Source organism: Acaryochloris sp. 'Moss Beach' (assembly GCF_021497025.1).
In the GTDB taxonomy this organism is placed as follows: Bacteria; Cyanobacteriota; Cyanobacteriia; order Thermosynechococcales; family Thermosynechococcaceae; genus Acaryochloris; species Acaryochloris marina_A.
In genome coordinates this window covers 1,326,300-1,556,985 of the sequence record NZ_CP071717.1, presented here as the reverse complement: position 1 = coordinate 1,556,985, position 230,686 = coordinate 1,326,300, and the positions used below count along the sequence as shown (strand labels likewise).

The window sequence follows — 230,686 nt, the reverse complement described above, 5'->3', positions numbered from 1 at the left end:
ATAATGTCAATCCCCACTTTAATCAGAATTCCGGCTAAAACAGCATTGGGAATCGGTTCAGTCATGGGGGATGCACCGATGACAATAACGGCCAGCACAACCGCATGAATAATGCCGGATAAAGGGGTTTGACCGCCAGACTTCGCATTAATCACGGTCCGCATCGTTGCCCCCGCGCCCGGTAAGCCTCCCATGACCCCAGCCATAAGATTCCCTAGACCCTGGCCGATTAGTTCTCGATCGGAATCATGCTGAGTATGAGTGATGTTATCGGCGACTAATGAGGTTAGGAGCGAGTCAATGGACCCCAACATGGCCAACATCACACTGTAGCCCAGCATGGTTTTGGCATATTTCATCTGGAACACTGGCAGATGTGGCTCTGGTAGACCGGCAGGGATATGCCCAATCACCGGAATACCACTATCGGGAAAGCCATAAACCGACACTAAAGTACAGACAACCAGGGCGATGAGTGGTGCTGGCAGAATGCGATTCAATTGAGGCGGGGCTGCAAACACAATCACAAGGGTTAGCAGTCCTAAGCCTAGGGCGACAGGATTGATATCTATAACCACGCCTGGGAGTTGTTGAATCGCACTAACGACTTTAGAAGAGGCGTTATGGCCTAATAACGGTGCAATTTGCAGCGTAATAATGATCAAACCCACGCCGGACATAAACCCGGAGATAACGGTGTAGGGCATTAATGTGATGTATTTCCCTAGCCGCAAGACCCCAAATAAAATTTGGAACAACCCCGCCATCATGACGACCGTAAAGGCCATGGCTAGTCCAGTTTCGGGGTCATCCTTCATCAAGGCTGCAAAAATGGTTGCCATGACGACGGACATGGGGCCCGTGGGGCCCGAAATTTGCGAGGGTGTTCCTCCGCAAAGGGATGCAAAGAAACCGACACCAATGGCACCATATAAGCCAGCGATGGCACCTGAGTTAGTGGGGACATCTGCAGTAGCGGAAACCCCAAAAGCGAGGGCTAAGGGTAATGCAACAATCGCTGCAGTCATTCCACCCAGCAGATCGCCTTGAAAGTTGCGAAAGTGTAGGTTATTGATAAACCTATACTGAGCCATTGCCATTATGCTGAGCCTAGATTTAGTAATTTGGTGTGTAAGATTATAAGCCCAAGCTCATGGAATAAATGGTCAATTCACTAGCAAACATGGGGTAAAACGTGAGTATTTACGTAACTTAATAAAATCTCGAAAAAAATTAATTCTGAAGGGTGCATCAAGATCATCCATCTATATTAGAGCTTTCGTCAAAGCTAATGACGATCTGAAAGCCATTCTATACAGTCTTTAGGTCGATTCTGGACCTAGATTTTTAAACAGGTTTGCAGCTTGTTCAGCCCAGGACTCTGCCTAAATATCCTTAAAGAGATAGAAATAAATTACTAATCTGGAAGGATAAGTTGCCAAGTGTACTCATTGATGTCTATACTGAGGTTTCGCGCCGCGGGGTAGAGCAGTCTGGTAGCTCGTCGGGCTCATAACCCGAAGGTCCATGGTTCAAATCCGTGCCCCGCCACCAGTGCTAAGGGTGCCCCAGAGATATTTATCTCTGGGGTATTCTTTTTTTAAAGTCTCTGACATTTTCCCTAGCAATCTGCGAAAATGGCGGGGACGGGATGTCAAGATTGTTTAGGATCTCTAAGTCTATGGCTGCTCAATCATCACAACGGATTTTTTGGGGTGCTGGCACCCTTGTCTTGTTCATTTGGTTCTTGATTCCCGGTGGCAACCACGGATTTTCTGAATTTTTAACGGCTGGGATGGTCCTAGGCTTAGGTAGCTTGGCTGTTAGCCTCAAATTCTTTCCAGGATTGAAACGCCAAATCCCAGATCTAGATGCTACTCAGGTCTCTCGACCCATTTTAGAAAAAGCAGTGGCCACTAGCGAGTCGTTGATTGAGCAGCTGGAAACCCTTGCAGAAACCACTCCCCAATCTGTAGCCTTTAAGGAACAGCTCGGGAAAATAGATCTGTATCGACAGGAACCTCACCTTTTGGTAGCGGGAGCGCCTGGAGTCGGTAAATCGACGTTGGTGGAGTTACTACAAACCCGGTATCAATCCTTGAAAGAGGCTTGTGTGATTACTGAAATAGGGAGCCTATCTCATTCCGCGACCTTAGAGATTTCTCCATCTGTGATGGCTGCTGATCTCATCCTTTACGTCATTCAGGGTGATTTAACAGACTCTGAACATCAATGCTTACAAACATTGCAGGCTCATAAACAGCGAGTCTTGGTGGTTTTTAATAAGCAAGATCAATACCTACCGACCCAGCGCTTAATTTTGCAGCAGAAATTGCAGCAACGATTGCAGCCTTGGCTGTCAGAGTCAGATATTGTTTCTACTTCTGCCCATCCCCAAGCTGTTAAGGTCCGTCGCTACAGCGAGGATGGCTCCTGCCAAGAAGATCTAGAACGTCCCCAGCCAGATTTATCAGGCTTAACTCAATGTCTAGATCAAGTGATGGCTGCTGAGAAAGCACAGCTGATTTTGTTCCAGACCTATCAACAGACCGTCGCTTTACGAACTCAGATACAAGCTGAACTGAACGATGTGCGTCGTCGGCATGCCGCCCCCATTATCGAGCGCTATCAGTGGATTACAGGGGCGACTGCCTTTGCCAATCCCGTTCCTACTTTGGATATGTTGGCTGCCGCTGCGATTAGCGCCAAAATGGTAATGGATTTGGGGTCTTTGTATCATCTGAAGTTTTCTTTGGCTCAAGCCCAAGCCGTTGCGAGTACCTTAGCAACGGCCATGCTCAAGCTAGGTTTAGTCGAAGTCTCGACTCAAGCCCTGAGCTCTTTGCTCAAAGGACACCACTTTACCTTTGTCGCCGGAGGACTGGTTCAAGGGGTGAGTACTGCCCATTTGACGCGAATTGCCGGGTTGAGTTTGATAGAGCACTTCCAAGAGCTGAGTGATCTAGCTGTAGCAGCTCCCGAATCGAATTGGGATCCTGAAAAGCTGAAGCAGATTGTGGCAAAAGTCTTTCAAGAACATCAGAAGGTGGATGCGCTTAAAGACTTTGCTCAGCAGTCTATTGGTCGTTTCCGCCGTCAAGGTGGATTATTAGAAGCTCCTGCATCCTAGAAGCCGTGGCTCAGTCCCCGCCGGACGTTCAGTCTGCACCTAGGGAGAATATCTCTGCCAGTGAGTCTGTGACGGTTCATCAGCGTGCTCATCTCAGTATCCAAACCGTTATCAAGCAAGTTGAGACGTTTCCAGTTCTCCTGCAAACAGAGCTGCAAAATCAGCTTGGCATCTTATCAGGCTTAAGTTTGAAGCTCAATCAAGGCATCTTCCAAATTGCGACTTTTGGATTTGTGAGTCGGGGAAAATCGGCTGTTCTGAATGCTCTATTTGCTGAGCCTATTTTCCCTGTAGGCCCCCTGAATGGTGAAACACAATGGCCTCGTTCGGTTCGTTGGTCACCGGAGATCGCTAAGGGTCTATCTGACTTACAAATTGAGCTCATTGATACCCCTGGCCTAGACGAAATTGAGGGGCAGGGGCGAGCGCAAATGGCTCAGGAAATTGCCCAAGCTGCCGATCTGATTCTGTTCATTATTGCGGGTCCTCCCACGGCCTTAGAGCTGGAAGCGCTCAAAGCCTTACGACAATCGGGTCGTCCCCTTTTGATTGTTGTGAATAAAGCAGACCTCTATCCTGATTTAGATGCTGCCAGGGTCTATGAACGTCTGGCAGTGCCATTACAACAAGTTCTGACTCCGCAAGATATTTTACTGACCTCAGCTGCTCCAGCGCCTGTGGAAATCCGCGTTGAATGGCCGGATGGTCGGACTACAAACGATTGGGAAACGCCACCGGCTAATATTGAACCCCTACGATCGGCGTTGCTCCAATTGATTCAGCGAGAAGGCCGTACACTGTTAGTCTTAAATACGCTTTTACAAGTCCAAAGTGTAGAACGCGATATTGCGGAACATGTTCAGACCTATGAGGCGCAATCGGGCAAAGCCTGTATTGGTCAATATGCTCGCTTAAAAGCGGCTCTAATTGCGGTTTGTCCCCTATCCTTCCTCGATGTCACCATCGGTCTCCTAGCGGATTTGCTCTTGATCGGCACGCTTGTCAAACTCTATCGCCTCCCAACCCATCGGCATCAGGTGAATCAACTGTGGGGCCAAATCTTGTTGAGTCTCGCCAGTTTGGTTGTGGTGGAAATGAGTACGCCTACCCTATCTAATTGGGTGAGTCATATATCCCTAGGTTTTTTGCCTTGGGTGGGAACAGGACTCCTCCAAGCAGGGGTTAGTTTATATGGGGCTCAGCGGGTGGGTAAACAAACGCAAGCCTATTTGATCAATGGCTATACTTGGAGCCCCTTGGGGGCTAGCACCTTGATCCAAGATATTCTCAAGCAATTGCAACCACAGATGGTGCTTTATCGCCTGAGGCAAGAGTTATCTGCCCAACTTGAGTAAACCTATTGCTTGAGGCAATCTGGACTGTTTTCAAGGATGACTTCGAACATGGGCATCGCCACCTCTACGGGCTGTTGATAGTAGCCCACCATTTCTTGCTCAATGTTATGCCGAGCCTGGTTTGCTTGGCGATCACCTGCATACTCAGACAAGATCACCAGGTATTGAGCTGCTCGTGATGCTGCCTCGATGCGATCGTTTCGCCGCATCGCTACCTGAAATAAATTCCAGGATTGCCCCGCATTATTAACTAACGAAGGTCGAGTAATCAATCCCTGGGAGATGGCACTTTCGTAATTGACTCGATAAGGACTACAGGTCTTAGCTGCAAAAGCAGGAGCAGTCATCAGTTGAAAGGGCATTAGTAACCCTAGAAGATTTATTCGTTTCATCACATACCCCACACATACTAAAGGGCTAGTTATCCTATCCGGCAAAAATGCCTACTTTATAAAGTGCCCACTGAACCTTGAAAAGAATAGTGATGCTGAACTAAAGCATGGGATAAGGAGACAAGCCCCCTTGACTGAAAGCTTATAGGTTTAATGAACTTAGGGAAAAGCAATCGTTCCATCCGGTAAGGTCGCTTTTTCAAAACTTAATGCTTGACCTAGTCTTTCTCCGCCTTCGAATTTAGCCTGTGAAAGGTTGGCCCCTTCTAAATCGGCATCGATAAAATTGGTCCACGCTAAGCTGGCTTCTGTCAAAATAGCGTTTGACAAGTTAGCTGCGGTGAGATCGGCCAAATTAAGGTTAGCGCCTGTCAGATTAGCCCCAGCTAGATTAGCATTGCGCAAATTCATTGCCGATAAGTCGGCACCTTGTAAATCACAGTTAGGGCAAGATTGCGATTTCATGAGTTGTTTGAGGTGCTCAGGATTTTCTGCCTGTGCAACTGGACAAATCCAGAGGGTTGAAAATAGAGCCACTCCAAGGAGAAAAGGTTTCATTGAGTTACTTAGAACGCATATTCTGCATTCTAAGGGACAAAGACGAAAGTGTTTGTACATTTAGGTACAAGAAATGGAGTGAGGAAAGGGTTTATAGCTTCCTGTTGCTGCCAGGATCGAATATTGCCTGAGTAAAGATATTTAATTTAAGAGAATGAAAACAGATTATTGAGGAAAAATTCTTTACAATTGGGAGATGTTGAATTGAGCCATTGGTGTGGGAGACAAACCATTTCTAAAATCATCTGGGAAATGGATGATCTCTGGAGCTGTTGTTTTAGCTCTAGGGTTCGGGAGTATTGGTGTCTTCCAAGCTTTTCAGCAACAGCCCAATCAGGCTAGCAACGATTCACAGCCTTCTTCTGAGAAATCCCCAGCTATTTCTGCCCTGGGCCGCATTGAACCTGCCGGGCAGGTGCTTCAAGTCAGTGGCCCTACTGGAGAAAGGGTTCTCCGACTATTAGTGAAAGAAGGCCAACAGCTAGAGAAGGGTGAAACGATTGCCTTTTTAGAAAGCTATCCGGAGCGACAAGCGGAAGTCAAGCTTGCTGCGAGCCGTTTACTGGAAGCCCAAAACCGGTTTATTGCGGAGCGTGAATTAGGCAAAGCTCAAGGACAAGAAGCACGAACCCGCCGCAATCAAGCTGAGAATCCTAAGATTAGGGAAATTGTGGCCCAAGATGCCCTAGTTAAGCAATCTAAGGTCGAGTATGAGCAAGCTCAAATCACCCTGAAAAGATATCAGTATTTGCAGAAGGCGGGGGCGGTTTCCAAGCAGGAACTAGATGATCGATTTCTCTCTTTTCGGAGTAAACAGCAGAGACTCAATAATGCGATCGCAACTTTGTCTATGCTGCAAGAAGAGCTGCAAACCAATAGCAACAACGCCAGAGCTCAAATTACTCGAACTAAAGTGGGGACGTTGCGATCCCAAGCGCAAATCGATTTAGCCTCTGCCAAAAGTAACCTAGAACTTGCCAAGGCGCGGATGACCCGCACGATTATTCGTGCTCCCAATGCAGGGCAAATCTTGGAAGTACACGTGCGTGAAGGCGAAGCCGTTCCCGCTGCCCCCACTTCAGGCAGCGAAGACCAAAAAGGGATTGTCGAAATGGGCAATACTCGGCAAATGTATGTGGTGGCTGAAATTTATGAAACAGACATCAATCAAGTTCAAATTGGTCAAACTGCCAAAATTAACAGCCCCGTCATTAACGGCGAGATCGAAGGAACCGTCGACAAAATTGGTTTGAAGATTGATAAGAACGATGTGGTAGGGACGGATCCGGCGGCCAATACCGATACTCGTGTTGTAGAAGTTAAGGTTCGTCTTCACAACAGTATTGCCGTTTCCGGATTGACTAACCTGCAAGTGAATGTGGCGATTCAAACCGAAGGGTAGGCGGCTCAGATGTTGCTGGCCATCCCCCTCGCTTGGTTACAGCTAGCCCGTGAAAAGGTGCGGCTATGTGTGGCGTTGGCAGGTATTGGATTTGCCGTAATTTTAATGATGATGCAGCTAGGCTTTCAAGAAGCCCTGTTTATTGCAGCAGTTAATTTTCATGTCAATCTCAAGACAGATATTGTCTTAATCAATCCCCAAACAACCACCTTATTTGCCATTAAGAACTTTAGCCGTCGGCGACTCTATCAGGCTGCAGGCATAGATGGAGTTGAATCGGTGACGCCCCTCTATTTGGATTTTGGATTTTGGCGAAACCCAGAAACCCGCAAGACTCGGCAGATACTCGTGATTGGCTTTGACCCCAGCCAGGCCGTCTTTTCCTTGCCAGGGGTAGATGAGTATCTCGACCAAATCAAATTGTCAGATGTGGTGCTGTTTGATGAAAATTCTCGACCCGAATATGGCCCGATTGCTGAACAGTTCAAAGCGGGAAAAACCTTATTCACAGAAGTCTCGGGTCGCAAAGTTACGGTTGGAGGTTTATTTCAGTTGGGGGCTTCTTTCTCAGCCGATGGCAATCTGATTACAAGTGATGTTAATTTACTGCGGTTATTTCCTGGGCGAACCTTGGGATTGATTGATATTGGTCTGATCAACGTCAAGTCGGGAGTAGATGCCAGTTCAGTCATGTCTACCCTGAAGAAAACCTTGCCCGATGATGTCCTTGTGCTCTCAAAACAAGGGTTTGTCCGCTTTGAACGAGAGTATTGGGAAACGAGTACCACCATTGGTTTTATTTTCACCCTAGGGACCCTGATGGGATTTATTGTGGGCATGGTGATTGTGTACCAAATCCTATATACCGATGTGTCCGATCATTTGGCAGAGTATGCCACTCTGAAAGCCATGGGATACAAAAGTCGATTTCTCTATTCAGTCGTCTTGCAAGAAGCGTTTATTCTGGCCGTATTAGGATTTATTCCAGGATTTGCCCTCTGCTTAGGTCTCTACAAGCTGGTTCGAGATGGTACTGCCTTGCCCATGTTTATGACCATCGATCGAGTGGCTACGGTATTTGTTTTGACCTTGATCATGTGTGTCATATCGGGGGGGATTGCGATGCGTCGCGTTCAGGCTGCTGATCCAGCCGATATTTTTTAGGCATGGGTGCTTCGCCAGTTATCACCATTGATTACGTCAGCCATTTTTTTGGTAGAGGCAGGCTGCGTAAACAAGTCCTATTTGATATTGATGCTGATATTTATCCGGGAGAGGTAGTCATTATGTCTGGCCCCTCAGGTTCAGGGAAAACAACTCTGTTGACTCTAATTGGTGCGCTTCGATCAACCCAAATGGGTAGTTTACAGGTTTTGAACCAACAGCTTAGAAAGGCTACCACCCATGATCTGGTCAAGGTTCGTCGCTATATTGGCTATATTTTCCAGGATCATAATTTGCTGCAGTCCTTGACTGCCCGACAAAATGTGCAAATGGCCTTGGATTTGCATGTTGAGATCGACGCGAAAGTGGCGTATCAGCGATCCATCGATATGTTGGCTGAAGTTGGCTTAGCAGAATGGGCTAATTATCGTCCACAAGAATTATCGGGTGGGCAAAAGCAACGGGTTGCGATCGCACGTGCGTTAGTCAGTTATCCCAAAATCGTTCTGGCTGATGAACCCACCGCCTCTTTGGATAAACAATCAGGGCGAGATGTGGTGGAACTGATGCAACGGCTAGCCAAGCAACAGGGCTGTACGATCCTGATGGTGACCCATGATAATCGGGTTCTAGATGTCGCCGATCGACTCATTCATATGGAAGATGGTCGCTTAAATACCCAATAGCAAAGCGTCGCCAGCTGGTCGTTTCATCGCCCTGACGTTCCCCAACAGCAGTGGAGCTTGTATACAGTTATCCTTCTGACCTAAGGCATGGAAAAATTGCGTGATTATTCTAATGAGATTTATTTTAGATATCGTAATTTTGTTGGCTGTGATATAGGAATTTCATTTAGGATAAATCTTCAGTAATTTAATCTATAAACTCCAGAAGGCTACTAGTGTTAGCCTAGAAGTATTCGTGTAATTCTTTCCCTGACTACTTTTTTTGTTAAATCTGAATTCTATTGTCTTAGATTATTGAACCTGCTCCTTAAGAATTATTTTGAGCTTTATTGAAATTATATTGCAATAGTATTTGTTCTCTGCTAATTTTTTAGTTGGGGATTAATTGATAGTAATTTGCAATTAATCATTTCTTTGAGTCGAGGAACAGTATGTCCGAGTTACATACTGCTAACCAGTCGGTTGGCAGGGTTAAAGCCAGCTCAGTCGGGTTGGATATAGAAGTTACCATTCCGGTGTGTGAAGGCTTGAATATTGTGCTAGCTAGTTTTCAAGGTCTCTATTTGCAGTATCAAAAACACCACTTTGTCTTTGAGGGTGCTGATACCCCTCAGGAGGATGGCTGCTTTACAGAGCCGCAGATGGTGGAGCATGACTTAGCTGCAGAGAAATCGGTGATTTCTCTGTTGAGATCGCAAGTCGCCCAGGCTGAAAGCCTCTGTGCTCGTGCAACCCGTTATCTGCTTGAACAACTGCTGCTTACCTCTGAAGAAAGAGTATTCTACCTTGCCCCTTTCTGGGCGAGTGACAGCCTTAAGGTTGCGTAGACGTGACGATGTTGCTAAGTGGGGATCGTTTTGGTTCAAGTACAGCACAACCCTATCAAACCGTTTGGAGGTTATGGATGCGCCCATCTGGATATCAGTCCACTGTTGAATCCCTCATATTGAGAGTGTGTCCTGGCGATTGCCGACAGGTTCTGCGACGGCTGCTGGAACTCTCTGTTAATGCTTGGTGTTCCTCAGATGGATCGTTGCAAGTGGAGATTAACAATGATGTGGAAGCCGCTCAAATTTACAGTGTTCTCCAGCAGTTTGTCGCTTCTCGGGCAGAACTGGTTGACTGGTTGGAACAGTGCTGGAACTAGAAACCTTAGAGATTCAGGCCTAGAGCCCTTACCTTGTATCCGACAAGAGCAGGATGACTGGGTTGATTTCTTCATTGGCAGTGCTCAGGCACCTGAGGTTCCTTGCCAGAGCATCCTAGATGGTAGTGCAAAAGTGGGACTCCACTATTGCAAAGGTGATTTGGGTAATATTGCATTTATGCACTGCCCAGCTCCTGATATTCCTAGCTATTTATGGCAATCTCTCCAAGAGCAGCACTCACTTTAATCAAGACTTTATCTAAATCATTTAAGGAATACGCACTTAAAAGTTCATGGGTAAACATACAAAAAAGTCAGAATTCACCCTGAGTGGTCGATTTTTAACTTATATCTTGTCAAAGGGCTGTAGTGTCAAAGGGATTCGTCTGGCTACCTCCCAAGGAGAGCAAGATATTAAGCTAGCCAAGTCTCTGCGCCCAGCCTGCTCTGGGATTTTGCAACCCGGAGCATGGATTCAAGTGCAGGGTTGCCAAAAAATCAATATCAAAACAGGCAAGATAAAACTCAAGGCAAAGACTATCATGCCTGCCCTCCCCAACTCCTCACCTTCATCTTCTCAACAGCCTTCTGAGCTTGTTGGTAACGTTCAAAAGGGCAAAATTAGAATTTGCCAAAAATCGAGCTGTCGTAAACGCGGCAGTCAACAAGTTTTAACAGCATTGAATTCAGCTTTGCAAGCCTCAGGCCAAGACAAAGAGATTCAACTGCAACCTATGGGCTGTATCGGTAAATGTAAAGCCGGACCTAACCTTGTTGTTTTACCTGACAAGGCTCGCTACACCAAAGTAAAGCCCAAAAACATCACCAACATTCTTCAACAGCACTTCTAACAGAAGATTGGTGAGTTCATTTAAGTTTCTTCTCTATTGAAGAAAACCTAGATAATGATTATCATTATCTAGGTTTGTAGTGGCGTCCTATCAACATTAGGATCCCCCACTCTAATTCCAACAAAAATAGTGTGTGAGGATTAATATGAAGTATTTTCGTTTGCTAGCTAGTGTGATTGGCTTATCCAGTGCACTAATGGTCACGGGTATGGCCAGTGCTAGTACTTTATCTTTGGAAAGCTCAGAGATTTCTGATGAATCCCTAGAGCAAGCTCCCGTCATTTCTCAAGAAAGTCCGCAACAGCCTTTAGTCTTAGCCGATAATACGCCAGCTGTTTCCGATCTCATGTCTGAAACGGAAGCCGATTCTGTCGGTCAGGTCACATCGGTCTCTCAACTCTCAGATGTGCAGCCTGATGACTGGGCTTTCCAAGCCATCCAATCTTTGGTAGAGCGCTATGGTTGCGTTGCGGGTTACCCAAACGGTACGTTCCGCCCCAGCCGGGCCATGTCTCGTCGGGAAGCTGCTGCTTTGGTGAATGCTTGTTTGGATAATCTCAGCAATCGATTTGCTACCAAAGAAGACTTAGATGCTCTCAAGGCTCTTCAGGATGAATTTGCGGCTGAACTAGCAACCTTGCGTGGTCGCGTTGATGGTCTAGAAGCTCGTGTTGCCACCGTAGAATCGCAACAGTTCTCAACCACGACTAAACTTCAAGCTCAAGTCGTGATGGCGGCCCAGTTTGGGGATTTCTTGAATAACCCTGGGGATAATATTCCCACCCCGAATGCAGCAGCAACAGGTGTTGCAGCTGTTGATACAGGGGCACCTGGTATTGCCAATGTTGATCCTGGTGATTCTCGGGTTAGTGCCATTTCCCGGGTACGGATGTCGTTCCTTACCAGTTTTAATGGAGATGATGTCCTTGATTTGACATTGGAAACTGGCAACGGTGGTTCTGACTTCTTCTCATCTGCAGGTGTTGCTGGCCCCGCTAATTTCTTCCCCGTTCCTCCGGTTGTTGGCGCAGGAACAGCCACGACTTTAGGCGATCCTGGTGTGGTGGACTATACCGGTTCTGGCCCTGGTGTTACCTTGTATAACTTGGGATATACCTTCAAGCCCGTCGAGAACCTAGCTGTAACCGTCGGTCCCTTGATTTATCCTAGTGCCTTTATTGATGGCAACAGCTACGCCAATGATGAAGCTGCTGATTTCAGTTCTGGCTTCTTCATTAATAACCCTCTGATCATCTCTGAAGCGGTTGACGGTCCTGGTGGTGCAGGTGCCGCGTTTGATTGGAATGTCAACGGCGGTCCTATTAGTGTTCGGGGTCTATTTATTGCAGCAGATGCTGGAATTGCGTCTGGTACTGCCGTAAATTCCTGTGCGGATCCTCTCAATACCTGTGAGGGTGGTTTGTTTGGGGATCCCTTCCAAGCTTCAGCAGAGATTGAATATACCAATGACTTTGGTGAAGATGACCAAAATAATTTTGCGGTTCGGGCTCAGTTTACCCATGCTGAAACCTATAACGTGAACCAAAATATCATTGGTGCCAACGTTGAGTTGACCCTGGGACAATTCGGCATTTTTGGCCGCTATGGAATTTCCATTGACCCTCAACTCGCTTTTGGTGGGGTTAACAATGATTTATTCCAGAATGTTCTTCCCGTTGGCAACAACAGCAGCATCCAAACTTGGATGGCAGGTGTTGGTGTGAATGACTTGCTAGTGCCGGGGTCTATGCTTGCGGTAGCAGCTGGTCAGCCGTTTATTGTCAGCACTACGGATCCTAATTATTCCGCTCAAACTAACTTTGAAGCGTTTTATCGGTTCCCTGTGAACGAAAACATTACCATCACACCGACTGTCATGCTGATTACCAATCCTTTCAATGTCAGTAACGGCAATCCCAATGACATTATTCAGGGATTAGTAAGAGCCACGTTCTCTTTCTAAGGCATTTACGCTTTAATTTTCCCTCACTTGCATTGCCGCTCTCTTCGGAGGGCGGTTTCTTGTTAATGTCGGCTCAACAAAAAAGGAGTGTTAAGAAACACTCCTTTTAGTTAGTTGAAATATATTAAATTTTGTTGTTTATAACGTTAAGCTGCCAATTATGTTATTGAACACTTTGGCGAGAGACATGTTTCTCGAAGGTTGCCTGAGTTTCTTGAAGCATTTCCTCGCGGCTATCTTCAGGACGAGTCAAGGTAGGAACTAAGTTCCGAGCTTGCAAGGTCATATGGAGCTGTAGATGAGCTACATATTCACTTAAGTCTTCTCTTCGATTCGAGTTTTTTGAAAGGGGCTGTGAATTGAGTTGCACAGGGGTCTCCATACCAAACAAACAATCACTCAAAGGACATAAAATGAACCTACCACTCTGCCTTAACATCCTTTGACTCTTGCAATGAAGCGTTACGACATGAGGTTCTTGTATCAAGAAGTACAAAAAAACAGTGTACTTTTGTTAAATATTTCTTATACACTGTAGCGTATTTACTTATCACTCGCCGATGTAGGTTAACTCTTCAGTCTAGACAAGGGAAATGACCGTCATTGTGGTTCTCAGATTTCTAAGACATAATCATCGCTATGGATAATCGACATATTCAGTTCCGAGATGGATTAACTGAGGCAGACCAGCAGGTTGACGTCTCCGTATTGCGAAAGCTACAGCGATTATTTCAGGTGGGGGCCTTTTGGGCAGGAGAGCGTTGCTTGGAGGATTGGGCGGTTGCGATCGCAAATAGTTACCCCATTATTAGTGTTTGGGATCGGGAAGAATTAATTGGGTTTGCGCGAGCCACATCAGATGGTATTTATCGCGCAATGGTGTGGGACGTGGTTATTCACCCTGACTATCGTGGCCAAGGGTTGGGGCGACAGCTTGTGCAGACCCTGCTGGCGCATCCACAGATGAACCGTGTTGAACGCATTTACTTAACCACGACTCATCAACAGAGTTTTTATGAGCACATCGGATTTGTCAGTAATTCTAGTACAACAATGGTGCTAAATCAGGAGGTTGATGTTCTCTCTATTCCCTTAGATCATTCTCAAACGGAAGCTTTACCCGAACAGTAAGTTAGGACTGGTCGGTGACTGCTACGCGTGATAGAGCTGAACTGGTTTCCCGTTGGCTAAAGGTTGATTCCCTCAAGTCATATAGCACCCCATAGCCTTGTATCCTGAGACGTCCAGACTCCCAGATCGACCAGAGTTGGAGATATTGCACCTAATTTATTGGAGATATTGCACCTAATTTAAATGAAGGGGCTTATTACTTGATAGTTGTAATCCTCCGATGAAATGGAGCAATGAAACTTGAGCATGAGTATTGTCCAGTCGAGTCTGGAAGCTTATGGAGGAAATAGTGGGATGCTGAAAACCCTGGTAAATCTACCCAGTTCAAGCATGGCTTTTCTTCGAGATGTTCTTATGGACAAATAATAGGTTTCAGCCTATTCAAAAGTCAGATCTTTAGCTGATCCTGATATCAGGATCAATAGATATTCCACAATTTTGGAATTGATGACTATTCGTTGATGTGATGGGCTAATCATCAATCCCCTTCAATTCCTGGATAGGTCTGCTATACTGGCCTCGACTTATCGCTGGGAATTACTGGTTGTGAAGATACGTCGCCTCATTCCCTCCCTCCCATACTCAACAGAAGAATGGGCTGCCGAAGCCCGATTTCTTCATTGGCTAACCCTCTTTTGGTTAGGAATTGGTCTTGTCGTCCTATTCTCGGCTTCCTATCATGCGGGGGCGATTGAATCTGGAGATGGCCTCTACTATTCCAAGCGCCAACTTTTAGGGGTGATTTTGGGACTGTTGGGATTTTGTGCGGTTATTCACATTCCCTTACAAAAACTCATGAAAGTCTCTGCATTTGGATTCTTTCTGTTTCTGATATTGATTTTTGCCACAAAAATTCCAGGTCTAGGGATAACCATTAATGGTGCGACCCGGTGGATTGATATTGGTCCCTTTCCACTCCAGCCTTCCGAATTAATCAAACCATTCTTGATCCTTCAGAGTGCTTATATTTTTAATCGCTGGTCTCGGCTAACCCTGGGTGAGCGACTATGGTGGTTGTCTCTGTTTGCCCTGACCCTTTTAGGAATATTGATACAACCCAATCTCAGCACTACGGCCCTATGTGGTATGACCCTTTGGTTGATTGCCTTGGCAGCGGGATTACGATACCAGTCCCTTTTGTTAACGGCTTTGGCAGGGATAGGTTTAGCGGCGATCAGTATTTTTCGGAACCCATATCAGCTGAGTCGGATTCTGTCCTTCTTGAACCCTTGGGCCGATGCTCTTGGCGATGGTTTTCAGCTCCATCAGAGCTTGTTAGCCGTTGGTTCAGGGGGCATTCTGGGTGTTGGCTTTGGTGAATCACAACTGAAGCTTTCTTATTTACCCATCCAGCATACGGATTTTATCTTTGCGGTCTTTGCAGAAGAATTTGGCCTACTAGGCGGATTCTGCTTTTTATTGTTGTTGGGGACTTATAGCTTTTTGGCTCTACGGGTGGCCATGAAATCTACCCATGTCATTCAGCGTTTAGTTGCCATTGGGGCCATGATTTTTCTAGTTGGTCAGGCCTTAATTAATATCGGGGTTGTTATTGGCGTACTGCCAACCACTGGTCTTCCTCTCCCCATGTTTAGTTATGGGGGAAATTCTATGATTTCTAGCTTATTGATCGCAGGGTTATTGATTCGGGCTGCTCGGGAGAGCCAAAGTGCCGATGTGGTAGCTATTCCTCATCACGAAGGTGAGTCCCCCTCTTTGATTCGACTAGTTGGCGATCATTCTTCTGTGGCAACGGCTAGACACCGTGCCTCTGCAAATGCATTACCAGGTCCTCAAACTCCTCTTCATCCTGGGGAAAAAGGACCGCTTAAGTTAGTACGCAAACGGAAACAACCCTCTTTATGGCGCAGAATGCTTGCTAAACTTCGTTCATCAAAGGGTGTAGCCCTTGCATCTGCTAGAAAAAAAGATCCTAAAGCAGTACTGTCTGCCAAAAAACAACGACTAAAACAACGCCGAAAACACAGACTTCGTTAAGATCAAGAGCGAACACCTGATAGTTAGTTGCGTTGAAGCAGCTTCTCCTTATGCTGGAAACGCTGGAAATTCAGCTTTATCACCTTGAACAATTCGCTAATACGATTGTTTCGACCCAACTCTCTCACCTTTCTGCTCTGAGTGTTGGCATCATCTTTTTGGCAGGTCTATTAACTAGTCTCACCCCCTGCACGTTATCGATGCTGCCCATTACGGTGGGGTATATCGGTGGCTATGAAACAGAGAACCGCTGGCAATCCATGGCTCAATCCATTTGGTTCTGCTTAGGGTTAGCTTCAACTCTGGCAGGCTTGGGAATTGGCGCAGCCCTATTGGGTCGGGTTTATGGGCAAATTGGTGTTGGACTGGCAATTGTTGTCAGCCTGGTTGCAATCATTATGGGGCTCAATTTACTGGAAGCCCTACCGCTGCGATTACCGAGCTTCTCGGGGGTAGAACTGATTTCTGATCAGCTACCCAGAGGAGTACGCTCTTTCCTTTTGGGACTCACCTTTGGTCTGGTCGCTTCTCCCTGCAGTACCCCAGTATTAGCGACGTTACTGGCTTGGATCTCAAGTACCCAGGATCCTATACTGGGGGGAGGTCTGTTATTGTCGTACACGGCAGGCTATACCGCTCCGCTGATCATTGCAGGTACGTTTACGGCAGCGATCAAGCGATTTCTCGCTATTCGTCAATGGTCTGCTTGGATTACTCCCACTAGTGGCGTTATCCTTATCGCTTTCGGTGTCTTTTCCTTGCTGAACCATGTATTGCCCAGCGCTTAATTTTGTTGTCGAGTCCCATCTTTTTGATCCTATTCCATGACCTCTAATCTCGGCCAACCTCAAGCCTTTATCAAAAAAAACTTAGTACCTGTCCTAGCGGATTTGCGGTTGGCAATTGTATTGCTCCTTGCGATCGCACTATTCAGCATTTCCGGTACTGTCATTGAGCAAGGCCAATCCCTGGAGTTTTATCAGGCTAACTATCCTGAAGAGCCAGCATTGTTTGGGTTCTTAACTTGGAAAGTATTGGTGACGATTGGGTTAGATCATGTGTATGCGACCTGGTGGTTTTTATCGCTGCTAATCCTGTTTGGCACTAGCTTGACGGCCTGTACGTTTATGCGTCAGCTTCCCGCCCTTAAGGCGGCCCGAAGCTGGAAATTCTATAAGAAACCCCGTCAGTTTGACAAACTGGCCTTGAGTACAACGCTCGATCCCGGCCAAAAGCCTTCTTTACTTGAGGCGTTGGCAAAGAATCGCTACAAAATTTTTGAAGAAGATCAGAGCATTTATGCTCGTAAAGGCATGCCTGGGCGCATTGGTCCGATCATCGTCCATGCCAGCATGATCTTGATTTTGTTGGGGTCCATTTGGGGCTCACTGACAGGATTTATGGCGCAAGAAATGATTCCCAGTGGCACCACGGCCAAGGTCAGCAATATTGTGAAATCGGGTCCATGGTCTGGGGCTCAAATTCCTGACGATTGGGCTGTACAGGTGAATCGTTTCTGGATTGACTACACGCCCGAAGGCCAAATCGACCAATTTTACTCAGACTTATCGATTGTTGATGAAGATAAGAACGAATTGGATCGACAAACGATTCACGTGAATCAGCCCTTTAAACATAAGGGAGTGACTCTATATCAAGCAGATTGGTCCATTGCTGGAGTGCGGGTGCAGCTCAACAACAGCCCTGTTTTGCAGCTACCCATGGCACCCCTAGAGGCCGCCGGTGGCAGAATATGGGGGACGTGGGTGCCTACAAAACCGGATCTCAGTGCAGGGGTAACCCTACTTACAACGGATTTGCAGGGCACGGTCGTGGTCTACGATGAGTCCGGCAAGCTTGTTTCAACCGTAAGAACGGGCATGTCTACAGATGTGAATGACATTAGCCTGAAGTTAGTTGAACTGGTGGGTAGTACAGGGTTACAAATTAAGTCTGACCCTGGCATCCCCTGGATCTATTCCGGATTCGGATTACTGATGATTGGTGTGATCATGAGTTATGTGTCTCATTCGCAAATTTGGCTGCTAACAGCTGAGGATCAACTTTATGTGGGTGGACGCACGAACCGAGCTTTGTTGACCTTTGAGCGGGAATTGGTGGAAATGATTGAGAGCTCTACACCCGATGCAGCTTTGTCCCCACCGACGACTCCCCAACCCCAAGAAGTGGCCTAATTAGTCTAGAGAATGCGGTCTACCTTGGGGAGCCGTAAGTGCGTTTTCGAGAAAATCTTTACGACAATGACTGATTGCAATTCATGTCCCAACCCCCAACGCCTAACTCTTCCCGGTCTTCATTAAGCCCGGAGCAGCAAAAGCGACTGCGTGCCGAGTTAAAGTCTCCCTATCGTGGGTTGAGGCGGTTTTTTTATATTGCTTTTGCTGGCTCTGCGTTTATAGGGGCAGTGGTATTTTTCTTCCAATTACTGGCGGGAGAAGATATCACCACTACGCTTCCGAACTTCGCCCTACAGGTTGGCGTGTTGTCCTTGATGCTATGGCTGTTTTGGCTAGAGCGGTCTCGTACCTAGACCATTCGTTGTTCAATGGCCCAGCGGGCAAGTTCTGTGCGGTTGTTTAAGCCAGTCTTCCCGAGCATGTTGCTGACGTGGCTTTCGACCGTACGTTGGCTGACGCTGAGGTCATCTGCAATCTCTCGGTTTGACATGCCTTTGGCAACGAGCTGAATAACTTTAGTCTCTGTGGGAGTCAAATCGACATCAAAGGGGACTTGAACCGATAGCTCTCCTTCTAGGGAGTTAGATTGTTTCTGCATCATCCGAGACGCTTGCTTCAGAGATGCTTCGATTTGTGCCACTAATTCATCCGGTTCAAAGGGCTTAATCATATAAACATCAGCCCCGGTGTTAAGTCCGGTGACCCGATCTTGAATTTGTCCCTTGGCTGACAAAAAGAGAACGGGGAGATAGCTAGTCTGAGGATTATCTCGAACGCGTTTGACAAACGCATAGCCATCCATCTCTGGCATCATCACATCACAGATGATTAGATTGGGGATACTTTTCTCCAGAACGCGCAGGGCTTCCCGACCATTCTTGGCCGTTGTCACCTCATACCCACGCAATTCCAAGTAATCCTTCACTAATAGAATCAGATTTGGATCATCATCAATGAGTAGCAGTTGATTTTGATCAGCTGTGATAACGTCTTGCATACTCTAGAAGCCGCCCGTGTCTTTATGCTTAGCGGTGCTCAGAAATCTTGTAACCGTAGTTTAAGTTGTCGAGCACTGCTAATGTATACCGTATTATTACTTAATCTTTCCCAAATTGAATGATAATTCAACTTCCTGCCGCTGAAATTTACGTTTCTCTTAAGATGGGCGAGTCCAGAATGGGGAGTGGAGAATCTTGAGGTTCGTCGGGTAGATGATCTAATTCCTCCCAGACTTGTTGAAGTAAAGTGTCTAGACCCTGTTGGGCCACGGCAGAGATTAAATACACTGGGCTACCGCTCATTTGCTCTAGGCTGGCTTGCTTTTGCAGCAGTAGCTCTGAGTCCATGGCATCTATTTTGTTCAATGCCAATAACTGGGGTCGCTTGTGTAAGCCTTGACCGTAGGCAGACAATTCTTTCTGAATGGTCTGGTAGTCTTGCTCTGGATTTTCAGCGGTGGCATCAACCAGATGGACTAGTAACCGGGTTCGCTCAACATGTCGAAGGAAATCATGGCCTAAACCAACCCCCTCATGGGCACCTTCGATTAGCCCAGGGATATCAGCGAAGACGGTACCATCCCCCGTTGACCGAGGGACGACCCCCAGGTTGGGGACTAATGTGGTGAAAGGATAGTCGGCAATTTTGGGGCGAGCTGCTGATAGTACGGAAATAAGGGTTGATTTGCCAGCATTGGGTAACCCAATAATGCCAACTTCTGCCAGGAGCTTCAACTCTAGCTGAAGTCGAAGTTCCTCCCCAGGTAGTCCTGGCAGGGCATGTTCTGGTGCTCGATTACGATTGCTCAGAAAATGTTTGTTTCCCAATCCCCCTTTGCCTCCCTGGGCAACCGTTAGGGTTTGTCCATTCGTGGTTAAATCTCCTAACAGAGTCATGGAGTCTGCATCATAAATGACCGTTCCGCAGGGAACTTCAATCAAGCGGTCTTGTCCCGATGCACCGGTTAAATTCTTGGGGCCGCCCCGTTTGCCATCGTCAGCAATAAATTGGTGTTTGTATTTGAAATCAAGCAGCGTTTGGAGATTAGTTGAAGCCTGGAGCACCACTGAGCCACCTCGACCCCCATTTCCTCCTGCAGGACCGCCCGCAGGAACGTATTTCTCGCGTCGGAAGGCCACCATTCCGTCTCCCCCGTCTCCGGCTTTGACGAATATTTCGGTTTGGTCGATGAAGCGCATAAAAGTAATGCCTGGGAGAAAAATGTTGGGAAAATAGCTGTTTTGCCATTGCTCTGGCCCACGTCTAAAGACGAATGAGGTTTGAGCGACGCTGAATGGGCAAGCTAATCTACAGCTTAACTGAGTGTTGTGGATTCATGAGCCCATTGCTCAGTCACGGCAATGACGTCTTGGTAGGCTGTTTCCAACTGGCTGAGTAAAGGGAGGCTCGGAGGTGTGGTTTGTTGCTTGATTAGGGCTTCAACTTCGGCTGCGATCGCAAACATAGCTACGGCACCCACATGAGCACTGGCCCCTTTGATGTGATGGGCTTCTCGTTTGGCAATATCGAAGTTCTGAGTTGAGATAGCAGCTTTTAAGCTGGCTAAATGTTGCTGAGTATCATCCACAAACAAATGCAAGAGCTCTTGCTCGAAATCTCGATCGCCGTCGGAGTATTCGTGAAGAAGGCTCCGATCGATGCTCATGGGAGTGATAGATGGCCATGATTTCATGGATGTCTTAAACCCTATAGTCCCAACCTATATCTGCTAATTGTCTGATGTTGTGGCAGGAGTGGCAATGGATGGATCCTGTTTTCGAAATGTTCTGTAAGTGAGTTTAGAGATCTTACGAATCAGTTCCTGGGCACGGGGATCATTGTGGGGTCTCTGAACTAAAATGGCGGCAACATAGTGCTGGCCATTAGGCATGTCGATGAGGCCTATATCCCCAACAACAGAGCCAATATCTCCAGTTTTATGGGCAATATTGGCATCCTTATCTATCCCCTGTGGAAGTAGGGTGTTGGTTACCGTCTGGCGCAAAATATCTAATGCTTGCTCGCGACTGGCAGACAAGAGTAGATCGTCATCTTTGAGCTTTAGCATTAAGGCTGCCATATCTTGAGGGCTGATGGTATTAGTCCCCTCTAAGTCTGGTAAAGGATTACGGATGGCAGTGTGCTTAAGACCCCAGGATTTAAACCGCTGATTGAGTTTTTGGGCACCCCCTAGGCGATCAATCAGCATATTGGTCGCGGTGTTATCGCTGATCGCAATCATGTACTCCGCTGTTTCTAGAGCTGAAAACGTCGTTCCCACAGGTTCATATTGCATGGAGCCGGCTTCAGATGCCACCAGATCCTGACGCATCACTAAGGGCTCATCTAGGTCAATAGTGCCAGCATCAACTTCCTCAAAAAAAGCGAGCAAGACAGGGATTTTGATAGTACTAGCGGCGGATATGCTTTTTGCCCCGTTGATATCTAGATATTCGCCAGTGCTGGGATTCAGGAAAAACATAGCGGGCTTAAGCTCCGATTGAGCTGCAGACCACTGCTGGATTTGTCCCTTGATCGTTGATAGCTCTTGCCCCTCTCGAACCAAGCGTTTCATCCGGGGCTCTTGGGACCATCGATAAAACAAAGACTGTGGACCATCCGGCTGGGTATCAAAGTTTTTCGGTTCAATTGCTGGCTCAGAATTTATTGTGCTTACAGACTTCAGGGGAATGGGGGGCTAGGGCAGAGGATATAGAGGGGGACCCAGAAGATGATGAGTGGGGTGTAGGATCAAAGACGGTCAAGGCGGTACCTGCAATCGCAGCGACCCCAGAGCCAACAATTGCTAAACGAGTGAGATATACAAACCATCCCCAAGAGCTGGAATGAGTTTTAGTTCGGGGCCGGGTTGGTCGAATAGATGATTTTGAGGCAGACGAATTCCTTGGAGCCGGTTTTCGGGAAATGCCTTGGGATCTTTGGGGCTGAGGGGAAGGAGAGGGGGGCTCGGAGATGCTTAGAAGGGGCGCGATGCTGAGTTTGCTGCACAAGCTGTTTGCGCATTGCTCGGCGCGTTTGATGCATCCTCCGGCGCTGCTGCCATAACTGGCGCTGCTGTCGTGAAGTCAAAGATTGCCTGGAGTGTTGAAGCACCACCCTCTCCTGAATCAACAAATTGGGCTATAGACGTGATGGAGCGCAATGTTTCAGAGGACTTTAATCCTCTTCAATCTGGATCGGCAATTTCCAAAGCTTTATTCAATCTTTGAAGCATTACCTACAGCAAAAGATTATGGGTATTTTAATCAATTTGCCTGAATTTTCCAGTGTACCTGACGAATCATCCCCCTTAACATAGCTAATTCCTGGGTTGATAGCTGGCTGCGATTAAAGAGCTGCCGTAGTTTTTGCATCCTAACGGTTGCTGTATGGGGATGGAGATAGCCGATGTCCAATAAGGCGAGCTCTAGGGCTTGATAGAACGCTTCCATTTGTTGGAAGGGGGCCAATTCTGTCTGAGGATGATTAGACTCTGCAATTCTAGGTCCAGTGGGCAGGTTGTCAAGGTCTGTGAATAGGCATTGACGCAACTCGTAACAGCAAATCGTGACGGCCTGGGCTAGATTCAAGGCTGCATAGTCAGAACTCGTAGGGATTTGGAGGAAAGCTTGGGCATGATAAAGTTCTTCATTACTCAGTCCTCGATCTTCCGGGCCAAAGATCAATGCGGCTTCATCTTCTAGTATCCAGGGCAAGATCTGTTTCGGTGCCTGAGTCATCACCTGTAATCGCCGTTGTCGGGCGGTGGTGGCCACCACTCGCTGACATCCTACGAGTGCTTCGGCTAAAGTCTGAACTGTTGTTGCCTGGGATAAGACGTCAGCGGCATGAACTGCCATCTGTTGGGCTTCTGGACCTAAGGGATCACAGTGGGGATTGACGAGCACTAACTGTCCTAACCCCATGTTTTTCATCACTCGGGCGATGCTCCCCACATTGAGGGGGCCAGCCGGCTCGACTAAAACAATTTTGATCGAGGCTAACCGTGGTTCGCTCATGGGTAACGTCACTCAGATGGATGTCTTGGAAATGCGATCGCAAACAGTATCATGCCAACCATTACAGATAATTACATATTCGGGTTGTTCGGGGTGTTGGCGAGACTTCCAACCATAACCAGATTGACACCATAGGTGGGAAGGTATTAAAAATTTTACAGAAGAAAATTATGAGTCGTTCTTGTAAATACAATCAGCTAGCAAACAAAGTGGTAGTTAAAACTCTATAGGACTCAGGATGCTTGTGCATCTATAAGCTTTAGCTTTTTACCTGCAGGATAGAGAGTAAAAAATGCTGGCAATGTCAGCAGCATCAAGATTGATATAAATCCAGAAGAGATTTGCTGGAAGCAAGGAAAGGACTCGAATTTTTTAGAGTTCCTGCTATGATGTCGCGTGTAACTAGGTGTGGGCCGAGAAGGAGCGAAATACAGTAATGCAAAGTGCAGTCGATTTAGGTGGCCGTCCCATTCACTTCATTGGTATTGGTGGTATCGGCATGTCTGCACTAGCCCATATCCTCCTCAAACGACAATTGCCTATATCGGGTTCAGATGTTCGAGCTAACCATATCACTCAAAAGTTAGAGTCCCAGGGCGCTCGAATCTTTTCTCGTCAAGAAGCTACTAACATCAAGCAGCTTTGCCAAGATTCTTCTGCCCCCCCTCAAGTGATTTGCTCAACGGCCATTCACGAGGATAATCCTGAATACCAGGCTGCTGTGCAGGCAGGATGTCCTATCTTTCATCGCTCTGATGTGCTGGCAGCGCTAATGCAAGAGTTCTCTCAAAGCATTGCAATTGCTGGAACTCATGGTAAAACAACAACCAGTAGCTTGGTAGGCTATTTATTGTTGAAAGCGAGTTTAGATCCCACCATTATTGTGGGTGGAGAGGTCGCTGCATGGGGTGGGAATGCCCGCACTGGCGATAGCCCCTATTTAGTCGCTGAGGCCGATGAATCGGATGGGTCCCTCGTTAAGTTCTTCCCTCATATTGGCGTCATTACCAATATTGAACTTGATCACCCTGATCACTACACCTCGCTAGATCAAGTGGTTGGCATCTTTGAACAGTTTGTAGACCATTGCCATACCCTGATCGTTTCGGTTGATTGCCCCACCATCGCTGATCGTTTTCCTATGTCAGCCACCGATCAGCCTATGATTACTTACAGTCTGAATGCTGAAATGTCGGCAGATTATACGGTGCAAAATATTGAATATTCAGGCCAAGGAACAATCGTAGATATCCTAGAACGTGGGGAGAGCTTAGGGTCATTAGAACTGCCTTTGCTGGGGGAACATAACCTCAGTAATGCCCTGGCAGCCGTTGCGATTGGCCGTTATGTAGGCCTAGAATTCCCCACCATTGCGGAAGCATTGCAGACTTTCTCGGGGGCTAAACGCCGTTTCGAAATTTATGGAGAAGCGCAAGGGATTTGTTTGATCGATGATTACGCGCATCATCCGAGTGAAATTCAAGTGACCTTGGCATCCGCGAAGCTTCAAGCCCAAGCTGCGGCTGCAACCTATTCTCAATCAAGGGTTGTGGCCGTCTTTCAACCCCACCGCTATAGCCGTGCAATTACCTTCTTTCAAGAGTTTAGCCAATCGTTTCAAGATGCAGATTTAGTCGTTGTGACTGATATTTATAGCGCTGGAGAAGCAAATCCTGGCATTATTGATGGTCAAAAGTTGGCAAATGCAATTACCTCTAACCATTCTGCCGTAACTTATCAACCAACCCTGGCCAATGTTATCGATTTTTTACAGGGACATTTGCAATCGGGTGATGTAGTTCTATTCTTGGGAGCAGGAGATTTGAACCGCATCATTCCAGACTTACTTGCCCATTATCAGGTTTCTTCAAAACCTTCTCCTGAGGTTGTTTTGCAATGACTCAGTCTTCACCCTCCATCTTTATTGACAATGGAACCTGCGAGATTCAGCCTCATGTGAGTTTGGCAGATATGACGACATTCCGTGTGGGGGGCGCCGCAGAATGGTTTATTGCTCCCCATAATCTGGAAGAACTACAAGCTAGTTATGCATGGGCTAATGAGCAAAATCTGCCCATTACCTTTTTGGGCGCAGGGTCAAACTTACTGATTAGTGATCAGGGCTTACCTGGCTTAGTCATCTCAACGCGATATTTGCGGCAAAGGACGTTCGAGCCTGATACTTGTCAAGTCACAGCCTATGCTGGAGAATCGTTACCCAAACTGGCTTGGCAGGCTGCTAAACGAGGTTGGTCTGGATTGGAATGGGCCGTCGGTATTCCTGGAACTGTGGGTGGAGCATTGGTCATGAATGCTGGTGCGCACGGTGGATGTACTGCGGATGTTTTAGCTGAGGTTCATGTCCTAGAGAGAAATGGGACTATTCAGGTATTGAAACCTGAAGACATGGCATTTCAATATCGGTCCTCTATCTTGCAGCAATCTCCCAAACCCGTTTTACAGGGGGTGTTTCAACTCAGTGCTAATCAATCTACTGACCAGGTCAAGGCAACGACTCAATCGCACTTGGATCATCGTCTCAGTACACAACCCTATGATTGGCCAAGTTGTGGCAGTGTGTTTCGCAATCCTCTTCCTCGGACGGCAGGTTGGTTAATTGAACAATCAGGATTGAAAGGATATTCACTCGGAGGGGCGCAAGTTGCTCAGAAGCACGCTAACTTCATCCTTAACTCTGATAACGCTACGGCAACTGATATCTTCAACCTGATTCATTATGTTCAGCAAAAAGTTGAGGAAAATTGGTCGTTGCTGCTCAAGCCAGAAGTGAAAATGTTGGGTGAATTCCCACAAATCACCTAGAAAGTAGATTCCCTTTACGCCTCTTGGGGTAGACTCTCAGTATCATAGTAAACAGTTCAATTTGAAGTTCCTTAAAGGAGCTCATCTAGAGCAAAGCAAAGATTCAAGCACATTAACAAACCATAAAGACTATGCCAAAAGAGCAAGGACAAGGCTTTGGCTTCGGCCTCGGCAAAATGAAAGAACTAGCTGCAGCTATCCAGAAAGCACAACAAGTGCAAGAAGGTGCAAAGCAATTACAAGAAGATCTTGAACAAATGGAGATCGAGGGTCAAGCTGGTGGTGGCTTAGTTAAGGTTGTCATGAGCGGTAACCAAGAACCTATTCGTGCTGAAATTACCCAAGAGGCTGTGGATAAAGGCCTAGATGCATTATCTGAACTGGTTGCTGAAGCGATGAAAGATGCGTACCATAAGTCTACCGACACGATGAGAGAACGCATGGAAGACTTGACAGGCGATCTTAATTTGCCGGGTTTAGGTGGGTAAGTTGACACAAGGCCGCAAAGATCTATATAGTTAGGATTTGGAAGAATTCAAAATCCTAACTCAACTTACTATCGCCCATCTATGCCCACAATTCAGCAGCTTATCCGCAGCGAGCGTTACAACACAAAGAAGAAGACAAAGTCTCCGGCTTTAAAAAGCTGTCCTCAGCGCCGTGGTGTTTGTACTCGCGTTTATACCACAACCCCTAAGAAGCCCAACTCTGCATTGCGGAAAGTCGCCAGGGTCCGTTTAACTTCTGGATTTGAGGTTACAGCCTACATCCCTGGAATTGGCCATAATTTGCAGGAGCATTCCGTTGTCATGATTCGGGGTGGTCGTGTTAAAGATTTGCCGGGTGTTCGCTACCATATTATCCGCGGTACTTTGGATACTGCTGGAGTTAAAGATAGACGTCAAAGTCGTTCAAAATATGGAGCAAAGCGTCCTAAAGGTAAGAGTTAGTAGCTCCAGCGCTCTTAACCTGAGATTGAGTAGAGTTCCCTGACTGTGGCTTATGTTTTGGGGACACCTTAATACTATTTCCCTCATCAGTTCAAGCTTTAGATAGATTGCCGCAGTTTGCGTAGTCTGACAATGTGTTCCTCGAAGTAGCGAGGATCCATAAGCCCTTAATTATTACTATCTTGTGTAGGATTTCTCATGTCTCGTCGTATTCGTGCCCAAAAGCGCCCTGTTCCTCCCGATCCGGTTTACAATAGCCGCCTCATCAGTATGACTATTCGGCGTTTGATGGCGAGTGGGAAGAAATCTTTGGCCTCTCGTATTCTTTATGATGCTTTGAAAATTATCGAAGAACGTACCAATCAAGACCCCTTAGAGGTGTTTGAAACGGCTGTTCGTAATGTAACGCCATTAGTAGAAGTGAAAGCTCGTCGGGTGGGCGGTGCTACCTATCAAGTCCCGATGGAAGTTCGATCTGATCGAGGCATTGCCTTGGCGTTGCGATGGATTATTCGCTTTTCGCGCCAGCGTCCTGGGCGATCTATGGTGAGTAAACTGGCTAACGAACTGATCGATGCTGCTAACGAAACAGGCGCAGCGATACGTAAGCGTGAAGAAACTCATCGTATGGCAGAGGCCAATAAAGCGTTTGCCCATTATCGTTACTAAGTTTTGTGAAGTTTATCTGAAAAAAGTTATAGAATCATTGCAGCAAGAATGTTGTATACCCTTATGCAAATAACTTGCTAGGGCGAAGGAGGTAGCTGTGGCACGTTCCGTCCCGCTAGAAAAAGTGCGCAATATTGGCATTGCAGCCCATATTGATGCGGGAAAAACGACAACAACTGAGCGTATTTTGTTCTACTCCGGTGTGGTACACAAGGTCGGAGAAGTTCATGATGGCAATACAGTTACTGATTGGATGGATCAGGAACGGGAGCGTGGTATCACTATTACCGCTGCCGCCATTTCCACAACCTGGCAAGATCATCAGGTCAACATTATTGATACGCCTGGGCATGTAGATTTCACGATTGAAGTTGAACGCTCAATGCGGGTATTAGATGGCGTGATTGCGGTTTTCTGTTCTGTAGGGGGTGTTCAACCTCAATCAGAGACAGTTTGGCGGCAAGCTGATCGTTATCAGATTCCCCGGATTGTATTCGTCAACAAAATGGATCGGACGGGTGCGAATTTTTTCAAGGTTTATGATCAAATTCGTGATCGTCTTAAAGCCAATGCCGTCGCTATTCAAATTCCAATTGGTAGTGAAGATAAATTTGAGGGCATTGTTGATCTAGTCAATATGAAAGCCTTCATCTATACCAATGATCAAGGTACAGATATTCAAGAGACTGAGATTCCTGAGTCTAATCAAGAGCGAGCTCAAGAGTATCGAACACTTCTAGTTGAGGCAATTGCTGAAGCAGATGATGCCTTGATGGAGAAGTATCTCGAAGGTGAATCTTTATCAGAAACAGAAGTTCAATCAGCTTTGCGTCGTGGCACCATTGCAGGCACGATAGTCCCTATTCTTTGTGGCTCTGCCTTTAAAAATAAAGGCGTTCAGCTGCTTTTAGATGCTGTGATTGACTATATGCCAGCACCGATTGATGTTCCTGCTATTCGAGGGACATTATCGGATGGCACTGAAGCTGAGCGTCCGGCTGATGATGAAGCGCCTTTGGCTGCCCTCGCATTTAAAGTGATGTCCGATCCCTATGGACGACTTACCTTTATCCGGGTGTATTCAGGCGTTCTCACCAAAGGCAGCTATATTCTCAATCCTACTAAGGACAAAAAAGAGCGTGTTTCAAGGCTGATCATCATGAAAGCTGATGATCGAATTGAGGTTGATGAGTTGCGCGCAGGAGATTTAGGAGCTGCCCTAGGTCTTAAGGATACTTTTACCGGCGAAACTCTATGCAATGCGGCGAAGCCCATTGTCCTGGAGTCTTTATTTATTCCTGAACCTGTGATTTCTGTGGCAGTAGAGCCTAAAACCAAGCAGGATATGGATAAGCTCTCCAAAGCCTTGCAATCTTTATCTCAAGAAGACCCTACCTTTCGCGTCAGTGTGGACCCGGAAACCAATCAGACAGTGATTGCAGGTATGGGTGAGCTGCATCTAGAGATTTTGATTGATCGGATGCTACGAGAATTTAAAGTGGAGGCTAATATTGGAGCCCCCCAAGTAGCCTATCGAGAGACGATTCGTAAAGCAGTGACTGCTGAAGGCAAGTTTGTACGGCAAAGTGGGGGGAAAGGCCAATATGGTCATGTTGTTGTTGAGATAGAACCCGCTGAAGAGGGCACTGGTTTTGAATTTATCTCAAAAATTGTGGGAGGTTCTATCCCTAAAGAGTTTATTGGTCCGGCTGAGCAAGGGATGAAAGAAGCTTGCGAATCTGGTATCTTAGCTGGTTATCCCCTCATTGATGTCAAAGCGACATTAGTTGATGGGTCTTACCATGATGTTGATTCTTCTGAAATGGCCTTTAAAATCGCGGGCTCAATAGCAATCAAAGATGGGGTAATGCAAGCCTCACCTGCGCTGCTAGAGCCCATGATGAAAGTTGAGGTAGAAGTACCTGAAGACTTCCTCGGCCCTGTAATGGGTGACCTCATTTCTCGAAGAGGCCAAATCGAAGGTCAAGAAGTGGCCCAAGGGCTCGCCAAGGTGACGACTAAAGTCCCATTGGCGACCATGTTTGGCTATGCCACAGATATCCGGTCTATGACTCAGGGTCGAGGTATCTTTACAATGGAGTTTGGTAACTACGAGGATGTTCCTCGTAATGTGGCTGAACCCATTATCGAAAAAAACAAAGGGAACGCATAATTCATCGAAAAGGAATAGTTGATACATGGCACGCGCAAAATTTGAACGAACAAAACCCCACGTCAACATTGGCACCATTGGTCACGTTGATCATGGTAAAACCACTTTGACAGCAGCAATCACCATGTCTCTCGCTGCCATTGGCCAAGCTAAAGCCAGGAAGTACGATGACATTGATGCGGCCCCAGAAGAGCGGGAAAGAGGGATCACGATTAATACGGCTCACGTGGAGTATGAGACGACGGATCGTCACTATGCCCACGTGGACTGTCCTGGGCATGCTGACTATGTCAAAAATATGATTACTGGGGCTGCCCAGATGGATGGAGCAGTATTAGTAGTCTCCGCTGCTGATGGTCCCATGCCCCAAACTCGTGAACATATTCTACTGGCTAAGCAGGTTGGGGTTCCCAATATTGTGGTCTTTATGAATAAGCAAGACCAGGTAGATGATGAAGAGTTGCTAGAGTTGGTTGAGCTAGAAGTTCGAGAACTTTTAAACGACTATGATTTTCCAGGAGATGATATTCCCATCGTTTCTGGCTCGGCGCTAATGGCTTTAGAAGCCCTCAATGGTGCGGACTCCATGAAGAAAGGAGACAACGAGTGGGTAGATAAAATCTACGCTTTGATGGATGAAGTGGATGCCTATATTCCTACTCCTGAAAGAGATATTGATAAGCCTTTCTTGATGGCTGTAGAAGATGTCTTCTCTATTACAGGTCGTGGAACAGTCGCTACTGGACGGATCGAGCGGGGCAAAGTTGTCGTTGGCGAGACTGTCGAGTTAGTTGGAATTAGAGATACACGCAACACTACTGTGACTGGTGTTGAGATGTTCCAAAAGACCCTTGATGAAGGGATGGCTGGTGATAACGTCGGCTTACTTTTGCGGGGTGTTCAAAAAGAAGATATTGAGCGTGGCATGGTGTTAGCCAAGCCTGGTTCAATTACTCCTCATACCCAGTTTGAGTCTGAAGTTTATATCCTCAAGAAAGATGAGGGAGGACGTCATACACCGTTTTTCCCTGGTTACCGACCCCAGTTCTATGTCAGAACGACAGATGTAACGGGTACAATCAGCGCTTTTACAGCTGACGATGGTAGTGCCGCTGAGATGGTTATGCCTGGCGATCGCATTAAAATGACAGTTGAATTAATCAACCCTATTGCGATTGAGCAAGGGATGCGATTTGCGATTCGTGAAGGTGGCCGGACTGTTGGAGCTGGTGTTGTCTCCAAAATCCTGAAATAGTCTCCTAAACAGCCCTTAAGATAGAGCTGGAGGCATAGCGGTAGTGCTTACCTTCAGCTTGTCTGACAAGATCCGATTGCTAACGGCAGTTCTACATAATTTTGCTGTCATCCAGAACCTTGACAACTTAACGATTGATCTAAGATATGACAACTCTCCAGCAACAAAAAATCCGCATTCGCCTGAAAGCTTTTGATCACCGTTTGCTCGACACATCCTGTGACAAAATCGTTGAGACTGCTAAGCGAACTAATGCCTCCCCTGTTGGACCTATTCCTTTACCCACCCGACGACGTATTTATTGTGTTCTACGATCTCCACATGTAGACAAGGACTCACGTGAGCACTTCGAAACACGTACTCATCGTCGTATTGTTGATATTTATCAGCCTTCACCCAAAACTATTGATGCGTTGATGAAGCTTGATCTGCCTGCTGGTGTTGATATTGAAGTCAAGCTTTAGTCTCGACTGTAGTTGTTAGGTGCTTGCCTGAGTTGTTTGTGAATTCTTCGGGAGACATGGGCTAGAGTGAATAAGAGTACTCCCTATCCCACCTCTCCCGTTGCTAATGGCTATTCCCTCTTCAATTGCTGTACGTGAGCTGCCCCTATTCCCTCTTCCTGATGTAGTTCTGTTCCCAGGGCGGCCATTACCGTTGCATATTTTCGAATATCGCTACCGGATAATGATGAACACTATTTTGGAAGAGGATCGACAATTTGGTGTTTTGATGTGGGACCCTAACAAAGGTGAAGCGGCTTTAGTAGGGTGTTGTGCTGAAATCACAAAGCATGAAAGACTGCCTGATGATCGAATTATGATCCTAACGCTGGGGAAACAGCGATTTAAGGTGCTTCATTATGTTCGCGAAAAGCCTTACCGTGTTGGATTAGTCGAGTGGATCGACGATCAACCTCTGCAGGATCAAGACTTGCAAGCTTTAACCACAAGTGTCACACAGCTGTTGCAAGATGTTGTTAGGCTTTCTGCAAAGCTAACTGAACAAGATATTAACCTTCCAGATGATATTCCAAGTCTCCCTGTAGATCTTTCCTACTGGGTGGCGAGTAATTTTTACGGTGCGGCGTTAGAGCAACAATCTCTATTGGAAATGCAGGATACTCAGGCTCGGCTGGAGCGAGAAGCGGAGATTTTGACGTCTACACGCAATCATTTAGCAGCGCGTACAGTTCTGAAAGATACATTAGAGCCCTGATTGTATTGAGCGGCTTGTTTACCTGTCGTTCCCGAAAACCAAAAATAAGCCCGGATATTTCATAGATTTCGGGCTTATTTTCAGTTTATATAAGGCTTAAGCTATTGAATTCTCAGTAGTTCAACATCAAAAACTAGGGTAGCATTGGGGGGAATTACGCCACCAGCGCCTCTTGAGCCATACCCTAAATCAGGAGGAATGACTAACTTCCGACGACCGCCTACTTTCATGGTGCCAACGCCTTCATCCCAACCTTTGATCACTCGCCCTTTTCCAATGGGGAAGGAGAATGGCTGTCCGCGATCGCGAGAACTATCAAATTTGCTCCCATCGGTTAAGGTGCCAGTATAGTGAACGACAACCATTTGACCTAGCATAGGTTGCTCACCTGTGCCTTCTACTAAGTCACGATATTGCAAGCCAGATGCGGTGGTGGTGTAATCAGAATCTTCAGTGTCAGTTGAATTCATTTCAGATGTAGGTGTTTGGGCAACAGGAATAGCAGCAACAGTTGTTAGAGTATTATCTGTTTGTAAGGGCTCTGCAGATACTTCGGGAGTGCCGTTAGTAACTTGGGCAATGACCAAAACGGCGCTACAAACAAGGACAATCCCGAAACTGATTAAGATATTACGCAAGATGTTCCTCCGATCGGTTTAGGACAGTGATGCTTTGAATGGTTGGTTTTGATTGAGGAGGCTACCGCCAAAGCTTATTTTCTAAGTCTCGCACTTGTCGCTCCAGTCGATCAATCCTACCGCGTAATTCATCCACTTCAGCCTGTCTTGCTAACCCTAAATCTTGCATCATATTGCGAACTTGGCGCTCCATCTGAGCTTCCCAATCTCCTGGGTCCGAGCGCATTTGTTGTAACAGATCATCTACAAAAGCTTTAGCTTGCTCGGGATTTAACCGTCCTTCATTGACCCATTGATCACTGACTTCCCGAAGTTTATCGGTGACAAAAGAGGTGGTTCCGACCCCAATCATCAACATTTGCTTGAGGAAATTGTTATTGTCCATGAAAACCTCGGGTTTGGGAATGAAGTTGTGATAGTTACGCGGGCTGCTGAACTCCAGCATAGCGAAGTCAAAGAACTTCTCGAAAGTAGGGATAGTACGGTGGCTACTAACACTGGGCTCGGTCTAATGCACGCAATGGATTCCTGAATCAGGAAAAACTTAATCAGGGTAAACTGCCAGCAGACCTTACTGCAAGCTCCAGAATGCGCGTGGAAAATATTGTGAAAGACCGTACCCAACCGAAAAATTCTTCGGTTAGATGGCGAGGGTTTGGTCTCGTTTTTCTCTCGGGCTTAATAATGGGTATTAGCCCCGCACCAGTGGGAACTTGGTGGTTTGCATGGGTTGCTTTGGTGCCCCTGTGGATATACGTTAAACGTGCTCAGGGGCAGGTGTGCTTGGCGATGCGGCTGGGGCTGGCGTGGGGAGTTGGGTATCAGGGTGCTGCCGTGTCTTGGCTAACAGGCTTACATCCCATGACATGGATGGGCCTATCTTGGTGGACTAGTCTTACCATTGCAGTTGTTTGCTGGCTGTTTGTAACGGTTTATGGGGCGTTGATTGCTGCTTTCTGGTCTGGATGGATGGCTTGGAGATCGTTCAAGCTACCCATTTATAGTCGAATTTTGGTGGGAACAGCCGCTTGGACGACATTGGAGTGGCTCTGGACCCAATCTCCATTATGGTGGACCCCGATCTCTTATACTCAAAGCCCAGCGAATCTGGTGATTCTGCATTTGGGGCGGATCTCCGGACCGACGGTTGTCGTTGCTGCATTAGTGACGGTTAATGGCTGTTTTGCAGAAGGTTGGACCGCTATACGACATCGGTGGCAGTATCGTGGTACTGCGATCGCACTTTTGATCGGTTTACATCTATTAGGTTTGAGCCTTTACCTGCAACCGTTGCAGGCTAATCAGGATACTGCCCTCGATATTGGTATTATTCAAGGCAATGTCCCAACCCGGATCAAATTGTTTAAGCAAGGCCTTGAACTGGGGCGTAAAAATTACGAGGCTGGCTATCGGCAGTTGGCCGATCAAGGTGTTGATGCTGTACTCACTCCAGAAGGGGCTTTCCCCTTTTTATGGCGAGACCAGCCTCCCTTAGTAGAGGCAATTCAAGATAAACAGGTGGTTGCCTGGCTCGGGAGTTTTATGCCTGAAGACCATCGCATTACCCAAAGTTTAATTACCGTTTTGGCTGATGGCAGCATCTTGAGCCGCTACAACAAAATTAAGCTTGTGCCCTTAGGTGAATATATTCCCTTTGAGTCTCTGTTGGGTGGGGTAATCGGTCGGTTGACGCCTGTCGGTACACAGATGAATTTAGGTAAGCCGGATCAACAATTCCTCACCCCTTGGGGACCTGCGATCGCAGGGATTTGTTTTGATTCTGCCTTTCCGCAACTGTTTCAGAAACAAGCTGCCCAAGGCGGAGAGTTTATTCTGACGGCCTCCAATAACGATCCGTATAATACTCGGATGATGGCTCAGCACCATGCCCATGATGTGATGAGAGCCATAGAAACCGATCGGTGGACTGTTCGCTCGACGAATACGGGATACTCTGGTGTGATTAATCCCCATGGCCAAACCTTGTGGCGTTCGCAACCTCTGGTGTTTGCTACCCATGCTGCCACAATTTATCGTCGTCAAACCCAGACTTTATATGTACAGTGGGGAAACTGGTTCTTACCTAGCTTGGTGGTGCTCAGCCTGATTGCGGCAGCCCCCTCTTTCATCAACACCGGTAAGTAAGCTAAGTTAGATAAAACTGGCTTTTCAACTGAGGTATGGCAGCATCGTTTGCCATTTTCCTAGGGTACGCTCTCTATCTTGAACATAACTCGATTTAATAGTATCTCCTCACATCACGATTCAAAGTCAATGAGTAGTAGTCTTGTTCGTCAATCGACGCCAGAAGAGCTAGAACTTCAGAGAAAGCAGTCAGAGCTATTGGATTTGGAAGCTCAGTTAGCACAACGGGAGCTAGAATTGGCTACGTTTCAGGCTGAACTCCACTCGTTTGAGTATCGTTATATGCAGGTTGTGGGTATCCGCCAGGAAGAATTAGAGCGGATTAATGCCCAAATTTCAAAATATTTAACGTTGATGGCGTCTAACCACAACTTTCGACCATCCGCTCGTTTGAAACAGCTCTATCGAGAAGTGGCCAAACGGATTCATCCTGACCTGGCAACGGATCCTGAAGAGCGTGCCCGCCGCGAACAACTGATGGCCTTCGTCAATCGTGCCTATGAATCGGGGGATGAAGATCGTCTTAGGGCGATTTTGCATGATTGGGAAAGTAGCCCAGACTCTGTCCAAGGGGAAGGGATAACAGCAGATTTAATCCGGACGATTCGTCAAATTGCTCAGAGCCGACAGCGCTTGCAGTCGATTGAAGATAAATTGCAGCAACTATCTCAATCAGATTTGCATCAATTGAGGGTGAAGGCAGTAAAGTTGGAACAACTTGGGCAAGATCTTTTGTTGGAAATGTCGCACCGTTTTGATCAAGAAATCTCGATGGCGCAGCAACAGTTGACAGAGCTTAAGGAAAAAATGGGATAGAGATTATGGTGGAGGGGCCCAAGGAACAGTCCGAGCAGGGCAAGTTCAATCTTCCATCTCTTCATGCCCGTGTTGATGATCAAATGTCTTCGTTGATTAAACGCGGGCTAAATCTTGCTAATGAAATTGAAGAAGATCTGGTTAATTCTGGATCTGAAGTGGAAGGCCAGGACAATCCACAGCAGCAGGATCAGGAGCCAGCTGGCTATCAAAGGTCTGAACAGCCTGAATCTCCGTTTCCGCCAGACCCTTTAGAGGGATTGACTCTGGTGCAACCGACCGTAACGAGCCAGCCGACCCTCAATTCGGAAGAGATGGATGAAACCTCTTGGGCGGTGGTTTGGCTGCGGCGAGGGCTGCATAAGTATGAGCAAGCAGACTATATGGGGGCGAAGGATAATTTTAAGCAGGCGATTCACAAGCAGCCCACTTTAGCTGCAGCCCACAACGGTCTGGGAAGTGTTTTGTATCAATTTCGGGATTTTGTCGAAGCGGTGGTTGTTTATAGCCAAGCCTTGGATTATGCACCGGAGAATGCTGAACTCTATTGCAATCTGGCAAGTGCTCTTTATCGTATTCAAAACTATGATGAGGCTGCCCTAGCTTATCAAAAAGCCATTCACTATAATGCTTACTTGCATGCCGCCTATTATGGTTTGGGCCTAGCCCAGTTTCAAATTGGGTTTCAAGAAGAAGCGATGACGGCCTTTGAGCAAGCCACTCAACTAAATATTCGGCATGCCGAGAGCTTTCTGGGATTGGCGGTTACCCATTTTGAATTTGGAGAGTATCAAGAGGCTAGTGTGGCCTTAGAGCAAGCAATGCAGTTAAACCCTGTCTATATCGAAGCCTATTTTAGATTGCAGGATTTTGTAAACGAATAAGGGAATAGCCCAGTCTAGAGATGGAAGTCTCTTCCTCTGATGGCAACGATGATATTGAGGGGAAGGAAAACCTAAGGGATGATTACCGAAAATTGGGATACCAAAACATACCTTTAATCCCTTCTGGATCGGGCATAAACCCTAAATCTCGGTAAAAGTTGACGACATGGGGGTCGGCAAAGAGGGTGATATTGCTAATGTCTTCGCGCCGGAGTTCTTTAATGATTTGTTTCATCAAGGCTTTGCCTAGGCCTTGGCCTTGAAAGTCAGGATGAACCACAACATCCCAAATTGTGGCATTAAACGTATGGTCGGAGGTGGCCCGAGAGAACCCAATGAGGCGATTGTAGCTGCCGCGTTGCTCCCACATAGAGACCACAATAAAGCTATGTTTAAGGGCTTTTTTGACTTTGCGAATAGGGCGGCGTGACCAGCCCACGGCATCGCAAAGCTCTTCTAACTCATACAGATCGATTTCGCGATCTTTGCTGAAGGTGATTTTAGATGGGGCAGCTTTGGAGTCCCGCCCGTTGTTGGAAATCGATAGGGCTGTCCCAATCGAGCCATTCGCAGGGGCTAAGGTCTGAGCAGACGCCCCGTTTGAGCCACCAAATAAGCTTTTCCAAAAACCCATGCAGGAGTGTGTTAAGTGCTAAGTGTAACGAATGGCCTAAATTTTTTTACAAAAGACCACTTAAGTTAGTATAAGCCAGGTCACCGTCGGGATGGGATTTGGTGTCGGAATTATTGGTTGTGATTCAATCAAATGTGGGTCAGATAGAATAATACATTCCTTCTGCTATTAGAGTAACCATGCAATGCCCATTGTGCGGTCATCCCAAAGCCTATAAGCATGGCAAGATGGCCAATGAGAAACAACGGTATCACTGTCCTATTTGTAAACGAACTTTCACTGAAACCTTTGATACCCTTTACTATCGTCGACAGACCTGCCGAGAGACGATCCATCAAGTTCTCCAATCTCATGCAGAAGGCACGAGTCTCAGAGGCATTGCCCGAATCACTGGGCTTTCCTACAACACGGTTGTCTCCCTCGTGCGTTCTGCTAGCCAACGCTCTCAGCAACTTCATAATGGCAACGTTCAAGCAGTCAGCACCGATGATGTCAGTGCCGATGAGATGTGGTCCTTTGTGAAAAAAAGCAAAAACATTGCCGACCATCAGAGCTAGAGGTGGGCGATTGTTGGATGGCGATTACGTTGGCCAACACCAGTGGTTTGATATTGACCTGTCGGGTGGGCAAGCATACCGACTCATTGTTGGATGAACTGATGACCAGCACTGAAGGCAAGACCGATTGCAAGTTTTGGAATAGTGATGATTGGGGCGGTTATGAGCGCATCTTAGGGCCAGACATTATCCACTACATTGGTAAAGACCGAACTCAACGATTGGAGCGTACCAATGGGATTGTTCGGCAGCAAACAGGTCGATGGCATCGCCGCCAAAATAAGTTTGGCAAAGTTTGGGAGCAAACGAAGGTTACGGCTCGGTTAGGGGTGAGCTATTTTAATTGGATTTGGACTCACAGCCGATTCAAAACGACTGCGGCCCAACGAGCAGGATTAGCTGATTGCCCATGGAACTGGAATGACATTCTTTGCTACCCCACAATTATTTGAGGCACGACCGAATTATTCCCCTATGTGGGAGTGATGGGTGGTCGTAATATTACTACACAATTACATAATGTATAAAATTTGAGCTGGCTATCCTGGTGCTCTCCCTGATGTATGGGTTAGAGGCGACACTTCCATGAACCTAAAAAATTTCTCAGTGTGAATAAATTAAGTTAAGTCTGAGTTGTGCGAGGGTGATTACATTTGCTAATGTAAAACCTTGTAAAGATGAAATACGCTTAATCCACTTATATTGAATAAGATTTACTTATCAAAAGGTTCAAAACCTCCAAAGTTAAACTTATGCAATCTCTGGTAAATTGAGTTTTAGCCAATTCCAGAGTGTTTCTGTTGGAAATATCTTTCTCCAGTATTCCTCTCAAGGCGGCCATCTAAGGAAAGCTATGGTTCGCTTGCCGTTGAAGAGTTGGCATTAGGCGATTTTTGCAGGATAAAATTCAACACTTTTTACAGGCTATCTGAAAAGTTAGCCTCGGTTGTTTTGTCCGGGATTTATCACGTTTAGATGAGGTTGTTCAAGAGCAACATGTCCTATTCACAAACTAGAACTCAGTCAAAAGCCGGATATGATGCTGGCGTTAAAGACTACAAGCTGACTTACTACACGCCGGACTACACCCCAAAAGATACAGATATCCTCGCTGCCTTCCGGATGACTCCTCAACCAGGTGTTCCTCCTGAAGAAGCTGGTGCTGCTGTTGCGGCTGAATCCTCAACGGGAACCTGGACCACTGTGTGGACTGACCTGTTGACCGATTTGGATCGATACAAAGGCCGTTGCTACGACATCGAAGCAGTTGCCAACGAAGATAATCAGTACATTGCCTATATTGCCTATCCCCTCGACTTGTTTGAGGAAGGGTCGGTCGTCAACTTGTTGACCTCCCTTGTGGGTAACGTGTTTGGTTTCAAAGCGCTTCGGGCCTTGCGTCTTGAAGATATTCGCATTCCTGTTGCCTACATGAAGACCTTCCAAGGTCCTCCTCACGGAATTACGGTTGAGCGAGACAAGATCAACAAGTATGGTCGTCCTTTGTTGGGTTGTACCATTAAGCCTAAGTTAGGTCTATCCGCGAAGAACTACGGTAGAGCCGTATATGAGTGTCTACGTGGTGGTCTTGACTTCACCAAGGATGACGAGAACATTAACTCTCAGCCTTTCATGCGCTGGCGCGATCGCTTCCTCTTTGTAGCTGAAGCCATCCATAAAGCCCAAGCGGAAACCGGTGAAATTAAAGGTCACTACCTAAACGTCACCGCGGCTACCTGTGAGGAAATGCTGAAGCGGGCCGAGTACGCTAAAGAACTCGAAATGCCCATCGTCATGCATGACTTTATCACCGGTGGTTTCACAGCTAACACTACGTTGTCTCACTGGTGTCGTGATAATGGCGTTCTGCTCCATATTCACCGAGCCATGCACGCTGTGATTGACCGTCAGAAGAACCACGGTATGCACTTCCGCGTGCTTTCGAAGTGCCTCCGCATGTCGGGTGGTGACCACATCCACACCGGTACAGTTGTGGGTAAGTTGGAAGGTGAAAAAGGCATCACCATGGGATTTGTGGATCTCTTGCGTGAGAACTACGTTGAGAAAGATCTCTCTCGTGGTATCTACTTCACCCAAGACTGGGCTTCTATGGGCGGCGTCATGGCGGTGGCTTCTGGTGGTATTCACGTTTGGCACATGCCTGCTCTGGTTGAGATCTTTGGTGATGACTCTGTTCTCCAGTTTGGTGGTGGAACCTTGGGTCACCCTTGGGGTTGTGCACCAGGTGCAACAGCTAACCGGGTTGCTCTTGAAGCCTGTGTCCAAGCTCGTAACGAAGGTCGTGACTTGACCCGTGAAGGTGGCGACATTCTGCGTGAAGCTGCTAAGTGGAGTCCTGAACTGGCTGTTGCCTTAGAGGTCTGGAAAGAGATCAAGTTCGAATTCGAGGCAATGGATACAGTCTAATTCCCTTGAAGTTAGGGCAAAGAAAGTCTTTGCCCTTATTACGGACAGAGGAAGATACATATTCCTTTTCTTTCTCAGTTAACTCAACGCAATATCTACTCCCTGCTTAAACCAGGGATGTGTTGGATTGCATGGATCACAAACGAGTTTCCAAAGATACAGCCCAAGTGCTGATCAGCTATTTGACCTATCAAGCGGCCAAGTTGGTGGTGACTCAGCTTTATGAGACAAACCCCGGTCTGGGAATTTGGTTGTCGGAATTTTCTTCCACAGATCGAATTCAAGACGGTGAACTTTATCTCGAAGCACTTATGCAAGAGAACCGAGAGTTAGCGTTACGGCTGTTGACCGTGAGAGAGCATTTAGCAGAAGAAGTGGTTGAATTCCTGCCAGAAATGGTCAAAACTGGGATTCAAGAATCGAATGTAGGACATCGGCGACAGCTCCTTGAGCGTATGACCCAAATGTCCACGCCAGAGTCAACTTCTAATGACAATGTGTTTGAAGCGGATGCTGATGAAGAATTGGATTGAACTCTCTTCTGCCCGTAAACTTTTTTGCAGCTTTTTGATGGAAATACTACGGATAAAACCATGAGAACTTTACCCATAGAAAGACGTTTCGAGACTTTTTCCTACTTGCCTCCTCTGAACGATGATCAGATTCGTCGGCAAATTCAGTACATTTTGGATCAAGGCTATATTGCAGCGATTGAGTTTAATGACTCTCCTGAGCCAACCGAATACTACTGGACCATGTGGAAGTTGCCTCTCTTCAAAAATCCTTCTGTTCAGGATGTTTTGTATGAGATTGGTGAGTGCCGCTCTGAGTATTCTGATAAATATGTTCGGGTGGTTGGATTTGACAATATCCGCCAGTGCCAAGTGATGAGCTTTATTGTTCAGAAGCCTGGTAACAATAGTGGGTACCGCCCTTACTAAACTCTAGTGTGAATAGGGTATTAGCTTTTTAAGCTGAACGGAGAGGTAGGTTAACCTACCTCTCCTCCTTTTTGTCAGAAGTGCTGGACGGTCGGCACGAGTGGATAAGGCTTCATGCACAAGGTGAGGGGGATACTTGTAAAAGTTTGCTGCCAATACCTTGACAATTGCTGTAAAGCCTATATGACTTAGCAATAGTGATTGGGTATTTGGATCATGCCGAAAGACGACAAGGATCTGCGGATTTGTTTTGTGGGGGATTCATTTGTTAATGGGGTTGGTGATCTAGGCTGTTTGGGATGGACGGGCCGCATCTGCGCCACGATGTACCGGCGAGGATATGATTTCACCAGCTATAACTTGGGAGTCCGCCAAAGTACAAGTGCAGATATTGAAGACAGATGGTTGTCGGAAGTTCAAGCGCGTTGTCCGGCGGGAACAAATGGTCGAGTAGTGTTTAGTTTCGGGGTGAATGATACCGCCCAAGAATATGATCACTGTCGAGTTGATATGCCCCTGTCTCTAGAGAATGCGCGTCGCGTTTTTAGAACGGCAAAGTTGCGATATCCAATTTTGATGATTGGTCCACCTGCGATCGCAGATCCTGACCATAATGAGCGAGTCAAAGATCTTTCCGAGAACCTCGGCATTCTCAGCAAAGAGTTAGATGTGCCTTACCTAGATATTTGGACGCCTCTCTCCCGTTCAAGCATTTGGTTGAATGATATCAAGGCGAGAGATGGCTACCATCCTGGCAGTACGGGCTATACGGAAATGGCTGTGATTATTCAGAAGTGGGCTGCTTGGCTGGACTGGTTTAAGCGAGATCGATCTGAGGAGTAGTAATAAGGGATTAGGTTTGCTTTGTTTATACCTATTAATTCAAGTAGGTCTAATTTTTAGGTGTGATATCCCTGTTTTTGATTCACCTTGCGTTTCCCAAAGTTTGAGCTTTGACCATGGGTTATTATCTATCACCTCGATTTTTAGATCGACTGGCCGTCCATATCACCAAAAACTTTATGGCCCTGCCAGGGCTGCGAGTGCCGTTGATTTTGGGGATTCATGGTCGCAAGGGAGAAGGAAAATCTTTCCAGTGCGAGCTGCTGTTTGAGCATATGGGCATTGAGCCGGTGCGGATGTCGGCGGGAGAGCTGGAAAGCCCTGATGCAGGCGATCCGGTACGCCTGATTCGCATGCGTTATCGGGAGGCCGCGGAACTGATCAAAGTGCGGGGCAAGATGTGTGTGCTCCTGATTAATGATCTAGATGCCGGGGCCGGTCGCATGGATCAGACGACCCAATATACCGTTAACACCCAGTTGGTAAACGGCACCCTGATGAATATTGCCGATAATCCTACAGATGTGCAGTTGCCAGGTAGTTATGATACCCAGCCGATCCATCGGGTGCCGATTTTGGTGACGGGTAATGATTTCTCTACCCTCTATGCACCGTTGGTGCGGGATGGGCGGATGGATAAGTTCTATTGGCAGCCCAACCCCGAGGATCGGCTGGGGATTGTTCAGGGGATTTTTGAGCCGGATCGGTTGTCTGCTTCTGTGATTGAACAGCTGGTGGATCATTTTGCCGATCAGGCCATCGACTTTTTTGGGGCGTTGCGATCGCGAGTCTATGACGAACAGGTCCGAGACTTTATTCGTTCTATTGGTATTAGCAAAGTCTCCACCTATTTGGTCAATTCCCCTGAGCGACAGGTGCAGATCCAGCCCCCAGTTCTGACTTTGGACCATTTAATTGATCTGGGTGAGGCCATGGTGGGAGAACAAGACCGCCTACATAACGCTCGCTTGGCCCAAGTCTATGTATCGGGGGCGAAGGCTGAACCCGTGGTACCGTCATCTCCAACGTCTGCACCAGAACCCGACAGCTACCTCCAGGCTGATACCACTCCTCAGTCCCAGGGAGACTGGCCGGACCATATTGCCAACCCTGAGATTGAGCACCTGTTTCAACAGGCTATGTGCCAGGACAGCCAACTGAATTTAGAGACGGCGACACCTCGGGAAAAAGCGGGTAATGTCTGGCGCAGCTGGTCTTGGCCCCAAGCACCTCGAACGGTCACGGATGCCATGGCGGGGTTACAAGCCTGTCTGCAAGATCATCCCCGAAGTTACATTAAGCTGATTGGGTATGATACTCGTACCCAAACCCGTACCCTAGAAGAATTGATTGTTCGTCCTCAGTAATTCCGTTCATTGCGATCTTTGCCCATGACTTCTTTTACGCCTCCTGGATCTAGCCCCGATATTGATGTTGACCAGCTTTTATTGATGCTTCGCCGTAAGCAGAAAACCTGGGTAGATTGGGGGATGGCCTGTCAGCAGCTCCAGAAAGCGGGCTATAGTCCCCAGCAGATTTTTGAAGAATCTGGGATTGAACCGATTCAACAAAACCAGATTGTTGTGGCGGGACAGGTCTATCAAAATCTGAAGGACAAGGGGGCAGAAGCGGCTTGCCAGTATTTTGGAGAACGCCGTAGCGATATTCTCTATGAATTTCGAGTGCTGAATCAGGAGGGACGAGCGGAAGCGGCGACCCTGGCAGCAGAGAAGCAGTTGGATGCGGATGAAGCCCGTGCGATCGCAAAGGCGATGAAGGAGTACAGTCGACTCTCGGAGACTCCAGTGGGATTCACCGATACACCTGGGGATGCGATGGCCTATCGATGCTGGTATTTTGCCCGTCAAAAGGATGATTTGCAGGAGCGATCGCGGCTGATTGGTCAGGGGTTAAAGTTTGCCCATAGTGATTCAGCGCGGGAAAAGTTGCAAATGCTGTTGAGCGATTTCTCAGTGGTAAAAGCAAAAGAGGCTCCCCGCCTGCCGTTTTTTCGGTTGGAGTCGGAGGAGGAATTGCCCCGATTGATGCCAGTAGTGGGTCACTTGCCGTTGACGGTGGATGATTTAAAGGCAGTGCCAGTAGTGGAAGAAGAAGAGCCTTTTGGAATGGTTCAGTTTTCGGGGAGCTGTACTTGGGTTCCGGTTCCAGGGTGGCAGGTGATTTTGCGAGCGGAGGATCCGGTGGCGTTGTTGGCTCAGGTGCAGGATTTAGGTCCGGATCTGCCTCGGCCAACGGAGGAGGTGCTGGTGATTATTGATCGTGATCAGCGGCAGTGGCATGAGGACTGCTATTTTTTGATAGAGGTGGATGGGCAGTTGCAGGTGCAGTGGTTTGCGGAAGCTCCTGAACAAAAGCTTTATGGGCAGGTGGTTTTAGTAATGCGGCCTAAGCGAATTTTGGATGAGAATTTTACGAAGGATCCTTGGCATACGGATGAGTAGGGATATGAATAGATGAAATCTAGTAATGCGGCTCTTTTGTGCTGCAATTAAGCAAACTGGTCGTTAATGGATTCCCAAAAGAATTCCTCTATTAAATCTTGAAACTAAAGAGGATTAGCTATTAATTGAAAAGTTGATTTTATTCCTGTTGAGTGTATATAAAAAGTGCATCCCCTAGTTTCTGGATGTCTTGTTAGAAGATATTGAGCCTCTTTCTCCCTGAAGTCTTTGAGCTTTTGGAAGACTACTTCAGTGATTTCAATCTTCGGATCTAATCGTGGTTTACTTCCCTAAAGAACTACGAGAGAAGTCCAGGCGGCCAATACCTATATACTGGCTTTTAGTAGTAGTTCCAGCAGGGGTTCCTCGTACTTCAAACATATAGGTTCCTACAGACGGATTTCGCACAGGGCGAACGGCCATTGTAATCGTCCGACCTGGGGCAACAGGTTTATCAAACGTGACTGTCAACGTCCGAATGGACGGATCACTGACCACAATATTAATCGGCAACGCCTCACCCTTATTCCGCTTGGTCCCCTCAAATGCCTTCACAGAAGTCGCCTTAAAACGGGGATATTGCACCCCTTGCTTCAGAATAAATTCCAACTTTTGCAACGGTTGAGCGGCATCTTGCGGAATATCAATCGTAAAGAAGTAAGTGGCTCCTAGAGATCGAGCATCTCGATTCGTTGTAGAAGTGCTGACAAGTTGTGGAGGGCGATCAAAAGTTACCTTTGGACCTCTGGGGAGGGTCGGGAGCGTAGGGGCATCAATTACTTGTGCCACAGCCGTTGATTCTTGAATGGGTGTTGGAATGGGCTGCGGAGTGGCCTGGGGCTTGGCTTCCATCTTGTTAGAGAGCCGCACAAATGTATTGATGGGAATCCCCAAATTGAATCCAGCCTTAATCACGCTGCGGTCGCCTTGATAGCCGGGTAAGACCACCTCTCTGCCTTCGGCTAAGCCATGAATGCCCACCACTTTGCCATCATCATTAAAAACAGGCCCGCCACTCATCCCCGCTCGGGTGACATTGGTATAGACCATCTTGTAGCCCTTACCGATGGACTGGGGGGGCAGGCCGGAAATCTCACCTGAGGTGAATTGATAGATATGGGGCAAGGCACTACCCGATGCAGGCCAGCCCGAAATAAAAACCTTATCCCCCTCTGTTAACTGATCAGAGTTTCCGAGTTTTGCCAACGAGTAAGACTGCTTACTGGTAAAGCTCACAAGCGCTAAATCCACATTCGGCAGCTTCTGTACCGATTGATAATTTAATGCATATTCCGTCCCATCCGGTGCCACGATGTCATACTCGTCCGGCGTAGCGACCACATGCTCTGCTGTGAGAACGAAGTAAGTATTATCCTTTTTCCCCACCAACACCCCAGAGCCAGGATTTTGGCCTTTTACCAAAATGGTGGACTCTTTCGCAATTTGATTGACCTCTGTCCCGGATAGCGCCTGGGCAGGCTGCACTATTACCAAAGCAGTTCCTACAGCTAGGGCAGGCAAAAGAACATTAAATTGCTGCATGGGGACAACCCTCACTCACTTGAATTCATTATCGTCGAAGTTTATTCAGATGACGACTTCAGTTCTATCTAACCATTGCTGCTCCTGGTGTCGCTGTGATCCATCGCTGTCGTTAGTGAAGAGGCGCACATAGGGCATTGGATTGCAGGCCAAAGGGACTTATTCTGACAGTAGGTTCTCAAGATGAGCCTGTTGTAAGGCATCGATATGGATATTGCCTCCCAGGCTTCGGCTCCGCTCAGCCTTCTCTTACTGGTTAGTAGGACCGCGTAGTATCCATACCTCTTTGTCTAGAGTCGAGGGCTGAGTGGAGTCGAAGCCCGTAAAAAAATCGGCACTGTCTTTACAGGTATATCCCTTATGACTAATTGGCATCCAACGGCGTGTATTTTATGCTCTCGCAACTGTGGCCTGTTGGTGCAAGTCGAAAACGGCCATCTCACGAAAATTCGAGGAGATAAAAAACACCCCGTTAGTGCGGGCTATATTTGCCAAAAAGCGGCTCAATTGGACCACTATCAAAACAATGCCGATCGCCTGACCCAGCCTCTCAAACGTCAAGAAGATGGCTCCTATCAACCCATTGACTGGCAGACGGCCATTACCGAAATTGCTGACCAACTGCTGGACCTAAAGCAGACTTATGGCAAAGAGTGTCTCGCCTTTTATGGCGGTGGTGGGCAAGGCAACCACTTGGGCTCCATATATAGCAGTACCTTTCGCGATGCTTTAGAGATTCCCTACTACTATTCCGCCCTAGCCCAAGAGAAAACCGGAGACTTTTGGGTGAATGGCAAGCTCTTTGGTCGCCAAAACTGTCATACCACCGAAGATATTGAACAGGCAGATTGTGTGTTGTTTATTGGCACTAATCCCTGGCAAGCCCACGGTATTCGCAATGCTCGCCCGACTCTCAAACAGATTGCCCAGGATGATCAGCGAACCATGATCGTCATCGATCCGCGTCGCACGGAAACGGCAGCGTTGGCAGATATTCATCTGCAGCTGCTTCCGGGGACTGATGCGTTTTTACTATCAGCAATGCTGGCGATTTTGGTGCAGGAAGGCTGGGAAGATCAACCCTTTCTTCAGGCGCATACGATTGGATTTGCAGAAGTGCGAAAGACGCTCAAGACCATTCCCATTGCTGATCATATTGAGCGAGCTGGCGTGGATGCTGATCAGGTCTATGAAGCTGTACGTCGCTTTGCTACTGCGAAGTCTGCTACCGTTCGGGTGGATTTGGGATTGCAGCAAAGCCTGAATAGTACTCTCAATTCCTATCTAGAGAAACTGCTATTTTTGCTAACGGGGAATTTGGGTCAACCCGGTGGTAACAACTTTCATACCTTTTTTCTACCCTGGGTCGGTCATTCTGATGCCCAGGCTCTTCGCCAAACGAAGGCCATGGGGATTACCGAAATTGCTCAACTGTTTCCGCCCAATGTGTTGCCTGCTGAAATTGAGTCCGACCATCCCCAGCGGATAAGAGCCTTAATGGTGGATAGTGCTAATCCAGTCATCTCAGGTGCAGATACCCAAGCCTACCAACGGGCCTTTCCCAAGCTAGATTTGCTGGTGGTCGTGGATGTGGCGATGACGGAGACGGCCCGCTATGCCGATTACATCCTGCCTGCCGCGTCGCAATTTGAAAAGTGGGAGGCAGCTTTTTTTAACTTGGAGTTTCCCACCAATGCCTTTCACTTACGGAAACCTTTGTTTGTTCCTTTGGCGAATACCCTGCCGGAGTCAGAAATCTATCGGCGATTGGCGGTTGCGATTGGGGCAATTCCTGAGCGCTATCCGTTTTTGGAACGAGTGGCTCGTTGGCATGGGCGGTGGCCGCAGCTAGGACTCTATCGGGTTGCCTTGGTGGCGGCAATGGCTCTACAGCCCAAGCTGCGCCGCACCGTTGCTTTTGCCTTGCAAGGATCTTTGGGAAAAACCTTGCCAGATGAGAGTACTGCGCCGTTTTGGGGCGTCAGTCAGCTCTATGTCCAACAACATGATGAAGCGGTGGCTCGAACAGGCTTGCCCGGACGAGGGGGGAAACTGGCAGAAGCTCTATTTCAGCGGATTTTGCACAGTCATAGTGGCACACCCATTAGCCAGCATCGATATGAAGATACCTGGTTGTTGATGGGATACAAAGACCGCAAAGTGCGGTTGGCCATTTCTGAACTTCTGGCGGAGTTGCGAACATTACAACCCCAATCTTCCCATTCTTGGCCAGAGTATCCCTTCATGCTGATTGCAGGGGAGCGCCGAAAATATAACGCCAACACCATTTACCGTAATCCCCAATGGCGACAGAGTGACCCCGAAGGAGTGCTCAAGATTCATCCGATCGATGCTGCAGCATTAGATTTTGCTGATGGAGACTCGGTGTTATGTGAATCGCCTTGGGGAGAACTGTCGGTGCAAGTGAAACTTTGCGATACTCTGCGCCCAGGTGTGGTGAGTTTGCCCCACGGTTATGGGTTGGACTATCCCGATGCAGAGGGTAATCGCACCCGCTCTGGACCACTCCTGAATTTACTGACTGGTGCCCAACATTGTGACACCATCAGTGCCACTCCTTTCCATAAAAATGTGCCCGTGAGATTAAAGTCTATTGAGAAAGCGATGACAGCAAGCTTGAAATAAAATTCTCGACAAATTAGCTCAAGAGTATTGCCTGATCGTATTTTTTTGATTTGTATTGGATCCCTTTTTGTCTGAATCTACAGATTAATTGCGATCAATTTTATTGAATGGTAACTGTTGGTTATCCTCTAAAAAAATAGATATTTATGTTAATAAAATTAATAAATTTACTGTGATTGTTTTTTCTCAGGATTGCGAAAAAATAGTTCAGGTTTACTTTTCATGGAAATAACTTAAATAATATTGAATTGAAAAACAGGCTATTTTGCTGATGTTGAAATAGAAAAAAATAAAAAAATATGGAGATTATTTTTGTGATTTGTGATACAAAGTGGTTACTGATAAATTAAATCTCCTGACACAATATTTATCCCAAGTAAATGCTGTGTGGTTCTAGCTGAATTTTTTTTGTTATGGCTGATATTTTTGTTTTAGGGATATAGTTCTTGCCATTTGAGTTGAAAAAATGGCGATAAATATTTTTTATTCTGCCATTCCGGCTAATTTTTTTGATGGCTATATTAGTCTCTTTATGGGTAGGAGAGCGAGTTGTTCTGGTTCTTGATTAGATAAAAAATAAAGGGGTTTTAATGTTTCTGAGTTTTATGTATTGTCTGTTTAGAGAATAAGCAATGGTTTTATTTCAGAATCCTTTAAGTTGGGCTCGGCGATTGAAATTCTCTAGTACTGCCTGTGCCATAACGGGGGGGGATTATCCTTGCCTCGAATACAGAGATTAGTGGCTATGGTTTTCTCTTTCTGGCTGTTAGCTCGGGCCAAATGCTGATTGCCAGTATGTTGCTGAAAGACCAATCGATGATGCTTTATTCTGCGTCCCTTTTTCTTTGTGTGGACTGCTTAGGAATTTTTCGCTGGATTCTAAACTAGCAAGAGTAAATGTTTGATATTCCACTTAGGAGGAGTCAATGCTTTGGGATATCTATCCAGAAGAACTTGAAGTATTAACTCTGCATGATGCATATTTAACCCTAGCTGGAGATCCCCCTTCAAAGATCCCATTCGTCGTCTGGTTATTTGAAAACCCTAATAGTCCATTTGCATTGCCAGGTAAAATTGACTTATACCAACATGATTGTCTCCACCTATTGTTGAAAAAAGGGTTTGACTCTTTTGGAGAGGCCTATGTCCTTGGATTTGCCATGGGAAATGACCCCAATACCCATTGGTTTCATCTCGTGGTATTTCAATTTGTTGCTCGGTTTCTCTATCCCAGTCCTTATTGTTTAAGCCAAAGGGAGCTAGAAGAATTTAATCTAGGAGTGGAACATGGACGGCAAGTCCCTTTTAAGAGCTTGAATTATTCTAACTTTAAGTTTTTACAAACTCATCAATTGCCAGCCTTACGCAATATTTTAGGCATAGAGTGATGGACCTATGATCAGCGAACTCTTATGAACTCAAAGGGTAATGGTTATAACTCTATTCATTCTGCTGTGGGATAAAACCCCTGAGAGTACTGGTGTCGAGCGGAGCTTTAAATAGTATATAGATAATGATTTATAAAGTATAGATAATGATTTCTATTAGCCTGATTTCTTGTGTGTAAGTTGGTATGAATAAGTGTATAGAAGCCCTTCAAGAAAGATCTTTTAGGGCTTGCCAATTTGATTGTCTTGCACCCTCAAATCCTATCCACCAATAAATCCTAGTCTAATTAGTCCATCAACACTACTAATGGTTAGGGCAACCATTAGTAGTGTTGCAATTCCACTATAAATAAGGCCATCTTTTTCATGGCTTTTCAATAGAGCTTTAGCTAATGCTTCTACTTCTTCTCTATATCGTTGCGGCATGATTTATCCTCTAAATTAAGAAAATAATTGGAATAATACTGAATATTTCCAATATTCTCTAGCAAGGATCGTATATTGTGCATTTTTTCAAGACTTTGATAAGAGAAAATCTGTTGATTGATGGCTCTAGAACTGGAATGGTAGCTAGAGCAATCTTTGTAGTCTTAATGGCCGATATTATGAAGTATGAATAAAAAAGTACTCACAATATTTTATTTACTCATGCATGGCAATAGAAGCAAATGCCAAAGCCAATAATCTTTTTTAGAGGCTGTTTGAAAAGACCTATCTTCTACGAAAACTATGCATTTCAGGCTCGGTCTGCCAACGAGGGATTAAGGCTTGTAGACTACTGACTGACCTTTAGCCTCTTAATCTGTTTTTTTTCTATGTTCAAAGATGAAAAAAACTGTAACTTCTAAAGGCAGATAGGCAAAGGCGAATCTAGTGTTAAGAGATAGTATTCTATGTCGGAAACCTACTTTATTGGTCGCTGCTTTTATTTGCGAATGACGGTTAGATTTTCTTCTGCTTCTAGCATCTCTGTTGTTTGAGCTAGTTCTGCTGATGTAGGAGAGATACGATTGCTAAAGCCCTTAATGATGATGTACAGGATGGGGACAACAAAGAGACTTAGGAATGTGGCAATAAACATACCACCAAAGACGGCTGTTCCCAAGGATTGCCGACTACCAGCCCCAGCTCCGGAGGCCACTACGAGGGGAAAAATACTGCTAAGAGTGGAAATGGCAGTCATCAGAATGGGTCGGAGTCGTTGTTGGGCTGCTTGCAGGGCAGCTTTGGGAATGGAGAGTCCTTCTTCGCGTAGTTGGTTCGCAAACTCAACGATCAGAATGGAGTTTTTACTCGCGAGACCAATCAACATTACGAGACCAATTTGGCAGTAAATATCGTTGGAAAAGCCTCGTAATGTTTGAGCCCCCAACGCGCCTAATACGGCAAGGGGAACCGAGAGCATAATGATGACTGGGTCTACATAGCTTTCATACTGAGCTGCGAGAACCAGAAAGACGAGGATCAATCCCAAACTGAAAATAATCGTTGCTTGACCACCGGACTCGATTTCTTCGAGGGATATACCTGACCACTCAAAGCCTAGCCCTGGTGGGAGGACGTTGGCGGCGATGCCTTCCATGGCTTGCAGGGCTTGTCCAGAACTGACGCCTGCCTTTGCGGCTCCGTTAATTTCAATGGAACGGAATTGGTTGTAGTGATTAATGGTTTGGGCACCGGTTACGGACGTAATGGTGACTAAATTACTCAGGGGAATCATTTGGTCTGTGTCGGAGCGTACGTATAGCTTGCCAATATCATCGGGATTGGAACGAAACTGCTGATCGGCTTGAACATAGACCCGATAGGTCCGGCGACCTAGATTGAAATCGTTGACATACCGAGATCCTAGATAGATTTGCAGAGTATTGAAAATTTCGTCAACATCGACTTGTAAGGCTTTGGCTCGCTGACGATTGACTTCAACCTTGAGCTGGGGGGTATTGGCCCCGTAGGTGGTGAATGCTCCTTCGATGGCATCATTGCTGTTAGCAGCTCCCAAGACTGGACCTAGGCTGCTGACAAACTCATCCAGGCTCAAGTTTTCTGAACGGTCTTGTAGCTGAAAGGTAAAGCCGCCATAGCTCCCGAGTCCACGAATGGCAGGGGGGTTGATGGCTAAAATGCGCGCCTCGGGAATTTGGAACAATTGGCCGCGGACTCGGTTAATAATTTCTGGAGCGGATTGTTCGGAGCTGCGTCGTTCTGACCAGGGTTTGAGGGTGGTAAATACAATCCCTTTATTGGACGCATTGCCCCCAAAGCTGAATCCTCCCACTGCAAAGGTCGCCCGCACTTCTGGCAGGGGAAGCATGACCTCTTCGATCTTTTTCATCACGTCGCTGGTGTATTCCAGGGACACGCCATCGGGGGCACCGACAATGGTGAGGAAATACCCTTGGTCTTCTTCCGGTAGAAAGGCTGAAGGGACGGTGGTATAAATCCAGGCGGTAAAGGTTAACAGGGCCGCAAAAATAGCCAAAATAAAGTATTTGAACCGATTCATCCAGTCCAAAATGTTGCCATAACTCTGACGCAGCCGATCCTGCTGACGATTGAACCAGTTGAAGCCTGGTGCTAACCAGTTGGGAATGCTGGGATTTTGACGAAGGAGTAGCCCTGATAGGGTGGGGGTCAGGGTGAGGGCGTTGAAGGTGGAGAGTGCGATCGCAAACGCAATCGTTAACGCAAACTGTTGATACAACGCACCTGTTGTACCGGGGAAAAAGGCTACCGGCACAAATACCGCCATCAGGACGAGAGAGGTGGCAATAACTGCCCCCGTTAGCTCTTCCATGGCAACAATGGCAGCCTGTCGAGGTTCAATACCTTCATTCTGAATTTTGGCAGCGACATTTTCAACCACCACAATCGCATCATCCACCACCATGCCGGTGGCTAGGGTGAGGCCAAATAGGGTCAGGCTATTGATGGAAAAGCCAAACAGTTTGACAAACACAAATGTCCCGATCAGGGAAATGGGAATGGTGACGGCAGGAATAATGGTGGTGCGCCAATCTTGTAAAAAGACAAAGATCACCAGGACCACCAGACCAATGGCTTGGATTAAGGTCCAGATCACTTCGGTGAGGGACTGCTCCACATAATCCGTGGTGTCAAAACCAATGTCATAGGTCATTCCAGGGGGAAAGTCTTCAGCCAAGGTTGCCATAGTTTCTTTGACGCCACGGGCAACACTTAGAGCGTTACTCCCAGGAATTTGGGAAATCCCCAGGCCGACCGCTTCTTTACCGCGAAACCGTAAGAATGAACCGTAATTTTCAGCCCCCAATTCAACTCGACCGACATCTTTGAGTTTGATCAGCCTACCGTCGGTTGAGTCCACGACTAACGCTTCAAATTCTTCGATGCTATTAAGTCGACTTTCGGCACGGATATCAATTTGGAATTGCTGACCTTTGGGGGCAGGCGGTTGACCAATTTGTCCCGCACCCACTTGAATATTTTGTTCTTGCAGAGCATCCACCACATCTTGCCCGGCCAGATTGCGCTTTGCTAGCCGCTCTGGGTCAAGCCATAGGCGCATGGCATATTTCCGTTCCCCGAAAATAGTGACATTGCCGACTCCATTGACTCGCTTCAGGGCATTGGTCAGATACAGGTCCGCATAGTTACTGAGGAAAATACTGTCATACTCGTCATCCTCGCTGAATAGGCCAAAGCCCATGAGAATGCTGCTGGACTGCTTAGTTACCCGGACACCGGTCTGTTGGACCGCAGTTGGCAGCTGTGACTCCACGCTGGAGACACGATTCTGCACATCCACCGCAGCTAAATCTTGGTCACGATTATTTTCAAAGGTAGCGGTAATGGAGCTAGAACCGCTATTGCTGCTGCTGGAGGTCATGTAGCGCAGACCTTCGACCCCGTTAATCTCCCGCTCCAGAATGCTAGTGACGCCATCTTCGACGGTGGCGGCATCGGCACCAATAAAGTTGGCTTGAATACTGACCTGTTTCGGGCTGATATCTGGATATTGGGCAATGGGTAAGGTGGGGAGACAAACCAGACCCATCAGCAGAATGAGCAGAGCACAAACGGTCGTTAGAACGGGCCGCTTAATGAAAAAATTGACAAGCATAAGAGGGGGAGAGGACGGTTGCGAGGGGAGGGGCTAGGAATCAGCAGGCACGGCCAAGGAGAAAAGGTATAGAAAAGATCGAATGTATAAATTACGATGCAAATGTTAAACCTATTGGGGCGGTTTACCCGTTGGCGGTTTGTCGGTCTCAAGGCGAAGCTCGGCCCCATCTCTGACGGTTTGCAGGCCGGAAACAACGATGGTTTCACCTGATTGGATGCCATTCAATACTTGATATTCATTGCCCTGGATGCTGCCTAGTTCAACGGGTTGCTGACGAGCCACCATGGCAGGCACTTGGCCTTCTGTCTGTTGGGGTTGATCGGCAATAAAGACAAAGGCTTTACCCCCTAAGCGGGTGACGGCTGTAGTGGGAACTAAAACGCCAGGACGGGTTTGCCAAACGACTTTAGCTTCGACCCGTTGACCATCCCGTAATTTCCCTGCGGGGTTGGCGAAGCTGGCCTTGGCTAAGACAGATTGACTCTCGTTATTGACCGTAGGAGAAACAAAACTAATTCGTCCCTTGGCGAGCATTTGTTGCGATTGAGCTTGATTGAGTTCAACCGGTAGCCCTACCTCTAGCTGATCACGCTGCTCAATAGGGATATTGAGATTTAGCTCTAAGGTTTGATTTTGAATAACGGTCGTCAGGGTGTCACCGGCTTGTACGTAGGAACCCAACTTGATGGGAATATCCCCCACCATGCCAGCAATGGGGGCCGTGATGCGCGTATCTTGCACATCTTCTCGGGCCGACAAGGCGCTGGCTTTAGCCTGATTCAGGCTGGCTCTAGATTGGGTTAAGTTGGCTTTAGCAGCAAGAATTTGCTCATCGACGGCTCTGAGGGCGGCTTGGGCGGAGGTGCGATCGCGGCGGACTTGATCCAATACTTGCTTAGCCAAGACTCCTTGCTTGACCAATGTTTGGGTGCGCTGAAACTCTGTATTTTGCAGGTCCAGTTCAGCGACGGCTCTGCCTCGATCGGCTTGGACGGCTCGAAGTTGGGCTTGAGCGTTACTGCTGGCGGCTGTGGCTACGTTGATATTAGCAACTGCTGCTCCAAAGTCTGCTTGAGACTTCTCTGGACTGAGTTGAACAATGGGTTGTCCAGGCGATACTCTCGACCCCGATGAGACAAAAATCTGAGTGACTCGCCCTTCTATTTCGGGTCGCAGTACCACTCCCTGTTTGGCTTCTAAGGTGCCTAAGAAGGCGGAGGTTTGTTTGACCGGACTGGTTTGGACAGTCTGGACTTTAACCAAAGTGGCTGGGGGACCTTGTGGACCAGTGGGTTGGGCCCCTTTGGGCCAAAACTGCCAGACGACTAGCCCCGTCCCGATGAGGGCGACACCTGCAATTAACCAATTCCGGCTGTTGCTTTGTTTTACAGGTTTGATGGTGGAGTTGAACGATTGTTCAACGGGTTCTTGTAGATTTGGTGTTTCAGATGTTTCCATAGGGGGACACTGTTGTGGCGGGACAGGAGGTGGAACTCTGACTTAGATTGAAATGCTTTCAAATTGAGGCACTCATTACCCAATTCTTGATCCACTGGAGAATATAAAAAGAATATAAAGTCCATTCTAGTGTGGATTATCTAGGATGTGGGTTAGCTGAATAACCTTCCCCTGGTTAATTTGAATGAGGTGGGCTAGGAGGGGTGTTTGGATCGGAACGGGTTGGGCTCAGTTGCTGTTGCACCCGTCGTCCAAATTCAGTCGGTAGTTTGGTGATGGCTTCTTGAATAAAGGCTTTGACGAATCGATCGCGGCGATGGAGCTGAAACTGGCGCTGGACAACTTCTGTCATGCCACCATCTCCCCACTCTTGATCGTTGCGAAAATATTCAATAAAGCTTTTGCCCGCGATCCGGGTTAAATAGGCGGCTCCCACGCTTTGAATGGTTTTACCGACCACAAATCCCACCACACTAAATTGCAGGGCACGGGCAAGAACTTCAATTGCCCCTTTGACAATGCCCAGACTGACCATGGTTTTAGCGAGGGAAAGGGCCAGATCTTTGGCTCGATCGAGGGTCAGATCGCAGCCATAAATTTTGGCAATTTCGATCACCATTTGGGTGTTGACGGCAGCGGTTGCCAGCAAATCAATCACTGGGACAGGGGTCACCCAAATAACGCCAGCGCCGATCCATTGAAACCGATCGACAATTTGGTCGGCCTGTTGTCGACGTTCTTGATCGATGTGCTGACGGGCTTCTGCCCCTAAACGCTGGGATTGGAGCAGGATGTTATCGGCAAATAAATCTTCGCCCTCTTGTCGCAGAATGCGGGAGATGCGCTGGAGGAGCGCTTTGAGGTCTGGCTCTGGTTCTAGGGTTTTCCCAGAGGCTAAAGGTACGGGTTGGGGACGAGCTGCGATCGCAACGACGTCTTCCGGCTGAATCCAGTTCTGGACACGCTCATGCAGTCGTTCCTGAATCAGGTCTTGATCGGTTTGGGTATAGCAATCGGTTTTATTGAAAACTAGCAGAGACCGTTTACCCATCCGTCCCAACGCCCGTAGAGGCTGGTATTCAGACTGGGTTAAATCACCATCGACCACAAACAGCAGTAAATCGGCTTCCGTCGCTAACTTACGGGCAGCCTGTTCGCGATCGGTGCCGGCAACGCCCGGTTCTGATAGTCCGGGGGTATCTGTAATCAGCAATTCCTGATCAACATTGCGTAACTGGCAGCGAAAGGTTTGACCCACCGCCGTAGTGCCGATGGTTGCCCCGACGTCTCCCACCATTTGTCCCACAATCCCATTGACTAAAGAAGTCTTACCCGCAGACCCTGTGCCAAAGACAACGATTTTGAGTTCCCGGCGGGTGAAGGTCTTAGCCATTTGCCGAGTTTCTTTCAGCAGGGCTTGGCGAGTCACTTCGTCTTGGATTTGCTGAATCTGACGATGGACGGCGCGCAGATTGGAGGCAGCAGCATCAACTTTATCCGTGGGCACTTGGGGAGGACGCTTGTTCTTCGGCTTTTTCTTGCTCCGAAACTGCCAACCGTAATATAGAAAAGCTCCCATTAAGACTGCCATCAAAGCAATCAGGCAGAACACCAGTAAGTTCGCCAAAAAGGGAGATGTCAGGGCAACTTGCGTGTATAGCCATTGCAATGAGCTAATCAGCCAGAGCATCAGCCCCAAAATAATGGCGAGGCCTAACAGCAGAATGAAGAGGCGGGGCCAAGCCATGGTTTAGGGCAAATACTTAGTGATGCGTTTCAGCCCTGGAATGTCGAGGGACTGACGTCGCCACACCCGGACCATCAGCCACAAGTTGCTGAGAAAATAGCTGGATGTAAATAAACTATTGAACAATAACTGCGAAATCCCCATACTCTGGGCGTTCTCTCCGCTAGTGATGGCAACACCAGAAGTGAGACATAGGGTTCCTATTAGCCATGCTAAGCCGATCAGGGTGGCCACTCGACTGACTTCTCGCTGCTTGCGATCGCTATCTCGTCGACTGAGGGTCCAGAGGGCTGGGACAACGCCAAAGACAGGGACCAAATAAATGAACAGAAAAAGACGCTTTAATGTTCTATTTTCTAAAACGTCGCGAGAGTCTTCCATAGCGTTAGCGCGGGCATGTTGATACCCCTATCCTAAAACATTGATGTTCAGCCCCTTGTCCCCGGGGGTGGTTGAGTGGGCTGAAGCCTAGCCCTAAATCTCAGGGGGTTAAAACCAAAACGGGAGAGGAAGCGGCGAATTATTGCCAAATACTCCAAAGGTGATGGCAATGGCAACCAGGGCTAACGTATATAAACTCATCACCACCGAAATTCCGGTTGACCAGAGCCCAATTTTAGGTAAGAACGACAGCAGTAAGCCATTCCCTAGCAGTAAGGGAATGAGACAAAAGATTAATCCTAGTACTGTAGAGATGAGCAGCGGAAAGAGGCCTGTATTGCCGAGCTTGATCGGGCCAATAGCTGTGGTGTATAAGGCTAGACTGGCATATTTTCCTAACAAATATCCTGCGAGTCCACCGGATAGGATCTCAACAATTTTTCTCCAGGACATAAGATGTTTGCTCCACGATTATTTTGAGGATAGTTGGCTTAAGAACTCAAGATGGTGTGGTCTTTACCCCTGGGGGGCTGCTCAATCTGAGCTAAATTCTGAGATAACCTCTTAGGTTAATCATCTGAAAGGCCAAACGCCACTAAGATAGTCTGTCTTGATTACAAGCGCTGTGATTACCATCAACAGGAGAGATGATTAATCTTTACTTTTTTAGTGTGTACCAAAAATCGTGAGAATTAAACAAATGATACAGAGCGAGGAGGTCTAATCGGCAATATCCATCCACATCAGTCCGATGAAACGCACCTTATCTTCAATTCAAACTAGGGGCGGGTCAAGGTTTTATTGTGTTGGTGGGGGCTTTCGTTTGGAGCGTTTGGGCTGCAATCTCTTTAATTTTGCCTTTGGCTTCTTGAGTAACAGCGATGTTCTCAGCCTGCTGAAATAATGATTGAGCGGTTTGTAAATCTCCCGCTTCGCCCCTAAGAATCCCTTTGCCAACGATGGCTTTTACGTCCTGGGGCTGTGCTGTCAGAATTGCATCATAAGTTGCTTCGGCTTTTTGCTTGTCTCCGGTTAATTCGTAGAGGTCTGCCAAGTTAAATTTCAGATCGAGATGGGTGGGCTTTTGAGCCACAATTCTCTCTAACAACGGCACCGCTTTTGCCAGTTGACCCACTTCTACATAATGGTCGTAGACAGAAATCAGGGAATCTAAATTATTCGGATCTCGGGTCAAGACGTTTTGGTGATCTTGGACCGTTCTTTGGGTGGCTTGAGCCTGTTGCGGTGGTTGGGTTGACCAGAGTGACGTCAGGGCAAATCCCACGGTTAAGAAGCCGATAACGCCAGCCGAAATAAGTCCCAGGGTAAAGCCGGGGCGTCGTGGGGTGGATACACCCTGATCGAGGGAGGTGCTTTGAGATAAACTCGTGGCCAAATCTTGCCCCGATTGGACTGAACGGGCTTTGCATAGTTCAGAGGTGACCCAAACTAGGCCATCGGCAGAGCCACTGGCCCGCAGAACGGGCGTGCCATCTATGCGCACAATCGGGATAGAGGAGTAAAACCGTCGATAGTTGGTGCGGGCATTCTCTAGGCGAATAATCAGGGCTTCTAGACATTTCTCAATTTGTAATTGGCCTAAGGGGCCTGCTTCTAAGCGATCGCATTGGGTGAAAATTAACCCCATGGGATACTGCAAGTTGTGATGCTTGATCAAAGATGCGATCGCAGTCACCAGTTCGATAATATCTTTGACCGAATCCAGATAGGCTGGTTCGTGAATCAGGGAATAGGCATTGATAAAGACGCAGCAGCCCTGAGAACTCAACACCATCGATTGAAACTGGCGGTTGTTCAGATCACAGATTTCTCCTGGCATATCCCACCAACGGAAATTGCAGAGGGTTTGTGTGCCCCAAAACCTTTGCTGTTTCAAGCTAAAGGTAAAGTCAGAGATCTTCATAGTGGGTGGGGGATAATGGCCCGTTTGGGCAATATAGTTCAAGACCCCTTGGATATTTTCGTGAGCGCCGTGATCTTCACAGTCAAACCATAATTTTTTTTGCTGATCTCCTTCGTAGCTATGGTTGGACTCGGTATAGCTACCGACTAAAAAAACAGTTTTACCGACGCCCCGCTCACCAATGCTCAGCAAATTCAGGGTTTTAGGATCATCTCCAAATAATAAGCTCATTTTCTTAAAGGTTTAACGACTAGAAATGAATGGGGGAATAGAAAATTGAATTTAATGGAATGCCAAAAATTGAAGCCTAGATAGGCTACTATCCGATATTGATGGGATAGAAGATTAAGGGAGACCTATATCAAGAAAGGGCTGAATCTGCTCTCTATTAGATGGAGTTGCCCCGATATTGCATGTCAGAGAGGTGAGCAGATTCTTCCGATGCGGCCTGATCCAAATTGAGTTGGGTGACTAACTCATGTCGGGCTTCTGGGGATAACTCAGTATCTTTATCCAAATGTTCCAGTTGGAGTGCAGTTTGGAGACGCTTGATGGTGCGGTTGATCTCGCCATCTAGTAAGCCAGTTAAGGCTTTAGCAGCTTTGACCAGCAGAAAGATATCCGACGTGCAGTTCGCTAAAATGACGTATCCTTCCTGGGCCTGGACCGAAATTTTCTCAATGCCTTGCCACTGCAATTCTTCGTGAGTACTTCTGGCGAGATACAGCATGGTGCCCGCAATAATCAAGGCACTGTTTTCGCTAATCCCAATGGGAGAAGTGATGGGTTGCCCTTCGATGGTCACTAAAAATGCACTTTGAATTCCAATGGGCTTGGCAATTAATTCATAGAGAATTTGCTCAAGATAGTTCATTGGGGCTGGCTGAGGTTGGGCCGGTTGAGGCTGGCGGGGTTGTACTGTCGTCGCCGGCTGATTTTTCCTCGGCTGAATAATGGTGTTTTGTTTTGAGAGGGATTGGGTGAGGTCTACTTCAGGTACAGGGGCGGCTAGTCTGGACTGGCGCTCGCTTGCTGGTACAAAGATATTCAGCAACTCTTGCATTTGCAAAAACGTGCGGCTGTAGTTGCGAATATCATCGGGGATATCGACGCCAATTCTAGCCGGGGGATAACCACGAATATCTGGAATAGAGATATTTTCTAAAACCCCCTGACTCAGCTCTTCCTTGTCAGAAATTGCGGTTGGCCCTCTCTGCAGACAAATATAAATACTGTTTAGATAATCGTCTGTCAACGATTCTGCGAGGTGATAGCCAATAAAATAGGGAACATGGCGACCGACATCATCCGTTGCGTCACCATATAACCACCCAAATAAAGTGTTGTTTGGATTGATTTGATAGAGGTAGGCAGCCCGGTAGTCAGCAGCTGGTGGATTGTAAGAGTTCCAGCGCAAGTAGACGACTTGATGGACAAACGCATGCTGAATCTCTTGCGGGATTTGGGGACTCGATAAGTGCCTAAAACCGACGTTAGGAAAACTGGTGTAAACAAGTTGTCCAAGAGACTGCAACATGGTGGGTCCTAAGGATATAGACGCTTCACCTGTGATCCAAGGACTCAGGGGGCGATCCAATCGGATCACCTTATGAGATGAAACGTCACTCTCTCCACTATCCTGCCTTAAAACAGTATTTGTCACCAGCGTCTTAGTCATGTTGAACTCAATCTTATAAAGAAGTAATCATGCAACCGCAATGGCCAATTTACGCAGCTATGCAGCTCCAGCAGCGCCCCAGCTAAAACAATTTGAGAATGGATGCAATAAACGAAGACACGGAGCTAATGGGAATTAACCCCCCGAAGGCAAAGGTGGTGCGCTTGGCATCGTAGTTGGCTTGCTGAGACGTTCGACCGCTGCCGGAACTAAGAGATAAATTGTCGATTTCCGTCGTATTGGACGAAGACGACGAAATGATTTCTTGCTCAAAAAAGAGATAGGTCAACCCAAATCCAGCTGAAATCGTCTCCTGCTCTGGGTCGGATAATTCAATAAATAAGTCAGGCGGTGGATCTGCTGTTGGTGGAGTGTTTTGTAATTGAGACATGATCTTTCTCCTCATGGTGGTTTATTTAGTGGTTTAAAAACTTCTGATGTTCTCCCGGTTGGGAGGCCAGGGTGGCAAAGTCTCCTTCCAAAAGCAGTTGGCCTTTTTCCATTTGAATCAACCATTCAGCTCGTTTAATAGTGCTGGGGCGATGGGAAATCATAATGGTGGTTTTGCCTTGGCGATAGGCCAGTAACTTATCCAGTACTTCGGCTTCGCTTACCGGATCGAGGCCTGCCGTGGATTCATCCAAAATCAAGATGGGTGGATCGTTAACAATGGCCCGAGCAATGGCTAGCCGCTGTCGCTGCCCACCCGACAAGTTGGCACCAAACTCACCTAAAACCGTTTGGTAGGTATTAGGTAATTCGCTGATAAAGCTATCGGCATCCGCGATTTGGCAAGCCTTAACAATTTGCTCGAAGGAAACCTGTGGGTTACCCAGATGGAAGTTCTCAATAATGGATCGACTCCAAAAATGAGGTTCTTGGGGGACAAATGAGACTTGCTGTCGGAGAGACTCAATGGATAAATCCTGTAAATTATAGGGACCCATTCTGACGGTTCCAGACTGAGTTTGGTAGAGACCGGCGATTACCTTGGCCAGGGTGCTTTTACCACAGCCGGATTTGCCAATAATGACGGTCACTTTCCCCCCAGGTAGTTTCAAGGAAAAATCATCCAGGAGAACGACTCGCCCGGCATGGTGAAAATTTAAATGGGAGCAGGTAATATCATGGTCTCCAGACAGCTGGGCAAACGGTTTGTTTGCTTCTCCTACAGATTCTGGCGTGGCATCGATGACCTCTAAAATACGGCCAATCGCCGTTTGAGCCCGAAAATATTCATCCGTGAGGCCGATGATTGTCGTCATTAAGGCCAGCATGTTGCCTTGCATGGTGTTGAAGGCTAATAACTGACCAATACTGATTTCTTCCTTGATCACCAGTAGACTCCCCGTGGCTAAAAGGGCGACACTACCAATACTTGAAATCAACTGAGTAAAGGTACCGTTGAGGATACTCAGTTGAATCGTGCTGAAGGTGAGATTGGTGAGTCGGCCAAAGCGGGATTGGAACTCTTCCCAAAATTGGGGAGCTGCGTTGGTTGTTTTCAGGACTAGCGCACCCTTGAAGGTCTCAACTAAGACCCCTTGATTTTCTGAGGACAGAATCAGTAAATTGCGAGTTTTCTTCCGCAATATCGGCAGAAACGGTAAAGTCGCTATTGCCATGATGACGGCAATAGCGGCAGCGACTAGGGTCAAACTCGCACTGTAAAACAGCATGAAGCCAATGGAAATAAAGGCAACAAAAACTTGACTGGGGACCCGAACAACGATTTGCGATATCAGTTGATTGACTTCGTTGATATCTCGCAAACGGCTGATAATTTCCCCGCTTCTGCGCGACTCATAGTAATTTAGCGGTAGCTGCAAGATTTTGCGACCAAACTCTAAGACCAGACCTAACTGCAGCCGCTGGCTGAAGTGAGCAATTAGGTTTGACTGCATGATTTGCAGGCTACTGCTGAACACTTGGGAAATGACAACTCCCACTACCACAACCGTCAGCAACTCCATATCCTGACGGACCAAGACATCATCGGTCAGAATCTGGATCAGAAACGGACTGGATAAGGCCAACAAGCCCAGCACAATATTGATCAGGAGGGCTTGGCTGAGAATATTGCGATAGGGCCAAATACGCCCAAGGAAGCGAGAAAATCCACCGGACTTCGCCTCATCTTCGCCTCGATCATTAAACCGATCGACATCAGGCTCTAGTAAAAGCATGATGCCATTCCAGGATTCGAGCAGCTCCTGTTTGGTGAGATACCGAATCCCAACGCCTGGATCGGCTACAACATACTTGCGACCGCGCTTCCCATAAAGAATGACCCAGTGATAGCCTTTCCAGTGGATGATGGCTGGCAATAGGATTTCCTGTAACCGATCAATCAAAGCTTCCGATGCTTTCACGGAACGGGCATTGAATCCTAATGCTTCAGCTCCTCGTTTCAGACCTAAGAGGGTGGTGCCAAGTTGTCCGGTTCCCACGACTTCCCGACTACGGGTAATGCTAAGTAGACGGCCATAATACTTGCAGATTGAGGCTAAACAGGCAGCTCCACAGTCTTCTTCGCTCCATTGCTTGACGCACTGGTAGCTTTTTCGTGATTTGAGTAGCGGGTTGAGGAGCATTAAAGAGGGCATGGACAAAGTGCTTTTATCATTTGATCAAGCGATATGAGCAGATGAGAAAGATTAAAAGTTGGACATCAAGCGGGCTTTTTTCAACACAAATTGGAGAACGGTTTCTTGGCGTGACACAATATCTGCTCGACCCTCCATCCCAAATTGCAGGCGGCACCAGCGCTGTTGAGTGCCCATATATAAGGTGCGAGGTTGAACGGTGACCTCATAAAAGGCGGGACTGGTGCCAGCATCACTCATCGGAATGGCATCGGGCGACACATTTATAACGGTTCCTTTTAAGGTGCCGTAATCGGTGTATGGGCAGGCTGACACTCTCATTTGGACCGTCTGTCCTGTTTTCACTTGGTTGATATCTTGGGCGCCGACCTTCGCCTTGATAATCAGAGGAGCATTGCGAGGGGCGATTTGGGCGATTGGGATTCCAGGCTGCACGACTTGTCCGGGATTTCGCAGATTCAGCTGTAAAACGGTGCCATCGATGGGCGCCCGAATTTGGGTGCCTTTGAGTTCATGATCGATCTGCTGCAGCTCTTTTTGAGTGTGTTGGAGCTGTTTCTGAGCTTCGATGCGGGTGCGCATCAGCTGTTCTTTTTGCTGATTGAGGCCCGCTAGGGTAACACCGCCTCTGGCTCGTTCCTGAGCAATTTGTTCTAGGGCTTGATCAATGGTGGCGTCTGTGGGATTGGTTGCGGCTTTAAGACGCTTAATCCTGGCGGATGCCGCTTTTAAAGAGGCTTCCTTCTCTTTGACCTGTAGCTTAGCAATAGCCCCTGATTCTTCTAGTTCTTTAAATCGGAGATACTCTTCGGACGCGAGGTGGTATCCGGCTTGGGCTTCTTCTAAGTCTGCTTCTGTACTGATTTTGAGGTTTTGATAGCGACGACGGTGGGACGTTAAGTTGGCTTCTGCGGCTGCAATGGAACGGCTGACTAACCGGGTTTCAGCAATAATTTGATTGTCTAAAGCTCTGAGTTGGGCATTGATCTGATATCTCTGAAGCGTAATGGATTGGATATCTCCTTGCAGTTGACTTTTTCGGTTTTGCAACCCTGAATCGTCTAGCTGCGCAAACAGATCGCCTTTTTTGACGATCTGGTTCTCCTCAACGCTGATATGGGTTATGGTGCCGTCCATCCCACTTTGGACAACACTCAGGCCACCTGCGGGCCGGATAGCTGCAGGCGCTTTGACGGTAATGCTGAATTTGAGAGTGGAAGAAATGGCGACAGCGGCACCGAATACCAGCACCAAAACCATTCCTCCCATGGAAACCCATGGGCTAATGGAGGGTAGAAATTCATCTTCCTGAACAAAGTGAAGTTGATCAGGTTGGAGGGTATTCATGGAATCTTATTGATCTTTCATGAAGGAGATTGATAAAGGGTGTTTGGTATAGAAAGGCTGGCTCATCTTTGATGCCTGTTATAATTAAGCCTTGAGAAGCTATATGCTCTCTGAATAGCTAGAACACTTGGATTGCAAGGTTCTAGCCACAAAGGGAAAGCAGGGTATATCCAAAAACCTCACTTGCACTGGGATGATTGAGATACCTGCCTTCCCGATTTTTCGTATTAATCAACCTGACCGAAGGCAACGTTGAGCGCACTAGTGTTTATGGTTTGGTTGGTTCTAGTGATTGACCCAGATGCGCTAGCACCGTTGGGGCCAGCAGTAGCTATGCCACTCGCTTGATAGAGATTTAACTGAGAGAAGAAGGCTGTTTGATTTAGGTTGAACAATGTTGTTGTCCCACCTGCAACAATTTCCTGCTCGTTTTCAGATAGCTCTATAAATAACTCAGAAGATTTACCAGGCATAATGAGGGATTTGAACGTTGGGAAAAACTGGAATAGGGCTGGATAAAATTGTGATTCCATAATGAACTTGATAAAAGGTGTTCACTCAAAGAATTCATGCAATTTATACAGCCCTATTCGTGTGGTGTTGAAACCTAAAACTCAGTCAAATGGATGACTATAGTACGTTGCCAAACTGAAAGTTAATGGCAGTGGTATGAAGTTCTTGGTTCGCACCAGCAATTTCACCAACTGCTGCAGATCCACCAGGGCCAGAAGCTGCGCCACCGGCAGCTCCAAGGACTTCTGTATTGGAGTTGAAGCTAGTTAGATTGGCGTTGATCAATGTGATTGAACCACCAGCAACGATTTCTTGCTGTTGATCAGATAATTCAGTAAATAATTCAGACATGATGGGACCTCACTTGCACTTAAGAGATTTTGGAATAGGGTGCAAGTACTACTGAAAAAGCATAAATTCAAACCAGAAAAATAAATTTCTTAAGTCTATTGGTATTAGTACACCTACTTTCAGTAGCCTTGCAAAATAGCATTATGTTGTTAGGGCAAAACGATGCCTAAGCAACATTACCGAATTGAACACTAAGCGCTTTAGTGTCAATTTCTTGGTTCGCACCAGCAATTTCGCCAACAGCAACTGATCCACCTGGTGTGGAGCCAGCAGCCCCAGCAGCACCAAGGATTTCAGTATTGGAGTAGAAATTTGTGGCATTGACGTTGAGTAGTGTGACTGATCCACCAGCGACAATCTCTTGCTGTTGATCAGACAGTTCAGTAAATAATTCAGACATGATAGATCTCACTTGCACTAATAAATGAACGTGAATATAGCTTGGAAATAACCAAAAGCCAGACTCAACATGAATGTGAATATCCGGGTACTGTGCCATAGGGATTGCGGCAGAGTTACTGAAAGCAAAACCCTTGATTAAAAATGAATCTTAGCTTTTGGGAACCTACCATCTTCTATGTGGTGGAGTACTAGGTTCACAATTAAGATCAGCTCTTGGTTGTTCTCAATACAACTGAATGTTGGTAATGATTAGGTTAGCGTTAGCCTTTTCCTAAGTAACATTACCAAATTGAACACCAAGAGCATTGGTATAAATTTCTTGGTTCGCACCAGCAATTTCACCAACAGCCACTGATCCACCTGGAGTAGAGCCAGCAGCCCCAGCAGCCCCAAGGATTTCAGTATTGGAGTAGAAATTTGTGGCATTGACGTTGAGTAGCGTCACTGAACCACCAGCAACAAGTTCTTGCTGCTGATCAGACAGTTCAGTAAATAATTCAGACATAATATGACCTCACTTGCACTAAGGTATTTAATCGTTTATATGGAACAAACTTGATTTTTTAATTGAAAATTAAGTTTGCTTGTTTAGGTTTTTTCAGAAGTATTCGATTTTGCTCCCGATGAATACTTTTGATTGCCTATTACATTAATACCGTAGTGATTATTCTAAGTCAAGCTTTTTTTTTGAAAAAAGATTAAATAAATCAAGTTACCTAATAATGGTATATAGATGCTTTTTTTGTGAAAGTTTATTGAGTGGAGATTAGAGAGATATATATAAAAGCCCAAGGTTCTAAAATGTAAAATAAAACCTTGGGCTTCCTGAGCTTGACTCAAGAATAAGAATTGTATTGTTAATATGCTAGTTCACTTGTTTGATATCACATTGTATTGAGAAAAGTAGTTGCACTAAAGTTTTTTGCCTGATAGATAGTTTTATCCCACAGAAATTATATGGATTGATGATACACATCTGAATGTTTTATGCTTTTCCTTCTAAATATTTTCTTTGTGTCTATTTTTTTGGGCTCTAGTTTATCAATTAAGTATGGCACTGATATTTGAATGTACTCGTCAGAAGCGACTTGCAAAAGCTTGATAGCTCTCAGGTTCATAGTAGACAAAGACTCGGCTGCATCTGTTTAGAGTCTATGCATGCAGGTATTTAGCATTAAAAGAAGCTGCTTTAGAACCTTAGATCTACTTTTTTGGAGAGAGGACTATCTTCAATATGCGAACTTATCACTGAAGATGCCTTCAGTAAAGATAGACTTTAATTCGTTCCAAAAATTTGAACATGAGTTTTCTGAATCTATTGAGGAAAGTTTTTGGCATTTTCTTAGAAAGAGAGAGATGTCTCTACTCATTCACGAACATAGAAAACTTCCTGGCTAAGATTTTATAGTCACTTCTTTATGGAATTATGAATTCAGTTTGTGCAGCGTAGAAGATATTGTTTGAGGATTATTAGTGAAGCTAGTTAATCCTGACGACAAAAACTGTGCTGTACAACTTACAGTACTGACTGCCTGACACATCTCTGAAAGCCTTTTCTTCGTAAGGGTTTGCACTGTAAGAATAGCAACGCTGCCCCTAAGGCAAGAGAGTTGGTAATACGTTTAGGTTGCGTTTGACGTGTGAACAATGCCAAAAAGCTAGCCTTATACACCCTGCTATTCAGCATCCAAAAGCTACGTATCTAAAGGCTTTGAGGTACTTATGTCAGGCAGTCAGCTTACAGTATCCCTGGTTTGGGAATAATATTCTTTTGTTCATTATTGAAAGTGAGTGTAGTGACCAATACTAAACTGTTGTCGTGTTATTGCCTTTTTAAGGGCATATGCTACGACAAACTTTATGACTCAACTATTGAATCAATAAGTTGAGTTGGAAAAACACAGAATCTATCACCTGCAAGTACATTACTGATCCACATCATCTGGATAAGTGATCCTAATCACAAAATGTATTCTTAAATACATTTTGTAGGAAGAATTAAGTGTTTGTTACTAGACGCCTGGGTGATTTGAGGAGTTTATTATGAAAAGATTAAGAATGTATGGGGTGAAGGTTGAGTCACAGGCTAATATGAGGGTGTTTCGGTAACTCTACAATGCCTAGGCCCCGTAAACGTTTTGCTCAGCATTGGTTGAAAAGCCAAGCTGTGCTCCGTGAGATTATTGTTGCAGCCAATATACAGGAGTGCGATCGCATCCTTGAAATAGGTCCGGGCAGAGGTGTCTTAACCCGAGAATTACTGGCTCAAGCCCAGTCTGTGGTTTCGGTTGAGCTGGATCGGGACTTATGCAAATCTCTCCGCTATACCTTTAAGGACCAGGACAAGTTCACGTTATTGGAGCGGGACTTTCTAAATATAGATGTTGCGGCAGAGCTAGCTGATGCGCAACCCAATAAAATCGTTGCCAATATTCCCTACAACATCACGAGCCCGATTCTCAGTAAGGTCTTGGGACGTATTGATGCGCCAGCGCAGCCTATCTATGAAACGATCGTGTTGCTTGTCCAAAAAGAGGTGGCGGATCGATTGGTGGCTGAACCGGGTTCGAAGACCTTTAACGGATTGTCGGTGCGATCGCAATATCTCGCTCACTGTGAATTGATTTGTCCAGTCCCCGCCTCTGCCTTTAAGCCTGCCCCTAAAGTCGAGTCGGCAGTGGTGCGGTTGACCCCCCGTCCCTATCCCCAACCCGCCCAAAATCCGCAATGGTTGTCCACCTTATTAAAGGTGGGATTTGGCAGTCGTCGGAAGATGTTGCGGAATAACCTCAAGGCATTAGTAGATCGCGACCAGCTATCGGATTGCTTGAATACCCTCAGTATCAGTCTCCAGGCTCGTGCAGAGGAACTGAGTGTCGCCCAGTGGATTGCGTTAAGTGATGCGGTGCATCCAAGCCAGGTATAGACGAGGTAGAGTGTTGAATGCAATGGTCAATCTGTCCACTAACTTATGATGCATGCTTATACGCTGAAAGCGCCTGCCAAGATCAACCTGCTGTTGGAAATTATTGGCGATCGACCCGACGGGTTTCATGAGTTGGTCATGGTGCTGCAGAGCATTAGTTTGGCAGACATAGTAGAGTTACAGCCCCTCGGTGGCGATCGGATTCAATTGCACTGCAATCATCCCCAGGTGCCCTGTGATGAGACGAACCTCGCCCATCGAGCTGCTCGCTTGATGCAGGAGCAGTATCCAGGCAAAGGGGGCGTAGCGATTACGATTGATAAAAAAATTCCCATTGGTGCGGGTTTGGCAGGGGGCTCTGCGGATGCGGCGGCAGTGCTGGTGGGCTTGGACTTGATGTGGGGCTTGGGATTAACCCAAGCCGAACTCCATACCTATGCGGCTAAGCTAGGGTCTGATATTCCCTTTTGTGTGTCGGGGGGAACGGCTTTGGCCCTGGGACGCGGGGAAGAACTCACGCCCCTTCCCGACTTGGATCAGCTGTATGGGGTGTTGGCAAAGTATCGAAGTTTATCCGTTGCCACTCCTTGGGCTTACAAAACCTATCGTCAACAATTTAGTGACTCCTATGCCCGTGATCCAGAAGCCCTGGAACGGCGGCGGCGTGAAGGACATTCGGTGGGGTTAATGGCTGCAATTACCCATCGTGATTCCCTGGCGGTGCCTCAACATCTGTATAACGATTTAGAGAGGGTGGTATTGCCGGAATATCCCCAGGTGCAAGAAATTCGTGATTTACTGCAGTCCTTTGGGGCGTTGGGAACGATGATGTCCGGGTCTGGGCCGACGGTGTTTGGATTGGCAGATTCGCGATCGAAAGCGGAATTGATGGCAACGCAATTACAAACGGCTCTCCCGGATCCAGATTTAGAAATTCTGGTGACTAAATTTTGTAGTAGTGGGATTCAGCTGCTGTCTTAACGGCACGAGCGTCGAACGATAACGACTTGAGATCTCTGGTGTGCTGGGAGCATTGTTCGTCCTGCATGTAGGTCTATTAACGGTTAAGCATTGACGGACCTCGATCTTGATATTGTGTAGGGTACATTAGTACGACTCTACAGTATGACTCCAGATTCCATTCCTCAAGCTTTACCTCATCATATTGCTCAACTTCGCTGTGGTTTGGGCTGGGATGCCCAGGTGGAATCCGCACTGGATTTAGATATGGTGGTTTTGGCCCTTGGCGCGAATGGAACGTTAGTGGAAGGGAAAGGGGGCATGATTTATGCGGGGCATCCTCGCCATTCGTCTGGGGCGATTAAGCTGCTCGGTGACAACTTGACGGGTGAGGGAGAAGGGGATGATGAGGAGCTGCTAATTCATCTGCTGAAGTTGCCTACGGATATCACCAAGCTGTTGTTTGTGGTGTCTATTGATTGTGGGGAAGCACAGAAGCAAGATTTTAGTCAGACTGAAAATGCGTTTTGGCGGATTTTGAATGATGCCAACCAAGAGGTACTTTTGCAGTGTTCATTGTCCAATGCTCAATGGCAGGGTGTGACAATGCTGTTGGTTGCGTCTTTAGAACGCATGGATACTCAATGGAAACTCATTCCTTGTTTGGAACCTTCCCCACAAAAAAACCGTAATGAGTTGCTGCATCAGTATCTTGCAGAGTGAATTAAGAGATAGTTTCTGCCTTCCAAATTCTATGTATTTTGTTTGCAAGTATGAAGAGTAAGAGAGTTTCTAGAAATGGCTAGCACCTGATTCAGAATAATTATTTATGGCAGAGTTCTAGATTAATAGTTAGTTTCTTCAGGATAGAAAACTTATGCAGATTAATTCAGCGCCTAGTTGAACTCAGCTAGCTTCAATTCTTTGACTATTTTAAGATTACCTATACTGATCTAATAGAGTAATAGTTGCTTCTGGTTGTTATTATTTTTTTGAGAAATAATATATTAGCAAGATAAATTTTTTTTAATTTGTTTTTGTGCTAGCATTTTACGCGTTATTGTGTAACATCGATAAAATAAAATCAAGCTATTTCTATTAATAGGCTAGTCTTTAAAATAGTGTTTAGATACTGGGGGGGGGGATAGCACTATGGATATTCTGGAACGTTTCTGGAACTGGTACATACTTGGCTTCCGTAGTCAGCCTAATAAGTCACTATATGAATCTCCTCGATTTTGGAGAATAGTTCTTACTCTCTTTGTATGGGGCTTGGTATCTCAAGTTTTTAGCTCTGTTATTGGGATATTAGTCGTAATACCAGTTACTTTAGTTCTGCTTTGTCTAATTGTTTGGATGTATTGCACACACAGTGGACAAGCTTTTCTAAAGAACTATAGTAATACTCAAACAAAAATAATTTTATTAGAAAGTAGTCTTTCTCGATGCTTTGAAGAAAATCATCAAAAAAGCAAATATAAAGAGCTAATGGATGCTATGCGAAACCTTTCAACTTTCTCGGATGTGGAAGATTGGGATAGTCAAGCTGAGATAGAACTAAACAAGTTGGCTAATTGCATTCAAACATTGGAAAAAGAAATCTCTTCTCATTCGCAATATATAGGTAGACGGAAGATCGAGCATTTCAAAGACAAGTATATTTTACCAATGGAGAATTGGGCAGAGGAGCTACAGTCATCTATAGATTTCACTCCCAATTCAGTCCATGAACAAAAACTCCTTCTAAAGGAGCTTCGATACCGAAAGAAAGAGTTGCTGTTGCAGAAGCGAGAGCTATCAGCAGAAGCGAAGGAAATTCGTAATAATTCACGTGTTAGAAGTGTGAAAGCAGGGCGGTTTTTAGGAATATATAATTCAAAGATGGCAGCAAGTGAAAGGCGTCTGATTCGATACCAGAGAGAAGCACAGGTTGCACCATATGAAGACTTAAAAACTTCTATTGATCGCCAAATTTTGTCTATTGATAAGAAGATCATTTGGGTAGAGCGATTTACAGAGTGTGATTTGTCTCATATCTAGCTTGTTGCCCATGAGTAGCTTCTACAATTACTTCTGTAGTCTTCATATATAGAGGGCACTGCGAAGAATCAACTTTAATTGAAAAGACTGAGCTTTATGGTAGCTCGGAACAGTAAAACCATGGTTCTGAACCCTCCAATTTTTGAGGGAACATATTTTTCAAAGTGTTCTAACCATTGTATTTATTGCAAATAAGACTCAATCACTTCAATTGCCATGGCCAAGCCATCTTCTTGCCGAATTTGTTGACTAAGTTTTTGGGCTTTTTTTAGCATTGATGGAGTGGCAAGGATGACCTGAATCCTGGTAGCTAAAGTTTCAGCCGTTAACTCAGCAAAAGGAAGCGGTGCAGTTCCAACGCCTAATTGTTCTAGTCGTTTCCCCCAAGCAGGTTGATCCGCAAAAAACGGCACAACAATTGAAAGCGTTCCAGCCCTAAGTGTGGCAGCAGTGGTGCCAGAACCACCATGGTGGATGGCAGCAGTTACCTGGGGTAGAAGCCAATCATGAGGCACTTCTTGCGTTACATAGAGGAAGTCAGGTATCTCCGAGGTTGTAAAGCCCCCCCAACCCGTACAGAAAATAGCCCGCTGACCCGTTGTACGGAAGGCAGTGATAATAGCATCAACAATCATTTCTGGATTGCAGGCCATCATACTGCCAAAGCCAATGTAGAAAGGTTTTGGCCCCGCATTGAGAAATGCTTCCAAGGAGGGCGAGGGTTGATATGGAGTTGAATCGCTTAGAAACAAATAGCTGCCTTGATGCACCTGAGAAGACCAATCTGGTGGTGGTGGTAAGACTGCTGCGCTGTAACAATTGATAACAGGCAATGGCGAAAGATAGGGTGGTTTGGTGCGACGATAGCGCGCTCCTAATCGTGAGATGGGAGGTAATTGCAGTACATCTTGTCGAAACCGATTCGTTAACCTTCGGCTTTTTTGCCAAGAGAGAAACTCTACTAATCGGAATGTTAAAACGTTGAAGTAACTGGCTAATTTCTTTGGTGAAGAGTCGGCAAATTTGAGAAACGGGTAAGAACGAGTGGCGGTAACGGGGATTGGTGTGACTAGGATAGCTGGAACATTGAGCGCCTCAGCCAGATGATATCCCCAGGCAGCTAAGGGCGCAAAAATTAGTAAGTCACTTCCCTGACAAGCATTCCAGGCATCCAGCCGCTGCTGCCATCGCGTATCATCATCTATCAAGGTGACATTCGTATTACCTTGGAGCAAGGCAAGTCCGGCTGGTGTGGATAGAATTTTACGAAAGTCGCCTGCAATGGGTTCGAAGAGTATGCCAAGCTTCTGGGCGAAATCGGCAAAGTTGACACTGGCTGCTAGCGTTATCGAATAACCTTTGGCCATCAGACCAAGGGCTAAGGTACAAAAAGGCTGAATGTCTCCTCGGGACCCGATCGTCAAGATAGTGATTTTTGTCATGAAAGCAGGGTCTCTTGCAAAACCTGTTGGTGACTTAGGGCTTGCTGAGTGCGATTTGCAATCTCATCCCTCGACAATGCGGCTCCTTTTTGAAAATGCTCCACCCAGCTTTGGCAAATCACCTCTGGGTCCTCGGGGATTTGGTCTAAATCCCACCCTGGGCAATGTTGGGCTTGCATAAACTGCCGAACTTTAGGGTCATAGCTGAGGGCAAAACAGCGGTTACCTTCGGCCGCCGCCATGATCAGTCCGTGCAGGCGCATGGCAATGGTCATATCGACGGTTTGGAAGACCCCTTTAAGGTCATTGGGATTGGTCAGACGAATGAGCGAACTGTGGTTGGAGATTTGGTCGTGGATGGATTGGGCAATCTCCAAATCTTGCGTGGCTTGAAAGGGCACGATCAAAATATGAGCTTGGGTTTGGGCCTGGAATTTCAGTAGGGCTGTGGTGAGCTTTTGCAAACGAGGGGGAGTGAGTTGGGGATGAGACCTTAACACCAATGCCACCTTGGGCGACGGCAACTTATCTACCCAACCCACGGGCTTAGCTGCTAGATTCCAGACCGGATCGGGGGCAATTTGGTAAGGAATCCCCCAATCTTTTATATATTGAGCCGAAGCCGGATCGCGAACGCTGACGGCTGAGCAATTGCGAAACGCCCGTCGAGCTAGGATTTGTGTGCTTTTACGCTTGAGAGGACCAATCCCCTGAGCCCAGGCAATGGTTTTGAGGCCGAGTCCTTGAGCCAATCCCATCAGGCCTATGTAATAAATCGGACTGAGGGCACTAGTGGCATCTTGAATCAGACTGCCGCCGCCCCAAATAAAGGCTTGGGATTGCTGGATGGCTTGAAAGACTTTGATGGAATTGTTGCGATCGCAAGTCTCAACCTGATATTGCCGTGCTGTTTGCTTGGGATTAGAAGACAAAACTAAAGGCGACACCTCCTCCGGCAGCATTTGCAGCAGGGTCGCCAGCAAAGCTTCATCACCGCCATTGCCGAAACCATAGTAGCCACTTAAAATTGCTCGCATCGGTTTCAGACCTCTCCCAATCCAATCTTCTGTAAGATTATCGTAGACAGCCACTTATTCATGAATGGTTTATGCACGCCCTCTCAATTCCCACTTGGATTATTCACGTCTCCAGCGTGATCGAGTGGATTATGGCCATTTGGCTGATTTGGACCTATAGCGAAGTCAGCCAAAATCCGGCATGGCGGTGGTTTTCCTTGGCCATGCTGCCCGCCTTGGTGGGGGCCATGTGTGCCTGTACTTGGCATTTCTTCGATAATCCTGCCGAGCTGGAATGGCTCGTGACCTTACAAGCGTCTATGACCGTCCTTGGCAATATTGCTCTCTGTGGTGCTGCTGCCCTGCTTTGGTCTCAACGCCAGCCTAACGATGCTTAACCTAATAGATGAACTATGGCTCTTAAAGACGCGCTGTTTGCAGTTTCCCTTATCCCCTACCTAGGGTTTCTGTGGTTTTTGACCCGATCTGGCCAAGCGCCCCGACTGGCTCTAATTGGGTTTTACTTAACCTTGTTGTTTATTGCGGTCACCGCCCCTGCTGGCATCTATGCCCTCAAAGTCTATGACGTTTCCTTAGCCAATCTCGACTGGCTTCATGGTTCAGCAGAAGTCTTTCTGACCTTATCTAATATTGTGATTGTGCTGGGGTTCCGTCAGGCCATTGTGCAAGTCCAACAGGAATCAGATTAAAGGGTTTTCAAATATTCCAGCAGATCGGCCATCTCTTGGGGATTTGCTTTGAACTTTGGCATCGGTGGTGTTTTACCGCTAGTGACTTGATAAATCAAACCCACCTGAGACCGATGAGTCGCGACACGGCGCAGGCTGGGACCTACCTTGCCATCTCCTGATGTGCCATGACAGCCAGAGCAATTGAGCTGGAAAATGGCATTGCCTTGAGAAACCTTACCTTCCTGGTGCAGCACATCTCGCACATAAGGATCAGACAAACGCATCTGATGGACAGCGACAATAATCACTGCGATCACTAGCAACCATCCAAGGACCATCAATAATGCTTTTTGCAGATTGAGGTCAGGATTTAAGGTTTGATCTGATGTTAGTGCCGGATCTTCCAAAGGTGATATATAAGGGATTACAACTTAACCTTAAGGTTTTTTTGTAAGAATATATAATATATCTTAATACAACCTTCATCATTATGCCCTGTCATTGATTGATGATTTGCCGCATGTAATCTCCCCAGACAGCAGCAGCTTGGGCACTACTCCCTGAAGTGGGGCTATTGTCATCATTGCCGAGCCAAATCCCTGTCAATAAATTGCGGCGAGGCACGTAACCCACAAACCATAAATCTCGGCCAAGGTTAGTGGTGCCTGTTTTACCCGCAGCTCCCGAGGCAATCCCAGCACCGCGGCCGGTCCCCGATTGCACCACTTGACGCATCATGTCTTGCATAACGACAGCAACCCCTGGATCTAAGACCTGGGTACTGGCATTTTGGGTAGCATCATAGATCACCCGGCAGGTGGAAATAGAACGGGAATCTTTGCAGTCTCCGGCATCGAGCACCTGCCGAATGGCGCGGGGCGTATGGCGTCGGCCACGGTTGGCCACAACGGCAAAAGCCCGTGTTAGCTCTAAGGGCGTTACTTCACTTTGCCCCAAGACCAGGGCTGGAACAGCTTGTAAGGGAGAGGAAATTCCCAGTTGTCGGGCGGTTTGAATCACCCGGGGAATGCCGACATCTTGGGCAACCCGCAAAGCCACCACATTTTCAGACAGGGCAAATCCCCGAAACATGTCAATGTTGCCGCTCCCCCCATTCTGGCAGCCGGCAAAGGTTTGCCCCTGCCATGCAAACGGAGAACAGGAATAGGTTTTGTTGGGGGAAATATTGGCATCCACGGCTGCCGTATAGCCAAACAGCTTAAAGGTCGAACCCGGTTGACGCTGGGCTTGAGTGACTCGATTGAACTGACTTTTGCTATAGTCTGCGCCCCCCACCAACGCAATAATTTCTCCCGCTTCATAATCTACGGTGAGTAAGGCCCCTTGGGAATAACCAAAGGTTGATCCAGAGGTGGCGATGGCATTGGATAGGGTTTGTTCGGCCGTATTTTGCACTGCCAGATCTAAATTAGTGGTGATAATAAAATTGCCTTCTTGGGCCAGACTGGCCCCTAACAATTCCTCTAACTCATCAAAGACATAGCTGTAGTAATAGGGAGCCTTAACGCTTTGCAGCTCTTCCCGAGCATTGGGACTAATCTCGATGCGGGAGCGGCGTGCCCGATCGGCTTCTGTTTGGCTAATCCGACCCTGCTGAGCCATGCGGGTAATGACTCGATTACGGAATTCCAGGGCCGCGTTGTAGTCCTGAACGGGGTTAAAAGCATTGGGGGCAGGCAAAATGCCCACAAGGGTAGCTGACTCAGCAATGCTCAAGTCTTTGGCGGGTTTATCAAAGTAAAAGCGAGCCGCATCTTCGAATCCATTGGCATAGATGCCTAAATAGACCTTATTCAAATAGGTCAGTAACAAAAAGTCTTTACTGTAGTAGGTCTCTAATTTCAGAGCAACGACGGCTTCTCGGAACTTCCGATCTAGGGTATCCTCACTGCCCACATAGCTACGAAAAACGCTGCGAGAGAGCTGTTGGGTAATCGTACTTGCCCCTTCTCTGACACTGCCCCCGGAGATGTTGGTAATCACTGCTCGAACAATGCCAATGGGGTCGACGCCCATATGCCAGTAGAACCGACTATCTTCTGAGGCCAACAAGGCATCCCTAATATAGGGAGAAAAGTCATCCAGACTTTTTAGCTCACCATGGACCGTGTCCCGACGTCGCGCCAGCGGGGTTTGGTCTCGGGATAGAACGACAATGGGCCCTTGGTTGGTGGTGGGTAATGGACGAACAGTAAATTTCTGCCATTCTGCAGCCACCACGATTAGGGTTAAACCCACGACTCCTGCGGTGCCATAGAGCAGATAGCGCATCCCTCGTACGTACCAGGGCGGCGGATCAATATATTCGACACTCACCGCAGCTTCTAGAGCAGCGGGTCCCAGGGTGAGTACATCTTTATGACGTAATGGATGGGAGTCCACTCGGCGTTTGCGACGGAAGATGCCGTTGGTGGATTGCTCATCCCGAATCAAAAAAGTGCGGCGCTTACCATCCCGCTGAATTGAGGCATGGACCTGGCTAACGATGGGATTGCGAATCACAATGTCGCAGGTGCGGGCACTGCGGCCAATAATATAGCGATCGCTAATCAGGGGGTAGCTTTGGGGTTCCCCTTCACCGGAATTAATTTTTAACTCTGGCACCCGAGCATTACGCTTCAGGGTAAGCTTTGACAGATCTGCTTTCGCTTGAATGGTACGAACCACCTGCGTCACATTCCCTAACAGGGTTTTTGACGGCGAAGGTTTAGGAGATGTCATGGGCAAATCTCAATCGTCAGGTCGATGACTCGGATAGTGCGTCGTGCAGGGGTTCTTGGGGGGAGCGTATAAGCTGTGCTTAGGGCAGCGGGATATTTCTCTATCCTACTGGGCGGATGCCGAATGCTGCTGTGATGGACTGAATTGGTATTGAACTCTCGTTTCTCCTATTTAGCACTTTTCCCCCATATCCGGGTGTATCGGCGATCATTGACGTTCGCCTTGGTCTGCACGGTGGTCTATGTGCTGTCCATGCCGATGATTGCCTTTCTAATTGGTCAGGCCGCTCAGTATGTGGGGGAGCAAAACCTCCAGGCACTCCTGTATTTACCCGGTGTAGTGGGCCTATTCTTTGTGATTCGAGGCGGATTTGAATATGGCCAAGATGTGTTGATGGCCAAAGTTGCCTTTGATATCACCTTAAACCTCCGTCGTCGTGCCTATGCCCAGCTTCAGCAACAAGAACTGCCCTATTTCCAGCAATCCGCCACTGGTGATTTGGTCTATCGCTTGACGGAAGATATTGATCGAATTGGCGAGATTCTCAACCAGCTGTTTCATCAATCTGTGCCCTGTGTGCTTCAGCTAGTGGCGGTTCTGGCCTATATGATTTATCTCAACTGGACCTTGACCGTCGCGGCTTTGGTATTAGCACCGGTGGTGGGTGGGGTGATTGGCTGGTTTGGTGAGCGCCTACTGGCCTTTGCCCGGAGAAGCCAAACCCAGGTAGCGACATTAGCCAGTCTTCTAACGGAGACCCTGAGTGGTATGGCAGTGGTGAAAGCCTATGGAGCCGAAGACTATGAAATGGAGCGATTTATGCAGGTGGCTCGACAGAGCCGTCAGGCCACCTTTGCCGTCGAGCGGATCAAGGCGATTCAATATCCGATTGTGGGGATTATCGAAGCGATCGCAGTCTCGTTACTCTTTCTGATCGGTGGCTGGCAGATCAGTTTGGGGCAGCTGACCCCCAGTCAATTTATTAGCTTTGTGGCTGCGGCGGTCTTACTAATTGATCCGATCAATCTGATCACCGAAAACTACAACAAATTCAAGCAGGGACAAGCCTCCATCGATCGCATTCAGGCTCTACTCGACCTGCCGCCTCATTCTGAACCGCAGAATGCCAAGCCGTTACCCCTAATTAAGGGCGAGGTGGAATTTCGGCACGTGTCCTTTGCCTATCACTCCCAGCAGACTGTTATAGAGAACCTGAATTTTCAGGTGCAGCCCGGAGAAACCGTAGCCTTAATCGGTCCATCCGGTTCGGGAAAATCAACCTTGGCTCATCTGTTGCTGCGCCTCTACCAGCCTACGGCAGGCCAAATCTTGATTGATGGGATAGATCTGCAAACCATCCCTCGGCAGAGTTGGTATCAACACATTGGTATCGTGCCGCAGCACACCTATTTATTCTCAGGTACGATCGGCCAAAATATTGCCTATGGCCATGCGGAATTTGAGCTAGAACAGGTCCAGAAAGCCTCTGACATCGCCAATGCTAGTGAATTTATCCAGAAACTGCCCCAAGGACTTCATACCTATTTAGGGGAACAAGGCACCACCCTTTCAGGGGGGCAGAGACAGCGACTGGCCATTGCCCGAGCCGTCTTTCACAATCCCCGCATTTTGATTTTAGATGAGGCCACGTCCGCCCTGGATACGGAATCTGAAGCGTTGGTTCAGGCCGCCTTAGAGAATTTGATGGGTGATGATCGAGGATCGGTCTCCGATCATCCCACCGTCATCCTGATTGCCCATCGTCTAACAACTGTTCTCAACGCGGACCGCATTTATGTGGTTGAACAGGGCCATATTGTCGAATCCGGGACCCATCAGCAGCTTATGGCTAACGGTATGTCTCGCTATGCCAGTTTTTATGCCAAGCAGTTGATGTAATGAAGTCGTAGTGTTGACGGCTTTCACCCCAGCGAGAGAATCAGCTCACAATAGATGCTGATTGATTTCACATGAGCCACTGCTCTATTTGACCAGCTGTCGAACTAAGACGGCTGGTCTTTTGACGCCACAAAGGGATTTTACGAAAATACCGACTTATCTTTATCTGCAAAAAAATAGGATTTCTTTTGAAAGTCAACTTCCTTTGGTGTTCCCCCCAGGCTTTACTGTCTTCTAGCGCAATGATGCTTGCTATTCTCTTCGGCATAGAGCCCTGCATGGCTGAAGATCTCAACTTAAAACAGTCCAAGCTGTTAGAGGTGTCAGAGTTATTTTCTCTCAAAGTTCCTGGTGATCAACCAGCTGCTTCTGAGCCTGACCTCCAGAACAATGCTCCTGGTGATCAACCAGCTGCTTCTGAGCCTGACCTCCAGAACATGGCTGACCTAGAAACAAAATCGGTTGACCATCCTCAAGACTGGGACGTTATTGTCTCAGTTGATGCCCCCCTACAACTTGCCGATCGCTTAGAGAGTGACTCAACCGAGGAAGAACCTTCTTCTGGAAGTGATGACGATTCGGGACTAGCAGAATCGTCAGATAACCTTTGGCGTGCAGGTCGTCCCGATGGCCATGCGCCCATCGGTGTCATGGGTGATCACACCCACGAAGCCGGAGAATTCATGTTTTCCTACCGCTTTATGCGCATGGATATGGCAGGGAATCGAGATAGCACGACCGACTTAACGCCCGCTCAAGTGCTGCAACAGTTCCGAGTGTCCCCCACAGAAATGACAACAGATATGCACATGTTAGGAGCCATGTACGCCCCTACGGATGAACTCACCCTGAGCTTGATGGCTCCCTATGTGTTCAAAACCATGGAACATGTCACCCGTATGGGCACCCGGTTTACGACTCAATCCGATGGCTTTGGGGATATTCGGTTGATGGGGTTATACAAAATTCTCGATCAGAATCGGCAGCGCCTCCACTTCAACGCCGGGATCAGCTTTCCGACTGGATCGACCAACCGCAGAGACGATACCCCTGCAGGCCCCAACCAAGTTCTCCCCTATCCCATGCAGCTGGGTTCGGGTACCTTTGACTTACATCCTGGGATTACTTATTTAGGCCAAACAGACGATTGGTCCTGGGGCGGACAAGCCTTGGGAACCATCCGCCTAGGAACCAACAGTAATAGTTATCGCCTCGGCAATCGCTTCAACCTGACTGGATGGGGAGCCCGCCGTTGGAATAACTGGTTTAGCACGTCGATACGGTTGAATGGTGCGACCTGGGGGGAATATTTCTGGTGCCGATCCTCGATTGAACCCTGCTCTTATCCCGACTGCAAACCCCCAACCTCCGAGGAGGAACCCGCTTGGATGTGGGGTTGGGCCTAAACTTTCTAGTCAATAAGGGAGTCCTGGCGGGGCATCGGTTGGCCGTAGAATTTGCTCTGCCTGTCTATCAATCCCTAGATGGCCCCCAATTGGAAACAGATTGGGTGCTAACCCTGGGCTGGCAGAAAGCGTTCTAGCCGATGAGGTGGCTTGGGCCAGTGGGCTGAACAGTTTTGTGTCTTTTTTGTAAAGATAGATACGTTTCTTTATCTTTCTTAATTAGAGAATGGATCAATGAATGACTTTCTTAGCATACCTGCGTTACGGTCTTAACTAAGAGACGGTTTCCTTTGCCTAGAAATACAGTTTAAGTCTCTACTGCTATGCCTTGTATCCGTAAAAAAGGGGTTTAGTACAGAGCCTAAATTGCGAAAAAGTTTGATGTTAGTTCTCAGGAACTAGCGTTAACCCTTTGAGCTGTCGGTTCCATGCTGCCTCTACAAAATTTTACATATCAAGACTTGACGCCTTTTGAGTCTTCTTAGAAACTAAACTCAAGTCATTACTCTCTCAATCAAGAACTTTTGTTATAATTTGTCCTAAATTGATAACGGTTCATTACGACAACTTATTAGGTTCGATGCTGGAGTGCATTGGATCTTGCCCAGCTCCTCTAGTTTTCGGTGGTATATAAAGCATGGAAACCCTTGAGTTTGTCATTTACCCGGATGGTCGGGTGCAAGAAATGGTGACCGGTATTGTGGGCGCGTCCTGTGCAGAAGTGACTGCCGCCATTGAAGCCCAACTTGGAAAAGTGGTGACCCATCAACCCACTTCAGAATTTTTTACTCAACCCGAAACCTTGCAGCAAACTGCTGTGAATCAAGTTGGCCATAGCCAATGGTAAATCCTGGATTTTAGGCTCAAGTTTCCTCTCCTAATTGTTCATATCACTCACAAAATCAAGTCACTATGTCTCATTTCAGCCAAATCAAAACTCAAATCCGTAATCTGCCTGCATTACAGTCAGCATTAAACGACCTCGGTCTAGACTGGAAATCTGGCCCTCAGCCGATTAGAGGATATAAAGGCAAAACTCAATCTGCCGAGTTGGTGATTGAACAAGACAACGGTTACGACATTGGTTTCAGCAAAAAAGACGAGGAGTATGAGCTCGTTGCTGACATGGACTTTTGGCAACAGGCATGGTCTGTTGATCGCTTCCTAGATCAAGTGACTCAGCGCTATGCCTACCACACTGTGATTAATACAACTGCTCAGCAAGGTTTTCAGGTTGCCGAGCAAGTCAATAATGAAGATGGTTCGATTCGTCTAGTGGTTCAGCGCTGGAATGCGTAATGACTGATTCAATATCTGGTGCCCCCGATGGGATGCCACAATCTACCCAACCTGCCCCCTCGCGCTCGGGTCTAGAACCTGAACTAGGGGGTGGGTTGCGACCTGATAATGAGCGCACTGGCCTTGAACCTGAGCTGGGCGGAGTGATTCGTCAAAAAGGAGTTTTTGTAGACGAACCGACCTGTATTGGCTGTAGGCATTGTGCCCATGTCGCCCGAAACACGTTTTATATTGAGCCGGGGTATGGACGGTCTCGGGTGTTTCGTCAGGACGGAGACGCGTTTGAGATTGTCCAAGAAGCCATTGATACTTGCCCAGTGGATTGCATTCACTGGATAGACTACACTCAGCTTCAGCAGCTAGAGGAAGATCGAAAATATCAACAGGTGAATAGTCTCGGTTCCCAAATTCCGGTGACCTATACTAAGCGAATTTCACCTCAGCAGGCAGGACGCAAACCTCGTCCCATTTCCTTTGATGATTCAGGGCCAGGGCTCTAAGTCTTCCCTTTCGTTTCTCTCGGCTGCCCTCATTGTTTGCATCTCTGATTAATCGCTACGAACGGTTCGGTATCCATCTGGGCCTGGAGCGGATCCAGCATCTTCTAGATCGAATAGGGCAGCCACACCTGCAGGTGCCGATCATTCATGTTGCCGGTACGAATGGTAAAGGATCTGTTTGTGCCTATCTTTCCTCTGTATTAACCGCCGCTGGGTATCGAGTCGGCCGCTATACCTCTCCCCATTTGGTGGACTGGACCGAAAGAATTTGTATTAATAATCAGCCCATCGAGACCTCAGTCCTGACACAGCTTTTATTGGATTTGGAGGCGACACTTGTATCATCCCCAACCCCCACCCAATTTGAGGTTATTACTGCTCTAGCTTGGCAGTATTTTGCCCAAGAACAGGTGGATATTGCAGTGATTGAGGTGGGGCTCGGAGGACGTCTGGATGCGACAAATGTTTGTGATCAGCCCCTAGTGAGTGTGATTACCTCATTGAGCCGTGAACATTGGCAGCGTTTAGGTCCGACTTTAGCTGATATTGCGGGGGAAAAAGCAGGGGTTTTGAAGTCTAATCGCCCCGCCGTGATCGGCCCGCTCCCCCCCGAAGCTGCAGCAGTGGTCCAGGCCAAAATTGAACAGCTCCATTGTCCAGCGCAATGGCCTCAGCCCGCGCGGCGAATTGAAGCGCCTCATGCCATCTCTGATACTTTGCCTTGGGCAGAATCGGAGGGAGTTCGGTTTCCCCTCAGCTTGCCGGGGGAGATTCAATTGATTAATGTAGCTGTTGCGATCGCAACTCTCAAACAGCTCCAACTCCAAAGCTGGCAGATTTCAGACGACGCCATTATTGCAGGGATGGCTAATACCCGCTGGCCTGGACGGCTGCAGTGGGTTAACTGGCAACAGCATCCATTATTGATTGACGGTGCTCATAACGTAGCAGCCGCAAAGGGGCTACGGCAGTATGTAGATAGCCAGCATCCGCCTCAGGTCCATTGGCTGATGGGCATGTTATCCACCAAAGATCATCAAGATATCCTGGAAATTTTGTTGAGGCCAGGCGATACCCTATCCCTTGTGCCAGTTCCTGGTCACAGTAGTGCTGCCCCCCAAGCCTTAGCTGAATTGGCGATGACAGTTTGTCCTGAGTTGAAGCGTTGTCAGTGCTTCCCTAGCCTAGAAAAAGCATTAGAGGATGCCTATAGACCTGAATCTGGGACATCCTCTATGCAAGTGTTATGTGGTTCGTTGTATTTAGTGGGTCACTATCTTCAGACCTATGTCCCTACGGTTTGATTCCAGGCTTTCTCGGCATCCGTGATGGCCTGATTCACGGATTTGCGATCTAGCATGGCCTGCTGCAGATTCTCATACAGGATTTTCTGCAGTTTTTTGATGTCTTTCATGGCTGGAACCAAGATTTCAGCATCCTCCATTTGTTGGGCACTGACGACCCGGGCTTGGGAGATATCGTCGCCTTCTTTCACTTCACTGAAATAAGGATCAGCCAGAGATTCAGTGGTGGAAGGCAAGACATCGGCTTCTTTGGCAAAGGTCAGCTGATTCTCAGAGTTGGTGACAAACAAGGCAAATTTGAGGGCTGCTTCAGCCTTATCCGTATCTTTAGGGATAATCAGGTTCATGACGGCAACATTTTTCTTGCCCGTAGAGCCCGTGATTTGAGGGGCGGCAACGGAATTTTTGGCAATGTCAGGGGCATTGGTTTTGACACTATTCAAAAACTGAGGGCTGGAAGACAGCAGGGCCACTTCCCCAGACTGATATAAATCAACGGCTCGCTTGTGTCCTTCGGTGAGTATTGCAGGTGGAATAAGCTTTTGCTTGTAGAGATCAACCCAGTATTGGAAGGCGGCTTTCCCTTCCGGGGAGTTAAAGGCAGCCTTACCCGCTGGATCCACTAACTTGACCCCCATTTGGACAAAGGATTCCATCAACTCTCCAGAATCAGTAGGAACCGTGGTCACAAAGAAGGCATATTTCCCGGTTTTATCTTTGATCTGCTTGGCTGCCGTTGCCAATTCTGCATAGGTTTTTGGGGGCTCTGAAATGCCCGCTTCGTCAAAAATCGCCTTGTTGTAAATGGCGATCCGAGCCGTTAAGTACCAGGGGATGCCAAAGGTTTTACCGTTCAGGGAACTGGCGTCCCAAATATTAGAGAGATAGCGATCGCGATCGGCCTGGTCGATGGCATCATCTAAATCCAACCAACTCCCTTTGCTTGCTAACTGAGAGGCAAAGTCAGGATTGAGATTGACAACATCGGGAGCGGTTTTGGCTGCAACCGCCGCGAGTATTTTGCTCTGCATTGCCGCCCAGGGCACATCCGTCCACTTCACCTTGATATCTGGATTATCTTTTTCGAACTGGTCGATGACCTGCTCAAAATAAGCGTCAAATTTGGGCGAGAGTTGCATCGTCCAAAAATCCAGGGTATTGCCATTACTTTGGGGCGCTGGTGTACAGCTAATCAACCAACTGAGGAATATCCCTAGTAAGGTTAATAGGCCAAAGCGTTGCCAAGTTTTTCGTTGAATCATGGGTTATGCGATCGCTTGTCAGAAAATATTGAGTAACAGTTTACGCTGATCCGAATCTTTTTCTCGTGACTTTGTTCCGACATCTCCTAAACACAGAATGGATTAGCTGTAGATCTGAGAAAAAAAATTGCCCCATTTGTCGAAGGTGTAGAACTTGGCTAAGTCTAGTGAAGTAGAGCATTAAGGGCACCGTCCTGCGCTATGCTGGCTAGTACTGGGTCAATCATAAATTCATATTTCTGAATTTATATTTCGTTGGTTATCCGAACCCTGTTAGCCATAAGGGGAGGCACATCCTTGGCTGCACGCCAGAACGAGCCTCAGTTCGCTTTTTTCTGCTGTTAACTTTCCCTACTAGTGTCAGGCCGTTGTCCCTAATCTAAGCAAGATTCAGCAAACTGTTGGTGTGAGTAATTTAGACTCTTTGTTGCAGACTCTGTTAACGGACTTACCGGATCTGCGTTCACAGATGTATTTCAAGTCGTCTCTCAATGCCCTCTGTCGGGCCATTGAGGATGTGGTTTTGGCGGGCAATGAAGCGCCCCTCGTTATCGCTAGTTTTCAGCAAGAGCGTTTTTACCGGCAAGAAACCCGTCGATATCAGCGCATTGCTCAGAAGACAGACCATGTCTATGTCCTCGCGGCACCGGAGCCGGAATCCAGTTTTGCGATCGCATCGGATCAATACGAAACTATTCCCCTCGATATCGAGGATAGTTTGGCCAACGAAAAACATTTGATTATCGTCGGTCAAGACTACACGGCTTGCTTAGCCTGTCAGGAACAGCAGAAAATACTCACTTCCGTGGAACAGTCCCAACGCTATGAGGGCATTTGGACCTTTGAGCGGGACGTTTGCCTGCATGCAGCCAGCCTGTTGTTGGATCGGATTGCCCAATATCGTCCTGAGCTAGCGTCCAAAGTCAAGCAGGCTAAGCAACAATACTGTTTAACCTCGGCCTCTTCCATTCCGCCTTTGCCCGTCTTGCAATCTCGGGTGTTTGGCCAGCGACTAGTTACTTATTTACAGGCAAGTCAATACAAATTACTCAAAGCGTATCGAGCCCTATCGGCAAAAGAGCGAAAAGAGCGGTTTGCCAATGCCATGACCGCTGCGATTCGTCAGTCCCTCGACCCTAAAGAAGTATTGGCGGTTGCCGTCAATGAGCTAGGGAAGGTATTCGAGCACTGTCGGTGTATTCTCTACTGTTGCGATCGCACCGCTGAAGCAGTTGAAATTGAATATGAGTTTGTGGCTCCTGGCTTGCCCTCATTACAAGGGACTCCCTGGCCCATTAGCACCAACCCCCTCTTATCCATTGCCTTAGCCCAAGAACGGGCCATTGCCATTGCCGATGTCTTTGAAGTTCAACACCTTCGCCAGGATAAAGAATTTGCGGCCAAATTAGAAAAATGGCAGATTCATTCCTGGTTGATTGCTCCGATTCGGCATCAGGGAGAGTTGCTGGGGGTCTTAGAGTTACACCATGGGGGGACCACTGATTTATCAATGGCATGAAAATGATATTGCCCTAGTCGAAGCTATTGCTGCCCAAGCCGGTGTTGCCCTCACTCAAGCCCAAGCCTATTCTGATTCGGAATCTCTCAACCGCAACTTGGCTGCTCTAGAGCAAACCCGGAGTAATTTGATTGCCATTGTGGGCCATGAACTGCGGACTCCCCTGTCTACCATTCAGGTGTGTTTAGAAAGTTTGGATAGTGAACCGGATATTTCGCCGGTCTTTCGCCAAGCCTTACTCAGTACAGCCCTAGAAGACCTCGGTCGCCTGCGGGATTTGATTCAGGATATTTTGATTCTCTCTCGGTTAGAGGGGGGACAAATCTATAACCAAATCGAATCGATTGAGTTTCAGGAAACGTTAGAGCTAGCTCTAAGTTCAATTCGTTCGAGCAATAACAGTAAAGAGTTACCCTCGATCAGTGTTGATGTTGATCCTCATCTGCCGACGATTCAAGTGGATGCGGAAGGCCTAGAAGAAGTGCTTAATCGGATTCTAGATAATGCCTGTAAGTTCACCGGGGCTGAAGGAGAGGTCAATATTCAGGCCCTCATTTCTCCAGAAGATCATTGTTTAGAAGTCATTGTTGCCGATACAGGTAGAGGCATCGAGCCTAGTCTGCTGGAATCTATCTTTGACTCCTTCTATCAAGAAGAGGATTTCCTGCGGCGAAGTAAAGGGGGAACAGGCTTAGGATTAGCCATTTGCCGACAGGTCATTCAAGGGATGAATGGCAGAATTTGGGCTGAATCCGCTGGACGCGATCAAGGCAGTGCGTTTCATTTTACGCTGCCCCTAGAATCGCCTAGTAATTCCCAAGACCTTACGCCGGTCACCCAAACCAGCCATCCTTGACCCTTTAGAGCGGCCGAGAATAGCCCAAGGCATCCTTCACTTTCGTTAAGGTCTCGTTTGCGATTGCACTCGCTTGGTCTTGGCCTGTTTGGAGGACTGCCTCCAGATCTTGTTTATGGGTCATTAATTCCGTGTAGCGATCTTGGATCGGTCGCAGGCCTTCAATCATCACCTCAGTCAGCAAGGGCTTGAATTGTCCCCAGCCCATATCAGCACATTCTTCGGCGACTGCAGTTTTCGTTTGCCCCGACATTAACTGATATAAGGTGAGCAAATTTTGGCATTCTGGACGGTCTGGATCATCAAAACTCAGTCCTCGAACTGGATCGGTTTTGCAGCGCTTAAGTTTATTGCGGATTTGATCAGGGGTGTCTAGTAAAGTAATTCGGCTTTGTTCGGAGGGATCTGACTTTGACATTTTATTGGTGCCGTCTGTCAGGCTCATAATCCGGGCTCCCTCTGGGCGAATGAGAGGTTCAGGCAGTTTGAGAATGGGATCTTCTTCAGTTCCATACTGAAAGTTCAGGCGGGCTGCAATATCCCTTGTTAGCTCTAGATGCTGTTTTTGGTCTTCGCCCACAGGCACTAAATCAGCCTGATACAGCAGGATGTCGGCTGCTTGCAAAACCGGATAATCGAGTAAGCCAATGCTGACGTTCTCTCCCTGCTTAAGGGCTTTCTCTTTAAACTGAATCATGCGCTCCAGCCAATTGAGCGGGGTAATACAGTTAAATAGCCAGGCCAGCTCTGCATGGGCAGAAATATGAGACTGAACGAAGATCGTGGTGTGTTCAGGATCTAATCCGCAGGCCAAATAGAGGGCAGCCAGGGAATAGGTATTATCTGCTAATTGTTGAGGATCATGGGGAACAGTAATGGCGTGAAGATCCGCAATAAAAAAATAATTTTCATAGTCACTTTGTCCTTCGACCCAATTCCGAATTGCTCCCAAATAATTCCCTAAATGAAGGGTGCCAGTGGGTTGGACACCCGAGAGAACGCGTTGCTTACCCATGCTTTAATTTTTGAATCGTTGATCACAATGCAATCTGCACAGTGATCTAGTGTGACATAGCTTCTGTCTGCTGGCGCTGAGTTTGTGTACTTAGCTCTATATTCAAAATCACGGATCCGTATAAGTACGGATCTTGTCTTAAAACGAGTATTCAGGAGGTCAAAATTTATTTATCTTACGCTCAGAGGATTTTGGCGATTCCCTCAAAAAAATCCGAGATACTACGGAAAAATCTTCCAAAAAATACCCCTCAAGTTCAGTAGTTATGCGGTTTAGCCTATTGGAGGTTTGCCGTTAAATTAGATTCATTGGGCTGTCATACCCCCCGCATAAGCCCAGTTCAAGTCCCCGAAATGGCAACTTGCACCGAAAGGGTAAGACGCAAATTAGCAGGCCTAAAATCCAAGCATTAGGGGTATGGATGCTGCTAGTGTCGAAGGGACTTTCCTTAATCTCAGTGGGTACTCTCTGCAAATGATATTGCGGAGAGTATTGCTGCTTTAAATAGTTGTAGTGGTTTAGCTTAAGTGCAGAGTATGCCGAAAATTAGGGATACCATGGCATTAGCGTTAAAGAAATCCCTAAATCATTGACTAAACTTCACTTATCTGGCTTAAGCAAGTGCTCTCTTTCCTGAGATGGTCAAGCAGGAGTTTGTTTACAAAACTTTAACTTTGAGATAAATTAATTCCTGTTGCGGTAAATTCGTTGCACTCAAAGGTGTTGCGGTTCTCATTTAGGCAAAGTTTGGCTTCTGTTTCAAGAGATTAAGGTTTGCTGAATTTTTTCAATCCAAGTGAGTGAGCGCTTTAAAATTAGTCCAGGAAATAATTTTCAATCTTACCCTCAACTAACTCTAGTTGCTTTTTCGGAGTTGTTTGGCATAATGTAGCGAGTACCTGAAAATTTGCATAAGTATTGGCTTACACAGCTTATTTCGCGAATTTATGGTAATTTCATCTTCGAGTATCAAGCGGGGAAAACCATCTAAGGATCGAATCTCAACTATGAAATTGTTAAAAACATGTGGCTCATTGACTGCCTTATCCCTGGTCGTTTTGTATAACGCCATCAACATTCCCCTGAGCCATGCCGCTCAGCTCGGTCTGGGAGATTCTATAGAGACTGACTCCCAGCTGAATACTAATACTGCACAAAGTGATGTGTGCGAAGAAGAGCCTGTTATTTCACCTGAAGCTCTAAAAGATTCATCTAGCCCCCTAAGCCAGTCTTTAGGGCCTAATTTGATGGCTAGTGCCTCTACCTCCGACGTTTCTACTGGATTGCTAGCGTCTCGAACGCTCATTGCAGAGAATGGACTGATTGATTGTGGTATTGGCGGTGTAGCACCCGAAGGGGGTCTTCCCGCTGCAGCAGGCTTTCCTTTGGCAGCTGCGTTGATTCCAGCGGGTGCCGCTGCTGCTGCACTTCCGTTTGTGGTCGGGGGTGATGATTCAGCGGATCCTGCACCTGCACCGCCAGCGATTGACCCACCTGATGCAATTCCTCCTAGCGTTCCTGAGCCTGCTGAAGCAGCTACTGCTGGTCTATTTGCCTGTTTGGGGATTGTCGGTGTGTTAGCCAGACGGAAGATGAACCGCTCTCACTAATTCCTTAGACTGAAGATTCTCATTGCCTGGGTGATTGCGATTCAATCATGCCAGTGGTGAATCAAGATTCGATCCTTAATAAATAAATGCCTTGAAGACTTTTCTCTTCAAGGCATTTCTATTGGTTAATACATTTCCGTTATGAGTTAGCTCAACTGATGGTTGTTTGTGGATTCAAAATGTTGGGATTATCATCCAACTGGAATTGGGATGCTGCACTCAGATCGCTACTTTGTGAATTTTCCCCAGCGGCTTCGAAGCCGGCATCATGAATGAGTTGGTAGACTTGGTCAACACTATGCCCCCTAGTGGCTAAATAGCCCTCTACAAAGAGAGAGTTGGCTGGGTATAGTGCTAAGGCTTGCAGACCCCGCAGATGACCTTCTCTCCCACCTCCAATCCGAATCTCAGCTTTGGGATTTACAAATCGGAACAGGCAAAGAATCCGTAAGCAGCGCTGGGGCGTGAGCTGGTTACAGTCATAAATGGGATTTCCAGAAATCGGTATGAGGAAGTTAATGGGAATAGATGGGACCTGATAGTCGTGTAGTTGATAGGCTACCTCGACGATGTCCTGGTCTGTTTCTCCCATGCCTGCAATCATGCCGCTACATAGGTCTAGCCCCGCTGAACGAGCCGCTTTTAAGGTGTTGATCCGGTCTTGAAACGTGTGGGTGGTGACAATGTCGGGCGTATGAGATTCGCTGGTGTTGAGATTGTGGTTGAGGCGGTCCAGGCCTGCTTCCTTGAGGAGAGTGGCCTGTTCTTGGTCCATCAAGCCAGCGGAAAGACAGGTTTGAATGCCTACTTCATTTTTGATGCGGCTAATAATATGGGCTAAATGCTGGGTCCGTTCTGCGGTAGGTCCTCTGCCGCTAGACACCATACAGTAGCGATATACCCCTTTCGCTTTGGCTTCATAGGCCTCTTGGATAATGTCTTCTTCGCTTTTTAGGGGATATTTTTTGATGGGGGCGTCGGAAATTTTAGATTGGGCACAATAGCCACAATCTTCTGGGCAGAGGCCGTTTTGAATATCATTGATGCGATGTAGCATTACCTGCCGACCAAAATAGGTCATCCGCACTTCCCCCGCCGCTGCGACCAAGGACAGTAGGTCGATAGTGGGGTCCGATAATATAGCTAAGGCTGAAGTTTGGGGGAAAGTCTCTTCTGACAAGGCGATTCTGACCCACTCACTGAAATCGCTGCCCATACTTGACCTCTGACTTCCCTAACGGTGTAACTTAGTCAGAATATCGTATTGCGTATCCGGTCTGAACCAAACGTTGCGCAACATTAAGCCCCATAAATGCGCTGACCATCTCCAGGGAGTAAGGTCAGCATGGAGGGATGAATCTTTTGACCAATGGTGACTTCAATATCGCCATCCCAGTTTTCGATGGAGAGGATTTTGTTGTCAGGTCCCTGATAGTCGAAATATTGACATCGCTCTGCGTTGCGATTGAGGGTCGATCCTGTGCGGGTCATGTGGGCCATCCCCGATCCTTTATGGCGATAGCTTTCATTGGCGAAGGTCAGTTCAGGAGGAGGATTGGTGCCCACTTCTAGGGCAGTGGTGACTTCCAATAGCGCCACTTCAACCACATCATCCTCTTCGACGGAGAGCCATTGGCGGCGGCTACCGTCTAGGAGTAGGTATTCTAGCCAGGAGTAACCTTGATCGTCGTAGACTAGCTTGCCTTCAACCACCCAGTCCGTTCCCATATGTTGGACAATATCACCGACTTCCAAGGTAAAGACGGTGCGTTCGAGGGACGGCAACGCTTGGGGTTGGGATGTAAAGGGTAGAGATTTTCCGGATTGTTGTCTCATGTAGAGGACAACACCCAATACGCCCATGATGATGATAAATAGCCAAAGGTAAGCCATAGTCTGCCTCTAGAGTGTTTCAATAATAGGCCGACCAGCGTGGATCGGCTTGGTACTGAACTATAACTGGATCGGTGAGCCGATTGATCTTGGCTTTACCGATAGAAATATCTGCGGGAAGTTGAAAGAGTTCGGGGAGGAGTGCTGGGGTCAGAAAACGAGTGGGAATTGTCAAGCTCTGGGATGAAAACTGTACCGGCTTTGGAGAGGCCAATACAAATCCCCAGGGGCCAAAGCTCGGCACGTTCACTGTGTAGGGATAAACTTGTAAATCAGTCGCTGCTAAGGTTGTGGCAATACAGTCCATGACCTTCGGGGCGAAGAATGGGCTGGACGCCTGGGTGACGAAGATGCCTTCGGGGGCAAGGCGAGAGAGGAGCTTTCGATAGAATCCTTGGGAGTAGAGCTTGGCAAGGGCAGGGCGATCGGGGTCGGGAAAATCGGCAATGATCACGTCAAAGGTATCAGGAAGTTGGGGAGCTAGCTTAAAGGCATCTCCAAAGATCACTTCTACTCGTGGATCGTCTAAGGCACGGGCGTTGCGGTCAACCAGTACAGGATACTGACGGGCTAGCTTCACGACGGCAGGATCTAGCTCAATGAGCACAACTTTTTCAACTTCCGGCCATTTGAGAATTTCCCGTAGGGCCATGCCATCCCCGGCTCCGAGCACTAGAACCTGGCGTCTTTGGGCATTGGTACTCAGGGCTGGATGGACTAGGGCTTCGTGATAGCGGTATTCATCGACAGTGGAAAGCTGGAGGTCACCATCTAGATAGAGTCGCGTATCGTTGCCAGAGCGGGTGAGGACAATGCGTTGGTAGGTGGACTGAATGCGACTGACAATGGGGGGCTCGGTACAGGGTATTTTCTAAGCGATCGCTAAACGGTATCACGAAGGGAGAAAATACACATAAGCCAACGCCAATGCAGAGACCCCAATAACTCCAGGACCGCATGCCCCGAAATAAACGCCCTAACCGAAACACCATAAAGGCTGGTAATGACCCAATCAGAACCGCTGTGGGAAACAGTCCCAACAAAGGCAGCAGCAACACGGGAAACGCTAAGGAGCCGACTAAAGCCCCGACATAATCTAAGGCTAAGACCCCCGCGAGGGCGAATTTGACATCCCGATCTTGTTCAATGATGCGGGTCAAAATGGGAACTTCTAGGCCCGATAGAATGCCCAAAATAAGGGTGACTAGAAACAGCCCCAGCCAAATAGGTCCATCCGCGACAAAAACGACGAATAACCCGATGGGTAAGATAGCTGTTAAAGGAGCAATCAGAAGCTCAATTTGTAAAAAAACTTTGAGTAACTGGCGTTGTCGATTGTCGACGGCGATGAATTGGCTGACATAGGCCCCTAATCCCATGGCTGCCAGAAAGCCGCCCACGGCGACACCGTAAGCTAAGGCGGTATTTCCGACTAAATAACTGGCTAGGGTCCCTAAGAGCAATTCTGCGGCTAGGCCAACGCTCGAAGAGATGGCCGCTGCTGCGAGTAACCAGCGCTGCTGACGAGAGCTGAGGGGAATAGGTTCAGGCCTCTGTGTCACAGAGGTCGATTCTGACCCAGACATACCGAAGCTTACTTACCCACACCCAGACTGCCACCGCGGAAACCGCTGTAGGAAGACCGGGCTGGGGAGACAATCCAGACACCACTCCGATAGCGTCCTGAGGTTCGGGTGCCTCGACGGGTCCAGTGATTGGTTTGGCGCTCTTGTCGGAGCTGAAAGGCGGAACGTTGGGTGTATGCAGCCAAGATAGAAGCGACTACAATTCCGACCGTTGCGACTGAAAAAAGTTTTGTCAGCATAGTTAAAAAAGTTTCTACTGCCATCCTAAATGAGAAAAACTTGAGTTGCACCTTTGGGAGTGGGGCTGGCTTCAAGCCGCAGCGATATGGGCGACCTTAACGGCCCCTAAGGTCACGGCACCTTGCTTGATGATTAGCCGAGTTGAATCCACCGGGGCATCGGGGGTGACTTCTACATAGAATCCGTAGGAGCTGGGCTTTTCCAGCACTAGAAAAAAGGTGGCCTGGCCATGGGTACTGTCGATATCGCCGTCTTCATCCCGCTTGAATTTGAGGGGCATCACTTCCGAGGCATTAAACAGCTCGTCGCCATTGCCGTCCCGCACCATCAATCGACAGTTGAGAGAGGGGGGAGAGGTCTCATCGGCTACGGTTTTGACCACAACTTTGATCAGCTTGTTGGGGCCCCCGACATTGACTCGGTCTCCTAAATCGCTATCCCCAATGCTTTTATCGCTTAAGGTGGCTCCCGCTGACTTAGAAAATAAACAAGTTAAACCAGCCATCAGTAATCCACCCCAAAAGCCAGGCCATAAATAGCGGGTGTCGATAATGCCTTGATTGACTTTGATGCGGAAGGAAACGGATTCGGTGAGGGGCTGGTTTCGCGAGGTGCCATACTCCAGTACCTCTACCACAACATTAAGGGATTCAGGTTTGGCACTACTGATATCTAAACCTGCGTCTAAGTCATCTTCTTGCCAGGTTCCTGTTTGTCCTTCTTCACGCCAAACTCCTGACTCCTTCCAGGCATTTTTGAGACCTGCAGCTAGGACTTTATCTTGCTGGTCGCGAATTTGCACCTCATAGGCCAGGTAGCGATTGGAGGGGATCCTGGCAGTGACATCTACTCTGACCGCGCCAATGGCTTGGGGCTTAACTTTAATCGGCTGTAATCGTGCAGGTTTACCTTCCTGGGCCTGTAAAGTTTTGGAGGCTAGCGGTTTTACGAAAAAAATAGAACTCAAGCCTGCCAAAATGATCATGCCTACGGAACCAAGGGCCAAGTAGACCCAAATGTTCATGAACCGGCGTGTTGTTTTGTATTCAACTTGACTGGGCATGGGGATTGATGGCGGATAACAGTAAGAGATGCAGGTGAGGTGAGTCAGGAGGGTGGACCTGGAGGCCAGTATAGCTTGGCTAGAAGGCTAACAATTTGACGAAGACCTTAAGAGTCGGCATAGACCAGCTTTGGAATTGAGTAATGATCTGGAAGGGATAATGCTGAAGGTCACACCATAAACTGGTTGTCATTGCTCGTATAAATGGACATCTCCCGGACAACTTATGAAGCAAACTACGATTGCTGCGATCGCAACCGCTATTGTGCCCCAACAAGGCAGTATTGGTATCGTTCGCCTGTCGGGTGCCGAGGCCGTATCGATGGCTCAGCAGCTTTTTCAGGCACCGGGAAACCAGCTATGGGAGAGTCATCGGGTTCTTTATGGTTATATTCGAAATCCTTCAACGCAGCAGGTGATTGATGAAGGTTTGTTACTGCTGATGCTAGCGCCTCGCTCCTATACCCGTGAGGACGTGGTGGAATTGCATTGTCATGGGGGGATAATCGCGGTGCAGCAGGTGTTAGAGGCCTGTTTACAGGTAGGAGCAGAACTCGCCCAGCCTGGAGAATTTACCCTTAGAGCTTTTCTGAATGGGCGGTTGGATTTGACCCAAGCAGAAGGCGTAGCAGATCTGGTGGGGGCTCGTTCTCCCCAAGCGGCGCAAGCAGCCCTAGCGGGAGTGCAGGGTAAGTTGGCCTCCCCCATTCGAGAGCTGCGGCAGCGCTGTCTAGATACCTTGGCAGAAGTAGAGGCTAGAGTCGATTTCGAAGATGATTTACCTCCTTTGGATGAATCTGGTGTTCAGGCAGAACTGCAGGAGATTCACGCCACACTCCAGGCGATTTTAGCGACGGCAGACCAGGGAGAATTATTGCGAAATGGGCTGAAGGTGGCAATCATAGGCCGTCCGAATGTGGGTAAATCGAGCTTGTTGAATGCGTGGTGTCGATGCGATCGCGCCATTGTTACGGACCTCCCTGGCACCACGCGGGATGTGGTGGAATCCCAGTTAGTCGTGGGCGGGATTCCTGTTCAGGTTTTGGATACCGCTGGTATTCGGGAGACGAAAGATCAGGTCGAACAAATAGGCGTGAACCGATCCCATCAAGCGGCCCAGTCTGCCGATCTAGTCTTGCTCACCATTGATGCTGCAGCCGGATGGACAGCTGCAGATCAGCACCTCTATCAAGCCTTTCAAGATCTACCGATGATTTTGATTATTAATAAGGTAGATTTAGTCCCCACACAGAAGGTGAACTATCCAGACACGATTACTCAGGTGGTGTCGACCATTGCTGCTCAAAACCAGGGCATTTCCGCCTTGGAAACCGCGATTTTGGATACAGTGCAAACTCAGTCCCTGCAAGCTGCCAATCTAGATTGGGCTATTAATCAGCGACAGGCAGCAGCATTGCAAAAAGCCCAAACGGCTTTAGAGCATGTGCAAGGTGCGATGGCAGATCAACTACCGTTAGATTTCTGGACCATCGACCTGCGAGGTGCGATTCAAGCCTTAGGCGAAATCACTGGAGAAGACATTACAGAATCGGTCTTAGATCGCATTTTTAGTCGATTTTGCATTGGTAAATAATGGCTTGTTAAGCCCCTTAGATCACTGCTATATGGGGCTTAAGAGTATTTTTATTTGTTTATTTGTTCCAACGGCAGGAAATACTGGGAATTCTAGGTATAGTAACCGGCCCAAATATCCAGGACGTCGGATTGACCTGCCTTTGGAATCAAACATTTGTTTAAGTTACTACGATACTTTTCGATTGCGAGTTTAGTTGCCTGTAGCGGTGCCACTCTCTTCTTGTGGCATCAGGATCAACAAACAACAACGGCTCAACTCATCAGCGCAAGTGAGCAAAAGAATGTTGAAGTCACCCAAATCGTTGCCAATGTGGTGTGGCCCCAGCATCAGTCTTTTCTAAGTTCCACAGAGGCATTATCTCAAGAGGAACTACAAGACCATCCTCAGACGGCTGAGATTAATCAGACGGTCCGTCGGTTGATTAAAGGTACCTCCATTGCCAAACTTAAAATCTTTGATCTGAAGGGTCGAGTGGTTTTCTCGACGGATACGAAACAAATTGGTCAGGATAAATCTAAATATGGTGGTTTTCTGACCGCTCGTTCTGGTGAAACCATCACGAAACTGTCCCATAAAAGTAAATTTCGGGGAGTCCAGGGGCTCCTGACAGAAAAGAAGTTTATTTCCAGCTATTTACCGCTACAGCCTCAAGCCTCTACTTCAGATATTGAAGGCGTCATCGAAGTCTATAGCAATGTCACACCCCTGGTAAATCAAATTGAAGAAGCTCAGCAAGAAGGGCTTATCGCCGTCGTGGTTACCTTTTTGGGCCTGTATGGCGTGTTGGTGATCATCGTGGGCTATGCCCAAGCCATTCTGATTCGCCAAGAGAAGGCGAAACAAGCCGCTGAAGCTAAGCTGGCTGAAGAATCTGAAGCCCTGGCCCGTTCCAATGAAGCCCTGATCCGTTCCAATAAAGAATTAGAGCAGTTTGCCTATGTGGCATCCCATGACTTGCAGGAGCCTTTACGGAAAATTGAGGCCTTTGGCGATCGACTTAAAAGCAAGTGCAGTGATGATCTGAGTGAAAGAGGACAAGATTATGTAGACCGGATGCAAAAAGCAGCCGGGCGGATGCGGCAGCTCGTCCAAAATCTCTTAGCCTTTTCGCGAGTGACGAGCAAGTCGAAACCTTTTACCTCGGTCAATTTGAATGAGGTGGTCGATAGCGTGTTAGATGATCTTGAAATTCGGATTCGAGAAACAGAAGCCCAAGTCAATGTCGCTTCACTGTCTGTCATTGATGCCGAGCCCATGCAAATTCGGCAGCTGTTTCAAAACCTGATTAGCAATGCCCTTAAATTCCGACAGCCCGATCAGCCTTTATGCATCACCGTGGGTGGGCAGCCTATGGCCGATGGCGGGGATGACTCCTTGCAGCAGTCTGGAAACATGTATCAGATCCGTGTAGCTGATAACGGTATTGGCTTTGAGCAAAAATATACAGACCGTATCTTTAGAGTGTTTCAGCGTTTGCATAGTCGCAATGAATATGACGGCACGGGCATTGGTTTAGCGGTCTGCGCCAAAATTGCCGAGCATCATGGTGGCACGATTACCGCAGATAGTACCCCTGGCCAGGGCGCAACTTTTATCATTACCCTACCGTTTACCCAAATCCCCATGGAGAGTGCATCATGACCACCGTCAAAACTGCCCCAATCACCATTTTGATGGCTGATGATGATGAAGATGATCGGATGCTAACGGCTGAAGCTCTAGAAGAAAGCCGTCTGAGTAATGAAATTCGCTTTGTTGAAAATGGCGAAGAGTTGATGAACTATTTGTTTCGTCGTGGGCAATATACTGATCCCAAAACATCCCCCCGGCCTGGCTTGATCTTGCTCGACCTCAATATGCCGAAAAAGGATGGTCGCGAAGCCTTACAAGAAATTAAAGCAAATCCTGAACTGCGCCGAATTCCGATTGTTGTCTTAACAACCTCTAATACTGATATCGATATTTACCGCAGTTATGACCTAGGAGCGAATACATACATTACCAAGCCAGTCACCTTTGATGCATTGGTAGAGGTGATGCAGACCCTAGGTCAGTACTGGTTTACCGTTGTGGCATTACCCCCGGAGCAATGTTGTGAGGCATCTTGATCAATTGCAGATCAAAATATTGCTGGTTGAAGATGATGAAGATGATTTTTTCTTGTTTGAAGATCTGCTAGATGATTTTCAAAGCATCCAATTTGGCCTGGACTGGGTGGATACCTACGACAAAGGGTTAGATGCGGTTCAAAAGCGGCAACATGATGTCTATGTATTTGATTTTCGCTTAGGCAGTCGGACGGGCTTGGACCTACTAGAAGAAGTGGTGTCCCTCGGCTATCGAATTCCGATTATTTTGTTGACGGGCCAGGAAGATCGCGAAACTGACTTGGCCGCTATGGATGCAGGAGCGACGGACTATTTGGTCAAAGGCATGATCACGTCTGCCTTGCTGGAACGCTCCATTCGGTATGCGATCAACCATACCCGGGCATTGGTCGCTTTACAGGAGCGGGAATCACAGTATGATTTGGTCGCCCAGGCGTCTAATGATGGTCTCTGGGATTGGAACTTACAAACCCACCAAGTCTATTATTCACCTCGTTGGGCGGCGATTATTGGCCAGGGTGGACAAGCATTACAGCCAGAAATTCAAGAATGGTTTGAGCGCATTCATCCCGAAGATAAGGACCGGTTTAAAACCGACTTGCGACGTCACTTACGACGTGAAACATCGGCCTTTGAATGCCAATATCGAATTTTGCACCAAGATCAGACCTATCGTTGGGTCAGTAGTCGAGGCATGGCTGTTTTTGGACCTGATCAACGTTCTGTTTTACGCATGGCAGGGTCCCAGACCGATCTCACCCACCATATTGCCCTCTATGACCATCTAACGGGCTTGCCGAGTCGGGCTTTATTTTTGGATCAACTCCGTCGTACCCTGACTCGGGTCAATCGCCAAACTAATTATCTGTTTGCCGTCCTGTTTTTAGATTGCGATCGCTTTAAGGTGATCAACGATAGTTTGGGCCATGGGATTGGCGATCAGCTTTTGATTGGCGTGGCCCAGCGGCTGACGGCTGCGTTGCGACCCGGTGATGTGATTGCTCGCTTGGGAGGAGATGAATTTGCCATTCTCCTTGAGAATATTGCCGGGCCCGATCAGGCTGAGCATGTTGCTAGTCGTCTGAACCGAGAACTAGAAAAAGCCTTTGAACTCCAGGGACATACGGTCTACATCTCCGCCAGTATTGGCATTGCCCTCAATTCAGAACATTCGCTCCAGGCTGAAAATTTATTGCGAGATGCAGATAATGCTATGTATCGAGCGAAGGCGCTAGGCAAGTCCAGATATGTTGTGTTTGAATCCTCAATGCACGATCGTGTCCAGGCATTGCTGAGAGTAGAAACGGATCTAAGAGCAGCGATTGCCAACCAGGAGTTTCAGCTGTACTATCAACCGATTGTTTCCTTAGCCACCCATGAGATTGTCAGCTTAGAAGCGCTGATCCGTTGGCAGCATCCTGAGCGAGGTCTAGTCTCGCCCCTGGAATTTATTCCTGTGGCGGAGGAAACGGGATTGATCTTAGCCATTGGTCAGTGGGTGCTGGAAGAAGCCTGTCAACAGTTATGGCAATGGCATCAGACCCTGACCGAGATTCCGCCCTTGAGTATTAGTGTTAATCTTTCCCGTAAGCAGTTTTCTCAGGCGAGTTTAGGCCAACAAATCCAATCGATTCTATCGGAGACGGGAGTAAGTGCCCGCCACCTCAAACTTGAAATTACCGAAACCATGATCATGGAAAATGAGGTGATGGTTGCTGAACTGATCAGTCAACTGCGTGCTTTAGGTCTTCAACTCCAGATCGACGACTTTGGCACGGGGTATTCCTCCCTTAGTTTTTTACATAATTTTCCCTTAGACACCCTGAAAATCGATCGTTCCTTTATCGAAGGCTTGGTGACGGATACAGAAAAGTCAGAAATTGTGCGAACTATGATTACCTTGGCCCATAACTTAGGCATGACTGCCATTGCCGAGGGGGTTGAAACCCAGTCACAGCTTCAATGGCTCCAGCAGCATCATTGTGATTGTGTGCAAGGCTACTTACTGTCTAAGCCCCTATCAGCGGATCAAATGCAAAGGGCGTTGACGCAGTCTGGCAAGGTGTTTGTGCAATCGCTGGAGACGAGTGCTGTGGTGGTATCTGCCTAATCACTAGCACCTGACAGCAGTGACAGAGATATTCCCCTGCCATGGGTATCACTTTGCCTGGGAGGCTTGATGGTGAATTTCATCACTCCCTATCAGCATCTACAAACTGTAAGAAGTTACTCAGGCTGGTTTCCCATAACGATCGATCAATCCCAATCAGTTGGTGATGTCCTCCATCGGGTGCAATCACCAATTGTTTGGGGGCGGTTATTTGCTGAAAGAGAGCTTTGACCTCCTGCACCGATGTCCACGGATCTTGCTGGCCCTGCATGACTAAGGTGGGGCATTGCACTGCTTGGGCAAATTCAATAGGATTGTGGCTAAATCCATTGACACCATGCTGTATGCCTCCCCAAAAGATGAGTAATTCTGCTAGGGGGAATGGGGGGATTTGGTGATGCCGCAGGCGGCTGCGGACGGCATCCATAAACCGGGCAAAGGGGAGTTCAATAATGATGGCATCGGGCTGGAGGTTTTGGGTTGCGATCGCATTCAGTATCGCCGCACTCCCCATAGACACGCCATAGGCAATAACCGGTGGCTGTAGATTTAGTGAGGGCAATGCTTCGAACGCAACGACAACATCCTCCGCTTCCCGCATCCCCACGGTAGTGCTATACCCACTCGATCCTCCTACCCCTTGATAATCGACCAAGAGCGAGTCATAGCCCAATTTAGAAAAAGATTGAGCGGGACCGATGAGCTGCTTGTCCTTCGTACTGCGATTGCCTGGGAACAGTACCACCGTCCCTTGAGAGGTCCCTGTTGCTGGAATGAGCCAGGCTTCTAACCAGTTGGATGCATTGACGGGCAATCGATGGGTGGAGTAAGTTAACCCCCTTTCCTGGGGAGTACGAGTATTGACGGGTTTAGGAAAACCAAGCCCCCCTTGTCCTGGGGCTCGAACATGGGTGAGGGCATAGGCTGCCAGGTAAGTGCTGACATTGATGCTCATCACTAGAAAAAGACTGACCCAAAGCAATCGCTGACGCCAAGGGTATTTTCGAGATTCTGAAGATGGGCGCCTCAGCTGCTGCTTCATGACCCCTGCTGCTAAGAAGCAGGCCATACTCCCACCGCCTAGAAAGGCCAGGACAGGTTTTAGGGGCAGCTGCCAAGCATTAATGATCTGTAATCCATGTAAGACTATAACCAGCAGTCCAAGGCTGATCAGTAGTCCCACCATGACCTGCCCAGCTTTGATCAGAGCGTGATACGGATTAGTCATGGGAGTTGTGCATTGGTACCATGATCGATGGCCTATCCCTTGCCTGCGGCCCATATTGTCACCCCCAAGCTAACCTATGAAGCCCTCTGTTATTTTTCTCGATGCTGTTGGCACCTTGTTTGGGGTGCGAGGGACGGTTGGGGAAATTTATAGCCACTTTGCGGTCCAATCAGGGGTCCAAGTGGATCCTAAATTGTTAAATCAAGCCTTTGTGGAGAGCTTTTTTGCCGCCCCTAAATTCGCCTTTCCGGGCGTTGCGCCCCCGACTTACCTGCACAGGAATTACTTTGGTGGAAGGCGGTGGCTGCCCGTGCCTTTCAACAAGTGGGTGCCTTCTCAGACTTTACGGATTTTGATGCTTTCTTTCAGGTTTTGTTTGATCACTTCGCGACCCCAGAGCCTTGGTTTGTCTATCCTGAAGTGCCGCAGGTCCTCCAAAAATGGCAACTGCAGGGTATTCAATTAGGGGTGATTTCTAACTTTGACAGCCGCTTACATCCTGTTTTAACCGCTCTAGAGTTGAGTGACTATTTTGAAACCGTTACTAGTTCTACCGCAGTTGGCTCAGCAAAGCCAGACGCTCAGGTATTCGCAGCCGCATTAGCTAAACATCCAGTGACTGCTAACGGCGTTTGGCATATTGGCGATAGCTGGCAGGATGATTATCAGGGCGCTGAACAGGCAGGACTCCGAGGGGTATGGTTGAATCGAGCAGGAAAATCCCCCCCCGGACCGACCCACACAGAAATTGCAGATCTATCCCGATTGGCGTTGACCTCGGAGCAGTAACAGCACCCCAAGTACAAGGGAAGGCGTCAGAACTACCCCTAAGGCCAACGGATTTGAGCTGGAAATGGGTAGGAGAGGACCTAGATCTTTGATAGCGACCGATAGGATAGTGGAAAGGCCCAATACCTTCAGTACAAAGCCGAGACTGCTTTTACCACTTTGAGGAGGGGCGTTTTCGGGTTGTGGCATAATCCTGTGTAATCCTGCCTGGTGCAATGCTGGGAATATCCCCTTAACAGTACCGTAAGCCCTGTCTAGATATCTGCTTTGGTGACCGATGAGTCAAATCTTGCTAGTTGATGATGAGGTTGAACTAACTGATGCCCTGAGCCGTTTGCTCAAGCGGGAGGGGTATAGCGTAGATGTCGCCAATGATGGTGAAGCCGCCTTACTCGCCGTGCAGCATCAGATCGGACAAGGGCAGCTGTATGATTTACTGATCCTCGATTGGATGCTACCCAAATTGTCGGGGATTGAAGTGTGTCAGGAGTTGCGATCGCAATCCCAACTCACCCCCGTTTTATTCCTGACGGCCAAGGATACCCTAGATGATCGGGTCCAAGGGTTGGATGCTGGCGCGGATGACTACTTAGTCAAGCCCTTTGAATTGAGAGAACTACTAGCGCGCGTGCGGGCCCTCCTGCGTCGAAGTGAGCAGTTCCCTCAAACGTCATCTGAATCTCTATCCCAGCGCCTCCAAATGGAAGGACTAGAGCTGGATTTGGAAAGCCAAATTGCCTATTGTCAGGGGCAGGCCATTACCCTGTCCGAAAAAGAAAGCCAGCTGCTCACCTATCTAATGCAGCACCCCCCACCAATTGCTTACCCATGACCAGATTTACCAGCACCTATGGCCCAGTGGAGATCAACCCAGTAGCAACGTCTTAGCAGCCCAAATTCGGCTTCTGCGCCGAAAAATTGCCGCCAAGAACTCTCCACCGCTTATTCATACGATATATGGCAAAGGATATTGGTTTGGGTCCAAGGTAGAGGCTGAACCGTAATATTTGTGGTGATGGAATAACAGATATTTAAAAATAAAAAAGCTCTTGAGAGTCTTGCCGTGTTTCGACCTCAAGAGCTTTTCATCTGAATCACTCCTCACTGGCTTAAGAATATCTTGAAGAACGTCTCTTAATGACATAAAAGTGACACTTTTTGGAGTGTCACCTCACTTTTCTAACCTATAGCAGATCGCGCTAATCTGGTCCGATTTACTCATAGAAAAGGATAGAGATTCAGCTTAGTTGTATGCCTGGGTTATTAAGGCTTTGACTATTGCCATCGATTTAAATTGAGATGCCCTAAATCATGAATTATAAGGGTTAGATTCTCGCAGTAGACGGAAGTCATGGGATGTTAACAGCTGCCATTCTCTTGCTATTTTTCTGCTGGGGTTCCCTGACGATTTCTAGTTGAATTAGCCCCAGTTTGATTCCCTCGTATTTTAGGCAGTAAGCAGTCTAGCCCATTACATAGTCTTGCCATCTGAACTGTTTGTAAGAGCAGCTTTGACACAATTTCTTGAGGAAACTGACTTTATGAAAGAGACCGAATCACTATCCAGGGTTTGATGACTTCTGCCACCCATTGTTTCTTCAAAGGATCGGTTTGGGAATGATTAGGCGCTTTCACTAAAGCCATCACTTTTTCGATTTGTTGAAAATTGGCAGATATATTGATAGCCTGCCGTAAAAAATGGCGCAGTGCTCGACGCTGTAATGCGACGGGAGCAGATTGGAGTAAGTCCCGATTAATATATCCCCAATATTGTTCTGTTTCAGATAAGACTGGGGGAGGACTGGGCAGGGCAATCGTCAATAGTTTCTGGGTTTCTGCTTCCAGAAAATCAACATCAGCTTGCAAGATCTCTGCAGTATGAGCAAGGGTTGTTTCAACTTGTGGATTGAAATGGGTCTTGAGATGAGGCAGGACTTCTAACCGAATGCGATTTCGGCGATAGGCCAGTTCCTGATTCATGGCATCCTGCCAGATAGGCAAGTTTCTCTGTTGGCAAAATTCTCCGGTCTGGCCTCGGGTTACGTCTAGCAAAGGCCGCACGAGCTGCACCCGATCCGAGAGGGGACGCTGCCAACTTAAGGCTTGTAATCCATCCGTGCCGCTGCCTCGCATTAAGTTATACAGCAAGGTCTCGGCGCGATCGCTGGCGGTATGGGCAGTCACTACAAGGGGATGCCCTTCCTGCTGGGCAATCTCTGTCAGCATCTGATAACGCCATTGGCGTCCGGCAGCTTCGCTTTTGAGTTCCGTGGTGGCTCGGTGTAAAAAGTAGGGTAACTGATATTGGTGGGCAATTTGGGTGACATGGCGGGCATTGGCATCAGAATCTAGAGGCCAGCAATGGTCGCCATGGGCAATCGCTAGTTCCCAACCCCATTTGGGCTGTAGATCGACTAAGAGTTGTAAGAGGCAAAATGAGTCTTGTCCACCCGAAAGTGCGATTAAGATCCGCTGTTGCACCGGTAAGAGTTGTCGCTCTTTCAGGATGTGGTGTAGGTGTGCATGTAGTGGAGTCCAAGGGGCAGATTTAATCACGGCAGGTCTCTGGGGACAGCTTATATTTTGGGGAAGACCTATATTTATTGCAGATTAACTTAAGGGTTGAAAGCATTTTTCTAAAATGAGAGTAAAGTCTGTTTACAACCATTTTTGGTGATGGAAACAAATACTAAGAAAAATAAGAATTTTGGGTGGATAGATACATCTTTTAGCCGAAATGCCATACTTGGGAATAAGAGAGTGTAAGCAAGATCACATCTTAAACCCTCAATCAATTGTCGAACGGTTTAGCTTCCAAAACTTTCATGGTGGACTCACAAGATCATTACAGTGTGCTGCAGGTGTCTCCACAGGCGACTCCAGCGGAGATCAAAACGGCTTTTCGTCGACTGGTTCGCCAGTATCATCCTGACTTAAACCCTAATAATCCCAGAGCTGCAGAGGTTTTTCAAAGAGTATGTACGGCCTATGAAGTACTGAGCAATCGCGAGCAGCAGGTTATTTATGACCCGAATGATCGTTCTCGATCTCCGTTTGTAGAAGAACCCGGTTCTGTTGTTCTCCAAGATGCTCAACAGTATTTTATGCAAGGGGTGCAAAAGGCAAATAGACGAAATTATGCCACTGCGATTGCTGATTTCACCCAGGCGATTCACCTAGATAAGAGTTATTTAGAAGCTTATATGGGGCGATGCCAAGCTCGGTTTGCCCTCGGTCATAATCGGGAAGTGTTGCAAGATTGTGATCATATTTTGAGCATTCAGCCCCAATCTGCTCAAGCCTTCTTTTTTCGGGGACGATCTTGCTATCGCTTAGGCCATTTAGATCTATCTATTGAATCCTATTCCCAAGCTATTGCCTTAGAAAAAGACTATGCTCAAGCGTTTTATCATCGAGGCATTGCTCACATCAAGGTGAAGGAGCGCTTGGCGATTCGTGATTTGCAAGCGGCTGCTAGTTTGTTTCGACAGCAGGGACATATTGGCCATTACCAACGGGCCATCGCAACTCTAAAAGATCTCAATCGCAAGCCCGCCAATATCGTATTCAACCTGCCTCGGAATGGGGCAACCGTGGCAACCGCTGCTGTGACGGCCTTACCTCGCCTGCTGGTTAATCCTAGTGGTGCTGCTCTAGAGGTTTGGAAAAGCCAGCTGCCCTATCAATCGATTGGGATTAGCCTAATTGGTGCTGGACTGGCCATGGGCGGTGTGGTGGGGGGAGCCCATTTCTTTGCCCCTGAGACTTGGACCGTGTCTGATGCCCAACTGATGCTGCTCAGTGTGGTGGCTTTCTCTAGCCTAGTGTTGGCGGGCAGCCTTATCCGTCGGATGGTGGGGAAAGGTGGAAGCTGGTCTGGGGATTTGCTAGTTGCTGGGGCAGCAATGCTGCCAGTGGGAGTATGGGCGATTCTCAGTGGTCTAGCGATGCAGTTAGGTCAAATTGAGCTGATTGCCTTGAGTCTTTTTGCCTCTAGTTTTACCATTCTGGGCTTATACAGTGGCTATACCAAGATTGGTCAGATTGCTGAACCAATTGCAGCTCTGGCAGTGCCCACGATTGTGATGATTAGTTATGGGGTGACTGCCCTGCTTTATCGAGCGTTGATGCTGCAATTGGTCTAAATTTGAGAGTATCTGGAACTATCTAGAAGAACCAGCCATAGGAATGTAACCCTTTGCCTAACAGGTTGACCCCTAAGTAGCACACCCACACGACAAAAAAGCCGCCAGTAGCTAGATAAGCTGGGCGTCGTCCTTGCCAACCTCGGGTAATCCGGGCATGAAGATAGGCTGCAAACACGAGCCATGTGATTAAGGCCCAAGTTTCTTTGGGGTCCCAACTCCAAGGAGCGCCCCAGGCTTCGTTGGCCCATACTGCCCCGGCAATAATCCCCACCGTTAACAGGGGGAATCCTAAGCCAATCATGCGATAGCTCATGTTGTCTAAAGACTCCGCTAGGTTCATGCGGGTCAAAGAAAGAGAGGGCGCTGGTGGCGCGGAGACGGGGGTGAGTACAGCCGTTGCTGCCGAACTCATGGATAATCCTTCATCTAAGGTATTGGCTGCTGGTGAGGAATCTGCCGAGGTCTGGAGGTCTCGAGTGTCCCGTTTGCGGAAGCTGCCTGTGCCAATGGAACTACCTTTAAGTTCTACTGTTTGACCGAAGGTCACGATTAAAAAGGCAATGGCTAATAATGACCCCACTAATAAGGCCGAATAGCTGAGCATCATGACGCTGACATGCATCATCAGCCAATTCGATTTGAGGGCCGGCACCAATGGGGCTGACGATTGCATCTCATCCGGTAATGTCAGGGTGGCAAAGGCGGCTATCCCCATGGCTACGGGAGCGGTTGCTGCCCCGACCAACCGGCTACGGCTGAGCCATTCTGCCAGGAGATGAATGGTGGTGACCCCCCAGGCTAGGAAGAATAAGGATTCATAGAGATTGCTAATGGGGAAATAGCCCCCTTCCATCCAACGAGCGCCTAGCAAGCAAGCCATACATAGATTCGCGATGGCCATTCCGGCTGTTCCTAAGGTGGGAAAGAACGGAATGTTGGGAAAGGCCAGTCCTCCCCAGTACACCAACATGGTTACAAATAAGACTGCGAAGGAAAGATTATCAAGCTTATTCTGGAGCAGGACCAGATCCATTATTTTTATCCTTTTCTATGAATCTTTGAGCCGTAGATATATACCCATTATCCTATCGAATGATGGAAAAGGGATTGTGGAAACCTAAAACTAAGTCTCAGGCACAGGAGACTGGAGTTTTAAAAAGGCCATTTGGGCCGCTGCTTTCTCGGCTGCTTTTATAGAGTGCCCTTTACCCACCCCCAATAATTGCTCTTGGAGCCAGACTTCGGCGGTAAAGCGCTCATCCATCACTTTGTTAGGGTGCTGGGATGAGGGAGGATGCTCTTGGACTCGATATTCAGGCAATTGTTGATAGACGGCCTGAGTCCATTGCTGGAGGGCAGCTTTATAGTTTTGATAAGCGGGGTCGGTTCTGACCTGTTCTGCCTTTTGCTCCAGAGGAGTCTGGAGCCAGGGCTGAATCAGCGAGAGGTCGCCGGTGCTCAGATAAAGGGCCCCCAATACCGCTTCAAAGGCATCCGCTAACCGGGAGTCTTCGCCCCGGCGATCGTTCATGGTACTGGGACCTAGCAGCAGAAATCGATCCAGACCATAGTTAGCGGCTAGAGTCGCTAGGTGGCGATCGCTCACCAATACGGAGCGAATTGCAGACCATTCTCCTACGGCCCCCTGAGCATTTTCTGTTTGTAGGAGAAGGGCTGCTATCAGACGGACGACGGAGTCCCCCACGAACTCTAATTGTTCATAATTGGCCTGACCAGAGGCAGAAGGGTGCGTCAGAGCTAGGTCTAGTAGCTCCCAACGAATGGGAGCATTCCCCGGTAGCCCCAGGCGCAGGATCAATTTTTCTAGCTGTCGTTGTCGTTGAGGGGGGCAACTTGCCATTGATTGGGGAAGAAAGATGACGTTTAAAACCTAGGGGTATACACCCTGAAAAATAGAGGGAAGAGCAGGCGGTAAGCCGGGTTCTGTTCTCTTTCTCCACCAGGGCATTTGCCCATGATGGGTAGAAAGAGGGTAGTTATCTATCTGGGACGCCTGTTGCCAGACGCCTCTAGCGGCGCTACAAACGAGAACGGGGAAAAGACCAACCGTTGCTCTCTGCCTTGCTCTCCACCGGGGTTTACCGAGCCAACGCCTCTCGACGTTGCTGGTGCGCTCTTACCGCACCCTTGCACCCTTACCTGTGAATGTTTTGCTACAAAATAGCGAAACAAGCCATCGGCGGTATGTTTCTGTGGCACTCTCCTCACGGTCACCCGCACTGGGCATTACCCAGCAAGTCTGGCCTTTCGAGAGCCCGGACTTTCCTCAGACTTGCGATCGCAAGTCCGCAACCACCTACTCCTACTCTTCCCATCTTTTACATAGTCTACATAGATATATGCCCATCCATCAGGAAGGTGTCTGACCAGTAAGGTTCCACCAGGCGACTGAGGGGTCAATAACCTGTACTATTTTGAATATTTATTGGAGAGAATCTTAAAAATAACAGTGATATTACAAGAATGTTCATAGAATTGTGATAATTGGTCTGTGCAGACACTGGTTAACAGCTAGGTATTCTCCTCCCCATGGGAATTTTCTTTTGTGGCTGTGAATACCGAACCACTTTGTAATGGCAATATTCTTTCCTTGCGCACAAGCCAAGGCTTCTCTTAAACGACAGTCTCATTCTTGCTGGTGTTCAAAGAGATGATACTCAGGACATGCTGTTGTCAAAAGCATTGATTGCTTTTGAACATCGATTTAAAAGCGACTGGTTATTAACGCCTATATATTTTGTTGGAGGCTGAGTACATGAGACCCAAACGATCTACTTCTATTTCCAAGTTAGCGATGGTGGTCACTTTGGGTGTCTCCTCGGCCATACTATTGTCTGAATCGGATTGGCAAAGGGTTCAAGCCCAGGAAGCGGCAACAACCATTCGCATCAATAATTTGACCCGCATGGCTCCGATTAATCAGACCCTTAAGCAAGGATATGAAACTCAAACCCCAGGTGCGACGGTCGAGATTAAGCGTCAGCAGGCTGATGCTCCCCTCCAGGTAGAGGGCCAACAGGCTGATTTAGCGGCTATTAGTCGCCTCCTCACGGAGGAAGAGAAAGGGCAAGGCTTAGTCCAAGTCCCTGTCACCCGGGAAAAAATTGCAATTGTTGTGGGTAAAGATAATCCCTTTGCCAAGGGGTTAACTATTGACCAAGTGGTTAAAATTTTTCGGGGAGAAATCACGAATTGGTCCCAACTGGGAGGCCCCTCCGCCCCTATTCGTGTGATTCATCGCCCGATTGCCAGCAATCTTCAAAGTACGCTGCAAACCTATGAATTGTTTCGAGCCGCTAACTTTGAGGCAGGTGGCCAGATTGTTCAGCTCGATCAAGATAACGTTGCGGCCCTGATGGATGAATTGGGTAAGGATGGCATTAGCTATGCCCTTGCCAGTCAGATTGGCGAAGCTGAAGCGATTCGCCCCATCTCCATGTACGACACTTTGCCCGATGATCCGCGGTATCCCTTTTCTCAGCCCTTTACCTATGTCTATGAAGGTACGCCCACTACCTCGACTAAAACGTTTTTAGACTTTGTGGCCTCTGCTCCGGGACAGGCAGCGATTGCGGAAGCAAAGACCCAATCTGCTATCGACGACACCAGTGCTAATGGTTCATCAACCAATGATTCTGCGCAAGATGGAAAAACAGATACCAATGCTGGATCTGCGGATAATGCTCAGTCAGATAATACTCAGTCAGCCAATACATCTTCGTCATCATCGGATGGTTCTTCTACCTCTAACCCGGATGGAACGGGGGCATCAACTGTTGCGAGCACGGATACGGCAGGAGAAGCCCAAGACACGTCTGGAGGGTTAGGGTGGCTACCCATTGCTCTAGTCACGTTGGTGTTGGGAGGGCTAGTGGGGGGTGTCTTAAAAACATTGCTGGCAAAATCTAAGCCGAAACCAGCCCCGAGACCAGCCCCCAATTATGCTGAAAAAATAAGACCCACCCGTATTCAAGCGCCTGAAACAGAGTTACAAGAAATGCCAAACTCCTCCCCTTCAGTGCCGGTGGGTGAGGCAGGAAGTAGCCCCCTTTCCCCTGAAAATGTGGTTTTGGGAGCAGCGGCAGCGAGCGCAGTTAATGAGATGGCTACGCCCTCTGAAACGAAACTTCAAGGATCAGAAACTGAGCTGCAGGTCTCAGAAATGGAACCGCAGGTCCCGGATGAGCGGGTAGATATTACGTCTAGGGAGCTACAGGCAAAAACGCGTATTCAAACTCCTAAAACTGAACTGCAGGATACGCCGCCATCCCAAAGAGGTCCAAAGACCCAGATCCAAGATCCGACGGCCACTCAACTGCAAGTCCCTGACAGTGAAGATCTGGCAGCCAGTGCAGCACTAAACCTCGACTCTAGTCCCACTCAGCTTTACGATCCAACGGCTACCCAGCTACAAGATCCGAGTAATACCCAACTTCAGGAGCCTCATCCGACTCAGTTACAAGACTCAAGTCCGACCCAGCTGCAAGATCTTAGTGCTACTCAGCTTCAGGAGCCTAATCCCACTCAGCTGCAAGACCCCAGTTCGACTCAGTTACAAGACTCTAGCCCTACCCAGTTGCAAGATCCTAGCGCTACACAATTACAAGACCCTAATCCCACTCAGCTCCAAGACTCGAGTCCGACCCAGCTGCAAGAGCCTCAACAGGCTTGGATGGAAGATGTCGATAATCCTTTTGGCATCGATTCACCGCCCACTCAACTTCAAGATCCAAGGCAAACTTGGATTCAAGATGAAGAGCTGTCCCCCACCATGGAGGCGGATACTCCTCAGACTCCAGATCCGAGGCAAACTTGGATTCAAGATGAGGATTTCCCTGAAGGAATGGAACCGCAAATTTTCCAAACACTAGATCCCAAGCAGACGTGGATTCAAGACGAAGATGAAGGCTGATCAGAGTCTTTTTTGTACAAAAAAAATTTAATTAAGCGGCTCTAAGTTGCTTGACCACGCTATTGACCCAATTGCATACCTTTGGGAACTTCGGTTGCTACTGCTTCGACAGGTAGGTGATAAAGCCTTTTTGGGTACTATCCTTCTGGAGCGGGTTCTGATACTCTATCCAGAGTTAGAAACCGACTCAAACTGATAAATGTTCTGTTTTATAACCGAGAACAAAAAATCCACTTCAAAATCCATAGGTTTAAGTTAATCTTGTAAAACTCAAGCTTCAACCTGGATCTGACGGATTTCTTTTTTTAGTTTGGGAATAATACTTATAGAGCATTCATCGTCATCAATCAGGGCGCTGGAGACAACCCCATGCATTATTTATCTCTTCATAGGTTGACGGCATTTGCCGCTGCTGCCATTCCATTGGCGACAGCCTTACCTGCGATCGCAAATGGAATACCCGCCACAAACCCAGACCTATTAGAGAGTAAACGCAGCCCTCAAACCTTGTTGGCCGCTACTTTTGGGCAAACAGCGGTTCCCCAAAATAAATTTATTGCAGTTGCGGTTCCCCGAGATCGGGGTTACTACAATTTACTGGTTCTAGAACAAATTTCTAGCAGTAAAAAATGTTGGAAAGAGCATGGAGCGAGCCCCACAGAAATTGAGCCTCTATTGCTCAAGTTTGACTTTACAGGGATTTGTGGCCGTAGCACCGATAGCAATGGTTACTCTATCCGTCAGGCAGGTAAAGATCTAGGGCTAGATTATCAACTCACTCTGCAAAAACAAGGTAATGAGCTGCTGTTGCTAGGGATGCCCAGCTCTCGTCGGTTAGGGGAGCCAATGGTTATTGGTAGAACCCGGGGCATGAGTTCTGGACTGCTCAAAATTCACTTGAATTCTGGCTGGAATTTTGCCAAACGCACCTACAATGGCAAAACCCTAGGCCATGTTTATCTCAATACTGAGCAAGCACAGCCCGCTGTGTTTGCCGGACGGCGCTTATCGCCTCCACGGTCATCTGCGAGAAGGGAGCCGATTGTGCCGCCTTCCTCTGCAAAAGTAGTTGACATACCCGTGCCCTCCCAGTCTGCATCAGTTCCCAGTTCAGGGTTTCTCTATCGAGTTGTGGTGGAACCTGGCAATAGCGGGCAAAAGACTCGTATCAAATCATTAGTGCCAGATGCTTTTCGATCCGCATACCAAGGTCGCTCGGTGATGCAGGTCGGCTTGTTTAATAGCCGTTCCAAAGTCGATAGCATCGTAAAACTGTTGAAGCGCAATGACTTGAAGCCAGAGATTATTGAAAATGAGCGATCTAGAATTTCTGCAGTCCCTCCTTCTTCGATTGCCAGTCGCGGTGTAGATATTCCTGTTCCTTCCCCGGTAGCCGATCGTAGACGCCGGTTTAAATCGGCTGCACGCCAATCTAATACGCTGTATCGGGTTGTCGTTAAGCCTCGGAATACCAAACAAAAATCTAAAATTAAGTCTCTTGTCCCCGATGCCTTTCGATCGTCTTATAAGGGGCGATCTGTGATGCAAGTGGGGTTGTTTGACAATCGCTCTAAACTGGATCGCATGGTCAAACTGATGAAGCGAAATGGTTTGAAACCTGAAGTCATCAAAGATAGTCGTCGCCGCCTCGCCTTGCGAACCGTGCCTGCTAGGGTAGGTGTATTACCCGTGCCGGGGTCTAGGATTCCAATGGGGCGCGCAGATAAAGGGTCCGATATTTATCATCTCCGGGCAGGATTGCCCCCTGCACCGCCCTCGTCATCGATTGCTTTAGGACCTCGATATCGAATCGTGGTATCAGCCTTTAATTCCCGTCAAAAAAGTAAACTTAAGGGGTTGGTTCCCGGTGCCTTTCGATCTTCTTATCGTGGGCGATCCGTGATGCAAGTAGGGTCTTTTGCTTCTGTGCGAGAAGCACAAGATAGAATGCAACTGATCCAACGTCACGGGATGAATCCGATTCTGGAGAAAACTCAGTAACTCCGACATCATTACAAGGAGAATGCGGTTGTCTAGATTACAAAAAATTGCTTTGTTGCTGCTGGCTGCCTTTGTTAGCCTCGCTCTTTATGGTCAACCGGTTGGGGCGGCAACCCCAAAACCCCCTCCAGCAGAAGCGGGTCAATCTATCCAACCCTATCTGGATCGAGTCAAGGATAAGGTAACGACATTTCGGCTGAAAAATGGGTTGAAATTTATTGTTTTAGAAAGACATCAAGCGCCCGTTGTTGCGCTTCATACCTATGCAGATGTAGGCGGTTCTGATGAACCGATGGGACAAACTGGGGTTGCACATTATCTGGAGCATCTAGCATTCAAAGGCACTCGCCGGATTGGTGCAACAGACTATGAGTCTGAAAAGCCGCTCTTAGAACAGCAAGATAAGCTATTTGACCAAATCCAAGCGGCAAAGGCTAAAAAAGATGAGCAAGCGGTTCAAACACTGACCCAAGAATTCACTGAAGTCTCCAAGAAAGCAGGGGAACTGGTGAAGCAAAACGAAATGGGCCAAATCATCAACCAAGAAGGGGGCGTGGGCCTCAATGCCACAACCTCCTCAGATGCGACCCGCTATTTCTATAGCTTGCCTGCCAATAAGCTAGAACTTTGGATGTCTTTGGAATCAGAACGTTTTTTAGAGCCTGTTCTGAGGGAATTCTATAAAGAGAAAGAAGTCATTTTGGAAGAACGGCGGTTACGCACCGATAATTCGCCCATTGGCAAAATGGTCGAAGTCTTCTTAGGAGAAGCTTTTGATGTCCACCCTTATCTGCAGCCGGTGATTGGTTATGAGAAAGATCTTCGCAATTTAACCCGTCAGAATGTCCAAGACTTCTTTGATACCTACTATGGTCCTGGTAATTTAACCATTGCCATTGTGGGGGATGTGAACCCCAAAGAAGTGAAGAAGCTGGCGAAAACTTATTTTGGCCGTTTCAAGTCGCGATCACAGCCCCCTCAAGTCACTGAGGTGGAACCCCCACAACAGAAAACAAAATCCGTGACCCTGGAGTTAAAATCCCAGCCTTGGTATTTAGAAGGCTATCATCGCCCTGCCATTAGCGATCCGGATCATGTCATCTATGAATTGATTGCTAGCTTGCTGAGTGATGGCCGTACGTCTCGACTCTATAAGTCTTTAGTAGAATCGCAAAAGATTGCCTTGAGTGCAGAAGGGTTTAGTGGTTTTCCTGGAGATAAGTATCCGAACCTGATGTTGTTCTATGCGTTAACGGCACCCGGACATACGGTCGATGAAGTCGCCACTTCTTTGAATGCTGAGTTGGCAAAACTGAAGACAGAATTGGTAGATACCCAAGACTTGGATCGTCTGAAAACCCAGGCTCGGGCTAGTCTATTGCGATCGCTAGATTCGAATAGTGGGATGGCAAGGTTATTGACAGAGTACGAAGTCAAAACCGGGGATTGGCGCAATCTGTTCAGTGAACTAGAAAAGATTGAATCCGTGACTCCAGAAGATGTTCAACGAATTGCGGACTTGACCTTCAAACCTGAAAATCGTACCGTTGGCTATATCTTGTCCAAGGGCAAATAAAGGCTAGGGTTTCAATTCAGCATTTGTTGGAGCGTTTGAGCTTGAGCAAACCTAGGCGTGATGGCTAGAGCTGCCTGAACTTCTTGTCGTGCAGCATCTAGCTTGTCCTGCCGTTTGAGAATAATTGCCAAATTGTAGTGGGCTAAGGTGTGGATGCTAGCGGGTTGTTCTGGACGATCTGGTAAAGACAAGATTTGCTTGAAAACGATACTGGCTTCATCCAATTGATTGGCTTCAATTAACGCCAACCCCATATTGGTATAGGGTTGGTCGTAAGTAGGATCAAGCTGGATAGCCTTTTCATAGGTTTTTATTGCTTCGTCCAATTCCAGTTGTAGATGTAAGCTTAGCCCTAAATTGAAAAAGGCCTCAGCCGACTGAGGTTGTTCTTGCACGATCTAATGTAGATGAGTTTCAGCTTGATTATATTGCCCTGCCTTCAGCTCCTGCTTGGCTTGCTGTAACGAGGTCTGGGGGGTCTGACTCTGACCCAACGCAGGGAGTAACCATAAACTACTAGTACTACAAGAATGACCTGGTTGGCCTTGGGAAGTGTCATTACGGGAGATTCATCTCGAACCTTGGTATAGCGAGGGAATGCTTGATACTAGTTGAGCCATTCATCGTCGTTAACATGTCTCAACTCAGGCCAACCCATATAGCAATGAGTTGACCCGATATCCGTTTGCCTTGTCTACCAAATTGACCCGCATTGCTGTGCTGCAGTTAGGCGTGGTGTGTTAGACGCCGATGCCAATACGAGTCGCTAAACTCGGAGAAAGCGGCAAGAGGATGGCCACCATGATGAATAAAGCAGCTAACCCTAAAGCCGCTCGGGTATCGTCAGGTTCTGTGAGTTCATTAAGGCTGGGACGTTCTAAATCTCGCTGTAGGAGCAAAATGATGATGGCCCAATACAAGGCAATGGGATTGGCGATGGCAATGAGGGCCAATATGACTAGGGTAATCCAAGTACTTAAACGCGCAATTTTTCGCCCATAGATGGCTTGAATAATCCGTCCTCCATCAAGAGAGCCAGCAGGCATTAAGTTAAGGGCCGTGATCACCAGGCCAAGCCAGCCTACACCGACTAAAGGATGAACCAGTATGCTGGAGACTTGCAAGGTATCTCCCAAGAACAGACGTGCTAACGTCCCTACAAAAATCGACCCTCTAAGAAACGAAATATCGAGGGGTAAAATGGGGCTGGACGGGGACAAAATTAATCCCAAAATGAGTAATGTGAGTGAAAACAAACCCCCGGCTGCCGGTCCAGAAAAGGCAATATCAAATAAGCTTTGGCGATTAGGAAGTAGAGATTCAAACCGATTAAAGACGCCAAAAGAACCAATTTGCAGGGCTGGAAAGGGGAAGGGCCAGCTTAGTCGCACCTGATATCGCTGGGCACTCACTTGATGACCAACTTCATGGGCGACTAATACTCCTACTAAACCTAAGCCGATGGGGAGTGCTTCCGATAATCGCTCGGGTTGTTCGATGAGGTTGAAGGACAATAAAAAAGCACCTGTAATGAGGCAAGAGCCAATGGTGGCTAAACTGAGAATCGTTGCAAACAGCTTTTGGGTCCACCCACCTACTTTCGGGTCGTTGCGTCGTGGTAAGACAATAACAATGGGTTTTTCGTCAGTATTCTCGACCAGAAATAAGCGATATTGCTCCGGCAATCTTGATTCGAGCTGCTGGGTTAACTCGCTATGAACTGTGGGTACATCTCCTCTTAGATTGCCCTGAATGATGACCCCATCTTGATAGGGAATGGTTTCTGTGGCAAAAAAAAGTGTCAATGCCAAAGATGCCCTGGATTGATTTGAGATCTTCCGCTGAAATGGGAGGTGGGGCAATCGTTGTTGGGGGGGGGGATTTCAGGGGGAGTGGAAGAAGAGGCTTTGCTATCGGTAACAGGATTATCTGAGCTTGGTGCGGAGGTAGCTTCTATGGGAGAGATGTCTGGTGAGGTTGGGGGGGGGGACCTGCTGGGAGTCTTGATTGGCTAAATAGCGTAACCGCCTGCCTAAGGTGATGTAGAGGCTAATGGACAGGATTACCATCAAAAGAACGCTCGCTAGGTTGAGAGTAATCCCTAAACTGAGCAGACCAAACATGAGGAGCCATGGTCCCATGAGGACCAGAGATTGTAGCCAAGCTAAAACGCCGATTTGCCCCATGGGACGGGCGCGTTGATAGCCGACTCCGAGAATTACAAAAGCGGCCAAAAAAAGTAAGCCAGTCATAGGTGCTGTTGGATGAATGAAGTGAGCAGCGTGGCAGTTGGATAGAACATAGCTCGGGCCTACCGGTTAGGAAGGGGCTTGTAAGGTTGTTTTGGACACGATGCGAGTTTTTTTACGATCGCTGTCCGACAGCTCTTCCCCTTCCTGTAGCCGAGTAGCGCTGCCTTGTAAGATCGTGGCAGCATTTTCATCCCCCATTTGTAAGGCGGTATTGGCAGCCATTTGCAGCATAGTTGCTGCGCCTGCGCGGTCGCCTTCCTGCAGTTTCGTTTCTGCAATTTGTGTCTGACGATATTTAGCTAAAGCCAGGATGTTTTTTTGAACTTTAGGGTTCGAAGAGGGTTGATAACTCTCCGTTACCGCAACCTCAACCGGGATTTTTTCGGAAAGCAGATCCGTTTGTTCCAAAGCAGGATTGTCATAGCGGACTTGAAGGGTGGCAATGGTCTGTCGACCAGGAGAGAGCTGATCAATATAAAGATTGACCAGTACTGTCCGCTGCATCTGGGTCATCAGATCTCCGATCCGAATAATGGCTAAATCGCCTTCTTCTGTAATCGGTAGCTCTACGGTTTCCGGAGTAACCTGGGCCACAGGTTTGAGATTAGCCAACCGGACGCCAGGGCTTAGAGAAATTAAAAAATGAGCATTCGTCAAGCTGACGGTCTCAATACGGGTAAATAGGTTATTGAAAACAGTAACGGCATTTTCGGGCTTTTCGATGAAGGAGAGGCTTCCCCCCCCTGAATCCGCGATACCTTCTAATACATCTTCATTCCAATGACTACCAAAGCCTAGGGTATTGAGGGTAATGTTGTACCCTGCTGCTAACTCGGCAAACTGTTGACAGCGCTGATTATCGCCATGTTCATTCTCACCATCTGTGAGCAGAAAGGCTTGAGAAATAGTGCCTTGTTTACCGACTGCTAACTCTTCAATCCCTAACTTCATACCATCATCAATGGCTGTGCCCCCTTTGGGCTCAAGACGTTGGATCAGGGCTTTAATTTGTTCCGGGTCTTCCACCAGTTGGTTGGGAATCAAGACTTTGGCATGGTGATCAAAGGCTACTACGGCAATGTGATCGCCAGGATTGAGTCGATCGATCAAGCTTTGAGCTGCTTCTTTGACCGTCGCTAACGGGCGGCCAGTCATGGAGCCACTGTGATCCAAAATCAAACAGAGGTTCAACGGTGCGTTGCGAGTGCCATCGTTTAATCCCGTCTCGTGAATGGCAGAAACAGCAATGGATAATTGACGTTGTTGCGTTCCTTGAGAGGCGTCAAGATGGTCATCGTTTAGGGCCAGACTGAGGCTGACGTTCATGGTTTGTTTCTCGTAATGCAGAATGTGGGTTGCTTCTTGGGATTGGGTTTAGTCTAGCGATTTTCGCCAACTCTAACTCACTACTACAGAACCCTTTACATCCTTATCCTAAGTCTTTGCGACTCTAACTGGTGGGTCTTAAGCGTCCCAGTGAAAAGACTAGGAGAGGAGACTTTGACAATGGCGCTTATCCCTTGGCCCAGGAAAAATATAGACTACAGCAATGGAATGATGGTGACTAGGAATTTAAGAGTCGGAGGGATCTTCGATGCCTAATTCTCGCTGTAATAACTCAATGGATTGTGGATCGATGTAATTACGGCAGCAAACTAACTTGGGGAGACGAATTAAATCAGGTTCTGCTGCAATGACTGCGGCTTTTAAGATATCAAAACTGGCTTGATCACAAATAATGGTCTGAGCATGGCGGATAACGGCATTCAGTTTATAGGTATCCTTACACTCCGCACTCATGACGTAAATATCTTCACCACGAAGGCTATAAATCATGACTTCAGCGACCCCTAATGTACCAGGGCTGAGACTGACTAACCCCAGCCGACTGCCTTCGGGCAGGGCTTTAATCAGCTCTAATTCGTCGGAGTAGTCATAAATATCGATGGGGATAATGCGAAAGGCTTTGGGGTCTTTATGTTTAGCCTGCACTTCAGCCAAAATTTCTTCGGCTTGGGTGGCAAAATAGCGAACAGCCAGCACCGTGGCTGCTTTACGGGTTTTTAAGTCTGTGGATAGCTCTTCTAGGGCCACTAACTGAATGGTGATGGATAAGGCTTGCTGGAGCTCTTGTACCGTAATTTCACCTGCCCCCCAGTCATGTTTAGGGACGGTAACGATCACGCGGGTACTGGCACGCAGACGTTCTGTGATGGCATTGAGGAATAGTTCTTCCACCTGTTTGAGGGTGTAGCCGCGCTGGAGGAAGCCGTCTAAACTTTGCTCAATGAGTTCGGGGACAGGCGTGGCCGTTTCTTCTTCCGTGATCGGTAAGGATTCTTGGCCTAAGGCTCGAACATAAATTCCAGACCCCACTTGGGCTTCTACAAAGCCAGCGTTTTCAAGTCGTTCATAGACTTTGCTGATCGTATTGCGATGAAGCCCCGTTTGCATTGCCAGCTGTCGTGTACTGGGTAGCCGGTAACCAGGGGCGAACTGCCGAGATGCGATCGCAAAGCAGACTTGGTTAAATAACTGCGTTGAGGCCGGGATTTCACTATCCGGCTGAATTTTAAACTGGACCATCATAGGCCAAGGGCAAAGTGAAAGCAGCAATCCCTCTATCATATGAGCTGAAGAGAAGGATTGACAGACTTAAATTAGTTATTTTGGAGACGAGTCGGTTGCCAAATCTGTGACTTGAATCGTGAAATCCCTTCCCAAACCCCAGATGTTTCGAGACACTAGACATGGCGTAATCCCTGGGAAAAAGATTGCTGTGGTAGAGATTCAGACTAAATCGGTGACCATTAATAATGGAGATATCTCCATCGATGCCTACTTAGCCAAACCCCTTGAGTCAGGCATCTGGCCAGGTATTGTGGTCTTTCAAGAAGTTTTTGGGGTTAATGATCATATTCGATCTGTCACGGATCGGATTGCCCAGCTTGGCTATGTGGCGATTGCCCCTGCACTTTACCAACGACAGGCTCCAGGATTTGAGGTGGGGTATAGTCCTGCTGATTTAGAACTCGGAAGAACTTATAAGAATCAAACAACCGCAGCTGACTTGTTAAGTGATATCCGAGCTACGTTGACCTACCTACAACAACAAGAACCGGTGAAATCATCCTTTGGTGCCATTGGTTTTTGTTTTGGTGGGCATGTGGCCTATTTAGCTGCGACGTTGCCAGATATTCAGGCAACAGCCTCCTTCTATGGAGCAGGCATCGCAACGATGACGCCGGGAGGGGGAGTGCCGACTGTAGCACTAACCCCTCAAATTCAAGGCGTTCTCTATGCTTTTTTTGGCACTCAAGATGCTTTGATTCCATCCATAGATGTAGAGCAAATTAAAGCTGAACTGCAAGCACACCAAATTCGTCATCAAGTGTTTACTTACCCTGCCAACCATGGTTTTTTCTGTGATCAGCGAGCCAGCTATCAGCCTGAAGCAGCAGCTCAGGCTTGGCAGCAAGTTCAACAGCTGTTTAAGCAGTATTTATAAGACTGCATCTCGATTAAAAAGTAATCAAGAATCTTCATTGGGGTCTAACGAAAGCTGTTTGGCTGATGGAGCTGAAGATCGGCGACGACGGCGGCGAGTAGACGTCTGAGCGGGTTCAGCTGGCTTTTCTTCAGCTGGTTCAGGCGTGGCGACTAATACCGGTTCGATTTTAGCCACTTCAGCTTTGGCGGGGGGGGCAGTTTCAACTTCGTCTAGCTCTTCTTTTTCATCTTGGGTGGCAGCGATTGCTTTGTTGACTACTTTGATGGCTGCTGTTTCAGTGACCACTTTGATGGCTGCTGTTTCAGTAGCAGCTGGTGCTGGGTTATCCCCTGGTGCGAGGATTTCTACAATGGCTGATTTGGGCTTTTTGATCTCGCCTGGGAACAAGACTACAGGCGAAATACCCATAAAAGCGTAGATATCCTGCTCTTCGGAGGTCATGGTCACGGAGATGACTTCTGGCGGTGTGTCTTGACGTTGACGAGTGCTGGAGCGGCTTCGAGATCGTTCCGAGCGTTCCGAGCGTTCCGAGCGTTCCGAGCTTTCATTTCCCTCGCTTTTGCTTGCGTCTGAACCATTGGTGTCGCTGGTGTTTTTGACGACTGGTTTAGAATCCGAGGTAGAACCATTGCGAACTAAACGAGGGCTGATGGATTCCCGAGAAAGATTATCTCCTAACCGAGAACGGCGTCGACGTCGGCGGTTGCCTCGTTCTTGATAGCTGGGATGGTTCGTTAAATCAAGTTCTTGCAGGTCATCCGATGGATCGAGATGGATCTGATCATTTAAGTTGGCCGAGATGCCTGGTAAGGGTATACCGGATGTACTGATGGGGGTAGGTTTAGTGGTCTCAGATCGTTCCACCTCACCCACGGTTGGTGCAGCTTCACCTGGGAGATGGACCAGATTTCCAAGCCCCCCACAGGCGGGACAGGGGGTGCCAAATAGCTCGTAAATATTTTGTCCTTGCCGTTTGCGAGTCAGTTCGACTAAGCCTAATTCGGTCAGCTGGGCAATTTGGGGGCGAGCTTTGTCTGCTTTTAAGGCTTTATTAAACTGCTCTAGGACTTGTAGTTGATCGCGGCGAGAGTCCATATCAATGAAGTCAATGATAATGACGCCGGCGATATTCCGTAACCGCAGCTGACGAGCGATTTCAGTGGCAGCCTCACAGTTGGTCCACAATACCGTTTCTCGAGCTGTGGCGGAGCGAGTGAAAGAGCCGGAGTTGACGTCAACAACGGTGAGGGCTTCTGTTTTCTCAATAATGATATATCCACCAGAAGGTAGGTCAACCCTTGGTTTTAAGGCTTCTCGGATAGCCGCGTTGACGCGGAAATACTCCAGGATGGAGGTGGACTCACGATGCTGATCGACCAATACCCCTTGGGGTAACTTGTTGGTATTGTTCCAGTTCACCAGGTGCTGTTTGACCCGTTTGAGACCTGGGGTAGAATCCACCACAATCCGATTGACATTATTGCTGTAAACGTCTCGGAGGACTCTTTGGATAAAGTCTGTATCCCGATCTAGCAGTGCAGGGGCTCGCGTCGAAGCGGCTTGCTGCTGGACACTTTCCCACTGCCGTTGTAAGAGTTCCAAGTCTTCAATGATGGCTTCTTCGGCAACACCTTCGGCTTCAGTACGGACCAACAAGCCCATACCTGCAGGCTTAATTAATATGCCGAGGGCGCGTAAGCGACTTCGTTCGTCTTCTATGCGAATGCGGCGGGATAGGTTGACCCCCCGCCCTGAGGGCATGAGGACCAGGTAGCGACCCGGTAAAGATACATTTCCCGTGAGCCTTGGACCTTTAGTCCCTGTTGGCTCCTTCATGATTTGGACTAATACTTTTTGTTGGGGCGTTAACAGTTCAGTAATCGCACCAGAGTTGCGCTTTAAGCGCACTGGACCCAAGTCGCTGACATGAATAAATCCATTGCGTTCAGCATCGCCAATATTGACAAAGGCAGCATCAATGCCAGGTAATACATTCTCAACGATACCTAGGTAGATGTCTCCTACCTGATGACTGCCAGTGGCAACGATGAGTTCTTGGATTTGATCTTCTGAAAATACAGCAGCGATCCGATGCTGCTCGGCAATGATAATTTGCTTGGGCATTCAAATTCCTCAAAGAAACTGAGCCAGCAGACAACACGTTTCATGTCTGGGCTTAACTCGTAATAACAAAAGAGATTGTGGGGCTTGGACGTTCAAGATTTGTGGAAGGGAAACTGAATTAATATTGGAAACTAATCGTAGATTTGTTACCCAAAAATGGAAAGATCTTAGATCTTCTCGCAAGGGTAGAGTGATTCTGGCTATTTCACGAATAAAAGTGGCAAGAATCTTTACAAAGAGCCTGGCGAGACCGACAGGATTGAACCTTAAGTTGGTGTAAATACTGACCGGGTTATCCTCGCGTCAACGGTAGGTTTACAGCCTGGTAGATTCAGCATGCATCACTTCTTAAAAAAAGCTTGAACATGAAGAATCTAGCCGTACCGAAGTCGAGATAGCTCCTGTTGAGAAGCATTATAGCGTGGAGTCTCGGTTATGCTCACGCTGGCCTATGGGATTTTGACAAGGGGGACTGATTAAATCAGTGTCAAGCAGCATAGGACTAATGCTTCTGTCCATTCTACGATGGCACCGTAAACATCACCAGTCATCCCTTTAAATTGGTAATAAAACCAGTAGCTGATGCCGAGGGATAGGCTGATTCCCATTAGGATACCCCCCAAAACAGATTGCCATGCAAAGGGAAACCCGTAATATTGGCAGACGGTGATGATGAATAAACCCATTGCGCTAGGCCATAGATCCCCCATGCCTTGAAAAGCATTGGTGTGGAAGGCATTGTTACCCTCGGGTTTGAGATAAGGGTAGGCGGCAATGGCCATAACCTGAGCGATTCGTCCCCAGACTAGGGCGGTCACTAGGGCGGGCAGGTGAGGAATCGAGAGATTACTTAATGCGCAGACCTTGAGGAGAATTACTAGGGTGCCAGCCATGGCCCCAAAGGCCCCAGTGCGACTATCGGACATGACGGCGAGACGCCGTTCGGGCTCCATGACAGCGAGACCATCAGCGGTATCCATGACGCCATCCAGATGGAGGCCGCCGGTGATGCCTATCCAGAGGGCGACGACTAGAGCACTGCGAGTTAGGACGGGCATCTGCCCTAAGGCAAGACTATAGTCGATGGTACCGATGCCCACTCCTAAGAGCAAACCGACCCAAGGGGCCCAACGCGCAATTCGTTCAAATTCTAAGGGCCAGTTCGGGGGGAGTGGAATACAGCTATAAAATGCGATCGCACCCCCGATTTGCTTCAAAATGTGTTTCATCTGTGCCAGGGATAAGGAAAGAAAGAGGGATATAGGGCTAAGCCCTTTACATCTGCTCGAGTTGATTGTGGCATAGGACAGCCAGGCAATTTCTAGAGTGGGGGTGCTTTATGGGTGGGATTTAAGTGTGGTTTACTGCTACTAATGTCCTGTCAAAACAAAGATTTTTGTTGAATTTTTATCCAGAACATAGATTATTTAGAGACATTGCGTTAAATTAAGTCCCAAGTTGCAAGGATCTGGTGAGCATAGAGCAGAGCCAATCAGTATTTTTTTCAATCAAGAGGGGCGTTTCGTGGCTAAACAAATTTCTGAAATTCGTCCTTCTGTTGATCCACGATCTTCACAAGTCCTTCCTTCCAAACTGGGCAAAGCCAAAGATCGAGCACTAAATCTGGATCCGATACCCGAGTCGACTGATAGTCTCCGTAAAAAGCTAAAAGATAAACGGCGCCAGCAGAAACAGCAAGAAAAGCAAAGAAAACAAGCACTCCGCCAAAAATCAAACCGACGTAAAGATAGTCCGCGTCGAATTACTGCATCTAGCCCAGATTTTAAACAATCAAGTCAAGAATTAGCGGGGGCCTTAGCAGTCCCTTCTTCTGTAGAGCCGGTACCCGTTCGTCAGCGCCCCAAGAAAGTTGTCCGTCGCTCAACCTCGTCTCGATGGCGGCCGTTAAGACGCCTAGGAATGTTGCTAGGCGTAACCGGTGTCGCTTGTGCTGGGGGGATGGGTTGCTCTGGAGCTAAATCTGCCGGATACGACCCATATGGAAATAGAAACCCAGGTTCGTGCTGGAACAACCACTCTGAAATCTGCAGATGGTTCCATTCTTTTTCAAGATGGACCTGCTAGTCGCAAAACGGTCAGTATCAATCAAATTCCTCGGCAATTGCAGCAGGCCTTTATTGCCACAGAAGATCGACGGTTTTTTGACCATGATGGCATTGATGGCCAAGGCATCTTACGGGCTATGGTGACCAATGTGCTGTCAGGAGAGCTAGCGGAGGGGGGGAGCACGATTACCCAGCAGCTGGCCCGGATGACTTATCTCAATCAAGAACGCTCGATTTTGCGGAAGTTGAAAGAAGCCCGTTTATCCCAAAAGATTGAAGATAAACTTTCTAAGACCCAGATTTTAGAGCGCTACCTCAATCAGGTGTATTTAGGGAGCGGGGCTTATGGGGTAGCTGATGCCGCTTGGGTTTATTTTGGCAAGTCTTTAAATCAGCTCAATTTGCAGGAAAGTGCGACCCTGGCAGGATTGCCTGCAGCTCCGAGCTTGTACTCTCCCTTAAGTAATCCCAAAGTGGCAAAGGAACGACGTAACTTAGTTCTGGAAAGGATGGTTCGGGCTGAGGCGATTACACCTGAAATGGCAGCAAAAGCCAAGAAAAGTCCCATTGCTTTAAATCCTAAAGTGCCGCCCAATGCCCAAGACCAAAGTCCGTACTTTACGGCTTACCTCCAGCAGCAATTGCCGGAACTCTTGTCGGACGAAGTGCTGAAACAGGGCGGCTTAGAAATTGAAACGACCCTAAACCTGAAGTGGCAGAAAATGGCTGCTTCAACCATCAAAGATGTGGTGTACCACGATGGCTATGCCCAGCGCTTTGATCAGGCTGCTTTGGTCTCTCTTGATCCTCGAAATGGTGAAATCAAGACGATGGTGGGTGGCAATGAGTTTGAAAAGTCTCAATTTAACCGGGTGACTCAAGCCCGACGACAGCCTGGATCTACCTTCAAAGCGTTTGTGTACACGGCTGCGATCGCATCAGGATTCTCCCCCCATGATGGTTTTCAAGACGCCCCCTTTATTGTGGACGGCTATCAGCCTAATAACTATGGCCATACCTATAAGGGCTGGATATCCATGCACCAGGCTCTTACCAAGTCTGCTAATATCCCTGCGGTGCGAGTGTTTATGGCGGTTGGTTTTGAACCCACGATTAAACTGGCCCGGGAGTTGGGGATTCAATCTCCCTTAAAACCCTATTATTCCACCGCTTTAGGGGCGAATGAAGTTAGCTTACTGGAATTGACTCGGGCCTATGGCACCCTTGCCGCTCAAGGCTATCGAAACCAGCCCTATGGGATTCGTTCGATTCGCAATCGTCAGGGTAAGGTCCTGTTTCAAAATAAAACGACCAAGCAGCGCGTGCTTGATTCATCATCGTCGGCCATTATGACTTGGATGTTGCAGCAGGTGGTGACATCGGGCACTGGGAAACCCGCTCGTATTGGTCGTCCAGTCGCGGGTAAAACGGGCACCTCTGAACATAATCGAGATTTATGGTTTATTGGCTATGTTCCGCAACTAGTGACGGGAGTCTGGTTGGGAAATGATGATAACTATCCCACAACCGGCACCAGTACGACTGCTGCGGCCACTTGGGGGGAAATTTATGAAACAGGCTGCCAAGGATATTCCCTCTCAACCCTTTCCCTCCTTGCCGAAACTGACGGGCCGGAAGGGAAGCATTGTGGCTAAACCTGTTAAGCCTAAACAGCTGAAGAATTTGCCAATGCCGAGACAAAAAGAACCCGCAGTAGAACCTGCTGAAAATGAGGTTTCAGATTAAATCTGGATCGGGTTGATTACTAAAACGGGGTGTGAGCTTACAGCTCACACCCCGTTTTTAAGGCCTTAAGTCAGTCTTAAGTAGATGCGGAAATAGAGCTCCGACGCTTATTAATAACGGGCTTTGATTTCCGACTACGTCCTCCATTTTTAGAAGACCAATCATCCAAGTTCGCTGTGATAGCAGGATAGCGGTCGAATGCCATTTGTAGTGCAGCTGCAGCAATGGTTTGAGTATCGTAGTCTTCGCTCAGTTGCGAAACGGTGGGCAAGAAAGAAGCCAATCGTTCCCCAGTCAGAATACTATGCAACTCTTCAGTCAGCTTCTCTAACCGGCGTCCTTCAATGGCTGAGCGGGTTGGAGTGGGTAGCGTGGGAATGTCTTGACGGATATGCTTCTCAATTTCATGAAGCTTCCAGCGATCGAGGGCATGAACCAAGGAAATGGCGGTGCCTTCATTACCTGCACGTCCGGTTCGACCGATCCGGTGCACGTAACTTTCTACACTATCGGGTGGCTCATAGTTGATCACGTGGCTCAGATCGTCAACGTGTAATCCTCGGGCAGCAATATCGGTGGCAACCACCCAGCGTATACGTCGCTGACGGAACCGGTCCAGCAATCGCTCTCGCTGACTTTGGCTTAAGTCACCATGATATTCATCGGCACTGTAGCCTGCAGTTTGCAGCTGTTGGGTTAGGGTTGCGGCTTCCCGGCGGGTGCGGACGAAAATAATGGCTGATTCAGGATCTTCTAGTTCCAGAACAGCTTGTAAGACCGTTGATCGCGCCCATGTGCGAGGAATTCGATAAGCCACCTGGTTAATCCGGGTCGGTGCAGCCTTCGGTTGCTCAACGGTAACGGTGACGGGATCATTTAGGAACTGCTTCGAGAGCTTGTAAATCTCTGGGGCCATTGTGGCGGAGAAAAATGCTGTTTTGCGATTACTAGGCACTCGCTCCAGAATTTTTCTGACATCGGGAATAAAGCCCATATTGAGCATTTCGTCCGCTTCGTCTAAGACGAACCAGCTGAGTTGGTCCAGAACGATTTCACCACGGCTAAGTAAGTCTAAAACTCGACCAGGGGTACCGACAATCAGCTGAGCACCACGACGCAGTTGTGAGATTTGTCGGTCAATGGACTGGCCACCGTAGATAGCGACGACTCGCAGTGCACCATCTGCTTTGAATTGGTAAACGGCTTCGCTAACTTGAACGGCTAACTCCCTTGTCGGGGTCAAAATCAGAGCTTGAGGTGCTTTTATGGTGGGATCCAGCTGCTCTAGGATAGGGAGAGAGAAGGCGGCTGTTTTACCAGTTCCAGTTTGGGCTTGGCCAATGATGTCGCGACCGGCCAGCAGATGGGGAATAGCTTCTGCTTGAATTTGGGTGGGTGTGGAAAAACCAAGCGCTTCTAAACAATCAACACGAGTTTGTGAAAGACCAAGTTGACTAAACGTAAGGGTCATGAACTCTCCTAGAGGGTTAATACAGGCTACTGCCGCTCGTGCAGATAAACGTCTACCGAGCAATCACCACAGCATCTGAATCATGACTATCAGTGTCTGCTCGTTAAAAAGTATGAAGTTAAGCGGTCTAACACCACTCAGGTGGAGTGGTTGAACAAGAGAGGGCAGTAGGGTGCCAACGGATATAAGTTGGCGATACTAAACAGGACTATGATCGCCCTATTGTTTCTATTCTGCAACAAAGTGTAACAAAAAACATTATAAGTCAAGTAATCATGACATTTGGTTAGACTGAATACCTAGCCAAATGTCATCGATAAACACTCAAATCTTGATTACAGCTCGTTCAAATGATCTGTCCATGTAAGTCATAGGCATCTGCATCGGTGATGCGGACAGTCGTTAAGGTTCCTAGGCGAGGGGGATTATCACCTGGATTGATATAGACGAGGCCATCTACATCAGCGGAAAAGCGAGCGGAACGACCAATGAGTTGACCCGAGCCAGCATGTTCTTGCTCAATTAAGATGGGTACGGTTTTACCCACTTCTTGTTGGTTTTGTTGCCAGGAGATGGGTTGTTGCAATGCCATTAAGCGATCGCGTCGCGTATCCATCACCTCTTGGGGCAGCTGATTGGGTAAGTCAAAAGCGGGGGTGCCTTCTTCTTGCGAGAAGGTAAACACGCCGACATGATCAAATTCATGGCGTTGAACAAACTCACAGAGATGTTCAAAGTGGGCATCTGTTTCTCCTGGAAATCCCACGATAAATGTGGTGCGGAGAACAGCATCAGGCAAGGTGGATTTGATCTTCTCAATAATCTGATCGTTGACTTGACCCTGCCAAGGACGATTCATGGCTCGCAATACTTCCGGATGGGAATGTTGTAGGGGCAAGTCCAGATAAGGCAAAACGTTATCGGTGTCTTGAATCGCCGCCATCACCTCTGGGGTTAGGCCCGTGGGATAGGCGTAATGCATGCGAATCCAAGGCACATCCACTTCACCTAGGGCTCTGAGGAGCTGGGCGAGCTGGGGTTTACCGTAGATATCGATGCCATAGTTGGTGGTAATTTGGGAAATTAAAATCAGCTCTTTCACGCCTTCGGCTGCCAACTGTTGGGCTTCAGCCACGATGGACTCAATGGAGCGTGAACGCTGTTTGCCCCGCAAATGGGGAATGATGCAAAAGGCACAGCCATAGTCACAGCCTTCGGCAATACGCACATAGGCAGTGCCTTCGGTGGTGGTGCGATACCGAGGAACGGTTTCATCAGCGATATAGGTCGGTTCTGGAGAAACTTCTTTGACCCGCTCTCCTGCTTCGGCCCGCTGAATCACATCCACAATTTTGTGATAGTCTCCAGTCCCTACCAGAGCAACAGCTTCGGGAAGCTCTTCGAGCAATTCCTCTTGGAAATGCTGAGCCATGCAGCCCGTAATTACAATTTTTTTGTTGGCTTCGGCAAGTTCGACTAGGGTGCGTACAGACTCTTCCCTAGCTGCCTGAATAAAGCTACAGGTGTTGACGATCACGTAATCGGCAAAGGCTTCATCGCTGTCGACGGGATATCCCGCTTCCACCAGCAGCCCCAACATATGTTCAGTGTCAACACGATTTTTTTCACAGCCGAGGTGAGCAACGGCGACGGAAGGCTGATTGGCCATGCAGGATAGATCAATTTTGAGAAAGAATACTCCGTGATCCTATCTCATGATCTGAAATTCAGTCAGCCTGGGCGAAGATGGCTTCCGAATCTTGTAGGATAGTTTCCATATCTGGCAGATATACATGTTGATAAATGGCACGAATTTTGGCTTGCTGATCCGAAATAATCAAAACCCCATAATTTTGTGATTGTTGCTGAAAAGCATCATAGTCAGTGGAGGAAATCCCAAAGACTTGATCGGCCAATTTCAGATCAGAGCCACCATAGAGATCCGCGCCTTTGATATTGGCGATGGAACCAAATGCACCGCATTCTTCATTGACGCAAAGGGACGGCAGGTCTGTATGTAACAGGTGAATCAGATACTTTCGATCTTTGGGTGTATTGCCCGCCTGTTGACCGGATTCTGAGCTGCCTGCATAACTTGGTAACGTTTTCCCGACCGATAATTTCCCCAAAATGGGGACAGATTGAAAGGTGGATGGGGATTCGCCTGGGTTCGCATCACAACTGAACATCAAGAAGGCTGTACTCAATACAAGACCAGTACGGATGGAGTTAAAGAGATTGTTCACAAGCATTATGGATATCGTTAAATGATGCAATAGGAGTTGGGTTTCCCTGGAACCGGAAGCTTGGCAATTTTAAGATCCGAAATAATATTGAAGCTAATGCCGTCTAAGCTTTGCTGGAGTGCATATTCAGGCTTGTGTTTGTAACCATTGAGTAAACCAGTTTTGAGCGTTGTTCAGTAATACCTCTTGTGAGTCGTCGTCCCATAGGGTGATGTTGAAAATATCTTCTAGCGATGCTGCACTGTGATAACGCACATATTTTCTGGCATGGTGGAGATCTCGGTAGGTCTGAATCACTGGAATAAAAGGCTTATTTTGCGATTCCCACCATTTCTGAGCGAATTCTAACCCTTGCCCCTGGGCACAGGCTTTCGTGAATTCAGCCGCAATGACATCTGTCATATGGCTGGCAAGCTGTCGTTGTGCAGAATATTGTGCGGGTTTATTGGGGGTGGATAAGTAATTGATAACAGTTCCTAAATTGATTGGTGCTAAAGAGGGACGTAGATGTTCGGGGGTATAGTCAGGGTCTAAATCGTATAGATCTGCTTCTAACTCAAACAGATGAATCAGGGCTTTTGCGACACCGCGATTAAATTGGGCTATATCCAGCGCCTCGGTCAGAGGATTAACCTGTTCGGTTAGGCCATGTACCATTGCAGAGGCTTGCTCCAAGGTCTTGAGACACTCAGCAATGGCGTTGGTTTGAGTGGCAACATCCTTCATCTATAACTGATAGCCAGGCGCTTACTCTCCGGCATGGTATGAACTTCTGACTAAAGGACCAGACCGAACGTGGCTAAATCCGAGAGAGCGAGCAATCTCACCTAGGCGATCAAACTCCTCGGGGTGCCAGTATTTCTGGACCGGGAGATGGTTGAGGGACGGGCGCATATATTGGCCCAGAGTGATGCGATCGCATCCCACTGCCCTTAAGTCTTCCATTGTTTCAATGATTTCAGCTTCTGTTTCGCCCAATCCCAGCATCAGACCTGATTTGGTAGCAATAATAGGTATGACATCATTTTTAGGTGCAAGTTCCTTAACGGTGGCTAATACCTGTAGCGATCGCTCATATTTTGCTCCTCGTCGCACGGGCCCTTGGAGACGCCGAACCGTTTCCAGATTGTGGTTATAGCAAACGGGGTGGGCGTCAACGACGGTGGCGATCAGATTGCGATCGCCCCGAAAATCAGGGGTTAAAACTTCAATATCGGTATTGGGGCTAACTGCCCGAATTGCCGCCATGGTCGCGGCGAACCATCCTGCCCCTTGATCTGGCAAATCATCTCTGGCAACGGAGGTCAGCACCACATACTTCAGCCCTAGTAGCTGCACAGAATCAGCAACCTTTTGTGGTTCTTGCTCATCTAAGGGTTGGGGCGCATGTCCCTTATCAACCTGGCAAAACGAACAGGCTCTGGTACAGACTGGCCCCATTAATAAAAATGTGGCTGTCTTTTGGGCATAGCATTCGCCCCGATTGGGACATCGGCCCTCTTCACAAATGGTGTGGATATTATGGCGTTTGACAATTTGCTGCACGGTGGACAGCTCACTTGCCTTGCCAATTGGGCGGCGTAGCCATTCTGGTAAGCGTTCTCGTATTTCTGTATTCGCCATTGGGTCTGCCTTATGACTACCTGACAGCATGGAAGCAAAGTATGCATTAGGTAATTACTATAACGACTTTGTATCTCTGAAGAACAGGCAGTTTAAGAAGGAGTTGGCTGATCCTTGACGGGGATAAGTGAGAACCAAAACCGGTGAACTGCAGCAATGTTGGAAATCACAGCTAATGCAATTAGCAAAATAAATAATTGCTGGGTGAGCAACCCTAAAATAATCAATACGATTCGAGTCGCTCGGCTCCCAATACTGGCAATAGAACTTTTGCCTGCGACCTCACTTCTGGCCCGAATGTAGGGAACCATGGTGGTCCCCAGCAGGGCGAATAATCCCACCAGTAAATGTTCAGTGGGGTTCACCAAAATTAGCGCTGCAATTAAGAAAAAATCGATGTAGCGATCTAAAACGCTGTCTAAAATACCACCTTCGATTGAGGTGAGATTGCGCTCCCGGGCGATGTCCCCATCCAATCCATCCATAAGACCACTCACCACCACTAATGCAGTTGCGAGCCAAAGCTGCTCCTGAATAATCAGCCATCCCGTGAGGGGGCCACCAATCCCTGCGGATACCCAGGTGACTCGATTGGGGGTAATCCAGGTAAAGCGAGCTAAAGATCTGGCTAGCTTAATAGTGAAAAACTGCACCATTCTGTCTAACGGAGACAGGGGGACTGTGATAGTTGTCTTGTCTTGACTTTCGGCAGAATCCTGAACAGGTGTGGAAGGGTTGGGCATAGCTATTTCCCGTAAACTCAGGCAACAGCGACCCTAACATGCCCATAGAAGAAAAATCAAAATCACCGCTATGGCCAAGAACCTGGCATTAACCCCTTAAAAAGGAATAGAAATGCCTGCACCAACTGTGATTTCATTTTGATCACGGACTCTTAGCTGATGCCAGGTGGATGAACCCACACGATTGGTGACAAAGAATTCAACATTGGGTTGGTTCTTGCCCGATTCATCACCCCCTATGATTTTTCTGGGATTCCAGCGCACGGCCACGGACCAGGGGATGCGATCGGCTAGGGTATTGCCGATAAAGGCATTACCCTCACCCAAGAAATTTGCTCCCAATTCGCCAACCAGGCTGAAGTCTTGAATGACCTCAACGGAGCCGCCTACGTTAAAGCCTCCCAGCTCTAGACCATCTCGCTGGATAAATCCTGCCGTGGGGGTAAACCAAAAGGCTAGTTGATCATTAACTTTGTAATGCAAGGGTAAGGATAGGGTCACCACAAAGCGCCTGCCTTCGGGACTGTCGGTCTGAAAGATCAGGGGGAAGTCTTTGGGGGCCCCTAGTCGGAATTGACCGTTACGGTTGTTGTTGTCAAAGTTGTCGAAGATATTGTTGGTGAGTCCCACTGTTACTGCGGCACTGGCTGTGAAAGGCGCTGCTTCTTCCTGGTTAAGCAATCGTAGTTTTACACCAAAGCCTTGCTCTGATTCGTCCACCTCACCAGAGATGTAATCCAAATAGGCAAAGAGTTCAAAATCCTTGACGATCCCATAGCGTAGGGCTGTTTGAATCCCTTGTCCACCGCCTTGTAAATGGAAGAGAAAACGCTGACTGGGCACGGTCCCGCCATCAAAAAAGGCTAGACCATCGGTGGTGTTGGGAGAATCTTGGCCATCTTGCTCACGGTTGAAGCTATCAGAAATTCGGCGGTTGGAGGCAAAGAGGCTGGGTAAAGAAATGACTCTCAACCCCAAAGCCGTTAAGTCCCGATCGGCAGTCAGGGCCAATGGCCCTTTGCTGCCAAAGGTATTGGTAGCAAAGATATCAAGCCCCAAGCTGGGATTGAGGAAATACCGTAGCCCCGCATTGTAAGCAATAGATTTGGCGGGTAGACCTGTATCCCGATTAAAACTGTTGTTGCCGGTAAAGGGCACAAACGCATCACCCCAGAGGGTGATCCGAGGGTGGACTTGATAGGAAATTGCCCCACTTAACCCCAAGGTTGTGCCAAAGGAACCTGGATTTGCGAGGGGTGGACGGGGGATAAAGACGGCATTGCTATCGGGGAAGAAGGCAATGGTGGGTGAAAGGGTAAATTGCCAACGCTCGTTAACGGTGGCAGTAAAAGGAAACTGGAGTGCTGGAATTAAGCTTTTATTCTCTTGCTCAATCCTTCCTGGATTAAATTCAAAGGTGCGTTTGGTCAGGGGCACTGCCAATGAAAAGGAACCGCTGAAGGCCAATGTTTCGTCAGGGTTATCCCATAGTCGTTGTTTGACGGATACCGTTAAATCTCGGTTGTTGACCCGTCTGACTACACCAAAGGGACCCAGGCGGTCTGGAGTGCCCGTATCAACGACCTGCAGGGTTAAATCCAGCTCTGTACTATCGGTGACACCCCAAGTGACTCCAAAGTTGGGGTAGGCTGCTGTACCGCTAGCGGCTTCAGTACCGGGTAAAAAGAAGAGTCGATTATAAAGGCTAAGGGCCACTGCCCCTTTGGGAAGGTGAATCGCGGTGGGTTGCTGAAATTGCTGGTTAGCTAAGGGGCTAAAGCGAGGTGCTGGTGTTTCTTCGCTATCTTCAGCGTTACTGTCGGTTTCAGCTGCGGCTGGAGGAACGGAGTCGACCTGGGCTAGATCTGCTGCACGAGTGGAGATGGGGAGAGGAGGGGTGACATCCTGGTGAGTTGTGGCCTGAGAGATGAGTGCCTGCTGTGGAAATAAGGTCGTTGGATGAGGCGGCAATGATTGTTTTGCATGGAGAGGAGGCGAGGATAGTTTTCTGTCGGCTGTAGTGTCTAAACTCGCATTTGAAGGACTAGCTGGATCAAGATTTTCCGGTTGAGCAGCAGTCGATTGAAAACTAACTTGGCGAGTGCTCTGGCTTGAACTGGATAGATTCAAGCTGCTGGAGGTCTGCTTGATCTGGGCTGTCGGATTTTGGCTAAAACTGAAGTCGGTACTTTTGAGACCTGCTGGGTTGAGATGGCATTCGTCACATGAAGTAGGGGTTAGGAGTGGATCTGAGAAGGGGGCGGTTTCGGCATGGGTTGGCAGACTCAAACCCATGATGGCAACGAAAACCCCAGTCGATAGGGTAATAGACTTCATATTGAGGATAATGACTCCGCTGAATCTCCGGTATGCAGGGATGTTCTCAGCCCTAGCTCCGCTCGGGCAGTTGGGGAAGAGTATACATCGGCTCGTTAGCCCTCAGATTAACGGCAAAAAACTTGAGCATGGTTTGCCAAAACATTCATTTCGACGGAGCGGTAATTGATTTGTTCTCCGTCAACGGCAAGTAAGCCTTCAGAGCTCAGAGGTTCTAGGTGGAGACAGCGCACCTTGTAGTATTCCATCTCTGGAATGAGGATATGTTCTCCGGTGGCAATCTTCAGAAATGCCGTCAGTAAACGCCAGCGGGTAATTCCTTTACGAATGATTAAGACATCCATGTAGCCATCCGCTAATCGGGCATGAGGAGCTGCCAAAACGCTATGGGTGGCCCAAGCGACGTTCATCACCCAAAGGGCAATGAATTCTCCTTCGAGAACTTGCCAATCTGAGGATGGAGAATTCTCTATTTCTGCTGGCTGCGGCTCGGATAGGGGCGTTTGCTGAGGGGCATCAGGGCTAGGTTGCCAGTCTGGGGCTGGCAGAAAGGAAATCCGGCCTTGATAACTACGGAGGGCCAAGATGCTTAGAAATGCATAGACATCACTGCGCAAGGACCCGAGGAATTTGAGGAAACGGAGCTTATTGGACTTAATGTCGATATCACTAATCAAGGCCCAGGCGAGGGAGAGGATGCTGTAGTACTGTTTGCCATCCTGTTTGACGACACCCAGGTTAATGGGTTGGTACTGACCTTTGGCGATGATAAAGGCAGCATTACTCGGATCGTAGGTTTCTTGGGATAGGTCGAGAATGGTCTTTCCTAGACCGTTGCCTGTACCAGCTGGGATGATGCCGATGGGTTTTGCGATCGCAACCTCCGCATCAGCATGGGTCATCAGTCCATTGATCAATTCAAAAACGGTGCCATCACCCCCAACAACAATAAATCCATCTATTGTCGATAGGTCGAAGTCCCGGACAGCCTGGATGGTCCGATCTCCCCCCTGGGTTTCCAAAATGCTCACCTGGCAATGGGCATCTTCTAAAATGGCCTGAGTTGATTGAAAGACTTGTTTGGCCTGTCGTCGTCCACCCTTGGGATTGACTAAGACTTTGAGGTGGCGGGGCTTGACGGCTTGCTGGGGTTGAATGGGGTCGCTCTGTAATGCTTGGCGAATGACGTTAATCCACTGAGATCGCATCTGCTCTGTGGCACAGACAAACTCATATTCCCGTAACTGTCGGCGTTGGGGTACAGTCCTAGGAGCGGGATAGGCACATAGAATAAATCCGACGAGCCCTTGAGGATATTGCTTATCAGTGGGCCTGACGCCGACTACATCATCAAAGGCTAACGTTTGCCGCAGGCCAGCATGGAACCAGGACAAACTAGAGGTCGTCAACCAACCCCTGGCCTGAATATTGTCAACGGCTGGTTCGGAGTCGCTGACGAAAAAGAGTTGTTCCTCGAAGACAATATCCAATTTAATCTGTTGCGAAAACAATGCTTTTCTGGACTCACTTTGCCCAAGATACTTTAAATATTTTATGGCTTGGGGTTGGGCTATTCCTAGCTGGAGTTTTAGAGGCGTTTCTTTGGAAGACGAAACCTTTTGAACTTGTAAATATACCGATCCAGACCCAATGGTTTGGCGCTAATAAACGCTGGAGAGGATTGATTAGCTTACCATTAACCTGTGTTGTTAGTACCTTTTTTCTGCAGGTCTTTGAGGCTCAATTTTTCTCAAACTCAGGTCTGCAGATTCAACTCTCCAACTTTAATTTCCTCGAATATGGATTGTTAGTTGGCTTCATTTTTAACCTATCCGAGTTACCCAATTCCTTCGTAAAAAGACGGCTGGAGATTCCCCCTGGAGATGAAAACAACAAACTTTTCTATGTCATTGATCATATGGATTCCACCTATGGGGTGCTGATCCTATGGTTTTTCTATTTTCACTTTCCTCTCCATTTGGTGCTAACAGGAGCAATTGTGACACCGTTACTATTTATGGGGGCGACATGGGTGCGTAGACAGTTGGGTTTAAAGGCATAACCCTAGTTGACAAAATTGACAATGCACCCGACAAACCTGAGAAACTAGGATTAAATTTAGTCAATGCCTAAGGTTAAATCTACTCTCAGCACAAAAGACAAATAAGCGTTAAGATTCTTTGTATTTGGACTTAGGAGATGTGACCACTCTATGAGAGTTTTACTGATATACCCCCTCTTTCCAAAAAGTTTTTGGTCATTTGAGAAAACCTTGTCCTTAGTTGACAAAAAAGCATTATTGCCACCCCTGGGATTAGTGACGGTAGCCGCAATTCTGCCCCAAGAATGGGAATTTCGGCTAATTGACCGCAATATTGAAGCCGTGCCTGAGTCAGACTGGGACTGGGCTGAGATGGTGATTCTATCCGGCATGATTGTGCAGAAAGAAGATATGGTGGGCCTCGTGGAAGAGTCCCATCGCCGCGGCAAGAAAGTTGCGGTGGGTGGACCTTTTGCCACGTCTGTCCCTCAAGATTTGCAGGCCGTAGGTGCGGACTACTTGATCTTGGACGAAGGGGAACTGACCCTGCCCATGTTCATTGAAGCCATAGAACGTGGAGATGAGAGCGGCATCTACCGAGCGACGGAAAAACCTGCCGTTACCGATACGCCCATTCCTCGCTTTGACCTGCTGAAATTTCCTGCTTACGACAATATGTCGGTGCAGTTTTCTCGGGGATGCCCGTTTCAATGTGAATTTTGCGACATTATTGTCCTCTATGGTCGCAAGCCTAGAACCAAAACTCCTGAGCAACTGATCGGTGAACTTGATCGGTTGTGTGAGCTGGGGTGGCGTGGCAACGTGTTTATGGTTGATGACAACTTCATTGGCAATAAGCGCAATGTGAAACTGCTGCTCACCGAGCTGCGGGATTGGATGGCTGAGAAAGATTATCCCTTTAGCTTTGCAACTGAGGCATCCGTTGATTTAGCTCAGGATGAAGAGTTGATGGATCTGATGATTGAGTGCAACTTTAATAGTGTGTTCTTGGGGATTGAAACCCCGGATGAAGACAGCTTAAAGGTAACCAAGAAGTTCCAGAATACCCGGGACTCCCTCAGCGAATCCATCGATACCATGTCTGAGAAAGGGCTACGGATCATGGCCGGGTTCATTATTGGTTTTGATGGAGAAAAGAAAGGAGCGGGCGATCGCATTACCCGTTTCGTCGAAAAGACCAATATTCCCATTGCCCTATTCAGTATGTTGCAAGCTTTGCCTAATACCGCCCTGTGGCATCGCCTAGAAAAAGAAGGTCGCCTGATCCAAGGCCAAGAAGGAACCGGCAATCAAACCTCATTGATGAACTATGTTCCCACTCGTCCCATTGATGAAATTGCCAATGAATATGTAGAAGCCTTCTGCAATATTTATGATCCGGTGAAGTATTTGGATCGGACCTACCGTCATTTTATGAGTATGAAGATCCGTCCCAAATATGGGGGTTCGGGTAAAAGTTCTCTAAAGGTGAGTTGGATTGATATTCGAGCCTTGTCTACCCTGGCTTGGCGGCAAGGGGTGGTTCGTGAGACCCGCTGGAAATTCTGGATTAACTTGTTCCGGATTCTCCTAAAGAATCCACAAGTATTCACGCGATATCTGTCGGCATCTGCTTTTATTGAACACTTTATGGAATATCGACAAATTGTCCGGGAGGAAATTGAGTCGCAGTTAGCTGTGCATTTGGAAAATCATCCTCGGGTTGTGGTCAAGCCTGCAGAAGAATCTCCCAAACCGGAGCAAATTCCAGCTAAAACGGCTTAACGGCAACAGTCAAAAAGCTTTCAGCCGTTTTAATCTCTCTATCCACCCATCATGACTAACCCATCTTTGTCTAAGCAAACCTGGTCACTAGACCACGGCGCTTTGATAGACCTTTGCCAACGGCAAAATAATCTGTTAATCATTCAAGATTTAGATGGGGTGTGCATGGGGCTGGTGAAAAATCCGCTGACCCGAACCCTTGATCCAGCGTATGTCCGAGCGGCTCGCCACCTGGATGGACATTTTTATGTCCTCACCAATGGCGAACATATTGGCAACCGCGGGGTCAATCGCATTGTTGAGAAGACATTTGATGCGGGAACAGTGGCTCAAGAGGGCCTCTACTTACCCGGTCTCGCAGCCGGAGGCGTGCAATGGCAAGATCGATTTGGTACCGTGTCCCATCCAGGGGTTAGTTCCCAGGAATTGGACTTTTTGGCGGCGGTACCTAAGCAAATTAGTCAGCGTTTGCACCAGTTTTTTCAACGTCAGTCTGAGAATGATCCCAACATTCCAGCCTGTATCGAGGCAGCCGTATTAGACAATCCCGTTTCACCCACGGCAAATTTAAACGTCTTTTATGATCTGCTGGCTGACAAAATTGAGATTTATGCTCAGCTTCAGCAAGAGATGCAGGTGCTGACAGCAGAGCTACTGCAACAGGCAGAAGTCCAGGGACTGGGAAAATCTTTTTTTGTGCATTACGCACCCAATCTGGGGAAAGATGCTCAGGGGAATGAAATTTTGCAACCTGCGACTGCTGAAGATGCGGGGACAACAGATTTTCAATTTATGTTGCAAGGCGGCATTAAAGAGGCGGGGGTGTTGGCGATTTTGAATCGCTATTATCACCAACGAACCGGACAGTACCCTTTGGGCCCAGACTTCAATGCTCGTCAAGCTCCACAATCTCATGCTGCCCTGGTAGATTTAGTCAAAGAGAAATTTGACCCAGTTCACATGCCAACCCTAATTGGGGTGGGTGATACGGTCACCAGCAAGGCGGTTGAAGAGAATGGAGAATTGCGGTTTCAACGAGGGGGAAGCGATCGCAACTTCTTACACCTCATTCAAGCTCTGGGTCAGGAATTTGATACTCATAATATCGTGATTTATGTTGACAGCAGTGGCGGCGAGGTCAAAAACCGTAAGGCTTTGCAGCTAGAGAGAATATCTGATTCTCAGTCAGGGGCCAACTCACTCCATCGAGTCGTAACGGGGCCTGGCGACGATCGAGATACAGCAGATCCATTGACGCTGAATGTGGTTTTTCCTGAAGGGCATACACAATATATTCAGTGTTTTCAGGACATTGCTCGACGCCGCCATCACTAGAAGGTTAGACGATACTGTTAAAAGACCAGTTGAGAATCTCATGACTGTTTACTAGTCCGCCGGTACCGGCCGTAAATCCGATAAAAGCTTGATTTCCCAAGGCCCCAGCGAGATCAATGTTGGTGGATAATACTGCATCAGCAGGTTGGACATTAGTGTTGGATAAATAGACCTGTAAGAGATTGGTTGTGCCGTTATAGTTCACCCAAGCGGTGAGAGGATTGCCACTATTTAGATCAAAGGGAGCATTAACTGAGGCCAACGGATTGTTGGTACTACCATTGCTCAAGATTGATAAATGGTTGCTATTGAGTTCCATGGCGCCGTTATTGAATGTATCAAACTCGATGGCGATACTATTGGTTATGCCTCCATAGCCGAGGCCACCACCAATGCCGCCCAGGGCATTGCTCCCTGTAGGGCTATTTTGCAGTACTAAGCTAAAACCGTCAGCACCAGTTGTACCCTGGCCTCCCGTAATTTGGAACTGGAACTGGCTTGAGAAGCTAGTATTACCATCTACCTGAAAGGCCTGATTGAAAAAGGCACTCCCAGCCCGGTTGCTACTGGCAGGTGTTAAACGGAGTCGGCTATTGGTTCCTGATGCACTGCCATTGAGATTGAGGGAAGATAGGTTAGCAAAATTATTGAAGGATGCCGATAAATTGGGCTGTGGGGATTGGATGAGATTAACAGGTTCCCACTTCAGAATTTCTCCAGAGACGAGATCTACGCCATAGAGCCGACCATCCGGCCCCATCTTCATGTCCACCACAAAAGGAATATTAGAGTCAAAGACTTTAACATTCGAAATTTGACGATTATTATCGAAGGTTGCTGCATAGAGGGTGCCGTTGTTGACATCCCCGAACATTAGCGTATTGCTATTGTAAAAATCTCCGACGGTAATGGCGTTGGCATTATCCGGTGCTCCATGACTCTGGGATAGGAGGGGAAAAATGGCTGCTGCATCTCCAGGATCATTCCGATTTCCATTGTTGTAGAAGGAGATGGCTGGGGACAAGTCTTGATAGCCACCGGTTGGATTGGGGCCTTCTAGGTAAGGCCAACCAAAATTAGAACCGGCGATTCCAGTATTAATTTCTTCCCACTGGGTCCAGCCCACATCACCGATCACAGGTAAGTTTGTCACTGGATCAAAGGTAAAGCGGTAAGGGTTACGGAGTCCTGAGTAAAACACTTTGGATTGATTGCTGTTGGCATCACCATTAAAGAAGGGATTGGTGGAAATCCCTTGGCCTGTGAGGGGATCGATGCGGAGCACTTTACCGGAAAGATTGTTGATGTCCTGGACTCGAACCCCACGAGGATCGACGAAGTTATAGGAGGTGCCGTCTCCATTGCTGAGATACAAATACCCGTCGGGGCCAAATTCTAAGTCACCAATGGAATGGGATTCACTATCGGTGGCTAGGTAATCCCGAATATTTTGATTTTGAGCCCCTGGACGATTCGGGTCATTATCTTGGCTACCGAGATCAATTTGGCTAGAGGGAGCGGTAATGGTGGTGCCATTGACAATCCCAGAGGGGGAGATAGAGAGATTGCCCGTACTGTTGCTATCGGGCTGACTGGTGTTGGCCCAGGTACTGTTGGTGCCAGCTAAGACAACTAAGCTATTGGGATCTGCAACCATTGTGGTGGGATCGACCGTGAGCCGCACCATCCGCGAGGGGCGATTGCCATTGGCATCTGGAGCAGCTAAGCCTGTATTGCCAATGGTCTCGGGTGGATCGTAGGTATAGAGTAAATAGACATAGGGTAAATTAGGAAAATCTGGATGAATGGCTAGTCCTAGTAAGCCGCGATCTCGTGTGTCATTCACCTGGCTGGATAGATCGACTAAGGGGGTGGATTGGAGCACGCCATTATCAATGACCTGAACAACTCCATCCTTTTGAGCAACCAACAGATAGCGACCATCAGGTGTCCAATCGAGAGTGGTGGGTTGTGTTAGTCCTGAAACTGCTGTCGTGCGATTGAGGTTGCCCAAGGCCAAGTCATTATCAAGAATGGTGATATTGGTAATGTTATTCCCGAGAGTTCCACCGTTTGGGTTAGTTAAGGTAACGGAAAATGTCTCGTCTCCTTCGACAAAGACATCATTGAGGATAGGAATAGTCAAGGTTTGGGTGGTTTGGCCGACGGCAAAGTTTAGGGTGCCGGATGTTGCCCTATAGTCTTCGCCAGCAACTGCTGTGCCGTTACGGGTACTGAAATCAACGGATGCTGTGCTAGAACTATTGCCGCTCCGTTGAACCGTGATCGAGGCAGTTGCGGTTCCTTCTTCCACGCTAATGGCAGTATCCGTGACGGATAACGTGGAAGCTGCATCATCATCAATGATTGTAACCAGGGTGGTGCGGGGTGCTCCCAAGCCACCGTTGCTGGGGTTTTGGATGCCGACGGAGAAGATTTCGTTCCCCTCCAATAGGGCGTCATCAATGATGGGGATCGTAAACGTCTTCACCGTTTCACCAATGCCAAAAGTAATTTCACCTGTATTGCTGCGCCCGTTTAAGGTGGGAGTGATGAAATCTACGTCGGTTAAGGCTGTGTCTGAACTACCCACTTCATTGGTGGTGTACTCAAGGGTGGCTGGAGCTAGGGCTGATCCTGAACGAATGGCTGTGATGGTGACAACGCCAGCCGATTCATTAACCAGGATGGGATTATTAGTATCAGCTAAGGAAAAGGTCTCCACAACAGGGTCTGGAACCTCTAACAATCCAGTGCCCAGTGCTAAATAAGCGACCTCTTCAAAGACGTGCTGAGTTTCCCTCTCCCTCGATTGCTCCTCTTCTAAAAAGAGGGTGGTGCCGGTCGTGTCTAGGGTCCGATAACGAATCGAAAAAGGATCGCCACCATTGTTGGTGTTGGATTGAGCTAGAAATACGGGTATATCATTGCCGCTAAAGACGTTATCAAAGCTGGCAGTGGAATCTTGATGATTACTTGAGATTTGATTGGCAATGAAGGGGACACTGCTAAAGGTGCCGCTACCGGGTGCGATCGCAATCCAATCCACTTCTTCCACAGCATGGGTTTGATCCGCAGCTTCTTCCTCTTGCAACCTTAAATCAAAGCCAGTGGTCGAAACATTCCTGAGCCGCTCTGCCACGGCGGCAGCTTCATTTTCGCTAGTCGTTTGGGCAAATAGTAATGGTGTGTCATTGAATGCAGTAGAAAAATCAATCGAATCCCAGTTGTTATTGCTCTGGCTGCTCCCAGCCTGGAGGACGGTACCATCCGCTAGGGTATGTGTGCCTTCCTCTACAACCAGATAACCCAGGGACTCGGTGGTATGTCGTTCATCGAGGTATTCCCACTCGTCAATGCGAATCTCGAAACTGTTATTGGCTACATTTCGGATCCGAACGGTTGAAGGATCAGGCCCATTAAAGGAGGGTGGTCCAGCAATGACGACGGGATTTGTATAGGTTGCTTGGAGTGTAATCTGAGTCCATTGATGATTGAGATTGTCTATCCTGCCACTTTCACCAATTGTTGCTAACGTCCCTTGATAAGCGACTTGGCCAGCACTGCTCAGAGCTACGGTCGTTTCTACCAATCCCACGCTTGATTCTAAGAACCAATCTCCCTCTTGACCCGTTAAGTCATTTGAGGCAGCAACATCTGACTCTGTGATGGCACTGATCTCTTGCAGGAAGGTTAAGTCATCACCAGCGCTAATGTTGCAGCCATAAAACAATAGATCGCCATGGTCTGCTAGAGCCTCGCCCCAGCTTTCAAGGTCATTGGTGTAAGTATTGAGGTTGTTTTGAGTTAAAGCTGTGTTGCCTAGTTGGACTGTTCCCTGGCTACCATGAGAAATGATGTGAATACTATCTAAGTCTTGAAACTGAGACAGAGTCTGGGCAATTACTTCGATAGTATCCGTGGGATCATCGAGTAAAAAGACTTGATCAACGTCTAATTCTTGGATCAAGATATCTGTTTGTGATAGCTCAGCATCAATAAAAGCAACGGATAAGATCGGTTGCCCTGGGTCAAATGAAGTATGGTTCATTGTTATTAATTAAGATAAGCAAAACACGATATAAGCCTCAGCGTTGTCTTACCTCTCTAGACACAGGGGTGTATCCGTTCGAGACGCTGATCGAAAATTGACGCAGGACTCTATAGCGCTTCTATTGTTCAAGAAGCGCCATAGCAAACCTATTGCAAGGAGAAAACCTGGCAATATTTTAGATAGTCCTAAGTTAGGGAAAAAACGGTTCTACAGCCAAAAAAAATGATGCCAACGCCATCTCGATGAATGGATATTGATTCGTTAATGGATGTGATGATTCTCTAACGCAGATAATATCGTTTCTCTACTGAGAAACTAATTTAAACTGAGTTTATATTAGCTATTAATAGATTTTTTTTTAAAAGGTAAATAGTTGTATATTGATTAATTTTTTATTGTATATAAATTGATGAGATGAAAATCTCATTCGAGATTCTATTCCTAATAGATTCTATTGTGGACATTTTATTCTCGCCTGGAAAATTGAAATGACCCTTCTGTTATCGAGTTGAAGGCGAGAACAAAATGTCGCGGTTGATACTAGTTGGCCCAATCTTTAGCGCGTTCCACTGCTTTTTGCCAGGTTTTAAAATTGGCTTGAGCCGCTTGGATATTGGTGCTGGGTTGAAAAACTTGATCAATTTTTCGAGCAGCGACTAAAGCTCCATAGTCTTTCCACATCCCTATGGCTAGCCCGGCCCCAAAGGCTGCCCCTTGGGCCGTAGCATCCAAAACCACAGGGCGTTCAACGGGAATACCTAGGACATCGGCTTGATACTGCATCAAGAAATTGTTCTGACAAGCGCCACCATCAACTTTGAGTTGCTGAATGGGAGCGCCACAGTCTTGATTGACCGCATCGACGACTTCCTTGGTTTGGTAGGCGATCGCTTCTAATACTGCCCGCACCATATGCTCTCGCTGGGCCCCGCGAGTAATTCCCAAAAAGGCCCCTCGAGCGCTCATATCCCAATGGGGGGCTCCGAGGCCACTGAGGGCCGGGACAAAATAGACCCCGCCATTATCTTCGACGGCTTTGGCCAACCCTTCTGTCTCGGCAGCATTGGTAATGAGCTTGAGGCCATCTCGCAACCACTGAATGCAGGCTCCAGAGGTGAACATACTGCCTTCGATGGCATAGCCAGTTTGGACTTGACTATGATCTGTTTGAGTCCAAGCCACGGTAGAGAGCAGGCGATTCTTGGATCGAGCAATTTCATTTCCTGTATGGGCCACCAAAAAGGAGCCGGTACCATAGGTACATTTGAGGGAACCGGGGCGATCACAGCCGTGGGCGAACAAGGCCGCTTGCTGATCCCCAAAGATGGCGGCAATGGGAATTTCCTGGCCCAAGAATTTGGCGTCGGTTTTGCCAAAGACCCCTAAGCTGGGATGAATTGCGGGCATAAATGACTGGGGAATGCCAAATAGATCAAGGAGATGGTCATCCCAGGTGCCTTGGCTTAAATTCAACAGTAGGGTACGACTGGCATTGCTGTGATCCGTGGCGTGAACCTTGCCTCCTGTGAGATTCCACAAGGCCCAGGTATCGATGGTGCCTGCGATCACGTTGTCTAAATTGAGATTGGGGTTTTGCTTCTTAACCTCTGCTAGGAGCCACGCTAACTTACTCCCTGAAAAATAGGCATCGAGGACCAAACCGGTGCGATCGTAAATATCCTGGGTATGGCCTTGCTCTGCCAGCTGGTTACAGTAGGCTGCGGTGCGTCGATCTTGCCAAACAATGGCTTTGTGCAGTGGCTGCCCCGTGGTTTTATCCCACAGCAAACAGGTCTCTCGCTGCACGGTCAGTCCGATAGCAGCGATCTGAGCGGGATCAATTTTGGCTTGGGCGACTACCGTTTCCATGGCCCAGCGGGTATCACGCCAGATTTCTAAGGCATCATGCTCCACCCATCCTGGTTGAGGATAATACTGAGGAAGCTCTTTATAGGCCTGATCGACGATCTGGCCATCTTGGTCGAAGAGAATGGCACGATTGCCAGTGGTCCCCAAATCCAAGGCCATGATGTAGGTGGCTGAAGTCATGATCTTCCTCGAAGGGTTTACACAATCTTCTCTAGGAGTAACCCTTGAGTGTCCCTTAGTTCAAAAGATCTTAAGCTTTCGACATCATTACCAATTTCTAAGCCGGGAGAGGTCAAGACGACTCGCCATTCGCTTAGTTCTAGCTGTAACCAGTCCCCTAGAGTAACGGTGGCGGGATCACCTCCCATATGGCTAACCATGACAATATCTTCGGACTGTTCAATGCCAGGGCCATGCTGGCTGCGCTGTCCATAGAAGAGGGTGTAGGTTTCCTCGGTGATGCGGTTGAAGCGATCGCGTTCGGTTAAGTTCTCGCCTAGCCAAGGATGAGCAAACCGATATTGACGTGCGGCTAAATTGAAGGCCACTTGTTCAGGGTTTAAGCTGTCTCCCCAATGTTTAACGTTGGAAAAGTCATAGCCATCTTCCATAAAAGCTCGGGCAAACTGTTTCAGCTTAGGCACATCCAAGTCGTTGAGAAATTCGGGACGATCCGAATGTTTCAATGATTCCAAACTGATATTGGTACAGACATTCGTTTCTCCTGCAAAACAACGCCGACAGGATTCCGCTACCATTTCCAAGTTGTAATCTGATTCCAGCATGGTGGCTTGCAACGCTTTCGAAAACTGACGCAGCATCTCTAGATCCGTAAACCCGAGGGCTTTGAGTTGGGGAAACACTTCAGGAGGCTGAAATAATTCTGGTGTGAGCTGCCAGTCAAGGAAGCCAATTTCTTCAGAAACCACTTTGACGCCATATAGCTCATCCGTATTCCGGAAGAAGCCCCAAGCTCCTCGGAAGTTGGCATTGAGAAATTCCATAGGTAAGCCTGGGCAAAACCCCAGTACCCACAGCTTGATGGCAGGATTGTCATAGGCGGTTTTGGTGACCTCGACGAGGGTATCTCCCAAATGCCAGTTAATCGGGCCTTCTGGATCGATTTGATTGCCCCGGCGAACGGTGTCATGGTTGGCGCAGCCGGTAATCCAATTAGAGCCTTGGAACATGACCTCGCAGACTCGTCGCCATTTTTGATCCCAAAAGTGTTGGAGAGCTGGGGTATTGTGGGCAAAAACTAGGGGTCCCCACTGGTAGGAATGGGGTTCGAGCTCAACCAGCTCCAGATAGCGAGAGGTCTCTTCCCAGCCCTCTTGGGGCCAAGGACGGCCATCTTCAAAGATGGTAAACATCAGGCGTTCGTTGCCTTCTATCTCTTGGACAATGTTGCCCATAGCCCTTAGATAGCCGTCGTCCTGTTCGACTAAGTTGGTGAGGGGATTGAAAAAACGAAAGTCCTGTCCCCCATCTACTCGAATGCCATCGGCCCCGGTATTGTTTTTGCGACGCTGCATTTCCAAGAGGATGGCACGGACTGCAGGTAATTGGTGGTTTAAATCCTGGCCATACATGTTAGGGCCTTTCAAGTACTGGCGGCTAATGAGCTTTTCGCACTGGTTATCGGCATGGCCGTACACCAGGTCATAGATGACTTGAATGGGCCCTTGAAAAAAATTATGGAGCGTGGCAATAAAGTCGATGATTTCGTCGGGGCGCAGGGTTTCTAGGACGGATGGATTGGTGGCTGTGGAGCCAATAATGGGCACGTCGTAGCCCCAATTCTGGGTATTGGGTTTTCGCAGGGTGATTTTGATGGTTTGGGTATCTTCATCCGTGAGGCTGGTCGGCTCAGGGGGGCGGGCAAAGAACTCATGATGGTGGTTGTCTTGGTCTAAGCGATATTCAATGGTGGGCTCCATGGGCAATAGCTCGATGGCGTCGTAGCCCACATAGTTCTGTTCTACAGGGGTGAGATCTTCCCCTTGAGCGAGTTTGTCTGAGATGCGCTGGTAGATGCGTGTCAGGCCCGCAAGGGTGCCTTCGGGAGAAGCGGTATGAACATGGAGCTGCAGGATGCAGACCGGCGCCGGGAGTCGAGGCGGTGGATTTTTTAAGTCAGACGCTAAGAATCCTTTGCGAGATTTTGTCTGAGCCCCCGTTGCCTTTAAATAGTCCAAATCTGATCGCTGACGCTGGAGCCGATCGCTGTCATAGAGTTCGGCGGGGGCAAAGACCCCGTAGGGGAGGGAATAGGCTAAGGGGTCGCGAGTGGTTTTTACGCGTCCTTGATTGTCGATATAGCGGAGCCAGTAGAAGCTGCCTGCTTGGTCGCGAGTGCCGGGGCGAAGTCCTTTAATCACGCCCCAAATATATTCACCCTGGAGGATGAGGGGGATGCGATCACGTTGCCAAGTCACTTCTTGCTCAGCAGCCCGGAAGTCAATGGCTTCTAGGGGGGTAAACACTTCTAGATAAATACTGCGCTCGGACTGAATCACTTCAGCGGCCAGCCCAGGGGTCCAGAAACCGATTTCTGTGAGACCGTCTTCTCGGTAATAGGCTCCTAATCGGGTGGCGAGGAGTTGGCCTGTTTGAAAATAGGTAGCGTCAGATTGGTCAATGTTGGCGGCCCAGTCTAGTAAGACTTGTGTTTCTTGGTCATCTAAAACGGGCTCAGGAAAAGCGGAATCAACCACAGTTTTTGCGACATGAAGGGCGTTTTTGCTGTTGTCCAGCCTAACAGAAAGCAGCAAACATTTATCAGGGCTTAATTTGCAGAGTGGGGCATGTTGGCATAGGGTAATCTTGGGGTCATCTCTGATTGCAAAGGATTTTGAGACGGGTGCTGTGGGGTAAAACTCAACTCGTCCATGCCCACAGCATTACAAAAGATACAGCGATGTTGTGGGCGCTCGAACTTTGACATCCCCATTGATCTAGATGACCGTGACAAATAGGAGGCCATCTGATGAAATCTTCCCTAGTGATTCTTTACCACCGTGAACCCTATGATGAGGTGATTGAGAACGGTAAAATTCACTATCGGCCCAAGAAAAGTCCCAATGGCATTTTGCCGACCTTGAAAAGCTTTTTTGCCAGTGTGAATCAGGGGACTTGGATTGCCTGGAAACAGGTGACGGCAAAGCAACGCAATAGCTTTGAAACCCTAGTCACGGTAGAAGGCGAGGGTAATTACAACGTTTGTCGTATCCCTTTGAGTGCCGATCAAGTTAAACACTTCTATCACATCACGTCTAAAGAGGCGTTTTGGCCGATTCTCCACTCCTTTCCCTACCACTTCACCTATGAGTCTTCGGACTGGGAAAACTTTCACACCATCAATCGTCTGTTTGCAGAAGCAGCTTGTGAGCAAGCGGCAGATGATGCCTTAATTTGGATTCATGACTATAACCTGTGGATGGCGCCTCACTACATCCGCCAACTCAAGCCCAACGCCAAGATTGCCTTTTTCCACCACACTCCTTTCCCTTCTGTCGATATTTTCAATATCTTGCCCTGGCGAGAAGAAATTGTAGATAGCCTGCTGTGTTGCGATATTGTTGGCTTCCATATTCCTCGCTACTCAGAAAACTTTGTTAATGTGGCCCGCAGCCTCCGGCCTGTGGAGATTGTGGAACGAGGCCCGATTCCTGAGCATATTACGCCCGTGGGTACGGCTTTGGCTGAACCCAATATGACCACCTACCTGCGTTATAAAGGTCAGCTCGTCAATATCGATGCCTTTCCAGTGGGCACCAATCCCAAACATATTTTGGAAACCCTCAGTCAGCCCACTGCCCAGAAACGTCTGGCAGCAATTAAAGAAGACCTGGGCGGTCGCAAATTGATTATCGCTGCCGGTCGTGTGGATTATGTAAAAGGCAACCGCGAAAAACTAGAAGCCTTTGGTCGCTTGCTGAAACGCCGACCCGATCTCCACGGCAAGATCACTTTTGTGATGACCTGCGTATCGCCAGCCACGGGAATGCGCATCTACAAAAAGGCCCAAAGTGAAATTGAACAGCAGGTGGGTAAAATTAATGGTCAGTTTGCCCAGCTCGGCTGGACACCAATTTTGCTCTATACTCAGCCTCTTTCCTTGGAAGAGCTGCTCAGCTACTATCGGGTGGCGGATATTTGTTGGACAACGCCCCTGAGAGATGGCCTCAACTTGGTGGCCAAGGAATATATTATTGCCAAAGATAAGCAGCCTGGGGTCTTGGTGCTGTCGGAGTTTGTGGGAGCGGCGGTGGAACTGCCAGAAGCGATTCTCACTAATCCCTATTCGATTGATCGGATGGATGAGTCGATAGATAAAGCCTTGGCGATGTCTGATGAAGAGAGCCAAGCTGCCATGACCAAAATGTTTGAGACGGTCACCAAGTATGACGTCGATTATTGGGCGAATCATCTTTTGCAAAAGTTCAAAGCGATTCAATCGGCTCCCTCTGAGAACCAAGCCTCAGTTTCTTAGGCTGGTCTAACGGGTAACGGCGGCTTTGCACCTATTTAATCGTTTTGAATTAATAGGTGTGATGTTGTTGTTCTTGGGCCTATCCTGCTGAGCCGAGGCCAAAGAACATGGATTCCACCGCAACCAGCGGCCCAACCGAGTTTTGAGCTAGGATCACTTCTAACCATTCGACTCACCTCACAGGAGGCATTGTGTTCTCAGGGTTAACGCAAACGGCCTCCCGGCAACGCGAAATCATTGAAGTCGTCCTCCGCAATGGCTGGGACTTCATGCAGCAGCTACTAACAGGGGGTAAAGCAGATCAGCCTGCGTTACCGACGCCTGCTGTGCTGCGTAATATTTTGGTGGATTTGGGGCCAGTCTATGTCAAATTAGGCCAGCTTCTGAGTACGCGCCCTGATATTCTGCCCGCACCCTATATTGAAGCGTTGTCCACGCTGCAAAGCAAGGTCCCTCCCGTTGCCTGGGTTGAAATTAAGGCAGTGATTCAGCAGCAAATTGCCCAGGAATTGCGGTCCCAGTTTAAAGAGATTGATTCCACCCCGGTGGCATCGGGGTCCATTGCCCAAGTGCATCGGGCTATCCTAGCCAACGGTCAGCAGGTGGCTATTAAAGTGCAACGACCGGGGATTGATGGTGTCGTTAATCAAGATATTGCCCTAATCAACACCCTTGCGGATCTGGCGTCACGAACCGATATTGGCAAAGATTATGACCTCAAGTCATTGGCAGCAGAGTTTTCTAATGCTCTCTTAGATGAACTGGATTTCACTGTTGAAGCTAGCCATACAGAGCAGCTGCGCCAAAATCTATCCACCAGCCGCTGGTTTGATCCGCAGGAATTAGTGGTTCCTAAAATTAATCTGGCCTTGACCACGCAAAAAGTGCTGGTGATGCAGTGGCTAGAAGGCGAACCCTTACTGTCAGCAAATTTGCCCTATTCCCAACAGGAACCTAAGATCGATAGTGCCCGTCGGCAGGTGACCACTTTGTTGTTTCGGGCATTTTTGCAGCAAATCTATGTGGATGGTTTCTTCCATGCCGACCCCCATCCCGGCAATTTGTATTATCTCAACGATGGTCGAGCGGCGATCCTAGACTGCGGAATGGTCGGACGCTTGGACCCTAACACCCAGCAGATTTTGACGGAAATGTTGTTGGCGATTGTGGATCTGGATGCTCAGCGCTGTAGCCAGCTGACGCTGCAGTTGGCGAAAACCCGACGGGCGGAGAATTTGGCCCAGCTCGAAAGTGATTTTGAAGCTCTGCTGCGCAAGTACTATAACCGGAATCTGGCGGAGATTAACCTGGGGGAGGTACTGTATGAAGTGCTGCAAGTTGCCCGCTCGAACAAGCTGAAATTGCCGGGAAATGTAGGGCTATACGTAAAAGCCTTGGCTAATTTGGAAGGGGCTGCACGAACCTTTGATCCCAAATTCAATGTCTTAGATGAAATTAAGCCGTTGATGAGCGATTTGTTCCGACGGCAGTTGGTGGGAGAAGATCCGTTGCCGACGCTGCTGAGAACGGCCCTCGATTTGAAGAATTTCTCCTTGCGATCGCCCCGTCAGTTAGAGCAACTCCTGGACCAAGTGACGTCAGAATCCTTGCAGTGGAACTTAAATCTTCTGGGTCTCAATGGCTTACGGATTACGGTGGATAATGCTGCCAATCGCTTGTCGTTCAGCATTTTGGTGGGGTCGCTGATTATGGGGGCGGCGATGATTTCGGCGGAGAAACAAACGGCGTTGTACTGGTTGAGTAATACTCTGTTTGCGGTGGCGAGCTTTTTGGGATTGTGGTTGGCGGTTAGTATATTGCGATCGGGTAATCTTCGTTAATTTGAATTTTTAGGTGTAAAGTCATTTGATTTTATAGGTGTGACTTCAGAAAGGTTTTACCGATCAGCTACTCGACATCATCTCCTAGTTTGGTCAGGGTGTTCGTCTGGATGACTTTTCTTTGAGAGAGATCCAGAAGACTCGCCATTTTCGTTCCATTTTTGACATACACCACCAGCAAGCGATTGCCAGTTAATGCTTGTAAGTTCAAAAGCTGACTGATATCCGTCAAGACCTCAACATACTGTTTACCAAACGCATCTGAAATCGCGATAGTCCGGTGATCTCTGCTGTCTAGATACTTGTCACCATTGGTATCCTTCTTTAGGACCTGATAGACAAACCGAGCAGTTTTCTTGATCTTTTTCTCTTCTGGGTTGGGGGCTTGTTCGTCGAGAGGATACTGTGTGGCTTCAAAAATAGTGTATTGATTCGTGTCGAACAGACTGTGAGACTCTAAAGAACCAGAATCCAAAAACACCAGATTGGCAATGCCGCCCCCCTTGCGTGAATAGAATTCAGAAGAGGATATGCGGGATTTACCTGCTGTCACTTGCGCGATATTGGCGACCAGATAAGGTGTACCTGGAATGGATTCAAAGGCATATAGGGCTTTGTCTGGCTTTGGATCGGTTGCTTGAGCTTGATCATTAGAGAACCGCCTCACAATGGGGACTCGATCACAGGCCCAGAGCACAGGAGTGCTCATCAACACTAATAATACTGATGACCAGCCTTTAGAGATTACAGATGGCTTTATCATGCCGAAAAAATTTCTCACCCTATACCCAGCTTTTTGGGCATAATCTCATCTAACCTTGACTGATGCATTGATAAATATCACACCCAATGTTCAGTTGATGGGTATACAAGGTTAAGCCAAACCTTGAAAAATGCTCGCAAGATAAGGGTGAATTAAAAACGAATGCCTGCTGATTCCAACTCCACCAATGTTTTTGTCAGGATCTTTACTGTTCGTTGGCGTTGTTTCCATGACTTGAGAGAAGCGGGATAAATGGCTAACCAGTGATTAAACCCTTGATAGGTTGTACTGTTCTGGCAAACTAAGTTTTTTGTGGCAGGTAAATGTTTTTGCTGCAATATCTCAATGCAGTGCCTGACTTCATGGGAGGAGGCAAATTCTAAGGCAAACCCATCAATTGTGACTACCAAGTAGGGAAATCCTTTTGCAAAGATGCAGGGTGGGAAGGCGGGTTCATACTGATCTGCGTTCCTCCATTCTGTCGTTGGCGAAGCTTCAAGTACAGCTTTATGCACCCACCAACTCATTGGGCTGAATCTCCGCTGTGGGTGATAGATAATACGCCATTTCTTCATGCTGATTTACTGGCGAGCCCCAGCACTACTGTTGAGGACCGGATACAAGGTCACTGAAAGTGAGCAGTTAGCCTCTGCAATTAAACGAATGGATTCAGCAGTGAGTGCGTAAGGATAGGCCCATGTATCACCACATTCAAAGCCAAGATCGAATTCTCGTAGGTAGCAATTGTCCCATTGTCGTTTAGCCTGAGCTGATAGCTGTGGGAGGACTGCCAGTATGGCCTGAATCGCAAGATCAGCGCAGGAGTCTCCGCTCAGGTTACTTTCTATCGTGGCGTGCCAATGTTCATTGTCAGCTTGGATGTGATTCAAAATACAGCAAGTCTTCTCGAACTCATGGCATAGCATTGTAAGTCGTTCATGGGACCGAAGCTCAAGGTCAGTATTTAAATATTGTGTTTTTTGCTGCATGTTACGACGGTTCTGCTCTCATATTTCAAATTGTTCGACATGACACAACTAGATCGCAATGGATATTCATGATGAGACTCAACGTTGGTATTGATGATCTGACAGGGCAAGAAATTGCCAATTTTCTCCAAGAGCATTTTGATGAGATGCATGCTATCACACCTCCTGAGAGTACTCATGCCCTTGATCTTGATGCGTTGCGTTTGCCCAATATTACATTCTGGTCAGCTTGGGTAGGAGATGAATTGCTCGGATGTGGAGCGTTAAAGGAACTAGACGAGTCAACGGGAGAAATTAAATCCATGCGCACTGCCAAAGCACATCGTGGTAAAGGCATTGCCTCCCAGATGCTAGAGCATCTTATCCAAGCAGCCAAAAGACGTAGCTATCAGTACCTGTATTTGGAAACAGGGGTTTTGCCCGAGTTCTTGCCTGCACGAGCCTTGTACATCAAGTATGGATTTGAATACTGTGGTCCTTTTGAGCAATATGTAGCGGATCCAAACAGTGTCTTTATGTCGAAAACTCTATAAGACAAATTTAAAGATGGGTGGATACAGTGCCCGTGGATAGTTAATGGTCTGTGTCTACTATTCCATGGTGGTTTATCAACCAGTCAATAACGCGAAGTGCTTCAGCTGCATGGGTAGACCAATGATGATGAAATAAAAAATGCCATTCCCAAATGATTGTTTGACGCTGACTATCAGTCGTGGTGTTCCAGTGCAGTAAACCAGACTTTAAATCTCGCCAAATATCGGCTAGATCGTCTGACAAGGTTTGACATACAGGCTCGTCAGGCTCAAGCTCTCCAGGATCAAATATATGCCAGTAATAATTGTACTGATCAAATGTTGCTCCCAGAGATCTGTCGATCTTTGACCATTCTTCGTGAGGAATATCACGGTTAACAATTTCCTCAGTGGTTTCAATGTGAGGTAATGCAAGTGCTGTCAGATAGATTCGGCCAACCTGATAGCGAGCACGGTGAATGAATTGATCAATGGTGTATTGTTCGCATGATTCGATCAGCAAACAATAGTCGGCAGCAGCTTGGATAAATGAGGCAATAGGGGCAGCTACGCCAGATAATTTCAATCCACTTGATTCTAAATTGCTTGAATCCATTCTCGGATTTCGTATTCTGTCCAAATGCCGTTTTTCCAGTAAGGATCGGACTCAACCAGATTGCGGACTGTAGCCTCGTCTTCAGCTTCATAGATGCCAAATACCATTTTGGTGTCTTTGGTCGGACCAATGGTAACCAGTGTACCTGCTGCTTTCTGGGCATTCAGGCCGTCTAAATGATCTTGGCGATAGGGTGCTCGCTTTTCTAACACGCCTTCGCAGTAGCTGCCCCACATTACATACTTCGCCATTTTGATGTTCTTCTCTAAAACTCTAGTGGTGATTATAGCGGGCGACCCGTATTTTCTGAGTCTTTTTGACTGAGGCTGTTGAACCCCCCTTAATTTTTGTACAATGCCCATCAGAACGTATGGGAATCTTGCATGGCATTAAGTGAGTTTCAGGTTTGCGATCGCGACCTCAGTACCGCCTTTCTTCAGGACTATCTCCAGGCAGATCGGATTGCGGTAGATACCGAAACCATGGGATTGAAGCCCCATCGTGATCGCCTCTGTCTGGTACAGATTTGCAATCCTGAAGGCCAAGTCACCGTGGTACGCATTGCCCAGGGACAAATGGATGCGCCCAACCTCAAGCAACTGATGGAAGCGGACAAAGTCCTCAAGGTCTTTCACTTTGCCCGTTTTGATATCGCCACGCTGCTGCATCACCTTGATATTGAAACCATGCCGATCTTTTGTACCAAGATTGCCAGTAAGCTAGTGCGCACCTATAGCCCTCGCCATGGCCTCAAAGAGCTAGTCCGAGAGTTAGTGGGTGAAGAACTCGACAAGTCGGCTCAAAGCTCTGACTGGGGGAATGCAGAGAACCTTTCAGAAGAGCAGTTGAACTATGCATCGAATGATGTCCGTTACCTGTTATCTGCTCAGGCAACCCTCGTGAAGATGCTAGAGCGGGAAGACCGCCTCGAATTAGCCATGGCTTGCTTCCAGTGTCTACCCACCATCGTCACCCTTGACCTAATGCATTTTGACAATATTTTTGAGCATTAAGCCCTTGTGTATCTCCAGCAGCTTCACCTGATCCAATTTCGCAACTATGTCGCCCAGCAGGTTGAGTTCTCTGCTCCCAAAACCATTTTGGTGGGGCCAAATGCCCAGGGAAAGTCCAACCTATTAGAAGCAGTAGAGCTGCTCTCAACTTTAAAATCTCATCGGGTCAGCCGCGATCGCGACTTAGTTAAAGACGGTGAATCCCTCAGCCAAGTAACGGCGACCCTCCAACGAGAAAGTGGCCCTCTCGATTTGAGTTTGACTCTACGGGCCAATGGCCGTCGCACGGTTTCGGTTAATAGTGAAACGATTCGTCGCCAGCTCGATTTTTTGGGGCACCTCAATATAGTCCAGTTCTCCAGCCTTGATATGGATCTGGTGCGGGGAGGGCCAGGAGAGCGTCGGAATTGGCTAGATGCGGTGCTGGTGCAGTTGGAACCTGTCTATGCCCATTTGCTGCAGCAATATCAGCAGGTCCTCAAGCAGCGCAACGCCTACCTCAAACATCATCGTTCTGACGATGCCCCTCAGGTTGATCCTCAACAGCTAGTTCTGTGGAATCAGCAGTTAGCGGCGAGTGGTTCACGGGTGATTCAGCGGCGTCAGCGGATGTTGATGCGATTAGTTCCCCTAGCGGGTCACTGGCACCAAACTATTAGTGGTCACCAAGAACAGCTGGAAATCCTCTACACCCCTAACGTTAGCTACGATCCGCAATTTCCTGAGCAGCTCTATCCCCAGTTCCTTAGCCAACTGGAGGAAAAGTCGATGCTGGAGCAATTGCAAGGTCTATCCCTGGTTGGTCCCCATCGGGATGAAGTGACGCTCCTGATTAATGGCACCCCCGCCCGCCAGTATGGGTCCCAAGGTCAGCAGCGCACGTTAGTATTGGCTCTGAAGTTAGCGGAACTGAAGCTGATTGAGGAAGTAGTCGGTGAAGCCCCCTTACTGCTTCTAGATGATGTGCTGGCAGAGCTAGATCTCAATCGCCAAAACCAGCTTTTAGATGCGATTCAGACCCGCTTTCAAACCCTGATTACGACCACCCATCTAGGTGCTTTTGATGCCAAATGGTTAGACTCTGCCCAAATATTGACGGTGAAAGCAGGGCAGGTCCAGTTTTCAACCTAGCGCTATTCTGTAACTAGCACTGTTAGCGATGCTCTCAAGATGGTTCAAGTTCCCTCTAAAATCCTGACACTGGAAGAATTCCTAAGGTTACCGGAGACTAAACCGGCCAGTGAGTATATTGAAGGGCAGATCCTGCAGAAGCCAATGCCCCAAGGAAAACATAGCCGCATCCAAGGTGAGCTATTAGCTGCGATTAATGCGGTGGTTAAGCCGGAACGAGTTGCTTGTGCTTTTTCCGAGCTACGCTGCACTTTTGGCGGACGATCAACGGTTCCTGATATTGCAGTTTTTCTTTGGGACCGAATTCCTTGCGATGACAGTGGAGAAGTTGCCAATGTTTTTTCACTTGCACCTGATTGGACGATTGAAATTTTATCGCCTGATCAAAGCCATACCCGTGTGACGAAGAACATTATGCATTGCCTTCAGCATGGAACATCAGTGGGTTGGTTGATTGACCCTGATGAAAAAACGGTCTTTGTGTATCGTCCTAAGCAAGAGATAGAAATTTATGATGCAGCGAATGAAGTCTTGCTAGGACCTGATTTTGCTAGTGGTCTGCAATTATCAGTTGAGAACTTGTTTGCTTGGCTGAAGATCTAGCGATAGCTTCTCAAGTAAATGATTGATTTCTTGAGTTTGTATTTCAGACGTCTTTTAATGGTCTTTTCTTGAGATATAAAGATCATTCCATATTAAGATTTCAAATCCATAAACTAGACCTATAAACGCTGCTAAAATCATAGGCGGTAGGGCAAATCCATAAAACATGATCGGCACAATTTTAGTCACATAGCAAATGTAGGCAATCAATAAACAGAAGGCCCCTGTAATTAAAGAAAATATGGCTGTAATAATTATTACAAGAGCTAGACGTAGACAGATTTCAAGTAAGTCATAAAGAATTTGGCATATTGAGTCTTTCATAAAGACACTATCCATTACGGTAAAGTGAGACTTCAATCAGTCAAGCATGGGTCTAATTCACTAGAAGCCTATATTATTGAGCGGTAAATACGAATCTGTAGCCAACATCATAAAAGGTGTGTTGGCGGAGATATCCATGCTTTTGATCCCATATTCCGGTCTCTAAATCTTTGCGTAGGTTGGATAACCCCTGCTCTAATTCATTCTCATTGAGCTTGGCAAATGATGAAATTCCGTTGCGAATATTGTGCTTCAGATACAGCTCGGGGCGTGCCCAACCGACCGCAGCAAATGAGTCTGATAAATCATGGGGTAAAGGGAAAGGAACGATATTCACAGCCCTATCCTTAATGGTTGCCATCTCAGCCGTTAACGTTGTAATGGGTAAAAAAGTAGACTGAACATCGGCAATAAACGAAGGGAAATACTCGGTTAGCCAAAAACTAGAAATGAGGTCTGGATCGTAGGTAAAGATAACCATCTGCCCACTTCCAGTTACTCTGTGAATCTCTTGCAGCGCTTGCGAATAATCTGGGAAGTGGTGCAATGCCAAGATGATGATAGCTACATCTGCTGAATGAGAGGGCAATGACAGATGTTCAGCCTTCGCATCTATCCAGCGGACTGCCGGATGGGCAATCGCCTGATGTCGCATAACTGTAGATGGCTCAACGGCCAGAACTTGATATCCATGCTCGGCCAGATACAGTGCATAAGACCCTGTACCCGCACCAATATCTACAATCGTAGAAGCCTGAAACGGCTTCAAAATTTCTAACAGTTTTGCTGCGATGCGTGGATCACTCTGCCTGGTTTGGGCGTAGGTTTTCCCAATCGTGTCGTAAAGCATGATGCTCTCTACTCCACCTGCCGAATACTAAACACAGTACAGGATGCCTCCATCAGATAGGTGCATTAGTAAACATTCGATTCTTTACGTACAAGATTGTGGAAATTGGCATTTTATTTGGTTGCAGCCTCTTTCCCTTTCCACCTACAATCGACGGCGTAGCACTGCTTGCGATCGCTCATGTGTCAGTTATTAGGGATGAACTGTAATGGGCCAACGGATATTTGTTTTTCCTTTGAAGGGTTCTGCGCCCGAGGTGGCAAAACAGACGATCATAAAGATGGGTGGGGAATTGCCTTCTTTGAAGGGGCAGCCTGTCGGTTATTTTTAGATGACAAGCCTTCTGCAACCTCTGCCATTGCCAAACTTATTCGTGAATACCCGATTAAATCGACGAATGTTGTCGCTCATATTCGCAAAGCCACCATTGGTCCAGTGGGCCTAGAAAACTGTCATCCCTTTACGCGGGAACTGTGGGGGCGACATTGGGTATTTGCTCATAATGGGGACCTACCCACTCTGAAATCTGGAAGTTTAGGCACCTATCGCTCCGTGGGCCAAACGGATAGTGAACGAGCATTTTGCTTGATTATGAATCAGCTCAGAGATAAATTTCCCCAGGAGCAACCACCCATGGAGGAGCTGTTCCCCGTGTTGCAAGAGATGACTCAGGCCATCGCCAGTCATGGGATTTTCAACTATTTGCTCTCAGATGGAAAACACCTGTTTGTGCACTGTTCCACCAAGCTTTGCTATATCGTCCGCCAGTCCCCCTTTGCGGCAGCACACCTAATCGATGAAGATCTGACCGTTGATTTTCAAGAGTTAGCAACACCTTGCGATCGCGTTGCCATTATCGCTACTACTTGTCTAACGGATAACGAAACCTGGACCACCATTCAACCCGGAGAACTGCTGGTCTTTCAGGATGGCTTACCGCTGATTTTTCAGGATGACTGGGCTTGTAAGGTCAGTCGTTATTGAGAGGAAACTCCAAGCGTATTGCTGAAATCAGCTGCTCGAACTCAGAGAGTGTAATAGGCTGGCGGTGCTCCACACATAAAACAGCAGGTTGGAACGGTAGCTGCATCAGCCATGGCCTCAAGGAGAAATCAGGCGGGGTTGAATGGGGGCCTTTAAGCTGAAGCTCTTCTGTGGGAAAGGGCCAGTTGGGTAAGAAGGCTTCCAAGTCGTAGCCACTATCAAGAAGATGTCCAGTATCCAGCAGAGTGGTAAAGACCTCGGGTTCTGCTAAGGTGTCCACGAGCTGCCCGATTCGGTAGGGTTCGGTCATGGCTTCACACCGTCGCGGACTTAATGGCTCAATCATAATTTTGATGCCGAGGGCCTTGGCTTTAGCGGCGCAATGACTGAAAAAATCTAAGCAGCGCTCAAAGGGGGAATCAACCACATCACTACCAAATCCGCAGACGGTCACAATCCGAGGAACTTGGAGTTGAGCAGCAATCTCTAAAGTCTGGTGAACATGATGGAGGGCCTGCTGCCGATGCTGGGCATCTGGATGGAGGGGATGAACATCATGCATGGCATAGGCTTGGACTGCTGCGATCGGAATGTTGGCTTTGAGATAGGGTTCCCAGTCCAAATTCCCGGAGTTGGCAATCTCCAATGCAAGATGGTGTTGGGCTGCAAGCTGTAACCGTTCATCCAAGGATGAGGCTGGCAAAGAGCTTTCGTTGTAAGCCAAGATGGGCGGCATGGATTATTTTTTATGGGGTAGTGAAAGAAGTCGATTGGTTTCCACCTGCTGCTTTAGACCGATACATGGCAGTCTCAGTATGACCAAAAATCTGGCCGGGTTTCTCAAAGTGAGCCCCACTAAACTCAGTGCCAATACTGACATTTAGGGCAATTTCTTGTCCTTGAATGGGAAATGGCTGTTGAAGATTGACCAAAATTTCCTTGGCGAATTGATGGACCTGATTTGGATCAGACGGTTTATTAATCAGAATGGCAAATTGGTCTCCACCGATGCGGGCTAGCATATCATCTGGATGAGTGATGGCTTGTAGGCGCTTGGCCAGCTCCTGCAATAATTCATCGCCCACTTGATAGCCGAAAGATTGGTTGATCGTGCTGAAGCGATCGCAATCTAGATACAGCAACGCAAATTTGTATGCCTCATCCATCTTGGCTAGGAATAGTGACTGTTCTAGCCTGGTAAGCAATGAAGCTCGATTCGGAATTCCGGTAAGACTATCGATGCTACTCGTTTCTAAAATGCGGCTGTTGGCCAGATGGAGTTTTTGGTTTTGGTCAACCAACCACTCTTGCAGCTTGGCATTTAGGGCGACAACTTTTTCCTGGGCATCTTTCAGGGATAGCTGGTTATGGACTCTTGCTAGTACTTCTTCAAGTTGGAAAGGCTTAGTCAAATAATCTACGCCACCGACTTCAAATGCTTTGACTTTGTCTAAAGGGTCATCGAGAGCACTGAGGAAAATAATCGGAATATTAGCGGTTTGGGGATTTCGTTTGATCTGAGTGCAGACCTCATAGCCATTTAAGTCGGGCATGAGAATATCGAGCAAAATGAGATCAGGGGGAAGTGATTCCACAGATTGGATGGCCATCTCTCCACCGGTCGCTTTCCGGACGCTGTACCCTTGAATTGACAGCATATTGGAGAGTAACCGGAGGTTTTCTACGGTGTCGTCTACGATTAAAATTTCACTCGGTAAGACAGATGTGGCAGGACTAGCAATGCCTGAAATAGGATTGGCACGATATTCATCCATATTCTGGTCTAAATCGGTGTCGTGGGAGATCATGGGTGTGCCTTTTGTATGTGGAACGGGTGAATAGATTTAGGGCTGGGGAAACTTCGCTAATTGTGCCAATTGCTCAAATTGGTAATTCTCGACCAAGCAGGTCAAATCGTCAGCTATGGTCTGATGTTCAGGTGGGATTTGCTGGATCAATTTCAGCAGGAGAAGATCATTGCCCTGGTGGGCCCGCTGCCTGACTTCCTCAAGCCATGCAGTCGGCATTACCCTGAGTTGGTCTATGTTCAACTGCTCGGACCGAGTCGGCAACTCTTGTCCCTGGTCATCAGGATGTGAGTTGTGAACGACTGGAACATATTGCACTCCGAGATATTTTGTTATTTTTTCTAAAACCTCATTTTGCCGAAAAGGCTTGCGGACAAAATCATTACAGCCTGCCTCTAGAATCTTTTGCTTGTTCTCTTCAAACACACTTGCGGTCAAGGCGATAACAACCGTGTTTTGCCCTTGTGGAGTGGCTTTGATCAGTCGCGTGGCATGGCAGCCATCCATCTCTGGCATCTGCATATCCATCCAAATTAAATGGGGTTGCCAGGTTTCCCAGATGGTTATGGCAGCTTGACCATTGGACGCCTCTTGCACTGAGAAACCGATCAAACTCAGCAATTCTACCAAGGGTTTGCGGTTGGTTTGTTCATCATCAACGACTAATATGCGGAAATCCGGTTGATTGGGAGCCAAATTGACCGCCTGAAAGGTATGGTCATGGTCCTGATCTAACACTGTTTCATCAGCAATGGTTAAAGGAATATGGAAGGTAAAGGTCGAGCCTTGTCCTTCTTGACTGGTAACCGTGAGTTGTCCACCCATTAAAGTGACAAATTTTTGGCTAATACTGAGTCCTAGCCCAGTTCCTTCTCTAGATTGCAAGCCAATATTGCCCTGCTCAAAAGCATGAAATAGTTTATCTAAACTGGCCGCATCGATTCCGGGTCCGGTATCCGTGATGGTAAAAAACAGCGACTCTCTGGCTACAGAGATGCAAAGATTGATCTGCCCTTGCTGAGTAAATTTAATCGCATTACCCAGAATGTTAATCAAGACCTGGCGCAGCTTATTTTGATCGGCCTGAATATATCGAGGCACCAGGGATTGGCCTTGGAATGAAAGTTGAAGCTGCTTAAGAGAGGCTTTGAGACTAAACATCTCTTCTAATTCAGAGAGCAGGTTATATAGATCAAAACTTGACTGATTGAGGTACAGTTGTCCGGCCTCGATTTTAGACATCTCCAGCACATCATTAATTAAGGTGAGGAGGTGTTTTCCGCTGCGATTAATCGTTTTGACATACTGGGTATGTTGGGCAGATAACAGGGTAGAGTGTTGCATCAGTTGGGCATAGCCCAGGATGGCATTCAAGGGTGTGCGCAGTTCGTGACTCATGTGGCTCAAAAAGTTACTCTTCGCCCGACTGGCTCTTTCCGCTTCCTCTTTTGCTTTTTTTAGAGCCTTGGCCTGTTTTTGAGAATGGGCTAATAACTCTGCTTGCTGAACGGCAACCCCTAGCTGCGTGCCGACTTGCGTCATGATTTGAATCGCGGATGGGCTCCACAAGCAAGGCGCGGTATTTTGAGTGGCGATGAGCAGTCCCCATAGATGAGAGCCATCGACGATGGGAACGACCAGATAAGCTTGAATATTTAACCGCTCTAAAACTTTGAGTGTATAAGGATCAAAGCCAACCTCTTTGATATCTGTGATGGTTCGACAGGTTACATTCTGACTGTGTTTTCCCAAGGCAACATCATATTGATAATTCTGGCCAAGGATCTGTTTAAGCCCTGATGGTGGTGTAATATCTACCGTTCGTGATCCTGCCTTTTGGGCTTTCAGCGCGATAATTGAAGGGCTGTCCTGGCTCACGGATTCAGCGACTAATGTGCCAGTCCAATCGGATTTAAATTGGTAGACCAAGGTGCGATCGCAAGCAATAACGCGTCTTAATTCTTCGGTTGTATCGGCAAAAATGGTTTGTAATTCCAAAGTTTGCCGCATGCGTTGGATGATGCCAGAGAAGGCTTGTTCTCGTTCGGCAGATTTCTGTAACTCGGCAGTCCGTTGCTGAACCAAGATTTCTAACTGGTCGTTCATGGTTCGGAGCTCAACTTCTGCCCGTTGTCGTTCCTGAATTTCCTGCTCTAATCTTTGATTCGTGATCAATAATGCATTGGTTCGCTCTTCTACTCGTTGCTCGAGTTCAGTATTGACCTGGCGCAACTGGGCTGCTAATTGTTTGCGTTCAGTGATATCTCGCCAACTAGAACGGCTATGGAGAATATTGCCCTCTGAATCTCGAACGGCCCGTACATTGAGACTAACGTCTAGCTTGCTGCCATCTTGGCGGTTGAGCTGTAATTGAGCATCTTGGACTGTTCCGGTTTCAGCAAAAGTATTAAATGCTTTCTCTGCTTCAGGGTGGCAATCTGGGTGGTACAGAGAAAATATAGATCCATTGAGAATGTCTTCTTTATTCAAGTCCAAGGCATGGCATAACGTCTTATTGCATTGCAATACCTGATGAGATTGAGCATCTACAGATGCATACATATCAGGGGCGTTGTCATATAGATCTTGGTAGTTTGCCTCGGATGCTTTCAGCTGATTAAAAGCCAGTTCCAGTTGGGTCGTCCGTTCATGGACGAGTTGTTCTAACTGTTTATTTAATTGCTGTAAGGCTGCTTTAGCCTGCTTGCGTTGATTAATATTTTGGATTTGAGAAATAAAGTAGAGGGGTTGCCCCTCGTTATCCCGCACCAGAGAAACACTCAGTAAAATCCAGACTTCATGACCTTGTTTATGGATATATCGCTTCTCCATCTGGTAAGTGTCAATCTCACCTGCTAGCAGTTGCTCAACATAGGTCAGATCTGATGCCAAATCATCGGGGTGGGTGATTTCTTGAAAGGTCAATGCCAGCAATTCTGATTCTGAATAGCCGACAATGCTACAAACAGATGGATTTACTCTGAGCCAATGCCCTGTTGGCGAAACCAAAGCCATGCCAATGGCTGCATATTGAAAAGCGCCTAAAAATCGAGCTTCACTCTCCACTAAGGACTGTTCAATCTTTTGTTGCTGGCTGAGATCTTTGCCAATCCCTAAAAAACCAGTCAATTTGCCAGTCTCATCATGCACCGCAGTGACAGATAAGCGAACCGGAAAACGGCTCTGATCTTTACGGATATACGTCCAGATGTTTTCGTCAGCAATGCCCAATCGAGCTTTGGCCACAAAGACTTCAAACCCTGGTTCAAGGGTATATCCGAGTTCCTGGGAGAGCTGTTGAGCTTGTTGTTCAATTTCTTGAGGGTCATGGATGAGCGCGGGAGTCACTTTGCCGATGATCTCTTCAGGCTGATAGCCAAGGGTGCGCAGAGCCACTGCATTGAAAGTTTGAATAATCCCTGCAGGATCGGTCGCAATAATAATGAAGTCAGCACTGTCGAGAATGGCTTGTTGCCAAGCTATCGACTGTTGTAATTGAATCGTCACAGGCTTATTCGCAATATTGAGTTAATTTTCTCCTGCTATCAAGAAAATGATGTATTGCAGACATACTTAAATCAAAGAATTCCCAATTTAGAAGCCATTTAACCAAAAATTTCTGGAGAAATTATCTATGAAGCTCTAGCTTATTCAGCAAGAATGCTAATAGCTATTGATCTTGATGATTTTGAGGGTCTATTCCATTTCTTCTGCTTCTCACTCATCAAGGATTTGCCTGGACGCTATTCAGGTTCGATGGGGGCACTTTGTTGAGTGATAAGAAGCGGGATGCTCTCACTGAACGATTGCGGAGTGGGAACAATAGCTAGGTCTAGTTTTGCGTTAAGATCTAATTCCTTCAGATATACAACTTTAGATTTCAAGTCTCACACTCCGTATCGACAGTAGTGAGATGTTCTTGAGTGCCTAAAGGTATGGGTGTTATCCGATACTTCTATGTGGTGCCTCTTATCTGTTGGTTACACAAGATACATTTTTTACCCAGTTGCTTATGTACTACTGGGATTGAAGGCAATCTGCTGAACACCTTTTTGGGCTGCAACTTACGGAAGTACAGCTATATTTTCCCTCCTTATTTATTGAACCCGATCATGACTGATACTTTGAATGTGCTTAAGTCCTCCTCCGCTTCTATTTTTCCTGGACAGCCTTGGCTCGTGGAAGAAAGGGATGCCTGTGGAGTTGGGTTTATTGCCCGTCCCCAAGCCAATCATGATTTGATTCAGCAAGCGTTAACTGGGTTGACCTGCCTAGAGCATCGGGGAGGATGTAGCGCCGACCGAGACTCTGGGGATGGGGCCGGAATTCTGACGGCAATTCCCTGGCAGCTCTTTCAAAAATGGTGGTCTACTCAAGGTCAAACTCTACCGGATACAGAACAGGTGGGAGTGGGGATGGTGTTTTTGCCCGCCGATGCAGGGGCATTGGCTCAATGTAAACAGAGGGTGGAAGAGGTTGCGATCGCAGCCCAATTCCAAGTCCTAGGATGGCGACCCGTACCCATTAAGCCTGACCTTCTAGGAGAACAGGCCCGCGCCAATCAGCCCGATATTGAGCAGGTGTTTCTGGTCTCGCCCCATCTACGGGGTGATGAACTGGAACGCCAGCTCTATTTAGTGCGCAAGCAGATCGAGAAAGCGGTATCTGAAACCCAGGCAGAATGGGCGCAAGAGTTTTACTTCTGTTCTTTGTCCCATCGCACCATTATTTATAAAGGCATGGTGCGGTCAGAAATCCTGGGGACCTTCTATGGGGATTTGCAGAACCCGGACTATATCAGTTCCTTTGCTATTTATCATCGTCGATTTAGTACCAATACCTTACCCAAGTGGCCCCTTGCCCAACCCATGCGCTTTTTGGGCCATAACGGGGAAATCAATACCTTGCTCGGCAACGTCAAATGGATGGCGGCCCGCCAATCAGCCCTGAGCCATCCCCATTGGCAAGACCAGTTTGACGAGCTTCGCCCTCTGGTGAATCCGAACGCCAGCGATTCAGCCAATTTGGACAAGACGCTAGAGCTGCTAGTGCAGTCCGGGCGCAGTCCCCAAGAAGCGCTGATGATGTTGGTGCCGGAAGCCTATCGTAATCAGCCTGCTCTGGCGGACCACCCGGAAATCGTCGATTTTTATGAATACTATAGTGGTCTGCAGGAAGCTTGGGATGGTCCAGCCTTGTTGGCTTTTAGCGACGGCAAAGTTGTGGGAGCGGCCCTAGATCGAAATGGACTCCGACCCGCTCGCTACTGCACCACTCAGGACGGCACCGTTTATGTTTCCTCGGAAGCGGGAGCGATTCCCATTCCCGAAGCAGAGATTGTCACCAAAGGGCGCTTAGGGCCTGGCCATATGATTGCGGTGGATTTAGCTACCCATCAGGTGCAGACCAACTGGGAGATTAAAGCCCAAGTCGCCGCCGAACATCCCTATGGAGACTGGTTGCGATCCCATCGCCAACCCCTCACGGAACAACCTTTTCCCGAAGCTCCACAAGCCGAACTCCAAACCTGTTTCCAGCAGCAGGTGGCCTATGGCTTTTCCCTAGAAGACGTGGAAATGGTGGTGCAGGCCATGGCCAAGGATGGCAAAGAACCCACCTTCTGTATGGGAGATGATATTCCCCTATCGATTTTGTCGTCGCGCCCCCACGTGCTCTACGACTACTTTAAGCAACGATTTGCCCAAGTCACCAACCCCGCCATTGACCCCCTACGGGAAAAGCTAGTCATGTCCTTGGTGACCCTCCTGGGTCGTCGCCGCAATTTGCTCGACCATGATCCAGAAGCCGCCCGTCTGATTAAGCTCAATTCTCCGGTGATTAACGAAACGGAATTGAGTGAGATTCGGGCCTCTGACTTTGGGGTGCAAACCCTCTCCACCTTATTCCCCCTCAGCCATGGTCCGGAAGGCTTAGCCACCGCCGTGCAGTCTCTGTGTGAGCAGGCCACCGCTGCCGTTCAGGCAGGACAGCAAATTCTAGTGATTAGCGATCGCCATACGCCCACTGGGGAGGCCACCTGGCTGAATTCTGACTATAGCTATATCCCACCCTTGCTAGCCGTGGGGGCGATCCATCAGCATTTAGTCAAGCAAGAGATTCGCCTGCAAGCTTCCCTTGTCGTGGAAACGGCTCAATGCTGGAGTACCCACCATTTTGCTTGTCTCATCGGATTTGGTGCGGCAGCCATTTGTCCCTATTTAACTTTCGAATCTGTCCGTCACTGGTGGTCAGATGAGCGGACTCAAAAGCTAATGGCTCGGGGTAAAATTCCGGCCATGACCATTGGTGGTGCCCAAAGTAACTACCGTAAAGCCGTGGAAGCGGGCTTACTGAAGATTCTTTCCAAGATGGGGATTTCCCTAATTTCTAGCTATCAAGGCGCTCAGATTTTTGAAGGGATTGGCATTGGACCGGAGTTGCTAGAGCTAGGATTTGCGGGAACCACCTCTCGGGTGGGGGGACTGACCATTGCTGAACTGGCTCAGGAAACGATGGCTTTCCACCAGAAAGCCTTCCCCGAGCTGGATATGAAAAAGCTAGAAAACTTTGGCTTTATCCAGTTCCGTCCCGGGGGTGAATACCATATGAACAACCCGGATATGTCAAAAGCCCTGCATAAAGCGGTTGCAGATAAAGACTATGACCATTACCAGGTCTACAAGCAGCAGTTGCTTAGCCGACCTGTGACGGCCCTACGGGATTTATTGGATTTTAAGAGCGATCGCACCGCAATACCCCTTACCGAAGTGGAGTCTGTAGAAGCCATCGTTAAGCGCTTCTGTACCGGTGGTATGTCATTAGGAGCCTTGTCCCGAGAAGCCCATGAAGTGTTGGCGATTGCCATGAACCGCATGGGAGCCAAGTCCAATTCTGGCGAAGGCGGTGAAGATACGGTGCGGTTTAAGGTGCTCTCCGATGTGGATGCCAACGGTAAGTCGGCTGTGCTGCCCCATTTACAGGGGCTGCGCAATGGCGATACGGCCAGTTCCGGAATTAAACAGGTGGCCTCCGGTCGATTTGGGGTCACCCCGGAATATCTCATGAATGCCCAGCAAATTGAAATTAAGCTGGCTCAGGGGGCAAAACCCGGTGAAGGTGGACAACTCCCAGGCAAAAAAGTCAGCCCTTACATTGCCATGCTCCGCCGTTCCAAGCCTGGGGTTACCCTGATTTCGCCGCCGCCCCATCACGATATTTACTCCATTGAAGATCTAGCCCAACTGATTTTTGATCTGCATCAGATCAATCCCCAAGCCAAGGTCTCCGTCAAACTAGTGGCAGAAATTGGCATTGGTACGATTGCCGCTGGAGTGGCTAAAGCCAATGCGGATGTCATCCAAATCTCCGGCCACGATGGGGGTACTGGAGCCTCTCCTTTAAGTTCGATTAAACATGCGGGCAGTCCCTGGGAACTGGGGCTAACAGAAGTCCATCGAGCTTTGATGGTGAATCAACTGCGCGATCGCGTCATTCTGCGAGCCGATGGCGGCCTCAAAACCGGATGGGACGTGCTGATGGCGGCCCTGATGGGGGCCGAGGAATATGGCTTTGGTTCCATTGCTATGATTGCCGAGGGCTGTATTATGGCCCGCATCTGCCATACCAATAACTGCCCGGTGGGGGTGGCTACTCAGCAAGAAAAACTGCGCCAGCGCTTCACAGGACTTCCAGAAAATGTAGTTAACTTTTTCTACTTTATTGCCGAAGAAGTGCGAACATTGTTAGCTCACCTGGGGTATCACTCTCTGAATGAACTGATTGGTCGAGCTGATCTATTGCAGGTTCGGGAAGACGCTCAGCTCACCAAAACGAAGCAACTCAATTTGGACTGCTTGACCCAGCTTCCCGATACCCGCACAGACCGCAGTTGGCTGGATCATGGACCTGTTCATACCAATGGTCCCGTTCTGGATGACGAGCTATTGCAGAGCCCTGAGATTCAGCAAGCGCTCCGAAATCAAACGGCTGTGGCTAAAACCGTGGGAGTTGTGAATACGGATCGGAGTGTGGGGGCACGGATTGCAGGTGAGATCGCAAAACAATACGGCAATACGGGATTCACCGGCCAACTGAATCTCACCTTTGAAGGCAGTGCGGGCCAAAGCTTTGGGGCCTTCACCTTGCCCAATATGATCCTCAACTTAGTGGGAGAAGCCAATGACTTTGTGGGGAAAGGGATGCACGGGGGAGAAATAACCATTAAACCCTCACCGGCAGCCACCTATGCCGCTGCTGACAATGTGATAATCGGCAATACCTGCCTCTATGGCGCGACAGGGGGCACCCTCTATGCCAACGGTAAGGCCGGAGAGCGATTTGCTGTACGCAATTCCCAAGGCCAAGCGGTGATTGAAGGATCGGGTGATCATTGCTGTGAATATATGACGGGTGGTGTCGTGGTCGTCCTCGGAGAAACGGGCCGCAATGTCGGTGCGGGCATGACCGGTGGACTGGCCTACTTCTTGGATGAAGACGGCAGTTTCCCCACCAAGGTCAACCCAGAGATTGTCCAAATTCAGCGAGTCAATACTGAGGCAGGTGCCCAGCAGTTAAAGGCTCTGATCCAAACCCATGTGGACCATACGGGCAGCCCCAAAGGCAAAGACCTTTTGGAGCATTGGTCCGAGTATCTACCACAGTTTTGGCAGGTGGTTCCCCCCTCAGAAGCAGAGCGAGCTGAAGTGAGGGAAGGTGCACCGGAAAAAATGTTGACGTCAGCTTAAGTGGGCATAAGGTTTGGCAATCTGTCAGGGGAGTGCAGGGTTTATTCGGTACAATAATCCCCAACTCATCACCGTTGCGTGTGACCCACTCCTATGGCTAAGTCCAGCTTGTCCCTGGCCCTGACGGCGTCTGACCCTTTTGAGGTTAAAGACCAGAAAAAACGCCTACAGCCGGCTTTTAAGAAGTCATTGCCCTGGTTGCTAATGGGCTGTATCTCTCTGCCCATTAAGCTGCCGTTTCCTACCCCGTTTGACTGCAAAACGCCCCCGACAAACCCCTACGATTCGTCGGCAGCCGCGACGGCGGCAGCCAGTGCCCCGGCCTGTGCCTGAACCCGTACTAGAAGTCCCCGCCCCCCATCCCGCCTCAGAAATCAAGGCCTAATCTCATAGTGGGTGCCCAAGGGAACTTCTCTCAACTGATTTATGCAGAAGTCAATGATATTCGCCAGTCCTATGGTCTGCAGCCCTTGCAGTGGAATGCAAGCGTCGCCAACGTGGCCCGTCAGCATAGCCGGAATATGGCGGACAATAACTTCTTTAGTCATGCGGACCCCCAGGGCAATACGGCTTTGGAACGATTATTAAATGCAGGGGTGCCGTTCAATTTAGTAGCCGAAAACTTGGCCCTGAATGATAATGCACCGGATCCGGTATCCGTTGCCATTAAAGGATGGTTGGATAGCCCAGGTCATCGGCGGAATATGCTTCGGGCCGAAGTGACCGATACGGGAGTAGGTGTAGTGCGTCAGGGCGAAGAATATTTCTTCACACAGCTGTTTATTCGGCGGCCTTGAGGGATACAAAGAGTCTAGATAGAAGGCTTAGAGAGACTTTCATTAAGTAACATTGTTTGAAGTTTCCTCTCATTTTTGTCGAAGTGGCAAATGCACTGCTGTAAACTAAACTCGTTATAGGATCCTTGACTATACAGTTGTCTTTGAAAAGCACCCGACGCTAGCAGACGCCTGTTAACGTCAATTATTTTTTGGAGCTCTTATTCAATGTCTCACACAGTCAAAATTTATGACACGTGCATTGGATGCACCCAGTGTGTCCGCGCCTGCCCGACTGATGTTCTCGAAATGGTTCCCTGGGATGGATGTAAGGCTGGTCAAATTGCCTCATCTCCCCGCACAGAAGACTGTGTGGGTTGTAAGCGTTGCGAAACGGCTTGCCCCACCGACTTCTTGAGCATTCGGGTTTATCTAGGTGCAGAAACATCGCGCAGCATGGGCTTGGCTTACTAAGCGTTTTCGCTTTCATCGTAAATCTTGAGTCAATTTTGCTGTGTTGCATTTTTAAAAAGAGGGAGCCTCGGCTTCCTCTTTTCGTGTTTTAGCTATGGATTTGACGGCGGACGATATGAGCCAATCAAAGACGATTTGGGTAAATGAACAGCTCGATCCGGCTGGGTTAATGTATGCCTGTATTGCCTGTTGTGATGCCCAGCATGCCCAAGACTGCCACACTTCTTTTCAAGACAATTTGACGGAGTATCAAAAGCAAGCAGGATGGGTGGCCCGTTTGAGAACCGTGGAGTCCTGGGATGATGTTCCCGCCTGCGCCCTGAAACTCAGCTAAGATGTCTGAAGTGTCGGGTCGCGCATAGGCAAACAGCATGGAAAACGGTCGAAACCGTGAAGATAAGGCTACCAAAATTCCTCAAACTCTAGCGGCAGAGCTGGGTAATAGTAGTCCTCAAACAGCATCGATGCGTCCAGAACATCTGTCGCTCCCAGAAGATAGTCCTGACCAAGCAGACTCAGCGGTTGCTTGGTCGATTGAGGAAAGCGAAAAACTCTACCGAATTCGGGGGTGGGGAGAACCCTATTTTTCCGTTAATGCAGCAGGCCATGTGACGGTATCGCCCAAAGCCGATCGAGGGGGCTCTTTAGACCTGTATGAGCTAGTCCAGTCCCTGCAGCAGCGAGATATCCATGCTCCTTTGCTGATCAGGTTTTCAGATATTTTGGCGGATCGAATTGAGCGCTTAAATGCCTGTTTCGCTAAAGCGATCGCACGCTACAGCTATCCCGGTCGCTACCGAGGTGTTTTTCCCGTCAAATGCAATCAACAGCGCCACCTGGTAGAAGACTTAGTCCGTTTCGGTCAACCCCATCAGTTTGGGCTAGAAGCAGGCTCTAAACCAGAATTACTCATTGCCATTGCCTCCCTCAAAACCCCCGGTGCATTGCTGATTTGCAATGGCTATAAAGATTTGGAATATGTCGAAACCGCCATGCTGGCCCAGCGTTTGGGGCATCAGGCGATTATTGTGATTGAACAACTCGAAGAAGTGGATCTAGTGATCGAAGCCAGCCGTCGGCTTCAGATTCAGCCCATTTTGGGGGTGCGGGCCAAGCTCAGTGCCAAGGGAATTGGTCGATGGGGAACGAGTGCGGGGGATCGCGCCAAATTCGGTCTCAACATTCCAGAAGTCGTGGCTGCCATTGAGCATCTGCGGGTCGCTAATCTACTTGATTCCTTACAATTGCTCCATTTCCATATTGGCTCTCAAATCTCAGCCATTAGCGTGATCAAAGATGCCCTGCGGGAAGCCAGCCAAATCTATGTCGAGCTGGCCCGATTAGGAGCCAACATGAAGTTCTTGGATGTGGGCGGTGGCCTAGGGGGTTGATTACGACGGATCGAAAAGCAACTCGGCAGCGTCTAAAAACTACAACATGCAGAACTATGCCAATGATGTGGTTGCCGAGGTTAAAGAAGCCTGTGCTGAAGCGGATATCTCCGTGCCCACATTGGTGAGTGAAAGTGGGCGAGCCATCGCCTCTCACCAGTCTGTGCTGATTATGAATGTGTTGGGTAGTAGTGAAACCCTAGACCTGACGCCAGAACCGGCCCAAGCTGATGAACATCTGATTATTCGGAATCTCTGGGAAACCTATCAAACTATTGATGCCGAGAACTATCAGGAAGCCTATCATGATGCTTTGCAGTTCAAGGAAGAAGCGGTTAGTCTGTTTGGGTTTGGCTATCTGAGTCTGCAGGGGCGGGCCAGGGTAGAGCGACTCTGTGGGGCCTGTTGCCAGAAGATACTTGCGATCGCACGGCAAGACGATGACGTTGCCGTTGACTTAGAAGATCTCGAACGTCGGATGGCGTCACTGTATTACACCAATCTTTCTGTTTTTCAATCTGCCCCCGATACCTGGGCAATTGGTCAGCTATTTCCGATTATGCCGATTCACCGTCTTGAAGAAGAGCCAACTCAAAGGGGCACTCTCGTCGATCTCACCTGCGATAGTGATGGCAAAATCGATCAATTTATCTACTCTCGCGACACAAAACCAATCCTGGAACTACATACCTTAAAGCCCAATGAACCCTATTACTTAGGGATGTTTCTAAATGGGGCTTATCAAGAGGTCATGGGCAATCTCCATAATTTATTTGGTGATACCAATGTCGTTCATATTGATCTAACCCCGATGGGGTACCACATTGCCCATGTGGTCAAGGGCGACACGATCACCGAGGTACTGGAATATGTCCAATATGACGCTGATGATCTGATAGAAGAAATTCGGAAACAGTCTGAAGCCGCATTGCAAGAACAGCACATCACATTACCAGAAGCCCAACTTCTCCTAAAAAATTATGAGCGTAGTCTCAGAGGCTATACCTATCTCAAGTCTTAAGACCAATTAAAATGTTGCAATGAAGACTTTGGCTTGTCCTCAGCTTGCAACATCGACTCATTCAAAATAGACCTTTCCTCCAAAGAAATATGGAGGAAAGGTCATCATTCAAAGGAAAGAATGAGTTAATTTAATTCAGTACAGCGACTTCAGGCTGAACAGTAACGTTTGCCTGGGAGAGATGCTTCATCATGTATTCAACGGTTTGTGGAGTTACCCAGCCGTGGTTTACCAAAATTTCTCCTAAGCGTTTGTTCGAGATTTGCTGTTCTAGTAATGCCTCGTCAACTTGTGTTGATGTTACTAAGCCTGCTTCAACTAGATTTGCTCCCAACTGAGCACAGGCGCTAAGTTCTGGATTATCAACCAACGTATTGTTGACTTGATGCAATAGAAATTGAATGGTTCGTTTTTGTACCCAACCCCGTTTTTGTATAACATCTCCTAAACGAGCTGATGTTTCCAGTTCTTGTTCCGCTAAGGCGACTTCCAACTGCTCTGACGTGAGCAGTCCTGCCGCAAGAAGATGAGTACCGATTCCTTGGGAGTCGTTTAGCTGCTCAGTCATAAACTTTAACAGTGGTTGAATATGTACCTCTTCTTTCCATTCACTGGCGATATCTTCGATAATATGATGCTCAGCTACTAATTTGCCTTGGTAATAACGCCGGATGATGGGGTGAAGACTGGGACTTTGCTCTGCATTATGTATGTCATCTTTATGAACTCGCTCAATGGCGAATGGATCAGGAAAGGCATCTAGGTATTCATGTCCGAATTCCAACGTAATAGTGTAGTAGTGGTTGTGTTTTCCTAAATCACTGTCAAAAAGATAGTCTTGAGGAACTTCTTGATAATACTTTCCTTGCTGCTGATCTTCAGATACAAAGATGACATCACATAGAAAGCCTGTTTGCTGCCATAATGCAGAACTCTGATTCACTCGCTTAAGAATTACATCGGTGAATGTTTGTGGAATTAATTCTAAGTTTTGATGCTGCCAGGCTTTGTGATGGAAACGGCGCTCAAAAATTTGGTGGAGAGCTTTAATATTGTATCTAAAGCCGTGAATAAAGCCTGATTGGTTCTCTTTAAAGTCTCTCATATGCATGAGAATACCTGCAAAGAATAGATCTTTTACATTAGTAGATTCCCACGCACTTGTTTGATCAGGGAAACGATTATTAATCGTAAGATTTGGTTTACATGAGTTATCAAAAATGCTGTCATCAAAGCGGAAACCAGTACAAGCGATAATCCGATCATATTCGAGATCTTCTACTTCACCATTTGCATGGGTGTAAGAAACATTGACGATGAACTTACCATGCTCATTTTGCTTGATATTATTAATATGAGCATTAAGAATGAGATTTTGAGATTTAAGTTGATAAGTATCTAAAAAATTGTTATTTACAGCACGGAGATGCCCAACATACTTGGTCTTCCAAGCCATAGAGATTGGATTGGGGCTACAAACATGTATTGTTGCTGCAGTATCAATCAAATTGTCAGCAGTTTCAAATGCAGAATTTCCTTTGCCAATAACTAAAACCCGTTGATTTTCGAAGTCATCTGGTTGTACTGATACATTAGTATATTTTTTCAACTAAATTAATGCCAGGTATTTCGGGTAGATAAGGTTTTGAACAGCCAGTAGCTATTATTAAATTCTTGCATGAATATACTTTGCCATTTTGATCAGTTAATATAAATTTATTGTCTTTAGTGATGTTAGTGATATTGACGCCATACTCAATATTTAAATTGAAGTGGTTAGCAAAATCATCTAAGTAATTGACAAAAGTATCAGCATTTGGGAAATATTTTTTTACTGTAATGTTTGAACAGCATTTCTTCGCTATCGCTTAGGAGTGAATTCCAGTCCCAACGTAGATTTATTTCTGGATTGTCATATCCTGTATGCCGTTTATTAATTGAGATTAGTTTGCGATGTCGAGGATAATCCTTGAAAAAGGTTCCTGGTGATTTCCCTGATTCTAAAATTACATAGTCATGATTAGATTTTTCAAGATAGTAACCTAATTGGATTCCGGCAGGACCAGCACCAAGAATAAGATAATCGAAATCATTGCGATAAAGACTAGAAATACTATTCTCACAATCATTCATTTGGAGAGATAGATTTAATAGTTCATGAGTAAAATCTGTGAAAGCACTAAATAAATCATCAATTATTTCAAGAGAACTCTCTTTCATCTTCTCAGAAATAATCAAATTTTTTAGAAAGTTATCAACATTCTCTATTCCGGTAGTATGACCTGTCTCGACTGATAAATGATGCTTGCCGAAATAAATAAACTCTCTATTTTGTTGTTGATGTAATTCTTCAGCAATTGGCTGGACGTTTGTAAACATAACGTTTCCAGTTGCTTCAAGAACTTCGATGATGATAATTTTTTATGATCGGTGTAGCTTGAAAAGAATTCCTGTATATTTCATTCACTAACTTTCTGCCAGCATAGCAATTTTCATTCCATAGAAATTGCAATGTGCTGCTAAATTTCATGTTTTTATCATAATTTAGATTCTTAATGTCTTCTAGAAACCATTTCCAGTGATGGTCATCTTCATAGGTATGCTTATTAATAATTTCTTGCAATTTATTATTTGTAGGTTCTTCTCGTAAAACAAACTTATTAATATCACTAAAGCTCATGATAAATGAAGAAGCAAATGGAGCAAATGCTAGTTTGTTGATCGCACTAATTTTATTGTTATTTAAATATTCAAAAAAAAGGTAGAAGAGAGAATTCATGCTGCTTATTATTAATATATTCAATTAGTTCTTCCATTTTACATTCCTTAAGATAAATATTCGACTTTTAAAGCTATGCTAATAAATTCAATTAAGCAACCTGTATAAAAATTACTTGCCAAAGATAGATAAAAATCTTGCTCTCTAATATTAGAAAAACTTCGAATTTTGATGGCAAGTAAAATGTAATATTCTATACAGTTTTTCTCGAGATTTATTAGCCTAACTTACTGGTTTGATTTAACAACTTATGACGAATCCTAGAGTCATATCATCAGTAATTTCACCTATAAAGAACTGCTTATTTTGAGGCGAGTAAGCATAATTACGTAGGCTAATATTTTTTTACCGTTAAGTTTTATGAATATATTTCTTCCTCTAAAAAAATATTAAGCAAAAAATTTGCTATATTTGAGATTTGATTGGCTTTTTAAACACATAAAAAATTTGATTGACTAAAAAAATGATAGAAATATCAAAATATAGTTATTAGAAATTTGATGTTAGTTGATTATTTTAGTTAAATAATAGCTTGTATTAGAATATTGAATTTTTTTATTGAAGTTAAAAAATTAGTTGTAAAAAATAATACTTAATTTTGGTAAGACTATGTGTAGGGAACTAGTTTGTTTGGGTTTGATATCCCTATCAAACCTAAAGCTAGAAAAAACTTCTAGAAGTTTTTTTTGAGAAATAGCTAAAATACTCTATTGGCAGAGAATCTCGCAGATTTATCACTCTTTAAGAGAGCAGTACCACTTTTTCGAGATAGAGTCATTAGACCTCTTGCATAATTGTTTTTACAATATGGTAGGGACCTCAATATATAGGCAAAATTGGCTTATATATTAAGTCAGTAGCATATCGTGAACTGAATATTGCAAGAGGTTTATTGATGACTTGACCATTACTGACGTTCTTGGTATGTAAAAACTGATCAATAATCTCGACGATGCCAATCTCATCGGGAGCATGTCACCCTTGCAGATGCACAAAATGTGTAATCAGAAATTTGATATCTGAAAGCAAGACTAGCAAGGACTTCTGGGATAAGTATAAATACTAGATTGCAAAGGTGACTTGCTTCCATCTCATCAATGATGCCTGTAATAATAACGAGTTGGTGGATGTTCTGAGCGCAGGGCTATTTTAAGCTTGCCATAAAGAATTTAAAAGTACTGGAAATTCTTGATAAGCAATGGTGTTATGAGAAATCTGGATGTATAAGTATCATAGTTTCAGATTTTCTTGAAATAGCTTTGATCCTGAATGGCTATCTCTGAAGTTGAAGTCTGAGGGGCAAACTAAAAATTATTCCTTGGTGGCTGATGCCTGCTGGATATCGGATTAGGATAGAGTTATCAAAATTTGATCTTAGAATACATCTATGCTTTTTTGATATAAAGAAGTTTTTGAAATATTAGTGAATGTATTTATTAGCAACAAATTTTGTCTGTTGATAGAATGATGAGATGTATAGTCTGTCTATTATCTATAGGCATACTACATTAACATTATTGTTTTAGTAGATCTATTTTGAAAAGAAAAAATAATTAGTTTTTTAGATATAAATTAATTCAGGAGAAAGTAGTATTCAATGAATATTGGTAACTATGAAATTATCGAGAAAATTGCAAATAGTGAATGTGTTAATGTATATCGAGCTACTAATATAAAAAAGTGGCCAGTCGAATATCATTAAAATGATTAGCGGACTTAATCCTACTCTCTCAGAAATTAGTAAATTAAAGTATGAATATAGAATAACTAAGGATATACACTCTAAAGGAATAGTAAATGTAATAGATTTTCTTGAGTATGATAATAGATATTTTTTAGTCAAAGAAGACTTTCGAGGAGAAACCTTAAAAGAATATATCAATAAAGTATTTAGAGTAAAATTGATAGATTTCTTAGAAATATCTATTCAATTAGCAAATATTGTTAATGATATTCATAGTCAAAATATTATCCATAAAGATATTAACCCTCTAAATATATTAATAAATCCAGAAACAAAAGAAGTAAAAATTACTGATTTTAGTATATCTACATCACTAGAATCAGAGGCACAGTTACCACTTGACTCAAAGAATATCGAAGGCACTCCATCTTATATATCTCCAGAGCAAACTGGGAGAATAAATAGGTGTATAGATAATAGATCAGATCTATATTCACTGGGAATAACTTTATATGAAATGATTGCTGGCAATTTACCTTTTTGCTCTAATGATTTGCTCGAATTAGTGCATAGTCATCTGACGGTAGAGGCAAAGAAACCACATGAGATAGTTCCAGAAATTCCTTTTGTTATTAGTTTGTTGATAATGAAACTAATGAGTAAGGATGCTGATGATCGTTATCAAAGTGCTTTAGGACTACTGCATGATCTAAATATCTGCTTTCGAGAATTATCAGTAAGTGGTAGAGTAAATAACTTTTCTTTGGCTCAAAAAGATCAATCAAATAAGCTGTACATACCACAAAAAAATTTATGGTAGAGATAATGAGTTGAAAATACTAAATAGTGCATTTCATAGTACTATTGATAATCGCTCTAAACTATTATTTGTTAGTGGTTTATCTGGTATTGGTAAAACTTCGTTGATCAATGAAATAAAAAAGAAAAGTATTTTCTGAAAATGGCTTATTCATAACAGGAAAATTTGATTTTTTTACAAAAAAAATATTCCATATTATGCTTTTTTTTGATGGATTCAAAACATTTCTTCAATCTTTATTAACTGAGAATGCTAAAGAGTTAGTTTACTGGAGAGAAGCACTCAATGCCAGTTTATATAATAGTGGAAAGCTAATAATTAACCAACTGCCAGAGCTGGAGCTGATTATTGGACCGCAACCAGATGTACCTTTACTAGACTCTTCAGTTTCTCAAAATAGATTTAGAAAGGTATTTATAGAATTTATAAATACTTTTTCTAATCCCAAACATCCACTTGTTCTATTTCTTGATGATATACAGTGGGCTGATATTGAATCTATTCAATTGATAGATAGTTATTTTAATGATCAAACGCATAAGAACTTACTACTTATAGCTGCTTACAGAGATAATGAGCTAGAGGAAAAATCTGTTCTAGAGAAATATATAACTAAATCTAAAAAATAGCAATTATCTTGCTGGAAATATACACCTTAGTTCACTGACTTTAAAAGCTACTAGTGATCTAGTTAGTGATACTTTTAAGATTGAGAAAGAACATGAAGAGCTTTCAAAAACTCTTCATGTTAAGTCACTTGGTAATCCTTTTTTATCTGAAACAACTTTTAAGAAGTTTATATGAAGATAAGGTTATCTATTATGATTTTGAAAATTTGTGTTGGGCTTGGGATAGCTCTCATCTACATTCTATAAATATTTCTGATAATAGTATTTTAGATATTGTAATTAGAAATTTAAAGACCTTGCCACAAGCAGCCCTTGAAATTATTAAGCTAGCTTCTTGCTTGGGGAATCAGTTTTCACATTCATTATTATCGATAGTCACCAGTAATTCTGCAGCTGAAGTAGCCGAGTTGATGTGGCCTATACTACAAAGTGGATACGTAATACCTCTTAGCGAAAGATACAAAATGCCTTTGACTTTTTTCGCAAGATTTTGATGAATATAGTTTTGATAAAAATCAAAATATAAAGTATCAATTTGCACATGACAAAATTCAACAAGCAGCATATTCATTAATATCTAATACCAATGTTTATGACGTTCACTTAGATATTGGAAGGAAATTATTTGATAATTTGCCAGTCAATATTCAAGATGATTTTATATTTGATATTGTAAATCAATATAATTTTGGAATACCTAAAATCAGCACGGTGAATGAGAAAAAAATTATTATCGAAACTAAATCTATCTGCTGGTCTTAAAGCTAAAAATAGTGCCGCATTTGTTGCCGCTCATAAGTATTTTGATTTCGCAATATCACTTCTACCAGATGGTACCTGGTTGAGTAACTATAATTCTACTAAACAGCTTTATCTGCTTGCTTTAGAATCTTCATATATGGCGATTGATCATCAAAAAGCTCAAAAGATTTTTTAATGATTTGCTGAGATATGCTAGTGATCCACAGGATATAGTTCAAGCATATGAGTATCAGATATCTTTTTACTTTACCCAGAATAAGCCAGAAAAAAGCTATTAATATAGCATTTGAAGCTTTGAATATATTGGGTATTAGGTTGCCTAGAAATCCAAATAAATATAATGTTCTAATATCTATATATAGAGTTAAGTTATTTCAAGGAAGAAGAAAGACACAAAGCTTGTTTGAATTACCGATCATGGAGGATAAAAAAGCAATTATCAGCAATGAAAATATTAATGAGTATGATTCCAGCGACTTTTGTAGCTCAGCCATCACTATATCCAGTATCAGTTTCAAAAAATGGTTGAGCTTTCACTTGTTTATGGTAATTCACCGCTTTCGATATTTGCATATAATTGCTTTGGTTTAGTTTTTTGCGGTGCACTAAACAAGACAAATATTGGTTATGAATATGGAAGTCTAGCATTAAACTTGCAAGAACTTTTTAAGCTAGAACAATATAGTTCTAAAACTATTTTTTGTGTTTTACGTATTTGTAAATCCTTGGGTAAATCATATCCAAAAAATCAATTGATATATTACCTAATGGTGTTAGTGTTGGAATTAAAAATGGAGATATTGAGTATGCAAGTCATTGTGCCTCTTTTTACACTATTTTTTCTTTTTTTTAAGTGGTATTACAATAAAAAAATGTATCTCATGAACATGATATTTATTCTAAATTATTAGATACTAATAAGCAGGAATTTCAACTTATACATTCAAATATTTGGAGGCAAGTATCTGAAAATCTTTCAAATGATTTTAATTTGACTTATGAAAGCTGTAAGTTAAATGGAAATTATTTCAGTGAAATTAAAAAATCTTCAAGAAGTATTGAATTCTAAGAATGACTTAGTTATATCTGCATACTATTTAGCAAAATCTTTTCTTTCTTCTATTTTTTAACTTATACCAAGAATCTATGCTTTATTCAGAATTGGCTAATAAGCATATTAAAGAAGTTCCTGGTGTAATTTATTTGCCTATCAGTGTATTTTTTTAACTCTTTTACACATCTTAAGCTATATGAGTCATCTAAAAAATATTCTAAATATAATGTGATTAGGCATGTAAAAGCTAATCAAAGTAAATTAAAAAAAATGGTCTGAACAAGCTCCAGAAAATTTTTTCTCAGATGTATTATCTTATACAAGCGTTGCTATACTCTGCTCAGGAAAATATTGATGGTGCAATTAAGTGTTTCGAATATGCAATAGAACTTTCAAGAAATAATAATTATATATATATACAGGCTATTTCAAATGAAGCTTATGCTGAATTTCTTTTTAAATTTCGAATGGGAAAGGCTTTTGAAGTTTATATGAGAGAGGCATTCTATTTATATGATAAGTGGGGAGGCTCAAGCAAAAACTACTCAGATGGGAAATAAGTACTCTTTTTTAAGTGAAATTCCATTAAAAAAAAAGTTATTCAGATTCAAATTTACTTACAGATAGTTTTTCTTCTACTAGACAAGTTGATCTTGATTTAGCTTCTGTATTTAAAACTACACAGGCTATCTCTGAAGAAATTGTTTTAAGTAAACTTCTAAAAAACTATTATGAATCTTTTAGCTGAAAATGCTGGGGCTCAAATTGGTATATTATTTCTAATACGTGATGATAAACTTTTAGCCGTAGCATCTACAGGTTTGTCTTCTAATATTACATTTGATTCTGCTATAAACCCAGAAGAATCTGACATCTCATCATCTTCTGCATTAAATTATGTTAGTCGCACTCACAATTCATTGATTCTGGAAAATGCTCAAGAGCATCAGATATATAGTAGAGATCTATATATTAAAAAAAAACCAAGTAAAATCATTGCTTTGCTTGCCACTAATAAAACAAGGACAATTAGTAGGATTAGCTTATTTTGAAAATAATTTGGCAACTAATATTTTTCGAAAAGATCAACTTGAAGTGATGAATATTTTAAGTTCACAAGCAGCTATATCACTTGAAAATGCATATTTATATGATGATTTAACTGTATCTCGTCAGCGTGAGAAAGCTGAAAGAGAAATCAATGAGTTGAAGTCTCGTTTTATTTCTATGACATCTCACGAGTTTCGTACTCCATTGACGGCAATTTTGGGAACTACGGAATTAATCAAGCATTATGGGCAGGGATGGGAAACAGAGAAGCAGCATTCATATCTTGACCGTATACAAAGAAACGTGAAACATATGACTGGGCTTCTAGATGATGTCTTAGTTCTTAGTAAAGCAGATGTAGGTAAGACAGAGTTTAACCCCGTATCTATAGATCTCACAGTTTTTTGTAGTAGCTTAGTTGAAGAGTTTCAGTTGAATACTAAGCGTGGTCAAAACATTGAATATGTTTTAGAAGGAAAACAAACTACTTGCTTCTCAGATGAAAAGATACTAAGACAAATCCTAAGTAATTTGCTTTCTAATGCAATTAAATACTCTCCAGAAAGTTCTATCGTTTGTTTTACTGTAACTTTTTTCTAATGATGAGGTTATATTTTTGATTAAGGATCAGGGAATAGGTATTCCTGAATCTGATCAACCACATCTTTTTGAATCTTTCCAACGCGCCACAAATGTTGGACAGATTCAAGGTACTGGACTAGGATTAGCAATTGTGAAAAAGTCTGTAGAGCTTCACCAAGGGACGATCACCTTTGAGAGTACTGCTAGTCAAGGAACAACTTTTATTGTCAGGCTACCCATTACTGCAGAATCGTTAGGGATTGAGTCCCATTAACTTTGTGCTGCTTTTTCAAAGGCTAGTGCAGCATCTATAGTTGCATCGACTTGGAAGAGTTGCTCTGAGATCGCAGGTGATACCGTAAACGTATCGAGGGTTTCCTGAGTTAGAGCAGTGATGTCATCAACACTTCGGATACTTGCCACCAAAAGCTTTGTGGAACTATTGACACCATTCAAGCCTCTTTGCATCGAAATGATATCTTGCCTGCCATCTTGCCCCAGATCCGTCATTCGCCCCAAATAGGGGGCAGCATAATCAGCCTTAAGGGCTGCAGCAATCAATGCTTGATGAACGGCATATACTCCAGTCAAAGTAACCCGAATTCCTTGCTGAATTAACTGTGCAGCTGCTTCTGTACCAGCCAAAGTAATGGGCACTTTAACCACTACGCGGGAATCGATGGCTGAGATCGCACATCCCCGACGAACTAAATCTTCAACTTCAGTGCCCCAGGTCTGTAAATGAATTTCTTGAGCGCCTCGCTGAAAGGCTTCTATAGCTAGCTTTTTGAGTTGGTCGAGGGTGCAAGGGATATGTGCTCGTTCCAATAAGGTGGGATTGGTTGTGACCCCATAAAATAAGCCCTTACTCAGCCAAAAGTCCCAGGCCTTAATATCTGCAGTGTCTAAAAACAGGTACATTAAGCCAATCCTTAGTAAGCCTTGCCAGAGAATCTTACCTGAAACGGTGGTGCTATCCCACCCGTTTTTGAGGCTGAGTGTCCGAACTAAGCAGGATAAATCCGAAGTCGGCGATTCGGATCTTCGCCAAAACTGCGAGACTGCAAACGGTAATGCTCAATCAACTCATGCTGCATTTTGCGAATGCTGGCAGAACGAGGCAGTAACTCTACGGGCTGCTTTTTAGGAATAACGATTTGCTCAACCGCAAGTCTGGCTTCTTCTAGAGCTTCCATCTCATCGTCATCATTACTGCCGGAAAACAGCTTGAGATCCACCAGCTCTGGGGTGCCTGGATCGTCCATATTCACTAGGCGGCGTAGACCTCTGGCAATTTGAGGAATGGTACTCGACTTAACGGTGTGGATGGGGACCTGGCGGGTCTTGGCTAGATTGCGAAGTTTGGAATGATGCTTAAGATGCGATCGCAAGGCAAAGATCACGTCTGCATGATCCATATCCTTGGTGAGCACAATCGGTAAATTCAGGGTTGTAATCACCTGCTCGAGCTGGGACCGGCTAACCGCATAGGGATAGACATGGAGGGGCAGATCCTCGCCGTTGGGACCTGCGGTGAAATTGAGGGTATTGCCATACTGATCTTGCTGCTGCAAGGATGCATCCAATAGGGTTTGAAACTCATTGAAATCTGTTTTGGCTGGAGCAACGGGATTGGGAACGGGCTGCATCCGACCTGAGGCTCGCCAGCCACTGGGGGCAGACTCAATGGGAGTCGGCTCGGCGATGGGCGTAGTAGACAGTTCATGGGTAATGGTGACCTTGCCGCTATCGCTGACCGTACGGACTTGAGGATTGGGAATTCGACCTCTCAGGAGATTATCAATCGTGTTGGCGACTTCTTCATGCACAATCCAGCGGGACCGCTCTGACATTTCGACAGCAATATCAAAGGTCGGGGGAGCTTTCCGCTCTAGCACACTTTTTTGGCTGCCCCGACGACGAGCTTCATCATCTCCCAGGGTGACAGACTGAATGCCGCCCACTAAGTCAGATAAGGTGGGATTTTTCAGCAGGTTTTCGATGCGATTGCCGTGGGCGGTACCAATTAACTGCACCCCTCGTTCAGCAATGGTGCGGGCCGCCGCCGCTTCTAATTCGGTGCCAATTTCATCAATTACGATGACTTCTGGGGTGTGGTTCTCCACCGCCTCGATCATGACCTGATGTTGTAATTCGGGGCGGGCCACCTGCATCCGTCGGGCGCGACCAATGGCAGGGTGGGGAATATCGCCATCCCCGGCAATCTCGTTAGAGGTGTCAATAATAACGACCCGTTTCAGGAGGTCATCGGCTAGGACCCGAGCAATTTCTCGCAAGGCGGTCGTTTTACCGACACCAGGGCGTCCCAGCATGAGGATTGAACGACCACTTTCCACGAGGTCGCGAATAATTTCAGTGGTGCCTAACACGGCACGACCCACTCGACAGGTGAGGCCAATCACTTCTCCTTGGCGGTTGCGCATGGCGCTAATCCGATGTAGAGTCCGCTCGATACCGGCCCGGTTATCACCACTGAAGTGACTGACCCGTTGAATGCAATAGTCTAAATCGTCTCGGCTAATGGGTTCTGTGGATAAATATTCGGCTTGGCCTGGGAAGCGAGCTTCCGGTTGGCGACCCAGATCCATCACCACTTCAATCATCACACTGCGTTGGGGGTGTTGTTGCAGGTGAGATCGCAATGTCTCGGGCAAAATATCGAGCAATTGTTCAAGATTATCGGTGATGTGCTGGTTTTCTCCTGATGCTTGTTCAACCATGAATTTGCAGTAAATGAAATAACAAAGGGCTAGCTGCGAGCTAGCAGATCCGAGATGAGTTCCCCCGTCTCATCTGTGGGACTAACGGTAAATCTTGGCCTAGGTCGCTTCTGGCCTGAGGTTGATTCAAAACAGGTTTCAGCTGGGCCACTAGTGATGAGGCTAGAGAGACGGCCTCATGGAGTAATTGAGCATGATGTTCTACCTGATGGGTTGAAAAGGTTTCCAGTTGGGTTTGAAGGGGGGCGAGTAGGTTCCGCGCAAAACTGCCGTAGGCAACACCCGCGATGTAGGATGCCTGGATCTTCATGGCTGGACTCATCAACCTAGGATGCAGTAACCCTTTGGCTTTGAGTTTAGCAATAGTATGCCGATTTGTGCCGCCGGCCAGTTGGACATAACCGGGTAACTGTGCCTTTAATACTTTTTCTGCTAGGAGTACCGTTGCTCGGGTGGTGCCATCCCCAATGTCTCCACTCATGGGGCGGCCATCGGTTTGCCAGATTAGGGTGCAGGGTAACGGTTCCATGAGTTGGTAGAGACTCGCTAGATACTCCAGGAGGCCAGGGCCATCGGGACAGCTCACCGCTAAGACCTGTAAGTGGGGTACAAAGGGGTTGAGTGTTTGCCACAGCTGCTTAAACTCTGCCAGATGCCCCACTTGGGTGTGAATTTCTAAGGCTTGTACCACGCCAGCCTGAATGAAGGGGCCGACGATGTCCGGTTTAGCGGTGTGGGAAACCGTGATGATTTGTTCAATGGGGCAAACGGGTAAACAGCGTCCGCAGCCATAGCAGCGATCGGTCACTACGCCGGGGCTGGGGAATGCGATCGCATCTGCAGGACAAACGCCCACACAGGGTTGAGAACAGTCGGAGGGGCACTGTTCAGGCTGGAGAGTCGCCTTGCGAAAATGTGGATCCTCCCCAGCATTGAGACTGACCATCAACAGGGGCCGGGGGGTGGGTGGGGGGAGAGTTGGATTGCGGTTGCGATCGCATCTTCGGCAACTGCAATCACGGCTGGATCCGCAGCGACATCAATACAATCTGCACCTGCCAAGGTATAGGCCAAAACCAGATTGCGGACAGCAGGCAAATGCTGATAGCTGGCCCCACAAATTAACTTGAACCAGTTGCCCTGATCGAGGGATTGGAGAGGAGAAGCAAAATCATTCACCTTATAAGCCTAATCCGAATCGATTAGTGCTGGGTGAACATTTTGCTTTGTCTTAACGGTAGATCGAAGCTTCTACGCTGCCGCTATAATCTCGGAAAGGGGCTGCCATTCAAAGGTCCGGGCACCGCCTAACTCAATCACAACTTTTAGGCGAGGTTCAGTGGCAGTAATCGCATCTAGATAGGCTAGTTCTTGCTTCGCTAACCGTTTACCGTCGTAGAGCCATAGAGCTAAACCCTTCGCCTGGGGCGGTAAGTTCTCTAGTTGATAATTAACGAAGGGGGGCAGGAAATACGTGCGAATTTGGTTTTTACCTAAATGAGGAGGGCGCACCCCGTGGACATCGGTGAAGTAAGAGGCTAAGTCGCCCATACCTGGGGCGGATACAAATAGTGTTAGATACCCTGTTGCCCGGAGTCGGCGCTTGTAGCGGCCTTCAAATCCACCTTCAGACGGAACATAAATGCCAACAGCGCCCGACTGTTCAATGGTGCGAATAAATTTTTTCCCGGTCGCAAGCAATGGCATAAGAAGAAAATTATCCTGAGTGTTGGTGGATGCAAAATTACTTACCCTAAACTTACACGAAATCCAGGGCTTCTGTTCACTTCTTCCCCCTCAATTGAACGAACGGAGTTCCCCATCCTCGGACGTGAATTGCTCAATCCTATATTGATCCATCTCAATGACGACGATAACGGCTAAAAGGAACGTCCAATCACCGTTATATCAAAGCTGATGAATAGGAAGTCATTCCTTGAAATCTTCAGTATTCAGTATTTTCCCTGAGGGAGATTTGTAAAGAATTGTGAATAATTAATAAGTAGTTGAGCGATTTTACCTGCCTTCTACCGATCTTCAGGGCAGGGGGGGAGTAGATGTTTACCCCACATTAGAGCATTGAGTTATTTAACACGGAGATAAGCACTAGCCATGGTTTATGACGTCACATTTCGGGATGAGACCACTGGGGAAGAGAACACTATTTGTGTCCCAGCAGATGAATATATCTATGATGCAGCAGAGTTAGAAGGAATAGAACTCCCTGCCTCTTGTCGTTCTGGATCTTGCATTACCTGTGTAGGCAGGGTTGTCAATGGTGAAGTCGAGCATGATCACTCTATCTTGAGTGATGCCGAAGAAGAGGCCGGTTTTATGCTGACCTGCTGTGCTTATGCCCGCGCGAATTGCACGATTCTAGTTAAGCAAGAAGATGAGCTATTGGATTTTGCCGCTGCATAGCATCCACAGACGAGAGTGTTGGGCACTCCGTTGACGAAATTCACTGTAGATTTCAGCCATGCTCAGCGGTCCTTTAATGCAACCCAATGCTCTACTTCTGCATCTGGGAGGTTCGTTTTAGCGAATATGCGTGGGGTCGCTGGGTAAACTAAGGCTGCCCCTTGGGGCTCAGCCATTACCTTGAACAATTGATGCAGCGCTCTTTCCTATCTCAATCTTGGTGGCAACAGGTCTCTCAACGGCTGCAGCCTCGGCCGCTGCCGCCAGAAGACTCTATGGCGTTGCGTTTAGGCGTGCAAATCCTCGTTTGTGTGGGAATCCTGGCGACGGATTCGGCAACAGGGAGCTGGCATAGTTTATGGGCGATTCCCCTGAGTTTGATGGGGGCCACCTGGAGTTGGCGACAGCGGCATCGTCGAAATATTGCAGCCAAATGTGGGATTGCCATTGGCATGATCCTCGTCTTGGCGGTTTTCCTCAGCCGTTTAGCGGGCCAAGCAGGTGACTCCCGTATCCTATTGACGGAGTTACTGATTCAGGTTCAAATTCTGCATGCCTTTGACCTACCCCGACGCAAAGACTTGGGGTACTCAGCCGTTATCGGCATCATTTTGGTTGGAGTCGCAGCCACCGTCAGCGAAACGATGGTGTTCGGGGGATGGCTCTTACTCTTTATTGCTTGTGCGTTGCCCGTCCTCATCCTGGATTATCGATCGCGCCTAGGTTTGAAACTGCTCAAACGTCGATCGATAAGCCTGCCGCCAGTCCAGATGGGCAAGATGCTAGTGGCAGTGGTGACGGTGGGGCTAGTGATTTTTGCCTTGCTACCGCGTTTACCCGGATACCAGCTGAGAACGTTACCCGTGAGTGCTGCGATTGATATTCCGGGTAAGTTTGATGCCCAGCAAATCGTTAATCCTGGCTATGGTCAAGGAGATAGTGCCACTTGGGACGGAACAGGGCAAGATGGCGAAGACCTCCAGGGAGAGATTGCCTTTGATGATCAGTTCTATTACGGGTTCAGTCAAAGCATCAACCAGAATTTGCGAGGTGCTCTCAAGCCTGAAATTGTGATGCGGGTGCGATCGCAAGCCCCTGGATTTTGGCGCGTCTTAGCCTTTGACGAATATACCGGTCAAGGCTGGAAGATGTCTCGCAATGACAAATCTGAGACCTTGAGTCGACCGGCTTGGTCCTATCGGTTTGTGGTGCCTCAACTAGGGCAGCGAGGCCGAACCAAAGAAGTAATTCAAACCTATTCCATCGTTACCCGTTTCCCCAACCTGATTCCAGCCCTCAGTCAAGCCCGTGAAGTTTATTTTCCCACCCGTGAAATTGCTAGAGATCCAGAAGGGGGATTCCGATCCCCCGTGCAGCTCCAGGATGGACTGACCTACTCGGTCATTTCTGATGTTCCATATCGAGATCGCAAGCAGTTACGCAAAGCATCCCGCCAGTATCCACCCTTTATTCGCCAGCATTATCTTCAAATTCCCGATGATATTGCGCCTCAGGTTAAAGAGCAGACAGACGCACTCTTGGAGAAAGCCAATCGTCCCCCCATTTCGGCTTATGAGAAAGCCCTGTATTTAGCCCAAAGTGTCAAACAAGCTTATTCACTTCAGCTTGATCTGCCGGTGCTTGAGTCAGAAGAAGATTTAGTGAGTGCCTTCCTATTCAAATATCAGGGGGGCTATCCTGATCATTTTTCCACTGCCTTAACGATGATGTTGCGCTCCATCGGTATCCCCGCCCGCCTGGTGACGGGATTTGGCCCCGGGGAATTTAATGCGTTCACGGGGCTCTATGAAGTAAAAAACGTGGATGCCTTTGCCATGGCTGAGGTCTATATCCCCCCAGTTTGGTTGGTTTACATTTGATCCCATTCCAGGTCATGACTTGGTTCCCCCCTTCTGTGGATGATGACTATACTTTCTCTGTGTTGAAGACCTTATGGAACTGGGTGGCAGGTTGGCTCCCCTCGCCCATGATGAACGGCTTGACAGCAATATTCGCCCTGATCGGTGAAGGGTTGGCCAAAGCATTAGGATTTTTTACCGGTGGCTGGCAAGGTTGGGGTGCTGGATTGCTAGTTCTGAGTGGGATGGCCGTTCTTGGCTGGCTGGCCCCCGCAAGGCTGGCAATGGTGGCGCTATCGGCGACGCCTTGCAACTTTGCCACCGATGGAGAAGTTGTATCAGCGAATGCTGCATTTGTTAGCAAATCGGGGTGTACCGAAACACCCCCATGAAACTCCATTTGAATATACTCGTCGTTTGCATCAAAAGGGGGAAGGGGCGATCGCTGACCTAGTGACTGAGATTTCTCAGAGTTATGTGAGTTGGCGATATGGACATCAAACCTATGACTTGAGCGATGTTCATCTTAGATTTCAAACCCTCAGGGAAAAACTCAGGTCCCAGTAAGCCTGAACATCTTAGATGAGCTGAAGATGAGTATACAAAATACCTTTGTGCTTCCTACTATTTGAAGTTTTACTCAAAAGTAAATTCTGATGAGTTTTTAGTCCATACTAATACTAAGAATCCCCCGTATATTGCTGCTAATTGTTACTAATAATTCGCTCCTAGGGCAAAAATACGTGATTTTACGCATATGTTCTCAAGGGTAAACGGTCCATCCTAAGAATGAGGGCATGCACCTGAAAAAGTTGTTCTAGATCAAATCTGCCACTTGCCATCTTGCTGAGCTGGTAACTGCCAATGCTCTGACTATTAACTACCAAATCAGTTAGTTTATGACCTATACCTCCAGTCTTCCAACACCCACCCAACAGGACAAACCACAGGTTGCACCTGCTAAAGTGCTGCAGAAAGTGATCTCTGAGCAACGGTCTGGCCGCATCACTATCACTGATTCTCGTGATCCGTCGATTAGCTGGCGGGTGTATCTAGGCGGTGGGCAAATGCATTTTGCAGAAAGCACAATGGGGCATGCTGAGCGATTACCCTACGTGCTCAAAAAGCAGCTACCCGACTTTGATTTATCTGAGTCTCTACCGAATAATACGTCAGAGTATTCCTATCTGTGCAAGTATTGGCAGGCCAATAATTTACCCCTAAATTTCTTCCGAAAACTGCTGGCTATTCTGACTCAAGAAGCACTCATGCAGTTCTTAGCCCTCCCTCAAGGCTACTTAGAATTTGAGCCTAATGTGGGACTAGATCCGCTACTTCTATCTGCTCCGTTTCGGCAGCTTGTTCTACCGGTTCGTGATCAAATTAATCAATGGGCACAGCTGCAGGCTGTCATTGGTTCTCCGTTCCAAAAGCCACGTTTAGAAGATCCCGATCAATTCCTGAAATTAGCTTGGAAGGAAAATGGTCAAGGAAGACACTTACAAAATATTGTCAATTTATTAGAGCAAGGCCTTTGCTTCTACGAGGTGGCAACCCAGGCAGATATAGATGTCCTAACGCTGGCGACTGATCTAGCGCCGATGGTTCAGGCTGGAGCAATCAGTCTGCACCCTTATCAAGTCATCGAAGAACAAGTTCGCCCCGTTGTCGCTTGTGTAGATGATAGTCAAACCATTCAGCAGTTTGTGAAGCTATCTCTAGAGGCAGAAGGTTTTGAAGTACTGCAGTTAATGGATCCGAAACAGGCATTAACGGTCTTAATTGAGCAGCAACCTAATGTCATCTTGATGGACATTGAAATGCCGAAGATGGATGGTTATGAGCTATGTCGCATGGTTCGCCAAGTCGATATGCTCAAGGAAATCCCTGTCGTGATGCTGACGGGGCGAGAAGGCCTGATTGACCGCATGAGAGCCCGAATGTCTGGATGTACGGCCTATTTGACTAAGCCCTTTAATCCCCAAGAATTGTTGGCATTGGTGCAAAAACTGTCGGCTGAAGGTGCAGCAGTTTCCCAGATGTAGCATTGCAGGGTGGATGCACACAGTAATCGCTGCCTCATCGCTATTGGTGAAATCACCCAACAAAGCTCATTGGTCGCAAGTTCCATTCTTGCTGCTCAAGCTTGTGGGTAGTCATTGCTAGGGAGGGTGAGTAGACTGGAACCACAGTTGTGGGTAATGCTATGCGGCGTTCGTTGTTTCAATTCTTGTTGGTGGGCTGCCTGACGGCCTGTCAACTGCAAGCTAGCGAAGCCCCTTCCACCACGCAACCTCCTGATCAGAGCAAAATTGCAGCATTACAAACTGAGTTTGAGCAAGAAATGAAAGCTCAGCTGGCTCAAAAAAATCTTGATGACTACAGCTTCAAAGAGTTGTCTGATATTGCGTTGCAAGCCTCTAAGAAAGTGTATGGGGCTCACCCACAGCTGATGAAGCAAAAAGCTTTGTTTGATTTACAGCAAATGCCCGCCTTAGAGGCTCAAATCTTATCCAGCTATCAGGTTAAAGAATCCCTGAGCATTAGAGATTTGGAGAAGGAAATGTCTGGCTTTTCCCAAGCTAATTCTGGACAAGTCTTGGACAACTTTCTCCCCCTCTTCTATGGCAGAACACCAGGAGATGTTGCCCTCAGATTGAAGCAGATGATTTATGCGCGCCATATTGGTCCTAAACAGTTGGGCCAGCGGGCCATCATTAGCCAGTTTATTCCCGACAGGACCTACTACATCCAGGCCAGTGACCCACCGCAATTGGTGGTCAAAACCTTTGAAGAGGATATATTCTTAATGACGGTTCAAGTCACTGAGGCGGGGCTAATCAAGCCTTTGCAAATAGACTGGATGCAGCCCAAAGGAGCTAGTCAGAAAGCCAGCTAGCTCCTTTAGGCTATTGCCAACCCGCTAAGTTAGACATGAGTTGCTGGTTGAGATGATCTGGAATGGAGTTGGGGGGAGGCGTCTCAGTTTCTCTACAGATCAGCACTGAACAGGGGGCATGATGCATAACGTAATTACTGACACTGCCTAATAACCATTCACTGAGACCGGCCCGTCCTCGGCTCCCTAGCAAAATCAAGTCTGCCTGCCATTCCTTGGCCACTTCGCAAATGGTTTCACCGGGAGAACCTTGTTTTTGGGTGATTTTGACAGAGACTCCTGCTAATCTTGCCTCTTCGGATTGGGCCTGCAGAATATCTTGGGCTGTGTGGGTATATTGCTCCCACTGTTGTTGATAAACGCTAATCGAGGTTGCTGATAGCCCAGGATAGTAATACATGCTAGGAAAGGGAGTGGGGGCATCCGGAGCATCTTGGTCATCGGTGGACAACACATGTAACAGCATCAAATTAGCCTGGGTTGTGGCAGCCAAATCAAGGGCTTGATCGAAGACGTCCAGAGCCGTTTCTGAATGATCAAGGGCAACTAAAACTTTATGAAACATGGTGAGTACCTCTAGGGGGCCGTGGAAAACGGCAAGTGATTAGGACGAGTGAGACGATGACACGTGTGTTTCTGCTTGAGCGACAACGAACAGTGTTTTAAGCACTGAATCTGGATTAAGACTGATAGAGTCAATTCCTTGTTCAACTAGGAAATGGGCAAATTCTGGATAGTCGCTAGGGGCCTGGCCGCAAATGCCGACTTTGCAGTTATGACGTTTGGCCTGATCGATGACTTGGCGAATAAGGGACTGCACGCCCTCATGACGTTCATCAAAGAGGTGAGCCACCAAGGCTGAGTCCCGATCGATGCCTAGGGCTAATTGGGTGAGATCGTTGGAGCCAATGGAAAACCCATCAAAGATTTGGCTGAATTGATCCGCCAAAATGACATTGCTGGGCACTTCACACATGACGTAAACCTGGAGACCATTCTCTCCCTGGACCAATCCATAATTCGCCATTTCTGCCATGACTTTACGACCTTCCTCTGGTGTGCGGCAGAACGGCACCATGGGAATCACGTTGGTTAAACCCATCTCGTCTCGGACGCTTTTGAGGGCTTTACATTCCAATCCGAACGCCTCTCGAAAATTGTCGTCGTAATAACGCGAGGCCCCTCGCCATCCCAGCATGGGATTTTCTTCCTGAGGCTCAAATTGCTTGCCGCCTAGCAAGTTTGCATATTCATTACTCTTGAAGTCAGACAGTCTGACGATGACGGGCTTGGGGTAAAACGCTGCGGCAATGATGCCCACACCATGGGTGAGCTGATCAACAAAGAAGTCAGGTTTGTAGGGATAGTGACGCGTGAGATGGGCAATTTCTTGCTGGGCTAACGGATCTTCTAGCTGATCGAAATGGATTAAGGCCAGGGGATGGGCTTTGATATGGTTGGCAATGATAAATTCTAAGCGGGCAAGGCCAACACCATCGCAAGGCAGTGCTGCCAGTCTAAAGGCTTGGTCGGGATTTCCCACATTTAGCAAGACTTGAGTTTGGGTTGTGGGGAGTTGTTCTAGATGAGTTTCTTGAACCCTAAAGGACAGTAGCCCATCGTAAACATGGCCTGCTTCCCCTTCACAACAAGCAACCGTGACCAACCGACCGTTAGGGATCTGGCGGGTGGCATGGCCACAACCGACAATGGCGGGAATGCCTAACTCGCGGGCAATAATGGCAGCATGGCAAGTGCGCCCTCCTTGGTTCGTAACGATGGCTGCTGCCTGCTTCATAATGGGTTCCCAATCGGGATCCGTTTTGTGGGTTACCAAGACATCCCCTGGTTGGAACGCACTGATTTGGCTGACATCCTGAATGATTTGCACGCGCCCCTGGCCAATCAACTCCCCCACGGCTCGGCCGGTGCTGAGGACTGGCCCTAGCTCATCTAACTGATAGGTTTTTAGTAGGGTGTCAGATTTTTGAGACTGTACCGTTTCTGGCCGGGCTTGGACCACATAGAGTTCCCCGGTGAATTCATCCTGTGCCCATTCAATATCCATGGGGGTGTAGGTGCCCCGCACAGCAGAATAATGATCTTCAATTTTGCAGGCCCATTGAGCGAGGGTGAGAATTTCGGTGTTGGTCAGGGTGAATTTCTGGCGATCGCCCTCGGGCACGGGCACATTTTTAGTGAGTTTACTGCCCTCTTGGTCGTAGACCATTTTGATCTCTTTACTGCCGAGTCGTTTAGACAATATCGGCTGATAGCCCTGTTGTAGGGTTGGTTTAAACACCAAATATTCATCAGGGTTGACAGCGCCTTGGACCACGTTTTCCCCTAGCCCGTAGGCCGCCGTGATCAAGACTGCTTTATCAAACCCGGTTTCTGTGTCGATGGAGAACATTACCCCAGCAGTGCCCGACCGCACCATTTGCTGTACCCCTACCGCCAAGGCCACCGTGAAGTGATCAAACCCTTTTAAGGTGCGATAGGAAATAGCCCGATCGGTAAATAGAGAGGCAAAGCATTTATGACAGGCTTCTAAGACGCCGCGAATACCTTGAACATTGAGATAGGTTTCCTGTTGGCCCGCAAAGCTGGCATCCGGTAAATCTTCGGCTGTGGCACTAGAGCGAACGGCTACATCTAAAGATGAATTTCTACCACAGTGTTGACACAGTCTGGAATAGGCTTCACTAATAGCCAGTTCGAAGCTAGGGGAAAAAGGAGTGGTCAAGATTAGTTCTCGGGCTTGCTTCGCCCGAGATCGCAGTTGAGGAATATCTTCTACATCTAACCCTTGCAATAGCTGACGAAGTGGGGCTTCTAGCTGGGATTGTTGTAGAAAGGTGCGATAGGCATGGGCTGTGGTGGAAAAGCCGGTGGGCACTTGGACGCCTTGGGCCCCTAACTGCTGAATCATCTCTCCTAGGGAGGCATTCTTGCCACCCACCAAGGGAATGTCTGTAATTCCGACTTGATCAAACCACAGAACGAATGACTGCTGTTTGGCCTTTGGCGGTTGCTGGGGAGAGATAGGGAGCATGACTTCTAGGTTCCGCTCTCTTGTCAAGATCGGGCACAGGGTATTTGTCTTCTTTATATCCAGCTAATTTGAGAAACTTGTGAGGATTGTCTGGAACCGAGTTAAAGAAATCCTAAATATTAGGATGCCGGTAAAAACGTCTGAGTTGGTAACCATTTAGGTAACCGCCGACTTCCAATCTAGAAAGTTGGGATAAATTGGGACCATTCCATCCAGCTGAGGGTCTATGTCCTTTCAAGATGCTAGAGATTACCAAATTCTGTTTCTCAGCTTATTTTTAGGGCTAGGAATTGGGACGAAGGATTGGACCTTGAGACCCGAAATGATTGTGGTTGCGATCGCAACCGCAATTCTTGTTCAAGCTCTGGCTGCTTACGGTACCTATCTATATCAACAACAGACTCAGCCCACAGACCAAGCCTTTAATCCCTCAATCCGTAGTGCCTTAATTACGGCATTAGGGCTGAGCTTGCTGCTGCGGACGGATCATTGGAGCACCATGATGTTGGCAGCGACCCTGGCGATCCTCAGTAAATTTGTATGCAAGTGGAAGGGCAAACATTTTTTTAATCCAGCCAACTTTGGCATTATTGCTGCCCTTCTGTTGACCTCGGATGCCTGGGTCTCCCCTGGTCAGTGGGGAGCCGTGGGCTGGTATGGCCTCTTATTTGCCGGAGCCGGTGGATTAGTGCTTCATCGGGTGGGGCGATGGGACACGTCCGTAATGTTTTTAGTCACCTATGCGGCCTGTCTTTCTATTCGAGATATATGGTTGGGATGGAGCTGGGATGTTTGGTACCACAGCTTATCCAGTGGCTCGTTGATCTTATTTGCTCTGTTTATGCTCACGGATCCCCGCTCAATTCCAGATGCTCGGGTGGCCCGGCTTTTATGGTCTGGCATTATTGCCGTCGTGACGTTTGGGCTGCAAACGAAGTTTTTCTTGTCCACAGGGATTTTCTGGGCACTGTTTAGCTTAGCCCCCTTAACGGTTCTTTTCGATCGAATTTGGCCTGCCCCTCGCTTCACCTGGGCCACCCCACCTATATCTGCGGAATCTTCTTCAGAGATAAACCTGGTTAAGCAAGAGGATGGGGCTGACTTGTTGCCTACCCACCCATAATTCAGCGTTAAACTCGCTCTTTCACCAGCAACCTAGTCTTAACCTGAGAGTGATATTTATATCGGTGTCAGGATAATCTTGCTTTTTCCTTTAGATCCAAGCTGTGGTCTGTTCTAAGCGGAATTCTGAGTGTTATGATTGCATCACAAATAAATCCTTGAGGAAAACGACCCTGTATGACGTCGACACCTGTATCCCCGGTGGTGCTAGTCATATTAGATGGTTGGGGCTACCAAGAAAACTCAGATGGTAATGCCATCGCTGCCGCAAAAACCCCAATTATTGACAGCCTCTGGACAGCTTATCCTAGTACTTTTATTCAAACCTCTGGTAAAGCCGTGGGCTTACCTGCAGGTCAGATGGGTAATTCTGAGGTAGGCCACCTTAATTTAGGTGCTGGCCGCACCGTCCCCCAAGAGTTGGTTCGCATTGCAGATGCGATCGAAGATGGTAGCTTAGCGACCAATCCTGCTTTGGATAACGTTTGCAAGCAAGTGTCTCAAGCCAACACCAAGCTGCATTTGATTGGACTGTGCTCTCCAGGAGGCGTTCATGCCCATTCCGACCATTTGTTAGCGTTACTTAAGCTTGCCAAAGAACATAATATTTCCCAGGTTTGTATCCATGCCATCTTGGATGGGCGGGATACACCTCCCAAAAGCGCTAAAGATGAGATTCAGCGATTACAGCAACAGGTCGCCCATATTGGCGTAGGGCAAATTGTGACCTTGAGTGGTCGATATTTTGCGATGGATCGCGATCGCAGATGGGATCGCATTCAGCAAGCCTATGAGGTCATGGTGAACGATCAGGTGGCGGTTCCTCGGGATTGGTCTGCCCTAGATACCATCACCGATGCCTATGATCACAAAACGACGGATGAGTTTATTCCCCCCATTCGCATTGCTCCTGGGGCAATCGAGGCAGAAGATGGCGTCATTTTCTTTAATTTTCGGCCCGATCGAGCCCGTCAGCTCACCCAAGCTTTAGTTGATCCCAAGTTCGATGGGTTCGAGCGAGAACAGGTGAAACCCCTTCACTTTGTGACGTTCACTCAATATGATTCATATCTGTCAACCGATATCGCATTTAAGCCCCAAAACTTAGACAATATTTTGGGTGAGATTGTCTCCAATAATGGTTTGAAGCAGTTGCGATTAGCAGAGACCGAAAAGTATGCCCATGTCACCTATTTTTTCAATGGTGGGATTGAAGATCCCTTGCCAGGAGAGGATCGGGTTTTGGTTCCTAGTCCTATGGTGTCTACCTATGACCAGGACCCACCCATGTCGGCGGATAAGGTGACTAAAGAAGCGATCGCAGCCTTAGGTAAACACATCTATTCTCTAATGGTGATCAACTACGCTAATACCGATATGGTGGGTCATACGGGCCTGATGGATGCCACGATCCAAGCAGTTGAAACCGTGGATAGATGTATCGGCATCCTGCTAAACCAAGTGATTGACGTCGGGGGCACACTGTTAATCACGGCTGACCATGGCAATGCCGAACGGATGTGGGATGAGAACGGCAATCCTTGGACTGCCCATACCACTAACCCCGTTCCCTTGATTTTGGTAGAGGGAGAAGGTCGCAAAATTCCGGGCCATGGCACTGATGTGCAGTTGCGAGCAGATGGTTGCTTGGCTGACATTGCCCCGACGATCTTAGATATTTTGCAACTCACTAAGCCGGAGGAAATGACGGGAACAAGCTTAATTCAGGCTGCAGGGTATGAAGTTCGTAAGAACAAGAGTCCTGTCCGGATTCATCGCTAAAGGTTATACTTTGTGAGTATGTCTTGCCCAATAAAATGGGTTGACAGTCGTGCGGCTATTGATTTGCCGTCAGTATTTTTTATCGTTTACTAGGGTTTCAGTTGAATGCTGACTAATGTGATTCAAGGCATATGGTTTTTCTCTGCCGTGGGGCTCATTGCCTTGGTACTGTTGCACAGCCCCAAAGGAGATGGTTTGGGGGGAATTGGTGGTCAAGGCCAACTCTTCACCAGCGCTAAGAGTGCAGAAAAGACCCTCAATCGGATCACTTGGACTTTGACTCTAATGTTTATGGGGTTAACAGTGGTTCTCAGTGCGGGCTGGCTCGGTTAACGGATTGTTTGATTCATCATGCGGTGGCCTAACCTGAAGAAGTGGCCTGCGGTTATGGGCTTAGGTCTTCTGGGCCTTTTAGCCGCCGTTTTTGTGCATTTAGGCTGGGTTTATCCTATTAATGCTGCCCTGCAAGTGCCTGCTGCCCAAGTGCATCCGTTGCCAGCGGTTTTGGAACAGTGGCAAGATCCCCAGGAACAAGGGGATTATTTTGATCAGATTAAAGTGACTCGTGTGGGGTATTTGGTCTGGAGCCAATTTCCCGTCAAAGTGTATGCCCAGCCCACTCCTAAGTCTTTGCCGTTAATCCAAGAGAAATGGCCCCAGGCGGTTGACCAAGCCATTCAGGCGTGGCAAGCTTATTTTCCCCTCGAAGTGACGACCGATTCGAACCAGGCCGATATCGTCATCTCGGCAGTTGATCCCACCCAGCGCAGCCAGGGGCGTATTCGCTCAGCGGAGACTCGCTTTAAGCTCTATGTAAATGACCAGCAGCGGTTATCGCATCGCTGCATGGTTCAAGTGCGCACGAACCAAACAGAGACCTATATTGCGGCAGCGATTCGCCATGAGTTAGGTCATGCCTTGGGAATTTGGGGCCATAGTCGCCTCAAGACAGATGCCCTCTATTTTTCTCAAGTGCGGATACCAGCCCCCATCTCGGCTAGGGATATGAATACCCTCAAGCGGGTGTATCAACAGCCCACTCGGTTAGGCTGGCCCGTCGTCCAATCATCTGGTTCTGCACCTTAGCCGGGCTATACTCTCAGTGCGACGCTGGCCTGAGAGAACTGTGGATATATATCAACAAGGATTACAACCTCTTTTATTTTCGGCTCTGAAGGCCGATCCAGAAACGGTCCATCGCCAATTGATGCGGACCTGTGCCTGGCTGGATCAGAACGTGGAGCAGGGATTCTCTCAGGGACTGCAGAAGCAGTTGGCCTCATCTTTGCAGGTGGAAGATCCTCAGCTCTCACAATCCTTGTGGGGCCTTTCGTTTGCGAACCCCATCGGATTGGCTGCAGGGTTTGATAAAGATGGCGTAGCAACAAATATTTGGCCTCGTTTTGGCTTTGGATTTGCGGAAGTGGGAACCGTAACCTTCCATGCCCAACCGGGAAATCCTCAACCTCGTTTGTTTCGTTTGCCTGAAGATCAAGCTGCCCTAAACCGAATGGGATTCAATAACCAAGGTGCTGCCCAGATGGCAGAGGTGATTGCTGCTTCCCAAGAGCGTCAAGTGCGCTCTTATCCCCTAGGGATCAATTTAGGCAAATCAAAGGTGACACCCCTCGACCAAGCAGTAGAAGATTATGTAGGAAGTTTTCGACTCCTCAAAACTTATGGGGACTATTTTGTGGTGAATGTGAGTTCACCGAATACCCCAGGGTTGAGATCGCTCCAGGCCGTCGAACAATTGGCCCCTATTTTGGCAGGTCTACAAGCCGAGAATACAGAGGCTAAACCTCTGCTGGTAAAGATTGCTCCAGACTTAGAGTGGGAAGATATTGCCGCGATTGTAGATTTGGCTCAAGTGCATCAGCTCGCAGGTATTATTGCCACGAATACAACGATACGGCGGGATCTGAAAACGGAGCGGATTGCCGTTACGGGTAATGCACCTAGTGAAGAAGCAGGTGGAATTAGTGGTGCCCCGGTGCGATCGCGTTCAACAGACGTGATTCGATTTATCCACCAACACACCCAAGGTCAACTGCCGATTATCGGTGTGGGTGGCATCTTTACGGCTGAGGATGCCTGGGAAAAATTATCTGCTGGAGCCAGCTTATTACAGGTCTATACAGGCTGGGTCTATGAAGGACCATGGATGGTGCGCCGAATTTTGGAAGGCTTGCTGGCAAAAATGCAGGAGGAAGGCATTCAGCAAATTTCTGAGATTGTAGGTCAAAAATAGGTGCATTCTCAGTAATTTTAGGTGCATAAACTTGTGGGATTATGCTTGCAGAATCATCAGTTGTTGAAAGAGCTGTTTTACCTTTTTGAGATCTTTGTTGCCTGGAGCTAGTTCCACCCCACTTGATAGATCAATGCCTGGTGGCGTTAAAGTCGTTACCGCTTGATTCACATTATCTGGCGTCAAGCCCCCTGCGAGGAACCAAGGCAACTTTGGTGCAAAGGTCTTGAGCAGAGTCCAATCCCAAGTATGTCCCGTTCCGCCTAAGGCTTGAGGCGTATAGGCATCGAGTAATAGGGTATTCGCAATCGATTCATAGGGGGTGATCTGAGCAAGGGTTTCAGCGCTACGAACCCGAAACGCTTTAATTAACTCAACCTCGGGCAGTTTCGCTTTGATCTGCTGGCAGAACTCTGGTGACTCGTCCCCGTGGAGTTGGACTCCGGTTAATTGGCCGATTTCTACGGTTTGCTGAATGAGATCTAGATCCGCATTAGCAAAAACACCAATCCGACTCAGAGGTTCTCCCTTCAGGGTTTGAGTGGGTAAAACCTGGGTGATCGCCTGGATCTGTTGGGGCGTGACATAGCGAGGAGACTGGGAGACACAGATAAATCCGAGGGCATCGGCACCTAGGGGTGCGATCGCAACCCCTTGTTCAGGTTGAGTAATGCCACAAATTTTGACTCGCATAAAGTCCCCTGCATCCCATGTATTTCTTTCAGCATAAGGTGGGATCACTTTTATAGCGAAATGTTAACTCTTAAAACAAAACAAATTTTTGCGTCAGTTCAATTTTTATAATTCTGTCAGCGACGTTACAGATTTTTAGATTTAGTCCGTTTCGCTATTTTTAGGAGAACAATTTTGATGCATCCCATACTTTTGACGACCTTCGAAAGTCATCCCTGGACCTTTAACACAGGGATACTGATGCTGTTTATTAACTTGCTTATGGTGTTCCTAGGACGGTATGCCATTAAATATCCAGGTCAAGGACCTGCTTTGCCCATTGGTGTACCGGATTCCATGAAAGACTTTGGTGTGCCAGAAATGCTGGCGACAGGTGTCTTCGCCCATTGGATTGGTGCTGGCATGATTCTAGGTTTACGGTCTGCTGGAGCCCTCTAAGCCCTCTTCGGTATTATCTGTATTTATAATAGTCACTCTCCCTGTTTTTTACCCTAAAAAAGGTTAGATTGCGGGGATTTTTGATGGCAACGTTGCTTTACTCTTGTACTTTTAGAACCTGCAGGTATAGCGGGTCGATTTACTAAGATGCCGTTTCACCATTTACCCCGCCGATCTCTAGGATTTTTCCCCACACCGATTGTTGAACTCCCTCGGCTGTCACAATCTCTGGGTGGTCCCAGAATTCTGATCAAGCGAGATGATCAAACGGGCTTAGCCTTGGGGGGTAATAAAACCCGGAAGCTGGAATTTCTGATCGCAGATGCACTACACCAAAACTGCGATTGCGTGATTACGGCAGGGGCTGCTCAATCGAATCATTGTCGGCAGACGGCAGCCGCCGCCGCCATGGTGGGATTGGAATGCCATCTGGTTCTAGGGGGAACTCCACCAGAACAAGCCAATGGGAATTTACTGTTGGATGAGGTTTTGGGAGCGACGATTCATTGGACAGGGGCAGATCGCAAAGGAGAACAGTTGAATGCGATCGCATCCCAGCTACAGGCCCAAGATCACCATCCTTATGTCATTCCCTATGGCGGCTCTAATGCTTTGGGGGCAGTTGGCTTTGTGGCGGCGATGGCTGAACTGCAGCAACAGCTTCAGGCAATGGAGCAATCTGTGGATGCCATTGTATTTGCTTCTAGTTCAGGAGGGATGCAGGCGGGACTGACCGTCGGTCGATCTCTTTTAGCAATGGATGTAGAACTGATTGGCATTCGTATTGATAAGGCTGAAGATGAGCAGTTGAGTTATGGGGACCAATTGGCTGAGTTAGCTACTTCGACAGCCAAGATGCTCCAATCAGAGTGTCACTTTCACCCCGCAGACTTTCGTGTAGAAACCGCCTACCTGGGTGCTGGATACGGTGTTGTGGGTGACCTAGAGCGATCGGCGATTAACCTCCTGGCCCAGTCAGAAGGTATTCTGCTAGATCCGGTTTATTCGGGTCGGGCCATGGGTGGATTATTAGATTTGATCCGCAGGGGACACTTTCATCGCCAGCAAACTGTTCTGTTTTGGCATACGGGGGGACAACCTGCCCTCTTTGCACCACAGTTTTCCCTGAAAGAGACAAACTCGTTTTCAGGATGAATGGGCTGGCTCAAAGGACCATCATCCGTTTGGGTTGAACGGATGATAGCTACTCAGCAGTCCCAGTACTGTAGGTTCCGGTTGATGGGTTGTATTTATACTCCAATGGACTGAGGCCAGAAGGATTGGAGCTAGAGGAAGATGGGGGGCTAGAGGAGCTGGCACTATTTGTTCCAGGTGCAGGACTAGGATCAAACTGAGAGGTTAGGTCCTTAGGAGCTTTAGAGGATGAGGGAGATGTCAAACGAAGATTGGGATCAATGGGTTGATTGAATTGTTGGATGGCCTTGGCTTCTTCGGTTAATCCAGCAGGGGAGTTTGTCGCAGGGGGAGTAGATGGGACCTTTGCGGTTGGAATATTCTGGGTTGGAATATTGGCAGCAGGGATATTAGGGGGAGCGGGTTGACTAATTTCTGAGGGAATAGGGCTGGGGACTGGCACGGCTGTGGGGGGCTGAGCCGGTACTCCAGGACTCCCAGCAGTGGAGGACGTCGTTTTTGCCAGGTGGGGGGGGATTTCAATGGTGCTTGGGGGGAACTTTTTGAAGCGTTGGGACTTGTGCCGGGAGTATTGGCAGGCTGAGATGTGGGAGTCCCTTTAACCGGTTGCTTAGACTTCGGAGCAGATAGGTTTGTTTGGGGAGGAAGGTTGAGGGTTGGGAGCTTTGCGGGCTGAGGTGAAACTGAGCCCGAGGATACCGGTGGCTTGCCCTCTTCTTTTTTGGCTGGGTTATTACAACCATACAATCCAGGTAATGTTGTTAAGGCGACGCATACACCTAGAAGTAGCCGCGTTGATTGATAGGTTTGATTAGAGTGACGGAACATTATCTTTGACTCCCACAGCGGTAATCATTTGGCCTTTGGTTTTATCTAGAAAAAGGCAATATTTATAGCAAAACTATCAGATTTTGTTTTTTGATGATGTAATCTAGCTGCGCTTGCCGTCAAGCTTGATATTTCTATACTGCATTCATATAGAAGTCATACTAAGAAGAGATATTGGCGGATTTATATCGCTATGTTCCAGACTTATCGAAGGAGATTGAAATGCGCTGGCTGGTCTCTGATTCTATTTGAGCTACTCGATATTTTGATGATGATCTATCGAGGTGAAGACGGTGTGAATTCGATATCCGGTCTTGGGAGTGTGGGCGCAATCGTCGGGGGCTTCCTTCTGAGAGGAAACTTAAATGAGTTGGAGCGGATCACAGGTGGAGGCAACCGTCACGGCCTACAACCGCAATACCATCAAGTCGATTGATGTGGAATGGACGAAATGACCTGGCAGTATGAAGCTACACAGTAGACTCTGACAATCCAACGATATATTGGATATAGGGCTCAACCTTTATTGTTATTTATTGAGAACGCTTCATGGGATCTGGTTTGGAAATGCTGAAATCTTACCGCCAACATGTTCAAGAACGGGCTGCTTTGGGAATTCCCCCCCTGCCGTTGACGGCTGAGCAGACGGCAGATCTGTGTGAGCTGCTCAAGTCTCCGCCTGCGGGAGAAGAAGATGCGTTGATGGCATTGCTGCGCGATCGCATCCCGCCTGGGGTGGATCAGGCGGCCTATGTGAAGGCTTCGCTTTTGAGTGCGATCGCAAACAACGAAACCACCAGCCCCCTCATCACTCCCATTGCTGCTGTTGAACTTCTTGGCACCATGATGGGCGGTTACAATGTGCAGTCCTTAGTGGACTTACTCAAATCAGATAATTCCGCATTAGCCACCGCTGCCGCCACTGCCCTCAAACATACGGTCCTGGTCTACGACGCTTACCATGACGTGCTGGAATTATCCCAGACCAATGCCTATGCCCAATCCGTAATTGATTCCTGGGTGGCAGCGGAATGGTTTACCACCCAATCCTCCTTACCCGAATCTATCACCGTTACCGTCTTCAAAGTACCGGGCGAAACCAATACGGACGATCTGTCTCCCGCCCCCCCCATGCCACCACCCGCCCCGATATTCCTCTCCATGCACTAGCTATGCTAGAAACCCGGATGCCGGAAGGGCTAGATACCTTGGAGCAGCTGAAACAGAAAGGTCATCCAGTGGCCTATGTGGGAGATGTGGTTGGCACGGGCTCTTCCCGTAAATCAGCCATCAACTCTGTGCTCTGGCATATTGGCGATGATATTCCCTTCGTCCCCAACAAACGAGCCGGGGGCTATATCTTGGGGAGTAACATTGCCCCCATTTTCTTCAACACGGCGGAAGACTCAGGAGCCTTGCCCATTGAATGTGATGTCTCTAGTCTGGAAACCGGGATGGTGATTACCATCCATCCCTACAAAGGCGAAATCACCGACGAGTCAGGCACTGTCCTCACCACCTTTAATCTCAAGCCCGAAACCATTACCGATGAAGTCCAAGCCGGAGGTCGGATTCCTTTACTGATTGGTCGGTCCCTTACCGATAAAATTCGTATTGAGCTGGGCATGGAGTCAACCGATGTCTTTACCCGACCGACTCCCCCCCCGGATTCTGGTAAAGGCTTTACCCTCGCCCAAAAAATGGTGGGTAAGGCCTGTGGTCTGCCTGGTGTTCGCCCCGGCATGTCCTGTGAACCTTTAATGACCACCGTTGGCTCTCAAGATACAACTGGACCAATGACACGGGATGAAATGAAGGAGTTGGCCTGCTTAGGCTTTAGCTCGGATTTGGTGATGCAGAGTTTTTGCCACACGGCGGCCTATCCCAAACCCGTCGATATTGAAACTCATCAAAACCTCCCCGATTTCTTTGCTTCTCGGGGTGGAGTAGCCCTGCGACCCGGCGATGGCATTATTCACTCTTGGCTCAACCGCATGTTACTTCCCGATACCGTCGGTACAGGGGGTGACTCCCATACTCGTTTTCCTTTAGGTATTTCCTTCCCCGCAGGCTCGGGGTTAGTGGCTTTTGCCGCTGCGATCGGAGCGATGCCCTTGGATATGCCAGAATCAGTTCTGGTTAAGTTCTCAGGAGATCTACAGCCCGGTATTACCCTGAGGGATATCGTCAATGCAATTCCCTATGTTGCCATTCAGAAGGGGTTGCTTACAGTTGAGAAGCAGAATAAGAAAAATATCTATTCCGGACGGGTGCTGGAAATGGAAGGATTACCCGATCTCAAGCTAGAGCAAGCCTTTGAACTCACGGATGCATCCGCAGAGCGCTCTGCTTCTGGCTGCACGATTAAGCTCAGTGAAGAGACGGTGGCTGAATATTTGCGCTCTAATGTCGCCCTCCTCAAGAACATGGCAGCTCGGGGTTACCAAGATGCCCGCACAATTCTACGCCGAGTAGCCAAGATGGAAGCTTGGTTAGAAAAGCCCGAACTCATGTCTGCAGATGCGGATGCTGAATATGCTGAAGTGGTGGAGGTTAACCTCACTGAGATTCGGGAGCCATTGGTGGCGGCTCCCAATGACCCCGACAACATTAAAACCCTGTCTGATGTCGTCAATGACCCCATTCATGAGGTCTTTATTGGGTCCTGCATGACCAATATTGGCCATTACCGAGCAGCCGCAAAAGTCCTTGAAGGGGCAGGTCCGACAAAAGCACGGCTCTGGATTTGTCCTCCCACCCGGATGGATGAAAAGCAGCTCCGGGAGGAAGGCTATTACGAAATTTTTGATGCTGCGGGTGCAAGGACGGAGATGCCGGGATGTTCCCTCTGTATGGGGAACCAAGCCCGTGTGGAAGATGGCGTGACAGTGTTTTCAACGTCTACCCGTAACTTTAATAACCGGATGGGCAAAGGAGCACAAGTGTATCTGGGGTCGGCGGAGTTGGCTGCAGCCTGCGCCCTCTTAGGCCGAATTCCCACCCCAGAAGAATATCTGGAGATTGTGGCCAAGAAGATCGATCCTTTTGCGGATGAGCTATATCGCTATCTGAATTTTGATCAGATTGATGGCTTTATTGAGGAAGGTCGTGTGATTCCTTTGGAGGAATTACCCAAGATTGAGGATATTTTAGGGATGCCTGTCAGTTAAGGGACAACAGATAGGGCCTTTAGAATTCGCTGGAGCAGGAACGATTACGGCCCTGAGCTTTAGCTTGGTAAAGTGCTTTATCTGCCTGTTCAATGATCTGGTGGGAATCCAGTTCTAGTTGTGGAATCCCACTGGCAATACCAATACTGATAGTGACATAGTCACTAATGATGGACTCAGCATGGGCCAAGGCTAGCTTTTGAAGGTTCTCTTGAATAACACTCGCTTGAGCTTGAGCCCCAGAAAGCTGGGTATGGGGCAGAATAATCACAAATTCCTCGCCTCCATATCGAGCAGCAAAATCACTGGGTCTGCGCATACAGCTATGAATGGTTTGGGCAATTTGAAATAAGCAACTATCCCCTGCTTGATGACCATAATGATCGTTGTAGGCCTTGAAACAATCAACATCACATAGGAGTAAAGATAAGCAAGATTGCTCGCGAAGCATTCTTTCCCACTCTTGGATAAAAACGGCATTAAAGTGTCGTCGATTGGCAATTTGGGTGACATCATCAATGGTGGCGAGCTGTTCTACTGTTTCTAGTAAATGCTGGCGGGTACGCATAAATTGCACCAACGAATAGCCGACTAACAGGGTAAACCCACAAAACAAAATGGTGATGATACTCAGTAGCTGTAACGAATGGGAATGACGTTGAATTCGACTTTGATATTCCTGCCATTGTTGACGTTGATTGAGAAGGGAAACTTGGTTGATATCGAGTTCTAGTTTTTCCAGCTGGTCAATAATTCTACTTTGGACCTTGGTGTTAGTGGGTTCTTGTTGCCATTGTTTGAGATCAGGTTTTAAGGACAACCATGATCGGACTAAATGATCTTTAATGGTGGAAACTTGGGTATCTAAGCTACGCGATAGAAAGTGCCGCTGAATAATCGTAAATCGGCTTTGAGTAATCTTGAGTTGCAGAGTGAAGTCTTTGGTATTGGTGGAATGGCTATGCACGAGCTGCAGTCGGAGACGATTGACTTCCCGCTGAAGTTGGTTGAAGTCATGCACTCCCCTCACTAAGTTAAGTTCTAAAGACTTGTCTTGAGTCTGAATCTGTTGTCGTAAAGATTGTCCACCTACTAAAATCCCGATCAGTAGGAGAAGCATAATGCTGGGGAAAAATATGAGCTGCCCCCGTGTTGCCCAGGGCTGTCGAGCTGGCACGCCGGAATGATGATGCACTGTCATTACTGCACATTAATTTCTGCGATTTGCCAGATCCAGTAGGATTTTTCTGCCAATTCTGATATGGAGGGGAATTGTTGATACGGAAATACCAGCATTGCAGGTCCTCTGTAATCAGACTGCATATTTTCACCATCTTGTTGTAGGGCAAAAATAACAGGATATTGCTTGAGCCAAACGATGGGAACCTGGATGTTGTAATCGTTAAGTGCTTTAAGATGTATGGCTTTTGCTTGGGGATCAACCTGCCAGAGATCGAGCAAGTCTCGCATCAAAACGCCTTGAAATACCCGATCTTGCTGTTCAAATAAATCTAATACGGAATATTCGACTAACCCGAGGGATTCGATGGTTTGCCGGTCCATGATGATGTGATCCTCTTGATTGGTGTTTCCCAATCGACCTGTGACCTTAAGGATGGGCTCATTTTTTGGCAAAGGAATGGGTTGCCCCGTTTGTAGTTGTGGGGGTGTTATTTGGGTATAAACATCGTCAAATTTAGCGTCTGTGGCACAACCTCCCATGAATAAGACCAGGGCGGGAACTATCCATTGTCGACGGTTATGCATGGCACCTCCAACAGCATCTTTAACCTACCAAAAGATATTTGGCTTTTTGCAGTAAACAAATATGCAGTACTTATTGAAACAGATAATCTCCTCCTCACCATTAATTTCCTTAGCTGCAATGACAGAACATCGATTGTTAGCCGTTGAATCTGTGTTAGGCGTGATAGACATATCAGTACAACGCTGTTTAGCTGCAAAAAAGGTTGGGTCTGATTATTGAATGGAATACCACTCTCTTTTGTAGGGGCCTATAGATTTCTCAAAGCAGAGCAGAATAATAATCCCTATGCTATAGGCCACTAAATCTTCCCAGCTAAAAGTGGTGCCAATGATGGTCCTTGCCAATTGCGATGCTCCTAATCCTAGAATTTCTACGATTTTAAAGGACTGCAGAACTTCAACTGCAAATGAGAATAGGAGAACACCGATAGCAGCGGTCATAATTGAAACTTTAAAGAATGCTCTAACGATTGCGTAAATCAAAATAACGACTAAGAGGTCACCGATATACGGGCGAATAAAGTTGTCATCAATATGGAGTGCGATATACAGCTCTATCAAAAATAGAATGATCGACCAGGCACAGTAATAGGTATTAAATCTCATAACAAGGGAGTAGGGCGATTCAACGGCATCAGGCCATTCGATATTTAGCTATTATTTCCCACCCATAGAAATAGATTGCTTATTTGACGCAAAATCTTTACCGATTCACACTGCAAAATGACAAATTGAAGGTCTGCTCAGACGACTCTCAGATTTTTGCGGTACTCTGTAGGTACTGAGCTTGGGTGAAGTTCATTACCAACGGCTAATAGACTTAGCCAAACATGATGTTCAGTAATCAGTCATGGGGTAATGTACGGGGGAATGATTGATGCGGTCCCCCACGGCTGTACTTAAACGGAGATAACCGTATGAAGTACCCAACTCTAGTCATGGCATTCTTGCTAGCTGCCTTCACTGTAGATGTGGCAGCTGTTAAAGCAGAAGACCTTGTGCAGTCTCAAGCGGATGAAACCGCTTTATTAGCAGGCAAACGCAAAGGTTTCCGGCGTGGTGGTTTTAAGAGCCGGCGCCGATTGCATCAGCGCCGTTTTAGACGATTTCCCAATCGAAATTTTCGGCATCGTAAGTTTCGACGTTTCCCTGGACGAGTTCGCCATCGGCCTTTCCACCGCCGTCGAACCTTTCACCATCGTCGCCGGTTTGGACGACAATTTCGACACTACCCCTTTCGTAGGCGCTATCGTCACTATTCACCCTACTACCATCCATTCTCCCGGAGACTGTACCTACATCACTCGACCTTTCCCAGTCGGCGATCCTACATCGCACCTGAACATCGCGGACCAGAAGGTAAATACGATCACCAAGGCCTCGCTAAGCGGGTGATTTTAGGAATGGTTGCTGATCCAGATCTGAAGCCCTTGGTGGCAACGTTGGATATTCAACAAAAGGGAGACACAGTATTCCTAAGTGGTGAAGTTCCCGATCAGGATGCTTTAGACAAAGTAATTGAACTGGTCAAAAATACCAAAGGCGCTAAAAAAGTCGAGGCCACTGAGGTGCTTGTGCTGTCTGAATCTGAATAACAAGTAGTAGCCTCCCCTGCCAAAATTTGAGAGGGGAGGCGTTTGGGGAATCAATCTGCATTCTGATTTTCAGGTGGTTTACCCGGAGGGAATAGTTCCATCTAGGTTAAGGGCTGCACAAGACCTTGTTTTCAATAGAGTCTTTCTATTCAGTAGAGTTGGCCTATATGTCTGCTAACAAGGTTTCAATCGCATTTACAACCTTCTGACATTTCTGTGGATCAAGAGCATCGGCATGGGGCGAAGCAAACTGACCTTTATCGTTGTCAAAATACTGGCCAGAGGCAGCAGAAAACTCATCGGTCAGGGCTGCACGAGTCAATATGTCCGCGCCAATCCGAAGATCGCCCCCTGCGACTCCAAAGCCCTCTTTCACCATCTTGCTGCCCAGCATCGAACCCGGATTCACCGCGATAATGGTCAGGCCATCACCCTGAGGTGAAAGGGCCAAACTACGGGACCACATGGTCAGTGCCAGCTTGCTTTGGGCATAAGCCGTGAAGTCTTCGGTGAACTGGACCCGTCCAGCCAAGGCCTCTAGATTAACGGGGGACTGAGCGGCGGAGGATACATTGATGAGCCGTCCAGAGGTAGACATCAATGGTCGGAGTCCCTGGGTTAGTAGATAAGGGGCGAGTGTATTTACAGCAAAGCGAACATCAAGCCCATCCTGAGTGATCGTATTAGGTGTTTTGTAGACCCCTGCGTTGTTGATCAGGACATCCAACGTAGAGTGGTTTTCAGCGACAGCCTTTGCCAGTGACACCACATCAGTCATCCGAGACAAATCGGAAACATAGCTTTCGACACTGCCCGGCAGAGTAGAGAGGGATTTTGCGGCTGCCTCCAGCTTGGTGGGATTGCGCCCATGCAACAGCACTCTATGACCTTCTGAGACCAGCATCTTGGCTGTTTCTAAGCCAATGCCATCGGTGGAACCTGTAATCAGAATCGTTTTTGTCATGGTTCTAGCTTCCTCAATCACTGCAGACCGTAAATTCTGGCAAGATATCCTCGGCCAAACGTTTTAAGGTTGTTTCAATATCCGCTTGGTTAAATCGCAAGTTCAGCGCCACATGGTTCATGCCGATTTGTTCCAGGGATTTGAGATAGGCCCGCAGGGAGTTCACTCCTAACCGGAATCCCAGATGGATCGGTTGTGGCCGGGTGTCGGGGGCTTCGGTTAGATCTAAATACAGCGGCTGCATGATGGGTTTGTCAGTACCGTCTAATGCTTCAACCCGTGCCCGCCAATCGCGAATGACCCGTGCTTGCATAACCGTATCCCGTGGATAAGTCATCCAGCCGTCCCCGTTCCGCGCAATCCACTCGGGGGCTTGTTGACTGCCTCCCGTAATCAGTAGGGGCAGTTTGACCGAGGTCGGTTTAGGCAGCATGTCCATCCCACTATTCGGGTTGCCAAACGCATTTTCAAACGTGGGTGAATTCTCACTCATCTGCCGGATGTACTCAAAACTCTCCCGAAATGCAGCTCCACGGTTGTCAAAGGGGAGGTTAAGGGCTGGATACTCTTCTGGTCGGTCCCCCGAAGCCACTCCCAGAATCAGCCGTCCCCCCGAAAGAACATCAGCGGTAGCGGCGGCTTTGGCCACATGGGCTGGATGTCGCATCGGCAGAATGATGCTGGCAACCCCGAGAGCGATTCGCTTCGTTTGGCCTGCTAACAGTCCCAAATAGACAAAGGGATCGTAGGTCTGCCCCGCATCTCCAAAGGAGGGCACGTTGAAGGGCACATCCCGTAACCAAACAGATGAAAAGCCTAATTCTTCCGCTAGCTGGACTCGTTCCAGATGGCGCTCCAGGGTGGGAACTGGCCCTGTTGGGTAAGTCTCGATCGGCACTACTAAGCCAAGGCTTAATCGGTTTGGACGAAACACAGAGTTGTATCCCCGATTAATCGGCTGAAACCCGATATCTTCCACAGGCTTGAGGGTATTGCATTCCCTATTCATTATTGGATCTCCTGCACACTAACGACCATTTCTTGCCAACCGCGTTGGTTGTTCATGTCGAACTGGGCTCCGTTCTCATCTGCCCAGGTAAAGCGCTTTAAGGCCGGGGTCTGACTAGTGGCCTGATAGAGCCAATAGGCTTCTTCCTGCAGAGCTTTGTCAATGGGTTTGTCGATGGAGGCGTAGACGGTTTGTTTGCAGGCGTTGATCGATTCAGCGGGCCAGAGGGCGATCCGGTTGGCCAAGGCTTCCACAAACGGGCCAATCTCGTCGGGGTCAAGGGCTTTGTTGATGGTGCCATAGGCTTCGGCCTGGTCGGCATCAAAGTCTTTTGCACCTAAAATAATTTCCAGGGCTCGCCCTAGACCGATCTGACGCGCCATCCGGGAGGCGCCACCGCCACAGGGAAGAATGCCCATGGCGACTTCCATCTGCATAAATTTGGCTTTGCCTCGGGCGGCAAACCGCATATCGCAGGCCAGGGCAAATTCGTGACCACCACCGCGGGCAAACCCTTCAATCTTGGCAATGGTGGTCTGGGGCAGTTTGCTGATCCGCTCTAGAACCACCTGCAAATCGAGGAGTTTGACTTCGTTGCGAGGGACTGCGATCGCAGACATGTCTTTGAGGAAATTCGTGTCGGCATGGGCCACAAAAATTTCGGGATGGGCAGATTGAAACACCACGACTTTGATGGTGCGATCTGTTTCCAGCTTTTGGGCCAGCATATTGAGATCGGCCAGCATCGGCAGGCCCTGAATATTGACAGGGGGATAGTCGAAGGTGACCCAAGTGATGGCGTTTTCGATCTCAACGTTGAAAGTAGTGAAAGTGTCGTAGTTCATTGCATCTCTCCAATGTTGTGGTTACTGAATACCGTCTAATACAGTTTTGCCAATGGCCTTACCGCTTTCTTGGAATTCATGGGCAGCCCGTAGATTTTCAATATTGAGACTGCCGCCATGGTGATTGACCGTCGAGATCAGCGTGCCATTGTCTAGCAACTCTGAGACTCGCTGTAGTAATTGATGCTGGACGTCCATATCTTCGGTTTGGAACATGGATCGGGTGAACATAAATTCCCAGCTCAAAGAAATCGCCTTGGTTTTCAGAGACATCACATCTAGAGTGTCCGGATCATCAATCAGAGCCATATGACCCCGTGGCTTAATCAGTTCCCGGATAGCAGAAAAATGCTTGTCCGTATGGGTCAGGGCCGCAACATATCGGGGGGCAATTCCCAGAAACTTCAGCTCTTCGTCTAGGGGGTTACGGTGATTGACCACGTAATCTGCTCCCATTTTCTTGACCCAAGCATGGGTATCCTCCCGAGATGCTGTGGCAATGACAGTTAGCCCTGTGAGTTTCTTTGCGAGCTGAATCAGAATCGAACCCACACCTCCTGCACCACCGATCACGAGCAGCGATTCCCCTGTGCCTTCACCTTCTTTGAGCCCAAAGCTATCAAAGAGCATTTCCCAGGCGGTAATACTGGTGAGGGGGATGCCGGCGGCTTCTGTGAATCCGAGGGATGAAGGTTTGCGACCCACAATTCGTTCATCCACTACATGAAATGGGGCATTGGTTCCTGGGCGAGTAAGGTCTCCTGCATAGAACACTTCGTCACCAGGGCGAAACTGGGTCACGGCTGAGCCCACTTCTTGCACGACCCCAGCGGCATCAAACCCTAGAATGCGAGGCTCGCCATCGGGTTGAGCACTGGCCCTCAGTTTGACATCCACTGGATTCACTGAAACCCCCCGGACCTCCACGAGTAAGTCTTTTGGACCCGGTTGGGGTTTTTCTGTTTCAAATTCGATCAGGACATCTGCTGCTGGCCCTGCATCCTTATACCCAATGGCTTTCATCATTTCGCCTCCTTTTGAGTCATTTGACCGTTATCCGCATGATAATTATTTAGATTAGAAAGATAAACAGGCTTTTAGCGAAATAATAATTCGGATATTTTTGATAAATGGATATTTTATCCCTCCGTTTGTTTTTGAGAATTGCCGCACGGGGCGGAGTCTCGGCGGCAGCGCAAGACCTCTCCCTATCCCCTGCCAGTGCCAGCGCCCGTCTGGTGAAACTTGAAGAAATAGTCGGCTTTCGTCTGTTCAACCGAACGACTCGAGCCGTCTCTTTGACCACCGATGGTGAGGCATTTTTGCCCTATGCCCAGCAGATGATTGAAACCCTAGAAACGGGGCTAAGTGCTGTCAAGGGGCAGGGGGGCAGAGGCGGAAGGGGTACTGCGAATCACCATGCCTGGATCCTTTGGCCGGATGTATATCATTCCAGCTTTGGCTGAATTTCATGCCTGCCATCCGCTGGTTAGCCTGGATTTACGGCTATCGGATGAAGTCTTGGATGTGGTCGAAGGGGCCTATGACCTGATTATCCGCAATGCTCCCTTGGCCGATAGCAGTCTGATTTTGCGAAAGTTAGCTGCTGATCGGCGGATTCTGGTCGCTTCTCCTACCTATCTTGAGGAGTATGGGACGCCTTCAACGCCTGATGATCTTGCAGCGCATCAATGTGTCAGCTTGGCCGAAGTGACGAAGTGGAAGTTTAAAAACGGACAGGCCATTAGCGTTCCCCACTCATTTGTGGTTAACGACGGTGAGGCTCTGCGTAAAATGCTGGAGCAGGGGCTGGGAATTGGCATTAAGTCTGTCTGGAATGCCAGTGAAAGTTTGAAATCTGGGCTGCTGGTCGAGGTATTGCCGGAATTCCCGTTGATGGTAGATGTCTCGATCTGGCTCCTATATCCGAGTCGCCGAATTATTGCACCAAAAGTTTATGCCATGATTGATTTTTTACTGGAACGGTTCCAACCAGTTCCACCTTGGGAGTGCTAAACAGGAGAGGGACGATCATCACATTGGCAACCTACACAAGTTGGACTTCTAACCCACTGCACACGTTTATAGTGTGAGAGAAGTCAATATTATTAGTCTTACGACTGGGAGCATGCCACCTTTGCAGTCTAGTATTCATACTCATTCTAGAGATCCTTGCTAGCCTTGCTTTCTGACATCAAATTGCTGATGCCATATTTTGAGCATCTGCAAGGGTGACATGCTCCCCTTACGACTTTCCCTTTGAATCTAAATGGGTGATGTTTTTCTTGGAGAAATTCAATTTTTTGCTATTGATATATTAAGGGCTAAATAATATTTTCTTGTCATTATTAGTGATTTTAGTACTTATTTCGTGCATCACTTTAATGAAGTCATGGGTATCCAAAAAATAATTTGGATATGCTTGTCGAAGAGAGTCAATGGATCCTGTTGAAACTAGCACTATCTGTATTCCTTCTACATCACTAATTTCCTTCTCATACTCAGAATATGTTTTTGTAGCTTCATCAAGCTTCCTTCTTCCAAAGCTTTCGATTGAAACAGTTTTTTGATTTGGATCTAGGATGACGATGTGATAATTTCCACTTTTCTTGTTGTTTGAAATTGAATTGGCAGCAACACTAAATGCTTGAAGTCTATCAATCACATTTAACTTATTCGCTACATATACCATTTTTTTCATAGGTTTCTTGTTCTTGTAACTCTTCATATCCGGGAACGGCATTACAATCTTCATAGTGGGCAAAGGCTGATCCAGTTAATGCGAAAAAATCTAGCCACTCTTCTGGACCTTCATTTGATTTTAATGCGTGGTTGAGAAATGTTCCCATTGTTTCTACTGCTGTAGCCCAAGAATGTTGAAGTTTAGTTCTAATTTGCAGTTCGATATGTAAGCCATCGTATAGAGGAACTTTTTTTGTTCTTATATTTATAGATTAAGTGAATACCCCGATATCCAGTATCTTTGGGGATTGCAATATAATCTTTTTCCCCCTACTAGATTATGTTCAAATCGTGATTGTTTATAATTTTCTCGTAAGCTCTCGACCTTTGGGAGCGTTGAAACAACGGCTCTCAATCCGCCAATATCCTGCATTCGTGAAAGTTTCATGCCAGGAAACCTTTTCAGTTTAGCAATAATTGATGGTGTTCTTTTAAGTCTTTGAGCAACTAGTGCTTTCCGATCTATATTACGCAATTTATCTCGTAGCGTGGCTTGAAAAGTATTAATTGGATATGAATGAATAGCTCTCCAGTTACTTAAGACATCATTGGCCCAGTCTCTATCGTTAAGAGATGCACTATCGTTCCGTAAAAAGTCACCAGCTTTAGATACTTGATTCTTTGAAAATTCAGGAATTATTTTTTGCCAATTTTAATATACCTAAGAAGACTATCTATGGTTGTACGATTGTCTAATTAATAACACCTTTATGCAAGATATTAGATATTGATTTTTTGTGCGATATCTTCTTTACGGAAATTCGATATTAATTTGTAAAAAACAATATTTTCCAGGGTAAAAAATATGATGAATTAGTGATTGGAATCCTTATCTTTGCTCCTGTTGATAACTATAATGTCTCTTGCTTGGTACGACTAGCCGCAATTTTAATCGGAACAAGTCTTTTGATCTGCGATAGTCATATGTTTTAATCACAAAACTAAGATGTGATTTATCTACTACAATTCATTTGCACTTTAATTCTTTGTCATACAAAGTGTCACACTTAAGAGCTTAGATCTTTTTGAGATTTACACCTATTTTGCTTACGATACTATGGGAAAGAATTTAGCTGCTTCAACTCAGTGGAGTGAGATCTACTAATTTTCCCCCAAATTCAATTCATTGAAAACGGCTTGTGAACAATCCAGGGCTGAATCTTCAAACAAGACATCATTCAACTCAATCAAGACTACTTACCCTGATTGCCTGACAGAAGTAGGTCAAAGCCTTTATTTACATAGTTTATGAGAAAAGAGTGGAGAGACATGTGAGGCTAGATTTAATCACAAATCAGCGTTATTCAAATGTCAGGCCCCACCCAAATTTATCGTCAACTGTTTTCCTTTTTACGTCAACACAGCCATTATCGAGATTTGCGCCATCTCATTGCTCTGGGCTGGATGGTAAGCGCGTTAATCTGTAGTGAACGCTTAAGCTTATCTGCCTGGGAATCCTATGTTCCCTGCCGAGCCAGAAAAGCCCAAAGTGTCGAGCGTCGGTGGCAACGATTTATAGCCAATCAACGCATTGATATTAACAAGCTATATGTACCTCTAGTCCTGCTAGCCCTTAAGAACTGGCAATCTCATCGTCTATACCTGGCAATGGATACAACGGTGTTATGGAATGAATATTGCATGATTCATCTATCCGTCGTCTGCTGTGGCAGAGCAGTACCGTTGTTGTGGAAAGTATTAGAGCACAAGAGTGCAGCTGTCGCTTTTGAGGAATATCAACCGCTATTGCGCCAGGCCCGTTGGTTATTGCGGCAGCATCCAGATGTCATGGTGTTAGCAGATCGTGGGTTTGCGAACCATCAACTGATGAGCTGGTTACAACAGAGCCATTGGCATTACTGTCTGCGTGTCCCTTGTGATGTCCTTCTCCATGGTCCACGTCAATGTCCAAGAGAAGTCCGACAATTGTGGCCATCCAAAGGCGAAGCCCTCCTCTACCGCAATGTCGGTCTTTGGGAAGATGGCATCTATCGGTGCAATCTGGTGTTGGCTAATATCCGAGGAGTGAAAGAACCATGGGCGGTGATTACAGATGAATCACCCACGCTACAGACCTTGTGGCAATACGCTTTGAGGTTTCGGGTCGAAGAATTATTTCTCGATAGTAAGTCTGGAGTGTTTGAGCTAGAAGAGTCGAAAATTCGCTGTGCTGATGCATTAGAGAGGCTTTATCTGGTTGCTGCTGTGGCACTGCTATTCAGCACGACTCAAGGAATGGCTGTTCACATTAAAGGGCTGCGCCAACAGGTTGATCCACATTGGCGGCGAGGCATTAGTTATCTCAAAATTGGATTACGGTGGCTCAAGGGAGTCGTCCATAAAGGACGGGAGTTGTTGATGCCAGTCCCCTTGCTCTGCCATGATCCACAACCGTGTTTTGCGTCTAAAAAAGCTCAAAAGAAACACTACAACAAAATCTGGTTCTCTCGCATCCGCTCTTTACAGTGCAAGGCTTTATGAGCAGGGGAAGGCGAAGATCTGTCAGGCAGTCAGCTACTTACCTTAATCTTTGTAGATTAAGCCTCGTGATCTTTTACAGTAGAGGATCTAAATAACCGTAATGTCAGTCAGTGAGTCAGCCACCTCTGTGGACATTGAGCCTCAGTGAATTTGATGGCTTGTAATTTGAGTGAATGAAAATTACAGCGTAAACCCGGCTTCTTTTCAGATAGCTCTCAGCAAAGTTCTGTAGGCTTAGGTAATCATGCTTATACTGATTAGGTGTGAAAAAAGAGTTTGCTTCCACCTAATTGAGATGATTTAAGTCCACTGGTGAGCCATTGCTCCCTAAATCTCCCCCCGACGTAAACGAATGGTTTCTATCGCCCGCAAAAATTTATTCCAAGACCTACCGCGCTTTATTGTGGCCCAGGCGGGCATCATGTTTTCCGTTGGGTTAGTCACTATTCAAATAGGTATCCTCAATGGATTTACTCGTTCTTCCACCGTACTGATCGAAAATGCGGATGCAGATATCTGGGTGACCTCCGAAGAGCTACGCCATTTTGCCTTGACCCTACCTTTGGAATATAAACAGCTGGCTGAAGCGAAAGAGGTAGAAGGAGTGGAGCGGGCAGAACCACTGATTGCCCAATCCACCGTGTGGCGAGATAAGTCGAATCAGATTGCGCCGATTCGGATTATTGGTTTTGACCCTGAAGATACCCTGTTTCGACCGCGCACCCTATTAGAAGGGACGCTGAAGGATATCCAGCAGCCCTATAAAATCTTTGTGGATCAAGCCGATCTCAAACTCCTGGATGTGTCAGAAGTCGGTGATCGAGCTGAAATTGGCTCCTATGAAGGAGAGATAAGAGGGATTACGACCGGCACCCGCTCCATTGTGGCGAGTCCTTATATTTTTACGTCTTTACCGAATGCCACGGCTTATCTGAATTCGCCGATTGCCACCCCGGACAAAACCCCACCGGACCCGCCGGATTTAACGGATCAAAATCGGATTACCTATATTCTGATCAAAGCCGCACCCACAGAAAACCTACAAGCCCTTAAAAATCGTTTAGAAGAAGCTCTACCCGGCACCAAAGCCTTCACCCAAACTGAGCTAACCGAATTAACCCAAACCTATTGGCAGCAGAGTACAGGGGTCGGCTACATCTTGGGCTTAGGCGCAGTGGTGGGCATTGTGGTTGGAACCGTCGTGGTGGGCCAGATTCTCTATTCCTCCGTTACGGACCATCTGCGGGAGTTTGGCACTATGAAGGCGATGGGATCGTCAGACTGGTATATCTATCGCGTCATTTTAGAGCAGGCGCTGTGGATGGCGGTGTTGGGTTATTTGCCCGGTATGGGGCTTTGTTTGGGCTTAGGAGCTTGGACGATTCAGGCTCAAGCGATTCAAATTTTGATTAGTCCAGCAACGGCGGCCGGGGTTTTTGTTGTCACTGTAGCCATGTGTAGTGGCGCAGCTATCTTTGCCATTCAAAAGGTGACTCGACTCGATCCAGCCCTCGTCTTTAAGTCGTGAGCTAACGCATAAACAATACTGACTCAACTGGGAAACCTGTTAAGAGGATTAGATACACCTGATGCAACTTGCTTTTCGCCAAAAACCTCAACCGATGACATTAATGACCTCTTCTCCTGATACTGCTGGTGATCTTGCCACGCCTGCCATTCAGGCCAAGGGCGTCGAAATGACATTCCATGTTGGCGATCAGCAGTTCAAAGTTTTGAAAGGCATTGATCTAGAAATTAAAACCGGGGATGTCGAATTGCTGATGGGGCCGTCAGGGTCTGGTAAAACAACGTTGCTATCCATATTAGGAGGTATCCTAACGCCCACAGGTGGGGAGGTTTCCTTATTGGGGCAAAACATTTTGGGGCTATCTCGCCATAAGCTCTCCAAGTTTCGCTTGCAGAATATCGGCTTTATTTTTCAGGGGTTTAATCTTTTTCCTGCCCTAACTGCGGCGGAGAATATTGAAGCCACTCTGAATTTAAAGGGGATTCGCGGTCGGGCGGCGAAGAAGCAATCGATCAAGTTGCTTAGACAAGTAGGGCTAGCGGATAAAACTCGAAGTCTGCCACGGGATTTGTCTGGGGGGCAAAAGCAACGGGTTGCGATCGCAAGAGCGTTAGCCGGGAATCCCAAGTTGATTCTGGCGGACGAACCCACCGCTGCCCTTGACTCTCAGCGGGGCCATACCATCATGGAACTACTACGTAAATTAGCTAAGGAAGAAGGCTGCACGGTCCTAATGGTGACCCATGACCCTCGGATTATGGATATCGCCGATCGGGTGGTCTATGTAGAAGATGGGCTGATTACACCTGAACCAGCGAATCCCACCTTTGTGCATGAGTCTTAGATTTGGATCTTGTCTTTGTTTGGTGGTCCAATTTAGAAAACAATAACGTCTGCGATAAACGGGGCGTGAGAATTGATACCCCACTTCGAAGTTATCCGACTACGAGACTTTGATTTATCGCATTTTTATCCGCCATTTTGGGAGGCATATAGATGCCAGTCGAACAAACGGGAATCGCTCTTATTGTAGGCGTCACCATAGTAGTTGAGCACTGATTCATCGTCATTCATTAGTGGTTGACTGCGAATTCCCATCAATTCGTTGCGGATAGCGACCATAATATCCGACCCAATAAATTCGAACACGTCTGTAATATCGTTGGAGGCGAAAACGGCCCCATCGGTGGCCACCCACAGCATGCCATATTGGTTGTGTGTAAACGCAACACCTATAAACTTTGTATGGAGTAAAGATTGCCATCTTTCCGCACAAGTACAGAGCGGTTGAACCAGTTGAAAATGTATGTCATTGGTAGCACATTCCAACCCGGTTGATGATTCAGGATGAATGTGAATATCATTGAACGAATCTAAAATATCCCAACCTACATGGTTATGGTGGTTGAAAGATGGAGGAAAGCCACGTGAATCACCTGTCCATCCAGCAGTAATGAACTGAGTTTCGAACTCAAGTGGTGGTTTAATCACGATTTACTTAGGTGGATAACTATGCTGACAAGTGGAAAACATACCCGATTGGTACAAGCTCAGTAAAGCATGAGGTTAAGAGCTGAGCGAGATCGCAAGAGCGTTAGCCGGAAATCCCAAGTTGATTTTGGCGGATGAACCCACTGCCGTACTGGACTCTCAGCGGGGCCATACGATCATGGAACTGCTGCGTAAATCCATTCACCGGGCCGCGGCGAACGACATTGATCTCACTAAACCGCGCGGACCGCGGCTCCGTATGCAATGGATTGTTATGCGATATTCAGCGTTCCATCACGCTAGCAGACTCGGTTGTCCAGAATGAATCGGGACTCAACGCGACGGGGTCGATCAATCTTAAGCGTGTGGTAAATGAGGCTTCATCCTTTGTCCGCATAAGAGTTGAGAATGCGCAAAGAGTTTCAGCAAACAAGGGAAGCGATGAATTCATGAAGACTCGTTTCATCATGTTGTCGTGATTGTAGGACACAACCGTGCCACCATCAGCTACGTCCAAGCAAATCGCATCGCCATAATTGTTTGATCCGATGATGTATGAACTAGGGAAGCCCTCTAATTCCGTTAATGAATGATCGTCATTATTGAAGTTCAGAAATGGTGCTGCATCAGCGGGGAGTCCGGATTCGAGAAGAAACGCTTTGTGTTCATCGGGGATGCCCAGTAAGGAAACGCGTTCCGGTGAATAGATGATGAATCGGTCCAGTTCGAGTTCAATATTAGGTGGGATTGGCGGCAGCGACTTGATGAAGCGCGATTTGAATTCCGATGGTGTCATATCATGCATACAATCGCATAACTATTAATTATACGGATGGCGACTGATAACTCCGGCTAGAGCGGTATTATCCGCCAACTACCGTATAAATCCGAGATCAGGACATTATTAAGTCAACGCTGGATAACTCCGATTCCAAGGATATTATCCGGTTGTTCGTTCAGAAGACCAAGGTTGAGAATTTTATAGATTGCAAGGCTGTTCGCAATAAGGTGTCTACATCGAACTTTAGACTTGCAGGGGTGTGCTTATATCTGTAGGGTAAAACACTAACCTTCTCTACCTCTACTAGACCACCAGAAGTGGTAAAGAACCTTAGTTATGGCCAAATTAAATGTTTTTGTAACCGGAGCAACCGGGTTTGTCGGTGCTAATCTAGTCCGTTTACTGTTATCGGAAGGTCATCAAGTACGAGCACTAGTCAGGCCCCAAAGCGATCTGACTAACCTAGCTGGGTTAGACATGGAGCAAGTGACTGGACAGCTTACAGATGATGACTTGAGTCAAAAATTACAAGGTTGTCAGGCACTCTTTCATGTTGCAGCCCATTACAGCCTGTGGCGAGCCGACCGAGATCAGCTTTGGCAAAGCAATGTGGAGGGCACTCGCAACCTCCTGCAAGCAGCGCGAGATGCGGGCATTGAACGAACTGTTTATACCAGCTCAGTAGCGGCCATTGGCGTTAAAGCAGGGAATATTGCCGACGAAACTTATCAGAGTCCCGTAGAGAAGCTGATTGGTGACTATAAAAAGTCGAAATATTGGGCAGAGCAGGAAGCCCACAAAGCCGTCCAACTGGGCCAGGATATTGTGATTGTTAACCCCAGCACCCCCATTGGCCCTTGGGATATTAAGCCCACACCCACAGGCGATATGATTTTGCGGTTTCTGCGGCGGCAGATGCCCTTTTACTTGAATACCGGGCTGAACCTTATCCATGTGCAAGATGTGGTGCGGGGGCATCTGCTGGCCCTGGAGAAGGGAAAAACAGGAGAGCGCTATATTCTGGGCAACCAGAATATGACCTTGAAAGAAATGCTGGATGTGTTGGCTGAGTTGACAGGGTTATCGGCTCCGAAAGGTGAAATTCCTGCCTGGATTCCCCTGACCACCGCCTGGATTGATGAGGTAGTACTGGCGGCTGTTGGTAAGACACCCTCAGTCCCTCTGGCCGGGGTGCAAATGGCCAAGCAAATGATGTTTTACAATCCTGCCAAAGCGATTCAGGAGTTGGGATTGCCTCAAACCCCACTCCGACAGGCACTCCAAGAATCAGTCGATTGGTTTGCCAGTCACGACTACGTTCCTCAGAAATAATACAGTCTGCAATTTTTTGATTCTGAATCCTGCAAAATGCATAGGGCAGCGTTAGATTAACGATAGAGTACTGTGTTTACTCGCAAACTCTCAACCCAGTGCATAAAAAATGGTTTGTTGCCTAAATCCTGACTGCAAAAAGCCAATTAATCCTGATTCCCACAAGTTTTGCCAGCAATGTGGCACACCTATTGTTCATTTGCTGCGGGACCGCTTTAAGGTAATCAAGCCTCTTGGTCGAGGTGGTTTTGGCAATACCTACCTAGCCGAAGATCTAGATCGATTGAATGAGCCTTGTGTAGTCAAGAAGCTCACCTATCAGGCGACGGAGGCTTGGGAACAGCAAAAAGCCATCGATATGTTTGCTAGCGAAGCCCGACAGCTCAAACAGTTAGGACATCATCCACAGATCCCCAAATTGACGGCCTATTTTCAGGAAGGCCAGCATTTATACCTCGTTCAGCAGTATGTCGATGGCCACAACCTAATTGAGCTGCTGGCTAAGGAGGGGACTTTTGATGAACATAAAATCCGCCGGGTCTTACTAGATGTGTTGCCGGTGCTGCAAAATCTGCATGACCAGGGCGTGATTCATCGCGACTTAAAGCCGGACAATATTATGCGGCGTCAAGATGGTAAACATGTGCTGATTGATTTTGGTGTGGCGAAACTGCTGAAACAAACAGCAATGGCCCATGCTGGCGTAGGTACTATTGTTGGGTCACCGGGCTATGCGTCTCCTGAGCAAATTCAGCGGGGACGAGCAACACCTGTAGGGGATTTATACGGGTTAGGGTCGAGCTGTTTCCATCTACTCAGCCATGTTTCGCCCTATCACCTGTCCTTAGAATTTAACTGCCTCTGGAGCGAAAACTGGCAGCAATATATTGCTCAACCCTTAAGCCCAGATCTGCAGAAGATTTTCGATAAACTGCTGCAAATTGAGCCTGCCCAACGCTACCAGTCAGCGAATGAAGTCTTGCAAGATCTACAGGGTGCTCCTGACTTACCTCAACAGCCAAAAATTACGTTACCCACTCGTGCCTCCCTGTTTTCACGAGTCCCCCAACTGTCTGGCAAACAGTGGGCTGCGATCGCATCTCTCGGTTTAATAGGTGTATTAGGGATTGGATACGTCGCAATCCGAGCCAACGATACCGAATCCGTATCGCCCATGAGTCAATCAGAAGCTCTGCTCCGTAGTGGGTATGAGAAGTATCGTGAGGGGGAGTATAAGGATGCGATCGCAGACTACGATGAATCCATTCGCCTAGATGACCAGAATGCTGATGCCTTTAATGAGCGAGGTCTAGCCAAATACAGTCTTCAGAACTATCAGGCTGCCCTGTCTGACTATGACCAGGCTCTACAGTTAGACGACCAACATGCCAATGCTTATGGTAATCGGGGGCTGACAAAACATGCCCTGCAGAACTATCAGGCTGCTGTAGAGGACTACAATCAGGCCATTCGCCTCAATCCTCAATATGCCTATGTCTATCACAATCGGGGATTGTCTAAATATAACCTCAAGGATTTGCAGGGAGCGCTTTCAGACTACGATCAAGCCCTGCGCATTGATCCGAAACGAGCCGATACGTTGCGGAATCGGGGCCGAACTCACTACGATCTAGGCAAGTATCGCTCTGCCTTGGCGGACTATGATGAGGCGATTCGCCTGGATGGGAATCATGCCAATGCCTATAATGGCCGAGCCCATGCCAAAGGGAAACTAGAGGATTGGGAAGGCGAGTTAGTAGATTTTGATAAAGCTCTAGAGCTGGATGACCAGCTTGTGGATGCTTATAACAGTCGTGGGTTAGCCAAATATAATCGTAAAAATTATCGAGAAGCGATCCAGGATTACAACAAGGCAATTCGCTTAGATTCAAACTATGCAGTTGCCTACTTCAATCGTGGATTTGCAAAAGAGATTCAGAACGAGATTGAAGGGGCAAAAGCAGACTTTCAAAAAGCAGCGGATCTTTACCAAAAACGAAACGATTCACGTTGGCAAGATGCATTGCAGGAGTTGCAGCGGCTGCGGGCAGGAGAAGCTAAACAAGTTGGAAATTAACGCGTGATTGGACTATCAAACCTACATCTAGTAAGACTTCTAGTGTCTCTTGCGTGATAACAGCTAAAACACTCTACTGGCAAGGAGATCCGTGAATTCATCACTCAGGTTGTGCAGTTGCTGACGGATTAATAGCTTCAACAGCAATATTCTATTGATACAGCAGATCGCAGGTTGGTAGGGGACATATTCAACCCTGGAGCATTTACTGATCAAGCTTTTCAAGAGTTGTGGCTGTCCCCCATCTATATGAAAACCGCTGTAGGTTTGCGGTCTACTTTGCTTTGTCGTTCTGGCTGGGGAAGTTTTTCTAGGCAGCTGCGGAAGATGCCCCAGTCTATGAGTTGCTTGGTCTCGCTTAAATTATTTTTGCATGCTTCTAGCTGCGCTCGGCGTCGTTTGATTAAGCCAAAGTCTTTTGATTTCATAGCAAAATATCCTTTGGCTTAATGCAATAAGTGAAGATTTTGTGGGCAATAGACCACATTCTCAATATTAAAGCTTTCAATTTTTCGAAGTGCCCTTGAGAGGAGCAAGTAAGCTGTTATTTGAGTCTGTTTTATGATTTCGATGGGTAAATAATTGAATCATTTTACTGCGAAGGGAATTTTTTTGTAATATCTCTATTGGTAGGAAATAAAGCTAGCAGAGTTTTAAAATGTGTCTCAAGTTATTTTATTTGGCGTTTAAAATTATCTCTCAAGAAAATTTTTTAGCGATCTGTTATAGTAAAGTTCATGATATTAGCAAGAGTTTGGGTGATCAAACTAGTTTATTTAAAACCAGTTTGATCTTTCGGTGGCGTTGGAATAAGCCGATTTGAAAGTTTTAATTAATTATTTCTTATATGTTCTCAGTCCTATGCGCTATAGAAAAATTAAAAAAATTAGTTAGTTTATTTATTCTTACGTTCATAGTGCTTGCTGTTGGGAGTATAAATTTTTCAGAAGTTATTACTGCTCAAAATCCTACTCAAGCAAAATTAGATCACCCTATATATGAAGAAAATAAATATAGAGAAGCTATAAGTGATGGAAGTCTTGATGATCATTTCACTATCCTAGAAAATAAAATAAATGATATTTCTCATCTTCTTAATGGAAGCAGAGAAATGGATTCACGTGAGTTCCTGTACGTTTATGACATTGCCTATGACCTTTTAGCATTAGCTAAATCTACTGAAGTCGTAGGTGATGAGTTAATCAGAACACAATCGTTGAATCATGCTGAAAGAATTCTCAGAGCTCTATCTAATGACATAACTGATTTGGGCAAACTATTTCAATATAGTTTTGATGATAGTGTTGATGGACTTAGAAGAAGCCTTTCTTGGAAAACATCATCTATAAAAGATGATAAGGTTCAACGAGATATAAAGGTTTTAGAGCTTTTCCAGCAGGTGTTGGTATTTCAAGGCCAGCAAAGCTTAAGTGAGAAAAATAGAGTAGACAATGGATCGCACTTTAATCTACTTGAAGAAGCTCTCATTACTTCAGAGTATATGCGTACATTTTCCATAGATTTTCAGCTCATAAAAAAACTATGGCTCTCTAATGAAAGAGGTTTTTGATGCAATTGCAGATAAAAAAATCTATTGATAGATTAGATGATATCCGATTATCCAAAGCTTCTGATATCTTTTCTCAGTTTGAACCTCCTTCCATAAAAGATATTAAAGAAGTTGCGCAAAACGATAATGCAACACTTGTTTTCTATTCTATTAATTCTAATAATTCTAATAAAAAATATTTTACTTCCTAAGCAACTTTATATTTGGGTTGTAAATCCATCTGGAAAAATTTCCTTTATTGATCAATCTTCAGTAGAAGAATTTCAAGGATCAGTCAACGATTTCACATTGTTGAAAAAACTTGAATGTGAACGACCATCTGAGAATCTATCAAATAGCTGTCGTTCAGCTCTAATTGCGATGGCTGATGAAGGTGTACGCGGAGTTCGTAAATCAATGGGAATAACGGATCGCAATCTGCCAGTGGAGCAATTACAGGAGCAAGATGAAATTATTAATAGTCTTTATCAACTATTGATTTCACCGATTAAAGACTTGCTGCCGATAGATAATCCTGAAGAAAAGGTCATCTTTATTCCTGATGGTTCGCTTCACTTCATCCCTTTCGCGGCACTTAAAAAATCCTGAAAATGGAAAATATTTGGTGGAAGATCACACTATTGTTGTAGTGCCAAATATTCGAACTTTATACCCTAGTCTGAACAAGAGTGAAGATAGATGGCATCAAGACCAACTAAGTCTAGACAGAAAAAAAGCTTTGGTTGTAGGTAATCCAGATCCTATGCCTGACTCCTCGCTGAGAATGCTCCCAGGAGCAGAAAAAGAAGCTCATGATATTGCTGACTTATTGGACGATAAGGGATTTAAAGTTGATAGGTATACCCTTAAGGAAGCTACTAAGCGTCGTGTTATTAAAAAGATGCAGGATAGCCCTGCAATTATACATTTTGCGACT

General features: G+C 47.2%; 198 protein-coding genes, 1 tRNA gene, 1 other RNA gene, 10 pseudogenes and 1 riboswitch (2 of these 211 only partly in view). Of the genes and pseudogenes, 115 read left to right on the top strand and 95 right to left on the bottom strand.

All coding sequences use genetic code 11. The features are described 5' to 3' along the window. A protein-coding gene (locus HRE53_RS07175) for a SulP family inorganic anion transporter (RefSeq protein WP_235109710.1) crosses the window boundary here: on the bottom strand, window positions 1-1,100 show its 5' portion. 616 nt of this gene lie to the left of the window's left edge; the window shows 1,100 of its 1,716 coding nt (coding positions 1-1,100); its start codon is at window positions 1,098-1,100; the stop codon falls past the left edge of the window. Between the two features lie 377 nt (window positions 1,101-1,477). On the opposite strand from HRE53_RS07175, the gene HRE53_RS07170 reads away from it, so the two are divergent. The 3 genes from HRE53_RS07170 (at window position 1,478) to HRE53_RS07160 (ending at window position 4,485) form a co-directional block, all read left to right on the top strand. Next, window positions 1,478-1,554: transfer RNA gene (locus tag HRE53_RS07170), tRNA-Met, on the top strand. A 127-nt stretch (window positions 1,555-1,681) separates the two neighbouring features. Further along, complete coding sequence (locus HRE53_RS07165) at window positions 1,682-3,130, top strand: YcjF family protein (protein WP_235109709.1); 1,449 nt, start codon at window positions 1,682-1,684, stop codon at window positions 3,128-3,130. Between the two features lie 5 nt (window positions 3,131-3,135). Next, the gene (locus HRE53_RS07160; RefSeq protein ID WP_235109708.1) at window positions 3,136-4,485 is read left to right on the top strand and encodes a GTP-binding protein; all 1,350 of its coding nucleotides are present in this window, start codon (window positions 3,136-3,138) and stop codon (window positions 4,483-4,485) included. 2 nt (window positions 4,486-4,487) lie between these two features. Here HRE53_RS07160 and HRE53_RS07155 read toward each other — a convergent pair whose 3' ends face one another. Both HRE53_RS07155 and HRE53_RS07150 read right to left on the bottom strand, forming a co-directional pair. Beyond that, complete coding sequence (locus HRE53_RS07155; RefSeq protein WP_235109707.1) at window positions 4,488-4,877, bottom strand: hypothetical protein; 390 nt, start codon at window positions 4,875-4,877, stop codon at window positions 4,488-4,490. A gap of 159 nt (window positions 4,878-5,036) precedes the next feature. Continuing rightward, the gene (locus HRE53_RS07150; protein ID WP_235109706.1) at window positions 5,037-5,435 is read right to left on the bottom strand and encodes a pentapeptide repeat-containing protein; all 399 of its coding nucleotides are present in this window, start codon (window positions 5,433-5,435) and stop codon (window positions 5,037-5,039) included. A gap of 256 nt (window positions 5,436-5,691) precedes the next feature. On the opposite strand from HRE53_RS07150, the gene HRE53_RS07145 reads away from it, so the two are divergent. From HRE53_RS07145 to HRE53_RS07110, 8 genes are all read left to right on the top strand, one after another. Continuing rightward, window positions 5,692-6,837: an HlyD family efflux transporter periplasmic adaptor subunit gene (locus tag HRE53_RS07145; protein WP_235109705.1), complete on the top strand. Its 1,146-nt coding sequence runs from the start codon at window positions 5,692-5,694 to the stop codon at window positions 6,835-6,837. Between the two features lie 9 nt (window positions 6,838-6,846). Further along, a complete protein-coding gene (devC, locus tag HRE53_RS07140; protein WP_235109704.1) occupies window positions 6,847-8,001 on the top strand; it encodes an ABC transporter permease DevC in 1,155 nt (384 codons plus the stop codon). A gap of 2 nt (window positions 8,002-8,003) precedes the next feature. Beyond that, entirely contained in the window at window positions 8,004-8,687 is a 684-nt protein-coding gene (locus HRE53_RS07135; protein WP_235109703.1) for a DevA family ABC transporter ATP-binding protein, read from the top strand. 431 nt (window positions 8,688-9,118) lie between these two features. Continuing rightward, a complete protein-coding gene (locus tag HRE53_RS07130) occupies window positions 9,119-9,514 on the top strand; it encodes a DNA starvation/stationary phase protection protein (protein WP_235109701.1) in 396 nt (131 codons plus the stop codon). Window positions 9,515-9,591: 77 nt separating this feature from the next. After that, complete coding sequence (locus tag HRE53_RS07125; protein WP_235109699.1) at window positions 9,592-9,834, top strand: Asr1405/Asl0597 family protein; 243 nt, start codon at window positions 9,592-9,594, stop codon at window positions 9,832-9,834. Then, on the top strand, window positions 9,806-10,081 hold the full coding sequence (locus tag HRE53_RS07120; RefSeq protein ID WP_235109697.1) for a hypothetical protein: 276 nt from the start codon (window positions 9,806-9,808) through the stop codon (window positions 10,079-10,081). The genes HRE53_RS07125 and HRE53_RS07120 overlap by 29 nt, the downstream gene beginning before the upstream one ends. Before the next feature lie 46 nt (window positions 10,082-10,127). After that, window positions 10,128-10,685 carry a (2Fe-2S) ferredoxin domain-containing protein gene (locus HRE53_RS07115; protein ID WP_212662821.1) on the top strand — a complete coding sequence of 186 codons (558 nt, stop codon included), beginning with the start codon at window positions 10,128-10,130 and terminating at the stop codon, window positions 10,683-10,685. Between the two features lie 145 nt (window positions 10,686-10,830). Further along, entirely contained in the window at window positions 10,831-12,648 is a 1,818-nt protein-coding gene (locus HRE53_RS07110) for an iron uptake porin (protein WP_235109696.1), read from the top strand. Between the two features lie 163 nt (window positions 12,649-12,811). Here HRE53_RS07110 and HRE53_RS07105 read toward each other — a convergent pair whose 3' ends face one another. Beyond that, window positions 12,812-13,030, bottom strand: a complete 219-nt coding sequence (locus HRE53_RS07105; RefSeq protein WP_010467999.1) for a hypothetical protein — start codon at window positions 13,028-13,030, stop codon at window positions 12,812-12,814. Between the two features lie 257 nt (window positions 13,031-13,287). Here HRE53_RS07105 and HRE53_RS07100 point away from each other — a divergent pair, with 257 nt between their 5' ends. The 5 genes from HRE53_RS07100 to HRE53_RS07080 all read left to right on the top strand — a co-directional run bounded on the left by HRE53_RS07100 (window position 13,288) and on the right by HRE53_RS07080 (window position 18,328). Further along, window positions 13,288-13,779 (top strand): GNAT family N-acetyltransferase, encoded by a 492-nt coding sequence (locus HRE53_RS07100; RefSeq protein ID WP_235109695.1) that lies wholly within the window; start codon window positions 13,288-13,290, stop codon window positions 13,777-13,779. A gap of 546 nt (window positions 13,780-14,325) precedes the next feature. Continuing rightward, the gene (locus HRE53_RS07095; RefSeq protein WP_235109694.1) at window positions 14,326-15,777 is read left to right on the top strand and encodes an FtsW/RodA/SpoVE family cell cycle protein; all 1,452 of its coding nucleotides are present in this window, start codon (window positions 14,326-14,328) and stop codon (window positions 15,775-15,777) included. A gap of 50 nt (window positions 15,778-15,827) precedes the next feature. Beyond that, window positions 15,828-16,565, top strand: coding sequence for a cytochrome c biogenesis protein CcdA (locus tag HRE53_RS07090; protein WP_235109693.1), 738 nt, complete (start codon window positions 15,828-15,830; stop codon window positions 16,563-16,565). Window positions 16,566-16,601: 36 nt separating this feature from the next. Continuing rightward, complete coding sequence (locus HRE53_RS07085; RefSeq protein WP_235109692.1) at window positions 16,602-17,972, top strand: cytochrome c biogenesis protein; 1,371 nt, start codon at window positions 16,602-16,604, stop codon at window positions 17,970-17,972. Window positions 17,973-18,055: 83 nt separating this feature from the next. After that, window positions 18,056-18,328, top strand: coding sequence for a DUF3493 domain-containing protein (locus HRE53_RS07080; protein WP_212662814.1), 273 nt, complete (start codon window positions 18,056-18,058; stop codon window positions 18,326-18,328). On the opposite strand, the gene HRE53_RS07075 is transcribed toward HRE53_RS07080, so the two are convergent. The 4 genes from HRE53_RS07075 to HRE53_RS07060 form a co-directional block, all read right to left on the bottom strand. Then, complete coding sequence (locus tag HRE53_RS07075) at window positions 18,325-18,972, bottom strand: response regulator transcription factor (RefSeq protein ID WP_212662813.1); 648 nt, start codon at window positions 18,970-18,972, stop codon at window positions 18,325-18,327. The two genes, HRE53_RS07080 and HRE53_RS07075, sit on opposite strands and share 4 nt — an antisense overlap. Window positions 18,973-19,120: 148 nt before the next feature. Further along, window positions 19,121-20,173, bottom strand: coding sequence for a GTPase ObgE (obgE, locus tag HRE53_RS07070; RefSeq protein ID WP_235109691.1), 1,053 nt, complete (start codon window positions 20,171-20,173; stop codon window positions 19,121-19,123). A 116-nt stretch (window positions 20,174-20,289) separates the two neighbouring features. After that, window positions 20,290-20,640 carry an Hpt domain-containing protein gene (locus HRE53_RS07065; protein ID WP_235109690.1) on the bottom strand — a complete coding sequence of 117 codons (351 nt, stop codon included), beginning with the start codon at window positions 20,638-20,640 and terminating at the stop codon, window positions 20,290-20,292. Window positions 20,641-20,703: 63 nt separating this feature from the next. Beyond that, window positions 20,704-21,549 carry a serine hydrolase gene (locus HRE53_RS07060; protein WP_212666367.1) on the bottom strand — a complete coding sequence of 282 codons (846 nt, stop codon included), beginning with the start codon at window positions 21,547-21,549 and terminating at the stop codon, window positions 20,704-20,706. A gap of 35 nt (window positions 21,550-21,584) precedes the next feature. Here HRE53_RS07060 and HRE53_RS07055 point away from each other — a divergent pair, with 35 nt between their 5' ends. Beyond that, window positions 21,585-21,824: a hypothetical protein gene (locus tag HRE53_RS07055; protein WP_235109689.1), complete on the top strand. Its 240-nt coding sequence runs from the start codon at window positions 21,585-21,587 to the stop codon at window positions 21,822-21,824. Window positions 21,825-21,997: 173 nt separating this feature from the next. After that, entirely contained in the window at window positions 21,998-22,204 is a 207-nt protein-coding gene (locus HRE53_RS07050; protein ID WP_235109687.1) for a hypothetical protein, read from the top strand. Window positions 22,205-22,240: 36 nt separating this feature from the next. Here HRE53_RS07050 and HRE53_RS07045 read toward each other — a convergent pair whose 3' ends face one another. Further along, complete coding sequence (locus HRE53_RS07045; RefSeq protein WP_212662810.1) at window positions 22,241-22,993, bottom strand: RNA methyltransferase; 753 nt, start codon at window positions 22,991-22,993, stop codon at window positions 22,241-22,243. A 436-nt stretch (window positions 22,994-23,429) separates the two neighbouring features. Here HRE53_RS07045 and murC point away from each other — a divergent pair, with 436 nt between their 5' ends. The 9 genes from murC (at window position 23,430) to HRE53_RS07000 (ending at window position 32,081) form a co-directional block, all read left to right on the top strand. Further along, on the top strand, window positions 23,430-24,893 hold the full coding sequence (gene murC / locus HRE53_RS07040) for a UDP-N-acetylmuramate--L-alanine ligase (protein ID WP_235109685.1): 1,464 nt from the start codon (window positions 23,430-23,432) through the stop codon (window positions 24,891-24,893). Beyond that, entirely contained in the window at window positions 24,890-25,816 is a 927-nt protein-coding gene (gene murB / locus HRE53_RS07035; RefSeq protein ID WP_235109683.1) for a UDP-N-acetylmuramate dehydrogenase, read from the top strand. The genes murC and murB overlap by 4 nt, the downstream gene beginning before the upstream one ends. Window positions 25,817-25,947: 131 nt before the next feature. Continuing rightward, window positions 25,948-26,304: a YbaB/EbfC family nucleoid-associated protein gene (locus HRE53_RS07030; protein WP_212662807.1), complete on the top strand. Its 357-nt coding sequence runs from the start codon at window positions 25,948-25,950 to the stop codon at window positions 26,302-26,304. 81 nt (window positions 26,305-26,385) lie between these two features. Then, window positions 26,386-26,766 (top strand): 30S ribosomal protein S12, encoded by a 381-nt coding sequence (gene rpsL / locus HRE53_RS07025; protein WP_212662806.1) that lies wholly within the window; start codon window positions 26,386-26,388, stop codon window positions 26,764-26,766. A 198-nt stretch (window positions 26,767-26,964) separates the two neighbouring features. Then, window positions 26,965-27,435: a 30S ribosomal protein S7 gene (gene rpsG, locus HRE53_RS07020; protein ID WP_012162326.1), complete on the top strand. Its 471-nt coding sequence runs from the start codon at window positions 26,965-26,967 to the stop codon at window positions 27,433-27,435. Window positions 27,436-27,532: 97 nt separating this feature from the next. Beyond that, window positions 27,533-29,608, top strand: a complete 2,076-nt coding sequence (gene fusA, locus HRE53_RS07015; RefSeq protein ID WP_235109681.1) for an elongation factor G — start codon at window positions 27,533-27,535, stop codon at window positions 29,606-29,608. A 25-nt stretch (window positions 29,609-29,633) separates the two neighbouring features. Further along, entirely contained in the window at window positions 29,634-30,863 is a 1,230-nt protein-coding gene (tuf, locus tag HRE53_RS07010) for an elongation factor Tu (RefSeq protein WP_212662804.1), read from the top strand. 146 nt (window positions 30,864-31,009) lie between these two features. Next, window positions 31,010-31,327: a 30S ribosomal protein S10 gene (gene rpsJ, locus HRE53_RS07005; RefSeq protein WP_010467965.1), complete on the top strand. Its 318-nt coding sequence runs from the start codon at window positions 31,010-31,012 to the stop codon at window positions 31,325-31,327. Window positions 31,328-31,433: 106 nt separating this feature from the next. Beyond that, window positions 31,434-32,081: an LON peptidase substrate-binding domain-containing protein gene (locus tag HRE53_RS07000; protein WP_212662803.1), complete on the top strand. Its 648-nt coding sequence runs from the start codon at window positions 31,434-31,436 to the stop codon at window positions 32,079-32,081. A 101-nt stretch (window positions 32,082-32,182) separates the two neighbouring features. Here the strand turns inward: HRE53_RS07000 and HRE53_RS06995 are convergent, their stop codons facing one another. Together HRE53_RS06995 and HRE53_RS06990 are read right to left on the bottom strand one after the other, a co-directional pair. Next, window positions 32,183-32,719 carry an FKBP-type peptidyl-prolyl cis-trans isomerase gene (locus HRE53_RS06995; RefSeq protein ID WP_212662802.1) on the bottom strand — a complete coding sequence of 179 codons (537 nt, stop codon included), beginning with the start codon at window positions 32,717-32,719 and terminating at the stop codon, window positions 32,183-32,185. 61 nt (window positions 32,720-32,780) lie between these two features. After that, the gene (locus tag HRE53_RS06990; protein WP_212662801.1) at window positions 32,781-33,104 is read right to left on the bottom strand and encodes a phasin family protein; all 324 of its coding nucleotides are present in this window, start codon (window positions 33,102-33,104) and stop codon (window positions 32,781-32,783) included. Window positions 33,105-33,403: 299 nt separating this feature from the next. Between HRE53_RS06990 and lnt the strand changes: the two genes are divergently transcribed. From lnt to HRE53_RS06975, 3 genes are all read left to right on the top strand, one after another. After that, window positions 33,404-34,864 carry an apolipoprotein N-acyltransferase gene (gene lnt / locus HRE53_RS06985; protein WP_235109679.1) on the top strand — a complete coding sequence of 487 codons (1,461 nt, stop codon included), beginning with the start codon at window positions 33,404-33,406 and terminating at the stop codon, window positions 34,862-34,864. Window positions 34,865-34,993: 129 nt separating this feature from the next. Continuing rightward, complete coding sequence (locus tag HRE53_RS06980; RefSeq protein ID WP_235109677.1) at window positions 34,994-35,680, top strand: J domain-containing protein; 687 nt, start codon at window positions 34,994-34,996, stop codon at window positions 35,678-35,680. A gap of 5 nt (window positions 35,681-35,685) precedes the next feature. After that, complete coding sequence (locus HRE53_RS06975) at window positions 35,686-36,564, top strand: tetratricopeptide repeat protein (RefSeq protein WP_235109675.1); 879 nt, start codon at window positions 35,686-35,688, stop codon at window positions 36,562-36,564. An 82-nt stretch (window positions 36,565-36,646) separates the two neighbouring features. On the opposite strand, the gene HRE53_RS06970 is transcribed toward HRE53_RS06975, so the two are convergent. Beyond that, the gene (locus HRE53_RS06970) at window positions 36,647-37,198 is read right to left on the bottom strand and encodes a GNAT family N-acetyltransferase (RefSeq protein ID WP_212662799.1); all 552 of its coding nucleotides are present in this window, start codon (window positions 37,196-37,198) and stop codon (window positions 36,647-36,649) included. Between the two features lie 179 nt (window positions 37,199-37,377). On the opposite strand from HRE53_RS06970, the gene HRE53_RS06965 reads away from it, so the two are divergent. The 7 genes from HRE53_RS06965 to HRE53_RS06935 all read left to right on the top strand — a co-directional run bounded on the left by HRE53_RS06965 (window position 37,378) and on the right by HRE53_RS06935 (window position 44,428). Next, window positions 37,378-38,207, top strand: a protein-coding gene (locus tag HRE53_RS06965; RefSeq protein WP_235109149.1) for an IS1 family transposase whose coding sequence is annotated in 2 segments (ribosomal slippage) — window positions 37,378-37,719 and window positions 37,722-38,207 — 828 coding nt in all. Because the reading frame shifts where the segments join, the coding sequence is not laid out codon by codon here. A 544-nt stretch (window positions 38,208-38,751) separates the two neighbouring features. After that, window positions 38,752-40,182: a form I ribulose bisphosphate carboxylase large subunit gene (locus HRE53_RS06960; RefSeq protein ID WP_212662798.1), complete on the top strand. Its 1,431-nt coding sequence runs from the start codon at window positions 38,752-38,754 to the stop codon at window positions 40,180-40,182. A 131-nt stretch (window positions 40,183-40,313) separates the two neighbouring features. Next, window positions 40,314-40,715: a RuBisCO chaperone RbcX gene (gene rcbX / locus HRE53_RS06955; protein ID WP_235109673.1), complete on the top strand. Its 402-nt coding sequence runs from the start codon at window positions 40,314-40,316 to the stop codon at window positions 40,713-40,715. A 60-nt stretch (window positions 40,716-40,775) separates the two neighbouring features. Then, window positions 40,776-41,123: a ribulose bisphosphate carboxylase small subunit gene (locus HRE53_RS06950; RefSeq protein ID WP_212662796.1), complete on the top strand. Its 348-nt coding sequence runs from the start codon at window positions 40,776-40,778 to the stop codon at window positions 41,121-41,123. A gap of 216 nt (window positions 41,124-41,339) precedes the next feature. Continuing rightward, window positions 41,340-41,966, top strand: a complete 627-nt coding sequence (locus tag HRE53_RS06945) for a GDSL-type esterase/lipase family protein (RefSeq protein ID WP_235109672.1) — start codon at window positions 41,340-41,342, stop codon at window positions 41,964-41,966. A gap of 116 nt (window positions 41,967-42,082) precedes the next feature. Further along, window positions 42,083-43,333: an AAA family ATPase gene (locus HRE53_RS06940; RefSeq protein ID WP_235109671.1), complete on the top strand. Its 1,251-nt coding sequence runs from the start codon at window positions 42,083-42,085 to the stop codon at window positions 43,331-43,333. A gap of 24 nt (window positions 43,334-43,357) precedes the next feature. After that, window positions 43,358-44,428 (top strand): RuBisCO accumulation factor 1, encoded by a 1,071-nt coding sequence (locus HRE53_RS06935; RefSeq protein WP_235109670.1) that lies wholly within the window; start codon window positions 43,358-43,360, stop codon window positions 44,426-44,428. 282 nt (window positions 44,429-44,710) lie between these two features. On the opposite strand, the gene HRE53_RS06930 is transcribed toward HRE53_RS06935, so the two are convergent. Then, the gene (locus tag HRE53_RS06930) at window positions 44,711-45,970 is read right to left on the bottom strand and encodes a DUF2808 domain-containing protein (RefSeq protein ID WP_235109669.1); all 1,260 of its coding nucleotides are present in this window, start codon (window positions 45,968-45,970) and stop codon (window positions 44,711-44,713) included. Between the two features lie 360 nt (window positions 45,971-46,330). On the opposite strand from HRE53_RS06930, the gene HRE53_RS06925 reads away from it, so the two are divergent. Together HRE53_RS06925 and HRE53_RS06920 are read left to right on the top strand one after the other, a co-directional pair. Then, window positions 46,331-48,616, top strand: a complete 2,286-nt coding sequence (locus HRE53_RS06925) for a molybdopterin-dependent oxidoreductase (protein WP_235109668.1) — start codon at window positions 46,331-46,333, stop codon at window positions 48,614-48,616. Between the two features lie 926 nt (window positions 48,617-49,542). Further along, window positions 49,543-50,004 carry a hypothetical protein gene (locus HRE53_RS06920; RefSeq protein WP_235109667.1) on the top strand — a complete coding sequence of 154 codons (462 nt, stop codon included), beginning with the start codon at window positions 49,543-49,545 and terminating at the stop codon, window positions 50,002-50,004. A 261-nt stretch (window positions 50,005-50,265) separates the two neighbouring features. On the opposite strand, the gene HRE53_RS06915 is transcribed toward HRE53_RS06920, so the two are convergent. From HRE53_RS06915 to HRE53_RS06845, 15 genes are all read right to left on the bottom strand, one after another. Beyond that, complete coding sequence (locus HRE53_RS06915; RefSeq protein ID WP_235109665.1) at window positions 50,266-50,430, bottom strand: hypothetical protein; 165 nt, start codon at window positions 50,428-50,430, stop codon at window positions 50,266-50,268. A 499-nt stretch (window positions 50,431-50,929) separates the two neighbouring features. Beyond that, window positions 50,930-54,106, bottom strand: a complete 3,177-nt coding sequence (locus HRE53_RS06910) for an efflux RND transporter permease subunit (protein ID WP_235109664.1) — start codon at window positions 54,104-54,106, stop codon at window positions 50,930-50,932. A gap of 111 nt (window positions 54,107-54,217) precedes the next feature. Continuing rightward, on the bottom strand, window positions 54,218-55,567 hold the full coding sequence (locus HRE53_RS06905; protein ID WP_235109663.1) for an efflux RND transporter periplasmic adaptor subunit: 1,350 nt from the start codon (window positions 55,565-55,567) through the stop codon (window positions 54,218-54,220). A 175-nt stretch (window positions 55,568-55,742) separates the two neighbouring features. Further along, window positions 55,743-57,314: a YcjF family protein gene (locus HRE53_RS06900; RefSeq protein ID WP_235109661.1), complete on the bottom strand. Its 1,572-nt coding sequence runs from the start codon at window positions 57,312-57,314 to the stop codon at window positions 55,743-55,745. A 3-nt stretch (window positions 57,315-57,317) separates the two neighbouring features. Then, window positions 57,318-57,695, bottom strand: coding sequence for a hypothetical protein (locus HRE53_RS06895; RefSeq protein WP_235109660.1), 378 nt, complete (start codon window positions 57,693-57,695; stop codon window positions 57,318-57,320). A gap of 108 nt (window positions 57,696-57,803) precedes the next feature. Next, window positions 57,804-58,148, bottom strand: coding sequence for a hypothetical protein (locus tag HRE53_RS06890; RefSeq protein ID WP_212662777.1), 345 nt, complete (start codon window positions 58,146-58,148; stop codon window positions 57,804-57,806). A 337-nt stretch (window positions 58,149-58,485) separates the two neighbouring features. After that, the gene (locus HRE53_RS06885) at window positions 58,486-59,850 is read right to left on the bottom strand and encodes a tetratricopeptide repeat protein (RefSeq protein WP_235109659.1); all 1,365 of its coding nucleotides are present in this window, start codon (window positions 59,848-59,850) and stop codon (window positions 58,486-58,488) included. Between the two features lie 157 nt (window positions 59,851-60,007). Continuing rightward, window positions 60,008-61,297 (bottom strand): hypothetical protein, encoded by a 1,290-nt coding sequence (locus HRE53_RS06880; RefSeq protein ID WP_235109658.1) that lies wholly within the window; start codon window positions 61,295-61,297, stop codon window positions 60,008-60,010. Window positions 61,298-61,379: 82 nt separating this feature from the next. Beyond that, window positions 61,380-61,688 carry a hypothetical protein gene (locus tag HRE53_RS06875; RefSeq protein WP_235109657.1) on the bottom strand — a complete coding sequence of 103 codons (309 nt, stop codon included), beginning with the start codon at window positions 61,686-61,688 and terminating at the stop codon, window positions 61,380-61,382. Between the two features lie 25 nt (window positions 61,689-61,713). Then, on the bottom strand, window positions 61,714-63,903 hold the full coding sequence (locus HRE53_RS06870) for a peptidase domain-containing ABC transporter (protein WP_235109656.1): 2,190 nt from the start codon (window positions 63,901-63,903) through the stop codon (window positions 61,714-61,716). A 51-nt stretch (window positions 63,904-63,954) separates the two neighbouring features. After that, entirely contained in the window at window positions 63,955-65,250 is a 1,296-nt protein-coding gene (locus HRE53_RS06865; protein WP_235109655.1) for an HlyD family secretion protein, read from the bottom strand. 227 nt (window positions 65,251-65,477) lie between these two features. Continuing rightward, entirely contained in the window at window positions 65,478-65,783 is a 306-nt protein-coding gene (locus HRE53_RS06860) for a CTB family bacteriocin (RefSeq protein ID WP_235109654.1), read from the bottom strand. A 97-nt stretch (window positions 65,784-65,880) separates the two neighbouring features. Then, on the bottom strand, window positions 65,881-66,114 hold the full coding sequence (locus HRE53_RS06855; protein WP_212662771.1) for a CTB family bacteriocin: 234 nt from the start codon (window positions 66,112-66,114) through the stop codon (window positions 65,881-65,883). Between the two features lie 166 nt (window positions 66,115-66,280). Next, window positions 66,281-66,514 carry a CTB family bacteriocin gene (locus HRE53_RS06850; protein ID WP_212666363.1) on the bottom strand — a complete coding sequence of 78 codons (234 nt, stop codon included), beginning with the start codon at window positions 66,512-66,514 and terminating at the stop codon, window positions 66,281-66,283. Between the two features lie 273 nt (window positions 66,515-66,787). Continuing rightward, a complete protein-coding gene (locus HRE53_RS06845; RefSeq protein ID WP_212662768.1) occupies window positions 66,788-67,021 on the bottom strand; it encodes a CTB family bacteriocin in 234 nt (77 codons plus the stop codon). A 1,611-nt stretch (window positions 67,022-68,632) separates the two neighbouring features. Between HRE53_RS06845 and rsmA the strand changes: the two genes are divergently transcribed. The 4 genes from rsmA to HRE53_RS06825 all read left to right on the top strand — a co-directional run bounded on the left by rsmA (window position 68,633) and on the right by HRE53_RS06825 (window position 72,442). After that, complete coding sequence (gene rsmA, locus HRE53_RS06840) at window positions 68,633-69,442, top strand: 16S rRNA (adenine(1518)-N(6)/adenine(1519)-N(6))-dimethyltransferase RsmA (RefSeq protein WP_235109653.1); 810 nt, start codon at window positions 68,633-68,635, stop codon at window positions 69,440-69,442. Window positions 69,443-69,490: 48 nt separating this feature from the next. Further along, window positions 69,491-70,423 (top strand): 4-(cytidine 5'-diphospho)-2-C-methyl-D-erythritol kinase, encoded by a 933-nt coding sequence (gene ispE / locus HRE53_RS06835; protein WP_235111065.1) that lies wholly within the window; start codon window positions 69,491-69,493, stop codon window positions 70,421-70,423. 144 nt (window positions 70,424-70,567) lie between these two features. Beyond that, window positions 70,568-71,125 (top strand): TerD family protein, encoded by a 558-nt coding sequence (locus HRE53_RS06830; protein WP_235109652.1) that lies wholly within the window; start codon window positions 70,568-70,570, stop codon window positions 71,123-71,125. Between the two features lie 429 nt (window positions 71,126-71,554). Then, on the top strand, window positions 71,555-72,442 hold the full coding sequence (locus HRE53_RS06825; protein WP_235109651.1) for a hypothetical protein: 888 nt from the start codon (window positions 71,555-71,557) through the stop codon (window positions 72,440-72,442). Between the two features lie 182 nt (window positions 72,443-72,624). Here the strand turns inward: HRE53_RS06825 and HRE53_RS06820 are convergent, their stop codons facing one another. Beyond that, window positions 72,625-73,884, bottom strand: coding sequence for a glycosyltransferase (locus HRE53_RS06820; protein WP_235109650.1), 1,260 nt, complete (start codon window positions 73,882-73,884; stop codon window positions 72,625-72,627). Beyond that, window positions 73,881-74,921: a polysaccharide pyruvyl transferase CsaB gene (gene csaB, locus HRE53_RS06815; protein WP_235109649.1), complete on the bottom strand. Its 1,041-nt coding sequence runs from the start codon at window positions 74,919-74,921 to the stop codon at window positions 73,881-73,883. Before csaB ends, HRE53_RS06820 begins: the two co-directional genes overlap by 4 nt. A 71-nt stretch (window positions 74,922-74,992) precedes the next feature. On the opposite strand from csaB, the gene HRE53_RS06810 reads away from it, so the two are divergent. Together HRE53_RS06810 and HRE53_RS06805 are read left to right on the top strand one after the other, a co-directional pair. After that, entirely contained in the window at window positions 74,993-75,298 is a 306-nt protein-coding gene (locus tag HRE53_RS06810; protein ID WP_212662761.1) for a DUF2499 domain-containing protein, read from the top strand. 15 nt (window positions 75,299-75,313) lie between these two features. Next, window positions 75,314-75,610 (top strand): DUF3593 domain-containing protein, encoded by a 297-nt coding sequence (locus tag HRE53_RS06805; RefSeq protein ID WP_212662760.1) that lies wholly within the window; start codon window positions 75,314-75,316, stop codon window positions 75,608-75,610. Here the strand turns inward: HRE53_RS06805 and HRE53_RS06800 are convergent. After that, entirely contained in the window at window positions 75,607-75,999 is a 393-nt protein-coding gene (locus HRE53_RS06800; RefSeq protein WP_212662759.1) for a cytochrome c, read from the bottom strand. The genes HRE53_RS06805 and HRE53_RS06800 overlap by 4 nt on opposite strands. A 91-nt stretch (window positions 76,000-76,090) precedes the next feature. Then, window positions 76,091-78,334, bottom strand: coding sequence for a PBP1A family penicillin-binding protein (locus HRE53_RS06795; RefSeq protein ID WP_235109648.1), 2,244 nt, complete (start codon window positions 78,332-78,334; stop codon window positions 76,091-76,093). A 150-nt stretch (window positions 78,335-78,484) separates the two neighbouring features. Between HRE53_RS06795 and HRE53_RS06790 the strand changes: the two genes are divergently transcribed. The 6 genes and pseudogenes from HRE53_RS06790 (at window position 78,485) to HRE53_RS06760 (ending at window position 84,742) form a co-directional block, all read left to right on the top strand. Next, window positions 78,485-80,233, top strand: a complete 1,749-nt coding sequence (locus HRE53_RS06790; protein ID WP_235109646.1) for an ABC transporter ATP-binding protein — start codon at window positions 78,485-78,487, stop codon at window positions 80,231-80,233. A 278-nt stretch (window positions 80,234-80,511) separates the two neighbouring features. Next, window positions 80,512-81,776, top strand: a pseudogene (locus HRE53_RS06785) (transporter). A gap of 500 nt (window positions 81,777-82,276) precedes the next feature. Then, a complete protein-coding gene (locus HRE53_RS06775) occupies window positions 82,277-82,486 on the top strand; it encodes a DUF2997 domain-containing protein (RefSeq protein WP_212662755.1) in 210 nt (69 codons plus the stop codon). A 65-nt stretch (window positions 82,487-82,551) separates the two neighbouring features. Continuing rightward, window positions 82,552-82,938 (top strand): DUF1257 domain-containing protein, encoded by a 387-nt coding sequence (locus HRE53_RS06770; protein ID WP_212662754.1) that lies wholly within the window; start codon window positions 82,552-82,554, stop codon window positions 82,936-82,938. Next, a complete protein-coding gene (locus HRE53_RS06765; protein ID WP_315876378.1) occupies window positions 82,938-83,438 on the top strand; it encodes a ferredoxin in 501 nt (166 codons plus the stop codon). Before HRE53_RS06770 ends, HRE53_RS06765 begins: the two co-directional genes overlap by 1 nt. Before the next feature lie 32 nt (window positions 83,439-83,470). Next, the gene (locus tag HRE53_RS06760) at window positions 83,471-84,742 is read left to right on the top strand and encodes a folylpolyglutamate synthase/dihydrofolate synthase family protein (RefSeq protein WP_235109640.1); all 1,272 of its coding nucleotides are present in this window, start codon (window positions 83,471-83,473) and stop codon (window positions 84,740-84,742) included. On the opposite strand, the gene HRE53_RS06755 is transcribed toward HRE53_RS06760, so the two are convergent. Then, a complete protein-coding gene (locus HRE53_RS06755; protein ID WP_235109638.1) occupies window positions 84,724-86,004 on the bottom strand; it encodes a sugar ABC transporter substrate-binding protein in 1,281 nt (426 codons plus the stop codon). The two genes, HRE53_RS06760 and HRE53_RS06755, sit on opposite strands and share 19 nt — an antisense overlap. 406 nt (window positions 86,005-86,410) lie before the next feature. Between HRE53_RS06755 and HRE53_RS35135 the strand changes: the two genes are divergently transcribed. After that, window positions 86,411-87,523 carry a DICT sensory domain-containing protein gene (locus HRE53_RS35135; protein ID WP_235109636.1) on the top strand — a complete coding sequence of 371 codons (1,113 nt, stop codon included), beginning with the start codon at window positions 86,411-86,413 and terminating at the stop codon, window positions 87,521-87,523. Continuing rightward, window positions 87,492-88,379, top strand: coding sequence for an ATP-binding protein (locus HRE53_RS35130; protein WP_235109634.1), 888 nt, complete (start codon window positions 87,492-87,494; stop codon window positions 88,377-88,379). Before HRE53_RS35135 ends, HRE53_RS35130 begins: the two co-directional genes overlap by 32 nt. A 4-nt stretch (window positions 88,380-88,383) precedes the next feature. Here HRE53_RS35130 and trpS read toward each other — a convergent pair whose 3' ends face one another. Then, window positions 88,384-89,394 carry a tryptophan--tRNA ligase gene (gene trpS, locus HRE53_RS06740; RefSeq protein WP_235109632.1) on the bottom strand — a complete coding sequence of 337 codons (1,011 nt, stop codon included), beginning with the start codon at window positions 89,392-89,394 and terminating at the stop codon, window positions 88,384-88,386. Window positions 89,395-89,739: 345 nt separating this feature from the next. Further along, window positions 89,740-89,832, top strand: a riboswitch (cyclic di-GMP riboswitch). A gap of 569 nt (window positions 89,833-90,401) precedes the next feature. Between trpS and HRE53_RS06735 the strand changes: the two genes are divergently transcribed. Further along, window positions 90,402-91,004 (top strand): hypothetical protein, encoded by a 603-nt coding sequence (locus HRE53_RS06735; protein WP_212662748.1) that lies wholly within the window; start codon window positions 90,402-90,404, stop codon window positions 91,002-91,004. Between the two features lie 151 nt (window positions 91,005-91,155). Here HRE53_RS06735 and bioB read toward each other — a convergent pair whose 3' ends face one another. The 5 genes and pseudogenes from bioB to HRE53_RS06705 form a co-directional block, all read right to left on the bottom strand. Further along, window positions 91,156-92,220, bottom strand: a complete 1,065-nt coding sequence (bioB, locus tag HRE53_RS06730; protein WP_235109629.1) for a biotin synthase BioB — start codon at window positions 92,218-92,220, stop codon at window positions 91,156-91,158. Between the two features lie 83 nt (window positions 92,221-92,303). Beyond that, on the bottom strand, window positions 92,304-92,897 hold the full coding sequence (locus HRE53_RS06725) for a DUF4178 domain-containing protein (protein ID WP_212662747.1): 594 nt from the start codon (window positions 92,895-92,897) through the stop codon (window positions 92,304-92,306). Window positions 92,898-92,916: 19 nt separating this feature from the next. Continuing rightward, window positions 92,917-94,483 (bottom strand): annotated as a pseudogene (locus tag HRE53_RS34870) (polyamine aminopropyltransferase). Between the two features lie 8 nt (window positions 94,484-94,491). Next, window positions 94,492-94,722: a hypothetical protein gene (locus HRE53_RS06710; protein ID WP_212662745.1), complete on the bottom strand. Its 231-nt coding sequence runs from the start codon at window positions 94,720-94,722 to the stop codon at window positions 94,492-94,494. 71 nt (window positions 94,723-94,793) lie between these two features. Further along, window positions 94,794-95,747 carry a hypothetical protein gene (locus HRE53_RS06705; protein WP_235109625.1) on the bottom strand — a complete coding sequence of 318 codons (954 nt, stop codon included), beginning with the start codon at window positions 95,745-95,747 and terminating at the stop codon, window positions 94,794-94,796. Between the two features lie 265 nt (window positions 95,748-96,012). Here HRE53_RS06705 and mnmE point away from each other — a divergent pair, with 265 nt between their 5' ends. The 4 genes from mnmE (at window position 96,013) to HRE53_RS06685 (ending at window position 101,601) form a co-directional block, all read left to right on the top strand. Then, window positions 96,013-97,380 carry a tRNA uridine-5-carboxymethylaminomethyl(34) synthesis GTPase MnmE gene (mnmE, locus tag HRE53_RS06700; RefSeq protein WP_212662743.1) on the top strand — a complete coding sequence of 456 codons (1,368 nt, stop codon included), beginning with the start codon at window positions 96,013-96,015 and terminating at the stop codon, window positions 97,378-97,380. A gap of 156 nt (window positions 97,381-97,536) precedes the next feature. Further along, on the top strand, window positions 97,537-99,024 hold the full coding sequence (locus tag HRE53_RS06695) for an ATP-binding protein (protein ID WP_235109624.1): 1,488 nt from the start codon (window positions 97,537-97,539) through the stop codon (window positions 99,022-99,024). After that, a complete protein-coding gene (locus tag HRE53_RS06690) occupies window positions 99,021-99,491 on the top strand; it encodes a response regulator (RefSeq protein WP_212662741.1) in 471 nt (156 codons plus the stop codon). The genes HRE53_RS06695 and HRE53_RS06690 overlap by 4 nt, the downstream gene beginning before the upstream one ends. Then, window positions 99,478-101,601 carry a bifunctional diguanylate cyclase/phosphodiesterase gene (locus tag HRE53_RS06685; protein ID WP_212662740.1) on the top strand — a complete coding sequence of 708 codons (2,124 nt, stop codon included), beginning with the start codon at window positions 99,478-99,480 and terminating at the stop codon, window positions 101,599-101,601. Before HRE53_RS06690 ends, HRE53_RS06685 begins: the two co-directional genes overlap by 14 nt. A gap of 82 nt (window positions 101,602-101,683) precedes the next feature. Here the strand turns inward: HRE53_RS06685 and HRE53_RS06680 are convergent, their stop codons facing one another. After that, window positions 101,684-102,829: an alpha/beta hydrolase gene (locus HRE53_RS06680; RefSeq protein WP_235109622.1), complete on the bottom strand. Its 1,146-nt coding sequence runs from the start codon at window positions 102,827-102,829 to the stop codon at window positions 101,684-101,686. A 300-nt stretch (window positions 102,830-103,129) separates the two neighbouring features. On the opposite strand from HRE53_RS06680, the gene HRE53_RS06675 reads away from it, so the two are divergent. Then, window positions 103,130-103,618 (top strand): HAD-IA family hydrolase, encoded by a 489-nt coding sequence (locus tag HRE53_RS06675; RefSeq protein ID WP_235109620.1) that lies wholly within the window; start codon window positions 103,130-103,132, stop codon window positions 103,616-103,618. Here the strand turns inward: HRE53_RS06675 and HRE53_RS06670 are convergent. After that, entirely contained in the window at window positions 103,586-103,807 is a 222-nt protein-coding gene (locus HRE53_RS06670; RefSeq protein WP_212662737.1) for a hypothetical protein, read from the bottom strand. The genes HRE53_RS06675 and HRE53_RS06670 overlap by 33 nt on opposite strands. 88 nt (window positions 103,808-103,895) lie before the next feature. On the opposite strand from HRE53_RS06670, the pseudogene rppA reads away from it, so the two are divergent. Beyond that, window positions 103,896-104,622, top strand: a pseudogene (rppA, locus tag HRE53_RS06665) (two-component system response regulator RppA). Between the two features lie 535 nt (window positions 104,623-105,157). Here rppA and tilS read toward each other — a convergent pair. After that, entirely contained in the window at window positions 105,158-106,174 is a 1,017-nt protein-coding gene (tilS, locus tag HRE53_RS06660) for a tRNA lysidine(34) synthetase TilS (protein ID WP_212662735.1), read from the bottom strand. A 269-nt stretch (window positions 106,175-106,443) separates the two neighbouring features. Here tilS and HRE53_RS06655 point away from each other — a divergent pair, with 269 nt between their 5' ends. Beyond that, the gene (locus HRE53_RS06655; RefSeq protein WP_212662734.1) at window positions 106,444-107,763 is read left to right on the top strand and encodes a DnaJ domain-containing protein; all 1,320 of its coding nucleotides are present in this window, start codon (window positions 106,444-106,446) and stop codon (window positions 107,761-107,763) included. Between the two features lie 22 nt (window positions 107,764-107,785). On the opposite strand, the gene ccsB is transcribed toward HRE53_RS06655, so the two are convergent. The 3 genes from ccsB to rnpB form a co-directional block, all read right to left on the bottom strand. Then, window positions 107,786-108,799, bottom strand: coding sequence for a c-type cytochrome biogenesis protein CcsB (gene ccsB / locus HRE53_RS06650; protein ID WP_235109619.1), 1,014 nt, complete (start codon window positions 108,797-108,799; stop codon window positions 107,786-107,788). Window positions 108,800-108,889: 90 nt separating this feature from the next. Then, window positions 108,890-109,627 carry a ribonuclease III gene (gene rnc / locus HRE53_RS06645; protein WP_212662732.1) on the bottom strand — a complete coding sequence of 246 codons (738 nt, stop codon included), beginning with the start codon at window positions 109,625-109,627 and terminating at the stop codon, window positions 108,890-108,892. A gap of 56 nt (window positions 109,628-109,683) precedes the next feature. After that, window positions 109,684-110,097, bottom strand: an RNA gene (gene rnpB / locus HRE53_RS06640) — RNase P RNA component class A. A gap of 445 nt (window positions 110,098-110,542) precedes the next feature. Here rnpB and HRE53_RS06635 point away from each other — a divergent pair. The 3 genes from HRE53_RS06635 (at window position 110,543) to HRE53_RS06625 (ending at window position 116,276) form a co-directional block, all read left to right on the top strand. Further along, window positions 110,543-112,699 (top strand): substrate-binding domain-containing protein, encoded by a 2,157-nt coding sequence (locus HRE53_RS06635; protein ID WP_235109618.1) that lies wholly within the window; start codon window positions 110,543-110,545, stop codon window positions 112,697-112,699. 369 nt (window positions 112,700-113,068) lie between these two features. Beyond that, window positions 113,069-114,700, top strand: a complete 1,632-nt coding sequence (locus HRE53_RS06630) for a DUF3747 domain-containing protein (protein ID WP_235109616.1) — start codon at window positions 113,069-113,071, stop codon at window positions 114,698-114,700. A 22-nt stretch (window positions 114,701-114,722) separates the two neighbouring features. Continuing rightward, entirely contained in the window at window positions 114,723-116,276 is a 1,554-nt protein-coding gene (locus HRE53_RS06625) for a pitrilysin family protein (protein ID WP_315876372.1), read from the top strand. 11 nt (window positions 116,277-116,287) lie between these two features. Here the strand turns inward: HRE53_RS06625 and HRE53_RS06620 are convergent, their stop codons facing one another. The 4 genes and pseudogenes from HRE53_RS06620 to HRE53_RS06600 all read right to left on the bottom strand — a co-directional run bounded on the left by HRE53_RS06620 (window position 116,288) and on the right by HRE53_RS06600 (window position 121,117). Beyond that, window positions 116,288-116,671, bottom strand: a complete 384-nt coding sequence (locus HRE53_RS06620) for a tetratricopeptide repeat protein (protein WP_235109612.1) — start codon at window positions 116,669-116,671, stop codon at window positions 116,288-116,290. Between the two features lie 345 nt (window positions 116,672-117,016). Further along, window positions 117,017-118,528: pseudogene (locus HRE53_RS06615) on the bottom strand (site-2 protease family protein). 66 nt (window positions 118,529-118,594) lie between these two features. Next, window positions 118,595-119,854: a VWA domain-containing protein gene (locus HRE53_RS06605; protein WP_235109607.1), complete on the bottom strand. Its 1,260-nt coding sequence runs from the start codon at window positions 119,852-119,854 to the stop codon at window positions 118,595-118,597. A gap of 246 nt (window positions 119,855-120,100) precedes the next feature. After that, window positions 120,101-121,117, bottom strand: a complete 1,017-nt coding sequence (locus HRE53_RS06600; RefSeq protein WP_212662725.1) for a GntR family transcriptional regulator — start codon at window positions 121,115-121,117, stop codon at window positions 120,101-120,103. A gap of 184 nt (window positions 121,118-121,301) precedes the next feature. On the opposite strand from HRE53_RS06600, the gene HRE53_RS06595 reads away from it, so the two are divergent. Further along, window positions 121,302-122,036, top strand: a complete 735-nt coding sequence (locus HRE53_RS06595) for a dienelactone hydrolase family protein (RefSeq protein ID WP_315876566.1) — start codon at window positions 121,302-121,304, stop codon at window positions 122,034-122,036. A 24-nt stretch (window positions 122,037-122,060) separates the two neighbouring features. Here HRE53_RS06595 and HRE53_RS06590 read toward each other — a convergent pair whose 3' ends face one another. Together HRE53_RS06590 and cobS are read right to left on the bottom strand one after the other, a co-directional pair. Continuing rightward, window positions 122,061-124,163 carry an Rne/Rng family ribonuclease gene (locus tag HRE53_RS06590; protein ID WP_235109606.1) on the bottom strand — a complete coding sequence of 701 codons (2,103 nt, stop codon included), beginning with the start codon at window positions 124,161-124,163 and terminating at the stop codon, window positions 122,061-122,063. A gap of 476 nt (window positions 124,164-124,639) precedes the next feature. Beyond that, complete coding sequence (gene cobS / locus HRE53_RS06585) at window positions 124,640-125,392, bottom strand: adenosylcobinamide-GDP ribazoletransferase (RefSeq protein WP_235109605.1); 753 nt, start codon at window positions 125,390-125,392, stop codon at window positions 124,640-124,642. A 710-nt stretch (window positions 125,393-126,102) separates the two neighbouring features. Between cobS and HRE53_RS06580 the strand changes: the two genes are divergently transcribed. Continuing rightward, on the top strand, window positions 126,103-127,884 hold the full coding sequence (locus tag HRE53_RS06580; protein ID WP_235109604.1) for a transglycosylase domain-containing protein: 1,782 nt from the start codon (window positions 126,103-126,105) through the stop codon (window positions 127,882-127,884). A gap of 167 nt (window positions 127,885-128,051) precedes the next feature. On the opposite strand, the gene HRE53_RS06575 is transcribed toward HRE53_RS06580, so the two are convergent. The 8 genes from HRE53_RS06575 to HRE53_RS06540 form a co-directional block, all read right to left on the bottom strand. Next, window positions 128,052-129,446, bottom strand: a complete 1,395-nt coding sequence (locus HRE53_RS06575) for a DEAD/DEAH box helicase (RefSeq protein ID WP_235109603.1) — start codon at window positions 129,444-129,446, stop codon at window positions 128,052-128,054. A gap of 346 nt (window positions 129,447-129,792) precedes the next feature. Further along, window positions 129,793-131,115 (bottom strand): 30S ribosomal protein S12 methylthiotransferase RimO, encoded by a 1,323-nt coding sequence (gene rimO, locus HRE53_RS06570; protein ID WP_235109602.1) that lies wholly within the window; start codon window positions 131,113-131,115, stop codon window positions 129,793-129,795. Window positions 131,116-131,173: 58 nt separating this feature from the next. Beyond that, entirely contained in the window at window positions 131,174-131,698 is a 525-nt protein-coding gene (locus HRE53_RS06565) for a hypothetical protein (RefSeq protein WP_235109601.1), read from the bottom strand. A 120-nt stretch (window positions 131,699-131,818) separates the two neighbouring features. Beyond that, window positions 131,819-132,418, bottom strand: coding sequence for a hypothetical protein (locus HRE53_RS06560; protein WP_235109600.1), 600 nt, complete (start codon window positions 132,416-132,418; stop codon window positions 131,819-131,821). A gap of 21 nt (window positions 132,419-132,439) precedes the next feature. Next, a complete protein-coding gene (gene lipA / locus HRE53_RS06555) occupies window positions 132,440-133,345 on the bottom strand; it encodes a lipoyl synthase (RefSeq protein ID WP_235109598.1) in 906 nt (301 codons plus the stop codon). Between the two features lie 62 nt (window positions 133,346-133,407). After that, window positions 133,408-134,058: a CDP-alcohol phosphatidyltransferase family protein gene (locus HRE53_RS06550; protein ID WP_235109597.1), complete on the bottom strand. Its 651-nt coding sequence runs from the start codon at window positions 134,056-134,058 to the stop codon at window positions 133,408-133,410. A 96-nt stretch (window positions 134,059-134,154) separates the two neighbouring features. Beyond that, window positions 134,155-136,395 (bottom strand): transporter, encoded by a 2,241-nt coding sequence (locus HRE53_RS06545; RefSeq protein WP_235109595.1) that lies wholly within the window; start codon window positions 136,393-136,395, stop codon window positions 134,155-134,157. Between the two features lie 107 nt (window positions 136,396-136,502). Beyond that, window positions 136,503-137,906: a diacylglycerol kinase family protein gene (locus HRE53_RS06540; protein ID WP_235109592.1), complete on the bottom strand. Its 1,404-nt coding sequence runs from the start codon at window positions 137,904-137,906 to the stop codon at window positions 136,503-136,505. Here HRE53_RS06540 and HRE53_RS06535 point away from each other — a divergent pair. From HRE53_RS06535 to stpA, 3 genes are all read left to right on the top strand, one after another. Further along, window positions 137,906-138,457, top strand: a complete 552-nt coding sequence (locus HRE53_RS06535; protein ID WP_235109590.1) for a CDP-archaeol synthase — start codon at window positions 137,906-137,908, stop codon at window positions 138,455-138,457. The two genes, HRE53_RS06540 and HRE53_RS06535, sit on opposite strands and share 1 nt — an antisense overlap. Before the next feature lie 150 nt (window positions 138,458-138,607). Continuing rightward, the gene (locus tag HRE53_RS06530; protein WP_212662716.1) at window positions 138,608-140,221 is read left to right on the top strand and encodes a B12-binding domain-containing radical SAM protein; all 1,614 of its coding nucleotides are present in this window, start codon (window positions 138,608-138,610) and stop codon (window positions 140,219-140,221) included. Between the two features lie 51 nt (window positions 140,222-140,272). Next, window positions 140,273-141,556, top strand: coding sequence for a glucosylglycerol 3-phosphatase (gene stpA, locus HRE53_RS06525; RefSeq protein ID WP_212662715.1), 1,284 nt, complete (start codon window positions 140,273-140,275; stop codon window positions 141,554-141,556). Between the two features lie 4 nt (window positions 141,557-141,560). Here stpA and HRE53_RS06520 read toward each other — a convergent pair whose 3' ends face one another. The 3 genes from HRE53_RS06520 to gghA all read right to left on the bottom strand — a co-directional run bounded on the left by HRE53_RS06520 (window position 141,561) and on the right by gghA (window position 150,196). Beyond that, window positions 141,561-145,607, bottom strand: coding sequence for a DUF4347 domain-containing protein (locus HRE53_RS06520; protein WP_235109589.1), 4,047 nt, complete (start codon window positions 145,605-145,607; stop codon window positions 141,561-141,563). 543 nt (window positions 145,608-146,150) lie between these two features. After that, a complete protein-coding gene (glpK, locus tag HRE53_RS06515) occupies window positions 146,151-147,659 on the bottom strand; it encodes a glycerol kinase GlpK (RefSeq protein ID WP_235109588.1) in 1,509 nt (502 codons plus the stop codon). Window positions 147,660-147,676: 17 nt separating this feature from the next. Continuing rightward, window positions 147,677-150,196 (bottom strand): glucosylglycerol hydrolase, encoded by a 2,520-nt coding sequence (gghA, locus tag HRE53_RS06510; RefSeq protein WP_235109587.1) that lies wholly within the window; start codon window positions 150,194-150,196, stop codon window positions 147,677-147,679. Between the two features lie 272 nt (window positions 150,197-150,468). Here gghA and ggpS point away from each other — a divergent pair, with 272 nt between their 5' ends. Then, window positions 150,469-151,974 carry a glucosylglycerol-phosphate synthase gene (gene ggpS / locus HRE53_RS06505; RefSeq protein ID WP_212662711.1) on the top strand — a complete coding sequence of 502 codons (1,506 nt, stop codon included), beginning with the start codon at window positions 150,469-150,471 and terminating at the stop codon, window positions 151,972-151,974. 191 nt (window positions 151,975-152,165) lie between these two features. Continuing rightward, window positions 152,166-153,815 carry an AarF/ABC1/UbiB kinase family protein gene (locus tag HRE53_RS06500; protein ID WP_235109586.1) on the top strand — a complete coding sequence of 550 codons (1,650 nt, stop codon included), beginning with the start codon at window positions 152,166-152,168 and terminating at the stop codon, window positions 153,813-153,815. Window positions 153,816-153,882: 67 nt separating this feature from the next. Here the strand turns inward: HRE53_RS06500 and HRE53_RS06495 are convergent, their stop codons facing one another. From HRE53_RS06495 to HRE53_RS06485, 3 genes are all read right to left on the bottom strand, one after another. Next, a complete protein-coding gene (locus HRE53_RS06495; RefSeq protein WP_235109585.1) occupies window positions 153,883-154,524 on the bottom strand; it encodes a hypothetical protein in 642 nt (213 codons plus the stop codon). Window positions 154,525-154,730: 206 nt separating this feature from the next. Next, window positions 154,731-155,105 carry a hypothetical protein gene (locus HRE53_RS06490; protein WP_235109584.1) on the bottom strand — a complete coding sequence of 125 codons (375 nt, stop codon included), beginning with the start codon at window positions 155,103-155,105 and terminating at the stop codon, window positions 154,731-154,733. Between the two features lie 54 nt (window positions 155,106-155,159). Further along, the gene (locus HRE53_RS06485; RefSeq protein ID WP_235109582.1) at window positions 155,160-155,567 is read right to left on the bottom strand and encodes a hypothetical protein; all 408 of its coding nucleotides are present in this window, start codon (window positions 155,565-155,567) and stop codon (window positions 155,160-155,162) included. A gap of 68 nt (window positions 155,568-155,635) precedes the next feature. On the opposite strand from HRE53_RS06485, the gene HRE53_RS06480 reads away from it, so the two are divergent. Further along, window positions 155,636-156,100: a GNAT family N-acetyltransferase gene (locus HRE53_RS06480; RefSeq protein WP_235109581.1), complete on the top strand. Its 465-nt coding sequence runs from the start codon at window positions 155,636-155,638 to the stop codon at window positions 156,098-156,100. A gap of 40 nt (window positions 156,101-156,140) precedes the next feature. Here HRE53_RS06480 and HRE53_RS06475 read toward each other — a convergent pair whose 3' ends face one another. Together HRE53_RS06475 and HRE53_RS06470 are read right to left on the bottom strand one after the other, a co-directional pair. After that, entirely contained in the window at window positions 156,141-156,665 is a 525-nt protein-coding gene (locus HRE53_RS06475; protein ID WP_235109579.1) for a DUF5063 domain-containing protein, read from the bottom strand. Between the two features lie 11 nt (window positions 156,666-156,676). Next, entirely contained in the window at window positions 156,677-156,946 is a 270-nt protein-coding gene (locus tag HRE53_RS06470) for a YciI family protein (protein WP_235109577.1), read from the bottom strand. A 132-nt stretch (window positions 156,947-157,078) separates the two neighbouring features. Here HRE53_RS06470 and HRE53_RS06465 point away from each other — a divergent pair, with 132 nt between their 5' ends. The 3 genes from HRE53_RS06465 to HRE53_RS06455 are packed head-to-tail and all read left to right on the top strand — an operon-like array spanning window position 157,079 to window position 159,442. Then, the gene (locus HRE53_RS06465; RefSeq protein ID WP_212662704.1) at window positions 157,079-157,708 is read left to right on the top strand and encodes a ribonuclease H-like domain-containing protein; all 630 of its coding nucleotides are present in this window, start codon (window positions 157,079-157,081) and stop codon (window positions 157,706-157,708) included. A gap of 6 nt (window positions 157,709-157,714) precedes the next feature. After that, on the top strand, window positions 157,715-158,839 hold the full coding sequence (gene recF / locus HRE53_RS06460) for a DNA replication/repair protein RecF (protein ID WP_212662703.1): 1,125 nt from the start codon (window positions 157,715-157,717) through the stop codon (window positions 158,837-158,839). 39 nt (window positions 158,840-158,878) lie between these two features. Next, on the top strand, window positions 158,879-159,442 hold the full coding sequence (locus HRE53_RS06455) for a Uma2 family endonuclease (RefSeq protein ID WP_235109576.1): 564 nt from the start codon (window positions 158,879-158,881) through the stop codon (window positions 159,440-159,442). A gap of 397 nt (window positions 159,443-159,839) precedes the next feature. Here HRE53_RS06455 and HRE53_RS06450 read toward each other — a convergent pair whose 3' ends face one another. Further along, window positions 159,840-160,616 carry a class I SAM-dependent methyltransferase gene (locus HRE53_RS06450; protein WP_235109575.1) on the bottom strand — a complete coding sequence of 259 codons (777 nt, stop codon included), beginning with the start codon at window positions 160,614-160,616 and terminating at the stop codon, window positions 159,840-159,842. A 180-nt stretch (window positions 160,617-160,796) separates the two neighbouring features. On the opposite strand from HRE53_RS06450, the gene HRE53_RS06445 reads away from it, so the two are divergent. Further along, window positions 160,797-161,600, top strand: a complete 804-nt coding sequence (locus HRE53_RS06445; protein ID WP_235109574.1) for a class II glutamine amidotransferase — start codon at window positions 160,797-160,799, stop codon at window positions 161,598-161,600. On the opposite strand, the gene HRE53_RS06440 is transcribed toward HRE53_RS06445, so the two are convergent. The 3 genes from HRE53_RS06440 to HRE53_RS06430 are packed head-to-tail and all read right to left on the bottom strand — an operon-like array spanning window position 161,587 to window position 166,915. Next, window positions 161,587-162,336, bottom strand: a complete 750-nt coding sequence (locus HRE53_RS06440) for a sugar phosphate isomerase/epimerase (RefSeq protein WP_235109573.1) — start codon at window positions 162,334-162,336, stop codon at window positions 161,587-161,589. The two genes, HRE53_RS06445 and HRE53_RS06440, sit on opposite strands and share 14 nt — an antisense overlap. Before the next feature lie 10 nt (window positions 162,337-162,346). Continuing rightward, window positions 162,347-163,408 (bottom strand): diguanylate cyclase domain-containing protein, encoded by a 1,062-nt coding sequence (locus HRE53_RS06435; protein WP_235109572.1) that lies wholly within the window; start codon window positions 163,406-163,408, stop codon window positions 162,347-162,349. Between the two features lie 36 nt (window positions 163,409-163,444). Beyond that, window positions 163,445-166,915, bottom strand: a complete 3,471-nt coding sequence (locus HRE53_RS06430; RefSeq protein ID WP_235109570.1) for a PAS domain S-box protein — start codon at window positions 166,913-166,915, stop codon at window positions 163,445-163,447. 605 nt (window positions 166,916-167,520) lie between these two features. Here HRE53_RS06430 and gltB point away from each other — a divergent pair. From gltB to speA, 6 genes and pseudogenes are all read left to right on the top strand, one after another. After that, window positions 167,521-172,152, top strand: coding sequence for a glutamate synthase large subunit (gene gltB / locus HRE53_RS06425; RefSeq protein ID WP_235109568.1), 4,632 nt, complete (start codon window positions 167,521-167,523; stop codon window positions 172,150-172,152). A 93-nt stretch (window positions 172,153-172,245) separates the two neighbouring features. Continuing rightward, a complete protein-coding gene (locus tag HRE53_RS06420) occupies window positions 172,246-172,485 on the top strand; it encodes a hypothetical protein (RefSeq protein ID WP_235109566.1) in 240 nt (79 codons plus the stop codon). A 59-nt stretch (window positions 172,486-172,544) separates the two neighbouring features. After that, on the top strand, window positions 172,545-172,949 hold the full coding sequence (locus HRE53_RS06415; RefSeq protein ID WP_235109564.1) for a CAP domain-containing protein: 405 nt from the start codon (window positions 172,545-172,547) through the stop codon (window positions 172,947-172,949). A 207-nt stretch (window positions 172,950-173,156) separates the two neighbouring features. After that, entirely contained in the window at window positions 173,157-173,402 is a 246-nt protein-coding gene (psaC, locus tag HRE53_RS06410; RefSeq protein ID WP_212662693.1) for a photosystem I iron-sulfur center protein PsaC, read from the top strand. A 94-nt stretch (window positions 173,403-173,496) separates the two neighbouring features. Then, window positions 173,497-173,736: a hypothetical protein gene (locus tag HRE53_RS06405; RefSeq protein ID WP_315874846.1), complete on the top strand. Its 240-nt coding sequence runs from the start codon at window positions 173,497-173,499 to the stop codon at window positions 173,734-173,736. 130 nt (window positions 173,737-173,866) lie between these two features. Then, window positions 173,867-175,814 (top strand): annotated as a pseudogene (speA, locus tag HRE53_RS06400) (biosynthetic arginine decarboxylase). 130 nt (window positions 175,815-175,944) lie between these two features. Here speA and HRE53_RS06395 read toward each other — a convergent pair. From HRE53_RS06395 to HRE53_RS06385, 4 genes are read right to left on the bottom strand one after another with little or no spacing between them, the layout of a single operon-like run. Further along, window positions 175,945-177,423 (bottom strand): NAD(P)-binding domain-containing protein, encoded by a 1,479-nt coding sequence (locus tag HRE53_RS06395; RefSeq protein ID WP_255801254.1) that lies wholly within the window; start codon window positions 177,421-177,423, stop codon window positions 175,945-175,947. Beyond that, the gene (locus tag HRE53_RS34280) at window positions 177,407-177,655 is read right to left on the bottom strand and encodes an NAD(P)-binding domain-containing protein (RefSeq protein WP_255801476.1); all 249 of its coding nucleotides are present in this window, start codon (window positions 177,653-177,655) and stop codon (window positions 177,407-177,409) included. Before HRE53_RS34280 ends, HRE53_RS06395 begins: the two co-directional genes overlap by 17 nt. Then, window positions 177,624-178,193 carry an NAD(P)-binding domain-containing protein gene (locus HRE53_RS06390; protein WP_235109563.1) on the bottom strand — a complete coding sequence of 190 codons (570 nt, stop codon included), beginning with the start codon at window positions 178,191-178,193 and terminating at the stop codon, window positions 177,624-177,626. The genes HRE53_RS34280 and HRE53_RS06390 overlap by 32 nt, the downstream gene beginning before the upstream one ends. A gap of 16 nt (window positions 178,194-178,209) precedes the next feature. Beyond that, window positions 178,210-178,593 (bottom strand): hypothetical protein, encoded by a 384-nt coding sequence (locus HRE53_RS06385; RefSeq protein ID WP_235109561.1) that lies wholly within the window; start codon window positions 178,591-178,593, stop codon window positions 178,210-178,212. 1,694 nt (window positions 178,594-180,287) lie between these two features. On the opposite strand from HRE53_RS06385, the gene HRE53_RS06380 reads away from it, so the two are divergent. From HRE53_RS06380 to HRE53_RS06345, 9 genes and pseudogenes are all read left to right on the top strand, one after another. After that, the gene (locus HRE53_RS06380) at window positions 180,288-181,097 is read left to right on the top strand and encodes a serine/threonine protein kinase (RefSeq protein ID WP_396133447.1); all 810 of its coding nucleotides are present in this window, start codon (window positions 180,288-180,290) and stop codon (window positions 181,095-181,097) included. 10 nt (window positions 181,098-181,107) lie between these two features. Then, window positions 181,108-181,236: an ATP-binding protein gene (locus HRE53_RS35125; RefSeq protein WP_396133419.1), complete on the top strand. Its 129-nt coding sequence runs from the start codon at window positions 181,108-181,110 to the stop codon at window positions 181,234-181,236. A gap of 10 nt (window positions 181,237-181,246) precedes the next feature. Then, window positions 181,247-181,726 (top strand): annotated as a pseudogene (locus HRE53_RS06375) (AAA family ATPase); the annotation flags it as partial. 92 nt (window positions 181,727-181,818) lie between these two features. After that, window positions 181,819-182,220 (top strand): hypothetical protein, encoded by a 402-nt coding sequence (locus HRE53_RS06370; protein ID WP_235109557.1) that lies wholly within the window; start codon window positions 181,819-181,821, stop codon window positions 182,218-182,220. A 221-nt stretch (window positions 182,221-182,441) separates the two neighbouring features. After that, window positions 182,442-182,663, top strand: coding sequence for a hypothetical protein (locus HRE53_RS06365; protein ID WP_235109555.1), 222 nt, complete (start codon window positions 182,442-182,444; stop codon window positions 182,661-182,663). Between the two features lie 1,205 nt (window positions 182,664-183,868). Next, on the top strand, window positions 183,869-184,102 hold the full coding sequence (locus HRE53_RS06360; protein WP_235109553.1) for a hypothetical protein: 234 nt from the start codon (window positions 183,869-183,871) through the stop codon (window positions 184,100-184,102). Between the two features lie 171 nt (window positions 184,103-184,273). Continuing rightward, window positions 184,274-184,594 carry a hypothetical protein gene (locus HRE53_RS06355; protein WP_235109552.1) on the top strand — a complete coding sequence of 107 codons (321 nt, stop codon included), beginning with the start codon at window positions 184,274-184,276 and terminating at the stop codon, window positions 184,592-184,594. Continuing rightward, on the top strand, window positions 184,548-185,192 hold the full coding sequence (locus tag HRE53_RS06350; protein WP_235109550.1) for a GAF domain-containing sensor histidine kinase: 645 nt from the start codon (window positions 184,548-184,550) through the stop codon (window positions 185,190-185,192). The genes HRE53_RS06355 and HRE53_RS06350 overlap by 47 nt, the downstream gene beginning before the upstream one ends. 10 nt (window positions 185,193-185,202) lie before the next feature. Next, window positions 185,203-185,448: a sensor histidine kinase gene (locus HRE53_RS06345; protein WP_255801475.1), complete on the top strand. Its 246-nt coding sequence runs from the start codon at window positions 185,203-185,205 to the stop codon at window positions 185,446-185,448. Here the strand turns inward: HRE53_RS06345 and HRE53_RS06340 are convergent. From HRE53_RS06340 to HRE53_RS06325, 4 genes and pseudogenes are all read right to left on the bottom strand, one after another. Further along, entirely contained in the window at window positions 185,445-186,095 is a 651-nt protein-coding gene (locus HRE53_RS06340; RefSeq protein WP_235109547.1) for a transaldolase family protein, read from the bottom strand. The two genes, HRE53_RS06345 and HRE53_RS06340, sit on opposite strands and share 4 nt — an antisense overlap. 86 nt (window positions 186,096-186,181) lie before the next feature. Beyond that, window positions 186,182-187,915 carry a R3H domain-containing nucleic acid-binding protein gene (locus tag HRE53_RS06335; protein WP_235109545.1) on the bottom strand — a complete coding sequence of 578 codons (1,734 nt, stop codon included), beginning with the start codon at window positions 187,913-187,915 and terminating at the stop codon, window positions 186,182-186,184. A 40-nt stretch (window positions 187,916-187,955) separates the two neighbouring features. Next, a pseudogene (gene ldpA / locus HRE53_RS06330) lies at window positions 187,956-189,094 on the bottom strand (circadian clock protein LdpA). 72 nt (window positions 189,095-189,166) lie between these two features. Then, window positions 189,167-189,622, bottom strand: coding sequence for an NAD(P)H-quinone oxidoreductase subunit N (locus HRE53_RS06325; RefSeq protein WP_212662686.1), 456 nt, complete (start codon window positions 189,620-189,622; stop codon window positions 189,167-189,169). A gap of 405 nt (window positions 189,623-190,027) precedes the next feature. Between HRE53_RS06325 and HRE53_RS06320 the strand changes: the two genes are divergently transcribed. The 4 genes and pseudogenes from HRE53_RS06320 to HRE53_RS06295 all read left to right on the top strand — a co-directional run bounded on the left by HRE53_RS06320 (window position 190,028) and on the right by HRE53_RS06295 (window position 195,094). Then, window positions 190,028-190,336, top strand: coding sequence for a 2Fe-2S iron-sulfur cluster-binding protein (locus HRE53_RS06320; RefSeq protein ID WP_212662685.1), 309 nt, complete (start codon window positions 190,028-190,030; stop codon window positions 190,334-190,336). Between the two features lie 191 nt (window positions 190,337-190,527). Next, window positions 190,528-192,762: pseudogene (locus tag HRE53_RS06315) on the top strand (DUF3488 and DUF4129 domain-containing transglutaminase family protein). Between the two features lie 332 nt (window positions 192,763-193,094). Further along, the gene (locus HRE53_RS06300; protein WP_212662683.1) at window positions 193,095-194,240 is read left to right on the top strand and encodes a response regulator; all 1,146 of its coding nucleotides are present in this window, start codon (window positions 193,095-193,097) and stop codon (window positions 194,238-194,240) included. 161 nt (window positions 194,241-194,401) lie between these two features. Continuing rightward, window positions 194,402-195,094: a hypothetical protein gene (locus tag HRE53_RS06295; RefSeq protein ID WP_235109538.1), complete on the top strand. Its 693-nt coding sequence runs from the start codon at window positions 194,402-194,404 to the stop codon at window positions 195,092-195,094. 10 nt (window positions 195,095-195,104) lie between these two features. Here HRE53_RS06295 and HRE53_RS06290 read toward each other — a convergent pair whose 3' ends face one another. Together HRE53_RS06290 and ppsA are read right to left on the bottom strand one after the other, a co-directional pair. Further along, on the bottom strand, window positions 195,105-195,659 hold the full coding sequence (locus HRE53_RS06290) for a universal stress protein (protein WP_212662681.1): 555 nt from the start codon (window positions 195,657-195,659) through the stop codon (window positions 195,105-195,107). A 39-nt stretch (window positions 195,660-195,698) separates the two neighbouring features. Further along, window positions 195,699-198,149: a phosphoenolpyruvate synthase gene (gene ppsA / locus HRE53_RS06285; RefSeq protein WP_212662680.1), complete on the bottom strand. Its 2,451-nt coding sequence runs from the start codon at window positions 198,147-198,149 to the stop codon at window positions 195,699-195,701. 226 nt (window positions 198,150-198,375) lie between these two features. On the opposite strand from ppsA, the gene HRE53_RS06280 reads away from it, so the two are divergent. The 5 genes from HRE53_RS06280 to HRE53_RS06260 all read left to right on the top strand — a co-directional run bounded on the left by HRE53_RS06280 (window position 198,376) and on the right by HRE53_RS06260 (window position 203,304). After that, the gene (locus HRE53_RS06280; RefSeq protein ID WP_235109537.1) at window positions 198,376-199,272 is read left to right on the top strand and encodes an RnfABCDGE type electron transport complex subunit D; all 897 of its coding nucleotides are present in this window, start codon (window positions 198,376-198,378) and stop codon (window positions 199,270-199,272) included. 176 nt (window positions 199,273-199,448) lie between these two features. Continuing rightward, window positions 199,449-201,053 carry a 2,3-bisphosphoglycerate-independent phosphoglycerate mutase gene (gene gpmI, locus HRE53_RS06275; protein ID WP_235109536.1) on the top strand — a complete coding sequence of 535 codons (1,605 nt, stop codon included), beginning with the start codon at window positions 199,449-199,451 and terminating at the stop codon, window positions 201,051-201,053. A 105-nt stretch (window positions 201,054-201,158) separates the two neighbouring features. Continuing rightward, complete coding sequence (gene secG / locus HRE53_RS06270; RefSeq protein ID WP_212662677.1) at window positions 201,159-201,386, top strand: preprotein translocase subunit SecG; 228 nt, start codon at window positions 201,159-201,161, stop codon at window positions 201,384-201,386. Between the two features lie 18 nt (window positions 201,387-201,404). Further along, window positions 201,405-202,139: a peptidase gene (locus HRE53_RS06265; protein WP_235109535.1), complete on the top strand. Its 735-nt coding sequence runs from the start codon at window positions 201,405-201,407 to the stop codon at window positions 202,137-202,139. A 40-nt stretch (window positions 202,140-202,179) separates the two neighbouring features. Next, window positions 202,180-203,304, top strand: coding sequence for a quinone-dependent dihydroorotate dehydrogenase (locus tag HRE53_RS06260; RefSeq protein WP_235109534.1), 1,125 nt, complete (start codon window positions 202,180-202,182; stop codon window positions 203,302-203,304). A gap of 39 nt (window positions 203,305-203,343) precedes the next feature. Here HRE53_RS06260 and HRE53_RS06255 read toward each other — a convergent pair whose 3' ends face one another. Next, window positions 203,344-203,997, bottom strand: coding sequence for a phosphoribosylanthranilate isomerase (locus tag HRE53_RS06255; RefSeq protein ID WP_235109533.1), 654 nt, complete (start codon window positions 203,995-203,997; stop codon window positions 203,344-203,346). A 177-nt stretch (window positions 203,998-204,174) separates the two neighbouring features. Here HRE53_RS06255 and psaK point away from each other — a divergent pair, with 177 nt between their 5' ends. Beyond that, window positions 204,175-204,435, top strand: coding sequence for a photosystem I reaction center subunit PsaK (gene psaK / locus HRE53_RS06250; protein WP_212662674.1), 261 nt, complete (start codon window positions 204,175-204,177; stop codon window positions 204,433-204,435). 147 nt (window positions 204,436-204,582) lie between these two features. Then, a complete protein-coding gene (locus HRE53_RS06245) occupies window positions 204,583-205,590 on the top strand; it encodes a D-cysteine desulfhydrase family protein (RefSeq protein WP_235109532.1) in 1,008 nt (335 codons plus the stop codon). Between the two features lie 49 nt (window positions 205,591-205,639). On the opposite strand, the gene HRE53_RS06240 is transcribed toward HRE53_RS06245, so the two are convergent. Next, window positions 205,640-206,032: a hypothetical protein gene (locus tag HRE53_RS06240; RefSeq protein WP_235109530.1), complete on the bottom strand. Its 393-nt coding sequence runs from the start codon at window positions 206,030-206,032 to the stop codon at window positions 205,640-205,642. 953 nt (window positions 206,033-206,985) lie between these two features. Between HRE53_RS06240 and acnB the strand changes: the two are divergent. Continuing rightward, window positions 206,986-209,588 (top strand): annotated as a pseudogene (acnB, locus tag HRE53_RS06230) (bifunctional aconitate hydratase 2/2-methylisocitrate dehydratase). A 19-nt stretch (window positions 209,589-209,607) separates the two neighbouring features. On the opposite strand, the gene HRE53_RS06225 reads toward acnB, so the two are convergent. The 3 genes from HRE53_RS06225 to HRE53_RS06215 form a co-directional block, all read right to left on the bottom strand. Further along, window positions 209,608-210,789 carry a diguanylate cyclase gene (locus HRE53_RS06225; RefSeq protein WP_235109527.1) on the bottom strand — a complete coding sequence of 394 codons (1,182 nt, stop codon included), beginning with the start codon at window positions 210,787-210,789 and terminating at the stop codon, window positions 209,608-209,610. Beyond that, window positions 210,789-211,355, bottom strand: coding sequence for a molybdopterin-dependent oxidoreductase (locus HRE53_RS06220; protein ID WP_235109526.1), 567 nt, complete (start codon window positions 211,353-211,355; stop codon window positions 210,789-210,791). Before HRE53_RS06220 ends, HRE53_RS06225 begins: the two co-directional genes overlap by 1 nt. 213 nt (window positions 211,356-211,568) lie before the next feature. Next, window positions 211,569-211,961 (bottom strand): DUF2809 domain-containing protein, encoded by a 393-nt coding sequence (locus HRE53_RS06215; protein WP_235109524.1) that lies wholly within the window; start codon window positions 211,959-211,961, stop codon window positions 211,569-211,571. Between the two features lie 311 nt (window positions 211,962-212,272). On the opposite strand from HRE53_RS06215, the gene HRE53_RS06210 reads away from it, so the two are divergent. Then, a complete protein-coding gene (locus tag HRE53_RS06210) occupies window positions 212,273-212,950 on the top strand; it encodes a BON domain-containing protein (RefSeq protein ID WP_235109523.1) in 678 nt (225 codons plus the stop codon). Between the two features lie 163 nt (window positions 212,951-213,113). On the opposite strand, the gene HRE53_RS06205 is transcribed toward HRE53_RS06210, so the two are convergent. The 4 genes from HRE53_RS06205 to HRE53_RS06190 are packed head-to-tail and all read right to left on the bottom strand — an operon-like array spanning window position 213,114 to window position 216,791. Beyond that, window positions 213,114-213,914 (bottom strand): SDR family NAD(P)-dependent oxidoreductase, encoded by an 801-nt coding sequence (locus tag HRE53_RS06205; protein WP_235109520.1) that lies wholly within the window; start codon window positions 213,912-213,914, stop codon window positions 213,114-213,116. Between the two features lie 13 nt (window positions 213,915-213,927). After that, on the bottom strand, window positions 213,928-214,923 hold the full coding sequence (locus HRE53_RS06200; protein WP_235109518.1) for an LLM class oxidoreductase: 996 nt from the start codon (window positions 214,921-214,923) through the stop codon (window positions 213,928-213,930). Next, window positions 214,923-215,768, bottom strand: a complete 846-nt coding sequence (locus HRE53_RS06195; protein ID WP_235109516.1) for an enoyl-CoA hydratase/isomerase family protein — start codon at window positions 215,766-215,768, stop codon at window positions 214,923-214,925. Before HRE53_RS06195 ends, HRE53_RS06200 begins: the two co-directional genes overlap by 1 nt. Before the next feature lie 21 nt (window positions 215,769-215,789). Continuing rightward, window positions 215,790-216,791 carry a zinc-binding alcohol dehydrogenase family protein gene (locus tag HRE53_RS06190; RefSeq protein WP_315876564.1) on the bottom strand — a complete coding sequence of 334 codons (1,002 nt, stop codon included), beginning with the start codon at window positions 216,789-216,791 and terminating at the stop codon, window positions 215,790-215,792. Between the two features lie 107 nt (window positions 216,792-216,898). Between HRE53_RS06190 and HRE53_RS06185 the strand changes: the two genes are divergently transcribed. Together HRE53_RS06185 and HRE53_RS06180 are read left to right on the top strand one after the other, a co-directional pair. Then, a complete protein-coding gene (locus tag HRE53_RS06185; RefSeq protein WP_235109512.1) occupies window positions 216,899-217,234 on the top strand; it encodes a LysR family transcriptional regulator in 336 nt (111 codons plus the stop codon). After that, window positions 217,188-217,784: a substrate binding domain-containing protein gene (locus tag HRE53_RS06180; RefSeq protein ID WP_235109510.1), complete on the top strand. Its 597-nt coding sequence runs from the start codon at window positions 217,188-217,190 to the stop codon at window positions 217,782-217,784. Before HRE53_RS06185 ends, HRE53_RS06180 begins: the two co-directional genes overlap by 47 nt. Before the next feature lie 301 nt (window positions 217,785-218,085). On the opposite strand, the gene HRE53_RS06175 is transcribed toward HRE53_RS06180, so the two are convergent. After that, complete coding sequence (locus HRE53_RS06175; protein WP_235109508.1) at window positions 218,086-218,469, bottom strand: hypothetical protein; 384 nt, start codon at window positions 218,467-218,469, stop codon at window positions 218,086-218,088. Next, window positions 218,441-218,617: a hypothetical protein gene (locus HRE53_RS06170; protein WP_235109507.1), complete on the bottom strand. Its 177-nt coding sequence runs from the start codon at window positions 218,615-218,617 to the stop codon at window positions 218,441-218,443. The genes HRE53_RS06175 and HRE53_RS06170 overlap by 29 nt, the downstream gene beginning before the upstream one ends. 1,201 nt (window positions 218,618-219,818) lie before the next feature. Here HRE53_RS06170 and HRE53_RS06165 point away from each other — a divergent pair. The 3 genes from HRE53_RS06165 to HRE53_RS06155 all read left to right on the top strand — a co-directional run bounded on the left by HRE53_RS06165 (window position 219,819) and on the right by HRE53_RS06155 (window position 223,363). Further along, window positions 219,819-220,991 carry a transposase gene (locus HRE53_RS06165; RefSeq protein WP_235107614.1) on the top strand — a complete coding sequence of 391 codons (1,173 nt, stop codon included), beginning with the start codon at window positions 219,819-219,821 and terminating at the stop codon, window positions 220,989-220,991. 352 nt (window positions 220,992-221,343) lie between these two features. Further along, window positions 221,344-222,519, top strand: a complete 1,176-nt coding sequence (locus HRE53_RS06160; protein ID WP_235109505.1) for an FtsX-like permease family protein — start codon at window positions 221,344-221,346, stop codon at window positions 222,517-222,519. 94 nt (window positions 222,520-222,613) lie between these two features. Beyond that, the gene (locus tag HRE53_RS06155; RefSeq protein ID WP_396124656.1) at window positions 222,614-223,363 is read left to right on the top strand and encodes an ABC transporter ATP-binding protein; all 750 of its coding nucleotides are present in this window, start codon (window positions 222,614-222,616) and stop codon (window positions 223,361-223,363) included. A 125-nt stretch (window positions 223,364-223,488) separates the two neighbouring features. Here the strand turns inward: HRE53_RS06155 and HRE53_RS06150 are convergent, their stop codons facing one another. Continuing rightward, a complete protein-coding gene (locus HRE53_RS06150) occupies window positions 223,489-224,010 on the bottom strand; it encodes a hypothetical protein (RefSeq protein ID WP_235109504.1) in 522 nt (173 codons plus the stop codon). A 91-nt stretch (window positions 224,011-224,101) separates the two neighbouring features. Between HRE53_RS06150 and HRE53_RS06145 the strand changes: the two are divergent. Beyond that, window positions 224,102-224,206 (top strand): annotated as a pseudogene (locus HRE53_RS06145) (ABC transporter ATP-binding protein); the annotation flags it as partial. 87 nt (window positions 224,207-224,293) lie between these two features. Here the strand turns inward: HRE53_RS06145 and HRE53_RS06140 are convergent. Further along, window positions 224,294-224,815 carry an SUKH-4 family immunity protein gene (locus tag HRE53_RS06140; RefSeq protein WP_235109503.1) on the bottom strand — a complete coding sequence of 174 codons (522 nt, stop codon included), beginning with the start codon at window positions 224,813-224,815 and terminating at the stop codon, window positions 224,294-224,296. Between the two features lie 312 nt (window positions 224,816-225,127). Between HRE53_RS06140 and hpnA the strand changes: the two genes are divergently transcribed. Then, window positions 225,128-226,123: a hopanoid-associated sugar epimerase gene (gene hpnA / locus HRE53_RS06135; protein ID WP_235109502.1), complete on the top strand. Its 996-nt coding sequence runs from the start codon at window positions 225,128-225,130 to the stop codon at window positions 226,121-226,123. A 109-nt stretch (window positions 226,124-226,232) separates the two neighbouring features. After that, window positions 226,233-228,200: a serine/threonine-protein kinase gene (locus HRE53_RS06130; protein ID WP_235109501.1), complete on the top strand. Its 1,968-nt coding sequence runs from the start codon at window positions 226,233-226,235 to the stop codon at window positions 228,198-228,200. Window positions 228,201-228,445: 245 nt separating this feature from the next. Here HRE53_RS06130 and HRE53_RS06125 read toward each other — a convergent pair whose 3' ends face one another. Then, complete coding sequence (locus HRE53_RS06125; RefSeq protein ID WP_235109500.1) at window positions 228,446-228,628, bottom strand: hypothetical protein; 183 nt, start codon at window positions 228,626-228,628, stop codon at window positions 228,446-228,448. 419 nt (window positions 228,629-229,047) lie between these two features. On the opposite strand from HRE53_RS06125, the gene HRE53_RS06120 reads away from it, so the two are divergent. From HRE53_RS06120 to HRE53_RS06110, 3 genes are all read left to right on the top strand, one after another. Next, window positions 229,048-229,770 (top strand): hypothetical protein, encoded by a 723-nt coding sequence (locus HRE53_RS06120; RefSeq protein WP_235109499.1) that lies wholly within the window; start codon window positions 229,048-229,050, stop codon window positions 229,768-229,770. Between the two features lie 126 nt (window positions 229,771-229,896). Next, window positions 229,897-230,358 (top strand): CHAT domain-containing protein, encoded by a 462-nt coding sequence (locus HRE53_RS06115; protein ID WP_235109498.1) that lies wholly within the window; start codon window positions 229,897-229,899, stop codon window positions 230,356-230,358. After that, window positions 230,312-230,686, top strand: the 5' end (the start) of a protein-coding gene (locus HRE53_RS06110) for a CHAT domain-containing protein (protein WP_235109496.1). Its footprint extends 423 nt past the window's final position; the window shows 375 of its 798 coding nt (coding positions 1-375); its start codon is at window positions 230,312-230,314; its stop codon lies beyond the right edge, outside the window. Before HRE53_RS06115 ends, HRE53_RS06110 begins: the two co-directional genes overlap by 47 nt.

What these genes read in the sequence shown, in the direction of transcription:
- HRE53_RS07165 (WP_235109709.1), top strand. Translation starts at nt 1,682, where the DNA reads ATGGCTGCTCAATCATCACAACGGATTTTTTGGGGTGCTGGCACCCTT.
- HRE53_RS07155 (WP_235109707.1), bottom strand. Translation starts at nt 4,877, where the DNA reads ATGAAACGAATAAATCTTCTAGGGTTACTAATGCCCTTTCAACTGATG.
- HRE53_RS07150 (WP_235109706.1), bottom strand. Translation starts at nt 5,435, where the DNA reads ATGAAACCTTTTCTCCTTGGAGTGGCTCTATTTTCAACCCTCTGGATT.
- HRE53_RS07145 (WP_235109705.1), top strand. Translation starts at nt 5,692, where the DNA reads ATGATCTCTGGAGCTGTTGTTTTAGCTCTAGGGTTCGGGAGTATTGGT.
- devC (WP_235109704.1), top strand. Translation starts at nt 6,847, where the DNA reads ATGTTGCTGGCCATCCCCCTCGCTTGGTTACAGCTAGCCCGTGAAAAG.
- HRE53_RS07135 (WP_235109703.1), top strand. Translation starts at nt 8,004, where the DNA reads ATGGGTGCTTCGCCAGTTATCACCATTGATTACGTCAGCCATTTTTTT.
- HRE53_RS07130 (WP_235109701.1), top strand. Translation starts at nt 9,119, where the DNA reads ATGTCCGAGTTACATACTGCTAACCAGTCGGTTGGCAGGGTTAAAGCC.
- HRE53_RS07125 (WP_235109699.1), top strand. Translation starts at nt 9,592, where the DNA reads ATGCGCCCATCTGGATATCAGTCCACTGTTGAATCCCTCATATTGAGA.
- HRE53_RS07115 (WP_212662821.1), top strand. Translation starts at nt 10,128, where the DNA reads ATGGGTAAACATACAAAAAAGTCAGAATTCACCCTGAGTGGTCGATTT.
- HRE53_RS07110 (WP_235109696.1), top strand. Translation starts at nt 10,831, where the DNA reads ATGAAGTATTTTCGTTTGCTAGCTAGTGTGATTGGCTTATCCAGTGCA.
- HRE53_RS07105 (WP_010467999.1), bottom strand. Translation starts at nt 13,030, where the DNA reads ATGGAGACCCCTGTGCAACTCAATTCACAGCCCCTTTCAAAAAACTCG.
- HRE53_RS07100 (WP_235109695.1), top strand. Translation starts at nt 13,288, where the DNA reads ATGGATAATCGACATATTCAGTTCCGAGATGGATTAACTGAGGCAGAC.
- HRE53_RS07090 (WP_235109693.1), top strand. Translation starts at nt 15,828, where the DNA reads ATGCTGGAAACGCTGGAAATTCAGCTTTATCACCTTGAACAATTCGCT.
- HRE53_RS07085 (WP_235109692.1), top strand. Translation starts at nt 16,602, where the DNA reads ATGACCTCTAATCTCGGCCAACCTCAAGCCTTTATCAAAAAAAACTTA.
- HRE53_RS07080 (WP_212662814.1), top strand. Translation starts at nt 18,056, where the DNA reads ATGTCCCAACCCCCAACGCCTAACTCTTCCCGGTCTTCATTAAGCCCG.
- HRE53_RS07075 (WP_212662813.1), bottom strand. Translation starts at nt 18,972, where the DNA reads ATGCAAGACGTTATCACAGCTGATCAAAATCAACTGCTACTCATTGAT.
- obgE (WP_235109691.1), bottom strand. Translation starts at nt 20,173, where the DNA reads ATGCGCTTCATCGACCAAACCGAAATATTCGTCAAAGCCGGAGACGGG.
- HRE53_RS07065 (WP_235109690.1), bottom strand. Translation starts at nt 20,640, where the DNA reads ATGAGCATCGATCGGAGCCTTCTTCACGAATACTCCGACGGCGATCGA.
- HRE53_RS07060 (WP_212666367.1), bottom strand. Translation starts at nt 21,549, where the DNA reads ATGAAACGCTTGGTTCGAGAGGGGCAAGAGCTATCAACGATCAAGGGA.
- HRE53_RS07045 (WP_212662810.1), bottom strand. Translation starts at nt 22,993, where the DNA reads ATGAGCGAACCACGGTTAGCCTCGATCAAAATTGTTTTAGTCGAGCCG.
- murC (WP_235109685.1), top strand. Translation starts at nt 23,430, where the DNA reads ATGCAAAGTGCAGTCGATTTAGGTGGCCGTCCCATTCACTTCATTGGT.
- murB (WP_235109683.1), top strand. Translation starts at nt 24,890, where the DNA reads ATGACTCAGTCTTCACCCTCCATCTTTATTGACAATGGAACCTGCGAG.
- HRE53_RS07030 (WP_212662807.1), top strand. Translation starts at nt 25,948, where the DNA reads ATGCCAAAAGAGCAAGGACAAGGCTTTGGCTTCGGCCTCGGCAAAATG.
- rpsL (WP_212662806.1), top strand. Translation starts at nt 26,386, where the DNA reads ATGCCCACAATTCAGCAGCTTATCCGCAGCGAGCGTTACAACACAAAG.
- rpsG (WP_012162326.1), top strand. Translation starts at nt 26,965, where the DNA reads ATGTCTCGTCGTATTCGTGCCCAAAAGCGCCCTGTTCCTCCCGATCCG.
- tuf (WP_212662804.1), top strand. Translation starts at nt 29,634, where the DNA reads ATGGCACGCGCAAAATTTGAACGAACAAAACCCCACGTCAACATTGGC.
- rpsJ (WP_010467965.1), top strand. Translation starts at nt 31,010, where the DNA reads ATGACAACTCTCCAGCAACAAAAAATCCGCATTCGCCTGAAAGCTTTT.
- HRE53_RS07000 (WP_212662803.1), top strand. Translation starts at nt 31,434, where the DNA reads ATGGCTATTCCCTCTTCAATTGCTGTACGTGAGCTGCCCCTATTCCCT.
- HRE53_RS06990 (WP_212662801.1), bottom strand. Translation starts at nt 33,104, where the DNA reads ATGGACAATAACAATTTCCTCAAGCAAATGTTGATGATTGGGGTCGGA.
- lnt (WP_235109679.1), top strand. Translation starts at nt 33,404, where the DNA reads ATGGGTATTAGCCCCGCACCAGTGGGAACTTGGTGGTTTGCATGGGTT.
- HRE53_RS06980 (WP_235109677.1), top strand. Translation starts at nt 34,994, where the DNA reads ATGAGTAGTAGTCTTGTTCGTCAATCGACGCCAGAAGAGCTAGAACTT.
- HRE53_RS06975 (WP_235109675.1), top strand. Translation starts at nt 35,686, where the DNA reads ATGGTGGAGGGGCCCAAGGAACAGTCCGAGCAGGGCAAGTTCAATCTT.
- HRE53_RS06970 (WP_212662799.1), bottom strand. Translation starts at nt 37,198, where the DNA reads ATGGGTTTTTGGAAAAGCTTATTTGGTGGCTCAAACGGGGCGTCTGCT.
- HRE53_RS06960 (WP_212662798.1), top strand. Translation starts at nt 38,752, where the DNA reads ATGTCCTATTCACAAACTAGAACTCAGTCAAAAGCCGGATATGATGCT.
- rcbX (WP_235109673.1), top strand. Translation starts at nt 40,314, where the DNA reads ATGGATCACAAACGAGTTTCCAAAGATACAGCCCAAGTGCTGATCAGC.
- HRE53_RS06950 (WP_212662796.1), top strand. Translation starts at nt 40,776, where the DNA reads ATGAGAACTTTACCCATAGAAAGACGTTTCGAGACTTTTTCCTACTTG.
- HRE53_RS06945 (WP_235109672.1), top strand. Translation starts at nt 41,340, where the DNA reads ATGCCGAAAGACGACAAGGATCTGCGGATTTGTTTTGTGGGGGATTCA.
- HRE53_RS06940 (WP_235109671.1), top strand. Translation starts at nt 42,083, where the DNA reads ATGGGTTATTATCTATCACCTCGATTTTTAGATCGACTGGCCGTCCAT.
- HRE53_RS06935 (WP_235109670.1), top strand. Translation starts at nt 43,358, where the DNA reads ATGACTTCTTTTACGCCTCCTGGATCTAGCCCCGATATTGATGTTGAC.
- HRE53_RS06930 (WP_235109669.1), bottom strand. Translation starts at nt 45,970, where the DNA reads ATGCAGCAATTTAATGTTCTTTTGCCTGCCCTAGCTGTAGGAACTGCT.
- HRE53_RS06925 (WP_235109668.1), top strand. Translation starts at nt 46,331, where the DNA reads ATGACTAATTGGCATCCAACGGCGTGTATTTTATGCTCTCGCAACTGT.
- HRE53_RS06920 (WP_235109667.1), top strand. Translation starts at nt 49,543, where the DNA reads ATGCTTTGGGATATCTATCCAGAAGAACTTGAAGTATTAACTCTGCAT.
- HRE53_RS06915 (WP_235109665.1), bottom strand. Translation starts at nt 50,430, where the DNA reads ATGCCGCAACGATATAGAGAAGAAGTAGAAGCATTAGCTAAAGCTCTA.
- HRE53_RS06910 (WP_235109664.1), bottom strand. Translation starts at nt 54,106, where the DNA reads ATGCTTGTCAATTTTTTCATTAAGCGGCCCGTTCTAACGACCGTTTGT.
- HRE53_RS06905 (WP_235109663.1), bottom strand. Translation starts at nt 55,567, where the DNA reads ATGGAAACATCTGAAACACCAAATCTACAAGAACCCGTTGAACAATCG.
- HRE53_RS06900 (WP_235109661.1), bottom strand. Translation starts at nt 57,314, where the DNA reads ATGGCTTGGCCCCGCCTCTTCATTCTGCTGTTAGGCCTCGCCATTATT.
- HRE53_RS06895 (WP_235109660.1), bottom strand. Translation starts at nt 57,695, where the DNA reads ATGGAAGACTCTCGCGACGTTTTAGAAAATAGAACATTAAAGCGTCTT.
- HRE53_RS06890 (WP_212662777.1), bottom strand. Translation starts at nt 58,148, where the DNA reads ATGTCCTGGAGAAAAATTGTTGAGATCCTATCCGGTGGACTCGCAGGA.
- HRE53_RS06885 (WP_235109659.1), bottom strand. Translation starts at nt 59,850, where the DNA reads ATGAGCTTATTATTTGGAGATGATCCTAAAACCCTGAATTTGCTGAGC.
- HRE53_RS06880 (WP_235109658.1), bottom strand. Translation starts at nt 61,297, where the DNA reads ATGACTAAGACGCTGGTGACAAATACTGTTTTAAGGCAGGATAGTGGA.
- HRE53_RS06875 (WP_235109657.1), bottom strand. Translation starts at nt 61,688, where the DNA reads ATGTCTCAATTACAAAACACTCCACCAACAGCAGATCCACCGCCTGAC.
- HRE53_RS06870 (WP_235109656.1), bottom strand. Translation starts at nt 63,903, where the DNA reads ATGCCCTCTTTAATGCTCCTCAACCCGCTACTCAAATCACGAAAAAGC.
- HRE53_RS06865 (WP_235109655.1), bottom strand. Translation starts at nt 65,250, where the DNA reads ATGAATACCCTCCAACCTGATCAACTTCACTTTGTTCAGGAAGATGAA.
- HRE53_RS06860 (WP_235109654.1), bottom strand. Translation starts at nt 65,783, where the DNA reads ATGGAATCACAATTTTATCCAGCCCTATTCCAGTTTTTCCCAACGTTC.
- HRE53_RS06855 (WP_212662771.1), bottom strand. Translation starts at nt 66,114, where the DNA reads ATGTCTGAATTATTTACTGAATTATCTGATCAACAGCAAGAAATCGTT.
- HRE53_RS06850 (WP_212666363.1), bottom strand. Translation starts at nt 66,514, where the DNA reads ATGTCTGAATTATTTACTGAACTGTCTGATCAACAGCAAGAGATTGTC.
- HRE53_RS06845 (WP_212662768.1), bottom strand. Translation starts at nt 67,021, where the DNA reads ATGTCTGAATTATTTACTGAACTGTCTGATCAGCAGCAAGAACTTGTT.
- rsmA (WP_235109653.1), top strand. Translation starts at nt 68,633, where the DNA reads ATGCCTAGGCCCCGTAAACGTTTTGCTCAGCATTGGTTGAAAAGCCAA.
- ispE (WP_235111065.1), top strand. Translation starts at nt 69,491, where the DNA reads ATGCATGCTTATACGCTGAAAGCGCCTGCCAAGATCAACCTGCTGTTG.
- HRE53_RS06830 (WP_235109652.1), top strand. Translation starts at nt 70,568, where the DNA reads ATGACTCCAGATTCCATTCCTCAAGCTTTACCTCATCATATTGCTCAA.
- HRE53_RS06825 (WP_235109651.1), top strand. Translation starts at nt 71,555, where the DNA reads ATGGATATTCTGGAACGTTTCTGGAACTGGTACATACTTGGCTTCCGT.
- HRE53_RS06820 (WP_235109650.1), bottom strand. Translation starts at nt 73,884, where the DNA reads ATGACAAAAATCACTATCTTGACGATCGGGTCCCGAGGAGACATTCAG.
- csaB (WP_235109649.1), bottom strand. Translation starts at nt 74,921, where the DNA reads ATGCGAGCAATTTTAAGTGGCTACTATGGTTTCGGCAATGGCGGTGAT.
- HRE53_RS06810 (WP_212662761.1), top strand. Translation starts at nt 74,993, where the DNA reads ATGCACGCCCTCTCAATTCCCACTTGGATTATTCACGTCTCCAGCGTG.
- HRE53_RS06805 (WP_212662760.1), top strand. Translation starts at nt 75,314, where the DNA reads ATGGCTCTTAAAGACGCGCTGTTTGCAGTTTCCCTTATCCCCTACCTA.
- HRE53_RS06795 (WP_235109648.1), bottom strand. Translation starts at nt 78,334, where the DNA reads ATGACATCTCCTAAACCTTCGCCGTCAAAAACCCTGTTAGGGAATGTG.
- HRE53_RS06775 (WP_212662755.1), top strand. Translation starts at nt 82,277, where the DNA reads ATGGAAACCCTTGAGTTTGTCATTTACCCGGATGGTCGGGTGCAAGAA.
- HRE53_RS06770 (WP_212662754.1), top strand. Translation starts at nt 82,552, where the DNA reads ATGTCTCATTTCAGCCAAATCAAAACTCAAATCCGTAATCTGCCTGCA.
- HRE53_RS06765 (WP_315876378.1), top strand. Translation starts at nt 82,938, where the DNA reads ATGACTGATTCAATATCTGGTGCCCCCGATGGGATGCCACAATCTACC.
- HRE53_RS06755 (WP_235109638.1), bottom strand. Translation starts at nt 86,004, where the DNA reads ATGATTCAACGAAAAACTTGGCAACGCTTTGGCCTATTAACCTTACTA.
- HRE53_RS35130 (WP_235109634.1), top strand. Translation starts at nt 87,492, where the DNA reads ATGGGGGGACCACTGATTTATCAATGGCATGAAAATGATATTGCCCTA.
- trpS (WP_235109632.1), bottom strand. Translation starts at nt 89,394, where the DNA reads ATGGGTAAGCAACGCGTTCTCTCGGGTGTCCAACCCACTGGCACCCTT.
- HRE53_RS06735 (WP_212662748.1), top strand. Translation starts at nt 90,402, where the DNA reads ATGAAATTGTTAAAAACATGTGGCTCATTGACTGCCTTATCCCTGGTC.
- bioB (WP_235109629.1), bottom strand. Translation starts at nt 92,220, where the DNA reads ATGGGCAGCGATTTCAGTGAGTGGGTCAGAATCGCCTTGTCAGAAGAG.
- HRE53_RS06725 (WP_212662747.1), bottom strand. Translation starts at nt 92,897, where the DNA reads ATGGCTTACCTTTGGCTATTTATCATCATCATGGGCGTATTGGGTGTT.
- HRE53_RS06710 (WP_212662745.1), bottom strand. Translation starts at nt 94,722, where the DNA reads ATGCTGACAAAACTTTTTTCAGTCGCAACGGTCGGAATTGTAGTCGCT.
- HRE53_RS06705 (WP_235109625.1), bottom strand. Translation starts at nt 95,747, where the DNA reads ATGAACATTTGGGTCTACTTGGCCCTTGGTTCCGTAGGCATGATCATT.
- mnmE (WP_212662743.1), top strand. Translation starts at nt 96,013, where the DNA reads ATGAAGCAAACTACGATTGCTGCGATCGCAACCGCTATTGTGCCCCAA.
- HRE53_RS06690 (WP_212662741.1), top strand. Translation starts at nt 99,021, where the DNA reads ATGACCACCGTCAAAACTGCCCCAATCACCATTTTGATGGCTGATGAT.
- HRE53_RS06680 (WP_235109622.1), bottom strand. Translation starts at nt 102,829, where the DNA reads ATGACTAATCCGTATCACGCTCTGATCAAAGCTGGGCAGGTCATGGTG.
- HRE53_RS06670 (WP_212662737.1), bottom strand. Translation starts at nt 103,807, where the DNA reads ATGCCACAACCCGAAAACGCCCCTCCTCAAAGTGGTAAAAGCAGTCTC.
- HRE53_RS06655 (WP_212662734.1), top strand. Translation starts at nt 106,444, where the DNA reads ATGGTGGACTCACAAGATCATTACAGTGTGCTGCAGGTGTCTCCACAG.
- ccsB (WP_235109619.1), bottom strand. Translation starts at nt 108,799, where the DNA reads ATGGATCTGGTCCTGCTCCAGAATAAGCTTGATAATCTTTCCTTCGCA.
- rnc (WP_212662732.1), bottom strand. Translation starts at nt 109,627, where the DNA reads ATGGCAAGTTGCCCCCCTCAACGACAACGACAGCTAGAAAAATTGATC.
- HRE53_RS06635 (WP_235109618.1), top strand. Translation starts at nt 110,543, where the DNA reads ATGAGACCCAAACGATCTACTTCTATTTCCAAGTTAGCGATGGTGGTC.
- HRE53_RS06630 (WP_235109616.1), top strand. Translation starts at nt 113,069, where the DNA reads ATGCATTATTTATCTCTTCATAGGTTGACGGCATTTGCCGCTGCTGCC.
- HRE53_RS06625 (WP_315876372.1), top strand. Translation starts at nt 114,723, where the DNA reads ATGCGGTTGTCTAGATTACAAAAAATTGCTTTGTTGCTGCTGGCTGCC.
- HRE53_RS06605 (WP_235109607.1), bottom strand. Translation starts at nt 119,854, where the DNA reads ATGAACGTCAGCCTCAGTCTGGCCCTAAACGATGACCATCTTGACGCC.
- HRE53_RS06600 (WP_212662725.1), bottom strand. Translation starts at nt 121,117, where the DNA reads ATGATGGTCCAGTTTAAAATTCAGCCGGATAGTGAAATCCCGGCCTCA.
- HRE53_RS06590 (WP_235109606.1), bottom strand. Translation starts at nt 124,163, where the DNA reads ATGCCCAAGCAAATTATCATTGCCGAGCAGCATCGGATCGCTGCTGTA.
- cobS (WP_235109605.1), bottom strand. Translation starts at nt 125,392, where the DNA reads ATGAAACACATTTTGAAGCAAATCGGGGGTGCGATCGCATTTTATAGC.
- HRE53_RS06575 (WP_235109603.1), bottom strand. Translation starts at nt 129,446, where the DNA reads ATGACCCTTACGTTTAGTCAACTTGGTCTTTCACAAACTCGTGTTGAT.
- rimO (WP_235109602.1), bottom strand. Translation starts at nt 131,115, where the DNA reads ATGGCCAATCAGCCTTCCGTCGCCGTTGCTCACCTCGGCTGTGAAAAA.
- HRE53_RS06565 (WP_235109601.1), bottom strand. Translation starts at nt 131,698, where the DNA reads ATGCTTGTGAACAATCTCTTTAACTCCATCCGTACTGGTCTTGTATTG.
- HRE53_RS06560 (WP_235109600.1), bottom strand. Translation starts at nt 132,418, where the DNA reads ATGAAGGATGTTGCCACTCAAACCAACGCCATTGCTGAGTGTCTCAAG.
- lipA (WP_235109598.1), bottom strand. Translation starts at nt 133,345, where the DNA reads ATGCTGTCAGGTAGTCATAAGGCAGACCCAATGGCGAATACAGAAATA.
- HRE53_RS06550 (WP_235109597.1), bottom strand. Translation starts at nt 134,058, where the DNA reads ATGCCCAACCCTTCCACACCTGTTCAGGATTCTGCCGAAAGTCAAGAC.
- HRE53_RS06545 (WP_235109595.1), bottom strand. Translation starts at nt 136,395, where the DNA reads ATGAAGTCTATTACCCTATCGACTGGGGTTTTCGTTGCCATCATGGGT.
- HRE53_RS06535 (WP_235109590.1), top strand. Translation starts at nt 137,906, where the DNA reads ATGCTTTTCTGGACTCACTTTGCCCAAGATACTTTAAATATTTTATGG.
- HRE53_RS06530 (WP_212662716.1), top strand. Translation starts at nt 138,608, where the DNA reads ATGAGAGTTTTACTGATATACCCCCTCTTTCCAAAAAGTTTTTGGTCA.
- stpA (WP_212662715.1), top strand. Translation starts at nt 140,273, where the DNA reads ATGACTAACCCATCTTTGTCTAAGCAAACCTGGTCACTAGACCACGGC.
- HRE53_RS06520 (WP_235109589.1), bottom strand. Translation starts at nt 145,607, where the DNA reads ATGAACCATACTTCATTTGACCCAGGGCAACCGATCTTATCCGTTGCT.
- glpK (WP_235109588.1), bottom strand. Translation starts at nt 147,659, where the DNA reads ATGACTTCAGCCACCTACATCATGGCCTTGGATTTGGGGACCACTGGC.
- ggpS (WP_212662711.1), top strand. Translation starts at nt 150,469, where the DNA reads ATGAAATCTTCCCTAGTGATTCTTTACCACCGTGAACCCTATGATGAG.
- HRE53_RS06495 (WP_235109585.1), bottom strand. Translation starts at nt 154,524, where the DNA reads ATGAGCACTCCTGTGCTCTGGGCCTGTGATCGAGTCCCCATTGTGAGG.
- HRE53_RS06490 (WP_235109584.1), bottom strand. Translation starts at nt 155,105, where the DNA reads ATGAGTTGGTGGGTGCATAAAGCTGTACTTGAAGCTTCGCCAACGACA.
- HRE53_RS06485 (WP_235109582.1), bottom strand. Translation starts at nt 155,567, where the DNA reads ATGCAGCAAAAAACACAATATTTAAATACTGACCTTGAGCTTCGGTCC.
- HRE53_RS06480 (WP_235109581.1), top strand. Translation starts at nt 155,636, where the DNA reads ATGATGAGACTCAACGTTGGTATTGATGATCTGACAGGGCAAGAAATT.
- HRE53_RS06470 (WP_235109577.1), bottom strand. Translation starts at nt 156,946, where the DNA reads ATGGCGAAGTATGTAATGTGGGGCAGCTACTGCGAAGGCGTGTTAGAA.
- HRE53_RS06465 (WP_212662704.1), top strand. Translation starts at nt 157,079, where the DNA reads ATGGCATTAAGTGAGTTTCAGGTTTGCGATCGCGACCTCAGTACCGCC.
- HRE53_RS06455 (WP_235109576.1), top strand. Translation starts at nt 158,879, where the DNA reads ATGGTTCAAGTTCCCTCTAAAATCCTGACACTGGAAGAATTCCTAAGG.
- HRE53_RS06450 (WP_235109575.1), bottom strand. Translation starts at nt 160,616, where the DNA reads ATGCTTTACGACACGATTGGGAAAACCTACGCCCAAACCAGGCAGAGT.
- HRE53_RS06445 (WP_235109574.1), top strand. Translation starts at nt 160,797, where the DNA reads ATGTGTCAGTTATTAGGGATGAACTGTAATGGGCCAACGGATATTTGT.
- HRE53_RS06440 (WP_235109573.1), bottom strand. Translation starts at nt 162,336, where the DNA reads ATGCCGCCCATCTTGGCTTACAACGAAAGCTCTTTGCCAGCCTCATCC.
- HRE53_RS06435 (WP_235109572.1), bottom strand. Translation starts at nt 163,408, where the DNA reads ATGATCTCCCACGACACCGATTTAGACCAGAATATGGATGAATATCGT.
- gltB (WP_235109568.1), top strand. Translation starts at nt 167,521, where the DNA reads ATGACTGATACTTTGAATGTGCTTAAGTCCTCCTCCGCTTCTATTTTT.
- HRE53_RS06420 (WP_235109566.1), top strand. Translation starts at nt 172,246, where the DNA reads ATGGCTAAGTCCAGCTTGTCCCTGGCCCTGACGGCGTCTGACCCTTTT.
- psaC (WP_212662693.1), top strand. Translation starts at nt 173,157, where the DNA reads ATGTCTCACACAGTCAAAATTTATGACACGTGCATTGGATGCACCCAG.
- HRE53_RS06405 (WP_315874846.1), top strand. Translation starts at nt 173,497, where the DNA reads ATGGATTTGACGGCGGACGATATGAGCCAATCAAAGACGATTTGGGTA.
- HRE53_RS06390 (WP_235109563.1), bottom strand. Translation starts at nt 178,193, where the DNA reads ATGTTTACAAACGTCCAGCCAATTGCTGAAGAATTACATCAACAACAA.
- HRE53_RS06385 (WP_235109561.1), bottom strand. Translation starts at nt 178,593, where the DNA reads ATGAATTCTCTCTTCTACCTTTTTTTTGAATATTTAAATAACAATAAA.
- HRE53_RS06370 (WP_235109557.1), top strand. Translation starts at nt 181,819, where the DNA reads ATGAAGAGCTTTCAAAAACTCTTCATGTTAAGTCACTTGGTAATCCTT.
- HRE53_RS06365 (WP_235109555.1), top strand. Translation starts at nt 182,442, where the DNA reads ATGAGAAAAAAATTATTATCGAAACTAAATCTATCTGCTGGTCTTAAA.
- HRE53_RS06355 (WP_235109552.1), top strand. Translation starts at nt 184,274, where the DNA reads ATGAATCTTTTAGCTGAAAATGCTGGGGCTCAAATTGGTATATTATTT.
- HRE53_RS06340 (WP_235109547.1), bottom strand. Translation starts at nt 186,095, where the DNA reads ATGTACCTGTTTTTAGACACTGCAGATATTAAGGCCTGGGACTTTTGG.
- HRE53_RS06335 (WP_235109545.1), bottom strand. Translation starts at nt 187,915, where the DNA reads ATGGTTGAACAAGCATCAGGAGAAAACCAGCACATCACCGATAATCTT.
- HRE53_RS06325 (WP_212662686.1), bottom strand. Translation starts at nt 189,622, where the DNA reads ATGCCATTGCTTGCGACCGGGAAAAAATTTATTCGCACCATTGAACAG.
- HRE53_RS06320 (WP_212662685.1), top strand. Translation starts at nt 190,028, where the DNA reads ATGGTTTATGACGTCACATTTCGGGATGAGACCACTGGGGAAGAGAAC.
- HRE53_RS06300 (WP_212662683.1), top strand. Translation starts at nt 193,095, where the DNA reads ATGACCTATACCTCCAGTCTTCCAACACCCACCCAACAGGACAAACCA.
- HRE53_RS06295 (WP_235109538.1), top strand. Translation starts at nt 194,402, where the DNA reads ATGCGGCGTTCGTTGTTTCAATTCTTGTTGGTGGGCTGCCTGACGGCC.
- HRE53_RS06290 (WP_212662681.1), bottom strand. Translation starts at nt 195,659, where the DNA reads ATGTTTCATAAAGTTTTAGTTGCCCTTGATCATTCAGAAACGGCTCTG.
- ppsA (WP_212662680.1), bottom strand. Translation starts at nt 198,149, where the DNA reads ATGCTCCCTATCTCTCCCCAGCAACCGCCAAAGGCCAAACAGCAGTCA.
- HRE53_RS06280 (WP_235109537.1), top strand. Translation starts at nt 198,376, where the DNA reads ATGTCCTTTCAAGATGCTAGAGATTACCAAATTCTGTTTCTCAGCTTA.
- gpmI (WP_235109536.1), top strand. Translation starts at nt 199,449, where the DNA reads ATGACGTCGACACCTGTATCCCCGGTGGTGCTAGTCATATTAGATGGT.
- secG (WP_212662677.1), top strand. Translation starts at nt 201,159, where the DNA reads ATGCTGACTAATGTGATTCAAGGCATATGGTTTTTCTCTGCCGTGGGG.
- HRE53_RS06265 (WP_235109535.1), top strand. Translation starts at nt 201,405, where the DNA reads ATGCGGTGGCCTAACCTGAAGAAGTGGCCTGCGGTTATGGGCTTAGGT.
- HRE53_RS06255 (WP_235109533.1), bottom strand. Translation starts at nt 203,997, where the DNA reads ATGCGAGTCAAAATTTGTGGCATTACTCAACCTGAACAAGGGGTTGCG.
- psaK (WP_212662674.1), top strand. Translation starts at nt 204,175, where the DNA reads ATGCATCCCATACTTTTGACGACCTTCGAAAGTCATCCCTGGACCTTT.
- HRE53_RS06245 (WP_235109532.1), top strand. Translation starts at nt 204,583, where the DNA reads ATGCCGTTTCACCATTTACCCCGCCGATCTCTAGGATTTTTCCCCACA.
- HRE53_RS06225 (WP_235109527.1), bottom strand. Translation starts at nt 210,789, where the DNA reads ATGACAGTGCATCATCATTCCGGCGTGCCAGCTCGACAGCCCTGGGCA.
- HRE53_RS06220 (WP_235109526.1), bottom strand. Translation starts at nt 211,355, where the DNA reads ATGCATAACCGTCGACAATGGATAGTTCCCGCCCTGGTCTTATTCATG.
- HRE53_RS06215 (WP_235109524.1), bottom strand. Translation starts at nt 211,961, where the DNA reads ATGAGATTTAATACCTATTACTGTGCCTGGTCGATCATTCTATTTTTG.
- HRE53_RS06210 (WP_235109523.1), top strand. Translation starts at nt 212,273, where the DNA reads ATGAAGTACCCAACTCTAGTCATGGCATTCTTGCTAGCTGCCTTCACT.
- HRE53_RS06205 (WP_235109520.1), bottom strand. Translation starts at nt 213,914, where the DNA reads ATGACAAAAACGATTCTGATTACAGGTTCCACCGATGGCATTGGCTTA.
- HRE53_RS06200 (WP_235109518.1), bottom strand. Translation starts at nt 214,923, where the DNA reads ATGAATAGGGAATGCAATACCCTCAAGCCTGTGGAAGATATCGGGTTT.
- HRE53_RS06195 (WP_235109516.1), bottom strand. Translation starts at nt 215,768, where the DNA reads ATGAACTACGACACTTTCACTACTTTCAACGTTGAGATCGAAAACGCC.
- HRE53_RS06190 (WP_315876564.1), bottom strand. Translation starts at nt 216,791, where the DNA reads ATGAAAGCCATTGGGTATAAGGATGCAGGGCCAGCAGCAGATGTCCTG.
- HRE53_RS06185 (WP_235109512.1), top strand. Translation starts at nt 216,899, where the DNA reads ATGGATATTTTATCCCTCCGTTTGTTTTTGAGAATTGCCGCACGGGGC.
- HRE53_RS06180 (WP_235109510.1), top strand. Translation starts at nt 217,188, where the DNA reads ATGCCTGGATCCTTTGGCCGGATGTATATCATTCCAGCTTTGGCTGAA.
- HRE53_RS06175 (WP_235109508.1), bottom strand. Translation starts at nt 218,469, where the DNA reads ATGAAAAAAATGGTATATGTAGCGAATAAGTTAAATGTGATTGATAGA.
- HRE53_RS06170 (WP_235109507.1), bottom strand. Translation starts at nt 218,617, where the DNA reads ATGGGAACATTTCTCAACCACGCATTAAAATCAAATGAAGGTCCAGAA.
- HRE53_RS06165 (WP_235107614.1), top strand. Translation starts at nt 219,819, where the DNA reads ATGTCAGGCCCCACCCAAATTTATCGTCAACTGTTTTCCTTTTTACGT.
- HRE53_RS06160 (WP_235109505.1), top strand. Translation starts at nt 221,344, where the DNA reads ATGGTTTCTATCGCCCGCAAAAATTTATTCCAAGACCTACCGCGCTTT.
- HRE53_RS06155 (WP_396124656.1), top strand. Translation starts at nt 222,614, where the DNA reads ATGACATTAATGACCTCTTCTCCTGATACTGCTGGTGATCTTGCCACG.
- HRE53_RS06140 (WP_235109503.1), bottom strand. Translation starts at nt 224,815, where the DNA reads ATGCATGATATGACACCATCGGAATTCAAATCGCGCTTCATCAAGTCG.
- hpnA (WP_235109502.1), top strand. Translation starts at nt 225,128, where the DNA reads ATGGCCAAATTAAATGTTTTTGTAACCGGAGCAACCGGGTTTGTCGGT.
- HRE53_RS06130 (WP_235109501.1), top strand. Translation starts at nt 226,233, where the DNA reads ATGGTTTGTTGCCTAAATCCTGACTGCAAAAAGCCAATTAATCCTGAT.
- HRE53_RS06125 (WP_235109500.1), bottom strand. Translation starts at nt 228,628, where the DNA reads ATGAAATCAAAAGACTTTGGCTTAATCAAACGACGCCGAGCGCAGCTA.
- HRE53_RS06120 (WP_235109499.1), top strand. Translation starts at nt 229,048, where the DNA reads ATGTTCTCAGTCCTATGCGCTATAGAAAAATTAAAAAAATTAGTTAGT.
- HRE53_RS06115 (WP_235109498.1), top strand. Translation starts at nt 229,897, where the DNA reads ATGCAACACTTGTTTTCTATTCTATTAATTCTAATAATTCTAATAAAA.